The organism is Brevundimonas sp. (assembly GCF_041648615.1).
Taxonomy (GTDB): Bacteria; Pseudomonadota; Alphaproteobacteria; order Caulobacterales; family Caulobacteraceae; genus Brevundimonas.
The window spans coordinates 1-168,868 of record NZ_JBAZOS010000002.1; the positions used below are offsets into that span (position 1 = coordinate 1).

Consider the following 168,868-nt stretch of genomic DNA (forward strand, 5'->3'; position numbering starts at 1 on the left):
CGACGCCGCCGGCGCCCGTCAGCAGGGCCGCGCCGCCCAGCGAGATCACGGTGTCCGCTCCGGCCGCGCCCGAACCGGACGCGCCGCCCGATCCGCCCCCGCCGATGGTGATCGTCAGGCCCCCGCCCAGCAGTTCGGCCGGCCACCCGGCCCGGCTGACGCCGCCCGCGCCGCCGCCGCCGCCGCCACCGCCGCCGACGGCCGTCGCCTCAACGCTTCGCGCCCAGACAGGCGGCGTCCAGGTTCCCGATGCGTCGAACGCCGTCACCGACCGCCGCGCCGCGCCCTGGACGAAGACCGCCCGGCCCGTGGCCCGCTCGACCGAGAAGACGTCGCTCCACGCCGATCCGTCGGCGCTGACCTTCAGGCTCAGGTCGTCGTCCCCGACCAGCCCCAGCTCCGCCCGGCCGGCGTATCCGCTCTGGAACACCAGCGACAGGACGTCGCCCGCCGTCTCCTTGTTCAGGGTCAGCCTCAGGTCGCCATCGCCGCCCCACGCCGCCTCACGCGCGGTCCACAGCGCATTGTTCAGCTTGGCGAGGAAGGGATTCCAGCTGTCCGCCGTGGCCCCGATCCCCAGCCGGCCGAGATCCTGGACCTCGCCGAGGCGCCGGCCCAGCGGAACCCAGCCGCCCCAGTGCCGCACCACCAGCTCGGCGGCGTCGATGACCAACGCCACCAGCCCGTCCGGCGCGGCGACCGCGCTCCAGCCGCCGCCCTCGGCCCGCACCAGCGCGCCCTCCGGCCGCCCGCCCCAGTCCGGCCCGGTCGCGCCGGCCGGCAATATCCACAGGGCGCCGTCCGTCGGCGCGCCCGGCTGGGCCGTCGTCGTCCGGCTGACCACGGCCGTCTGGACCAGGGCGTCCAGCCGGGTGAGGGCCTCGTTGTGGGTCACATGCTTCTGCATCTGCCCGGCCGCCAGATAGGGCAGCTCCAGCCGGGCGCTGTGGTCGTCGCTCATCACTCTCTCCGCAAGAAATGTCGGAGATCAGTGTGAGGGCTCGGCTTCCTGCGGCTGGCAAATGACGCTACTCGCGGCAGAAAGGCGCGATAAATCAGCCACTTCGTTTCCGAAAGTCGTCTGGTTCAGCGGGAAAGGCTAGCGGGGAGGCCGGAGTGGAAGGGCCGGACGGCCTCCCCGCCTGACGGGCCCGTCGGCTGTCAGGACCAGGCGGCGCATTTTCACGCAACCGCAACGGACTCGTCAGGATCAGATACGGGCGGTCCGCGGCCCGGGATGCAGGTCAGAGGCGCTGAAGTTCGCCGGACGCCACCACGGGACCGTCAGGCTTGTCCGCCGCGGGCGTATGGCCCGGCGTCTCCATGGACACGGCGACCGCATTGGCCTGCCCCGCCTTGCCCGAGAGGGCCCGGCCGAGGTTGTGCCGCGACGTGGCGGACCCGTCGATCGCGCCGACCAGCTGAACCCCGCCTTCGGGCATGACCAGCCACAGGTGCGGCACCCGGGTGTCGCCGGCCATCTCGTTGGTCGGGGCCAGATACAGTTCGCCGGTGCCGGGATCATAGGCGATGGTCATGGCCGCCGCCCCGTTCTCGAGCGTCAGGGTCGCGACCCGCGTCACCGCCACGGGCGCCGCCGGCGCCGGAGCCGGCGGGACCGGTGAGGGCTGGGCCAGCAGCACCACGACCGCCGCCAGACTGGCCGCCAGCAGGCCGGTGGACCCCACGGCCCACGTCCGCCAGAAGGCCAGTCGCCGATTGTCATTGGCGGCGACGGGCGGCAGGCCGGCCTCGACGCGCGGCCAGACGTAAGGCGACGGCGCGACGGGCGCGGTTGCGTCCGCCAGCCCGGCGAGATGTTCATTCCACGCCTCGACCTCGGCCGCGAAGCCGGGATCCGCGGCCTCGCGCGCCCGGGCGGCGGCCTCCTCGGCGGGCGACAGCACGCGCAGGGCCAGCTCCCCGGCCAGGACCCGGGTCTCGTCCACGCCTTCGGCATCGGTGGGATCGGTCATGATTCGAGACAGGCCCTCAGCCGCATCAGCCCCCGCCGGATCCAGCTCTTCATCGTCCCCAGCGGCACATTCTCGCGCGAGGCCAGGGCGTCATAGGTCACACCCTCGATAAAGGCCGTGCGGATGGCGCCCCCGGTGCGGTCGTCCAGTTCGCCGAGACAGTCGTTCAGCCGGCGGACGTCGTCGCCCGTCTCCAGCGCCTGGGCCGGCGAAGGACCGTCGTCGGCGATGTCGAAGGCTTCGTCGATCGGCGTCGACCGCCGCGTCGCGGCGCCCGACCTCAGCCGGTCGATGGCCCGGTTGCGGGCGATCGTCACCAGCCATGTGATCGGGCTGGCGCGGGACGCATCGAAGCTCCCGGCCTTGCTCCACACGGTGAGATAGGTGTCCTGCAAAACGTCCTCGGCCAGTTGGCGGTCAGCCAAGATACGCAGGGTGACGCCCAATAGCTTCGCGGAGGTCGCGTCATAGACGCGGCGGAAGGCGGCGCGGTCGCCCTGGCCGGCCTGACCGAGGGCCATGGACAGTTCGTCGCGGGTAAGGATGGAACTCATGCGGGCGCCCGGCAGACCATGGCGCGGACCTGGCCGCACACGACCGGTTTCGTCAAGGCGTCAGTCATGCAGATAGACGATGCGGCGCAGCTTCGGGTTCCGGCGCATATCGGCCAGATGCCGGTCGTGGTCGCCCGAAGCCTTCGCCTCGCGCTCATTGGCCTCGACCCAGTGGGTGCTCTCGATGTCCTTCTGCAGCGCCCTGGCCGCCAGCAGGTGTCCGGGGAAGAAGAAGTCGACCACGTCAGGAGCGAAGGGGATCACCTCGCCGACGGCCGTGGTGGCGCTGTCCAGACCCAGATAGCCGGCCATGCGCATCAGGGTTCCCGGCGTCGCCTTCGCCTTGCCCGCCTGGACCAGCAGCCAGCCGGCGGCCCCGACGCTGTAGACCGTGCCCACGACCGGGATCCAGGTCAGCAGGCCGTCCAGGCCGATGCCGAACGGACCGATGCCGATCGCCCGGTCAGACAGTTTCTTCACGCCCTCGACATTGGACCAGATCTTCTCGATATCCGCGATGGACCGTCTGGCCATGCCTGCCCTCCCGTTAAGCGAGACCGTAACGCGCCATGACGACCCCCGTTCACCACGAAAGGCAAGCACCGCGCGTTTGTCGCCTGTGGGCGCGCGAACGGCGGCTCGAGACCCTGTTTCAACTGGCCCTGACCGCGCCGCTGTTGTTGGGTCTTCTGGCCCTGTCCCGCTTCGGCCACCGGTGGGTGGACATCCTGTTCCAGTTCACCGCGCCGCTCCTGATCGTGACCGTCCTCCTGACGGCCGTCCTGGCCGGGGCCCGGATGTGGGCGGCGACCCTGCATGGGCTGGCGGCGATCGCCGCCCTCACCCTGGCGGTGGCCCCGCAATGGTTCCCCGCTTCGGCCGCGCTCCGCGCCGGAGCGCCTTTCGTACGAATCTATTCCGCCAACGTGCAGGCCCTGAACACGGATGTGGACGCGATCAGGCTCTCGCTCATCGCCGCAGACGCCGATGTCGTCGTGTTGATCGAGATGGGAGACGCCCCCGCGGCGCGGCTGGATCAGATTCTCGCGAACTACCCGCACAGGATTGCGAGCCCCCGCATCGAGCGCTCCAGCGGCGCGGCGCGGTCGGTCGTCGCCTCGCGCTGGCCGTTGACGGCGATCCGCGACCGGCCGGATGGCCTGCACGCCGTCGGCGCCACCGTCCGGACGCCGCTGGGCCCGCTCAATGTTCTGGGCGTTCACCTGACCCGCCCCTGGCCGTTCCAGGAACAATGGGGCCAGATCAGCCAGACCATGGCGCTGGAGGCCGTTGTCTCGGACCTGAGCGGCCCGGTCGTCGTCGCGGGCGACTTCAACAGCGTGTCCAGCGCCCGCATCGGCCGCCAGATCCGACGCGATATCGGCCTGCGCCCCGCCCCCGGCTTCCCCGGCACCTGGCCCACCGCGGTCCCGTCGGTGTTCGGCGTGACCATCGACCAGGTCTACCGCTCGCCCGACCTCGCCTTCGTCAGCCGCCGGCTCGGCCGGCCGACCGGCTCGGACCACCGCCCGGTGGTGACCGAAGTCACCCTCGCGGCGGCGTGACCAGGGCCGCCAGGCGCGCCTCATGGCCGTCGTCGGGAAAGTCGTCGGCGATCCACCCGGCTTCGAACGCCTTCAACAGACGGCCCGTCTCGGGACCGGGCGCGACGCCCAGCCGGGCGATCTGACGGCCCCCGACGGGCAGGCTCGGCGGCGTCCAGTCCTGCGCCAGACGGATCAGACGGCGGGCGTCGTCGCCCCGGTCGGAGGCTTCGGCCTGGCGCCGGTGCGCGGCGTCCACGACCGCGCGGGCGCCGTGGCGGTAGACGGCGGCCCGGACGGCGGCGTCGCTCATCGACAGATCGACCGACGGCCAGGCGGTCGCAGCCCGCACCAACCGGTCGCGGACGGCGTTGGCCAGCCTCAGGCGCGCCGATACCGTGGTCGCCACCGCCACATCGGCGGGCAACAGGCCCATCAGCCTCAAGACCGGATCGTCGGTCAGCTCGACCAGGGCGGCGAACAGCGCCCGTGACGTAGCCTCGGGCAGCACCTGTTCCAGCACCCCGGCGGCCTGCATCGCCGCCATGGCCGGGCGCGGATCGGGGGCGGCGAGCAGCTTCATCAGCTCCTTCGACACGCGCTCGGCCGACAGCCTCGCCATGCCCGACGCCAAGGTCTGACAGGCGGCCAGGGCCGCCGCGTCCGGCTCGCCGCGTCCGTACCAGGCGTAGAAACGGAAGAAGCGCAGGATGCGCAGATAGTCCTCGGTGATCCGCGTCTCCGCATCGCCGACGAAGACGATCCGGCCCGCCTCCACATCCGCGACGCCCTGGCCGGTAGGATCGAACACCTGGCCCCCGGCGTCGGCATAGAGGGCGTTCAGGCGGAAATCCCGCCGCGCCGCGTCCTCGGCCCAGTCGTCGGTGAAGGCCACGGTGGCGTTGCGGCCGTCGGTCGAGACGTCGCGACGCAGGGTGGTGATCTCGAACGGCGTGCGCTCGGTCACCGCCGTCACCGTGCCGTGGGCCATGCCCGTGGGCACGGCCTTCAGTCCGGCGGCGCGGATCGCCCTGTCCGTCTCATCGGGCTTCAGCGTCGTGGCGATGTCGATGTCGTCGACCGGTGCGCCGAGCAGGGCGTTGCGCACGCAGCCGCCGACGAAGCGCGCGCAGCCGGGTCCGCCCGCCGCCTCCAGCGCCGCCATCACCGCCCGGGTGGACGAGGCCGTCAGCCACGGCTGGTCGGTCAGGCGAAGAGTCACGCCGCGTCCTCCGCCGCCGCCGCCTCCGGCGCGGCCTCGTCGTCATACAGCCGCGCGTGCAGGGCGCGGATGATTCCGGCGGTGACGCCCCAGATATAGCGCTCGCCGAAGGGCATGGCCCAGTACCAGCGCCGCGGCTGGCCCTCGCGGTCCCAAGCCTCCTGCCGATGATTGGCGATGTCCATCAGAAAGTCCCAGGGAACCTCGAACACCTCGGCCACCTCTTCCAGGGACGGCGTTGTGGCCGGGGTGGCGGTCAACCAGCCGACGACCGGCGTCACCAGAAAGCCGGTGCCCGTCTCATAGGCGTCGCCGATCCCCAGAACCTCGACCAGCGCCGGATCCATCGCGACCTCCTCGAAGGCCTCGCGCAGGGCGGCGTCGGCCACCGTCTCGCCCGGATCCAGCCGGCCGCCTGGGAAGGCGATCTGGCCGGTGTGGCTGGCCAGGCTGTCGGACCGGCGGGTCATCAACACGGTCGCGCCTTCCGGTCCCGCTATCACGGGGATCAGCACCGCGGCGGGCCGCAGGATGCGGGCGGGGCGATCGGCGCCGGGATTGAGGTCGAAGTCGGAATGCACAGGCAGCCTGTCCGGAACCCACCCCGAGGCCGGCTCCAGCCGCTCGATCAGCCGCGCGCGCAGGGTCGACAGGCTCATTCCACGCCCGCCCCGACCGGCCCGAGGGCGAAGGCCGCGCCGTTCGAGCGCACCGTCAGCCGCCCGTCCTCGACATCGGCCATCTCGACCAGCTCGTAAAAGACCGGCCGGGCGATCCGGGCCCACAGATCGGCGCGCACCCGCACCGACGGCGAGGGCTCGCCCGTCGCCGGGTCCGTCTCGACCACGATGGGGTGCTGGACGCCGGCCTCAGCCTCGTCCCCGACGTCGGTGGTGAAGACCAGGGCGTCGCCGCGCCGCGTCACCGACACCGCCCGGAACGGCAGATCCTCGACCGTGATCGACAGTTTCTCGCCCGGCGTGACCAGCACATAGCCGTCAGCGTCCTTGCGCAGCACGGTCGAGAACAGCCGCACCAGCTCGGTCCGGCCGATGGGCGAGCCCTCGTGCATCCAGACCCCGTCGCGGCGGATGACGATGTCGATCGCGCCGCAATGCGCCGGATGCCAGAGGTGCACGGGCGGCAGACCCCGGCCCGGCGCCTGCTTCGCCGCTTCCGCGATGGCGGCCAGTCCGGTCTTGCTGTCGTCGATGGGCACCATGGGTCCAGACTTAGGCGTCAGGACGGGCGCGGCAAACCCCTCCCGGTTCGGTCCGGCCGTCGCTGGCGCCGGCGCGCGTCATTTCTCTCAGCCTGCGTCCGGATTTGACGCAGGGGCGTGCTTTGATGACGGCGCCCCGGGAAGGCTTGGTCTTTGACAATCGCATGATGCGAAACCCCTGACGAGCCGAACGCTGACGCGGCGGACGGAGCGGACGGTCCGGACGCTTCGGACTGTGTTTTTGGCGGCTGGCGGAGGGCTTCGCCAAACGGTCCCCGCGAACGGAGTGGACGCTTTGGACTGTGTTTTTCCGCTAGCGGACGGCTTGCACCAGACCGGCCGGTTCGCCCTCGCCCCGCCACAGCACACGCGCCGGGTCGGCAGGGCCGGACAACCGCACATCGGACGCGACTGAAAAGCCGAAGCGCTCGAAATAGCCCATGTCCCCGACCAGCAGTATCCCCATCCGGGCCGCCGCCGCATGGTCGACGCAGGCCTGCACCAGATCGGCGCCCAGCCCGGCCTTGCGGCTGTCCGAGGCCACGGCGATCGGACCGAGGAACAGGGCCGCCGTCTCGCCGACCGTGATCCGCCACAGGCGCACCGAGCCGATCACCTGTCCCTCGTCCCGCGCCACGAAGGCGGCGGCGACGCCGGCCCGCTCCCGCAGCCGTTCGGCCGTCTTGGCGAACCGGCCCGGACCGAAGGCGGCCAGAACCAGCGCCTCGACCGCCGCCGCGTCGGCGGGCGTTTCGGCTTCGATGCGCACAGGCGCGGGCTTTGACGGGGCGTCGAACATCAGGCGGCGCAACTACGGCCCGCGTCGGGCCGAATCAACCGGCTTTCGAAAAATCGGGGGCGCGCTTCTGGCTGAAGGCCATGAAGGCCTCCATCGCCTCGGGGCTCTTCATCTGGCTGCCGAAGACCTCGCCCTCGCGCTGCATCAGGGCCCAGAGGCCTTCCGCATCCCGCATCAACGCCTTGGTCCGGCGGATCGAGTTGGGCGCGCGCGTCGCCAGCCTGCCGGCGATCTCGAGCGCCGTCGCCTCGACCTGGTCGGCCGGAACCGCCCGGTTGGCCAGGCCCCAGGCCAGGGCCGTGCGGCCGTCGATCGGCTCGCCGAGGGCGAAGATCTCGAACGCCCGCTGATGGCCCAGCGCCTGCGGCAGAAGCAGCGACGAGGCCGCTTCCGGCGCCAGCGCCAGATTGATGAAGGGCGCGGACAGCAGGGCGTCCTCGGCCACCACCACCATGTCGCAATGCAGCAGCAGCGTCAGGCCGATGCCCACCGCCCGCCCGCGCACCGCCGCCACCGCCGGCTTGTCCAGCTCGGCCAGGGCCTTCAGGAAGCGGAACACGGCCATGTCCATCGGCTCGCCGGTCTGCGAACCGATGGCGATGAAGTCGGCGATGTCGTTGCCCGCCGAGAAGCTGTCGCCCTCGCCCCGGAACAGCAGCACCCGGACCGCGTCGTCCGTGCGCGCGCGCTCGGTGGCGTCGGACAGGGCCGCATACATGGCCTGGGTGATGGCGTTCTTCTTCTCGGGCCGCGCCAGCGTCACGGTCAGGACGCCGTCGGCGAAACCTGTTTGAACCTGTCCACCCACGATCGCCTCCGTTCCAGCCGGCCCCGCGGATCGGCTCCCGTGTTGAAGGGTCCTGATAGACCGGGCGGTTCTCAGGACCAACCGGGATTATTTGCACTCGCGACCGGCCTGAATAGATTTCGATCCGAATGTTCGGGCATTTTGTCTTGCATCACGCCGGTTCGTCAGATGATGTAATCATGGCAATGAACGGAGACGGTCATGAGACGCTGGATTTCTCGTCCTCACTCCATTGCGGCCGGGATGGCCGCCGCGATCCTGATCGCCTGCGCCGCGACACCGAGCCATGCGCAACTGGGGTCGGCTCCGCAGGCTGGCGGCGACGCCGCCAATTCCGGCATAGCGGAGGCTGCGGGTCCTTACCTGGAAAGCGTCAACGCCCCGATCCGCACCGTCACGCCGTCCCGTCTGCGCAATCTCGAACGGCGCGAGCTCGATGCCGAGGACATGGAACGCAGACGACTGGACATGGATGACAGCCGGATCCGGGCGGACGTCGACGCCCAGCTCGAAAAAGCGGGTGTCGCTTGCGGAGTCCGTGGCCTGAGGCGGGTCGGGACCACGCCTGACGCCCAGTCGATCTACGAGGCGGCCTGCGACAGCGGACCCGGATACGTGATCGTGAACGGCGTCGAGCCTCGCGCGACAAACTGCCTGGTTCTGGCCGGAGCCGCCGCGAGCGCGCGCCGGCGTGATCCGAACGCGGCCGTCGGGGCTCAGTGCACCATGCCGGAAAACCAGAATGGCGCCCAGGTGATCGGCGGCTGGGCGCAGGAAGCCGGGGTCGCCTGCAGGATCGACCAGGCGGAATGGCTCGGATCGAGCGACGGCTTCGATGTGTACGAGGTGGGATGCGAAGGCACCGAGGGCTTCTGGCTGGAGAAGGCGGCTTCGGGCTGGTCGCTCAAAGGATGTCTCGAGGTGAGCGCCGAGGGCATGCATTGCCGGTTCACCGACCCGGGCGAGCAGCGGAACTGGATGCGCACCCAGCTCGCCGGCACGGCGGCGGCGGCGTGCGATGTCGCCGAGGTTCGCATGATCGGCGTCTCTTCCGAGGGCCGCCACTACGAAACCCGTTGCAGTGCTCCGGGCCAGGGCTATCTCGTTCGCATCTCCCGCGACGGACAGGCGGAGGAGGTGACGCCCTGCACCGAGGCTGACGACTGCGCCTTGACCGTCGCCGCGAGGTCAAGGGGCTAGGCTCCTCCCGCCGGGCGCCGGGTGTCTGCGAAGCAGGTCGGCCCGGACGTCCGTCCTTCGTGGGTCAGCGTCCACCAGTCGACGCCGTCAGCGTCGCGCGTCGCGTCGACCCGGCCCCGTCGCTGCAGATAGTTGAGGTGCGCGAGCGCCTCGCCGGTCGCCATGCCGAGCACGGCGTCGCCGACCGGCCGGGCGAAGAGGGCCGCGAAGACGTCCACCGCGCGCCGGGGCTCCAGAAGTGTCCGCTCCAGCCGCTTCAGCGCCGTCATGTGGCCCCGGATCAGGGCGTCCAGCCGCGCCTGCGCGCCCCTGAAGGGATTTCCATGGGAGGGCAGCACCAGCACATCGTCCGGAAACACCGACTTCATCCGCTCCAGCGACGCCAGCCAGTCGCCCAGTGGATCGGCGTCCGGCTCGGTCGGCCATACGGAGACGTTCGAGGATATCCTCGGCAGGATCTGGTCGCCGCCCAGCACCACCCCGTCCGCTTCGCGCCACAGGCAGGCGTGCTCCGGGCTGTGGCCTTCGCCGACCACGACCCGCCACTCCTGGCCGCCGATGTCGAGCCGGTCGCCCTCGCGCATCCGGGTGAACCCCGGCGGCAGCGGCGACACCGCCCGCCCGAATTGGCCGTACTCGCGTCGGTAAGTCTCCACCTGGGCTTCATCCCAGCCGGCGGCGCGATAGTGGACGGCGCCAGCTTCAGGGGCTGGCTGGCCCGTGTCGGCCAGCAGCATCCGCCCGGTCACATACTCCAGCCGCGTCATCGTCAAGCCGACGTCGAACCGCTCACACAGCCAGCCCGCAAGGCCGATGTGGTCGGGGTGCATATGGGTGCAGATGACCCGGGTCACCGGCCGGGCGCTTTCGGGTCTGGCCAGCGGTCCAGCCAGAAGGGCGTCCCATCGTGCGCGCGTGTCCGGAATATTCAGTCCCGTGTCGATCAGGGCCCAGCCGTCGCCGTCCTCGACCGCATAGACATTGATGTGGTTCAGGGCCATCGGCATCGACAGCTGCATCCAGAGCACGCCCGGCGCGACCTCCACGGCTTCTCCGAAACCCGGGGGGTCGCCAAACGGATAGGTCAGTCCGCGCGTTCCCGACACGGCCTCGCCCGTTTGAACGTCCGGAGCGCCATCCGCCAAGTCCGTCTCCAATCAAAACCTGGGACTTGATAAGCGGAAGCGACCGGGTGCGTCCAGCGGCTCGCAGCCGCGCCTTGACCCCGCCACACCAGCCCGCCAAGGGTGAGCGACGGTTTTACCCCATCCGGAGTTTCCATCGTGTTCCACAGAAAGTTGCTTGGCCTCGCTGGCGGCGCGGTCGCCCTCGCACTGCTGGCGGCCCAACCGGTCCTGGCGCAGGACCCTGCCCCTCCGGGCGCAGGGGGCAGCCAGAGCGACGCTGATCGCGCGGCCGGCGCCGTCAACGAGCGCAATCAGCGCAACCGCCGGCAACCGCGTCCGGCCGCCCCGGCCGCCCCGACGCCCGAAGAGATCAAGGCCGCCGCCCAGGCCCAGGCCACGGCCGCCGGCCTGACCTGTCAGGTCACCGAAGCCGCCAATCCCGGCGTGACCGCCGAACAGGTGAAGATCTATGAAGCGGCCTGCGCCAGCGGCCCCGGCTATATCCTGATCGCCTCGACCCCGCCCCAGAGCTTCGACTGCCTCGAGCTGGCCGGCACCGCCTACACCGCCCGGCTGCGCGACCCCGCCGCCGACGTGGGCCAGCAGTGCGTCCTGCCCGCCAACCAGAACGGTCTGGCCGTGATCGGCGGCTGGGCCCGCGAAGCCGGCGTCGCCTGCACGGTCGACGAGGCCGTCGCCATCGGCAAGAGCGACGAGAACAACATCGTCTATGAAGTCGGCTGCGCCGGCGTCGACGGCTACTGGCTGGAGAAGGTCGCGACCGGCTGGAAGCTGCAGGACTGCCTGCAGATCACCTCGGTCGGCGGAACCTGCCGCTTCACCACCGCCGCGGAACAGGCCGACGGCTTCGAGCCCAAGCTGGCCGGCACCGAGGCCTCGGCCTGCGACGTGGCCCAGGTGCGTCTGATGGGTCAGAACGCCAACGGCCGCTTCTACGAGGCCAAATGCGCCGCCGAGGGCGAGGGCTATATCGCCCGCGTCAACAACGAGGGCGTGACCCAGCAGATCTACCCCTGCGCCACCGCCCAGCGCATCGGCGGCGGCTGCACCCTGACGCCGGCTCCGGCCGCCGCTCCCGCGCCGGCCGAGTAAGGCCCGGCTCAGCCGTGACGAAGACCACGCCCCGGGGTTCGCCCCGGGGCGTTTTCGTTTGCATGATCCGGCTTCACAGACCGGCCCGACACGCCGTACTCATGGCGTCATGCGCATCGCCACCTGGAACGTGAACTCGGTCAACGCCCGCCTGCCGACGGTGCTCGCCTGGCTGGAGGCCGCCCGGCCCGACGTGGTCGGCTTCCAGGAGATCAAATGCCTGGACGAGAAATTCCCGCGCGAGGCCTTTGAGTCCCTCGGCTACAATGTCGAGACCAACGGGCAGAAGACCTACAACGGCGTCGCCCTGCTCTCGAAATATCCGCTGAGCGACGTGCGGCGCGGCCTGCCGGGCGTCGACGCCTCGGGTTTCGAGGCCGGGTTCGAACAGGCCCGCTATATCGAGGCCGTGATCGAGGCCCCCCGCCCGGTGCGGATCGGCTGCCTCTACATGCCCAACGGCAATCCGATCGGAACGGAGAAGTTCGCCTACAAGCTGGCGTGGATGGACCGGCTTCAGGCCCATGCCAGGGACCTGCTGCGGCAGGAAGAGGCCTTCACCCTGTGCGGCGACTACAATGTCATCCCCACGCCCGACGATGCGAAGAACCCGTCGGCCTGGGTCACCGACGCCCTGTTCCAGCCCGAGAGCCGCGCCGCCTTCCGCGCCCTGAACCACCTCGGCCTGTCCGAGGCGGGCGAGCTGGGCAGGCAGCCGCCGGGGACATACACCTTCTGGGACTATCAGGCCGGGGCCTGGCAGCGCGATCACGGCATCCGCATCGACTTCCACCTGCTGTCGCCCCAGGCGGCGGACCGCTTCGTCGGCATCGAGACCCATCGCGACGCCCGCGACATGGACAAGCCCTCCGACCACGTCCCCGTCGTCATCGAACTGGAGGACTAGGCCATGGCCGATGCGCTCCGGGTCATCCTGCTCGTGGCGCTGGCGGCGGCGGCGCTGACCACGGCCGCCCTGGTGCTGGCCTGGTGGATGGAGCCGGTGCGGCGGATGAAGCGGGCCCTGCTGAAGTCGCTGGGGGCCGTGCCCGAGGCCGAGGCCCTGTCCCCCGCCGAGGGCCGCGCCGCCGGCCTCGACTTCGACGGCGCCCAGGTGGCGGTGCTGTGGAACCGGGGTGGAGCCGGTCTGGTCTACGCCTTCGACGAGATCGAGGGCGGCGAGATCATCGTCGACGGCCACGTCGTGGCCCGTGTCCGTCGCGGCGAGACGCGCAAGGCGCTGGACGTGATGGTCCCGGACGCTGAACAGGTGACCCTGCGCCTGCTGTTCGCCGACGCCCGCCATCCCGAGTTCGAACTGGCCCTGTGGGACGCCGCCCTGCCGGTCCAGACCGGGTCGCCGGGCGAGGCCCTGCGGCTGGGCCGCCGCTGGCTGTCGCATCTGGAAGCCTTGCTGAAAGGCTGAAGGGATTCGGGCTCCGCCCTTCCTCCCCCGGTCCGGGAGGGCTAGAACCCCCCTTCCCTGCCGCCTGAGTATTCCGGAGCGCCCCCCGTGGCCCGCCTTTTCGACGCCTACATCATCGCTGACTGGACCGCCGCCGAGGGCAAGAAGCTGGGCGAGGGTTCGGTGTGGCTGGGCGTCGCCAAGCGCGACGTGCGCTTCCGCCTCTATACCGAGACCCACAACGTCGCCACGCGGGCCGAGGGCGAGGCCCTGCTGGCCTCCCTGCTGGCCGAGCACAGGAAGCGTGGCGACCGGGTGCTGGTCGGGTTCGATTTCAACTTCGGCTATCCCGCCGGCACGGCCGCGCGGCTGAAGCTGACCGGGACGCCTTGGTCGGCGATGTGGAAATTCATCGCCTCCAATGTGGTCGACAAGGCCGACAACACCAACAACCGCTACCAGGTCGCGGCCAAGATGAACCGGCTGATGACCGACGAGGCCTGGCCGCTGTGGGGCGCGCCGGCCAATCAGGCGCAGCGCTGGCTGACCACGACCAAGCCGCCGGCGGGCGCCGGGGCCGACATCCCGGAATACCGGGCGACCCAGGACGCGGTGCGCAAGGGCAAGCTGCAGCCCAAGTCGGTGTGGCAGATGCACGGCGCGGGCGCCGTCGGCGGCCAGACCCTGGTCGGCATCCCGGCCGTGCGCCGGCTGCTGGAAAGCCTCGGGCCGTCGGGCGCCGTCTGGCCCTTCGGCACCGGCTGGCGGGCGCTGGACACGGCCGATGTCGAGCCGCTGTCGGCGCTGGTGGTCGAGGTCTATCCGTCGATGTTCGACACGAAGCCGAACCCGGGCGAGTTCAAGGATCAGGCCCAGGTCCGGGTCACCGCCGAGCATTTCGCCAAACTGGACGAGGCGGGCGCCCTGTCCGCCGCCTTCGCCCCGCCCAGGGGCGCGGACGAGGCCCTGATCGCGCGCGTCGAACAGGAAGAAGGCTGGATCCTGGGGGCCTGACGTCATCAGGCCGTCATCGCCCGCGGCTACCGCCCGGGCATGATCCGGCTCATTCTCACGGCGATCCTCCTCCTGACCGGGAGCCCGGTGCTGGCCCATCCGTTGATCATCGCCCATCGCGGGGCCTCGGGCGAACGGCCCGAGCACACGCGCGCGGCCTATGGACGGGCCATCGAACACGGCGCGGATTTCATCGAGCCCGATCTGGTGATGAGCCGCGACGGCGTCCTGATCGTGCGCCACGAGAACGAGATCGGCGGGACGACCGACGTCGCCGCCCGCCCCGAGTTCGCCGGTCGCCGCGCGACGAAGACCGTCGACGGCGAGCGCATGACCGGCTGGTTCGCCGAGGACTTCACCCTCGCCGAACTCAAGACCCTGCGCGCCCGCGAACGCCTGCCGGAGTTGCGGCCCGCCAACACCGCCTGGGACGGTCGGGAGCCGATCCTGACCTTCGAGGAGGTGCTGGATATCGCCGCGAGCGCGGGCGTCGGCGTGGCGCCGGAGCTCAAGCATCCGACCTATTTCGCCGCCCTGGGGCTGCCGATGGAGGACGCCTTCGTCGCCGTGCTGGAACGTCGGGGGCTGACCGGCGCGGACGCCCCGGTGATCGTCCAGTGTTTCGAGGTCGGGCCGCTGCAACGCCTGCGGACCCGGATCGCCACGCCCCTGCTGCAGCTGGTCGCCGCCTCGGGCGGGCCGTTCGACCGGCCGGAGTTGAGCTACGCCGCCATGACGACGCCCGAGGGTCTGACCGGGGTCGCGGCCTGGGCCGACTGGATCGGCGCCGACACGGCCCTGATCGAACCGACGCCGGGCGCGCCGACGAGCCTGATCGCCGACGCCCACGCCGCGGGCCTGAAGGTCGCCGCCTGGACCTTCCGCGCCGAGAACGCCTTCCTGCCCGGGGGCGACCGGCTCGGCGACGCGCCGGCGGCGCACGGGCGGCTGCGGGAGCGGCTGGCGCGGTTCGCCGACTACGGGCTGGACGCGGCCTTCATGGACCAGCCGGGGCTGGCCGGGGACTGACCCCCTCAATCCGTGCATCCCCGCGAAGGCGGGGATGCACGGATTGAGGGTTAGCCACGGCGGCTCTGGCCCGGATCGGGACTCTCGCCCCGGACAGGCCGCCCTTCCCGCCCCCGGAATTCGCCCTTCCCGCCCCCCGGCGAAATTTTCTTCCTGGCGCCCTTTCCAGCCGTCGTAAAATACCCCGCGTCGGTCCCCGAACCGCCGCGTGGTCTTTGACAATTGAGCCTCAGCCGCGACCGCCCAGGCGCGGCGACACACCCGGACGCGCCGACGTGCGTGTCCTCAAAGGGTCGAAAGTAGCGGTTTTCGCATTTTTCGGACGAACAGAGACTCTGACCCCCTCCCCTTGGAGCGGGGTCGGAAATCAGCCCGCGATCTGTCCGAAGTCCGCCACCCGGCCCATGACCGCGCGCACCTGTCCCAGCAGCTTCAGCCGGTTGTCGCGCTCGGCCGCCACCTCGGAGTTGACCATCACCGTGTCGAAGAAGGCGTCGACCGGCGCGCGCAGCTGGCTGAGCGCACGCATGGCGCCGGCGAAGTCCTCGGTTTCGAGGGCCGCGTCGACGGCGGTCGCGGCGGCGGCCGTGGCGAAGGCCAGGGTCGTCTCGGCCTCGGGCTGGTCGGACAGGCCGGTCTCGACCATGCCGGTCGGGACGGGGCCCTTCTTCTCCTCGGCCTTGAGGATGTTGGACGCCCGCTTGTAGCCGGCCAGCAGATTGGCCCCGTCGTCCGTGGCGAGGAAGGCGTCGAGGGCCTCGACCCGCCGCACGATGCGGACGAGGTCGTCGTCGGCCTTGCCGTCAATGGGGGCGAAGACGGCGTCGACGAGGTCGTGGCGCTTGCCCTGGTCGCGGAGGAGGACCTTCAGGCGGTCGGCGAAGAACGGCAGGACATCAACGGAATGTCCGTCATGGTTCTGCTGGAACCACCGCACGGACCAAGCGTCCATTGCGGCACCCTGCACATGGATACGAATGCCGTTTTCCAGAATGATCCGAATTATCCCCAGCGCCGCCCGTCTCAACGCGAACGGGTCCTTCGAGCCGGTCGGCTTTTCGTCGATGGCGAAGAAGCCGACGAGGGTGTCGAGCTTGTCCGCCAGGGCCACGGTCACCGTCAGCGGCGCCGTCGGCACGGAGTCCGCCGGCCCCTGCGGCTTGTAGTGGTCGCGGACGGCGTCGGCGACGGCCTCCGGGTGGCCGAAGGCGCGGGCGTAGTAGCCGCCCATGACGCCCTGCAGTTCCGGGAACTCGCCGACCATGGCGGAGGACAGGTCGGCCTTGGCCAGACGCGCGGCCTGTTCGGCCTGATCCGGATCCGCGCCGACCAGCGGGGCGATCTCGCGGGCGAGGGCGGCGATGCGTTCGACGCGCTCCGCCAACGTTCCCAGTTTGGCGTGGAAGGTGACGCCTTCCAGCTTTTTCGACCAGGCCTCGAAGCCGGTCTTCAGGTCCTCGTCCCAGAAGAAGCGGGCGTCGTCGAGACGGGCCGAAAGAACCCGGCTGTTGCCGGCGGCCAGCGCCGCGCCGCCGTCTGACGCCTCGATATTGGCGACCACGACGAAATGCGGGGCGAGGCCGTGGACCGCCGGATCGCGGACGGCGAAATATTTCTGGTGGACCTTCATCGACAGCCGGATCACCTCCGGCGGCAGGGTCAGGAAGCGCGGGTCCATGTCGCCCAGGATCGGCGTCGGACATTCGGCCAGGCCCGCGACCTCGTCCAGCAGGCCGTCGTCGTCGACCAGGGCCAGACCCCTGGCGGAGCAGGCCGCCGTGGCGCCGTCGAGGATGCGCAGCTTGCGGTCGGCGACGTCCAGAAGCACGAAGTCGCTTTCCAGCTTCGCCCGGTAGTCGGCGAAATCCTTGACCGCGAACGGGCGGCCGCAACCGAGGAAGCGGTGCCCCTCGGTCAGGTCGCCCGAGGAGACCCCGTCGATCTCGAACGGCACCACATGGCCGTCGAACAAGGCGAGGATCCGCTTCAGCGGCCGGATCCAGCGCAGGGTGCCGGAGCCCCAGCGCATCGACTTGGGCCAGGGGAAGCCGCGCACGATGCCATCGACCATGTCGGGGATCAGGGCGGTGGTGGGCTGGCCCTGCTGGCTGAGAACCGCGAACCAGACGCCGTCGCGTTCGCTCAGCTGGTCCTTCGACAGGCCGGTCTTGCGCAGGAAGCCGTCCAGCGCCTGTTCGGGCGCCGAGGTGCGGGGGCCTTTCAGCTCCTCTTCCCGGTCGGGGGTGGCGGCCGGCAGGCCCTCGACCACGAGGGTCAGGCGGCGCGGACCGGCGAAGGTCGTCAGGGCGTCATACGTCAGCCCGGCCGCCTTGAGCCGCTCGGCGGCCATGCGTTCGAGGTCGCGCGCGGCGCCCTGCTGCATGCGGGCGGGGATCTCTTCCGAGAACAGTTCGAGAAGGAGCTGGGCCATTATGCGCGCCCCCTTTCCTGCTCGACCCATTCGGTCGCGCAGGCCTTACAGAGATCGCGGATGCGGCCGATGTAGCTCTGGCGTTCGGCGACGGCGATGGCGCCGCGGGCGTCCATCAGGTTGAAGAGGTGCGAGGCCTTCAGGACCTGGTCGTAGGCGGGAAGGACCAGGGCCTGGTCCTGCGGGCCCTTCATGGCGAGGAAGCGCGTGACCTCGGCGACCATGTCCTCGAACCGGCGTTTCAGGCCATCGACGTCATAGCCGTGGAAATTCGCTTCCGACTGCTGGCGCTCGTTCTCGAGGAAGACCTCGCCATAGGTCAGGCCCTCCCTGGTGAACTTCAGGTCGTAGACGTTGTCGACGCCCTGGACGTACATGGCCAGACGCTCGAGACCGTAGGTCAGCTCGCCCGAGACCACATCGACCTCGATGCCGCCGACGCCCTGGAAATAGGTGAACTGGGTCACCTCCATGCCGTCGCACCAGACCTCCCAGCCCAGACCCCAGGCCCCGACGGTGGGGTTCTCCCAGTCGTCCTCGACGAAGCGGATGTCGTGCAGCTTGGGATCGATGCCGATGGCGGCCAGCGAGCCGAGATAGAGGGCCTGCAGGTTATCGGGGTTCGGCTTCAGAATGACCTGATACTGGTAATAGTGCTGTAATCTATTGGGATTCTCGCCGTAGCGGCCATCGCCGGGCCGGCGGCTGGGCTGGACATAGGCGGCCTTCCACGGGCGCGGGCCGAGGGCGCGCAGCACGGTGGCGGGGTGCAGGGTGCCGGCGCCGACCTCGATGTCATAGGGCTGGAGAATGGCGCAGCCCTGATCCCCCCAGTATTTGTGGAGCGTCAGGATCAGGTCCTGGAAGGCGAGCGGTTCGGCGGTGGTGCTGGACAAGGAGGCTGTTCGCAGTCGCAAAATGAGAGGCGCGGACCCTAGACGGGCGCCCCTCGCCGGGCAAGGCGAGCGGGGGTTTCAGCGATCCTTAAGCGACGCGGGCCCATAAGGCGGGCATGAAGTTCATCGACCAGATGCGCCGGCGCGCCGCGCGGTATCTCGACATCGACGCGGTGACGATCGCCTCGCCGCGCGGGGTGTTTTCGCTGAGCTTCGACGACATTCCCGCCACCGCCTGGACCGAGGCGGGGCCGGTGCTGGCGCAGCACGGGGTCAGGGCCACCTACTATGTCTGCGGCGGCCTGGCGGGCGGGCGCAACATGGACCGCGACCAGTTCGAGGTGCGGCATCTGCAGGCGCTGCATGAAGCGGGGCACGAGGTCGGCTGCCATACCTTCGGCCACACCAGCGCGCTGCGGATGGACGCGGAGGCGCTCCGGCTGAGCCTGGACGCCAATTCGGCCTGGGTGGGCGAGCGGCTGGACGGATACCGGATGACGACCTTCGCCTGGCCGTTCGGGGACGCGACCCTGGGGGCCAAGCGGGTGGTGCGCGAACGGTTCGCCATGGCGCGCGGGGTGCGCGACGGGGTCAATGCGGGGCGCGAGGACCGCGCCCTGATCAAGAGCATCGGGCTGGAGAGCCGGCGTCTGCCCGGCTACGACCTCGAGGCGCTGATGGCGGAGACGGCGGCGTCGAAGGGCTGGCTGACGGCTTATGGCCACGACGTCAGCGACCGGCCGACGGACTATGGCTGCACGCCGGACGATCTGGACCGGGTGCTGCGCGCGGCGAAGGCGGCCGGGCTGGAGGTGCTGCCGGTGGCGGCGGCGTGGGACGTCGTGAGATCCTAGGCCGCTTCGGCCAGCCCCGACGCCTTGCGCGCATCCGCCCATCTGATCAGGGCTGCGCGGGGCCAGGCCACGATCCACGAACGGGCGACGTACTCGCCCTTTTCGATCAGGGCGGCGCGGGTCGGGGAACTGGTCGCGGCGCGTTGGGTGTGGATCTCGCCGGGGCCCTGATGCAGCAGGAAGGCGCCGTGTTTCAGCGGATTGACCCGCAGATAGGCGAGGCGCGGGCTGATCTGCTCCAGCGGCGGATCGTAGAACCAGCTGGAGCCCAGCATGCCGGCCATCTCCGGGCGGCGCTTGCAGATTTCGGCGGCCGTGGCCCAGGCGCGGTCCCAGCCCGCCTCGTTGAAATCGGACAGTTCGCGGGCCTCGGTATGCACCTCCAGCCACGGCTTCCAGGCCTGGGCGGCGGCGTAGGCGGGGATCACCGACCAGCCCCAGCCCTCGCGGGCGTGGCGCAGCACCTGGCCCGGCCCCATGGGCGAGGACAGGTCGATCATCTGGGTGCGGGCGCCGGGCACGCTGAGGACCAGTGAGATGCGCACGTCCTTGGCCCAGTAGTCGCGGTCATAGGGATCGGCGGCGGCGGTCAGGAAGTCGGCGAGACGCTGGATCCACTCCGGATAGAGCTCCAGCACGGCGGGCGGCAGATCGGCGGCGGGGACCCGCGCCGGCATTTCCAGCGCCCAGAGCGCGATCAGGGCGCGGCGGTGGTCGTCGGTCAGGGCGGAGCCGAAGGCCTGGACCAGGGCCTCCTCGGCGCGATGGCCGGGCTGGTCGAAATCCCAATGCGGGGCGGAGGCTTCGGCGGCCGCGGCGGCGGCGGCCTTGAGCGCGTGGAGCCGGGCGCGATCTTCCGCCGGGACCCGGGCTAGCACGGCCTCGAAGGCGGCGATCCGGGACTGGGTGAGCGTTTCCATGACCGCAGGATAGCAAACAGCGGTTGTCCGACGGTTAAGGCCGGAGCGGCGCCGCCAGCCTCAGCGGAGGGTCGCCGGGGCGATCCACCACCGGGGATGGGTCATCGCCAGGCGACGGGCCGCCTCGTCAGCCTGATCCGGGGTGTCGAACAGGGCGAAGACCGTGGCCCCGGAGCCCGACATCCGGACCAGCCGTACGCCGGGCAGGCGCGCCGTCTCCGCCAGCGTTTCGCCGATGACCGGTTCGAGCGAGACCGCCGGCGCTTCGAGATCGTTTCGCTGAACCGCCAGCCAGTCGATGACCGCGGACAGGCTCCAGTCGTCGGGCGGCCCGGGGCGATCGGCCGACCCGCCCCGCCCTTCGTCAAAGGCGCGATAGACGGGCCCCGTGGGCGACGGGACGCCGGGGTTCACCAGCAGGGCCGGGAGGGGCGGCAGGCGCGGCTCGAACGTCAGCCGGTCGCCCCGGCCCTCGGCCCAGGCGGCGCGGGCGTGCAGGCACATGGGCCCGTCGGCGCCGATTCCGGCCGCGATATCGGCCAGGGCCGCGTCGTCGAGCGTCAGACCCAGCAAATCACGGGCGCCTTTCAGCGCGGCCCCGGCGTCGGACGAGCCCCCGCCGAGGCCGGCGGCGATGGGCAGCCGCTTGTCCAGTGCGACGGAGACAGGCGGGTCTCCCGCGCCGGTCGCCCGGCCCATGGCCCGCAAGGCCTTGAGGATGAGATTGTCGTCATCGCCGGACAGGACTCGGCCGAAGGGGCCGGTCACCGTCAGGGACAGCCGCTCCGCCGACTCAACCGCAACCCCGTCGCCGATGTCGGCGAACGCCACGAGGCTGGCGAGCGGGTGATAGCCGTCCGCCTCCACCGGCCCGACGTGCAGGAACAGATTGACCTTGGCGGGCGCGAGAAGGGCCGGCGTCATGCCTCAGGGCTGGCCGCCGCCGGCCACGGACGCGGGCTCGGTCAGGCCGCGGACCAGCTTCTGCTCCACCTCGCTGCGGCGCTCGGCGTCCGGCTCGAGCGTCAGCACCCGGTTCCACTGCCATTCAGCCTCGCGGCGGCGTCCGACCTGCCAGTAGGCGTCGCCGAGGTGATCGACGATCTCGGCGTTGCCCGGCTCCTTGCCGACGGCCTCTTCCAGGGTCTGGACGGCGATGTCGTACTGTCCCTGACGGAACTGGGCCCAGCCCAGCGAGTCCTGGATGTTGCCGTCCTCAGGCCGGGCCGCGTGGGCGCGGGCCAACATCTGGGCGCCCTCGGCCACGCGACGGCCGCTGTCGACCCACAGATAGCCGAGATAGTTCAGGATGGTCGGGTCATCGGGCTGGGCCTGCAGGGCGGCCCAGAGCTCGGCCTCGGCCTCGTCGATCCGGCCCAGATTCTCCAGCGCCGCGCCCCGCAGGAAGCGGAACTCGGGGGGTTGGGCGGCGACGTTGATGGTCGGCCGGTTGAGGATCTCCAGCACCTCCGCGTGCCGGCCCATGCCCTGGAGATGGGCGGCCAGGGCGTAGGCGAAGGCGGCCTGGTTCTGAGCGGCCGTGTCCGCACGCCTGAAGGCCTCCAGCGCGGCGGCATCGTCGCCCCCGGCGCCCAGAGCCATGGCCAGCCCGACCTGGGCCCGCGCATAGGTGATGAGATCGGTCCGGCCGACGCGCGAAAACGCTTCCTGGGCCAGCAGGGGCTGGCGGCCATTGCTGAGGGCCTGCCCCAGCTGCAGGACGGTCAGATCGTCGGGGTGCAGGTTGTCGGCGAGACGCAGATAGATCGCCGACACCTCATGGTTTTCACCCGCGGTGGTCTGCAGGGCGGCGAAGACGAGCGCGTCCGACGCGCGCTCCAGCGCGTCGGCGGCCGCGGGAGGACGGCCCCGACCCAGCACCCGGGCGCGACCGGTGAGCGCCTCGGAGTCCGGATTGCCGCCCGACAGTGCGGCTTCGTAGATCGCCAGCGCCTCGTCCCGGCACCCCTGCCGTTCGAGAAACCCGGCGTAGTCCAGGGCGAACAGCATGGCGCCCGCGGGAGCCGCCATCAGAATCTTGTATTCGGCCTCAGCCTCGGCGAAGCGGCGGCGGCTTTCCAGCAGACTGGCGCGCTGCTGATGCAGGATCAGGCCGGCGGGGTCGGCAGGCGGCGCGTCCACGACCTTCAGCGCCGTATCCCAGTCGTCCGCGGCGGCGGCGATGGTCGGGGTCAGATAGCGGGCCGCCGGGCTGAAGATCTCGAACGGGGCGTCGGTCAACAGGGCGAGGCTTTGACGGGCGTTTCCGGACCGCAGGTTCTCCACGACCTCGATGAGGCGGCCGACCTCGGCCAATTGCGGCGTGTCAGAAACGGTGGACGTCAGGCGCGCCACGGCGCCGAGATCGCCGGAGAACAGGCCCGAGCGGAACGCCTCTTCGCCAAGCACCGGCTGTTCCGGGGCGAGGGCGTGGGCTTCCGTCAGGAACTCCGAGCCCGCCGCGCGGTCGCCGCGAATGCTGGCGAGGCGTCCGGCCAGATAGAGGCCGTAGGCGGACTGGCCCGCGGCGTCGACGGGCACGGGGGCCCAGACCGCAGGGATGGGCGGCGCCGGGGGTTCGACCGCCGGCGCGGCTTCCGGCGGGACCTCGACGATGATCGCGGGCGACTGCGGAACGGGGACGGCCTCGACCGGCGCAGGGATTCCGATCGGGGGATCCTGAGCCCAGGCAGGCGAAGACAGCGCCGTCAGGGCGCAACCGGTCAGCAGAAGGGCGAAACGAGAAATGCGCATGACGGAACCCTCACCGCATTATGCGGCGACGACAAGGCCCCCTCGCATCGCCTCTGTCACATATTCGGGTAGTTGGGGCCGCCGCCGCCTTCGGGCGTGGTCCAGACGATGTTCTGGGACGGGTCCTTGATGTCGCAGGTTTTGCAGTGGACGCAGTTCTGGGCGTTGATCTGGAAGCGCGGATTGTTCCCGGCCTCGTCGTACAGCACCTCATAGACGCCCGCGGGGCAGTAGAGCCGCGCCGGCTCGCCATACAGCGGAAGGTTCACCCGGATCGGGACCGAGGGATCCAGCAGCTTCAGGTGGGCCGGCTGTTCCTCGGCGTGGTTGGTGTTGGAGACGAAGACCGAGGACAGCTTATCGAACGACAGCTTTCCGTCGGGCTTCGGATAGGCGATCGGCTTGTGCTTCGCGGCTTTTTCGGTCGAGGCGGCGTCGGTCTTGCCGTGTTTCAGGGTCCACGGCAGGTTCACGCCGAGCAGGGACGAGACCCACATGTCGAACAGCCCCAGCGCCCCGCCGAGGGTCGTGCCGAATTTCGACAGATAGGGCTTGGCGTTCCGGACCTGCTTCAGCTCCTTGTAGACCCAGCTGGCCTCATAGGCCGTCTGGTATTCGACCAGCTGATCGCCCGAGCGTCCGGCCACGACCGCGTCATAGGCAGCGTCGGCGGCCAGCATGCCGGTCTTCATCGCATTGTGGCTGCCCTTGATGCGCGGCACGTTCACGAAGCCGGCCGAACAGCCGATCAGGACGCCGCCGGGGAAGCTGAGCTTCGGCACCGACTGGAAGCCGCCCTCGGTGATGGCGCGCGCGCCGTAGGAGATGCGGGTCCCGCCCTCCAGATGCTCGCTGATCGCGGGGTGGTGCTTGAAGCGCTGGAACTCGTCGAACGGCGACAGGAAGGGGTTCTTGTAGTTCAGGTGCACGACGTAGCCGATGGCCACGTAGCGATCACCGAAATGATACATGAAGCTGCCGCCGCCGGTGAATTCGTCCAGCGGCCAGCCGGTGGTGTGCTGGGCCAGGCCAGGGCGGTGCTTCTCCGCCGGGACCTGCCACAACTCCTTGAGGCCGATGCCGAATTTCTGCGGCTGGGCCGTGTCGCACAGGTTGTGGCGCGCCATGACGGTCTTGGCCAGCGAGCCGCGCACGCCCTCGGCGATGAAGACGTATTTGCCGTGCAGTTCGATGCCGGGCTGGAAGTCGTCGGTGGGCCTGCCGTGGCGGTCGATGCCGAAGACGCCGGCGACGACGCCCTTCACGCGGCCCGTCGGTTCGTCCCAGACCACATGGCTGGCGGCCATGCCGGGATAGACCTCGACGCCCAGGCCTTCCGCCTGCTCGCCCAGCCAGCGCGCCAGATTGCCGAGGGAGGCGATGTAGCAGCCGTCGTTGTGCATCACCGGCGGCAGCAGGGGCATGGGCAGGGAGACCTGTCCCATCGGCCCCAGCACCATGAACCGGTCCTCGGTGACCGGCGTCTCCAGCGGCGCGCCGCGTTCCTTCCAGTCGGGGAAGAGTTCGGTCAGGGCGCGGGGGTCGATGACCGCGCCGGACAGGATATGGCCGCCGATCTCGGCCGATTTCTCCAGCACGGCGACGGTGATGTCCTTTCCGTCCTTCGCGGCCCGCTGCTTCAGACGGATGGCGGCCGACAGACCGGCGGGGCCGCCGCCGACGATGACGACGTCGTATTCCATGACCTCGCGCTCGACCCCGGCCAGGGCCTCGGCGGGCGGCAGTTTGTCGATCACGGCTTCCTGCCAGGCGTTTGTCGCGCCGCCCTCGATCGCATCCTCGGCCATGCCCTGATTTCCTCGTCGTCGGTGGGGTCCGGTGTTTTCCGCTTATCGGAAGGTGACGCAAGGGTGGTCAAGGACTATCCCTGTGCGGACCGTCATGATCACCCAGCCCCTCGCCGCCGCCGCGACCGAAAGCCTGCTCGCCTTCTGGCGCGACGCGGGGGTCGACGCCTGTTTCGAGGACGCTCCGGTCGACCGCACCCATGTCATCCCGCCGCCCGCCGTCAAGGCGGTGGCGAAGGCCACGGCCTCGGTCGTCGTCGCCCCCCACGCCGGGGACGCCCTGTCCGAGGCGCGCCGGCTGGCCGCCGGCGCCGGTACGCTTGAGGCCCTGGGTCAGGCGATCGCGGCTTTCGAAGGCTGTTCGCTGAGGGGCATGGGAGCCACGCAATCGGTGTTCAGCCGCGGAAACCCCGAGGCGCCGGTGATGATCATCGGCGAGGGTCCGGGCGCGGAAGAGGACCAGCAGGGGCGACCCTTCGTCGGCAAGGCGGGCAAGCTGCTGGACCGGATGCTGGCCGAGGCCGGGCTGGAAGGCCGGGTGTTCATCACCAACACCGTCTTCTGGCGGCCGCCGGGCAACCGCACGCCGACGCCGGCCGAACAGGCCGTCTGCGCGCCGTTCGTGGAGCGGGCCTTCGCCCTGCTGAAGCCGAGGGCGGTGCTGCTGCTGGGCGCCGCGGCGGCCAGGTCGGTGCTGGGCACGGACGAGGGCATCATGCGGCTGCGGGGTCAGTGGCGGGACTGGCGGTTGCCCGAGGGCGCGGTCTCGGCCCCGGTGCTGCCCACGCTGCACCCGGCCTTCCTGCTGCGTCAGCCGATGGCCAAGCGTCAGGCCTGGGCGGACATCCTGTCGCTGGCGGCCCGGCTGGACACGGATAACTGAGCCCGTTCATCCTTCAGACTCAAAACTGCCCCAAAATGGGGAGAAATCTTGACATGGGCCGGGCGCGGTGGCGCCCTTTGTGCCTGACGACCGAACGAACAGCGCGAACCGGCCCGGGTCGAGACGGGCTTGCTGAACGCTTCAAGGGGGCCGCCTCAGTGCAGTTTGATTTCCGCCGTGCGTTCATCGCGCCGACGTTGGCCCTGGCGTTCTGCGCCATGGCGACCGCCGGCCGGACCGAGGAAGTCCGGCGCGCACCCACGGCCCTGAGCGCCGCGGATCGCCTGAGCTACACCACCGCCTTCGACGCCCTCCGCCGCGGCGATCTGGACGCAGCCCGCGCGTCCGCGCGTCAGGCCAACGACCGCGTCCTGCTGGGCCAGGTCGAGTTCGAACGCCTGTTCCACGCAGACTACACCGCCACCTATGAGGAACTTTCGGCCTGGCTGGCGGAATACGCCGACCTGCCGTCCGCCGAACGCGCCTGGACCCTCGCCATGCGGCGCCGTCCGGACGGCGCCCCGGAGCCCCGGCAGCCGTCCCGCATGGGCGGCGGCCGCAACTGGAACAGCATCGCGGCCGCCGGCGGCAACACCGAGGGCGATCCGATGAAGGCCGCCCGGGTGGCCCTCAATCGCGACGACCTGACCGGCGCCGTCGCCCTCGGCGACCAGCTCGGGGATTGGTGGACGGTCGGTCTGGCCCAGTACCGGCTGGGCGAGTTCGGCCAGGCCAAGGTCGCCTTCGAGCGCGTGCTGGACGATCCGACCGAGGACGGCTGGGTCCGTTCCGGCGCCGCCTTCTGGGCCGCGCGGTCGGCCGGCCGGTCGGGCCAGCAGGACCGGGTCCAGCCCCTGCTGCGCCGCGCCGCGGCCTGGCCGGCGACCTTCTATGGCCAGATCGCCCTGCACCAGCTGGGCGAGGCGCCGACGATCGAGAACATGGGACCCGTTCCCTATGGCGCGCCCGCCCTGCAGCGCACCGCCTACCAGCCGGACGAGCCGATCGGCGTCGACGCGGACGAGCTGGAAGAGTTCGTGCGCAACGAACCGCGCGCCCGGCGCACGGTGGCCTTCTTCGAGATCGGCCGCCGCACCGACGCGCGCGATGAGTTGAAGACCGGCTTCCGCGCCGCGGCCACCGACAAGGGCCGCCAGCTCTGGGCCGCCCTGGGCCGGGCGCTCGGGCCGCGGGTGACGGGATCGGGCGACGACGTGCGCCGGGTGGACGCCGACCGCTACCCCCAGCCGGTAATCGAGCCGGACGGCGGGTTCACGGTCGAACGCTCGCTGGTCTATGCGGTCGCCCGCAAGGAGACCGATTTCAACGCCCGGGCCCGCTCGGGCGCCGGGGCCTATGGCCTGATGCAGGTGATGCCGACGACGGCGGCTGAACTGACCGGCGACCGCGGCTTCATCAGCGAGCCCGAGCGACTGTTCCAGCCCAACGTCAATGCGCGGCTGGGTCAGGCCTATCTGAACCGCGTGCTGGCCCTGCCGGCCATCAACGGCGACCTGCTGCGCGCGGCGGCCTCGTACAACGCCGGGCCGGGCCCGATGGTCATGGCCGTGCGCAAACTGGGCCAGGACGCCGACCCGCTGCTGCTGATTGAGACCATCGACGTGCCCCAGGCCCGCGAATATGTCGAAAAGGTCGTGGCGGCCTACTGGATCTACCAGCGCATGAACGGCCGTCCGCTGCATACCCTGGACGCCGTGGCGTCAGGGGCGACGCGGATTCCGCTGGCTCTGGACTATGTCGCGCCGCCGCCGCCGACTCCGGCTCCGGTGCAGGCGATTGATCTGGCCTCGGCCTCCACGACGGCCGGAACCAACTAGATCACGCTGACCAGCAGCAGCGCCGGCAGACAGCAGGCGATCACGATCATCAGCCCATAGACCATCAGGCTGGGACGACGTGTTCCGGGCTGTTCGACGGGCATGGACATGGCGACCCCTGAACGCGCTGGCGTTCGTGCAGGGAGAAAATACCGCCGTTGTCTTAAAGCCCGGTTCCGCGGATCGGTTAATGGTTCGCCAGCGCCTCGGCCGACCATTCCAGGAAGTCGGGCTGGGCCAGCAGGGCGTCGCGGTAGGCGGCCGCGGTCCCGTCGTCGCCGTGGGCGGCCAGATCGATCCGGAAATGCCGGAAACGCGCCGCCACCGGGGTGAAGAAGGCGTCGGGGACCGACCATTCGCCGAACAGATACGGCCCGCCCTCGCCGAACCGGGTCCGCATCTCGCGCCAAAGGGCGACGATGCGGCGGATGTCCTTCGTGACGGCCTCGCCCGTCGGCGCCGGCGCGCGGTCCGGGCCGACCATGGTGTGGTCGGGGCCCATGCCGCATTCGGTGCGCAGAGCCATGAAGCCTCCGTGCATCTCGCAGGCCGCCGAGCGGGCCAGCCAGCGGGCGTGGGCGTCGGCGGGCCAAAGCCGGGCCTCGGGATAGCGTTCGGCGCACCAGACCGAGATGGCCATGGAGTCCCAGATGGTCTCTCCCTCCACCTTCAGCAGCGGGACAAGACGGGACGGCGAGATGCGCTCGAGCTCGGCCTGGCCGTCGGGCGAATAGATGTCGATCTCGCGCACGGTGAAGTCCGCCCTGCAGCGCTTCAGCACCAGCCAGGGCCGCAGCGACCAGGTCGAATACAGACGCGGTCCGATGATCAGTTCCATGAGGCCCCTCCAGCGATGCAGCCTCAATGCAATACGGCCGGCGCGGCTTCGCCGCCAGTCGCGGAAGGCCGAGTTCGCCACAGCCCGGCACAAGCGGCGCTTGACTCAACCGGTCGCCGGACCGACACGACCGGCCCATGATCAGCCGCTATTCCCGCCCCGCCGCCGTCGCCATCTGGTCCCAGGAGACCAAATACCGGATCTGGTTCGAGATCGAGGCCCACGCCGCCACCCGGATGGCCGAGCTGGGCACGATTCCCGCCAGCGCCGCCGAGGCGATCTGGGCCAAGGGCAAGGATGTGGTGTTCGACGCCGACCGCATCGACGAGATCGAACGCACCACCAGGCACGACGTGATCGCCTTCCTGACCCATGTGTCCGAGATCGTCGGCGACGAAGCGCGGTTTCTGCACCAGGGCATGACGTCGTCTGACGTGCTGGACACCTGTTTCGCGGTGCAGCTGGCGCGCGCTTCGGACCTGCTGGTCGAGGGCGTCGACCGGGTGCTGGCCGCGCTGGAGAAGCGGGCGCAGGAACACAAATTCACCCCCTGCGTCGGGCGCAGCCACGGCATCCACGCCGAGCCGGTGACCTTCGGCCTCAAGCTGGCCGGCTATCACGCCGAGTTCCAGCGGGCGAAGCGCCGGCTGCTCACGGCCAAGGAAGAGATCGCCACCTGCGCCATCTCCGGCGCGGTCGGGACCTTCGCCAATGTCGATCCGGCGGTCGAGCAATACGTCGCCGACAGGATGGGTCTGGCCGTCGAGCCGGTCTCGACCCAGGTCATCCCGCGCGACCGGCACGCCGCCTTCTTCGCGGCCCTGGGCGTCGTCGCCTCGTCGGTCGAGCGCCTCGCCATCGAGATTCGCCACCTGCAGCGCACCGAGGTGCTGGAGGCGGAAGAACCGTTCGATCCGGGCCAGAAGGGCAGCTCGGCCATGCCGCACAAGCGCAACCCGATCCTGACCGAGAATCTGACCGGTCTGGCGCGGCTGGTGCGCTCGGCGGTGGTGCCGGCGATGGAGAACGTCGCCCTTTGGCATGAGCGCGACATCAGCCATTCCTCGGTCGAGCGCGGCATCGGGCCGGACGCCACCATCCATCTGGACTTCGCCCTGCATCGTCTGGCGGGGGTGGTCGAGCGGCTGCAGGTCTATCCGGCCAATATGGAGAAGAACCTGAACCTGCTGGGCGGGCTGGTGCATTCCCAGCGCGTCATGCTGGCCCTGACCCAGGCAGGCGTGAGCCGCGAAGACGCGTATGCGGCGGTGCAGGAGAACGCCATGAAGGTCTGGCGCGGCGAGGGCCGGTTCCTCGACTTCCTCAAGGCCGACGCCCGGGTGACCCTGCCGGCCGAACAACTCGAGGCCCTGTTCGACCTCGGCTATCACACCAAGCACGTGGACACGGTGTTCGCGCGAGTGTTCGGCCCCGAACAACACTGAGGCCATGACGCTGAAACGCGCCTTCGACCCGGTCGTCGACGCGAACACGCGCCTGCTGATTCTCGGCAGTCTGCCGGGAGACGCCTCGCTGAAGGCGGCGCAGTACTACGCCCATCCGCAAAACGCCTTCTGGCGGCTGACCGGCGGGGTGATCGGGATCGACCTGGCCGCCCTGCCCTATGCCGACCGGCTGGAGGCGCTGAAGGCGGCGGGCGTGGGTCTGTGGGATGTGATCGCCCGCGCGGACCGGGCGGGCAGCCTCGACGCCGCCATCCGCAACGCGGAGGCCGCCGACCTGAACCGGCTGGTCGACAGTCTGCCGGCGCTGAGGGCCGTCGCCTTCAACGGCGGAACGGCCGCCCGTCTCGGTCGCCGCGGCCTGGCCCCCCGGCCCCACATCACCCTCATCGACCTGCCGTCGTCCAGCCCCGCCTACACCCGGCCATTGTCAGAGAAGGCGGCGGCCTGGGCGATCTCGGGGTCTTTCCTCGCGGTCCGGTGACGGGGGTGCGGTCACGTGTCGCGCCTCAATACGGGCCCGGCCTGCATCCTTTCCTGCCCTGAACAGTACCTCCCCCCGAACCGCCGGCACGGCGGTCGCTCAGGAGAAAAGCCATGAAAATCACCAGAACCGCCACGCTCGCCGGCGTATCGATCGCCGCCATGCTCGCCCTCGCCGCCTGCAACAACGCCGAAGAAGCCGCTCCGGCGGACGCCGCGGCGACCGACACCAGCGCCATGGCCCCCGCTCCGGCCGCCGCTGGCACCGTCGTCGCCGTGGCCCAGGGCAATCCCGACTTCAGCACCCTGGTCAGCGCCGTCACGGCCGCCGATCTGGGCGCGACCCTCGGCGGCGCCGGCCCCTTCACCGTCTTCGCCCCCACCAACGCCGCCTTTGAGAAGATCCCGGCCGCCACGCGCGACAGCCTGATGGCTCCCGCCGGCAAGGCTGATCTGACCAAGATCCTGACCTATCACGTGGTTCCGGGCCGGGTGGACGCGGCGACGCTGACGCAACAGATCCAGGCCGGCGGCGGCAGCGCCGCCCTGACCACGGTCGAAGGCGGCACGCTGACCGCGCGCGCCGGCGCGGATGGCGTCGTCACCCTGACGGACGAAAACGGCGGCGTCTCGCGCGTTGTCCAGGCCGACGTCGCGGCCTCGAACGGCGTCATCCACGCCATCGACACCGTGGCCATGCCCAACTAGGGGCAGAAGCCTTCGAAACGAGAAGGGCCGCTCCATCGCTGGAGCGGCCCTTTTTCGATCTGACGGGAGAGAGCGCTTACTCGCCGTTGCGAATCTGCTCGCGCGCCACCGAGGACAGCTCGTCCATCTTGCGGCGGATTTCGCCCTCGGAGACGGTCAGGCCGGCGCCCTCCAGGTCCTGGGCGATCTTGCGGTAGACGTCTTCCTCGCCCGGCTGTTCAAAATCGGCCTTGACGATGGCGCGGCCGTATTCTTCGGCGCTGTCGGCGCCCAGGCCCATTTTTTCGGCCGCCCACAGGCCCAGGAGCTTGTTCCGCCGGGCAACCGCCTTGAACTCCTGTTCCTGATCGAGGGCGTATTTGGACTCGAAGCCCTTTTCCCGATCGTCGAAGGTCGTCATGCGCGTCGCCAGGCTCCATCAGGCGGCCATGAGCGGGGCCGCGGTGGAGGTGGTCTATATCCACCCGATGGCCGAACGCAACCAGAACTGACGGGGTTGCGGCGACGTGATCGCCGCAGCCGCCGAACGGCCGCTGTTTGTATCGCGGCGCCGCATCCGCTAAGGGGTTCCGCGACTTTTTCCCGCACGCCCGCGATTCCGGATCAAGCCGCCCAGACCCGGGTCTGGCCGCGCGATTTGCGTTTCCGGCGCGCCCCGCCCGGACCAGACATGATGAACGTCAAACGCAAGAAGCTCTACGAGGGCAAGGCCAAGATCCTCTACGAGGGTCCCGAGCCCGGCACCCTGATCCAGTATTTCAAGGACGACGCCACCGCCTTCAACGGCGAGAAGAAGGCCCAGCTGGAAGGCAAGGGCGTCATCAACAACCGCATCAGCGAATTCATCATGGCGCGCCTCAACGGCATCGGCGTGACCAACCACTTCATCAAGCGGCTGAACCTGCGCGAGCAGCTGATCCGCGAGGTCGAGATCATTCCGCTGGAGGTCGTCTGCCGCAACATCGTCGCCGGCTCGATGAGCCAGCGCCTCGGCATCGACGAGGGCACGCCCCTGCCTCGCTCGATCATCGAATTCTATCTCAAGAAGGACGAGCTCAACGACCCGATGGTCACCGAGGAGCACATCACCGCCTTCAACTGGGCCACGACCCAGGAGCTGGACGACATCCTGGCCATGACGGTGCGGGTGAACGATTATCTGTCGGGCATGTTCGGCGCGGTCGGCATCACCCTGGTCGACTTCAAGATCGAGTTCGGCCGGGTGTGGGAGAACGACTTCAGCCGGGTCATCCTGGCCGACGAGATCAGCCCTGATTCCTGCCGCCTGTGGGACACCAACACGGGCGAGAAGCTGGACAAGGACCGCTTCCGCCGCGATCTGGGCAATGTCATCGAAAGCTACACCGAGGTGGCCCGCCGCCTCGGCATCATGAAGGACATGCCGACCGTGATTCAGGGGGGACTGCACTGATGGCGAGGGTCAAGGTTCACGTCTTCCTCAAGCCGGGCGTGCTGGACGTCCAGGGCAAGGCCGTCGAAGGCGCCCTGCATGGTCTGGGCTGGGCCGGGGTCGCCAACGCCCGCGTCGGCAAGCTGATCGAGTTCGACCTGGACGGCGCCGCCGATCCCGCCGCCGAGGCGAAGAAGATGTGCGAGCAGCTGCTGGCCAACACGGTGATCGAAAGCTACCGCATCGAGGTCGCGTGAAACGGCTGATCCAGTTCTCGGTCGCGGCCTTCGTCGTGGTCTGCGTGCTGATCTTCGCCGCGGCCCTGGCCGGCGGCCTGACCGACGAGGCGGCCTTCACGCCCGCGGCGAAGGAAGCGGCGCACTAGGGACGTTCTACGGGGCGACCCGGACCGCGATCATGCGTTAGGATCACGCCCAACCGCAGCGAGGAGCGATCCATGGCCTTCACCGTCACGTCCAAAGGCTTCACCGACGGCGGCGCCCTGCCGGACGCCCAGGTTCACGCCAAAGGCAACCGGTCGCCGCAGCTCGGCTGGTCCGGCGCGCCCGAGGGAACGAAGAGCTTCGCCGTCACCTGCTACGACCCCGACGCGCCGACGGGCTCGGGGTTCTGGCACTGGACGGTGGCCAACATCCCCGCAGACGTCACGGAACTGGCGGAAGGCGCGTCATCGGACGGCCTGCCCGAGGGCGCGGTCGAAGGTCGCACCGACTTCGGCGAACCCGGCTTCGGCGGCGCCGCCCCGCCTCCGGGGCATGGACCCCATCGCTACATCTTCACCGTCTTCGCCGTGGACACGGAGCGGCTGGAGGTGACGCCGGAAAACTCGGGCGCCTTGTTCGGCTTCAACCTGCATTTCCACACCCTGGCGAAGGCGTCGGTCACCGGCGTGTACGAGAACAAGGGCCACGGCTGATCACCGTCGTCGCGGCTGACACATTCTTCCGGCAATCAGAAGGATGGGGCAGAGTTGTCTCGGGGGGAGCAGCCGTATGCGTTCGGGAATTCTTTCGGTTCTGAGCTTCACCGTGGCGCTCGCGCCGCTGTCCGCCGCCCTCGCGCAGGCGGCGCCGGATCGGCCCTGGACCGAGGCGCAGGCATGTCTTGCGGAACCGGACGTGGCCATCTGCTGGTTTCGGGGCATGGTGCATCGGAGCGGGCCGGGCCTTCTGGTCACGGACCCGGACCTGGAAGACCGTCCCGATATCCTGATGCTGGCCGGCGCGACGACGCCGGTCCCGGCCCAGCCGCCCGCCGGCGAGTTCCCCGAAAACCTCGAGACCAGGCCCTTCTTCGACGCCATCGACGCCGCAGCCGCCGCCGCCAGGGCCGGGTCGGACGCGGAAGCGGTTCTCGCCCCCTTGCAGGCCCTGCCCGTCACCGGGGGCTACGCCATGATGAATCCGCTTCAGGAGGGGTTGTTTTCGTTCGGTCGGCTGGACGCCTATCAGATGATCACGACCGCCCTGATGCGGCCCGGCGTCCAGACGCCCGAACCGGAGCGTCTGGCCTCCGCGATCATGGCCGCCTGGGAAGTGGATCTTTCGGGAGCCGACGAGGCCGCGGTCCTGGGGGCCGATTCCACGGACCTGGCCAGGCTGTATGCGCAGCGGGGCGACACGGCGGCGGCGCGCCGGGTTCTGGCCCGTCTGTCGCCGGAGAACGAGCCGGCGCTGATCAACGCCCTCGTTGATCTCGACCTGTTCGCGGAGGCGGCGGCGGTGTCGGACGCGGCGGACGCATCGCACAGCCTGGGCCGCCTGCGCCGGAGACAGGCGGTGCTCGAACAGGTGGCGGTCGCTCAGATGGCGGAGTTCGAGGCGGTCCGGGATGCGGCCTTCGAGGAGATGCTCGCCGACCTTACTCCCGAGCAGCGCGCGACCCTGCTGGCCATGCAGGCCGAGGCGAACGAAGCGGAGACCGCAGAAGACCCCGCCGTCCTTGAGGCGGGCGTCATGCAGGAGGCCGAGGACGAACTGGCCTCGGCGCGTGACGGACTGCTGGCCAAGGCTGACCGCGCCGGCAAGGCCGCCCTCGTGCGGGGGACAGCGCGACAAACGTTCGAGGAGGCGATGCGCGCGGCCGACGCCTTCGGCAGCGGCTCCCGGCTGGCGCGCGCCCTGACGCTTCTGGTGCAGACCAGCGAGGCGCCCGAGGCCGTCGCGCTGACCGAGCGGGCCGAAGCCCATGCCCGGACCAGAGGCGACAGCCATCTGCAACTCCTGCTGCCGGCGATCCACGCGGCCTGGCTGGGGCTGGACCGTCCCGATCGGGCCGAGGCGCTGATCGAGGAATGGCGGCCTCTCGCCGCGGCGCAGGGCCGCGCCTTCGCGGATGGGCGAGATCCTCAGGGCGTCCTGTCGGGCGACGGCCAGCCGGGCGCGACGCAGGGCCTGCAGACCATCCTCCTGTCCCGCGACGACATCGCCGGAGCCCGGGCCCTGGGTTGGTTGCCGCCCGACGCGGCGTTGCGACGGGATTTCACCGCCGGGCGGGGAATCTCGCGTCTGGACAGTCATCTGGCGGCGGCCACGCCGGATGATCAGCGACAGATGCTGATCCATTGCTGGCATATGGCGCTGGAAGCCGGTGACCGGGTCTCGGCCGCCGTCTGCGTGGAACGTTTCGCCGACCTGGCCGATACGCCGATCGGGCGCTCGACCGCCGCTGACGCGCTTCTGCAGGTCGCGGGCGCGGCCGCGATGAAGGACGACGTCGCGACCGCCTTGCGGTTGACCCGGCGCGCGCTGGCGACGGGAAGCGCGGTGGAGCAGGGGGAGTCCCCCGAACCGGGGTCCTATTTCTCCCTGACCATCCACCTGCGCGACGTGGCCAAGGCGATGCTGCGCCGGGACGGACGGCTGCCCGCCCTTCCGGCGCGGGCGGGCGACCCTTCCTCGGGTCATGACGCCAGTGACTGACAAGCCGGCCGAACGCTGCTAAAGGGCGCCGCCATGAGCGCAGCCGTCATCGTCTTCCCGGGTTCCAACTGTGATCGCGACTGCAAGGTCGCCATCGAACGCTCCACCGGCGAGCAGGTCCAGATGGTCTGGCACCAGGAGACCGAACTGCCGTCGGGGCTGGACCTGATCGTCCTGCCGGGCGGATTCTCTTACGGCGACTATCTGCGCTGCGGGGCCATGGCGGCGCAGGCGCCGGTCATGCAGGCGGTGAAGAAGGCCGCCGACGACGGGGTCGCCGTGCTGGGCATCTGCAACGGCTTCCAGATCCTGTGCGAGGCCGGCATGCTGCCCGGGGCCCTGCTGCGCAACGCCGGACTGAAATACGTCTGCAAGCCCATCAGCCTGACGGTCGCCAACGGCCAGACCCGCTTCACCGCCGGCTACCAGGGCCAGCGGGAGGTGATCATGACCCAGGGCAATGGCGACGGAAACTATTTCGCCGCGCCCGAAGACCTCGCCCGGCTCGAGGGCGAAGGCCAGGTCGTGTTCCGCTATGTCGACAATCCCAACGGCTCGGTGAACGATATCGCGGGGGTGCAGAACGCGCGCGGCAATGTGCTGGGCATGATGCCGCACCCGGACCGCGCCTTCGAGGAAGAGCTGGGCTCGGCCGACGGCGCGATCCTGTTCCGCAGCGTCTTCGCCGCCGCCTGAGCCCCGCCGCCGCTCAGACTCCCCAGGCCTTGCCGCCGGCGCCATAGCCGTCGATCGCCTGGAACATCGCCGACACCAGCGCGCGCTCCTCTTCCGTCACCTCCGCCTTCCAGACGTCGAAGATCAGAATGGTGCGGTCCTGGTCGCTTTCGTTCGCGGCCTCATGCTCGACGGTGTCGTCGAAGGCCCAGGCCTGTCCTTCCTTCCATTCGCGCACCTCATTGCCGACCCGGAAACGCGAGCCGGGCGGCGCGATCAGCGGCAGGTGACAGATCAGACGGGTGTTGATCAGGCCGTGGTGCGGCGGGATGCGCGCCCCGGCCTTCAGCCGCGAGAAGAGGATGGACGGCGTCCGTCCGGGGACCCGGCAGAGAGGAACATCGGCCAAGGCCTCGAGCGTGCGCGGACAGCGGCGCGCGATCTCGGGCTGTTCCTCGCCGTCCTTCCACAGATACAGGGCGCTCCAGCTGGCGTTGGACGCCATGCCCAGGTCGTCGCGGTTCGGACGGTCGGCCCGCGGCTCGACATAGGGACGGAACAGATCCGGTTCGGCCAGCAGCGCTTCCAGCTCGCCCCGGATCCCGGACGCCGCCGCCTCGACCGCCGCCAGCCAGGGCAGGGTTTCACGCGGCTGGAACTGGATCTGCGGCAGGCCGGGGAACAGGTAGAAGCGCGGCTCCTGTTGATACAGCCGCTTGCGGCCGGCCATCAAATCCAGAGACAGGGCGAACCGGTCGCTGGACGTGGCTGCATCGAAACCCGCCCGGGCGAGGCTGTCTGTCAGGTAGGTGTTGAAGGCGGCCGCCTGATCCCGCACCGCGGCCTGCGCGCGACGCAGTTCCGCCACCAGATCGGCGGGCAATCCCCTGCCATCCCCGGCCGCGCGCAGGGCCGAACTGTAGAAGCTGGCCCCGGCGCGGGCGTCGCCCAGTCCCAGCAAGGCGTCGCCCTTGGCGATCAGGGCGCGAAGATCACGAGGGTCGGACGACAGGGTCCGGTCGGCATCAGCCAGCCGGGCCTCCCATCCTTTCTGATCCGCAGCCTCGTCCATTCGTTGATCGGAGGTCGGCGAGCGGCGTCCGTCAAGCTGAAACCGCAGACGACGGATTGAACCCGCCACGAAGCGCCCCGGTCCGGAAATGAAACCTTGGCCGCTCCGCGACGTACTTAGGGGTAAGCCGTCCCGAGGAGTTTCCCATGTCGTCCATCGTTCGAGCCACCCCCGCCCAGACGACCCGGCGATTGATCGTGCTGGGAACCGCGCTTTTCGCCGTGATCGTCGGTCAGGCGCAGGTGGCGCTGGGCTGGGGCCAGACGCCCGCGGAGTTCTCCGCGGACAGCGACACGACGCTGAGGGTGGCCGGCTACGCCTTCGCCATCTGGGGCGTCATCTATCTGGGTCTGCTGGTCTACGCCGTGCGTCAGGTGCTGCCGCAGACGGGCGAGAGTCTGTTGATCCACCGGTTCGGCTGGCCCTCGGCCCTGGCCTTTGCCGGCATCGGGCTGTGGGTCGTCGCCGCCGCCCTGGACGCCGAGGTCGCGACCATCGTGCTGATCTTCGGCTCGCTGGCGGTGGTGCTGATCCCGCTGTTGCAGAACGCCGGCGCCATCCGGGCCCTGCCCGTCCGCGAGCGCGACCGCTGGATGGTGGTCTGGCCGATGGCGCTGCTGGCGGGATGGCTGACGGTGGCCGCGCCCCTGAACCTGATCACCGTAGCCACCGGCAACGGCGACCTGCCCGCTTTCCTGTCGCCGACCGTCTGGGCGGTGATCGCCATCGGCGTGGTGGTCGCGGCCGCGCTCGCCGTGACGCAGCGGATCCGCACCGTCGCCTACGTCATCCCCATCGCCTGGGGCCTGCTGGGCGCCTTTGTCGCCGAACAGCCGCGGAACACGACCCTGGCCTATGTGGCGCTGGCGGCGGCGGTCGCGGTGCTGGTCGGGGCGATCATATTGAGCCTCGGCCTGATCCGCGGCGTCGAACGGCGTGACGCGGTCAGGAACGACACCTAGGCCGCCGGTCTATTCGACCTCGTCTTCGACCGTCTGATCGTCGTTGGCGGCGTGTTTGAACGCCCGCTCGGCGGCGGCGGACGCCCCGGCGTCGTCGGCGGCGATCTCCGGGGCGTCGGGATCCTCGGGGGTCGCGGCGGGGTCGATGGGTTGGTCAGGCATCACGGCCTCCTTCGGCTTCACGGGATCAATGGCCGTCCACGGGCGATGTTCCGCTCAGGGGCGGCTGACACTCGCCCCGTGAACGGCTAGAAGGCGCGCCCATGAGCGCTCCGCAGAAGACCATGGCCGAACTGGCCGCCGAATACGGCCTGGCCCCGAATGAGTATCAGGTCGTCCTCGACCGGTTGGGTCGAGAGCCCAACAACGTCGAACTGGGCGTCTTCTCGGTGATGTGGTCCGAGCACTGCTCGTACAAGTCGTCGAAAATCCACCTGGGCAAATTCCCGACCAAGGGGCCGCGCGTCATCTGCGGGCCGGGCGAGAACGCCGGGGTCATCGACATCGACGACGGCGACGCCTGCATCTTCAAGATGGAGAGCCACAACCACCCCTCCTACATCGAGCCCTACCAGGGCGCGGCGACGGGCGTGGGCGGCATCATGCGCGACGTCTTCACCATGGGCGCCCGGCCCGTGGCCCTGCTGAACGCCCTGCGCTTCGGCGATCCGTCGCACGAGAAGACGAAGCGGCTGGTCAAGGGCGTGGTCTCGGGCATCGGCGGCTACGGCAACTGCGTCGGCGTGCCGACCGTGGCGGGCGAGACCAATTTCCACGCCGGCTACAACGGCAACATCCTGGTCAACGCCATGTGCGTGGGCGTGGCCAAGGCCGACGCCTTGTTCTACTCGGCCGCGCCGGCCCCGGGCCTGTCGGTCGTCTATTTCGGCTCCAGGACCGGCCGCGACGGCATCCACGGCGCGACCATGGCCTCGGCCGAGTTCGACGAGGACTCCGACGAGAAGCGCCCGACCGTGCAGGTCGGCGATCCCTTCGCCGAGAAGCTGCTGATCGAGGCGACGCTGGAGCTGATGGCCTCGGGCGCCGTGGCGGCGATCCAGGACATGGGGGCCGCGGGCCTGACCTCGTCCTCGGTCGAGATGGCCGGCAAGGGCGCGGTCGGCATCGAGCTGAACATGGACGCCGTGCCCCAGCGCGAGGAGGGCATGACCGCCTATGAGATGATGCTGTCGGAAAGCCAGGAGCGGATGCTGGCGGTGCTGAAGCCGGGCCGCGAGGAAGACGGCCACCGGATCTTCAAGAAATGGGGCCTGGACGCCGCCGTCATCGGCGTGACCACCGACACCGGTCATCTGGTGCTCAAGCATCACGGCGAGACGGTCTGCGACGTGCCGCTGGCCCCGCTGTTCGACGATGCGCCCCTGTACGACCGGCCCTGGGTCCAGCCCGAACTGCAGCCGCGGCTGGACGCCAAGACCATCCCCGCGCCGGACAGCTGGGTCGATGCGGTGCTGAAGGTGTTGTGCTGCCCCGACATGGCGTCCAAGCGCTGGATCTGGGAGCAGTACGACCGCCACGTCATGGCCGACACCCTGCACGACTCGGCCACCGCCGCCGACGCCGGGGTGGTGCGGGTGCATGGCACCGACAAGGGTCTGGCCATGACCTCGGACTGCACGCCCCGCTACGTCCAGGCCGATCCCTATGAGGGCGGCAAACAGGCCGTGGCCGAGGCCTGGCGCAACCTGACCGCCGTCGGTTCGCTGCCCATCGCCATCACCGACAATCTGAACTTCGGCAATCCGCAGCGGCCCGAGATCATGGGCCAGATCGTCCGCGCCATCGACGGCATGGCCGAGGCCTGCCGCGTGCTGGACTTCCCGGTCGTGAGCGGCAACGTCAGCCTCTACAACGAGACCAACGGCGCGGCCATTCCGCCGACCCCGACGGTCGGGGCGGTCGGCCTGCTGACCAACTATGACGTCGTCGTCGGCTTCGGCGGCATGGTCGAGGGCGATGTGCTGGTGCTGATCGGCGAGACGGTCGGCGAACTGGGCTCGTCCCTCTATCTCCGCGAAGTGCTGGGCCGCGAGGACGGTGCGCCGCCGCCGGTCGATCTGGCGCTGGAACGCAAGACCGGCGACTTCGTGCGCGAACAGATCGAGGCCGGCGCCCTGACCTGCGTCCACGACCTGTCCGACGGCGGCCTGATCGGGGCGGCGGCGGAGATCGCCCTGGCCTCGGACGTCGGCGTCGAACTGGACGCCACCTCGGCGGCCCACGCCCACATCCTGCTCTTCGGCGAGGATCAGGCCCGCTATCTGGTGGCCGTGCCGGACGCGGCGGGGATCATCGCGGCGGCCCAGTCGGCCGGCCTGCATGCCTCGGTCGTGGGCCGGGCCGTCGGTCGCGACTTCGCGTCGGGCGAGCTGTTCCGCCTGCCGCTGGATCACCTGCGGGAAATGCATGAGGCGTGGATGCCGAAGTGGATCGAGGGCTGAGATGCGCGCCGTTCTGACAACCCTGCTGGCCGCCCTGGCGCTGGCCGCCTGCGACGGCGGCGGCGATCCCGTTCAACAGGCCCTGCGCGAGACCGCGACGGCGAACCAGTCGGCCACGGTCCGCGAGACCGCGACGACCTCTGCCACCGGACACGCGACGGCTGGACACGGTCCATCAGTCGGCGACCGGGCTTTTGCGGCGTCCGAAGCCGCGATGCATGAGCGCATGACGGCGGCCTCCGGCGAGACCGTGGACCAGGCCTATATCGCCAAGATGATCGAACACCATCGCGGCGCCGTGGCCATGGCCGAGGTGGCGCTGAGGAACTCGCGGGATCCCGAGGTCCGGCGCATGGCCCAGGTCGTGGTCGACAGCCAGACCCGCGAGATCGCCGGGATGCAGGCCTGGAAGCCGGCCCCGGCGAACTGACGCACCCCGCTGGCGCGGGTCCGCATCCGGGCGTAGCGTCCGGTCATGGCTGACGGCTCCCCGACGTTCCGCCCTTGGACCCCGCCCCGGCGCGACAAGCCGCTGGGCTTCGCGGAATTCCTGTGGGTCGGCTGGCGCAATCCGCTGCTGATGTGGTCCAAGCGGCATTTCCGCGAGCCGCAGCTCTACGGCAAGGGCCCGATGGGGGCGATCATCGTGGTCAGCCACCCGGAGGGCGTGCGTCACGTCCTGACCGATAACGCGGCCAACTATGAGAAGGGGGCCCTGCAACGGCGCGTGCTGGGCCCCCTTCTGGCCGATGGCCTGCTGCTGACCGAGGGCGAGAGCTGGCGTCGGGCGCGGCGCATTCTCGCGCCCCTGTTCACGCCCGCGCGCACCCAACGGCTGGCGGCGCGCATGGGCGAGGTGTGCGTGCGACGCGTCGAGGCCTGGCCGCTTGAACACGGCGCCCGGGTGATGAACATCGACAGCGAGATGTCGGGGCTGACCTTCGACATCCTGTCGGCCACCCTCTTCTCCGACGAGCTGGAGGGCGACGCGCGCGGGTTCGAGCGGGCGCTGGACCGGTATCTGGCCATGGGCGCGCGCATCGATCCCCTGGACGTCATCGCCGCGCCGGCGTGGATTCCCCGGCTGGGTCGAGCCGCCAGCGGCGGCGTGGCGCGCTTCTTCGAGGAACGGGTCGCCAACCTGGTCACCCGGCGCCGCGCCCTGATCGAGAGCGGCGCCGACGCTCCTGACGACCTGTTGTCGGCCCTGTTGCTGGCCCGCGACGAACAGGACGGGGCCGCCCTGTCCGACCGCGAGGTGGCGGCCAACATCCTGACCTTCATCCTTGCCGGACACGAGACCACGGCCCGCACCCTGGGCTGGGCGCTGCACCTGATCTCGCGCAGCCCCGACGTCGCCGCCCGGCTTCGCGCCGAGGCCGACGCCTTCGACCTGACCGATCCGAAATGGGCCGACGCCCTGCCCTGGACCCGCGCGGTGATCGAGGAGGCGATGCGCCTGTTCCCGCCGGCCCCGACCCTGGCGCGCCGCGCCCTGGGCCCGGACGTCATCGGCGGCCAGGCGATCGAGGCCGGAACGGCGGTGGCCATCTCGCCCTGGGTGCTGCATCGCCACCAGCTGCTTTGGGAGGACCCGGAGGCGTTCCGGCCCGAACGCTTCCTGCCCGAGAACCGCAAGGCCATCGACCGCTACGCCTATATTCCGTTCAGCGCCGGGCCGCGGGTCTGCATCGGCGCGGCCTTCGCCATGCAGGAGGCCATGATCGCCCTGGCGACCATACTGCGCGCCGCCGACGTCGAGGCGATAAGCACGGTCGAACCGCGCCCGATGCACCAGATCACCCTGCGCAGCCACACGCCGATCCATCTCCGCCTTCGCGCCCGCCGGACCGCGTGACGACCGTCACAATTCCGGGCTAGGTCGAAGCCTTCCCTGTCCGGAGGCCGCCATGCGCTCGTTCGATTCCCTTTCCCGTCGCGGACTGCTGCTCGGCCTCGGCGCCGGCGGCGCCCTGGCCGGTTCGAGCCGCCAGGCCCTGGCCGATCCGGTGTTCGCCGAATACCCCTTCCAGCTGGGCATCGCCGCCGGCGATCCGGCCCCCGACGGTTTCGTCATCTGGACCCGGCTGGCCCCCCGGCCGCTCGAGATCGGCAACGGCATGCCCTCGGCGCCGGTGCCGGTGAACTGGGAAGTCGCCAGCAACGCCGGCTTCGGGACGATCGTCCGCAGCGGCGAAGCCATCGCCCGGCCCGAACTGGCTCACGCCGTCCACGTCGAGATCGAGGGACTGGAGCCGAACCGCGAATATTTCTACCGCTTCAGCGCCGGCCGGGAACGAAGCGCCACGGGTCGTGCGAAGACCGCGCCGGCGGCGGGCGCCGCGACCGCCCAGGCCCGCTTCGGCGTGCTGGGCTGCCAGGCCTATGAGCAGGGCTTCTACACCGCCCACCGCAAGGCGGCCGAAGAGCGGCTCGACTTCATCTATTGCTACGGGGACTACATCTACGAAGGGCGCGGCAGCCGCACCTATAACGGCTCGGGCGGGACGTCGGAGAACCCGCGCCAGCATTTCGGCGGCGAGATCTATTCGCTGGACGACTACCGCCGCCGCTACGCCCAGTACAAGCTGGACGTGGACCTGCAGGCCTGCCACGCCTCGACCGCCTGGTACTGCACCTGGGACGACCACGAGACCGACAACAACTGGGTCGGGGCCTTCGATCAGGACGGGACGCCGCCCGAAGTCTTCGCCCTGCGGCGGCAGGCTGCGGCGCAGGCCTTCTACGAGAACATGCCGCTGCGCCGGTCGGCCTTCCCGCGCGGGGTGGAGATGCAGCTTTACCGTCAGGCCGCCTGGGGCGATCTGCTGGATCTGAATTTCCTCGACACCCGCTCCTATCGCTCGAACCAGCCGTGCAACGACGCCTGGGCCACCACTTGCGCCGGCGTTTCCGATCGCGACGCCCAGGTTATGGGCGAGGCGCAGGAGGCCTGGCTGTACCGCAACCTCGACCAGTCCCGCGCCCACTGGAAGGTGCTGGCGCAGCAGATCATGGTGATGGATCTGGACCGCAAGGAAGGGCCCGAGACCGGCTATAACCTGGACACCTGGGCCGGATACGCCATCCCGCGCCAGCGGCTGCTGGACCGGCTGCGCGAGCGCCGCATCGGCAACACCGTCATTCTGACCGGCGACGAGCACCAGAACTACGCCGGCGAGCTGTACCGCGACAGCCGCAACCCGGAGGGGGCGCCGATCGCCTCGGAGTTCGTCACCACCTCGATCAGCTCCTCGGGCGACGGGCAGGATCAGCGGGCCGACGGCCGGCGCTATCTGGCCGACAATCCGTTCCTCAAATTCAACAACGCCCAGCGCGGCTACGCCGTCTGCGACGTGACGCCGGAACGCTGGCAGACCGAGTTCAAGGTGCTGGACAAGGTGTCGGAAAAGGGCGGCACGCTGACGACACGGGCGAAGTTCGCGGTGGCGAGCGGGGACGCGCGGGTGGTCGCGGCCTGAGGTCAGGCAGGCGGCAAATAGTCGTTGGCCTCGACCAGCCGGAAACCCGGCGCCGTCTGGACGAACTGCCTCAGCCAGTAGCTGTGGCCGGAGCCGTAGATGACCACGATACGGTCGCCCGGCTTCGCGGCCTGCATGAGGCGCGCGAAGATCAGCGCGTTGCGGGTATACCAGCGACCGTTAAGGAGGGCGCCCGGCTGAACATCGCCCGCCCCGAAGACGAGCATCGCCGTGTAGAAGGTCTGGTCGGACGCCGCGCTTTCCGGCCTGTTCATCCACCGCAGCACGCTGCCGACCGTGTCCGCCTGCTGGCGGGCCTCCATCTCGCCGATCATCGTCGCGACCTGTTCGTGCATGGCCCCCAGCACGGGCGAACGGCCGTTGGCCTCGGCCCAGCTCTGGACCTCTTCGAACGGGAAATAGGAGGGCTGGCCTTCACGATCCTGTTCGTCGATGGCGTAGACCCTCTCCAGCCCAAGGCGGTGGGCGAGGCGATAGCCGACCTGAACCCGCTCATCCGGATTGGTCAGCAGGTCGGCCGGCGTGAAGGCGGGATAGCGATGATCCAGCATGTCGGACTGGTTCCGCGCCACCTGCTCGACGGCGATGGCCGTCGGCCGGAAACGCGCGAGCGCCTCGGCGACGGCCTCGAGTTCGGCCTGTTTCGCCGGAGTGGTGACGGGATCGATCCGGGCGTTATGCAGATCCTGGCCGGGGTTGCCCATGTGGTAGGTCCCCAGCACCATGACCTCGATCGGGGTGGGGTCGGGCGTCTGCGCAAGGGCGGCGGCGGGCAGGACGAGGGCCATCACGGCCGCGAGAAATTTCAGCATGGGCCGGGCTCCGGTTCTGGAGACCAGAGGCTCGGACACCACCGTTCGGATGCGCCCTTCCCCGATTTTTAACTGCGGCGGCGCGTCCGCCCTCCAGGGCTACAGGTCCGGCCGCTCCGCCAGCAGGGCGACGAGGCGGTCCGGCTTGCCGTCGAACAGGCGATCCAGCAGGTCCTGCACCTCCCCCTCGACATAGGCCTGGCGGTCGATGACGGCGTGATAGCGCTGGCGGCCGTCCTCCTTCTGCGAGCGGACGGCCCCCTTCTGCATCAGGCGATGCAGAAGGGTCTTGATGGTGGCGTCGCCCCACGGCTGGCGGGACCGGACCTCATCCATCAGAGAGGCGGCCGACAGCGGCCCGCAGCGCCACAGGGCTGCGAGGACGGCGCTTTCCGCCTCGGTGACGGCGATCCGGGTCAGGGCCGCAGCACCGCGCGGTCAATGCGCGCCTCGACGACCCAGTTGCAGATCACGGCGATCACCCCCGCGATCAGACCGAGCACGAACAGGAAGGCGGCCTCGGCCACGCCGGGCGCAAGGACATGGTAGGGCGGCTGCTGGCCGACGTTGGCGATCGCCAGATTACTCATCATGAGGTTCCAGGCCGCGCCCAGCAGACCGATCAGGGGGCCGCCCAGCCGCAGGGCCTGCAGATAGGCCGAGCCGCCGGTCAGGCGCGGGCCCGAGAGGACCTTGCGGACGGCGACGACGATGGCCCCCACAGAGGCCGCGACCAACATGACCATAATGAGCTTCATGGACGGCGATGCGTCCAGGAAAACGACCGTCGGGGTCAGTTTGGGACGCGCATGAGCCAGACCGGGAACGAGCAGCGCCGCCGCGCTGACGGAGATGAGACGAAGACTCGACATGGCAGCCTCTGGATTACGTTTGTAATCCAGTGAGATTACATCTGTAATCTCACTCGTCAATCCCTCAGATGACGGGGATCGCCTGCGACAGTCGCCCGCCGACCCGGATGGGCTCCACGCGCGTGGCCAGCCCCGTCCTGTCGTCGGTCTCGACATAGACGCCGCACACGGTCGCCGGGCCATGGGCCGGAACGTAGCGACCGCCCGAGAGACGGGTGGTGAAGCGCCGCAGGGGCTCTTCCTTCTCGTTGCCGATCACGCTGTCATAGTCGCAGCAGCCGCCGGCGTCGGTCTGGTAGGCGGTGCCGCCGGTCAGGATCTGGCAGTCGGCGGTCGGGACGTGAGTGTGGGTGCCGACCACCAGCGAGGCGCGGCCGTCGCAGAAATGGCCCATGGCCATCTTCTCGGAGGTCGCTTCGCAATGCATGTCGACGATGATGGCGTCGGCGGCCATGCCCATCGGACAGGCGGCCAGTTCCTTCTCGACCGCGCTGAACGGGCAGTCCATCGGGTCCATGTGAATGCGGCCCAGCACATTCATGACCAGCACGGTCTTGCCGGAGTGGGTCTCGAATAGATTGGCCCCCGCGCCCGGGGCGTCCATCAGGCGCGGATAGTTCAGCGGCCTGATCAGCCGCGGCTCGCGCACGATATAGGTCAGGGCCTCGCGCTGGTCCCAGCTGTGGTTGCCCAGGGTCAGGCAGTCGGCGCCGGCCATGAACAACTCGCGCGCGGTGTTCTCGGTGATGCCGAAGCCGCCGGCGGCGTTCTCGGCGTTGACCACCACGAAATCGAGTTTCAGGTCGCGCTTGAGGCCCGGCAGGTGGTCGCTCAGGCCGTCCCGTCCGGACTTGCCGACGACATCACCGAAAAAAGCCAGTCTCATACGAAGGCTCTATAGCCCGTCTCGGTCAGAACGCCATGCAGGCGAATATCATGCGGCTCGACCGGCAGGCGCTCGACCTCCTGCCCCGCGTAGGCGAAGCCGATGCGCACCGTGTCGGGCCGGGCCGCAAAGGTCCGGTCGTAATAGCCCCCGCCCTGCCCCAGCCGTCCGCCCCCGGCGTCGAAGGCCAGAAGCGGCGTCAGGATCAGGTCCGGATCGACGATCCCGGCCAGGGGAAAGGGCGCGGGGACTCCAGCCTCGTCCAGTTCGAGCGGCTCGCCGGGCGCCCAGCGGCGGAAGATCATGGGCGCGTCCCGTTCGATGACCACCGGCAGGCACAGCTCGCGGCCCGCGCGGCTGAGGGCCAGCGACAGGGCGTCGACGTCCAGTTCCGAGCCGATGGCGCGATAGACAGCGACGATCTGCCCCGGCGGCAGGGCGCTCGCCTGCCCGGCCGCCCGGCCGGCGGCGCCCGCGTCCAGCCCGGCCAGACGCTTGCGCATGGCCCGCATGGCGGCCCGGAGCTGATGCTTGTCGGTCATGGGAGAAGCCGCCGGCCGCGTCGAACACGCGCGGCAGCCCTAGCGCGCGCAGTTGCCGCGCTCAAGCAGCGAGCGACCGCGTCGCGTGCGATAGCGCAACAAGGAGGGAGAGGGTGGCGGCGCCGCAAGAACCGTGAAGGACGTTTAAATCCTCTCGACCTGGGTAGCCAGGTGGGCGCCGTGTGCCCAGGCCCACGAGCCTGGTCAGGGACAGCTCCCTTCGAGTGAATTAAGGTCGCAAGGAAATGTTGCCTTCGACGAGGGCCGCAGCAAGACCCGCCGTCGGGCAAGATAGTCCTTCCGCCGGGGCGGAACAATGGCCGCGGCTCACAGTCCCTGGGCGATTTTTTCCAGCCGGGCGGCGACGGCGTTCAGCGCCTCGGCCACGCCGTCGGTGGCGGCGGCCGCGGTGGACGCCGGGGCGGCCCCGCCGTTGGCGCGCGCCTCATGCAGTTCGTCGGCCAGCATCAGCCCGGCCATCAGGAACAGGCGGATATCGCCGACATGGCCCACCTCGCCCGCGACCTGACGCACATGGCCGTCGAACTGGCCGGCCAGGGTGCGGACGCGGTCCTCCTGGCCATCGGCGCAGCCGACGGCATAGGGGCGGCCGTTGATCTCGACGGTCACCGTGGCCATCAGCGGGCCTCCGGTTCGGACAGGCTGGCGCGGATCGCCTCGGCGGCGCGCGACAGGGCCTCGGCGGCGTCGCGGCCTGCAGCCTCGAGCTCATGGATGCGGGCGCGGTCGGTCTCGGTCGAGGGTTCCGGCGCGAACAGGTCGTCGTCGGGCACCCGGCTGGATCCAGCCGCACGCCCCTTGAGATCCAGCAGCCGGCGTTCCAGCAGAGCCAGCGCGCGGTCGACACGGTCCTTGGCGGCCGAAGCAGCATCCATTCGGGTCACATCCTCCAGAATCCGTATAGAACCCGCGCGCACGCCGGGGTAAAGCGGCGCGCTTCCTTTTTTCCGCCTCCCGATGAAAGTGCCGCCCGTGGCCGACAGCAAGAGCGTATCCGAAAAAGCCACCCCGAAGCAGATGGCCGACGCCATCCGGGTGCTGTCCATGGACGGGGTGGAGAAGGCGAAAAGCGGTCACCCGGGGATGCCGATGGGCATGGCCGACGTCGCGACGGTGCTGTTCTCGAAATTTCTGAAGTTCGACGCGAGCCGGCCCGACTGGGCCGACCGCGACCGTTTCATCCTGTCGGCCGGGCACGGGTCGATGCTGATCTACAGCCTGCTGCACCTGACCGGCTACAAGGCGGCGACAAAGGAAGAGCTGTCCAACTTCCGTCAGTGGGGGTCGAAGACCGCGGGCCACCCCGAGTTCGGCCATATGCCGGGCGTCGAGACCACCACGGGTCCGCTGGGCCAGGGCTTGGCCAACAGCGTCGGCTTCGCCATGGCCGAGCGTCATCTGGCGGCGCGGTTCGGCGATGATCTGGTCGATCACCGGACCTGGGTCATCGCCGGCGACGGCTGCCTGATGGAGGGCGTGTCGCAGGAGGCCATCGCCCTGGCCGGCCGGTATCGCCTGAACAAGCTGACCGTCCTGTGGGACGACAATTCGATCACCATCGACGGCGCGGTGTCCCTGTCCGACGCGACGGACCAGAAGGCCCGTTTCAAGGCCGCCGGCTGGGCCGTGAAGGCCATCGACGGCCATGACATGAAGGCCATCAAGTCGGCGCTGCAGTGGGCGACCCGGCAGGACCGGCCGACCCTGATCGCCTGCAAGACGAAGATCGGCCGCGGCGCCGCCACCATGGAAGGCAGCCACAAGACCCATGGCGCCGCCCTGGGCGCCGCCGAGATCGCCGCCACCCGTCTCGGCCTGTCGTGGACGCACGAGCCCTTCGAACTGCCCGAGGCAATCGACAGGGCCTGGAAGAAGGTCGGCAAGCGCGGCGCGAAAGAGCGCAAGGCGTGGGAAGCCCGGCTGAACGCCTCGTCCCGGGCCGCCGACTTCACCCGCGCCATGAAGGGCGAGCTGCCCGTCGGCGCCTTCGACGCCCTGAACGCGAAGATCGCCGAACTGGTCGAGACCCAACCGGCCCAGGCCACGCGCCAGTCCTCGGGCGCGGCGCTGGACGAACTGTTCGCAGCCATTCCCGAACTGGTCGGCGGCTCGGCCGACCTGACCGGATCCAACAACACCTTCGTCAAGGGCACGCCGATCTTCGACGCGCCGACCTATGAGGGCCGCTACGTCAACTGGGGCATCCGCGAGTTCGGCATGGCCGCGGCCATGAACGGCATGGCGCTGCACGGCGGGGTCATTCCCTACGGCGGCACCTTCATGGTGTTCTCGGACTACAGCCGCCCGGCCATCCGTCTGGGCGCCCTGATGGGGGTGCGGGCCATCCATGTCCTGACCCATGACAGCATCGGCCTGGGCGAGGACGGCCCGACGCACCAGCCGGTCGAGCATCTGGCCGCCCTGCGCGCCATCCCCAATCTGCTGGTCTTCCGCCCCGCCGACACGGTCGAGGCCATGGAGTGCTGGCAGGTGGCGCTGGAGCATAAGGCCGCGCCGTCAGCCATGGCCCTGTCGCGGCAGAAGACGCCGGCGGTCCGCACCGTCGCGGCGTCGGAGAACCTGTCGGCCAGGGGCGCCTATGAGATCCGGGCGGCGAAGGGTGAGGCGAAGGTGACGCTGTTCGGCACGGGCACAGAGCTGGCGCTGGCGCTGGCCGCCGCTGATGTTCTGGAGGCGGAAGGCGCGCCGACGCGGGTGGTCTCGGTCCCGTGCTTCGAGCTCTTCTTCCAGCAGGATGCGAAATACCAGGCCTCGGTCATCGGCCGCGGCACGGTGCGCGTCGCCGTCGAGGCCGCCATCCAGCAGGGCTGGGAGCGGTTCATCGGCGAGGACGGCGCCTTCGTCGGCATGACCGGCTTCGGCGCCTCGGCCCCGGCGGAGGTGCTGTACGAGAAGTTCGGGATCACCACGGAAGCCGTGGTGGCGGCGGCGAAGGCGCGGCTCTAGGGCCGTGCCGCGTCTCGGCGCCGTCAGCCTGCTGGTCCGCGACTACGACGAAGCCATCGCCTTCTACGTCGGCAAACTGGGCTTCGCGCTCGGCGAGGACACGGACATGGGTGGCGGCAAGCGCTGGGTGCGGGTCACGCCGAAAGGCGGCGAGACCTCGCTGCTGCTGGCCCGCGCCACGACGCCGGATCAGGACGCCCGCGTCGGCGATCAGGCGGGGGGGCGGGTCTGGCTGTTCCTCGAAACCGACGACCTGGTGCGCGATCACGCGGCGTGGTCGGCGGCCGGCGTTGTCTTCCGCGAGACCCCGCGCGACGAACCCTATGGCAAGGTGGTGGTGTTCGAGGATCTCTACGGCAACGCCTGGGATCTGATCGAACCCGCCCGCACCGGAGACTGACCATGCGTATCGGCACCCCGCTGTCGGACAGCGCCACCCGCGTGATGCTTCTGGGCGCCGGCGAGCTCGGCAAGGAGGTGGCGATCGAGCTGCAGCGGCTGGGCGTCGAGGTCATCGCCGTCGACCGCTATCCCAACGCGCCCGCCATGCAGGTGGCGCACCGCAGCCACGTCATCCCGATGACGGATCCCCATGTTCTCGCGGGCGTCATCGCCGCGGAAATGCCCCACATCATCGTGCCGGAGATCGAGGCCATCGCCACGGACGTGCTGGCCGAGATCGAGGTGGCGGGACACGCGGTGGTCATCCCCACCGCCCGGGCGACCCGGCTGACCATGAACCGCGAGGGCATCCGTCGGCTGGCGGCGGAGGAGCTGGGTCTGCCGACCTCGCCCTACGCCTTCGCCACCTCGGCCGATGAACTGGCCGAGGCGGCCGACCGCATCGGCCTGCCGGTCTTCGTCAAGCCCGTGATGTCGTCATCCGGCAAGGGCCAGTCCTTCGTCGAGTCCCCGGATCAGGCAGTCAGGGCCTGGGCCTACGCCCAGTCCGGCGGCCGGGTCGAGACCGCGACGGTCATCGTCGAGGGCCGGATCGATTTCGATTTCGAGATCACCCTGCTGACGGTCCGCTCGATGCGGAATGGCGCGGTGCGCACCGACTTCTGCGCGCCCATCGGCCATCGCCAGGTCAAGGGCGACTATGTCGAGAGCTGGCAGCCGCAGGCGATGACGCCCGCGGCCCTGGCCGCCGCGCAGGAGATCGCCGGCAAGGTCACGGACGCTCTGGGCGGCCTCGGCGTGTTCGGGGTCGAGCTGTTCGTGAATGGCGACCATGTCTGGTTTTCGGAGGTGTCGCCGCGCCCGCACGACACAGGGCTGGTCACGCTCGCGACCCAGGCCCAGTCCGAGTTCGCCCTGCACGCCCGGGCCATCCTGGGCCTGCCGGTCGACGTCAGCCAGCGCGACATCGGCGCCAGTGCGGTGATCTACGGCGGCATGGATGCGACGGGCATCGCCTTCGAGGGCGTCGCTGAAGCCCTGTCGGTGCCGACGGCCGACCTGCGGCTGTTCGGCAAGCCGGAGAGCTACGAACGCCGCCGCATGGGCGTGGCGACGGCGCGCGGCGCGACGACGGACGAGGCGCGCGAGCGGGCCCGCCTGGCGGCGTCGAAGGTCAGGCCGGTCGCGGTCTAGAGCGGCGCGGCGGCCACGGCCTGCGCCTGTTCCGCGCGCGGGGCGGCGAGGACGGCGACCGCGGCCTCCAGCGCCGCATCCCGTCCAGCGTTCCGATCCTTCCCGCTATCGGGCACGGCCAGATCAGGGGTCACGCCCCGCTTTTCCAGCCGCACGCCGCCGGACGTCACGAAGTCGGCGCGGCTCAAGGTCAGCCGGCCGCCATCGGGCAGCCGCGTCTCCTGCGAGATCAGCACCGCACCCGCTGTCAGCGAGCCGACGACGACAGCCCGACGGGCTTCCTGCAAGGCGGCGGGCGTCAGTTCGGCGGCGCTGCGACTCTGGCCGTCGACCAGAACCGCGACGTCGTTGGCCACGGGTTCCGCCAGTTCGCCGCATCCGCCGGCCGTCTTCAACGCGACCTGCCGGCCGTTCCGGGAGGTGCGGGTCGCCCAGGTCCGGTTGCCCGGCAGGAAGCAGCTCAGCACCGCATCCGCCTCCATCAGCCGCCCGCCGGGATTGCCCCGCAGGTCCAGGATCACATCCGTGTCCGGCGCCAGGTCGGCCAGTTGCTGACCCATCCAGCGGCCCAGACCCTGGTCGAAGGCTTCAACCCGCAACACCAGCACATTGGGCCGCGAGCGGTCGGCGACGAAGGCCGGGCGCGGCTCCATGACGCGCGGGTTCAGAACGGTCGGGCGCGCCGCGCCCTCGTCGTCGATCAGCGTCAGGGTCAGGGGCCGTCCCTCGATGACATCCTGTTCCGGGGTCCAGCCCAGGGCGCCGTCGGCGATCAGCCGCCAGCCGACTCCAACGCCCGCCTCATCGGCAGGCGAGCCCTCGCGGACCTGTTCCACGACATAGCTGTCCTGGTCCTCCCGGTCGGCCCGCAGGGACAGGCCCACGATCGCGCGCCGTTGGCGCAGCTGATCCTGACGGCGGGCGACGGCGGGCGGCGCGGCGCCGGCGTGGTCGTCGTCGAGCAGATTCAGCATCTCGCGCAGCGACCGGTACAGGGTGCGGTCGTCCGGGGCGGTCAGGGCCACCGGCCGCCAGGTCCGGCGCGCGGCGCTCCAGTCGACCCCATGCAGGTGCGGATCATAGTATTCGCGGCGCACCTCGTTCCAGACATGGTCGAAGACCTGCTGGTTCATCCGGACGCGTTCCCGGCTGGGCGGCGCCCCGGCGGAGATCGGTGACGGAGCGGCCGATGCGGTCGCGGGATCGCCCGCCAACGCCGGAGCCGCGAAGAGCGCAAGACTCATCGCGGCTGACACGGTCAGTCGATCAAACAGGCGACGGAAGGTCATGACGCCATTAGAGGGCGCCTTCGCCGAGTTTCAAATCACGAAGTCGCCGGGCGGATCAATCGTCACTGCCATGTCGCGTTTCGATCCGGTGGGTGAAGACCTCGACATCCCGGCCCGGGCCGCGTTCGCCCTGCTCGATGAAGCCCGAGTGGTCGGCGTCCATGCGGGTGAAGGCTTCGCGCAGAGGGCCCGTGAACTCGGCCTCGCTGATCCGGCCGTCGTTGTCGGCGTCCATGTCGTTCCCGCCGTCCGGCCCGCCGGTCTGGCGTATGATGACATTGCTTTCCCCAAGGCCTTCGGCGCCACGCGGCGTATGGATGATGCGGGCGCTTCCCTCACCGGTCAGACCGCGCAGGACGATCTCGTGCTCGCCGGGGCCGCCTTCGCCGCGGCCCGTGAACACCATGGTGCGGACCTCATGCTCCGCATGAGCGCCCGACGGACCAGGGCGGCGCAGCTCGACATGGCCCACGCCCGGTCCGCCCCCGCCACCCGGGCCGCGGTGGATGATGACATTGTCATCGCCCGGGCCATGGCCGGCCGCCATCTCCTCTGTCGACAGGCGGCCGTCGCCGTCCCTGTCGATACGGGCGAAATGATCGTTCATCGGGGCGGCGAACTCCTCGCGCGAAATCTGGCCGTCGCCGTCCTTGTCCAGTCCGCCCGGACCGTCAGAGCCCAGGACCATCAACCGGGTGTGAAATCCCGGAGGCGCGGGAGGAGCCGAAGCCGCCGGCGGCTCCTGCATCAGGACGGCGGACAGGGCGATCAGGGTGAGCATGGAAATCTGTTCCCGTAGTTGGAGCAACGCCGTTCCATCACCCCGCTGTTTCCCCCGTGTTTCAGAGCGATGGAGAAATGTTTCAGTGCTGAAATGACGGCGAGCGTCCGGTTCGCCACAATGGCGGTCATGCAAGCCGACATTGTCCCCCGCATTCTCGTCGTCGATGACGACCCCGGCATCCGCGAGGTGTTGTGCGATTACCTGAGCCAGCACGGCTATGACGCGATCGGCGCCGCCTCGGCGGCCGAGATGGACCGGGCCGTCGCGCGCCAGGCGCCGGACCTGATCGTGCTGGACCTGATGATGCCGGGCGAGGACGGGCTGTCGGTCTGTCGCCGCCTCTCGGGCAAGGGCGGGCCGCCGATCGTCATGCTGTCCGCCATGGGCGAGGACACCGACCGGATCATCGGGCTGGAGCTTGGGGCCGACGACTATCTGGCCAAGCCCTGCAATCCCCGGGAACTGCTGGCGCGGGTCCGGGCGGTGCTGCGCCGTCCACGCGACGAGGTCGCAACCGAGGGCCCGATCCTGGCGTTCGCCGGCTGGCGACTGGACCTGCTGCGGCGCGAGCTGACCCGGCCCGACGGCCTGGTCGTCACCCTGTCGGCCGGCGAGTTCGCGCTTTTGCGTGTCTTCGCCGAAAGGCCGGGCCGGGTGCTGACCCGCGACCAGTTGCTGGAGCGTGCGCGGGGCGCCGACGCCGACGTCTTCGACCGCGCGATGGATGTGCAGATCAGCCGGTTGCGCAAGAAGCTGGACGACGGCTCGGGGCTGGAGATGATCCAGACCCTGCGCGGCGAGGGCTATATGTTCGACGTCCGGGTCGAGCGGCGCCATGGCGTCGAGCGAGGCGCCGCGTGAGGCGTCCGTCTTCCCTGCCTGTCCTGGTCCAGGTGGCGGCGCTGGCGGCGCTGGCCGTGATCATGTCCCAGGCGGTCACGTTCGGCGTGGTGGTCCTGGCGCCGGAACCCCGTCCCGCCGGCTTCAGCATCGAGGCCGCCGCAAACGCCCTGAAGGGCGAACCCGCCGAGACTGCCGACGGCCGCGCCTTGCGCCGCCGCATCGTCGACCGGCCGCCGGGCGCGCAGCAAGACGCTCCGGTCGACCCCATGGCCCTGGCGATCCGGGCGGGTCTGGCCCAGCGGCTGGGCGTGCAGCCCGACGCGGTGCGGGTGACCGTGGACCACGGTCCGCGCCGCGCGCCGCCCGGCCCCCGCGGGGGACCACCCGACCGCGAGCGGGTGGATCTTGTCGTTATCCGGCCCGATGCTGTTCCAGCTCCGCCCTCGCCCCTGCCTTCGGAACCGGCCGCCGCCGCCACGCCGCCCGCGCGCGCCGGTGAGACGGTCATCGTGCAGCGCGGGTCCGAGGTCCGGGCCCAGTTGCGTCTTCGCCACCCCGCGCCAGGGGGAGGCAGCGGCGCCTTCGTCATCGACCGGGAGACGCACCAGTTCACCGTCCTGGCGGACCGGCTCACCTTCGCACCGTTCGCCGCGTCGGTTCGTCAGGCCGACGGACGCTGGGCCACGGTCGAGCCGCCGCGCGGTCTGCTGTCGCCGTGGCAGCAGCGGGTGCTGCTGGCCCTCGTCATCTCCCTGCTGCTGCTGGCGCCCCTGGTCTGGTTCATGGCCCGGCGCCTGACACGGCCGATCCGCGTTTTCGCCGACGCCGCAGAACGGCTGGGGGCCGACCCCGACGCCGAGCCGCTGACTCCGTCCGGCCCCAGCGAGGTGCGCACAGCCATCCACGCCTTCAACGACATGCAGGCGTCCCTGCGCGACCACATGCGACGCCGCACCCAGACGGTGGCCGCCATCGCCCATGATCTGCGCACGCCCCTGACCCGGCTGCGCTTCCGGGCCGAACAGGCGCCCGAGACCCTTCGTGACCGGATGGCGGCCGACATCGAGGAAATGGACGCCCTGATCGGCCAGGCCATGGCCTATGTGCGCGGCGAGGCGACCCCCGAGCGGCGCGAACGGTTCGATCTCGACGCCCTGGCCGAGGATTGCGCGGCCGGCTTCTCCGAGACCGGCGCCGCCGTGACCTTCGCCGATGGCGAGGCGCTGCCGGTCGAGGCCGATCCGGCCGCCCTGCGCCGCGCGCTCGCCAATCTGATCGCCAACGCGGTGAAATATGGCGGTGCGGCCCGGGTGAAGGCCCTGCCGGACGGCGACCGCGCCGTGATCCTGATCGAAGACGACGGCCCCGGTCTGCCGGAGGGCGAGCTGGAGGCCGTTTTCGAACCCTTCCATCGCGCCGAGCGCTCGCGCAGCCGCGAGACCGGCGGCGCGGGCCTCGGGCTGACCGTCGCGCGACAAGCGGCGCGGGCGTTCGGGGGCGACGTGACCCTGATCAACCGGCCCGGGGGCGGCCTGACCGCCCGGCTGAGCCTGCCCCTGAATATTCGTCCGAAGGAGACGCCCTGATGCGCGCCCTGATCTTCGCCGCTGCCCTGCTGGCGGCCACGCCCGCCCTGGCCCAGACGCCCGCGCCGCGAGAGACGGTCGAGGCCGTCGCCGGCCGCATCCGCGACCTCTATTTCGACCCGGCCGCCGGCGACCGCATCGCCGACGGGCTGGAGGCCGAAAGCGCGGCCGGCGCCTTCGACCGTCTGTCAGACGGTCACGATCTGGCCGCGGCCCTGAGCCGACGGCTGCGTCCGCTGGATGCGCATTTCAATGTCGCCTACGATCCGAACGCGCCTGCCGGACCCGGTCCCGCCCTGCGGATCCCCGGGCCGCCGCCCACCGCGGGCGCCGGGGATCCCGCGCGTCGCTCCCGCCTGGCCAATCCGATGGAGGCTCGCGGCCACTACGGCTTCCGCAAGGTCGAGATCCTGCCGGGGAACGTCGGCTATATCGATCTGCGCCAGTTCTCGAACATCGACTTCGACAATCCGGCCGATCCGGCCCGGCGCGCGGCCGACGCGGCCCTCGACTTCGTCGCCGACGCCGATGCGGTGATCTTCGATCTGCGAGACAACGGCGGCGGGGCCCCGTCCATGGTCGGCTATCTGACCAGCGCCTTCACCCCGGCGAACGCGCCGATCTACAACATCTTCCACAGCCGCGAGGGCACGGAGAGCGAGGCGCCGGCCGTGTTCCATCCAGCGCCCCGGCTGGATGTCCCCGTCTATGTGCTGATCAGCGGCCGCACCGGCTCAGCCGGCGAGGCCTTCCCCTACACCCTGCAGGGCGCCCGGCGTGCGACCATCGTCGGCGAAGCCTCGGGCGGGGCGGCCAATCCCGGCGGCATGGTTCCGGTCGGCGGTGGTTTCGCGGTCTTCATCTCGCAGGGCTCGCCGAAAAATCCGGTCACGGGCGGCAATTGGGAAGGGACGGGCGTCATCCCTGATGTCGACGCGCCCTGGGATCAGGCCCTGACGCGGGCCCACGCGATGGCGCTTGAGGCCATCGTCGCCGGCGACAGCAGCCGCATTGACGCAGCCTGGGCGCTCCAGGCGATGAACGCGACGACCCCGGCGGGGGATCTCGCCCCCTATGCGGGCGCCTATGGCGAGCAGATCGTGTCGGTGGCGGGCGGCCGGCTGCATGTGGTCCGTGGGCGTCGCCCCCCGGTGGTCCTGGCCCGACTGGACGGCGATCTGTTCACCGTCGTCGGAGACCCCGGCCGGCGCGTGCAGTTCTCGCGGGATGAGGCGGGGCGGATCGCGACCATGGACTCGCTCGGGGTCGGCGGTCCCGGCCCACGCGCGCGCCGCATCGACTGAGCCTGGCGTTACAGTCGATCACGCCTTGTTACGGGCGCGGGCTTGATCCTCGCGCCCTCCGGTTCCATTGAAGCCCGACATTCAGCCCGCTTCCACGGAGACCGCCCCATGACCGTCCGCGTCGCCATCAATGGTTTCGGCCGCATCGGCCGCCTCGTCCTGCGCTCGATCGTCGAGCATGGCCGTCGCGACATCGAGGTGGTGGCGATCAACGATCTGGGGCCGGTGGCCACCAACGCCCACCTGCTGAAATACGACTCCGTGCACGGCCGCTTCCCCGGCACGGTCGAGTTCGGCGACGACTGGATCGATGTCGGCCTGGGCAAGATCAAGGTCACCGCCGAGCGCGATCCGTCGAAGCTTCCGCACAAGGAGCTGAACGTCGACATCGCCTTCGAATGCACCGGCCTGTTCACGACGAAGGAAAAGGCGTCGGCCCACCTGACCGCCGGCGCCAAGCGCGTGCTGGTCTCGGCCCCCTGCGACGGCGCCGACAAGACCATCGTCTACAAGGTCAACCATGACGTCCTGACCGCCGACGACATCGTCGTCTCGAACGGCTCGTGCACAACCAACGCCCTGGCCCCGGTCGCCAAGGTGCTGAACGACCTGTTCGGCATCGAGCGCGGCTATATGACCACCATCCACTCCTACACCGGCGACCAGCCGACGCTGGATACGATGCACAAGGATCTGTACCGCGGCCGCGCCGCCGCCCTGTCGATGATCCCGACCTCGACCGGCGCCGCCAAGGCCCTGGGCCTGGTCCTGCCGGAGCTGAAGGGCAAGCTGGACGGCTCGTCGATCCGGGTGCCGACGCCGAACGTCTCGGTCGTCGACCTGAAGGTCGTGGCCGGACGTCAGGTCACCGTCGAGGAGATCAACGCCGCCCTGGTCGCCGCCGCGTCGGGCCCGATGAAGGGCGTCCTGGACACCACCACCGACCCGGTCGTCTCGATCGACATGAACCACGTGGCCGCCTCGTCCACCGCCGCCCTGCCCCAGACCCAGGTGGTCGACGGCACGCTGGCGCGCGTCCTGACCTGGTATGACAACGAGTGGGGCTTCGCGACGCGGATGGCCGACACGGCGCTGGTGATGAGCAAGCTGATCTGACGCCGGTGTCTCCTCCCCGTCGCGTAGCGATGGGGAGGGGGACCGCGAAGCGGTGGAAGGGTCCTTCCACCGCACGGAGTCCGGGGTGACAACCCCTCCGTCACGGCGCAAGCGCGCCGCGCCACCTCCCCATCCGCTTCGCGGACAGGGAGGAGACAGGATAGACCGATGACCTTCCGCACCCTCGACGACGCTCCCTCCCTCGCCGGCAAGACCGCCCTCGTCCGCGTGGATTTCAACGTCCCGATGGAGGACGGCAAGGTCACCGAGGACACCCGGCTGCGCGTCGCCATCCCGACCATCAACCGGCTGCGCGACGCCGGGGCCAAGGTCGCCCTGCTGGCCCATTTCGACCGGCCGAAGGGCAAGGTGGTCCCGTCGATGAGCCTGCAGCCGGTGGTCGACGACCTCGAACACCTGCTGGGCGCCCCCGTGCGGTTCGCGACCGACTGCGTGGGCGATGAGGCCAGGACCATGATCGCCGACCTGCCCGTGGGCGGCGTGGTCCTGCTGGAAAACGTTCGCTTCCACGCCGGGGAGGAGGCCAACGACCCGGCCTTCGCGCAACAGCTCGCCGACCTCGGCGACCTCTACGTCAATGACGCCTTCTCCGCCGCCCACCGCGCCCACGCCTCGACGGAGGGACTTGCCCGCCTGCTGCCCGCCTATGCCGGCGAGTCGATGCGGCGCGAGCTCGACGCGCTGGACGCCGCCCTTGGCAAGCCGCGGAAGCCGGTCATGGGCATCGTCGGCGGGGCCAAGGTCTCGACCAAGCTGGACCTGCTGAAGAACCTCGTCGGCAAGCTGGACCGGCTGGCCATCGGCGGCGGCATGGCCAACACCTTCCTGTTCGCCCAGGGGATCAATATCGGCGGCTCCCTGGCCGAGCGCGACATGGCCGACACTGCCCGCGAGATCCTGACCGAGGCCAAGGCCCGGGGCTGCGAGATCCTGCTGCCCGTGGACTTCATCGTGGCGACCGAGGTCAAGCCCGGCGCGGCGGCACGCACCGTCGTGGCCGGCCAGCCGCTGTCGGCCGACGACAAGATCCTCGACGCCGGCCCGGCCAGCGTCGCCCGCCTCGTCGACGCCCTGACCGCCTCGAAGACCCTCATCTGGAATGGCCCGCTCGGCGTGTTCGAGGTACCGCCCTTCGACACGGCCACCGTCGCGGTCGCCCGTCATGCGGCCGCCCTGGCCAAGGCCGGGGTCCTGACGGCGGTCGGCGGCGGCGGCGACACGGTCGCGGCCCTGCACCACGCGGGCGTGGCCGACGACATGACCTTCGTCTCCACCGCCGGCGGGGCCTTCCTGGAGTGGATGGAGGGCAAGCCCCTGCCGGGCGTCGAGGCGCTCCGGACCTGACGTCTGCGTTGTTACAATGCGTGACTTCGAGGCGCAGGGCGGCTAAACCACCGGCAAAACATACGGGCTCAGGAGACACCCCATGGCGCGCATCACGCTGCGACAGCTTCTCGATCACGCGGCCGAAAACGGCTACGGCCTGCCCGCCTACAACATCAACAACATGGAGCAGGGACTGGCGATCATGGAGGCGGCCGAGGCGGTCAACGCCCCCGTCATCATCCAGGCCAGCCGCGGCGCGCGGAACTACGCCAACGACATCGTCCTGGCCAAGCTGATCGACGCCCTGGCCGAGCTGTATCCGCACATCCCCGTCTGCATGCACCAGGACCACGGCAACGGCCCCGCCACCTGCGCCACCGCCATCCAGTATGGCTTCACCTCGGTGATGATGGACGGCTCGCTGGAAGAGGACGCCAAGACCCCCGCCAGCTACGAATACAATGTCGACGTCACCCGCCGCGTGGTCCAGATGGCCCATAGCTGCGGCGTCTCGGTCGAGGGCGAACTGGGCGTGCTGGGCTCGCTGGAGACCGGCATGGGCGAGGCCGAGGACGGCCACGGCTTCGAGGGCAAGCTGGATCACTCCCAGCTTCTGACCGATCCCGACCAGGCCGTCGACTTCGTCCGCGAGACCCAGGTCGACGCCCTGGCCATCGCCATGGGCACCAGCCACGGCGCCTACAAATTCACGCGCAAGCCCGACGGCGACGTCCTCGCCATGAATGTGATCGAGGAAATCCACCGCCGCCTGCCCGACACCCATCTGGTCATGCACGGCTCGTCCTCGGTGCCGCAGGACCTGCAGGACATCATCAACCAGTACGGCGGCAAGATGCCCCAGACCTGGGGCGTGCCGGTCGAGGAAATCCAGCGCGGAATCAAGCACGGCGTGCGCAAGATCAACATCGACACCGACAACCGCATGGCCATGACCGGAGCGGTGCGCAAACTGCTTGCGGAAAAGCCGGGCGAGTTCGATCCGCGCGCCTGGATGAAGCCCGCCAAGGAGGCGATGCGCAAACTCTGCCAGGAGCGGTTCGTCCAGTTCGGCTGCGAGGGCCAGGCGTCGAAAATCCGGCCGCTGTCGACAGCGCAGATGGCGCAGCGCTATGCGAAGGGCGAGCTGAACCCGCACTTCGGCTCGGCTGCGTCAAAAGCCGCCTGATAGCGGCGACCTGACGCCCTACCAGTCGCCGTACTGGCTCCGGAACCGCCAGCGCACGTCCCTGACGTCGCGTTCGGCGTCGTCGATGGCCTCCTGGGCCCGGCGCCAGTCCCGCTCGGTGTCCGCGCGCTCGCGCCGGAGCTCCTGAATGCGGTTGCGGATCGTCTCGCGTTGCTGGTCGGACAGGCCGTCCGCCCGGGCCTCGGCCTGTTTGGCGGTGATCTTGTCGTCCAGCTCTTCCAGCCGGTCCCCCAGCGACTCCACCCGGCCACGCGCATCGGCCAGGGCCTGCTCGGCCTGATGAACCAACTGGCCGTCGCGGTACGCCGGAATGAAGTCGGCTTCCAGACGCGACGGGCAAACGCCGCCATAGCTCGACCCCGTCCGGCCGGCCTGAAAACCGCGGTCAGGCGTGCAGTACTGCCTCAGGCCCTGTTCCCGTCCGGCGCCATAGGCGGAGGCGTCCGGCGTCACGCCATGCTTGGCGCAGGCCTCGGCATGATCGTTCAGCCGGCTCATGGTCAGGCCCGCCGCGCCGTCGGCGTAGCCCTGGCTGGACCAGTCGCCCGCCATGCACTGTTCCGCGCTCATGGTCGCGCAACTGCCCAACGCCAGCGCCGCCCCCCCGGCCGCGGCTGCAAGAATCCAGACTCGCATGGCCTTCACCCCCTTAGCAAAACCAAGCTTGACCATAAACCCGCAACCCGTCGTTCGCCAAGGCGCGCCTTGTGTGTCCGCCGGCCTGTCGTGCTAGATCGGCGACCGCCCGCCTTCCGGGGCGGCGGAGCGCGCCGTGTCCGACGAACCCCTTCTGTCCGAAGACCTCCTCGCAGACGAGGACGGCGTCACGGTTCTGGAGGCGCGCCTTGAGACCGGCGGCGTCCGCCTCGACAAGGCCCTCACCGACATCTTCCCGACGCTGTCGCGCGCGCGGCTGCAGGCCCTGCTGGCGGAAGGCGTGATCACCCGCGACGGCGCGCCGGTGTCCGTCGCCTCGGGCAAGGCCCAGCCTGGCCTGTATGCGGTCGCCCTGCCGGCGGTCGTGTCCGCCATTCCCCAGCCGGAAGCGATTCCCCTGACGGTGCTCTACGAAGACGCCCATCTGATCGTCATCGACAAGGCGGCCGGCATGGCGGTCCATCCGGCGCCGGGCAGCGAGACCGGCACCCTGGTCAACGCCCTGCTCCACCACTGCGCCGCATCGCTGTCGGGCATCGGCGGCGTGGCCCGCCCGGGGATCGTGCACCGGCTGGACAAGCATACGTCCGGCGTGATGGTCGCCGCCAAGTCCGACGCGGCCCACGCCGGGCTGTCGGCCCTGTTCGCCGACCATGACATCGAACGCACCTATATCGCCCTGACCCGGGGCTCGCTGCGCCCCGAGCATGGCCGCATCATCTCCCAGCTCGGCCGTTCGAGCGGGGATCGCAAGAAGATGGCGGTTCTCAGCCACGGCGGCCGGGAGGCCATCACGGATTACGTGGTCGAACGGGTTTTCGGCGCTTCCCCACAAAAGGGCTCGCGCCCCGCCGCCCCGCCCATGGCCGCGCGCATCGCCTGCACCCTGCACACCGGCCGCACCCACCAGATTCGCGTCCACATGGCTTCGAAGGGCGCGCCACTGCTGGGCGATCCGGTCTACGGCACCGGCAGCCCCGCCAATCCCGTGCGTGCGGCGATCTCGGCGGCCGGACTATCCCGTCAGGCGCTCCACGCGGCCATCCTCGGCTTCGTCCACCCGATCACCGGCGAGGCGCTTCGGTTCGAGACGCAGCCGCCGGAGGATATGCGGGCGCTGGAAGAAATCCTCGCCGCCCTATAGTCAGTCTTGATTAAGGACTGACTCTTTGTTATAGACTCCGCTATTCGATGCCGTGGCGCCGGGGCAACGGTCACGCTCACGTGTGACCATCCGCCACTGACAAGTGCGGAAACCCGACCCTATTTCATCGGTTGAGGGGTGAGGCGGCGGTGCACATTGGGTGGCCGCTTCCGAAGGACCCGCTCGTTCAAACGGTCGGAGGGACCATATGGCTGTAGCTAGATCACTCGCGGTGATGTCGCCTGAACAGGGCTTGTCGCGATACCTGACTGAAATCCGCAAATTTCCGATGCTGGCGAAGGACGAGGAGTTCATGCTCGCCAAGCGCTGGACCGAGCACCAGGACGCCGAGAGCGCCCACCGCCTTGTGACGTCCCACCTGCGCCTGGTGGCGAAGATCGCCATGGGCTATCGCGGCTACGGCCTGCCGATCGGCGAAGTGATTTCCGAGGGCAACGTGGGCCTTATGCAGGCCGTCAAGAAATTCGACCCCGACAAGGGCTTCCGCCTGGCCACCTACGCCATGTGGTGGATCCGCGCCTCGATCCAGGAATACATCCTGCGCAGCTGGTCGCTTGTGAAAATGGGCACCACCGCCGCGCAGAAGAAGCTGTTCTTCAACCTGCGCAAGGCCAAGAGCCAGATCTCGGCCTTCGAGGAAGGCGACCTGCATCCCGAGCACCTCGCCGCCATCGCCACCAAGCTGGGCGTATCCGAGGAAGAGGTCACCAACATGAACCGTCGCCTCGGCGGCGACTCCTCGCTGAACGCACCGATCCGCTCGGATGGCGAGAGCGAATGGCAGGACTGGCTGGCCGACGACACTGCGGTGTCGCAGGAAACCGCCCTCGCCGAGAGCGAGGAAAAGTCGATCCGCATGGGTCTGCTTGAGGAGGCCATGCAGGAGCTGACCGACCGGGAGAAGCACATCCTGACCGAGCGCCGCCTCAAGGACGATCCGGTGACGCTGGAAGAGCTTGCCGGCCAGTATGGCGTGTCGCGTGAGCGCGTCCGTCAGATCGAGGTTCGCGCCTTCGAAAAGCTGCAGAAGGCCATGCGCGCCGCAGCCGACGAGCGAAATCTGGTCGACGCCTGATCAAGGCTGTCGAGGTCGACAGCAGAAGGGCCTCAGCCGGCCCGTTGCAGCGCGGCGACCGGCGCCATGGCCAGCAATGTTCCGATCGGGGCGGCCAGGGTTTCCCTGGTCGCCGGCCCGGACGCCAGGGTGACCTCCAGTGCGCCGACCGCGACCACGAGCCGGGAGTCTGACGCACTCATCGCCAAGGCCTTGAGTTGGGCCGCCTGTTCGCGGATGGCGCGGACAGCCTGCATCGGATCGCTGTCGAACTGATCCAGCGCCGCGGCGAGGATGCGCATGGCCTGATCCTTGGCCGCGGCATTCGCCTCGGCGCCGGTCGAGGGTTTGTCGGCCCTGCGTTTGCCCGGTCCGGAAAACTCGCCGGAATTGAACCGCCGCCGGTCCGGTCCGACGTAGCCGACCGCCTCGACCCAGTCTCGCGGCTTGAGAGCGACGTTTTCGACGCGCTTGAAGAGATCGGCGATGGTGAAAGGCTTCCGCAGGAACTCGTGCACGCCTGCGTCGCGAGCGCCGAGAATGGTGGTGGCTGTCGCTTCCGCGGTCACCATGATGATCGGAACGCGGCGGCATCCGAGGTGCGAACGCCTGATCCTCCGGGCCAGGGCCTCACCGTCCAGCTTTTCGCCGGTCCGTTCGGTGAAGATGATGCCCGGCTCCAGCTCGGCCGCGGTCTTCAGGGCACGGTCAGTGTTCGGCTCGACCACGATCTCGGCGGCGCCCAGTCCCTTGATGATCTCGGTCAGCATGCGCGCGGCATGCGGATTCGGATCGACGATCAGAACCCGCCCCAACATGGGAGCCATTTTGGCCAGCACGCGGCGATCAACAGCAAACAAGACGCATCCCTCCAGTCCGGGACGGTCATCCTTAACGGCCGCCGGTTAAGGCCGGTTGAATGCCGAAGGCCGGCTCAGCCCCGGAACGGATCGTGCATCATGATGGTGTCGTCGCGTTCCGGGCTGGTCGACAGCAGGGCCACCGGAGCACCGATCAACTCCTCGATTCGGCGGACATACTTGACGGCGTTGGCGTTCAGATCGCGGAAGCTCCGGGCGCCGGCGGTGCTTTCGCTCCACCCTTCCATTTCCTCGAATACCGGTTCAGCCGCGGCCTGGGCCTTCAGGCTTGACGGCAGATAGTCCAGCACCTGTCCTTCGATGCGATAGCCGGTGCAGATCTTCAGCGTCTTCAATCCGTCCAGCACGTCCAGCTTGGTCAGGGCGATCCCGTCGATTCCGTTGATCGCCACCGATTGGCGCACCAGCACCGCATCGAACCAGCCGCAACGGCGCGCCCGGCCGGTGTTGACCCCGACCTCGCGGCCGACGGTGGCCAGATGCTGGCCGACCTCGTCATTCAACTCACAGGCGAAAGGCCCCTCGCCCACGCGTGTCGTGTAGGCCTTCACGATCCCCAGCACATAGCCGACGCCGCGCGGCCCGATGCCCGACCCCGCCGCCGCCTGACCGGCCACTGTGTTCGAACTGGTCACATAGGGATAGGTGCCGTGGTCCACGTCCAGAAAGGCGCCTTGCGCGCCCTCGAACAGCACGCGCTTCCCGTCCCGCCGGGCCTGATCCAGCACCCGCCAGGCCGGCTGCACATAGGGCAGGATTTTCGGGGCGATCTCCAGCAACTGGTTCAGCAGCGCCTCGGGGTCGATCGGCTCCAGGCCCAGCCCCGCGCGCAGCGGATCGTGGTGCGAGCGCAGCCGGTCGATCTTGACCTTCAGGTCGTCGACATTGGCCAGGTCGCAGACCCGGATCGCACGGCGTCCGACCTTGTCTTCATAGGCCGGGCCGATGCCACGGCCCGTGGTGCCGATCCGCGCGCCCGGCGCGCTGGCCGCAGCCTCCCGCGCCACGTCCAGCGCCGGATGGATAGGCAGGATCAGGCAGGCGTTGTCGGCCACGATCAGGACTTCCGGGCTGATGCGAACGCCCTGCGCCTCGATCTTCCCGATCTCGCCGACCAGATGCCAGGGATCGACGACCACGCCGTTGCCGATGATCGAGGGCTTGCCCTGCACCACGCCGGACGGCAGCAGCGCCAGCTTGTAGACCTTGCCGTCGACGACCAGCGTATGGCCGGCGTTGTGCCCGCCCTGGAACCTGACGACCATATCGGCCCGGTTCGACAGCCAGTCGACGATCTTGCCCTTGCCCTCGTCGCCCCATTGGGCGCCGACTACCGCGACGTTCGCCAAGACTGTTCTCCGCTGTCCGGGATTTCGGAATGCGGGCGCAGCCTATAGCCGGGGAATCGGCGGGTGTCCCGTCGCCGGACGATTATTCCGCCAGCGCCGTCTCGAAAGCCCAGTCCAGCCAGGGCGTCAGCGCCTCGATGTCCGCGACATCGACGGTGCAGCCGCACCAGATCCGCAACCCCGCCGGGGCGTTGCGATGACTCTCGATATCGAAGGCAGCGCCGGCATCCTCCACCAGCGCCTTGATGCGGGTGACCAGGGCCCGGCGACCGTCGTCGTCCATCGCCGCGACCCGCGCATCCACGATCTTCAGGCATACCGAAGTCGTCGACCGCGTCGCCGGGTCGCCGGCCAGATATTCGACCCAGTCCGTTCGCCGCACCCAGGCGTCCAGGGCTGCGGCGTTTGCGTTCGTCCGCGCGATCAGGGCGTCGAGCCCCCCTGCCGCCAGTCCCCATTCAACCGCGTCGATCCAGTCCTCGATCGTCCACACCGAGAAGGTGTTCAGCATCGACCCGTTGGCCAGCAGCCGGTCGAATCCGTTCGCATCGCGCAACCGCAGAACCTTCGGCACGCTGCGCGGCGGCGCATAGCGGTCCAGCCGCGCGACCGCCCGGGGCGACAGCGCCGCCACCCCCAGGCCGGCCTCGCCGCCCAGCGCCTTCTGGAAGCTGAACGTCACCACATCCAGCTTGCCCCACGGCAACGGCATGGCGAACGCCGCCGACGTGGCGTCGCAGATCACCACCCCTTCCCGGTCATCGGCGATGAAGTCCCCGTCCGGAGCGCACACGCCCGACGTCGTTCCGTTCCACGGAAACACCAGGTCCTTCTTCGGATCGACGCCGGACGTATCGGGCCAGCTTCCCCAGGCCGCCGTCAGCACCTCGGGATCGAGTTTCAGATGGTCTTTCGCATCCGTCGCCCAGACCTTGCCGAAATTCTCGAACGCCAGCACCTGCACCGGCCGTTCGCCCAGCATCGACCACATGGCCGCCTCGACCGCGGCGGTGTCGGATCCCGGAACATAGACCAGCACCCAGTCCCGGGGGACCTGCAGCAACGCCCGTGTCAGCTGCAGGCCATGCGCGAACCGCTCCACCACCTCGGGCGCGCGGATGCCGCGGCCCAGCAGTTCATGCGGGATCGCCTGCGACGACCATCCCGGCCGCTTGGCCGTCGGTCCGGACGAAAACCACGGTCGGGCCGGTTTCACATTCGGTCGGTTGAGCATCAGTCCCGCCACGGCTTGTAGGGAGCAGCATCGCGCATCGTCTGGGCCAGCTTGACGAGGGCTGCGTCCTCTTCCTCGGGCAGCATGACCATCAGCCTGGCCAGCAGATCGCCCCGCTTGCCGTCCGCGAAGGCTCCGCGACCCTTCAGCCGCAACACCTTGCCCGAGTTCGACCCCTTGGGAATGGTCATGGAGACCGTCCCTTCCGGCGTCCGCACCGGGATCTTCCCCCCCAGCACCGCATCGTACAGTGTGACAGGCAGATCCATCGTCAGGTCGGCGCCGTCCCGCGTGAAGATCGGGTGCCGCGCGATCTTCAGCGTGATCAGGGCGTCGCCCGCCTCGCTGCGGCCCGAGGCGCCGGGCGCGCCCTGCCCCCTCAGCCGGATCGTCTGGCCGTCCGCCGCGCCCTTGGGGATGGTGACATCCAGCGTCCGCCCGTCGGAAAACTGGATCCGCCGCGTCGCCCCGGAGATCGAATCCTCAAGACTGATCTCGAGCGTCGCCTTGACGTCCGCCCCCCGACTGACGCCTCCACCGGCGAAGCCGCCGCCCCGGGCGCCGCCGGGTCTCGCGCCGCCGCCGAACATGCCGCCGAACAACTCGTCCAGATCGATATTTTCGAAGCCCTGCTGCCGGGTCCCGCCCTGACCGAACGGGTTGCCGCCCGGCGCGCCACGCGTCTGTCCGCCCCCGCCGAAACCGCGGAACTGTTCGCGTCCGTCAGCATCGATCTCGCCGCGATCGAATTTGGCGCGCTTCTCCTTGTCGCCCAGCAGGTCGAAGGCGGCGGTGATCCGCTTGAACCGCTCGTCGGCGACGGTGTTTCCGGGGTTCTTGTCGGGATGCAGTTCCTTGGCGAGCTTGCGGAACGCCTTCTTGATCTCGTCCGCGCTCGCGCCCCTCGAAACACCCAGCTCCTTGTAGGGATCGCCCGCCACGTTCGAAATCGCTCCTGCGCCCGGCGTGAGCAGCGCAAAGTGCGTCAGCCCGTCAATGCCAAGGGATCAGTTAGGCCATCGAGGGGATTCCCGAAAGGTGGGCCGCGGAAAACTCTGACGGGCTATCCCAACACCGTTGTCGCCTCGACGCCCCAGCCATAGCCCTCGCCCCACTGCGCCACGGCGACCACCGCAAGCGGCGAGGGCCCGCCAGGAAAGTCCGCCGCGACATCCGCCGCCTCATACAGGGCGGCGCCGCCTTCAGCCTCGAACGTCCTGAGCTCCGACGTTCCCGCACGGATCCTGATGCGGAACCGCATCGGATCGGTCGAGGCCGGCTCTCCATCCCAGCGGTCCCCGTCGATCCGCGACCGCGCGACCCAACCCAGGTCGAACCCGCCATCGTCGCGCGCGGTCGCCCGCAGATGCGCCGGCGACCAGGGCCGGTCGTGAACGCCCGTCGTCACATAGGCGACCTCGCTGACCCCCGCCCCGCCCGCGGGACCGCCCGCCGGCCCGGCGCGCCAGATCAGCGGCGCCCCCCTCTCGGACCGTGGCGACTCCGCCCGCGCCGGCGCCGTGTCCAGCAGAACCACGACCGCGCCTGTCGGCGCTCCGGTCGCCACCGTTCCCTGCTGCCCGCGCAACAGTCCTCCCAGGCGCCAGACCTCTTCGCCGACCAGTTCGGCCGTCCGGAACTGCACCAGCTCCCAGCCCTCCGCCGTCTCGACCGCCGCCGCATTGGCGCCCGCAAGCACCGCGATATCCGGACGGCTTTCGGGAGCCCGGCCCTCGATCCTGACCGTCAGCGTATTCACCCGGTCCCAGCGATGGCGGGGTCCGGCCTCCAACGGCTCGGTCAGCACCCCCACGGTCGCCGGGCGCGCGGCTTCTCCCCGGGCCGTCAAGGCTTCAGTCGACGCCCCGGCGAAGATCCACATCGGCCGCCAAGGCTCGGCCGCGACGACCGCCACCGGCCGCCCATCCGCCTCATGTCCAACCAGCGGCGGCAGTTCGACCATCCGGAAGAAGGGCGCGGCGATCACGGCGCCCGGGTCGCCGGCGGCCGGTTCGCCGTCCTCGGGGCCGACAGCCACCGACGACGCCCGTTCCAGCACCGCGGACGGCGTATCGTCCATGTCCAGGCGCATGACGCGCCAGTCCCCGCCCCGGCCTTCGATCGACACCCTGTCGCCCGGTTCCAGCCGCATCGCCAGGAGGGGCCCCGGCGCGACGGTCAACCGCTCGTCCGCCGCCTCTTCCAGCGCCCGTTCGGCCGCCGCCCGCGCCAGCGCGGCCGAGCACACCGCCGGCAGGTCAAGATCGATCCCGCCGCCACCGCCTGCCGACCGCACGATGACCGACCCCGTCTGATAGTCCGCATCCCCTTCTATGAACCTGACGCGCGCTGTCGCCGGCGACGGCTCCAGCCTTCGGTCCGCCCGGACGCTGGCTCCCTCTTCCGGCAAGGCCAGACCGTCCAGCATCAACGGCGTCCCGGCTGTCTCGCCGACGATCGCGACCTTGCCGTCCCGTTCCGCCGCGGCCAGCCCCAGGGCGGCCAGCAGCGGCTCCAGCGCATCGCGCGTCCGCATCGGTCGATCGATGACATAGCCCTGCACCGCCCCGCTGACGGCTCCGACATCGAAATCGTCAGCGGCCAGCCCGCCCCGCTCCAGGACCGCCCCGATCAGCTCCCGCGTATCGCCGCCCAGCCGGCCGTTCAGCCAGTGCCCGGTGCGCCACGCCGGCGCATCGGCCCACACATCCGTCCGTCCCGGAAACGTCGGCCATGGCCGTGCATCCCAGCACCAGGCGTCCGCGCCCGCCAGCATCGGCCCGCCATAGACCGCTGAAACCGGATTGTTCCGAGGCTCCGCATAGTACCCGAGCACCGCCTCCAGCGCCCGCCGCTGCATCCGGTCGTCGCGCCCCCCCGTCGAGAACGGCGGCAGGCTGCTCTCGGCGCTCTTCGGGTCCTGAAACAGGTTCGGCGCGTTGCCGCCCCTGTCGACGGCCGCGCAGCCGAACTCTGTCAGCCGAATCGGCTTCATGCCCGGCGCCCAGGCCGTCGGCGTCGCGCTTCGCACACCGCCCGGCCGGTCATGGTGAGGATGGCTCCACCAGCCCTTCAGGTCCTTGGGCCGGAACAGCCAGTCTTCTCCGTGCGCGGTGTCGGCGATGGCCGTGCGCACCTGCGCCGCCCGGTCAACCTCCGAGGCGTAGAACCAGTCGAATCCCTCGCCCCCCGCGACCTGCGCCGACAGATAGGCGGGATCGTCAGGCGCGGCGAAAGCCTCGCCGTCCACGCCGCCGTCGCCGGCCCGCCAGTCGCCCAGCGGCGGGTACCAGTCGATACCCACGTAATCGATGTTCGCGTCGGCCCACAGCGGGTCCAGATGAAAGACCGCGTCCGCCCCGTCATGCCGCCCGAAATATTCCGACCAGTCCGCCGCATAGCTGATCGCCACATCCGGTCCGGCGATCGCCCGACACTCGGCCGCCAGCGTCCTGAACTGATCCACCGCCGGAAAACCTCCGCCGGCGTCGCGCGTCCAGGTCAGCCCCCGCATCTCGGACCCGATCAACAGTCCGTCGGCCCCCGTCTCCGCCGCCAGCGCCGCATAGTGCTGCGCCAGCCGCCGCAGACCCCAGCCGCTCACGGTGCCGAACACGGCCGCGACATCGGCCGCCGCCTGGCTCCCGTCGCGTCCCCTGACCCGCCCGCGCCATGGATAGGGCGGCTGACCCGTCCCGCCGTAGGGATCGGCCAACCCGTTCCCCGGCGCCACATCCATGAAGACGAACGGATACAGGGTGACCTCCAGCCCTCGCGCCTTCAGCGCCGTCACGGCTTCGCGCACGCTCTGGTCCGAAGGCGTCCCGCCATAGGCCGGGCCGCCGCCACTCTCCGAGATCACATGGGCGTCCCCGCGCGCCAGCCCCGCGACCGACCAGGCCAGCGGCTCCGTGGCCTTCGCCACCCGTTCGACGCCGGGCCGGATCGTGCAGTGCGCCGCCCGCAGGTCGGTCCCGAACCAGCCGATCACCAGGCTGACCCGCTTCAGCGCCGGCGCCTGCGCCATCAACTGGTCGAGCGAGACGATCAGGTCCGTTCGGCCGTCCCCGCCGTGAACATTCTCCGCCGCGGTCCGCGTCAGCCCCTCGCGGCGGGCGACGACATCGGTCGCGAGCACGAACTCCCCGGCGCCGGGGATCAGGCACACCCCTTCCAGCCGGTCCTCCAGCGCCGTTCCGTCGGACCCCGCTCGCCGGAACACCTCAAAGGACAGCTGCGGCGGCCGGTTTCCATACGGCCCCAGCGGCAGATCCTCGAACACCACATAGGCCGTTCCCCGATACGCCGGCGCCGCTCCCTCCACCGCTTCGATGAGAGGATCCGGCGTCTGATCACCGTCGCCGCGATGCACCCGCATCGTCACGCCCGACAGGTCCATCCGCCGCCCGTCGGCCCAGACCCGGCCGATCCCGTCGATTTCGCCCTCGCACAGAGCGACGGCGAAACTCAGGGAATAGTCGTACGCCGCCGTCCTCGGCCCGCCCTTGCCGCTCGAGGAGGTTTTTCGCCCTTCAAGAAACCGCGCCGCCCAGATCATCTGACCGGTCACGCGGGCCCGCCCGAACACGGCGGCCATCGGCGCGCCCTCGGCCGTCCCCTGGATCTTCAACGCCTCCAGACGCGGTCCCTTTTGCCGGGCCGGCTCCAGGCTTGAGATGACCCGCTGGTCGATCGCCCGCCCCAGGGTCGAGCCGATGACGGCTCCGATCGGTCCGCCGACCGCCTGCCCCACGCTGCTCAGGATGATTTGAGCCATTCAATCGTCCTCACCCTCGCCGGCCGGCCACCCGAACACCGCCACCAGCCGGCTGCGCCACCAGGCGCCGATCCAGCTCTCCACCACCGCCCGGCCCCAATAGGCGTGGATCATTCGCGGCTCGGGGCCCGCCGTGTCGCTCAGGATCGCGCAGTGTTTGACCGGGCAGCCCGCCGCCATCCGGAACATCAGCACATCGCCGACCGCCGCGTCCTTGACCGGCTTCTCCCTCAGCCAGCGGCGCGCCGCCGCCAGCAAGGTCTCCTCGCCGCCGACCTCCGCCCAGTCGGCCTGATAGGCCGGCGGAGGCTCCGGCTCGCGCCCCACCAGTTCGCGCCAGACGCCCCGCACCAGTCCCAGGCAGTCGGCGCCCTCGCCTCGCACGCTGGTCTGGTGCCGGTACGGCGTTCCCAGCCAGGTCCTGGCGACCGCAGCGGCCCGGCCGCTCATCGGCGGCTCCCGCCGTCATAGCGCCCGCCCTCGACCGGAGCGGCCGTCAGGAAGTCGTCGCCCGGGATGTCCGGAAACCCCTGGAAGTTGATCCCGTTGGCGAAGGTCCCGACGCAGGTCGGCCAGCGCTTGTCGCACGCCGCGCCGGGGAAGGCCGCCAGATCGACCCGACACCGCCCATCGCCCAGCAAGGCGTCACACATCCGCCCATAGGTCCGCCCCACCACCCGCTCCAGCTTCGCCAGCGGCCCCTCAAGCTCGGCGATGAAACCACCGCCCTCTCGCCGGAAGCGCGCCAGCGTCGCCGTCCACAGACGCACCCGCAGGTCCGGCTGCGACCAGTCAACCCGCCACAGCGCGACATCGGCTCCGTCGTACAGCCCGGCCTCGATGTCCCCGTCCGTGATCGCCGCATCGTCCAACGCCCCCGCGATGGCGGCCGACCCGGCGCCCAATCCGACCGCGCTCTCCGCCGCGCCCGCCGTCCAGCCGGACGCCGCCCGACAGGTCACCCCGCCGACGGTCAGGTCGCGGTCATGGTCCGTGAACCCCGTCTCGACCCCGTCCGCCCGCCTCAGCACCCAGGCATGGCACATCGTCGCCGCCCCGCTTTCGATGCGGCCCGCCAATTCCTCCGGAATGTCCCTCATGCCTGGACCCGGACCTCTATCAGCGGCGCGGCCGCCATCCGGCCGGCCCCGAAGCTTTCCAGCGTCACTTCGATCCGATCCGTGTCGAACCGCACCGGCGTGTCGAATTCAAAGCCGGCCGTCACCACGGAGCCGACGGGCGGGGCCTCGTCCAGCGTGATCAAGCCGGTGGCGTAGTCGACGGCGAACGCGTCTCCGGGCCGCTCAATCCCGTCCACCGCCACACGCACCGTGCCTTCGACGGGTTTGGCGATCCTCCGATCCGCGGCGTTGTCGTCCTCACCGTATCGCTTCGAGAGCGCGAACCCGGTCCGCACGCCGTCCCCTTGGCCCAGGACCTGGTCCACCGCGCTTGTCGACGCGCCCGGCGCGCAGGATTTGAAATCGGCGAAATCCCGGAACCGGAACCCGTATAGCCGCCCGCGCCGCGCCTCGAAGAAAGCGGTCAAGGCCGCCATGTCGTCCAACGATCTCAGATTCGCCCCGATCAGATAGCGCCGACGCCCCTCCGCCCAGGGCGTCGACCGGCGCTCGAACCCGGACCCCAGGGTCACGATTTCGGTGCGCCGCTCCACCCCGCCGGTCGATCCGAACGCCAGGCGCGCGGGCAACCTCACCTCGTGAAAGGCCATTCCATCTCTCCTGTCCGGTTCCTTTCCGGGCCCGCTTTCGCTTGTCGAGCGAGCGCCGGTACGCCATCCTCCCTCGCCGGACCCGGTCCGGATCGCGCGGGAGGGCGCCATGAGCATCGAAAGTTCGTCCCAGATTCAAAGCTTCGACTGGCAGAAGTTGTTGTTTTCATTCGAGGGCCGCACCCGGCGCTCGCATTTCTGGATCGGCTGGCTGATCTGTCTCGGCGTCGGCGTGGTCGCCGGCTGGATCCCCATCCTGGGGGGACTGATCTCCCTGGCGCTGATCTGGCCCAACCTCGCCATCACGGTGAAACGCCTTCACGACATGGGCAAATCCGGCTGGTTGGTCGCCATCCCCTGGGTCGTCACCATCGTGGGCGTCTGCGTTGGCGTGGCCATGGTCGGCGTCTCGGCCATCGTCAACCAGGCGGCGCTGGATCGCGAGGATCCGGCGGCCATCCTCGCCCTGATCGGTCCCGCCTTCGGATTTTTCGCCCTGATCCTGCTGGTCAACCTGGGCTTCCTGCTGTGGGTCGGCGTCACCGACACCCAGGCTGGAGACAATCGCTTCGGTCCCGACCCCAAGCGCCTCTGACCCGGGAACGGTCCGACATCAAAGCTTGCGCGCGCCCAGCGCCACGGCGCGCGCAAGCATCTGGGCGATCTGGGCCTCCGACCGCAGCAGACCTTGCGCCCCGCCGTCCACACGGACATTGACCGTTACGCCCGCACCCCCGACAGCTTCGATCACCCCCGCGCCCGACGGCCGGAACACCTCTGGCCCGCGCTCGCCGACCAGATAGGCGCCACCGCCGGCGACCGGTCCGCCGTCCGCACGCGATCCCGAAAAGAGGGTCCGCACCGCCTGGGCGATGGCGTCCGACAGCCCGCCGCCGCCCGACCCGGCCCCCGCATTCACCGCCGCCAGCATGGCCCGCGCCAGTTCGGACAGCGTCACCTCGCCGTCCGCCGCCGCCCGAGCCAGCGACCGCGTCAGGCTCTCGCCGGCCCGGCCGAACGCATCCTCGATCGAGGCCGCCGCCCGCTCGGCCGGTTCCCTCAGCGACTCCAGCGCCGCCGCCGCCTCGGCCGCCTTCATCGGCACCGCGTCCAGTCCGGACGGTTCGATCGGGTCAGTCATCGGGCCACGCCTCCGCCATTTGCCTCAGCTCGCTGCGCCCGATCGGCGCCGCGCCTGCGGGCCGCTCCGTCAGCATCCGCCATTCCCTCAGCGACAGTCGCCAGAAGGCCTCGGGCCCGACCCCCGACAACGCCGCCGTCCGCGCCATCTCGCTCCAGGGCGTCCGCACGCCCGTCATCCGCCGGCCCGACCGGCCGCCGTGAAGGCCCTGGCCACCGCCTCCGCCGCCTCGCGGGGATCGACCGCCGCCCGGTCCAGCTCCGCCGCCAGCGCCCCCTCGCCGCCGCCGCGCAGCAAGGCCGCCAGCACCGCCAGCAGGTCCCGCCCCGACAAGGCCCGCATCCGCTCGGCCAGGGCCCCGACGGACTCCAGTCCCAACGCCGTCTCGATCTCCGCCAGCGCCCCCAGCGTCAGACACAGCCGCCTTTCGGCGCCCGCCAGCATCGCCACGGCCTCGCCGCGTGCGCCGTTGATTCCCATCACAAGGCTCCGAATGACACTTCCCCCGCGCTGGCCAGGCTGATCGCGAACGTCGCCTCGCCTTCGTGTTCGCCGGCGTATTCCAGCGCCGCCACCAGGAACGGCCCCTCCAGCACGCCGAAGTCCGGCACGATCAGTCGCCAGGTTCGCGCCGTCTGGTCGAAGAAGGCCTCGCGGATCAGGGCGTCGGACGCCGCGTCGCGAAAGATCCCCTGCCCCGCCACCGCCGCGGACTTCACCCCCGCCCCGCCCAGCAGCTCGCGCCACCGTCCCGCGCTGTCGCCGTCCGTCGCGTCCACGGTGCGGGCGTTCAGGCTGATCGTCCGCGCCCTCAGCCCCGCCACCGTCGTGAACGCACCCGGCGCGCTCTCGATCTTCAGCAGGATGTCCTTGCCCCGTTGCGCCGCCATGTTCAGATCTCCTCCGTGACGGCGCGCACGCGCAGCACCGCGAATGTTCGCGCCCCGCCGGGGCCGGGAAATACGTCCGCGAACGCGACCCGCAGGTTCACGGTCCGCACGCCGTCGGCCTCCAGCACCGCGTTCGTCAGCCGCGATCGCACCGCCGCCAGCACCGCCTTGGCCTCTTCCGTTCCCTGAAACCGCGACACGACCGTCAGCGTCAGGGCATGGTCGACGCCGCCTCCGTCCGCGCGCAGCGGCCGGCTTTCGCTGCGGCCGATCAGCAGGTGCGGGAAGCCCGGCCGGTTCGGCGCCGCGTCCCAGATCCGCGCCGGCTCGCCCAGCAGCGCCCGCACCGCCGCATCATCCTTGAGGTGGGCGATCAACGCGCCTTGCAGCGCCGTTTCATGGTTCATGGAAACCGCTCCAGGTTCAGGATGGCCCGGCCGCCGACCGTCTCGCCCGAGACGATCCGCCAGTCCCCGCCGCCAAATCTCAGCATCCGTCCGGGCGTCAGCCGCGCATCCGCCCGCGTCTCGGCCGCCGCCGTCTCGATGGCGCGCAGCCCGCCCGCCTCCGACCGCTCGCGCCGCCGCCGCGCCCCCAGCTTCAGCCAGGCCGACCCCAGCGGCTCCCAGGTCACGCTGCGTCCGCCGTACGGCGTCTCCGCCTCCAGCGGTTCGAACAGCTCGGCCAGCGTCTTGCCCGGGCTCACAGCCGCACCCCGCGCCAGGGTGCGATCCAGGCTTCGACCGGCGCCACCGGCATCGCCGGCTCGCCCCGCTCGTAAGCCCGCAGGGCCAGCATCAGGATCGCCAGCCTCAGCGGCGCGGGACTGGTCGACTGCAGGGTCATCCCCACCTCGCCCTCGACCCGCGCCTGGGCCGCATCGATCAACGTCTGGATCAGACCGTCCTCAGCGTCATGCTCGACGCGCAGGAACAGCTTCGCCTCCGTCAGGGAGACGGGTGCGGTCATGGGAAACCTCATTGTCTGGAAGGGAAGCAGCAGGCTTCAGGTCACGGGGCAGCAAGGTCGAACCTCGCCGCCTCAACCTGTTGCCTGCTGCCTGGCGCCTGTTGCCTCGAGCGTCAGCTCGCCGCGAACTTCATCACCTTGATGGCGTCGAAATTCTGCACCCCGCCGCCGACCCGCTTGGTCGTGTAGAAGAGCACATAGGGCTTGGCCGAATACGGATCCCTCAGCACCCGCACCCCGGCGCGATCCACGATCAGATAGCCGCGCTGGAAGTCGCCGAAGGCGATCGCCGCGCTGTTGGCCGCGATGTCAGGCATGGTCTCGATCTCGGTCACCCGATAGCCCAGCAGGCTCGCCGTCTCGCCCGCCCGTTGGGCCGGTTGCCAGATATAGGCGCCGTCGGCGTCCTTGAATTTGCGCACGGCCGACACGCTCTTGCGGTTCATCACGAACCGTCCGTTAGGCCGATACTGGGCCTTGGGCGCATAGATCAGATCGATCAGCCGGTCGGTCGGATCGTCGACCGCGAACGCACCCGCCGCGCCGGACGCCACATAGCCGATCTCGCCCCACTCATGGTCCGCCTCGGCGACGATATCGTAGCTGAGGAAGCCCTTCGGCTTGTTGACGCCGTCGCCGGTGACGAAGGCCGCCGTCTCCTGGGCCGCGAAAGCGTCCTCGACCTCGGCCGCCAGCCACTCGTCCAGATCGATCAGGGCGTCGTCGAGAAGCGACTGCGTCGCCGCCGGATTGGCGTAGAGATCCGCCGAGGGGAACTCCAGCAGCGCCAGGGTCGCCGGATCCGTTTCCGGCCGCGCCGCCGTCTCGGCCACCCAGCCCGCCGCCACGCCCGCCGTCGACACCGGCTTGCGGAACACCCCGGCGCCGACGGTGCGCACCGTGGCGATCTCGCGCATCGGCGAGCCCGCCATCAGGCGTCGCTCGATGGCCCGCTCGGTCTGTTCGGGCACCACATAGCCCGCCGAGTTCGACGCCGTGCTCAGCCCCGCCTTCAGCTCCAGGCCGAACGACTGCCCCGTCTTCAGATATCCGTCGAACGCCGCCTTTTCCTCCCCGTGGAATGGGGATGGGGACCGCGAAGCGGTGGAGGGGGTGTCGGCTCCGGACCCGATGCCCGGCCTGCGCCCCTCGCTCACCACCCGATCCAGCCGCGCCTGCGCCGAGGCCACCGCCTGGTCGATCCGCGCCACCTTCTCCTCCAGCAGCGTGTCGGCCGACGCCTTCTTCTCGATCTCGTCCAGCCGGGCGTCATTGGCCCCTTTGAACGCCTCGAACGCCGCCATCATTTCATGCATGGCGGCGCGCGCCTCCGGGGTGCCCGGGGCCTGTTTGGTCTCTTTCATGGTATCTCCGGTTGAAGAACCGCGGCTTGCGGTCAGGGTCGAGGCGTGAACCGCCTTCTTGAAAAATTGCCGCCGCTCTCGCGCAGGCGAGGCGCGCGGGAAAGCGCGCGCCCTATGCGGTTCGCGCACGCGAAGCCGGGACCACGAACCGCGCCCCCGGCAGCATCGGAAAGGTCACCAGCGACACCTCCCACAGCTCCACCTCCACCAGCACGCGTAGTCGCCCCTCGCGGCGCGCCCGGCTGCTGCGGAATCCGATCGACAATCCGTCCAGCGCTCCGGCCCTGGACAGCGCCGCCGCAAACCGTGCTTCGGCCGACCAGTCCATGATCCGGCCCTCGACCCACAGCCCGCGCTCGTCCTCGACCATCCGGTCCCAGACCCCGACCACCGCCCGGCTCTCATGCTGGTGCAGCATTCGCACGGCTCGCGCGCCGGTCCTCGCCACGCTCGCGGCGAACGCCCCCTTTGCCACCACGTCCCCGTTCAGATCCGCGACGCCCCAAAGCGAGGCGTAGCCCTCAATCCTCAGGCCGGCGTCGGCCGCGACCACCGCCGTCATCCCCAGCCCTCCAGCCTCTCCTCGATCCGTTCCACCGCCGCCCGCGTCGCCACGCTCTGTTCCTCCAGCCGCGCCAGCCGCTCGGCGACCAGACGTTGCTCGGCGACCCGCGCCTCCAGGGTGGCGATCCGCGCCGCCGCGCCGCCGGCCCACACCAGCCCGCCGATCGTCTGCACGGCCAGCGCGGCGATCAGCGCGATCAGAACCTTCTTCAGGTCTTCCATCAGTCGCCCACCCCCGCCATGCGCCGCCGCTCCTCATCGGTCAGGAAGGCCGCCGCGTTCAGTCGCGCCCACAGCGCGTCGCGCTCGATCTGCAGCGCCGGCAAGGCCTCCAGATCCGCCTCGATCCTCACCCCCGCGAACCGCCCGCCCAGCCAGCCGCCCAGCGCCGCCGCCGTCTTGCGCACCAGCGGAACCACCGTCCCCCGCCAGAAGGCCGCATTGGCTTCGCGGTAGTTGGCGTAGGTCGCATCCCCGGGAATCCCCAGCAGCTGCGGCGGCACCCCGAACGCCAGGGCGATCTCCCGCGCCGCCGCATGTTTTCCGGCGATGAAGTCCATGTCGGCCGGCGTCCAGCTCATGGGCTTCCAGTCCAGCCCGCCCTCCAGGATCATCGGCCGGCCGGCGTTCATCGTCCCGGCCTGGCTCTCGTTGAGCTGCGCCCGCAGAGCCTCGAACTGCCCGGCCGTCAGGTGCTCGCCGTCCTTCGCGCCATACACCAGCGCCCCCGACGGCCGCGCCGCATTGTCCAGCAGCGCCTTGTTCCAGGCGCCCGACGCATTGTGCACATCGATGGCCGAGGCCGCCGCCTCCAGCGGCGAGAATCCGTAGTGGTCGTCGGTCGGATGAAACAGCTTCAGCTGCATCACCGGCATCCAGCCATCCGCCGCCCGGCCGATCCGGACCGTCCGGCCGTCCACGGAATACTCCCAGGCCTCGGCCCAGCCTGCCCGGCCGGGAACCACCTTCACCCGGTCCGGACGCAGGGTCCAGAGCTCCTCCGGTTCGGCCTCGCCCACCGCCTCGGCATAGGCGTTGCCCGCCGTCTGCAGCGCGCCGTACAGGGCCTCCAGCCATTCCGACCCCGACTGCTCGGGATTGGGCCGCGCCAGCAACCGGGCCAGCGGATGATCCTCCGTTCTCACCCCGTCGGCGAACACGACCAGCGGCGTCGACGCCGCCGCCTCGGCGATCATCCGCACGCAGCGATAGGCCACGGCGTTCTTGCCGAAGCCCTCGACGGCGAGATGGGCGTAGTCGCGCGGCGTCCACCGCGCCCGCCCTCCGCTGGTCAGGGCGATCAGCGGCCCGGCCCGGCTGTCCTTGATTTCGGGCGCGGTTTCACGCCCGCGACGGCCCATCGGCCAGCGCAGCTTCTGCATCCTCATCCTTCCCGAATTTCGTCTCAGGACCTGCCCGGGCTCAGCCCTTCACCGGCGAGCCAGACCTGATTTCCCGTCATGCCCGAATAGTACGGGACCAGCGCACTACGGCTGGAAAATAGATTTGAGAAAAGCATATCCTGTTGTTTAGGCGAGATTTAATCTCGCGAACCCGACTATAGATTCGCGAATGGTCAGCACAGCGTCACGCCGCGGCCTCGTCCGCATCCGCCTCCGCCCGGCCGGCGGCGGATTGCGAGGCGCGGTTCATGACAGCCAGCAACTCCGTCAGCTGGATCGGCTTGCCGACGTGGCCGTCCATCCCGGCCGCCATGCAGCGTTCGATCTGTTCAGGCTGGACATTGGCCGTCAGGGCCACGATCGGCGTTCGCGCCACGGCGCCGCCCATGGCCCGGATCGCCCGCGTCGCCGCCAATCCGTCCATGACCGGCATATGCACGTCCATCAGGATCAGGTCGTAGCCGCCCGACCGGGCCGCTTCCACCGCCTCGGCCCCATCGCAGACCGTGTCCAGATTCACGCCCAGCCCGCCCATGATCGCGGTGACCAGTTCGCGGTTCGCCGGGGCGTCGTCGGCCATCAGCACCCTCAGGCCCGCCGGAATGGCCCTGTCCGCCGGAGCTGACGGCGTCTGCGCCGCCTCGGCGCGGCGCAGCGGGACGGTGAACCAGAAGGTCGAACCCTCGCCCGGCCGGCTGTTCGCCCCGATCTGACCGTCCATCATCTCGATCAGGCGGTGCGAGATCGCCAGGCCCAGCCCCGTGCCGCCGTAGACACGCGTGGTCGAGGCGTCGCCCTGGGTGAACCGGTCGAACAGCTGGGCGATCTTGTCCGGGGCGATGCCGATTCCGGTGTCGCTCACCGTCACCCTCAACCGCCCGCCATCCTCCCCGATCGTCAACCGGATCTCCCCGGCCGAAGTGAATTTCACCGCATTGGACAGGAAGTTCAGCGTCACCTGTCGCAGGCGCCCCTCGTCGCCCATCAACGCCGTGGGCAGGTCGGCCGCGACATCGACGGTCAGGGTCAGACCCCGGGCGAGGCATTGCGACTCCACGATCGCCGCCGCGGCCTCCGCCATGGCGCGAGGATCGAACGGCTGCGGATCCAGGCCGACCGCGTCAGCCTCGAGCTTGGAATAGTCGAGGATGTCGTTGATGACCCCCAGCAGGGCGTTGCTCGCCGTTGCGATCCGGTTGGCCCAGGTCCGCTCGGCCGGGGGCAGGTTCGCACTGTCTTCCAGCAGTCCCGAGAAGCCGATCACGCTGGTTAGAGGCGTCCGCAACTCGTGGCTCATATTGGCCAGGAACTCCGACTTGGCGCGCGCGCCGGACTCGGCCCGGTCGCGCGCCTCGATCAGCGCCTCTTCCAGACGCTTGGTGTCGGTGACGTCGCGCACGACATCCTGGAATTCGACCACCCGGCCGTCGTCATCCCGGATGATGGATGTCCGCGCCTCGAACCACCGCACCTCGCCGTCGCGCGGCAGACCGCGGTATGTCACGCCCCGATGCGCGCATTCGGGCGGCGCCTTGACGAACTCCCGGAAGCTCTCGGCCAGGGCGGGGACGTCATCGGGATGGATGAACGACGTGGCCGGCCGCCCGATCAGCGCTTCGGGCGCGTAACCGGTCGCGGCCTCCAGCGACGGCGACACATAGGTCACCAGACCATCCACGCCGTAGGTGACGATGACGTCCGTCGCCCGCGAGGCCAGCAGCCGGTAGCGGCGCTCGCTTTCCGTGATCCGCACGACAGCCCGTTCCGCCTCGGTCACGTCGCGGAACACGCCAAGCAAGGCCGTGACGCGCCCGTCGGAGTCCCGCTCGGCCCTTGCATGGGTCTCGATCAGCCGTTCCTCGCCATCCGCCCGGATCAGCCGGGCGCGCGAGCGGAAACCCTCCCCGGTCCGGACGCCTTGCATGACGGCCGCCTGGATCCTCGCCCGGTCATCGGGGTGGAAAAACCCGACAGCGCTGTCGAGGCCGGGATCGAAAGTCTCCCGCGTCACGCCATAGATGGCGTAGACCCTGTCCGACCAGGTCGACTTGAACGTCTCGGCGTCCATCCGCCAATGCCCGACGCCGGCCATCTCCTCGGTCAGACGCAGCAGCTCCAGCTGCTCCTCCAGCTGCCGGGCGGCCTCCGCCCGGTCGAGGATTTCACCCGCCATGCGGGCCAGCAGTTTCAGGCTTTCGATCCCGGCGTCGCTCGGCCGCGGACGCGGCCGTATGTCCATCACGCCGATGGCCCCGACGCTCTCGCCGGCGGCGTTGACGACGCCGACGCCGGCGAAGAACCGCAGATGCGGTTTCCCGGTCACCATTGGATGGTTGCGGACCCGTTCGTCCGCCAGGGCGTCCTCGATCACCACCACCGCGCCCGGCCCCATGCCCGCGACCAGATGGGTCGCCGTCAGGTTCCGGGGCATCTGACTCTGGCCCAGGCCGACGTTGGCGCGGAACACGGTCCTCTCGCCGTCGCAGACGCCGATCATGGCGTGAGGCATGTCGAACATGGCGCAGGCCAGCGCCGTCAGCCGGTCGAACGGCGTTTCCAGATCCAGGCGGCTCGGCGCCGCTTTTCGCGGCATTTTCGAACGCTGCACTCCCATGCCGCCAGCTTGCACGGTCAACAACGAAGTTTCGGTTAGCGGCCTCGTTCGACCATCCACTCCGGCGCTTCGAAGTCCAGGGCGTCCTCCGACGCCTCCAGCGCCAGTTCGGAGACCGTCTGTCCTCGCACCGAGACCCCGGCCGCATGCACGGTTTCAGGGTCCCCCGACACCAGCGGATGCCAGTCCGCCAGCCCCCGGCCCTCATTGATGCGGCGGTACCCGCACGACAACGGCATCCACCTCAACGCCTCGATGTTCCATGGCGTCAGCTTGATGCAGTCCGGCACATGCTGCTTGCGATTGGCGTAGTCGATGCAGGTGCAGCGTTCCGCGTCGAACAACTTGCAGTGCACCCGCGTCGGGACGACCTCGCCGGTGTCCTCGTCCTCGAACCGCACCAGGCAGCACAGGCCGCAGCCGTCGCACAGACTCTCCCACTCCTCGCGGGTCATCTGCTCCAGGCGCTTGGTTTGCCAGAAAGGCTGTTCCATCGTCGCCTGTTAGCCCCTCGCGGCCCGTCTGTCTCGCACAAGACGTCCGCGCCGGTGGCCACGAGGGCCCTTACGCCCTATATGGCCGCCTTCGACCGCTCGGCCTCCCCGCCGAGCCGCGTGTCCAGGGTTTTCATGGCTCCCCGTCCTCCTCTCGTCGCCCTCAAGAACGTCCGCCTCCAGGACGGCCAGCGCCCGCTGTTCGACGGCGTCGACATCGCCGTCGAGCCGCGCACCCGCGCCGCCCTCGTCGGCCGCAACGGGGCCGGCAAGTCGACCCTGATGAAGATGGTCATGGGCCTGATCGAGCCCGACGCCGGCGACCGTTCCGTCCAGGCCGGCACGCGCTTCGCCTATGTGCCCCAGGAGCCCGTCATCACCGGCGCGACCTTGCTCGACTACGCCGCCTCCGGGGGGGCCGAGCGCTGGACCGCTGAGGCCTGGCTGGCCACCTTCGGCCTCGATCCCGAAAAGCCCGCCGTGAACCTGTCCGGCGGCGAAACCCGCCGCGCCGCCCTCGCCAAGGCCTTCGCCGAGGAACCCGATCTGCTGCTGCTCGACGAGCCGACCAACCACCTCGACATCCTCGCCATCGAACTGCTCGAGGAAGAACTGATCCAGGCCCGTTTCTCGGTCCTGGTCGTCAGCCACGACCGCGCCTTCCTCAACCGCGTCACCCAGTCCTGCCACTGGCTGGAAGGCCGCCGCGTCCGCACCCTCAACAAGGGCTTCGCCGCCTTCGACGAATGGTCCACCAAGGTCCAGGAGGAAGAGGCCCAGTCCCTGCAGCGGCTGACCAGGACCATCGAACGCGAGACCGAGACCTTCTACCGCTCCATCACCGCCCGCCGCACCCGCAACGAAGGGCGCGCGCGCTCGCTGGACGCCCTGCGCGCCGACCGCAACGAACGCCTCAAGGACATCCCGCGCGAGCTCCAGCTCGGCGTCGATTCCGGAGCCACGTCCGGCAAGCTGGTGGCGGACCTGAAGGGGGTCTCCAAGAGTTTCGGCGACCGGCCGGTCATCAAGCCCTTCACCACCCGCGTCATCCGCGGCGACCGCTTGGCCATCGTCGGCCCCAACGGGGCGGGCAAGACCACCCTGGTCAAGATCCTGCTCGGCGAACTCGCGCCCGACGAAGGCACGGTCAAGCTGGGGGCCAATCTCGAACCGGTCTATCTCGACCAGTCGCGCGAGGGCCTGCGCAGCGACATGACGCTTTGGGACGCCCTGACCCCCGGCGGCGGCGACAGCGTCCTTGTGCGCGGCGTCTCCAAACACGTCGCCGCCTACGCCAAGGACTTCCTGTTCCAGGAAGGCCAGCTGCGCCAGCCGATCTCGACCCTGTCGGGCGGCGAGCGCAACCGCCTCCTTCTGGCCCGGGCCCTGGCCAAGCCGGCCAACATGCTGGTCCTCGACGAACCGACCAACGACCTCGACATGGACACGCTCGACAAGCTGGAAGAGCTGCTCGAGACCTATGACGGCACGCTCATTCTGGTCAGCCACGACCGCGACTTCGTCGACCGTCTGGCCACCTCGACCATCGCCATGAACGGCCGGGGCGACATCGTCGAGACTCCGGGCGGCTGGACCGACTTCATCCGTCAGAACCCCGGCTTCCTCCAGCCCGGCGCCAACCCGCGCCCGCAGGACAGGGACGCCGCCAAACGGGCCGAGGCCGCCCCCGCCCCCGCCACGGTCGCCGCCGCCGCTCCGAAGAAGCCCGGCAAGATGACGTTCAAGGACACCCACCGGCTCAAAGAGCTGGAGGGGCTGCTGGCGACCCTCCCCGCCGACATCGCCCGTCACGAGGCGACCCTGGCCGACCCCGGCCTCTACGCCCGCGACCGCAAGGCCTTCGACCGCGCCACCGCCAACGCCGACCGCGCCCGCGCCCTGCTGGCGGCGGCGGAGGAGGAATGGCTGGAGCTTGAGGCGAAGCGCGAAACGCTGTCGGCCTGACCGGCCAGATCGCCGCATCGCGCACGACCGGCGGCCAGGCTAGCGTTCGCCCATGACCGCCCGCATCCGCCGTCTCGAACTGACCCCGGCCGAACGCCGCGCCGCCGCCCGCGCCAACGCCGCCCTGGCCCTGCTCCCCCGTTTCAGGGCGGATGGGTGGCGGCTGACGGCGACCCAATGGCTCAGCAGCCGCTTCGGCGCCTCGGCGGCGCGGGTGACCGCGGCCCAGCTCAAGCGGCGCGGCGTCAGGGTCGAAACGGTGCGCATCCCGTCCGAAGACGGCGGCGTCGCCATCCGCATCCTGAATCCCCCCGGCCCGCCCCGGGGCGTCTTGCTGGACATGCATGGCGGCGGCTGGGTCGTCGGCAGCGCCGGCCTCAACGACCATCTCAACGCCGATCTCGCCGCCGACGCGGGTCTGGCCGTGGTCTCCGTCGACTATCGCCTGCTCAGCGAACCGCGCGGCGTGCTGATGCAGCACGCCCTGTCCGACTGCATGGCCGCCGGACGCTGGCTGGCCGCAAACGCCCGCACGCGCTTCGGGACCGACCGGCTGTTCCTGTCCGGCCAGTCCGCCGGGGCCCATCTCGCCGTCCTGAGCGCCCTGGCCCTGCGCGATGAAGGCCGGTTCGGCGCCTTCCAGGGGTGCGTCCTGACCTATGGCGTCTATGACCTGTCGGGAACGCCGTCGGCGCGGGCGGCGGGCCCCGAGACCCTGGTCCTGAACGGCCCCACCCTGGCCTCCGACCTCGGCCGCCTGACCCCGGACCGCGACGAGGCGGGCCGCCGTCGCCCCGATATCTCGCCCCTCTACGCCGACCTGCGCGGAATGCCGCCCGCCCTGTTCGTCAGCGGCGACCTCGACCCCCTGCGTGACGACAGCCGCCTGATGGCCGACGCCTGGTCGGGCGACGCCGAACTGCTGGAGGTGCCCCTCGCCCCGCACGGCTTCATCCATTTCGGCGGCCGGCTCGCGACCCGGTCGCTGGCCGAGATTCAAGCCTGGCTGGAGCGGCGCCTCGCCGTCCTCGAGGCCGCCTGAACCGCACCCCCGCCCGAAAACCGGTCGTCCGCGCGAAATTCCGGTTCAAAACATCGTCCCTGTGCAGAAGTCACAAGAGCTTCACAAAGAACAGAAAATTGCCCGGACCGCACAATGCCGTCCCCGTCCTGCAAACTTTATCCACAACACCGTCCACAGACGGTCATTCCGGACCGCTTGCCAGTTCCGCGGATCGGAGCGAGCTTGATCAGGCCGAGGGACACGGCGGCGCGGAAAACCGGGGAGACCCGGGGCTCAAAGCGGACCGGCCCGGCTCTCTGACCCGACGCACCGGGGGGTTTCGACCCCGACGGACGGAGGGCAGGATCAAGGCCCAAAGGACTTTTCAAAGGCTTCGGCCGGAGAAAACCCCGAGGGAACCGGATCGGGATCGATGGACGGCGCGGGGCTCGACCTCGTGGAACGCCGGAGACTAGGAGCGCGACAGGATACAGCCGACCATCGCCGGGGTTCGCCCCGTTGATGCAAAGCCAGGGTCCTGAACCTCAATGGCCAAGTCCAACCCGGACTTGGCGAGGGGACGAGGGAAGCCGGTTCGCCGGGGACTTTCGTCCCCTCGCTCAATTCCGGCGTTCGATTGTCGCGCAACCTCATGGACATCGCCCCGCACCCCGATAAGCTGAGCCGTGTTTCTCAAGGAGCGTCCATGCGCCTCGTACTGATCGCCGCCGCCGCGCTTGTCACCGCACCCGCCACAGCCCAGGACGCGAGGCCGCCAGCCTATGCAAACGCCGAAACCTGCCTGCGCGACAAAGTCGCCGTGGCTGTTCGGGCTGGAAGCGGCGCCGCCGATGCGGCCGATTTCCTGCTGACCTACCTCTGCGCCGGTCCCGTGAGCGCCGCGGGCGCCTATCAGCGAAACACGGCCTACCTCGCAGCCATGCAACAGATGACGCGGAGTATGTCAGCCATGACTTCGTCCGGGTCAGAGGCGGCGCCTGAAGACGACGTGCCGTTGGACGATGAGGTCGATGAAGATGTGACTGATGAAGATTCGAGTGGGGTATTCGGCTTGTTCGACGGAGCGACCGTCGATCCGGTCACCGGCGAGTTCGTGGCCGACCCCTCGAAGCCCGCCGCCATGGGCGCGGCCTTCGGCCTGCAGCTGAGCGCTGCCAGTCTGGTCGGAGCCGACCAGCGGCCGGTCTTCCTGCGCGAACTGGCGGGCCGTCTGGTGCTTCAACACCGTCGCTGACTGCGCTCTGCGGCTTTCCTTCGCGGGTTGCGCACCTTACACCTTGGCCATGAGCCGTTCCGGACCTCGCCGTATCGTCCCCAGTCGCCGCGCCGTGATCGCGGGCGCCGGCGCGCTGGCGGCTGCGGCGGCCGTTTCGGCCTGCCAGCGGTCCGAGGCTCCGGTCGACGAAGAGGGCCGCGTCCGCCTGCGTTTCGCCACCGACTGGCGCGCCCAGGCCGAGCACGGCGGCTTCTACCAGGCCCTGGCTTCGGGGGCCTACGCCCGCCGGGGGCTGAACGTCCAGATCATGCAGGGCGGACCCGGCGTGAACGTGCCGCAATTGCTGGCCTCGGGCGCCGTCGAGCTGGGCATGGGCTCCAACAGCTTCATCCCCCTCAACCTGGTCGCCGAAGGCGCACCGGTGAAGGCCGTCGCCGCCTTCTTCCAGAAGGACCCCCAGGTCCTGATCGCCCATCCGGACCCCGCCCTGAAATCCATCGCCGACCTTCAGGGACGGCCGTTCCTGCTGGCCGACGCTTCGATCACCGCCTTCTGGGTCTGGCTGAAGGCGAAGTACGGCTTCACCGACGATCAGGTCCGCAAATACACCTTCAACCTCGCCCCCTTCCTCGCCGATGAGCGGGCGGTCCAGCAGGGCTATCTGACCTCCGAGCCCTACACCATCGAGCAGACCGCGGGCTTCACGCCCAGGGTCTTCCTGCTGGCCGACGAGGGCTATCCTTCCTACGCCACCATGGTTCTGGCCCCGGACGCCTTCGCCCGCGACAACGCCGCCGCCCTGCGCAGTTTCATCGCCGGCTCGGCCGAAGGCTGGCGCGACTATATCCAGGGCGACGGCAAGGCCGCCGACGCCCTGATCCGCAAGGACAACCCCGAAATGACCCAGGACGTCCTGGATCAGGCCCGCGCCAAGCTGAAGTCGAACGGCATCGTCGACGGCGGCGATGCGGCGCTCTACGGCCTCGGCGCCATGACGGCCGAACGCTGGCAGGCCTTCTTCGACGTCACCTCGGGCGCCGGCGTCTATCCGGCCGGTCTGGATTGGCGCAAGGCCTTCACGACCCAGTATCTGCCTGGCCGTGGCTGAGGCGACGGCCGCGCTTTCGGACGTTGTCGTTCACTATCCCGGCCGCCAGCCGCTCGGGCCCATCGACCTGTCCATCGCTCCGGGAGAGATTGTCGCCCTCGTCGGGGCGTCCGGCGCCGGAAAGTCCACCATCCTGCGTTTGCTGGCCGGGCTGGAGCATCCGTCCCGGGGTCGGATCGATCGCGCCGCCGCCCCGGGCCGCACCGGATTTGTTTTCCAGGCGGCCACCCTGATGCCCTGGACCGACGCGCGAACCAATGTCGCCTTGCCGCTCGAACTGGCCGGCGTCGCCGCTGCCGAGGCCCGTCGCCGGGCGGATGAGGCCCTGGCCGCGGTCGGCCTCGGCGACCGTCTGACCGCCCGTCCCCGCCAACTGTCCGGCGGCATGGCCATGCGGGTGTCGCTGGCCCGCGCCCTCGTCACGGAACCCGATCTGCTGCTGCTCGATGAGCCCTTCGCGGCCCTCGACAGCGTCACCCGCCGCCGTCTGATCGAGGATCTGCACCGACTGTGGGCCGTCCGCTCTCCCCGGCCCGCCATCGTCTTCGTGACCCACGATGTGGAGGAGGCCGTCTATCTGGCCGGGCGCGCGCTCGTGCTGGACGCCGCGACAGGGCGGGTGACGCGGGAGCTGGCGACGCCTGGAGCCTTGCCCAGGGCGCCGGACTGGCGGTCGGACGCCGGATACCGGGCGACGGTCGAGCTTCTGGCCGTCGCACTGGCCCGCAGCATGGCGACGGTCCCCCCGGAGGCCGGCTCATGACGCGTCTTCTCCCGCCCCTCCTTCTGACCGCCCTTCTGCTGGCCGCATGGGAGATCGCCTGCCGGGCGCTGCACGTTCCCGCATATTTTCTGCCCCCGCCCAGCGCCGTCGCCGTCGCCCTCGTCGATCGCGCGCCGGTGCTCGCCGCTTCCGCCGCCGCCACCTTCCGGATGGCGATGCAGGCCCTGATCGTCGCCGCCGTCCTCGGCGGCGGCCTGGCGCTGATCGTGTCCCTGAGCCGGCCCGCCGAGCAGGCCGTTCGACCGCTGGCGGTGGCGCTGCAGGTCACCCCGGTCGTCGCCATCGCCCCCCTGGTGCTGATCTGGACAGGACTGGATCACGCCGATCGGGCTGTCGTCGCCCTCGCCGCCGCCGTCGCCTTCTTCCCCCTCTTCTCGGGCGTTCTCACCGGACTCAAGGCCGCCGATCCGGATCTTGAGCGGCTCTTCGACCTCTATGAGGCCACGCCGGTCCAGCGCCTGATCCGGCTCCGCCTTCCCGCCGCCCTGCCCTTCATTCTGGAAGGGCTGCGCGTCGCGTCGGGGCTGGCGGTGATCGGGGCGGTGGTGGCCGAGTTCGTCTCGGGCTCCGGCGCGACCCAGGGGCTGGCCTGGCGCCTGCTCGAGGCCGGCAATCGCCTGCGCACCGCCGACATGCTCGCCGCCCTCGTGCTGCTGATGGTCATGGGCCTGACGCTCAATGCCCTGGTAGGGGTTCTGGAGCGCACCGTACGGAAACGAACGCTCTAGATTTTCACGGCCTTGCGCGTGGGCCGCGGCGGTTGCGTTAGGCCCGCCTTAAGGGGCTGCCGACTAACCTGATGCTCCAGTCCTTGCGTCCGGAGCCGCCCCTTGCGTCGCGCCCACAGCCTCCCGATCGCGCTCCTCGCCGCCACCCTGGCCAGCGCCGCCGCAGCCCAGACGCCGGCGCCCGCCGCCCGACAGGACCTGCGGCAGCTTTCATGGGCTGGCCGGACCATGGCCGCGACGCCGGCCGCCGCTCCCGCCCGCAGCGACCTGCGCCGCCCCAACCTCGTCATCCCGCACGGCGGCTTCAGCGCGGTGGCCCCCGCGCCCTCCAGCCCCGCCCCGTCGTCCGCGCCGCGTCGCACCCTGACGCCCGCAAACGCCTGGATGCAGCCGCCCGCTGCGCCCCCCGCCCCTGCTCCGGTTCGCGCCGATGCCCCGGAGCCGATCTCCGCCGCCCCGCCCCCACCTCGCCCGGCCCCGGCCCCGGCCGCGGCCCCGGAGTATCTCGCCGACCGTGGCGGGCGCGGCCAGCCTGTTCCGGCCGCCATCGCCTATGCGCCGGCGCCCGAACCCGCTCCCTCCGGCATGGCCGCGCCGACCGGGGGCGAACCCGCCGACCCCATGGCTCCCCGCCGCGACGCCCCGATCTTCCGCCTGCGGCAGACTGCGCCCCAGGCTGAACCGGTCGCCGAAGCCCCCGCTTCCGCGTCTCAGGGTCAGACCGCAGCTCCCGTCCCCCGCATCGCCGAGGTCGCCAACACCGGAGAGCGCCCGCCGCAACAGGGCGCCCGCTACTACTCCGTCCATCGCCAGAACGGCCGTCAGCCCGACGCCCTGGCGATGCCCGAACCGACCTATGTCGACGCCCTGGCCATCACCATGACCGCGACGCCCGCGTCGCAGGACCTGGCCGAGCCCGACAAGGGCCCGACGTTGATCCGCGACAATGAGGGCCGACTGCGCGCCGCCCCTGCGGCCTCCGACGGGGATCATCAGTGAGCGACGCGGCGATCCTGACCTCCACGCCTTCGCGCCTTCCCGACCTGATCGCCCTCGCCGAAGAGGGCTCCAGCGAAAAGCGGCGCGCCCTGCTGCGCGAACTGACGGACCACTTCTTCGGCGGTTCGGCGCGGACGACGACGGAAGACACCCTCTACGGCGCGGTCCTGACCCGGCTGGCGGCGGACATGGAAGGCGCCGTCCGCGCCGAATTGTCAGCCCGTTTCGCCTCGGCTCCCGACGCCCCCCACAACCTGATCCGCAAGCTGGCCAATGACGAGGCCGCCGTGGCCGGCGCCGTTCTGGCTTCCTCGCCGGTGCTGACCGACGAAGACCTGCTGGGCGTGGTTCGCACCCAGGGTCAGGACCATCTGCGCGCCGTCTCGGCCCGGCCTTCGGTTTCCGAAGCGGTCTCGGACGTGATCGTCCGCCGCGGCGACGATGAAACCCTGGGCACGCTCCTGCGCAATGACGGCGCGCGGCTTTCGCGCCGGGCCTCGGAAACCGCGATCGAGCGCGCCAAGGCCAACCCGGCCCTGCACGAGGCGGCGGTCGAGCGGACCAGCCTGCCGCCGGATCTGCTGAACGAGATGTATTTCGTGGTCGAGGCCCGGCTCCGGACCCGGATCCTGGAGCAGAACGCGCGTCTGGATCCCGCCCTGCTGGAAAGCGCCCTGGCGGCCGGCCGCGCCCGCATCGCCACCGACGACGGCGCCCTCCCCGCCGACTACGCCGAATGCCTGGCCTATGTTGAAGAGTTGAAGGCCGCCGGCCAGCTCTCGCCCCAGATGCTGGCCCGCTTCCTGAGATCGGGCGGGAAGACGTCCTTCCTGATCGCCCTGGCCCAGCTGTCGGAGATCGATTTTCATACCGCGCGCCAGATCGTCGAGCGCCGCGAACTGGACGCCCTCGCCGTCGTCTGCAAGTCGGCCGACCTGGATCGGGCCCTGTTCCTGACCTATGCGGTGGTGCTGCTCAACGACGACGGCGACGCCATGGCCAAGGCTCACGCCTACGCCCGCATGTACGCCGAACTCACCCGCGACGCCGCCCTCCGCACCCTGCGCTTCTGGCGCATGCGGCGCGGCGCCCAGGCGGCCTGACCGGACGCAGACGCAAGAACGCCCGCCTCCGTCGCCGGAAGCGGGCGGTCCCTGTCACGGATACGGCGGATTACTTCTTGGCGCGACCGGCGGCGGCGGCGGCGCGGGCGGGTTTGCGGCCGCCCTGGCCCAGGCCCATCGACTTGGCCAGATCCGAACGGGCCTTGGCGTAGTTCGGCGCGACCATCGGATAGTCTTTCGCCAGACCCCATTTCGCCCGGTATTCCTCGGGGCTCATGTTGTATTTGGTGCGCAGGTGACGCTTCAGCGACTTGAACTTGCGGCCGTCTTCCAGGCAGATCAGGAAGTCGGGCGTGATCGACTTGCGCACCGGCACGGCCGGGTCCTTGACCTCGGGCTCGGGCTCGACGGCGCCGCTGGAAACCTGGGTCAGGGCCGCGTGAATGCTGGAAATGAGGCCCGGCACTTCAATCGCCTGAACATTGTTGTTGCCGACATAGGCCGACACGATGTCCGCCGTCATTTCGAGCAGTTGAGCATTGTCTTCCACGTGCAGGCCCCGTCTGGTTGAAATCATTTCTGGACTGAATCAGTCAGTGACGAGGTCAATAGATTTGTTCCGCACTGAAAGCAACCGCAGCCCGGATCACCGCAACGATGTCTCTCTGGATGCGGGAAGTTTACTATAGCCGCCACCGTTCCGCGTAAAAGCAGGCGGCGGATCGGTTGCACTGCGGTAATCAGCGGCCGAAGTTTTCCGCCAGGGCCAGCATGGCCGCGCGCTCGGGAGCCGAGTAGTCGTCCATCCCCTCGTCCTCGCCTTCGCGGATCGCCCGGAGCAGAGCCGGCGTCAGGGCGGAGGACAGCGACCAGTTCCAGTAACGGAGCACGGTCTGGGCCCGGTCGACCGCCAGCATCTCATAGGTGATCTGCACCCGCTGCCATGCGGGATGGACGGAACCGTCCTCGGCCGTCTCGGGGCGGCGCATCGATCGCCACAGATTTTGCAGATCGCTCTTGCCCAGGCCCGTGGCCTTGCACAGGATCGCCAGGGGCTCGCCGCCGGGATCGCCCAGTATCTTGGCCCCGGTGATGGGCTTGATCCCCGAGAGATAGGCGATCTCGGTCGCGACCTCACGGTTCAGCCCGCCCGCCGCCGCGGCGGCGACGGCTTGTTCAAGACCGCCGTAGGGACTCTTGGCGATGGCCGCGCGATTGCGCTGGCGACGCTCGATGAACTGCAGCGCCTTGCGCGACACCGGGTCCTGCCAGTTCTCGGCGGCGGCCATGGCGAAGACATCCTCGGCCACTTCCTGCATGACTTCGCGCGACACGGCGAACCGCTGCAGGATCGTGCGGCGGTCCTCCGGTCCGCACCACCAGAACATCACATAGGCTCCCGAGGGGCGCAGTTCGGGCCGCTTGAGCACATAGCCGCACAGCTGCGGCTCCCGCCGGCTCAGGCTGACCACGCCTTCGACCGCCGTCTGGCACAGCCGCGCGGTGGTGTTGCGCAGCACGGCCTCGATGACGTGGCTTTCGCCGAAGCTCAGCAGGGTCTCCGTCACCACCTCGGACAGGGAGCGGCGGCTGGCCATCAGGAACCGGTGTTCCGGGCCGGTGTCGCGCGCGCACGCGACCAGATCGGCGTCCGACAATGAGGCGCACTGTTCGATCAACAGGCCGGCGATGCCCGGCTCGTCCCGCAGCAGCATCCGCGCCAGGGCGTTGGGGATTTCGGCCAGGGGCGCCAGGCGCTGGGCCACCCGACGACGGTCTTCCGGCCCCGCCAGGCGCAACATTTCCACCAGCAGGTCGCCGGTCACCGCCCGCTCGAAGGCGTTGATCCGGCTGGTCGGCAGGGACACCACATCGGCGAGGCGCTTCAGCAGCGCATGACGCGCGCGGAAACCGCCTTCCGGGGCGGCCTCCTCGGTGAATGGCGCGGACTCGGACATATCGGGGCGACGATACAGCCTCTGCGGTTAACCGGCCGTGACGGTCAAAGACCCTCGAACAGGGGCGTGGACAGATAGCGTTCGGCGAAGCTGGGGATGATGGCGACGATGGTCTTGCCGGCGTTCTCGTCCCGCGAGGCCAGGCGGAAGGCCGCCGTCAGGGCCGCGCCCGACGAGATCCCGACCGGTATCCCCTCGACCCGCGCGACCTTGCGGGCCATGTCGAAACTGTCCTCATTGGACACCTGTTCGACGCCGTCGATGACCGACCGGTCGACGATCGAGGGGATGAAGCCCGCGCCGATGCCCTGGATCTTGTGCGGCCCGGGCTCGCCGCCCGACAGCACCGGCGAGGCCGTCGGCTCCACGGCGATCATCCGCACCGAAGGCTTGCGGGCCTTCAGCACCTGGCCGACGCCGGTGATGGTGCCGCCGGTGCCGACCCCGGCCACGACGATGTCGACCGCCCCGGCCGTGTCGTTCCAGATTTCCTCGGCGGTGGTGACGCGGTGGATCGCGGGATTGGCGGGGTTGTCGAACTGGGCCGGGCTGACCGAGCCGGGCGTCCGCTCCAGCAGCTCCTGGGCCATGGCGATGGCCCCCTTCATCCCCTTCTCGGCCGGGGTCAGCACCAGCTCGGCGCCCAGCAGGGCCAACATCTTGCGCCGCTCGATCGACATGCTCTCGGGCATGACCAGGATCAGGCGATAGCCCCTGGCCGCCGCCACGAAGGCCAGGGCGATGCCCGTATTGCCGCTGGTCGGCTCGATCAGCACCGTATCCGGCCCGATCTTTCCCGCCTGCTCCAGCGCGTCGATCATGGCCACCCCGATCCGGTCCTTGACCGAGGCGATCGGGTTGAAGAACTCCAGCTTGGCCAGCACCGTCGCCTTGGGCTGGTACTCGGCCGACAGCCGCGGCAGGCCCACGATCGGCGTGTCGCCGATGGTGTCGAGGATGGACGCATAGACCTTGCCGCGCCCGGCCTTCAGGTGGCGGGAGGGATCGTAGGGGGCGTCAGACATGGCAGGTCTCCGGGAGGGGCAGCTCAAGAGATAGCCTTTCCGGACGCCATGCAAAGAGGGCGTCAGGCGAAACTTCAGGGGCGGCGAGATCGCCAACCGTCCGGGATATCGTCTGGCCGCGTCGTTCGGGTCTTCCGGAATGGCCGGCCTTCACCCCCCGTTAACCACGACAGCGCATCCCTGAAACCTGATCCCGGGGGCCCTGCATTGCGTAATCTCGCCGCCGCCGTCGAAGCCGTCGATCCGCTGGTCGTGACCGGCAAGGTCGCGGGCGTGAACGGACTGCTGATTGAATCGCGCGGCGGCCTGTCACGCCTCGCCGTCGGCGCCCGGGCCGAAATCGAGCGCCGCCACCTGTCGCCCCTGCCCGCCGAGGTCGTCGGCTTCCGCGACGCCAAGGCCCTGCTGATGCCCTTCGGTCCGGTCGAGGGCGTCGCCCCCGGCGCCGACATCCGCATCGTCTCCTCGGCCGCCAGCGTGCGGCCTACGACCGGGTGGCTGGGCCGGGTCATCGACGCCTTCGGCGCTCCGATCGACGGCAAGGGGCCCCTCCCCATCGGCCCGGCCGCCTATCCCCTGCGTGCGCCCCCGCCCCCGGCCCATTCCCGGGGCCGCGTCGGCGAGCGCCTCGATCTCGGCGTCCGCTCGATGGACGTCTTCACCACCACCTGCCGCGGCCAGCGCCTCGGCATCTTCGCCGGTTCCGGCGTCGGCAAATCGGTGCTGCTGTCCATGCTGGCCCGTCAGGCCACCTGCGACGTCGTCGTCGTCGGCCTGATCGGCGAACGCGGCCGGGAGGTCCGCGAGTTCATCGAGGAAACCCTCGGCGAGGAAGGCCTGCGCCGCGCCATCGTCGTCGTCGCCACCTCGGACGAACCGGCCCTGAAGCGCCGCCAGGCCGCCTATATGACCATGGCGATCAGCGAGTACCTGCGCGACCAGGACCTCGAGGTCCTGTGCCTGATGGACTCGGTCACCCGTTTCGCCATGGCCCAGCGCGAGATCGGCCTCGCCGCCGGCGAGCCGCCGACCACCAAGGGCTACACCCCCACCGTCTTCACCGAACTGCCCAAACTGCTGGAGCGCGCCGGGCCCGGCCCCGTCCGCCCGGACGGCACCACCGCCGGCCCGATCACCGCCCTGTTCACCGTGCTGGTCGACGGCGGCGATCATGACGAGCCCATCGCCGACGCCGTGCGAGGCATCCTCGACGGCCACATCGTCATGGACCGAAAGATCGCCGAACGCGGCCGCTTCCCGGCCATCGACGTGCTGAAGTCGGTCAGCCGCACCCTGCCCGCCTGCCAGACGCCGCCGGAACGCGAACTGAACAAGCGCGCCCGCCAGTGCCTCAGCGCCTACGCCAACATGGAAGAGCTGATCAGGATCGGCGCCTACCGCACCGGGGCCGATCCGATGGTCGACCGCGCCATCGCCCTGAATCCCGCGCTCGAGGCTTTCCTCGGCCAGGACAAGGACGACCACACGCCTCTTTCCGATTCCTTTACCCAGCTGGAAGCAATCCTGAACCAGGGAATGATCCAGTGATCCCCACCCGCCGGAGTAAGTATCGATGACCGCCTGGGCCCAATCGCTGATCCGGATCTCCAACTATGAGGTCGAGACGCTGCAGAAGCGTCTGGCCGAGATCACCGCCCGCCGCGCCTCCGCCGAAATGCGCATCGCCGTGCTGCAGGCCGAGGCCGAGATCGAACAGGAACGCGCCCGCTCGGACGCCGACGCCGCCATGATGCTGCAGGCCTATCTGAACGGCTGGAAGCTGCGCAAGGGCGCGGCCGAAGCCGACGTGGTCGTCATCAACGCCGAGGAGGAAGGCGCCCGCGACGCCCTGACCGGCGCCTTCGAGGAACTGAAAAAGTTCGAACACGTCGCCGAAACGACCCGGCTGAACAGCCTCATCGCCGCCGGCAAGCGTGAAACCGCCGCCTTCGACGAACTGGGCCTGAGGCGTCGTGCCGGCTGATCCGTCCGGACTGAACCGCCGCGCCCTCCTCGCCGCGCCCCTGGGCCTGGCCGCCTGCGAACGCTTCGCCTCGGTCCCGACCTCCGCCGGCCCTCTCGCCCCGCCCCTGAAATCCCTCGCGCCCTTCCCCATCGGCGCCACCGGCATGACCGGCCAGCTCGACGATCCGGTCTGGGTCGCCGCCATGCGCCGCCACGTCAGCCAGATCACGCCCGAGTGGGAGCTGAAACCCGAACGCATCCTTCAGTCCGGCTTCGCCTATGACTTCTCGGCCTCGGACCGGATGGTCGACTGGGGCCACGACCAGGGCCTGCGCGTCTTCGGCCACTGCCTCGTCTGGTATTCGCAAGGCCTGGACGTCTTCACCGACGCCCTGCCGACCGCCCGCTTCGCCGCCGAGTTCGACCGCTATGTCTCCACGGTCGCCGGACGCTACCGCGGACGCATGGTCGGCTGGGACGTCGTCAACGAAGCCGTGGCCGAGGACGGCGACGGCCTGCGCGACTGCGTCTACGCCCGCAAGCTGGGGGCCGAGGCCTATATCGTCCGGGCCTTCCAGCAGGCTCGCGCGGCCGATCCCGACGCGGTTCTGTTCCTCAACGACTACAATCTCGAGAACAATCCCCGGAAGGGCGCGACCTTCCTCCGGCTGGCCGAACGCCTGCTGAAGCTGGGCGCCCCGATCGGCGGCATCGGCACCCAGTCGCATCTCGACATCGAGATTCCGGCCGGTCAGATCCGTGGCTTCTTCCGCGACGCGGCCGCCCTGGGCCTGCCGATCCATGTCTCCGAGCTCGACTTTCCGATGCAACGCGACGGCGGCCGCATGCCCGACCTCCGCTCCCCGGCTGAAAAACGCGCCCAGCAGGTCGCCCGCGTCGGCGAACTGGCCGAGGCCTTCATGGCCCTGCCCGCCCGCCAGCGCTTCGCCTTCACCACCTGGGGCCTGCGCGACACCGACAGCTGGCTGGTCCGCGAAGAGGGCAAAAACCGCCCCGACGAAAGCGCCCTGCTGCTCGACGCCCGGGGACGACCCAACCCGGCGTATCAGGCGGTGGCGGATGCGTTCGGCCGCTAGGCTCTGACCGCCGCGATTCCCGCAGCCGCCAGACTCGCCGACAACCCTTCGACCGCCGCCTCGACCTTCGCCGCATCCCGCCCGCGCACGACCAGGTTCGTCCCCATCTCGCCCACCGAGCCATGGCCGAACGGATAGCTGCCGAAGCTGATCTCGCGTTCGGCGCGCGCCGCCGCCGTCAGTATGTCGGCCACGTCCCCTTCGCCCACGCCCGTCACCCGCAGCGTCCGCGCATGCACCACCGCCCCGGTGCGCAGCCGCGGCGCCACGTCCTCCAGCATCGCCGTCATGATCTTCGGCACCCCCGCCATGACGAAGACATTGCCGACCTGGAACCCCGGCGCGTCGGTGACCGGATTGGCGATCAGCGTCCCGCCCTCCGGAATCCGCGCCATCCGCCGCCGCGCCGCATTGAAGTCGTCGCCATAGCGCCGCGCCAGAATGGCCACCGCCTCCGGATGCTCCGGCAGGCCCACGCCGAAGGCCGTCGCCACGGCGTCGGCGGTGATGTCGTCATGCGTCGGCCCGATCCCGCCGGTGGTGAAGACATAGTCGTGGGCGACCCGCAGGGCGTTCAGGCTGTCCACGATCTGCGCCTTGCGGTCGCCGATCGTCCGCGCCTCCATCAGGTCGATCCCCAGCGCCGCCAGGAACCGGGCGATGGTGTTCAGATTGGTGTCCTGGGTTCGCCCGGACAGCACCTCGTCGCCGATAATCAGGACGGCGGCGGTGGGGGATGGAGTGATCATGCCCGAGGTCTAGCCTATCCCGCCTGAGTCCCGAAGTTGGGACGCGCTGATGCAGCGGTCGCCTCAACCCGGCCTTGAGGTTTGTGCTATAGTCTCCCACCTGAGACCCAGCCCGGACGACCCGCCGCCCCGAAAGCCGATCCAATGTACGAGACCCCCGAACTGGACGACGACGCCTTCGTCCGCACCCACGAGATCCGCGTCCACGACGCCGAGGCCTTCGAAGGCATGCGCAAGGCCGGCCGTCTGGTGGCCGAGGCGCTGGACATGATCACCCCCTTCGTGGTCCCCGGCGTGACCACCGCAGAGATCGACGACCGCATTCGCGAGTTCACCCTCGACCACGGCGCCCTGCCCGCCTGCCTCGGCTACAAGGGCTATGAGAAGACCGTCTGCACCTCGATCAACCACGTCGTCTGCCATGGCATTCCGGGCGACAAGGTCCTCAAGGACGGCGACATCGTCAACATCGACCACACCGTCATCGTCGACGGCTGGCACGGCGACTCCAGCCGGATGTACGCCGTCGGAAACATCAACGCCCGCGCCCGCAAGCTGATCGACGTCACCTATGACTCGCTCGAGGCCGGCCTCGCGCAGGTCAAGCCGGGCAACACCTTCGGCGACATCGGCTACGCCATCCAGCAGGTGGTCGAGGCCAACCGCATGTCGGTGGTGCGCGACTTCTGCGGCCACGGCATCGGCCGGCTGTTCCACGACAGCCCCAACGTCCTGCACTACGGCCGCCGCGGCGAGGGCGCGACGCTCAGGGCCGGCATGTTCTTCACCGTCGAGCCGATGGTGAATCTGGGCAAGCCGCATGTGAAGGTCCTGTCCGACGGCTGGACCGCCGTCACCCGCGACAAGTCCCTGTCGTCCCAGTGCGAACACACCATCGGCGTGACCGAGGACGGGCTCGAGATTTTCAGCGCCAGCCCGGCGGGACTGTTCCGGCCGAAATTCTGACCGGCTGGCCGGGCGCGCCCGGCTGACTGGACGTTCTGTTTCTGTTCTGGCAACGTGCGGCCGTTCTCCCGGAGGCCGCCATGTCCGCCGTGCTGCCCTTCCCGCTCCCGGCTCCCGCGCCGCGTCAGGACGCGCCGCCCGCCGACGTCGTCGCCATCAGAAGCGCCGGCCTCTCCGGCCACCGCGAGCGTCTCCGGGACCGCGCCCGCGGCGCCGGGCTGCCCCACCTGCCTGACTATGAGCTGCTTGAGCTGTTCCTGTTCCGCAGCCAGCCGCAGGGCGACGTCAAACCGATAGCCAAGGCCCTGCTCGCCCGCTTCGGCTCGCTGGCCGCCGTGCTGGCCGCCTCCGTCGAGGACCTGATGACCGTCCGCGCCGAGGACGCGAAGGGCCGCACCAGGGGCGTCGGCGCCGAAACCGCCCTCGACCTCGCCGCCCTGCATGAGGTCGCCCGCCGCGTGACCCGCGAGGAAGCCGCCGCCCGCCCCGTCATCTCGTCCTGGACCGCCCTGATCGCCTACGTCCGCATGAGCCTGCAGCACGAGCCGCGGGAACAGTTCCGCGTCCTCTACCTCGACAACCGCAATCAGCTGATCCTCGACGAAATCCAGAATCGCGGCACGGTCGACCATGCCCCGGTCTATCCGCGCGAGGTCGTGCGGCGGGCGCTGGAGCTCTCGGCCCGGTCCATGATCATCGTCCACAACCACCCGTCCGGCGATCCCACGCCCTCGCGGCCCGACATCGACATGACGCGCCAGATCATCGAGGCGGCCCGGGCCCTGGCCCTGGACGTGCATGACCACCTGATCGTCGGCCGCGACGGCGTGGCCAGCTTCAAACAATTGGGGCTGATGTGAGCGGGCCGTCGCGCCGGGCCCTTCTGGGAGCCGCGCCGCTCGTCGCCATGGCCGGCTCCGCGGTCGCGCAGGACCGGGCGCCCGACATCATGGTCTCCACCTGGGACTTCGGCGCCGCGGCCAATGCGGCCGGCTGGGCCGCGCGTCAGGGCGGCGGCTCCGCCCTGGACATGGTCGAGGCCGGCGGCCGCGTGGCCGAGGCGGATGAAAGCAACAGCTCCGTCGGCCTGGGCGGCCTGCCCGACCGCGACGGCCGGGTGACGCTGGACGCCTGCGTCATGACCTGGGCCGGCGACATCGGCGCGGTCTGCGCCCTCGAGGACGTGGTCCACGCCGTCTCGGTGGCGCGCCGGGTGATGGAGCGGACCCCCCACGCCATGCTGGTCGGCCCCGGCGCGCGGTCCTTCGCGATCGACCAGGGCTTCGAGACGCAAAACCTGCTCACCCCCCGCGCCGAGGCGGCGTGGCGCGACTGGCTGAAGACCGCCGACTACGCCCCCCGCCCCAACAGCGAGAACACCGACTGGCGCGCCATGCCCGGCGGCCCCGGCGATCACGACACCATCGGCCTGCTGGCCATCGGCGCGGACCAGCGCATGGCCGGGGCCTGCACCACCTCCGGCATGGCCTTCAAGATGCGCGGCCGCGTCGGCGACAGCCCGATCATCGGCGCCGGCCTCTATGTCGATGACGAGGTCGGCGGCGCGACCGCCACCGGCGTCGGCGAGGACGTCGTGCGCGTGGCGGGCTCCCACGCGGTCGTCGAGGCCATGCGCCATGGACTGGACCCGACGGCGGCCTGCCGGTCCGTGATCGAGCGCCTCGCCCGTCTGCGCGGCGCCAAGGTCGCCGGCTCGCAGGTCGCCCTGCTGGCCCTGGACAAGACGGGGCGCGCCGGCGCCTTCGCCCTCCAGCCCGGCTTCACCTTCGCCGTCACCGACGCCACGGGCCGGACGCGCATCGAACGCGCGGGAGCCCTGTTCGCATGACCACCCTGATCACCGAACACCTGACCCTGACGCCCGTCGCCCCGGGCGATCTGGACGATCTGGTCGCCCTCTGGTCTGACCCGGCCTTCACCACCGCGATCTTTCCCGCGCCGCTCAGCGCCGAGGACGTCTGGTTCCGCCTGCTGCGCGATATCGGTCACTGGGAGGCGCTCGGCTACGGCAACTGGGCCATCCGCGAGACCGCCACCGGCGCCTATGTCGGCAGCGTCGGCGTGCTGGACTACCACCGCATCCTGACCCCCGCCTTCGACGCGCCCGAGCTGGGCTGGGGCGTCGCCCCCCGGTTTCAGGGCAAGGGCGTCGCCTTCGAGGCCCTGTCCGCCGCCCTCGCCTGGTGCGATGAGGCCCTGAACGCCCCCCGCACCGTCTGCATGATCTCGCCCGACAACGCCCCGTCCCATGCGCTGGCGAAGCGGGCCGGCTATGTCCCCTACGCCGAGACGACCTACAAGGGCGCGCCCGTCGTGCTGCTGGAACGCCTCGCGCGCTAGCCCGGGCGTAGCCAGCCATTAAGGTTTACAGCGCATCATCCCGGCGAATCCGGAGACCGCGCCTTCCATGCCCATGCCTGTCGAAACGCTTCGCGGCCACCTGACCGAAGCCTTTCCCGACGCCGAGATCGTCATCGACGATCTGGCCGGCGACGGCGACCACTATCGCGCGCGCATCGTCTCCACGGCCTTCGCCGGCCTGCCCCGCGTGCGTCAGCACCAGCTGGTCTACGCCGCGCTGAAGGGCAAGATGGGCGGCGAACTGCACGCCCTGGCGCTCGAAACGTCCACGCCGGCCCCTTCAAACCTGGCGGGAGACTGAGACCATGCGCTACCGTCCTTTCGGCGTCGCCGGACAGGCCGTCTCGGCCCTGACGCTCAGCCTCGGCGCCCGCGACATCGCCGGCGGGCCCGAGGCCGGCCGCGAACTGATCTATTCGGCGCTGGAAGCCGGCATCAACAGCTATCGCCTCGAAACCGCCGACCCCGTCCTCGCCGAGGTGCTGGGCCAGGCGCTCAAACACGTCGACCGCAAGCTGGTCCAGGTGTCGCTGACCCTGGGCGCCGGCGACGGCCGCCGGGGCTCGGACCGCGACTTCTCGGCCGAGGGCATCACCTCGGCCATCGACAAGGCCCTGCAGGCCTCGGGCCTCGGCTGGTTCGACATGGCCCTGCTGGACGAGCCGGTGGATCACGAACTGCCCCAGTCGACCCTGAATGCGCTGAAGGCGTTGCGGGCGACCCAGCGCGTCCGGCTGCTGGGCGTGTCCGGCGAGGGTGATGTGATGGACACCTATGTGTCGACCGGCGCCTTCGACGTCCTGGCCACGCCGTTCCACGTCAACGCCAGCTGGCAGATCCGGTCGCGCCTGCGCGCCGCCCGCGAGCAGGACATGGCCATCTTCGTCTATGGCTATTTCCCCGACAGCCTGAACACGGCGAAGAAGGCCGCCAGCGCCCACGTCGAAAAGAAGAAGGGCCTGTTCGGCTTCGGCGGCGGGCCGAAGGTCAAGGAGGGCCCGCTGGCCCACGCCGGCACCTTCGCCTTCCTGCACCGCACCAACAACTGGACCGCCGAGGCCATCTGTCTGGCCTACGCCCTGACCGATCCCTCGGTCTCCAGCGTCATGATCGAAGCCAGCGACATCGAGCGGCTCAACACCCTGTCGCAGGTGCCGGATCGCGACATGCCGCCGGGTCTCGCCGCCCAGATCGAGATGGCCCGCGTGGCCGGCGCCAAGGCGGCCTGAGGCCGCCCTGCCCTTGACCCCCCGCCTCGCGGTCCATACCTGACGGCCTTCACTGAAAGGCCAGTATCCGTGACCGACCAAGTCGTGACTTCCCCCGCCGGCGCCGATCCCGTCCACGCCTTCATCGGCGAGACGGTGAAGCAGAACGACGTGGTCCTGTTCATGAAGGGCACGCCGGACGCGCCGCGCTGCGGCTTCTCCTCGCTCGCGGTTCAGATTCTCGACCACATCGGCGCCAATTTCGTCGGCGTCGACGTGCTGCAGGACGAGGCCCTGCGCGAGGGCGTCAAGACCTTCAGCGACTGGCCGACCATCCCCCAGCTGTATGTGAAGGGCGAGTTCGTGGGCGGCTCTGACATCGTGCGCGAGATGTTCAACGCCGGCGAGCTTCAGAGCCTGCTGGCCGAGAAGGGCGTGCCGCTGGGCGACGGCCCCGACGATTCCGGGACCTGATGGCCCGCGCGGTCCTTGAGCCGCGCGAGGACCGCGAGATCTTCGTCGTCCCGCTGACGGTGTTGCCTGAGCACATCGACGACAACGGCCACGTCAACAATGTCGTCTATGTCGGCTGGCTGCAGGACGCCGGCACGACCCACTGGAACGCCCGGTTCGACGAGGCTGCCCGCGCCCGCTGGTCCTGGGTCGCCGTTCGGCACGAGATCGACTATTTCCGCCCCCTTCCGCCCGAGGCGCGGGGCGTCGTCGCCCGGACCTGGGTCGGTGACCCGCAGGGGCCCCGCTTCAGCCGCTATGTCCGCATCGAGGACGGCGAGGGCCGGCTGTGCGCCCAGGGGGTCTCGGAATGGGTGCTGGTCGACGCGGAGACGATGCGCCCGCACCGCATCCCCCCTATGATGCTTCCGGCCTTTGCGCGGCGGCCCTAGCGCGCTGATCCTGTATCAGGGTGCGGCAAGCCAGACGTCGCCACTCGCGCGCCATGTCGCGATAGTCGTCGCGGGCGTCCGGGGGGAGGAGTCGGGCCTTCTGGTCGAGTTCTTCCGCCTTCGCAAAACATTGTGCGGCCGTAAACATCGATCTCCGGAACCGGGATGCCGGCCTTTGGTTCCAGGATGTCTTCTTGAGTTGTAACCTTCGCCGACCTCGCCGAATCCGTGCCGCCCTGCGCCCCATCGGTGTTATATTTTTCAAAGACGACTGCGGCGCCGAGCGGCTCAGCAGGATTTGTATACAGTTGAGACGGGTATGGCCCTCGCTCCGGGGGCCTCCGGTAGTTCTTGAGAGCCAGTCCTGACCGCCCCCGATTCAACCCTTTCCGACGACGGATCACTCAGCCTGGCCCTGGCCGTGGTCGGTTCATCCGCCGCGCCGCTGATACTGCTGGACGGGGAGATGACCGTCGTCGCGGCCAGCGATTCCTTCTTCAGGACCTTCGACATCAACCCGGCGGGCGCCGTGGGCGAGCCGCTGTTCAGCCTGGGCGACGGAGAATGGAATCTGCCGCGGCTCCGGTCACTGCTGGCCGCCACCCTGACCGGCGCCGCGGACGTCGAAGCCTATGAGATGGACCTGAAGTGCGAACGGCTGGGCGTGCGCAGCCTGCTGTTGAACGCCCATCTGCTGAACTGGGGCGACGGATCACAGTCGCGGATTCTGCTCGGGATGTCGGATGTCACCGACGCCAAGGCCAACGAAAAGCTCAAGGACGACCTGCTGCGCGAGAAGGGGCTCCTGCTCCAGGAGGTCCAGCACCGCGTGGCCAACAGCCTGCAGATCATCGCCAGCGTCATCCTCCAGAGCGCCCGCAAGGTTCAGTCCGACGAGACCCGCGCCCATCTTCAGGACGCCCACAGCCGGGTGATGTCGGTCGCGTCCCTGCAACAGCAGCTTGCCACCTCGCGCCTGGGCGAGGTCCAGCTGAAACCCTATTTCGACCAGCTGTGCCTCAGCGTCGGCGCCTCCATGATCCGCGACCACAACCAGTTGTCGCTGCACGTCGACTGCGACGACAGCGCGGTGAACGCCGACATCTCGGTCAGCCTCGGCCTGATCGTCACCGAACTGGTGATCAACTCCCTCAAACACGCCTACGCCGGCGGGAAAACGGGCCGGATCGTCGTCGGTTATCATGCGCACGGACCCAACTGGACGCTCTCCGTCGCCGACGACGGCGTCGGCATGCCCAAGGACGCCGCGAGCGCCACGCCTGGCCTGGGCACCAGCATCGTCGAGGCTCTCGCCAGACAGCTGCAGGCGCGGGTTCAGGTCGTCTCCGGCCATCCGGGCACGACCGTGTCGATCGTCCACACCCAGATCAGCGCCGTAGCCGCCGACGCCCCGGCGGGCCGCGCCGTCTGATCAGCCCGGCGGCAGCTGGTAGGGATTTTCGACCGACAGGCGCGATCCGTCGGCCAGACCCAGCTCCTCGAACGACCAGCGCATCTCGACGCCCTCGGGCCGAACCTCGCGGCAGCGGTCTTCCTTGATCCGGCGCAGGGTGATGATCGGCCCGTCGCTGGACTGCCTCACCACCGGCTGGATGTCGGCCTTGGCCGTACAGCCGTTCGAACTGACCCAGAAGGCGGCCTGGTTCTGGGCGATGACGGCGGCGTGGACCGGTTCGACCTGGCCCGGCAGGGCCGCGCTTTCCGCCCCGGACCGGCCGGTGAGCGGCTCGACCAGCGCGCAGGCCGCCATCACCGGTGCAAACGCCATCATGGCTGCGGCTGTCGCGATCGATCTCATCCCCGGCCTCCTCAGCCGAACCCTGACCGATGGAAAATGCGCCCGTTCGCCCGCCGGGGAAAGCCGGAACCGGGACTCGTCGCCCCAAAAGCAGAAAAGGCCCCGGATCGCTCCGGGGCCTTTCCAGTCTTTGCGCGCGGCTCAAGGAACGCGACCGCGCGATAGCCGCCCTTACGAGGAGTAGTATTCCACGACCAGGTTCGGCTCCATCTTCACCGGGAACGGCACGTCGGCCAGTTCCGGCACGCGGACGAAGCGGACCGAGAAGCCGCGGTCGCCGATTTCGATATAGTCGGGCACGTCGCGCTCGCCGGACTGCTGGGCTTCAAGCACCAGCGCCATGTTGCGGGACTTTTCCTTGACCTCGACGACGTCGCCGACCTTCAGACGGTACGACGCGATGTCGACCTTCTTGCCGTTGACGGTCACGTGGCCGTGGCTGACGAACTGACGCGCGGACCAGACGGTCGGCGTGAATTTGGCGCGATAGACCAGGGCGTCGAGACGCGACTCCAGCAGGCCGATCAGGTTCTCCGAGCTGTTGCCCTTGCGGCGCGAGGCTTCCTCGTAGGTCGCGGCGAACTGCTTCTCGGTGATGTTGCCGTAGTAGCCCTTCAGCTTCTGCTTGGCCTTCAGCTGCAGGCCGAAGTCAGAGACTTTCGACTTGCGGCGCTGGCCGTGCTGGCCGGGGCCGTACGAGCGTTTGTTGACGGGGGACTTGGCGCGACCCCACAGGTTTTCACCCATGACCCGGTCGAGTTTGTACTTGGCGCTATGGCGCTTGGACATATGTCACTCTCTTATGATGCGGCCCGGTCCCTCCCCAACTGGAGAGACGATCTCAACGGCGGTCCACGCATCGTCCGTAGTGGTTCGCGCGCCCGGCAAGCCGGATGCGTGAGGGCGGGCTTATGACGGCCCGCCCGGGTTTCGTCAAGGCTGACCGGTCGTTTCCGGAACCCAGACGAAGCCGTCATCCCGCCGCTGGAACCGGCCCAGACCCGGGAAGGGGAAGTGGACGCCGTAGATCCGGGCTCCCGCCGCCGCGCCGCGCTCCAGCAGGCCCTGGCGCGTCGCCACGCCGGCGGCGCCGTCCGTATCCCAGGCGTTGACCCAGTCCGGCCGCTGGACCGAGATGACCGAGCTGTGCAGGGCGTCGCCGACATACAGCAGACGATCCGTCCCGGAGGCGATCTCATAGCCCGTATGGCCCGGCGTATGGCCGGCCAGCGCCACGGCCTTGATCGACGGCGTGACCTGGGCTCCGGGCGCGAAGGGCTGGACCCGGGGCGTCACCGCGGTCAGCAGGGCGGTTTCGCCGGCCCGCGCCGCGCCGGCCTTCATATATTCCCACTCCGGGGCGCTGATGCGGACAGCGGCCCTGGGGAAGGTCAGCGAGCCGTCCGCCCCGACCAGACCGCCGACATGATCGCCGTGGGCGTGCGAGATCAGCACGTCCGTCACCATGGTCGGATCGACGCCGGCCGCGCGCAGCGAGGCGACCAGCCTGTTCTGCGTGCCCATCCGGCCGCCGGCGCCGGTGTCGATCAGGACCACACGCTCGCCGTCCCGCACCAGCAGCGGCTGGACGGACAGGGAGATGGAATCGCCGGACTGCCCGGCTTCGGTCAGCACCGCCCGCGCCGCGGCCGTGTCGGACCACGGGCTCTCCCCGGCCTTGTTGGCGAGCCGGATTTCACCGTCCCTCAGCGCCGCAGCCTCGAGCGCGCCGATACGGAAGGCGTGGATGTCGGCGTTCTCGGCCGCGGGAGCGGCCGCGGTCGGGTCCGCGGTCTTCTCCGCCTCGGGAGAACAGGCCGCGATCGAGGCGAGGATCAGGGCGGCGGCGGCGAGACGGGCGTGCACGTTCATCGATCGGCTCTCCGGCTGGGATGCGGCAGCGCCTGAGATAGGACGCCCCGTCCGCCGCGCCAGAGGGGCGCGGCGGATTCCGGCGATCAGCTGGCGGCGGCGAACAGTTCGTTGGCCTTGTTCCAGTTCACCACCGTCCAGAAGGCCTTCAGATACTCCGGCCGGCGGTTCTGGTATTTCAGATAATAGGCGTGCTCCCAGACGTCGGCGGCCAGGACCACGGAGCCCTTTTCATCCGCCACGTCCATCAGGGGGTTGTCCTGGTTCGGCGTCGAGGTGACCTTCAGCCTGCCGTCCTGGACGATCAGCCAGGCCCAGCCAGAGCCGAACTGGCCCACGCCGGCGGCGTTGAACGCCTCCTTGAACGCCTCCATCCCGCCCAGATCGCGGTCGATGGCGGCGGCCAGTTCGGCCGAGGGCTCGCCGGTCTCGCCGACGGGAGCCAGCAGCTCCCAGAACAGGCTGTGATTCCAGTGGCCGCCGCCGTTGTTGCGGACCGCCTTGGGCGCGGTCGAGATCGAGGCGAACAGTTCTTCCAGCGTCTTGCCCTGCAGGCCGGCCCCGGCGTCCACCGCCTTGTTCAGATTGTCGACATAGGCCTGATGATGCTTGTCGTGGTGGATGGTCATCGTCTCCCTGTCGATGGCCGGCTCCAGGGCGTCATAGGCGTAGGGAAGCGGGGGGAGCGTGAATGCCATGGGGAGAATCCTTCGACTGCTTGGGGGCCCCGTATCTAGGCGCCCGCTCGCCGAACCCAAGCCGGGCCGCGGGATTTCGTTCCCCTAGGCCTGTGGCAGATGCGCCTTCAGGCAGTCGCGCACGGCGCGGCGCAGGTCGCCGGTCGAGGAGGCGAAATCCACCCCCTCGGCGTCGAACACGGCCCGGACCGCGGCGTCCAGCCCGTTGGCCAGCGCCGCCTTGACCCTGGTCTCGCCCTTGGGATGCAGGCAGATGCCGACCTCGACGCACAGGGCGGCGAACATCGGGGCGTAATCGGCGGCGGGTGTCTCGGTCATGCGCCCTCCTTAAGCCTTTCGGCGTGAAAGGCGACATGGTCGGCGATGAAGCTGGCCATGAAGAAGTAGGAGTGGTCATAGCCCGGCTGCATCCGCAGGCTGATCTTCTGGCCCGCCGCCGCCCCGGCCTGGACCAGCAGTTCCGGCTTCAGCTGCTCGACCAGAAACGCGTCGGCGTCGCCCTGGTCGATCAGGATGTCGTCGTAACACCCCTCGCCCACCCCGTTCTCGATCAGCCGCGCCGCATCGTGCGCCTCCCACACGGCCCGGTCCGGACCCAGATAGGCGGTGAAGGCCTTCTCCCCCCATGGGCACCGCGTCGGCGAGGCGATCGGCGCGAAGGCCGAGACCGACCGGAACAGGTGCGGATGCCTGAGCGCCAGCGTCAGCGCCCCGTGCCCGCCCATCGAATGGCCGCTGATCGACCGCGCCTTCGTGGTCGGGAATTCGGCGTCGATCAGTCCGATCAGCTCCTCGACGACATAGCTCTCCATGCGGAAATGCGGGGCCCACGGCGCCTGCGTCGCATCGACATAGAAGCCCGCCCCCTGCCCCAGGTCATAGGCCGGATCGTCGGCCACGCCCTCGCCCCGCGGCGAGGTGTCCGGCGCGACGATGATCACCCCATGCGCCGCCGCCGCCGCATAGGCCCCGGCCTTGGTGGTGAAATTGTCCTCGGTGCAGGTCAGGCCCGACAGCCAGATCAGCACCGGAAACGGCCCCTCGCCCGGCGGCGTGAACACCGACAGCGTCATGGGCGTGCCGGTGGTCGCGCTGTCGTGCCGCAGGTAACGGAGGGTTCCGCCGTGGACGGCGTGGGTCTTCAGGATTTCCATGGCCGACCCTCTAGCGCCCTCCTTGTCATCCCGGAAGCCGCGCAGCGGCTATCCGGGACGGTGCACCGCGCACACCTTGTTGCCCGACGGGTCGCGCAGATAGGCGAGGTTCAGCGTGCCGAACGGGCCGGTGCGCTCGCCCGGCGGGTCCTCGATGGCCCTGCCCCCGGCGGCGACCCCGGCGTCGTGGAAGGCCTTGACCATCTCCGGCGTCTTCGCCGCGAAACCGATCGTGCCGCCGTTGGCGTGGCAGGCCGGCTCGCCGTCGATGGGCTTGCCGACCGCAAAGGCGCCCCGCGCCGTCCGCCACCAGTAGCGCCCCTTGGGGTCCGGTCCGCTGGCCGGCTCCAGGCCCAGCGCGCCGAACACGGCGTCATAGAATGTCCGCGACGCCTCGATGTCGTTCGCGCCGACGGTGATGTGGGTGAACATGGCTTCCCTCTCCTGATCTCAGGACAGTTTTTTTAAACAACTATACCCGCGACGCAAGCCGCTAGAACACCACCACCGACCGGATGCTCTCGCCCGCATGCATCAGGTCGAAGGCCTCGTTGATCCGCTCCAGCGGCAGGGTGTGGGTGATCATCGGATCGATCTCGATCTTGCCGTCCATGTACCAGTCGACGATCTTCGGCGTGTCCGTCCGTCCGCGCGCCCCGCCGAAGGCCGAGCCGCGCCACACCCGGCCGGTGACCAGCTGGAACGGCCGCGTGGCGATCTCCTTGCCGGACTCGGCCACGCCGATGACGATGCTCTCGCCCCAGCCGCGGTGGCAGGCCTCCAGCGCCTGGCGCATCACCGTGGTGTTGCCGGTGCAGTCGAAGGTGTAGTCCGCCCCGCCGCCGGTCAGCTCGACCAGATGCGCCACCACGTCCGTCACGCTCTTCGGATTGACGAAATGGGTCATGCCGAAGCGCCGGCCCCACTCTTCCTTCGCATCGTTGATGTCCACGCCGACGATCATGTCGGCCCCGACCATCTTCAGCCCCTGGATGACGTTCAGCCCGATCCCGCCCAGGCCGAACACCACGCAGTTGGCCCCCGGCTCCACCCTGGCCGTATTGACCACCGCGCCGACGCCGGTGGTCACGCCGCAGCCGACGTAGCAGGCGCTTTCGAACGGCGCGTCCTTGCGGATCTTCGCCACCGCGATCTCGGGCAGAACCGTGAAGTTCGAGAAGGTCGAACAGCCCATATAGTGGGCGATGGCCTGGCCCTTGTAGCTGAACCGGCTGGTGCCGTCGGGCATGACCCCCTTGCCCTGGGTCGCGCGGATCGCCGTGCACAGATTGGTCTTGCGGCTCAGGCAGCTTTTACATTGCCGGCACTCGGGCGTGTACAGCGGGATCACATGGTCGCCGACGGCCACCGAGGTCACCCCCGGGCCGACCTCGACCACCACGCCCGCGCCCTCATGGCCCAGGATCGAAGGGAAGATCCCCTCCGAGTCCAGTCCGTCCAGCGTATAGGCGTCGGTGTGACAGATGCCCGTCGCCTTGATCTCGATCAGCACCTCGCCGGCGCGCGGCCCCTCCAGATCGACCTCGACGATCTCCAGCGGACGTTTGGCCTCGAAGGCGACGGCGGCGCGGGTTTTCATGGGCGGAGCTCCTGTGCGTTGCCGCTCTTCTAGGACAGACCGCCGATGCTATGGAACCGCATGGCGCACCAAAACCTCGTCATCCTCACCGGCGCGGGCATATCCGCCGAGTCCGGCGTGCCCACCTTCCGGGCCGACGACGGCCTGTGGATGGGCCATCGCATCGAGGACGTCGCCACGCCCGAGGCCTTCGCCCGCGACCCGGTGCTGGTGCAGGATTTCTACAACCGCCGCCGCCGCCAGCTGGCCGAGGTCCAGCCCAACGCCGCCCACCGCGCCCTCGCCGACCTCGCCGCCCGCTGGCCGGGCGACTTCCTGCTGGTCACCCAGAACGTCGACGACCTGCACGACCGCGCCCACGCCGCGACCCCGCCCGCCCGCGGCTTTGAACTGGTCCACATGCACGGCGAACTGCTGAAAGCGCACTGCACCCGCACCGGCCGGGTCTGCGACTGGCCCGGCGATCTCGCCCCCGCCGAGCCCTCGCCGCACCATCCCCAGGGCCGGCTGCGGCCGCACATCGTCTGGTTCGGCGAAATGCCTCTGCGGATGGACCGCATCGAGACCGCGCTGGCGGCCTGCGACCTGTTCGTCGCCATCGGGACCTCCGGCGCGGTCTGGCCCGCCGCCGGCTTCGTCGAGGCCGCCCGCGCCTCAGGAGCCCGCACGATCGAACTCAATCTTGAGCCGACCCCGGGCCGCCGTCGGTTCGACGAAGGCCGCTACGGTCCGGCCACCCAAGTCGTGCCGGCGTTCGTGGACAATCTCTGACTTCCTTCTCCCCTCGGGGGAGAAGGTGGGCGGCGGAGCCGCTCGGATGAGGGGGCTGTTTCGATTCGCTGACCGCCGGGCGACGAGCGAGAGGCCGGCAGACCCCTCATCCGGCCCTCCGGGCCACCTTCTCCCCCAAGGGGAGAAGGCATCACCTGGGCTGTTCCCCCGCCGCCTTCTTCGCCAGCCGCGCCAGCACCCGCCCCCGCCCCTTCGACAGCGCCGTGATCACCCCCCGGAAGGTCGCCACCTCCTGCGCCGTGAACGCGGCCCGCCCCAGCATGACCCGCAGGTTCTGGCTCATCGAGCGGAATTTCTCCGGCGGATGGAAGAAGCCGGCGGCGTCCAGCTCCCGCTCCAGATGCTCGTACATCCCCAGCATCAGCGCCCCCGACGCCGGCGGCTCGCCCTCGCGGAAATTCGGCGGCGGCGCGTCCAGCACCAGGGTGCGCCACTCATAGGCGTTGATCGCCACCGCCTGGGCCAGGTTCAGCGACTGATGGCGGGGGTCGATGGGGATGGTGACGATGCCCTGGCACAGGGCGATGTCCGAGGTCTCCAGCCCGGCCCGCTCGCCGCCGAACAGCAGGCCGACGCCCAGCCCCGAGGCGCGGTCGTCGTACAGCGCCCGCGCCGCCTCGCGCGGGGTGCGCACCGGCTGGCGCGTCTCGCGCGGCCGGGCCGTCGTGGCGAAGACGGTGTTCAGGTCGGCCACGGCCTCGGCCACGCTGTCGAACACCCGGATTCCGTCCAGCACCCAGTCGGCGCCCGAGGCCATGGCCCAGGCCCGCTCCTGCGGCCAGCCGTCGCGCGGCGCGACCAGCCTCAGCTCCGTCAGCCCGAAATTGGCCATCACCCGCGCCACGGCGCCGATGTTCTCGGCCATCTGCGACTTGTCGAGGATGACGACGGGGGGTGGGAGATCGGACATGCGACGCACATATCCCGTCTCCGCCTGGGGGTCGAGAAAGGCGGCGCCGGGCCAGAGCCATCGTCACTTCAATGACGGACCTTCCGCACCTTGCCCCGGCGAAAGCGGGTTCATCCCAACGGGCGCAAAGGAATCACAAAGGACACAACGGGTCCTGAGAGGAGGATAGAGCCGAACCCGCCGTCGCCGCCGTGAGAGGAAGACTCTGATCGACGCCAACGCCCTGAACGGATCAATGCGGCGAAGCCGCAATCTGAAGCTGACGGAAGAAGACACCGATCCGAACGCATCCCCGGTCCCGTCGTGTTCTTTGTGATTCCTTTGTGTCCTTTGTGATGAACCTTCGCGGTCGGAAAGGCCCCCTTCGGGGCCCGAAGCATCACAATCCCAGCGCCGCCCGCACCCCGTCCAGTTGCGTCTCATAATTCCGCCACCGCCCTGACGCCCGGCGGTACAGCGGCTCGCGCACCTGCCAGACGCTGGCGGTGCGAACCCCGGTGTCGGCCTTGTGGAAGTCCAGCACACCATCCTCCCAAGCCAGCCCCAGATGACCCAGCAGGCCCTCGATCACCGGCCGCGGCTCGGCCACCAGCGCGTCGTAGTCGAGGTCGAGGATGTCGGGATACAGCCGTTTCCAGTGCGCCATCAGCCGCTGGTACTGGCCGTGCCAGTGGACCAGATCGTCCAGGTCCAGCGCATGCGCCATCGACCGGTCCAGATGCAGGAACCAGTTCGACAGGATCGTATCCAGCGGGTCGCGCACGGTGTGGACGATGCGCGCGGCCGGGAACATCGCCTTGATCAGGCCGATGTGCAGGAAGTTGTCGGGCCGCTTGTCGGTGACCACGTCGGCGCCGGGCCGGGCGGCGTTCAGCCCCTCCAGATACAGGTCCCGCAGACGAGCGACGGCCTCGGGGGTCACGGCCTCGGGATAGGGCTCCAGCGTCCGCGCCAGCCCCGGGACCAGCCCCAGCTCCCCACCCGCCGTGACCCGGCTGTGTCCCGCCAGGATCTGCTCCGCCAGGGTCGAGCCCGACCGGAACATGCCGCAGATGAACACCGGCGCCTCGCCCGACCCCGGGCCCGGCGCCGCGGGCTCGGCGAAGACGGCGATCAGCCGGTCGATGAACCGCTCATGCCCCGCCCGGTCATAGACGGCCCCGTCCGGGTCCGCGGCCCGGCTGGCGGCGTTGGCGGCGGCGCAGGCTTCGAAGGCGGCGTCATACGCCTCGACCTGATCCAGCGCCTTGCCCAGGGCGAAGCCCAGTTCCGCCCGATCATCGGGATGCAGGTCCGGCCGGGCCAAAGCCCTGCGCAGACCCTGAATGACGGGATCGTCCGGACCCGACGGCCGCGCCAGCCCCGCCGACCGCGCCAGCGCCACGGGATGATCCGGCGCCACGGCCAGTGCCCGCGCATAGGCGTCGCGCGCCGCCTCCCGCCGCCCCATGTCCTCGTGCAGATTGCCCAGGTTCAGCAGCGCCGGCAGCCAGTCGGACCGGATCGCCAGCGCCGCCTCCAGATCCTTCAGCGCCAGATCGGGCCGGCCCAGGTCGTCGGCGTGGATCACGCCCCGGTTCAGCCACGCCTCCTCCGGCCCCGACACACCGCGCCGCAAGGCCTCGGCATAGGCCGCCAGCGCGGCCTCGAACCGCCCCGACCGGCGCTCCATCAGGGCCAGGTTGAACCAGCTGTCCGGCAGGTCGGGCCGCAGCGCCAGCAGCTGGCGATAGGCCGTCGCCGCCTCCGGGGCCCGCCCCGCCCCGCGCAGGCGCGAGGCGATGGCCATCAGGGCTTCGGCCGGGTCGATACTCATGACCGATCATCCCCGCGAAGGCGGGGACCCAGTGCTTTGGGCGATCGGCGCCAGACTGTTCTCACCGACGGCCATCCCATGCGGTCTGCCTCACGAAAGAACTGGGTCCCCGCCTTCGCGGGGATGCACGGAGAATGGATCAGTCCTCGCCGTACATGGCCAGCCACGGGTCCGTCGTCCCGGCCTCGACCTCGGCGACCTTGACCGCCGGCCAGCCGATCGAGTCATCGGCGGAGTCGCGCCAGGCCAGCACATACAGGTCGCGCAGCTCCGACGCCCCCGCCGCCAGCCGCGCCGTCGCGAAGGCCGCGCCGCGGGCGTCGCCCTCGCCGAAGCCGCCCGCCTTCTCCAGCACATAGAAGGGCCGGACCTCGGCCAGGGTGGTCTTCAGATAGGCCGGAACCCGCGCGCGCAGATCGAACCCGTCCAGCGTCGGCGCCGTCATGGCCGCCTCGACCGCGTCCAGCCGCGCCACCCGCCCGGTGAAGGCGCCCTCGAAGGCGCCGTGGGTCTGGCGCGAGGTGGTGAAGCCCTCGGGATTGGGAACGTCGCGCGACCAGCCATTGTAATGGATCGTGGTGTGGTGCGGCTGCGACCCGTCGCCGACATAGTGGCCCAGATAGCCCATGTCGCGCAGGATCAGGGCCTCGCGCCGCTGCCGGTCCTCGCGGTACCAGGCCCGCTTGCCGGGATCCCGTTCGCGCGCCTCGGCGGCGTTCAGCACCCGCCAGGTGGCGAAGTCGCGCACCAGCTGCTGATAGCCGTCCATGATGGCGTAGGGCAGCCAGCCGGCGTCATCGACGTCCATCCCCGCCGCCAGCAGCGCCGCGTCATATTCCGATTTCAGGCGCGGCAAGGCGTCGATCGACGGCCCGCTCGCATTCATGATCCGGCCGGCGTCATCCATGTCGATGAAGTGGGCGGTGTCGCGCTCGCGGTCATGCGGCTGGCCGCCGCCCTTGGTGCGGTCCGGCTCGCGCGACAGCTCCCCGACCTCGGCGGCCGCGCCCGGCGTGCGCAGGAAGGCCGGCATCTCGTCCGTCAGCCCACGCACGGCGGCGACGCCGATCAGCCGGTGGCCGGTATTGCCCCAGGCGTCGGCCTGCAGCGCGACCCCGCCGGCGGCGACAAGAACGAAGGCGGCGAGGACGAGACGCTTCATGGGGGGACTCCGGCGAATGACCCGCCCGCCTTAGCGTATCCCGAAGGCGGCCTCCACCCGCCCGATCCATGCGACGACGGCGGGATAGGCGGCCAGGTCGAAATCCCCCTCGTGCGCCACGCGCGTGTAGGCGACCAGGGCCAGGTCGGCCAGGCTCGGCCCATCCCCGACCAGCCATTCGCGGTCCGTCAGCGCCGCCTCCATCCGCGCCAGCGCCGCATGGCCGCGCTGCATCAGCCGCGGCTCGATCTCGTCCGCCCGCTTGCCGGCGAGGACCCGTTGAAACCGGACCACCGCGATATACGGCTCATGACTGTACTGTTCCCAGAACAGCCACTCGTACATCCGCGCGCGGTCGTAGGCGTCCGCGGGAATGAACGGCGTCCCCTCCCCGAAATAGCCGAGGATCGCATTGGACTGGGCGAGGGCCCGGCCGTCCGCCAGCACCACCGTCGGCGTCTGTCCGGCGGGGTTCAGGGCCAGGAATTCCGGGCTGCGCGTCACGCCGGACATGACATCGGTTTCGATCCATCGATAATCACGCCCCAGCCGGTCGAGCAACCACTTGACCTTCAAACAGTTTCCGGAGCGAATATCTCCGTAGACAGTAAGCATCGCACCCCAGCATAGTTTTTGTTGCTGACGAATACAGCTTACATCCTTCGTCCCGTTGACCAAACGAGATTCGAATTGACCATCACAAGCCCCACTTATCCACGGAAGAACCGGTCGCGATGTCGCAGCGCAGCATCGATGTCTGGTTTTCGCCGCATTTGGGAACGACAAGCCGGTCGTCGGACGCGTATGGGGCCGACGTTTCCGTGAGTCCGCCTCATGCTCGGCACAGCCGCTGCGTTCGCCCTGATCTGGGCGATGGCCTTCCCCGCACAGGGTGGAGAGCCGGTATCCTACGAAGCCGCGGTCGCAGCCGACCGGGTCGCCGTATCAACCGTTTCCCCTGACGAAGGTTCCGACAGCGGCGCCCTGAGCGCCGAACAGCAGGCCCTGATGGACGGCGACGCCGACTGGAGCGCCCGCGCCAATCTTTATCATGCCGGCGGCGGCGGAGCGACGGGGAACGACAGCCTCGGTTGCCGTCCGATCGCCATGCGCACGGTCGCTGTCGACCCCCGCTACATCCCCCGCCGCACCCGCCTGTTCATCCGCGAGACGGTCGGCATGCGCATGCCGGACGGCGCCATCCACGACGGCTACTGGTACGCCTCCGACACCGGCGGCGCGATCAAGGGCCAGAAGATCGACCTCTACACCGGCCACGGCCGCGGCTCGATGGCCCCGGCCATGCGCTTCAACCAGCGCCGCCTGACCATCGTCGACGCCGGCCGCTTCGACGGCTGCCCGCCCTCGTGGGACCGCCAGCCCAGCCAGACCACCCTGATGGCCTCGACCCCGACCCACGCCGGTTCGAACTAGAATTTCCTTCGGCCGCTGACGGTCTCGAAGAACATCCGCCAGTCGCCCATCAGGCTCCACAGCGGATATTTGAACGTCGCCGGCCGGTTCTTCTCGAAGAAGAAATGCCCCGTCCAGGCGAAGCCGTAGCCGACCAGCGGCATGGCCAGGAACCACCAGGCGCTGACCGTCAGCCCCAGCGCCAGCGCCCCGATCACCAGCCCCGACCCCACCACATGGATCCGCCGGCACGTCCGGTTCGAATGCTCGTGGATATAGTACGGATAGAACTGGCTGAACGAGGCGAACCGTTCGCCGGGCGCGGGCTGGCTGGTCATGGCGACAGCCTCTCCCCGCGCCGCGCCACGGTCAAGCCTCGGACCCCGCCGCCGGCTCGGGCCCCAGCACCCGCCGCAGCAGCGGCCAGATGTTGCTCAGGGCCGAGACGAAGCCCACCAGGCTGGACACCCACTGGAACGCCGTCCACATCCAGCCGAACAGGTCGCCGTCGCCGATCGCCTGGCTCAGCGGGAACAGCACCCGCGCCACCCCGATCTGGAACGCCGCATAGGCCTGGGAATATTCGATCGACCGGTCGGCGAGGAAGGCGATCGCCACCGCCGCCGACACCGGCGCCCACAGCAGCGGCAGGGCCAGCACCACGGCCAGCAGCCCCACCACCAGCTTGGTCCCCACCGTCTCGCCCGACAGCAGGCTGGCGACCACCCCGGCCCCCAGCCCCAGCGCCGCCGCCAGCATGAGCACCGGCAGCACCCCGTCGACCGCCGTCATCAGGTCGGTGAACCCCGTCCCGGCCAGGATCGCCGCCCCGGCCAGCAGGAAGCCCCCGACCCACAGGGCCGCATACTGGCCCAGGCGGCGCTTGAGATGCACGAGACTGAACATGGCGGCCATCCCCGCGGACGAGACCCCGAGGATGCCGCGCCCCGGGCCGGAAGTCCATTGACGGAACACGGGTCGGAGAGCGTCCGGGCGCGAGCCCCCGACCCCTTCGCCCCTCGCCGCGTCCGGTCTATCCTTCCGCCCGCGCCGCCCCGGCGCGCGGAGGATCGTCCATGCGCCCCCTCGCCCTCGCCGCCGCCCTGCTCGCCCTGGCCCCCGCCGCCCTGGCCCAGCCCGCGCCGGCGCAGCCCTCCGCCCCCGAGGGCCACCGCCTCGTCTGGGCCGACGAGTTCGACGCCGACGGCCCGCCCGACCCCGCCCGCTGGACCTTCGACACCAGCGCCAACCGCACCGGCTGGTACAACAACGAGGCCCAGTACTACGCCGACGCCCGCCCCGAAAACGCCCGCGTCGAGGCCGGCCGCCTGATCATCGAGGCCCGCCGCGAGCGCCTCGACCCCGCCGCCTTCCCCGACCACGGCGGCCAGGACTACACCTCCGCCCGCATGGTCAGCCGCGGCCCGGGGTGGACGTACGGCGTCTTCGAGGTCCGCGCCAAACTCCCGTGCGGACGCGGCTCATGGCCGGCTGTCTGGATGCTGCCGACCGCGCTCGAGGCCTGGCCCGAGGACGGCGAGATCGACATCATGGAGCACGTCGGCCACCGCCCCGGCGTGGTCCACGGCACGGTCCACACCGGCGCCTACAACCACGTCGCCAAGACCCAGCGCGGCGCCGGGATCCGGGTCCCCGACGCCTGCGACGCCTTCCACCGCTATCAGGTCCGCTGGACCCCCGACGCCATCGTCTTCGCCCTCGACGACGTCGAGTATTATCGCTTCGCCAACGAGCGCACGGGCAAGCCCGCCTGGCCCTTCGACCAGCCCTTCCAGCTGATCCTCAACATCGCCGTCGGCGGCGACTGGGGCGGCGAGGAAGGCGTGGACGACGGATCGTTCCCGCAGCGGATGGAGGTGGACTGGGTCCGGGTATGGCAGGCGGAATAAGCAATCCGGCCGACCACCCCGTCCCTTCTCCCCTCGGGGGAGAAGGTGGCCCAAAGGGCCGGATGAGGGGGCTGCCGGGCCCGGACTCGTGACAGCCGGTTCCCGCCATCAAGCCCCCTCATCCGAGCGGCTTCGCCGCCCACCTTCTCCCCCGAGGGGAGAAGGGTCGCGCGATACCACCACCCCTCGTCCACTCGAAAAAGTTGCGCTACGCTCCGGCCACGGAAGCGGGGGCCGACCATGGATGAAGCGCTGATCAATCGTCTCGGCGGAGACCGGATCACATCCCGCCAGATCGACGAGCTCGTGGGCCTCGCGCGCGGCGTCGCCGCCGACGGCGACCTCAACCAGGCCGAGGTCGAGTTTCTGCAGAAATGGCTGGCCGCCAATGTCGCCGTCAGCGAACAGCCCGTGATCCGCACCCTCTACAGCCGCATCAATGAGGTCCTGGCCGACGGCGTCCTCGACGCCGAAGAGAAGGCGACGCTGCTGGAGACCCTGAACAGCTTCTCCAGCCGCGATTTCGAACTGGGGGAGGTGCTGAAATCCTCCACCCTGCCACTCTGCGACCCCGCCCCGACGCTGTCGTTCCAAAGCCGGACCTACTGTTTCACCGGGACCTTCATCTACGGCCAGCGCAAACACTGCGAACAGGCCGTGACCCAGCGCGGCGGCCTCTGCGGCGGCCTCAGCCGCAAGACCGAGGTACTCGTGGTCGGTGCCTACGCCACCGAGTCGTGGAAACACTCGTCTTTCGGAAACAAGATATTGCAGGCCAGCGACTGGCGCGATCACGGGGCGCCGATCGCGATCGTGTCGGAGGAACACTGGACGCGGCATTTGTAAGGGGGGGCGTCGGCTTCGAACGCAAGGCGGTGGTTAGGAGCGTCCGCTTTCGGACGACATTACGCCGAACGCGATGCCGGTCCTGAAGCCAGCCAGTTCCCCGTCCACATTTGAGCCCAACGCTTTGTTAATCCGGTCGTTTAGTTCGACCCGACGAACGTCGAGAGCCTGCACCTTGTCGAACATGCCGTCGGGCATCTCAGTCACTTTGAATTCGGTCGAGACCATCACGAGCATCATCAGGGCGAAGACGACACAGTTGCCTACGTCGCTCATGTTCATTTGGGCCCATTGCTCGTCCTGTTCATCGAATAGCGATGTCATGCCCTTCCCCGCAGCGAAGGCCTCGTAGTTGAACAGGACAATGCTGTTCGCCACGTTGGCGTGAACCCAGCCCTGGTTGAGCAAATCCTTTCTCGCTTTGAGAGGAGCGGAGAGGAAGGAGTATTTCTCGCCCACCCATTTGTAGGACGCCTTGCTTATGTCGCCGGGCTTTGACAGGCGGCCCTCATCATCGATTTTCCACTTCGGCCCACCATCGGGATGAGCCGCGAGATATCCCATCAGGCACGTGCTTTCGATCAGCAGGCGAAGGTTGGAAGCCATCTCTACGCGATGGTTTCGAAGGCCCGACAGGAAGGCTAGGGCGGCAGATTTACGCACGCTGGCCAAGGCGCCGGCGAACAGGCCGCAGTCGTTACGAACATTCTGAAGAGGTATGCCGAACATGTTCACGGCCTCCTCCGCGAGAGCGAGATAGTCGCCGCCATGCTGCCGGGTCCAAGCCATTACGCCGGGTTCGAACGCGACTATGGCTTCGACGAGCGGAAGGTCAGTGTGAGCCGAAAGATCGTGGGCCTTGTCGGTCATTTCGAAGTCCGTCATCCGCCCAGATCGGCCACCTCTTGGAGAAGGTACACTGAGGCGGTCACTTCACAATCGAAGAGAACATCTGCTTCTTGCGTTTAACGCAGCCTGAACCGCGAAGCTCGGTAGGCGAGGCATCTATCTGAACGCTCTGAACAGGGCGCCAATGCCTTGCCAAATCGTCGCGCGAACTGCCGTATCAACGATCACGCTCGCAACTTGGGAGGAGCCCGCCGAGGGCCGGTGGACGCCCAGTATGGCTTCCAGTGCTTCCCGGTCGTTCTGTGCGAGCGCCATGTACTCGGCGTTGCGTATGACGACGCGCGTCATGATCCCGTCCTGCTCAGCCTGGGGAAGATGGGCTACTTGGGCCTGCAACTGCGCAATGAACTGCTCCCACCGAGCCTGAAATGTTCTTCGGTTGGAGATCCCGTTCACTAACAACTCTCGAAAAAAGACATCCTGTTGATCCTTGAGGTCGACGCTGGCGGGCGTTTCGAGGTTTGCGAGCCATGCGGTCGCTTCGCCTCGACCGCCGCCTGTGACCTTCAACTTCTCTCGTAGACCGTCGGGGTCGGTTCGCTCCCACTCAGCATACTCGCTTCGAAGGGCGCGCAGACTGCTTCGAAACGACGCCCCCCGATCGTGAGTGTAGTCCGCCGCCATCTCCTCAATGAGGGCCTCGAAGCGAAACACCGCCTCGCCAGCCATTTGGGGATTGACCCCGGCGAGCCGGATAAGGGTGCGCCAGTGACTTTCCACCATGTCGCGCAGCTCATCGCTCCCCGGCTCAAGATTTTCAGACATTCGCCCACGGCCTCCCTAATCGCGTCAGGGTGGCACGCGAACACGGTTCGCTCAATGCGCGGGCCGGACCAGCCGAAATCGTCGCGCTTGCATCGAGTGATGGTAGTCGGGACAGGAGTTCGGGTGTCGGCTTCGGGATAGCCAGCCGGTGACTGCCGCTAACGCAAAACGTCCCTCATTCCCCCGCCCCGCCCCAGGCCAGCGCACCATCCCAATCACCGACGGTTCCAGCGGCAGCAGCACCCCGGCCTCGTCCCAGTAATAACCGGCCCCTCCCCTCGGCCACGGCCCGGCCGTGCTCGCGGGCGGCGTCTCGGGGCCCAGTTGTTCGGCGCGCCAGTGGTGCATCATGGGGCCCAACCCCCTCGCCCGCTTCGCGGCGGGTGGCCCCCCTCACACCTCCTCCTCCCAGTCCATGCCGTGCTGCCGCCGCCCCTTGCACAGGCGCAAGTGTTGCTCCTGCATCCGGCCCGACGGACTGTTCGGCGATACGGCCGGCCACAGCCGCCCGTCCTCGTCCCGGTAGCGCGCCGCCCAGCCGCCCTCGACGCCGCGGACGAAGTCGCGCTCGGCCTGTTCGGGGCCCAGAACCCGGGCGCGCCAGCGCAGGGCCGAGGCGGCCCAGCGGTCGGCGATGTCATAGCCCCGGTCCCTCAGCAGGGCCTCGGCCATCTCGCGCCCGCGTTGCCCCCGGTAGTCCTCCAGCCGGCGGGTTTCAGCTTCGCCCCCTACTCCATCTCCCCCGGCTCCCGCGCCCGCAGCCTCCCATCCGCGTCCCAGTACCGGTCCGCCCACCCCTCTCCCTCGGCCGTGCGCCGGTCCGCCTCCGCCGCCTCGGCCCCATAGGTCGCGGCCCGCCAGCGCAGGGCGTAGCCGCCCCAGCGCACGCCGGGTCGGACGCCCTCGGCCAGCATGGTGTGGGCCAGTTCGGTGGCGCGGGCCTCGATGATCTGGCCGACCTTGAGGCGCACCGCCGCATTGTCTTCCTCCCAGGTCTCCATCGCCGCCGCCTCGCTCTCGGCCTCGCCCAGCCGGGCCAGGGCCTCCGCCGCCTTCAACTGGACCAGGGCCTCGGCGGCCCGGCCCGCGGCCAGCAGGGCGTCGGCGCGGGCCAGGGCGCGGCGCCGCACCGTGGGCGAGTCGATCCGCGACAACCCGTCGCCGGGGGCGGCGCCCTCCGGTCCCGGCTCAGCCCCGTCCGGCCGGTCGCGGTCGGGGTCGGCGGCGCCGACGGCCGCCATCCGCCCGCCCGGCAGGTCGCGGTCCGCGCGCTCGGCCTGATGCCGGCGCGACCAGCCTTCCAGCCGGCATTTCTTGCGCAGATTGGCCAGGCTGACGTCGAACCGCTGGACTACCGACGGCCCGCTCTCGCCGGCCTCATAGGCCTGCCGCACCCGCGCCCAGACCTCGGGGCCGCGATATTTTCTCAGACGGAAATGCTCCATGGCGACAGCCGACCACGGGCCTGCGTCAGAATCGGACGCAGGCGTATCCGTGATCTTCCAAATCGCGCCGGACGTCGTCGAAGTCGCGCTTTTTCCGTCGTCGAATTCCCACCCGGCCGAAGCCTGCCGACGCGAAGCGTCATTCCGTCCGACCTCGCGTTGGCGGCGGCTTGCCTAGGTTCTTCACAAAGGACACCAAGGGGCCACGAAGGACACGAAGTTCGCACCGGCCCCGTCGTGTCCTTTGTGAGTCCTTTGTGCCCTTGGTGATGAACCGGCTCGCGCTGACGCGCACGCCTCCGCCCGCCGCCGGCGCTCCCCGCCCCTACCGACAGAACCGCGTCTCCGTCGCCTCCAGATGCAGGTGATCGGCGTGGACCGCATTGTACTCGGGGCTCAGGGTCGTGCCGAAGATGCGGCAGGCGTCGTCGCGGATGCGGCGCAGGAAGCGCGCCTCGGGCCCGTCGCCGGTCCAGTCGGCCGCCACCGTGATCCGCCGCCCGTCGCGCAGCCGCACCCCGGCGAAGTCCAGCGCCGCCGCCTGGGCATGGGCGCTGACCCGGCCGCTGACCCCGCCGTTATTGACGTTGCGGCAGGCGTAGGCGCCCATGTGATCGATCTGGACCACGTCGGACCCCAGGATCTCGCGCGCCGCCGGCTCCACCGACTGCCGCCGCCAGACGCTCAGGGCCAGGGCCGTGCGGCAGGTCATCTCGACGTCGCCGGGGGCCATGCGCGCCACGGTCCCCATGTCCGGCCCCAGCACGCCCCCCGCGCTGAGGCCGCAGGTGGCCGTGGTCGACCGGTCGGGCGTGGGATGGAAGCTGACGCGCGCGGCCGTCAGCTGCGCCATGCATTGTTGCAGCCCGGCGCTCTCGCGGAGCACCGCCGCCTGCGTGCCGCCGCCGATCGGCTGATCGATCAGCGCCCCGACCAGCGGCGCCTCGGTCCGCGACGGCGCGGCCGGATAGCGGGCGGGGGCGGATCGCTCGGGCAGCATGGGGCTGCACCCGGCCAGCAACAGGGCCGTCGAGACGGCGGTGGCGATACGGCGGAACGCGGCAGACATGGACGGGAGGCTAGCTGATTCCCGGCGACGGAGCCTGGGGCGGGGTCGGAAGGTTCATCACAAAGAGCACGAAGAATACACAAAGGACACGAAGAGACCGAGGATGGGGCCCGATCGAGGTTTAACGCGGCCGTCCTCGACTTGCGGCTTCGCCGCCTTAAGGATCGACGCGGGTCCGGCTGTCTCAGCCACGCCGAACCCTTTGTGTTCTTTGTGTATTCTTCGTGCCCTTTGTGATGAACCAGCGCCCTTCGCCCCGGCAGGCGGCCAGAAAAAAGGGCGGCCCTTGCGAGCCGCCCCTCATCCCTCATCCCTCATCCCTGATCCCTCATCCCTAGCTGTCCAGGAAGCTCCGCAGCTTCCGCGACCGCGACGGATGCTTCAGCTTTCTCAGCGCCTTGGCCTCGATCTGCCGGATCCGCTCGCGGGTGACCGAGAACTGCTGGCCGACCTCTTCCAGCGTATGGTCGGTGTTCATGCCGATGCCGAAGCGCATGCGCAGCACCCGCTCCTCGCGCGGCGTCAGCGACGCCAGCACGCGGGTCGTGGTCTCGCGCAGGTTCGACTGGATGGCCGCGTCGATCGGCAGGATGGCGTTCTTGTCCTCGATGAAGTCGCCCAGATGGGAGTCCTCCTCGTCGCCGATGGGCGTTTCAAGGCTGATCGGCTCCTTGGCGATCTTGAGGACCTTGCGCACCTTCTCCAGCGGCATGGCCAGTTTTTCGGCCAGCTCTTCCGGGGTCGGCTCGCGGCCGATCTCGTGCAGCATCTGGCGGCTGGTGCGGACAATCTTGTTGATCGTCTCGATCATGTGCACCGGGATGCGGATGGTCCGCGCCTGGTCGGCGATCGAGCGGGTGATGGCCTGACGGATCCACCAGGTCGCATAGGTCGAGAACTTGTAGCCGCGGCGGTACTCGAACTTGTCGACCGCCTTCATCAGGCCGATGTTGCCTTCCTGAATGAGATCAAGGAATTGCAGGCCGCGGTTGGTGTATTTCTTGGCGATGGAGATGACCAGGCGCAGGTTGGCCTCGACCATTTCCTTCTTGGCCTGACGGGCCTCGCGCTCGCCCTTCTGCACCGTCTGGACGATGCGGCGGTAGTCGTCGATGGGCAGGCCGGCCTCGGTGGCCACGGCGGCGACGTCGCCGCGGATCTGGGCGATCTGGGCCTGTTCGTTGTCGCTGAACTTGGTCCAGCGGACGCCCATCTCCTTGACCCGGTCGGCCCAGGTCGGATCCAGCTCGGCGCCGAAATAGGACTTCAGGAACTCCGGACGCGAGATGCCGTAGCTGTCGGCCAGGCGCAGCAGCCGGCCTTCCAGACCCATCAGCCGCTTGTTGATGGCGTACAACTGCTCGACCAGCGCCTCGATGCGGTGGTTGTTCAGCTTCATCGTCTTCAGCCGGCCCGAGATGGTGGCCGTCAGCGTATCATAGGCCTTCTGGTCCTTGGCGCTGAGCGCCTCCCCCTTCAGCCGGCTCTCCACCAGCTTGTCCTGCAGCTTGCGGAAGCTCCCGAAGTCGCCGGCCACCGCGTCCAGCACCTCCATCACCCCATCCCGCAGCTCCGCCTCCAGCGCCGAGATCGACATCCCGCCGCCATCATCGAAGTCCTCGTCCTCCTCGTCGTCCTCCGCCTTCGGCTCGGCCCCCTCTTCGGGCGGGGCGGGCTCGACCACCGTCCCGGCGGGCGGCTGGTTGTGCGGCAGGGACGAGGGGTTCAGCACGCCGTACGTCGCATCCAGATCGATCACTTCGCGCAGCAGGATGCGGTTGTTGGCCAGTTCGTCGCGCCACACCATGATGGCCTCGAACGTCAGCGCGCTTTCGCACAGGCCCGAGATCATCGCATCCCGGCCCGCCTCGATCCGTTTCGCGATCGCGATCTCGCCCTCGCGGCTCAGCAACTCGACCGAGCCCATCTCGCGCAAATACATCCGTACCGGGTCGTCGGTGCGGTCATAGGCGGCCTTGGCCGGCGCCTCGGCGACATTCGTCTCCGCGCGCTCGACGACCTCGCCGCCCTCCTTCTCGGTGGTCTCGGCCGCGTCTTCCTCGGCCTCCACCACATTGACACCCATCTCGGACAGCATCGCCAGCGTGTCCTCGATCGCATCCGGCGTGACCTCTTCGGACGGCAGGACCTTGTTCAGATCCTCCATCGTCACATAGCCTTTCGCCTTGGCCTGCTTGATGAATTTCTTCACCCCGGCGTCGGTAAGGTCGAGCAGCGGACCGTCACTCTGGGCTTCGGTTTCCTGCGTCTCGGTCTGGGCGCTCATACGGTCTCTTCTCCGGGTGGAGCGGCTGATCAGGCCGTCCGCCAAATACAACGTGTGGCGGGTTCGTTGGTTACGAGCCCGCGCTGTCTTCCCAAATCTCTCCGGTTTTGATCGCGCGACGCAAAGCATCCCGCTCGGCTTTCAGCCGGCGAAACGCTTCGTCCTGGCCCGGCGTGCCTGCCGTCGAGCCTAGGGCATCCTCCAGCGCCGCCACGCGAATCAACGCGTCGAACGCCTGCGACCATCGGATCCGCGCCTCGCCGAGGGGCTTGTCTGTGGCCAGGAAGGGCGCGCCGGACTTTGCCGCCGCCTTCTCGACCTCGTGCATCAAAACGCTATGACCCGATTGCGCCAGATGGCGTCGGAGGGCAGCGGAGTCAAGGTCCTGACCCGAGAAGCGCAGGCGAACCATCTCCTGCGCCAGTCCGTCCAGGGCCGGATCGCCGAAGCCGTGGGCGGAGATGGCTTCAAGATGCGCGTCCATCCGCTCGGGATCGTCCACCGCGCCATGGGCCAGGGCGGCTGCGACCGGCTCGATCGACCGGAACAGCGACTGCATCGCCTGCGCCCCTTCCGCCGTCTGGCCCAGCTTGGGCGGCGGGCCCGGACGCCAGCGCCCGCCAGCCGCCTGGGCAGGCTGGTTCACCGGCGCCCGGCGCGCCGGAAACAGGGCGTCGAAGCGGTCGAACAGGTCGCGGCGATACTGTTCGGCCAGGTCCTTGTCCTGAATGGCCGAAGCGGCCTGACGCAGGCGACCTTTGAGACCCGCACGGCGTTCGGGGCTGTCCAGCGGCTCGACCTCGGCCTCCTTGCCGAACAACACCTCGGCGAACGGCCGAGTCGCCGCCAGGGCCTGGCGCAGCGCCGGCGCCCCCTTGTCGCGCAAGATATCGTCCGGGTCCTGACCGCCCTCCAGCAGGGCGAAGCGGAATGAGCGGCCCGACTTCAGCTGAGGCAGAGCCCTCTCGATAGCGCGATACGCCGCCCGGCGTCCGGCGGCGTCGCCGTCGAAGCACAGCACCGGCTCGTGCGACACGCGCCATAGCCGCTCCATCTGCTCTTCGGTCAGGGCGGTGCCCATGGGGGCCACGGCGGGGATGCCGGCGCGGTGGCAGGCGATCACGTCCATATAGCCCTCGACCACCACGATGGCCTGATCAGACTTCGACTCGGCGCCGAGGATGCGCCGCGCCTCCGGCAGGCCGTACAGGGTCGCACCCTTGTGGAAGAGCGGGCTCTCCGGGCCGTTCAGATATTTGGCGCGGTCGTCGGGGTTCATCGCCCGGCCGCCGAAGCTGACGATCCGCCCCCGGGCGTCGAGGATCGGGAACATCAGCCGTTCGCGGAACCGGTCGTAGGGCGCGCCGCCTCCTTCCGGCGCGATCAGCATGCCGGCCTCGACCAGATCCCCGGGCCGGGCGCCGCGCTGGATGAGCGCGTTCTTCAGCCCCTCGCGGTCGTTGGGCGCGTAGCCCAGGCCGAAGCGCTCCCATTGGTCCTCGGGCAAGCCGCGCTTCTCGAGGTATTCTCGCGCGGCCTTGCCAGGCGAGCGGCGCAGATTGGCGGCGAACCATTTCTGGGCCAGATCCATCCAGTCGGTCAGGCCCTGCTTCCTGGCCTCGCGCTCGGCTGCCTGGGGGTCCTCGGCCGGCAGGGCCATACCCGCCTCGCCGGCCAGCCGCTGCACCGCCTCGACGAAGGACAGCCGCTCGGTCTCCTGCAGGAAGGATATGACGTCGCCGTGCTTGCCGGACGAGAAGTCGTGGAAGAAGCCCTTGTCGTCATTGACGAAAAAGGACGGCGACTTCTCCTTGGTGAAAGGCGACAGGCCGACGTATTCGCGCCCCTGACGCTTGAGCTTCACCGTCCGTCCGATGATGTCGGACGGCCGAAGGCGGGCCTTCAGTTCTTCAAGGAAGCGGTCGTCGAAGCGCACGTCCGCCTTATAGCGCGCGACTCACCGCTTTGGGGGCCTTTACCTTTCATTAACCAGAATGGCCAAAGCGCGGCGATAAGCGCCTGAATATGCGCGCATTTTTTCGATTATAACGGAACAGTCCACAGACCTGTGGATTAACCATGCGACCGTTCGTGAAGATGGGCGGGTCTGGATGGGGGCGCGGCGAAGACCGTGGCTCCGCCCGAGAATGAGAAAGACTCCCATGTTTATGAGCATCGCCCGCCCGGCGGTGGAGCCTCAAGGTCCCGACACAGTCGCTGTCCCCGGTTCGCCCGCCATCAACGACCTGTCCCCTCGCGCCCTGCACGCCAGGCTGCTGGAGAACGCCGCCCTGAGGCGTATGCGCGGGGCCGAACGGCTGCGCTCGAACCGGCTGGAGGACGCCGACTACTGGCTGCATGCCGCCCCTGTCGCCGTGCGCAAGGCCAGCGCCCTGCGCGAAGAGAAGAGTTTCGCGCCTCTCCCCTGACGTCACCCCGCGGCCATCGCTCGCCCGGGGCGATACCGACCGGCGCGACGCCGGATCGAAATCAGCCTCGCATCGAGTCCGCGAAGCGCTGGAACAGGTACAGGCTGTCCGTCGGCCCGGGCGACGCCTCCGGATGGTGCTGGACGCTGAACACCGGGCGATCTGTCAGCGCGATGCCGCAGTTGGTGCCGTCGAACAGGCTGACATGCGTCTCGGTCACCGCGTCGGGCAGGCTGTCGCGGTCGACGGTGAAACCGTGGTTCATCGACACGATCTCGACCTTGCCCGTGGTCAGATCCTTCACCGGATGGTTGGCCCCGTGGTGGCCCTGATCCATCTTGATGGTCTTCGCGCCCAGGGCGAGGGCCAGCATCTGGTGGCCCAGGCAGATGCCGAACAGGGGCGTGCCGCTTTCGACCAGCTTCCTGATCTCGGGCACCGCATAGACGCCCGTCGCCGCCGGATCGCCTGGACCGTTGGACAGGACCACGCCGTCGGGCTTGCGGGCCAGAATCTCCTCGGCCGTCGTCGTCGCCGGGACTACGGTGATCTTCGCGCCGGTCGAGGCCAGGGCCCGCAGGATGTTGCGCTTCACCCCGTAGTCGACGACCACCACCGACTTGTCAGCGGCGTGGACGCGCGGATGACCTTCGGGCCAATCCCACAATCCCTCGTCCCAGTCGAACGCCTGTAGCGTCGAGGCGGGTCTGGCGAGGTCGAGGCCGACCAGGCCCGTCCAGGCCCTGGCCTGCGCGACCAGGGCGTCGAGGTCGAAATTGCCGTCCGGATCGTGAGCGATCACCGCATGCGGCGCGCCGCCGTCGCGGATCCTGGCGGTCAGGGCGCGGGTGTCGACGCCGGCCAGGCCGACTACGCCGCGCCGCTTCATCCAGTCGTCGAACGAACTGTCAGCCCGCCAGTTGGCGGGATCGGTCGGGACATCGCGGAACACGGCGCCGCGCGCCGATGTGTCGGAGCCGCCGCCGATCTGTTCGAGATCCTCGACGTTCGTCCCGGCGTTGCCGATATGGGGGAAGGTGAAGACCAGGATCTGGCTCATGTACGACGGGTCGGTCAGGATCTCCTGATAGCCCGTCATGGCCGTGTTGAAGACGACCTCGCCGAGGGCGGAGCCGGCGGCGCCGCAGCCGAGGCCTTGCAGGATGGTTCCGTCCGCGAGCGCGAGCACGCCGGTGACGCCGGGAAGAAGCTGGGTGGTCATGGCAGGCTCCCTAGCACCGAATCCCGGCGAGCAAACGGCGGCGTTGCTAAAGAGGCGTCGCCCCGGGGTCAACGGGCGCCGCCGACTTGCGCAGAAAGGCGAACCACGCCGCAGTGGTCACGACGAAGAAGATCGCTGTCGGCAGGATGTAACCCGGCGCCGCCGCGACCACCGCCGCCGAGGTGAACAGCAGCCCCAGCGCCGCCACGCCCCGCGCCCGCGTCCAGCGCGCCAGCCGGAACAGCGAGGCGGAACAAAGGCCGTAAACGACCAGGCTCAACACCGAAGTGACGCCGATCAGCATGCCGAACTGACCGCCCAGCGTCGGCTGCCCCGAAATCACCGCCACCACGCTCATGATCGCCCCGCCCAGAAGCGGATTGGCGATCGGCGTCTGCTCCCCGGCTCCGAAGCCCGACGGCAGATACCCCCGCCGCGCCGCCGCTCGCGCGGTTTCGCCGCCCAGCATGACCCAGCCGCTCAGGGTGCCGACCGCCTTGACCACCGCCGCGGCCGCGACCGCAGCCCCGATGGAGGCCCCGAACACCTGCGCCGTCAGATCGGCGTAGGGGCTTGAGGACTGGGCCAGAACGCCGGCCGGAATGACGCCGAACACAGCCACACTGGCCGCGACATAGACCACAGAGGCCAGCAGGACGCCGGCGATCGACGCCCGGCCGACGTCCCGCGCCGGATTCCGGACCCGCGCCGACAGGACCGCGGCGCTCTCGACCCCGAGGAATGCCCAGAAGATCACCGCCAGCGAGGCAGGCACGCTTTCAGCGAGGCTGTTCCCGGAGGGGCTCCACGATGCGGCGAAGGTGTTCCCGTCGAAAGCCATGACCCCTGCGGCCACCGCGATGACGATGGGAACCAGGCCGATGGCCAGCGCCATGGCCGCAAACCGCGAGGCCGTTCGCGCGCCGAGGATGTATGCGCCGGTCGTCAGCCAGATCAGGCCCAGATTGCAGAAGGTCGCCGCCACCGGCTCCTTCAGGATCGGGAAGAAGAACCCGAGGTAGCCCGTCGCGGCGACGGCGATGGCGACATTGCCGACCAGACAGGCGGTCCAGAAGGCGAGCGCCGTCTGGAAGCCGAAGAAGCGGCCCAGGCCCCGCTCGGCGAAACCCGACAGGCCGTCGGCGTCAGGCTGCAGGCGTCCCAATGCGGCGAACACCAGCGCCAGCGTCACGGCCCCGACGCCGGCGACCGCCCACCCCACCACGCTGGATGAACCGACCGGCGCCAGGGTCGCGGGCAACAGATAGACCCCCGAGCCGATCATATTGCCGGCCACGACCAGGGCGGCGAGACCCCAGCCCAGCTTGTTCCGGTCTTCGATCGGCGCGTGCGTCATGGATGAACCTTTGCGATCCGCGCCTGGAACCAGGCCACGGCGGCCTCATGGCGCGGGCTGAGCACGCCGCGGTCATAGGCCCCGGCCGACAGATTGGCCTGCACCGCCTCGCAGATGGAGGCGTCCTCGGCCGTCAGGCGATCCGAGGCCTGCAGCGCATCGCCGATGGCCGCCTCGCCGCCGTCGTTGAGGAACAGATAGTCCAGCCGCGTCCGTCCCGGCCCGACCGGCGTCATCCGCTCGATCATGGCGCCGTCGCGATAGACGTTGATCCCAAGGTTCGGCCACAGCCAGCCCCAGACGCCGGCCTGCGGTCCGTCGTTGACGCCGACGGCCTCCTGCACGACCAGATCGCCCTCGACCCGGATGCGGTATTCGGCCGAGCCCAGCTCGTCAGCCAGCACCGGATGGACGGAGCCGATATGGTAGCCCTCCAGATAGTTCTCGGCGTAGGTCTTCCAGTCGCAGGCCAGATCGTGGCTTCGACGCAGGGCCGGCGCGGCGAGAGCCAGACCGCGCTCGGCCAGCAGGGCCTCCAGCGGCGCGACGAGATCGGTCAACGGTGCGGCGTCCTGATCCAGGGTGGCGAACGCGAGCCCCCGCCATGTCTCCAGCCGGAGCGCCAGAAGGCCGAATTCGCGCGGGTCGAACCCATCCGCCGCGCCGAAGCCGACGGCGGACCGCAGACGGCCGTCGAGGGCGTAGCGCCAGCCGTGGTATCCGCAGACCAGCTCGCCCTCGCAGTGTCCGCGCTGGCCCATCACCAGCGGTCCTGCCCGGTGACGGCAGACATTGTGGAAGGCGCGCAGCACCCCGTCCTTGCCGCGCACGGCCAGCAGGCGATGGCCGGCCAGGTCGGACGCGATCCAGTCGCCGGGCGCTGGCGCCTCGGCCTCATGGCCCAGAAACAGCCAGGCGCGCCCGAACACCCCGGAACGCTCGCGCGCCCATGCGTCGGGACAGCCGTAGAGTCGGGCGGGAAGCGTGGCCTGCATCGTCGGGATCAAGGCCCCGGCGCGACGGCGTCGTCAACCGACTCTAGACAGTGATCACCTCCATGCCGGCGAACACGGCATGGGTCGCGCCCGCGGCCTGGGCGGCCAGGCCCCGGTCGGGTCGCAGGTTCAACAGCATGACCTGGCTGCAGGTCTGGCGCGCGGCGGAGATCAGATCCTGGGCCGCCTGCCACTCGCGCGCGCCTTCATGGGCGACGCCGGCGAAATCGATGGCCAGGCACCGGGCGCGCACGCCCGCCATCCGGCGCACAAGGCCGGCGTCGGGCGCGATATGCAGGATCACGCCCAGCGCCTCGGTTTCGAAATGGGAGATGGATTCATCGACCATCTCGGGCGCCGCCTGCTCAAGGCCGCCCATTACCTCGACCAGAAGGTTCCCGGGCGCCGAGCCGTGTTGAAGTTCGGTGCAGAGCAAGGCGAACCGCCCCCCGCTTGAAGCCACGGTGCGCCAGAAGGCCGGCAACACCCCCGTGTCGTCGGGACCGAGACGCAGGAGGTCCAGGCCATGATTCAGGGTCTGAAGATCGATGCGCTTCAGGTCAGCCGGCTCCAGGGTCCGGCGGCCGAGGGCGGCCAGGGCGGACTCGCCGCCCCGGTGCCGGACGATGCGGCGAATGCGGCGGCTGACCGGCGTCGACCGGTCCAGATCAAAGACCGGTTGCGCGGCCAGGGTCACGGTCAATTCACGTCCGGCGCGGGTCACCAGGCTGAAGGTCAGGCTTTCATAGGGCGCGGCGTAGGCGCGGCGCTCGCCGAGAGATGTGTAGGAGCTTTCGCCCGCGGGGTTCCCCCCAGGATCATCGCCCGTCGGATACGCTGGAACTTGTGTCATGACCGCCCCCTTCGGATGGCCGGTGAAGTTCCCCCAGAGTCGTGACGATAACCGTGAACCCAAGAACGTAACCCTGCCAAACGTAGTCAAAAATCGTTGACCATGATGGACGCCTCCCGGCGCTCCGCCCCCTCCCCCGAGCGCCATCGTGGTGATAGGGAGCGGCATGAACATCACCACGGTCGGCCTCGATGCCGACGACACCCTCTGGCACAACGAAACCATCTTCCGGCTGACGCACGACCGGTTCGTCGCCCTGCTGGCCGATCACGCCGAGCGTCCGGAGCTGGAAGCGCGGCTGGCCGAAACCGAGAGGCGGAATCTCCGGCTCTACGGCTACGGCGTGAAGGGCTTCACCCTGTCGATGATCGAGACGGCCATGGAGCTGACGGGGGGCGAGGCTCCGGCCTCGGTGGTGCGCGAAATTCTCGCCGCGGGACGCGAAATGCTGGCCCATCCGGTCGAGACCCTGCCCGGCGTCGATGAGGCGCTGGCTGCGCTGTCGGAATCATATCGTCTGGTGCTGGTCACCAAAGGCGACCTGCTGGACCAGGAACGCAAGCTCGCCGCCTCGGGGCTGGGCGACCTCTTCGCCGCGGTCGAAATCGTATCGGAGAAGGACCGCCGGACCTACGACCGCGTCTTCGCCCGTCACGGCACCGGCGCCCATGAAGCCGTGATGGCCGGCAATTCGATGAAGTCGGACGTCTTGCCTGCACTGGCGGCGGGGGCATGGGCGGTTCACATTCCCTACGCCATCACCTGGGCCCACGAAGTCGCCGAGGCGCCGGCGGCGCACCCCCGCTTCGGGGGGTTGGACAGCATCAGCGAACTGCCGGACTGGATTGCCTCAAACCGCTAACGTTGTTCGGATAACATTGTATTTGTGAACGCTGAATCGGCCTTGCATTTGCATGTTTCAGATTCGAAACATTTATATCAATAACGGCGGAATATAAGCATTTCTGTTACTGTCCAGCTTGACCGGACACATGTGTGGTGAGTTTGTGACCGTCGTCGCGCCAAGGGAAACCAGCGCCCGTCTTCTCAAACTCACCCCCGAGATTTAATATATGACTGTTATTCGTAATCGACTCCTGGCTTCGACGGTGCTCGCCGGCGTGATGGCGATGTCCGCCGCCCCCGCTTGGGCGCAGACCGTCCCCGCCACGCCGCAGGACGCCAGCCCGCTGTCGGGCGTCACCGTGACCCAGGCGCAGGATGACGACGCCTCCCAGCTGGACGAGGTTGTGGTCACCGGTTCGCGCATCCGTCGCGACCCGGTCAACGCGCCGACGCCGCTGATCCAGGTTTCGCGCGAAGAACTGCTGACGACCGGCCAGTCGACGGTCATCGACTATCTCGCCACAATTCCGGCCCTGGCCAACTCGCAGGTCCCGTCGGACGTCACAGGCGTCCTCGGCATCGGCGGCCTTTCCTTCGCCAACCTGCGCTCGCTGGGCGCCGGCCGCACCCTGACCCTCGTCGACGGTCGCCGTCACGTCGGCTCGGCCGGCGGTTCGCTGGCGGTGGATGTCGACACCATCCCGCGTCTGCTGATCCAGGACGTCGAGATCATCACCGGCGGCGCTTCGTCGGTCTACGGCGCCGACGCCGTCTCGGGCGTGCTGAACTTCGTGCTGCGCAAGGATTTCGAAGGTCTCGAGATCGACGCCAACTACGGTATGATCAACCAGGACGGCGAAGCCTCCAAGCGCATCTCCGCCCTGCTCGGCGGCAACTTCTTCGACGACCGTCTGAACCTGTACGCCTTCGCGGAGTATGAGCAGCTCGACGCCGTCAACTCGCTGGACATCGACTGGCTGCGCAACTCCACCGGCCTGATCGGCGTCGACGCCGACCCGGCCGCCGCTCGCATTGACGGTGAGTTCGATAACCAGCTCTACCGCGGTTACGTCACCCTGCAGCGCCCGCGCTGGGGCCAGACGACCCTGGCCAACAACCAGCAAGCCAGCGCCCTCAACGACCCCGACGTGCCGTACCAGAACTGCGGCCTTACGGTCAGCGGTCTGACAAGCTCGATCTGCTATTCGGTCCAGCCCGGAAAGACCTTCGTGTTTGACGGCGCAACCGCTCGCGCGGCCGACTTCGGCACCCGCATCGGCGCCACCGGCGCAAACCGTCCGAACAACATCGGCGGCGACGGCGACAACCCCGCCACCTTCAGCACCATCACCCGCGTGCCGGAGTCGGAGTCGCAGCGTTACCAGGTCGGCGCCAACTTCCGCCTGACGGACAACGTCCGCGCCTTCGCCGAAGCCAAATATGTGACGGAAGACACCAGCTTCTCGTCGCAGCCGGACTTCTATGACTTCATCATCCGCGACGGCGTCGTCAGCAGCGCTGAAGTCCAGCCGGCCTACGCGTTCAACGTCTTCGGCGTGAACCTGTCGGACAACGCCTATCTGCCGTCCAACCTGCGCACCGCGATCCAGACCAACACCATCACGGTCTACGCACCGCCGACCGCCGGCTCGCCCAGCGCCACGACCGCCGTCGTGGCCGCGCCCTATGCCCGTCACACCCTGTTCGGCGAAGACCGCAACCAGATCAGCAACCGTGAACTACAGCGCTACGTGGTCGGCTTCGAGGGCGACTTCGAACAGATCGCCTTCGTCAAGAACATCGACTGGAGCCTGTCCTATACCTACGGTCAGGTCGATGTGACCGAAACGGAAACCGGCACGGACGCCCTGCGCGTCAAGCTGGCCTCCGACGCCGTCCGCGACACGGCCGGCGTTCTGGGCACCCCCGACGCGATCGTCTGCCGCTCGCGGCTGATCGCCGCCCAGGGGGGCATCGTCGATGACTACTTCTTCGGCAACGCCGATCTGCGCGACGGCCAGGTGGGCGCCGACGCAGTCGCCGCCTGCCAGCCGCTGAACATCTTTGGCCAGGGCAACCAGAGCCAGGCGGCGCGCGACTACATCAACGCCGAGGTCACCTACACCGAGCGTAACGAGCAGGAAGACGCCATCGCGACCGTCGCCGGTCAGCTGTGGGACTTCTGGGGCGCCGGTCCGATCGGCGTGGCCCTCGGCTACGAGCACCGTCGTGAATACACCGAGGCTGTCGGCCGCGACGCCGGCGCCGCCGGTCGCGTCCTCTTCCTCAACGGCGGTCCGGACTTCCCGGGCGCCGAGTACACCAGCGACGAAGGCTTCGCCGAACTGTCGCTGCCGCTGTTCCGCGACAGCTGGCTGGGAGAGTACGCCGAACTGAGCGGTTCCTACCGCTACTTCGACTACAGCACGGCCGGCACCGGCGACGTCTACGGCGTGAACCTGATCTATCGTCCGATCCAGGACATCACGTTCAAGACCAGCTACAACACCTCGTTCCGTGCGCCTGACCTGGGCGAGAATTTCTCGCCGCTGGGCGAGACGTTCGCCAACGGCTTCGTCGATCCCTGCGCCACGGCGAACATCATCGTGCAGACGGCGGAAATCCGGGCCAACCGGGTCACCAACTGCACCGCGCTCGCGGCGCAGCAGGGGCGGACATTCGACTTCAACGGCGCCACCGCCACCAACGTCGACGACTTCAACCCGGTCTATACGGGCGGCGTCTCCGGCGTGACCGGCGGCAACCCGTTCCTGACGCCGGAACAGTCGGAGTCCTTCACCTTCTCGGCGGTGCTGCAGCCCCGGTTCATCCCGAACTTCAGCCTGGTTCTGGACTACTACGAGATCGAGATCACCGACGTGATCGCCTTCATCTCGGCCCAGACCGCAGCCAACAACTGCGTCAACGGCAACTCCCTGAACGCTTCGGCCTGCTCGGTGATCTTCCGTAACAACCCGGGCATCCCGTTCGGCCTCGGCGCTCCGGCGAACGATCCGATCGGCGGCTTCATCGAAGGCGCCGGCAACTACGCCGCGCTGACCACCCGTGGTCTCGATTTCACGGCCCGCTACGGCTACGACTTCGAAGAGATGATGGGCCGCAACTGGGGCCGTCTGGACTACAAGATCGCCGGTTCCTGGTTGATCGAGCAGGAGAATTTCCTCGATCCCGCCAACCCGTCGAACTTCACCACCGACCGCGGCAACCTGTACTATCCGAACGTCCGCTTCACCTCGTCGCTCACCTACACGCCGAACGACGTGTGGAGCGTGAACTGGACGGCGGACTGGCAGTCGGCCAACAACATCGCGCGCAACCGCGATCAGGTCGTCAACCTCGAGAACCGTGAAAGCCAGTACTACGACACCGGCAACTTCACCCGCCACGACTTCACGGTCCGCTATAACGTCAACGACACCCTGTCGATGCGTGCGGGCGTCGTGAACGCCTTCGATGCGGAACAGTCGCCGGCCCTGGGCCAGACCCTGTATTCGAACTTCGACCCCTACGGCCGTCGCTTCTTCATCGGCCTGAACTACCGCCCGTTCTAGAAACGGTCCGGAACAAGACCAAGGGGGCGGCTCGCAGGAGCCGCCCCCTTTTTCATGTCCGAAGGACCTGCGGCCTTGCCACCGCCGCCCCCCGTCTTTAGACGGGCCGCTTGACCGACAACCCGACCGGCCACGCGCGGCGATATCGCCGTTCGCGCAGCCGCGCGCGCAAGGAGCCCGCCCCGTGTCCGACTCCGCCGTCCCCCACGAAGACCGCGACGCCATGGTGCGCGCGTCTCTGGCGGCGCATGGCGACAGCGGGATCACGCCGCGGCACACGCTGTTTTACTTCTACGGGGACGGGGATCACGACGACCTGAATGAGGTCGCGCGGCGCGCCGGTTTCCTGACCCGGGGTCAGGACGACGCCACCATCCTTGAAACGACAATGGCCGTGGACGAGGCGTCCTTCGCCCCCGTCTCCGCCATGATGCAATCCTGGGCCGCGGCCTTCCAGCTGGACTACGACGGCTGGGAATGCGCGGTCGTGACGAACTGAAAGCGCCGTAAAAACAATGCCCAAGCGCACGGATATCCAATCCATCCTGATCATTGGGGCGGGCCCCATTGTGATCGGACAGGCGTGCGAGTTCGACTATTCCGGCGTCCAGGCGTGCAAGGCCCTGAAGGCCGAGGGATATAGGGTCATCCTGGTCAATTCCAACCCGGCCACGATCATGACCGACCCGGAGGTGGCCGACGCCACCTATATCGAGCCGATCACGCCGGAGTTCGTCGAGCGCATCATCGCAAAGGAGCGGCCCGACGCCCTGCTGCCGACCATGGGCGGGCAGACGGCGCTGAACACGGCGCTGGCGCTGGACGCCTCGGGCGCGCTGAAGAAGTGGGGCGTGGAGATGATCGGGGCCAAGGCCGACGTCATCGACAAGGCCGAGGACCGGCAGAAATTCCGCGACGCCATGGACAAGCTGGGGCTGGAAAGCCCGCGCTCCAAGGCCATCCACCACATCGACGAGGCCGAGGACGCCCTCGCCTTCGTCGGCCTGCCCGCCATCGTCCGCCCGTCGTTCACGCTGGCCGGCACCGGCGGCGGCATCGCCTACAATGTCGAGGAATACCGCGAGATCGTCGAACGCGGCCTGGACCTGTCGCCGACCACCGAGGTGCTGGTCGAGGAAAGCGTCCTGGGCTGGAAGGAGTATGAGATGGAGGTCGTCCGCGACAAGGCGGACAACTGCATCATCATCTGCTCCATCGAGAACATCGACCCGATGGGGGTGCACACCGGCGACTCGATCACCGTCGCCCCCGCCCTGACGCTGACCGACAAGGAATATCAGCGGATGCGCACGGGCTCGATCAACGTCCTGCGCGAGATCGGGGTCGAGACCGGCGGATCCAACGTGCAGTGGGCCATCAATCCCGCAGACGGCCGCATGGTCGTGATCGAGATGAACCCGCGCGTGTCGCGGTCCTCGGCCCTGGCCTCCAAGGCCACCGGCTTCCCGATCGCCAAGGTCGCCGCGCGGCTGGCCGTCGGATACACGCTGGACGAACTGACCAACGACATCACCATGGTCACGCCCGCCTCGTTCGAGCCGAGCATCGACTATGTCGTCACCAAGATCCCGCGCTTCGCCTTCGAGAAATACCCCGGCGCCGAGGCGACCCTGTCGACCTCGATGAAGTCGGTGGGCGAGGTCATGGCCATCGGCCGGACCTTCCAGGAGTCGATGCAGAAGGCCCTGCGCGGCCTCGAGACCGGCCTGACCGGCTTCAACGAGATCGAGATCGACGGGGTGGTCGACGTCGAGGACGAAGCCTCCGCGCGCGCCGCCGTGGTGCGGGCGCTGGGCCAGCCGACGCCGGACCGCATCCTCGTCATCGCCCAGGCCTTCCGCCACGGCCTGAGCGTGGAAGAGGTCAACGCCGCCTGCTCCTACGAACCCTGGTTCCTGCGCCAGATCGCCGACATCGTGCGCACCGAGGGCCACATCCGGGTCCAGGGCCTGCCGACCGACGCGACCGACTTCCGCAAGCTGAAGTCCAAGGGCTTCTCCGACGCCCGCCTCGCCCAGCTGACCGACCAGACCGAGAAGGCGGTCCGCGCCGCCCGCCGCGGCCTGAACGTCCGCCCTGTCTTCAAGCGCATCGACACCTGCGCCGCCGAATTCGCCTCGGCCACGGCCTATATGTATTCGACCTATGAGACCGGCGCCCTCGGCCAGGTTCCGCAGTGCGAGTCCAACCCGACCGACCGCAAGAAGGCGATCATCCTCGGCGGCGGGCCGAACCGGATCGGGCAAGGCATCGAGTTCGATTACTGCTGCTGTCACGCGGCCTTCGCCTTCGCCGACATCGGCGTCGAGTCGATCATGGTCAACTGCAACCCCGAGACCGTCTCGACCGACTACGACACCTCCGACCGGCTGTATTTCGAGCCGCTGACGGCCGAGGACGTGCTGGAGCTGATCGACGTCGAGCGGTCGAACGGAAACCTGATCGGCGTGGTCGTCCAGTTCGGCGGCCAGACGCCGCTGAAGCTGGCCCATGCGCTGCAGGAGGACGGGGTGCCGATCCTGGGCACCAGCGTCGACTCCATCGACCTGGCCGAGGACCGCGAGCGGTTCCAGGTCATGCTGCACGACATCGGCCTGATGCAGCCGCCCAACGGCCTGGCGCGCAGCGCCGAGGAGGCCGCGCAGAAGGCGGACGAGGTCGGCTATCCCGTCGTCCTGCGCCCCTCCTATGTGCTGGGCGGACGCGGCATGGTCATCGTCCACGACCGTGAACAGCTGGACCGCTATGTCGGCGAGGCCATGCGGGTGTCGGGCGACGATCCCGTGCTGATCGACCACTATCTGAACCGCGCCACCGAGGTCGACGTCGACGCCCTGTGCGACGACGAGACGGTGTTCGTGGCCGGCGTGCTGGAGCATATCGAGGAGGCCGGGGTCCATTCGGGCGACAGCGCCTGCTCGATGCCGCCCTTCTCGCTGTCGGACGAAATCGTCGCCGAGCTGAAGCGCCAGACCGAGGCCATGGCCCGCGCCCTGAAGGTGCGCGGCCTGATGAACGTCCAGTTCGCCATCGAGGAGCCGCACAGCGCCGCGCCGCGCATCTTCGTGCTGGAGGTCAATCCGCGCGCCTCACGCACCGTGCCGTTCGTGGCCAAGACCATCGGCCAGCCGGTCGCCGCCATCGCCGCCAAGGTCATGGCGGGCGTGCCGCTGAAGTCCTTCGGCCTGAAGGACCGTCCCTACGACCATATCGCGGTCAAGGAAGCGGTCTTCCCCTTCGCCCGCTTCGCCGGGGTCGACACCATCCTGGGCCCCGAGATGCGCTCGACCGGCGAGGTCATGGGGCTGGACTGGAAGCGTGAGGGCGAGGCCGACATGGCGCCTGCGTTCGCCCGCGCCTTCGCCAAGAGCCAGATCGGCGGCGGCACCACCCTGCCCGTTTCCGGCTGCGCCTTCGTCAGCGTCAAGGACGGCGACAAGCCCTTCATCGTCGAGGCTGTGAAGACCCTGCTGGCGGAAGGATTCTCCATTGTCGCCACCGGCGGGACGCATACCTATCTGACCGAACAGGGCCTGCCCGTCGGCCATGTGAAGAAGGTTCTCGAGGGCCGGCCCAACATCGTCGACGCGATGAAGAACGGCGAGGTCCAGCTGGTCTTCAACACCACCGAGGGCAAGCAGGCGCTGCTGGACAGCTTCAGCCTGCGTCGCACGGCCCTGATGATGAAGATGCCCTATTACACGACGACCGCGGGGGCGCTGGCGGCGGCGCAGGCCATCGGGGCGATCAAGGCCGGCGAACTGGATGTGCGGCCGATCCAGGACTACGCGCACTGACCCGTTGGTGACGATTTCGACCAGTCCGGGCCGCCGAACGACGGGGTCGGGCCGGACAGGTCGGCCAGTCAATTCCGGGACAATGAGGCGGGATAGTCGCGACTCTTCCGGGTGATCGGCGCGACAAACGCTCGACAGGGGCGCGACAGGGCTCGCGACATCCGCGACATGCGCGACACCGGGCGGCGTCTACGTCCGTTTCTGACGCAGGCGAGCGTCATCGTGACCGGATGGAGCACCACCGCCTGCGCAAATATCGCGGCCCGGAGACCTGGGCCCAGGTCCGGGCCGCCTATGTGGCCGGGGAGTCGGCGCCGTCGGTGGCCCGACGGTTCGATGTCGGGCTGTCCAATCTGAGACGACGCGCCATGGCCGAGGGCTGGACCCGCAGCCGCATCGCCGAACGGCTGGACCTGACGCCGGTGCGCGGCGGGGCGGACGCGCCGCCGGCCATGCTCGCGCCCCTGTCCGTGCTGGCGGAGACCGCCGAACCGCCATGGGTCGATCCGGAGGTGGCGATGGGACGCGCCCTGCGCCGCGCCACCTGGCTGGTCAGCGAGGGCAGGGCCGCCGAGGCGCGGGCGCTGGCCCGGGCGGTCGAGGCGCTGGAGCGGATGTGGGACGGGGCGGCTGTTCGGAAACGATGAGGGCGCGAGGAAGGTGCGGCGGGAGGCGGGACAGCGAGGCCCCCCGATCCGGGTCCCGCTGCTCGCCCGCCAGACCATTTTTGCTTCAGGTCGAATCGACCTGAATCCAAAAAATGGTCCAGAATTACGCTGGAGCGAAATCTGAGCCTTGGCGGACTGCGTCCACCAGGACCGATTTCGCTCCAGGTCCCCTAGGCCGCCGCCGGTGCGGACCATGCGGACGACCCGGGGTCACGCCTGAACAATTCTTAACGGGCCATACCGACGTTCCGCGGTTAAGCGTCCCGCGAACCTTCACCGGAGCCATTCATGTCGCAGCGCCTGTTGTTCGCTCTCGCCCTGTCGTTGCTGAGCGCCGCATCCGCCGTCGCCCAGACTCCGGCGCCGGCGCCGGTCAAGCTGCTTGGCGAACGACGCATCGACGAACGACCGGCGTTGATGGTTCTGGGTACGGCGCATCTGGCCAACAACAACGCCGACGTGCTGCGCACCGAGGTCGACAATGTGTTGAGCCCGGCCCGGCAGGCGGAGATCGAGGCCCTGGTCGAGGCGCTGGCCCGGTGGCGGCCGACGCGGATCGCCGTGGAGATCGACACGACCGGCCAGACCAGGCTGGACCGGCGCTACGCCGACTATTGCGCCGGGACCTATGCCCTGACGGCCAGCGAGGTCGACCAGATCGGCCTTCGGCTGGCGGCCAGGCTCGGGCATGAGCGGGTGTATGGCGTCGACTGGAACGACATGCCGCCGGGCGTGGAAGCGGACTACGACTGGGAGGCGGGAGCGGAGGCCGCCGGCGAGCAGGCTCGCATGGCCACGCTGCGGAATCCGGCGCGGGGCCAACGCACGACGGACCTGGTCCAGTCCCGGCCCATCCCCGAGTGGCTGGGGGTGATGAACTCGCCCGAGTTCCTGCTGGGCATGCACCGGACCTATTACGAGTACGCCCTGCTGGGCGGGCCCGGGACGAACCAGGGGGCGAACTGGGTCGGGGCATGGCATGGACGGAACCTGAAGATCTTCGCCAATCTGGTGCGGCTGGCCGACGATCCGGGCGAGCGGGTGCTGGTCATCTACGGCGCCGGGCACGCCTTCCTGCTCAACCGGTTCGCGGAGGAGAGCGGGGCGTTCAACGTCGAGCGGCCAGGCGCCTGGCTGGCGCCGTCCGCCCGCTAGATTTCTGACGCAGCGAACCCGGCTCAGCCGGGCAGGCGTCAGGCCTGGCGCATCACCGCCGGGCCGCCCATCAGCGGATCGCTGACGGAGTCCGCGCCGGTCTCGATCCGTCCGGCCAGGCGGCGGAAGAAGCCGTCGGGCCCGCGCAGGGCGACGTCGTACCAGCCGTGCCCGGCGACGCCGATCCGACGCGTCGCGCGGCCGCCCGGGGCGAGGGTCGTCCGCCAGGGGGCCTCGTCGGGCCGGTATGGGTCGGCGGCGGCCTCGATTCCCCGTTCGGCCTCGCCGTCGTTGGACAGGGTCAGCTCCAGCCCGCCCGGCCCGGCGCGGACGGCGACGGAGAGGGCGTCCCGCACGGCGTGACCGACGAAATGACGGTGGAAGCCGCTCGGGCCCAGCACCCACAGGTCGTAGGCGCCCTCGTCCCGGACATCCTCGAGCATGGCCCCGGCCCCGACGGTGTAGCGCCGCGGCGGGCGCTCCAGCCGCAGCCGGTCATAGACGTGGAACACCGCCCCGGCCTGCCCGGCGTTGCGGAAGGTCAGGGCGAGAGCGCCCTCGCGGCGCGTCTCGTCGACCTCGAGGGCGTACGGCAGGGCGCGGGAGCGCCGGACGCCGGACGCCTGGACCGGCGCGGCCGGCGTCGGGGGCGTGGCCGGGGTGCTGCGGCCCGGCAGGGCGGCGGCGCGGGCGGCCAGGGCCGCGGTCGGCGGCAGCGGCGGCACGGGGGCGTTGGGCGTGCGGAAATCGAACGCCCCGGTCAGGTCGCCGCAGACGGCGCGCCGCCACGGCGAGATGTTGGGCTCCATCACCCCGAAGCGGGTCTCGAGGAAGCGGATCACCGAGGTGTGGTCAAACACCTCGGAGCTGACCCAGCCGCCGCGGCTCCACGGCGAGACGACATACATCGGCACGCGCGGGCCCAGTCCGTAGGGGCGGCCGACGAACTCCGGCCGCTCGGTCGCGGCCTCGCTGGCCGTGGTCCGCAGATGGTATTCGCCGGTCGTGTCGACGGTGGAGGCCCCGTGGCCCGGCGACGGCGGCGCGGGCGGGGGGACGTGGTCGAAGAAGCCGTCGTTCTCGTCGAACATGACGAACAGCGCCGTGCGGGCCCAGACGGCCGGGTCGGCGGTCAGGGCCTCGATCACCCGGGCCGTGTAGTCGGCCCCCTGGGCGGGGCTGGACGGGCCGGGGTGTTCCGAGGCCGCGGCCGGGGCGACGATCCACGACACCTGCGGCAGGGCGCCGGCCAGGACGTCCTCGCGCAGGCCGTCGAGGGCGCGGGTGCTGAGCCCCAGTTCGGCCAGGCGCGGGTCGGCGCCCGGCTTGCCGTCGTGGCTGTCGCGGAAGGTCTGGAAGCCGGCCACCGGGTTGTCGGTGAAGTTGTCGGCCATGTCCTGGTAGATGCGCCAGCTGACGCCCGCCTGCAGCAGCCGCTCCGGATAGGTCGTCCAGCGATAGCCGTCGGGATGGCCGCCGTCGGCGACGAGGGCGTCGTGCGAGTTCGAGAGCGAGGGGCCGCCCCTCTCGCCGCCCGGGTCGTTGGTCCCGCTCCACAGGAACAGCCGGTTGGAATTGGTCCCGGTCTGCATCGCGCAATGGTAGGCGTCGCAAACGGTGAAGGCCTCGGCCAGGGCGTACTGGAACGGGATGTCCGTCTCGCGGAAATAGCCCATCGAATGCTCGGTCTTGGCGACGGGCCAGGCGTTCATCCGCCCCTCGTCCCAGGCCGCCTGGGCGTCGGGCCAGCTGTGCGGCGTGCCCTCCACCCGCATCAGGCGGAAGTCCTCGACCGTGTTGAGCGGGAAGGGGGCGACCACCGGGGGCCGGTCCGGGGCCTGGCCGTTGGCCTGGACCCAGCAGGTGGCGCCCGACCGGCCGGGGGCGTCGGCCACGGGGATGGGGAAGCGGTCGCCGAAGCCGCGCACGCCGCGCATGGCCCCGAAATAATGGTCGAAGGAGCGGTTCTCCTGCATCAGGATCACCACATGGGCGACGTCGGCGACGGTCCCCGCGCGAACGTCGGCGGGAATGCTCATCGCCCGGGCGATGGCGGGCGCCAGCGAGGCGGCGCCGGCGGCGAGCAGGAGGCGACGGCGGTCGAGGGTCATGCGGTCATCCTGGCGCGACCGCCCGGCGAGCGGCGGTCCTGAACCGTCCTAGAGGCGGAGTGCGAACCGGCGATGACGGCGCGGCGGCGTCGCTAGATTCCCGCCGCCGGATCCGGCTCGGCCACGGCGTCGCGACCCTCGACGATGCGGGCCGCGGCGAGGTCGGCGGTGACGTTGCCGATGGTGCGGAAGATGTCGGGGATGACCTCGACCGCCAGCAGCAGGGGCAGGACCTGGATCGGCACGCCCATGGCGAGGCAGATGGGGGCGATGGAGACGAAGAAGCTGACCTGCCCCGGCAGGCCGACCGAGCCGATGGAGATGGCGATGGCGGTCAGCCCGCCGGCGATCCAGGCGGCCGGATGGAGGTCGACGCCGTGCAGGTGGGCGACGTAGATGACCACGGCGAGGTTGGCGACCGGGCTGGTGAAGCGGAACACCGCCACCGCCAGCGGCAGGACCAGGCCCGCCGTGGCGGTCGAGACGCCGAGCGCGGTGCGCGCCTGCTCGACCATGGCGGGCAGGCTGGCGAGCGACGACTGGGTCGAGAAGGCGACGACCTGGGCCGGGATGACGCCCCGCGCGAACCGGGCCAGGCCGATGCGGCCCCAGGGCACGACGAAGGCGTAGATCAGGAGGATCAGGCCGACCTGGGCCAGCACCACCACGCCGACATAGTGGCCGAGGGTGCCGAGGGCGCCGAGGCCGGCGTTCAGCCCCACGCCCATCGACAGGGCGAAGACGCCGATGGGGGCCGCCAGCAGCACCCAGTGGACGATGATGATCATGGTCTCGGACACGGCCTCGAAGAACTCCACCAGGGGCGCGCGGCGGCCGGGGCTGAGGCGGGTGACGGCGAAGCCGAAGGCGATGGCGAAGACGACGATGCCGAGGATGGCGTCGTCGGCGGCGGCGCGGATCGGATTGGCCGGCGCGAGGCCGGCGAGGAAGGCCGGAAGCCCGCCCCCGGCCGCGCTCTCGCGCACCACGGCAGCGTCGGGCGCTCCGGCCAGCAGGACGGCCGCGCCCGCCGGATCGATGGGCCACAGCAGGTGCAGGGCCTCGGAGGCGAAGATCGCATAGACCGTCGAGACCAGCAGCAGGACGGCGAACACCATCAGCGCCTTCAGCGCCAGCCGGCCGGTCGCCGCCGCGTCGGCGATCGAGGCGATGCCGGTCACCAGCAGGCTGAAGACGAGCGGGATGATGGTCATCTTCAGGGCGTTGAGCCACAGGGTGCCGATGGCGCCGATCAGGTCGGCGGTCCCGACGCCGCCGGGCAGGCCCCAGGCCTGGGCCGCGGCCCCCGCGAACAGGCCGGCCAGCAGGGCGACGAGCACCCACAGGCTCAGGGACATCAGGGCGGAACGGAGTCGGGAAGCGGCCATCGGTCGAAGCTAGGCGCCGTCGCCGGATTTGACCATCCGTCGCGTGCGCCAGCGTGAACGATCCCCGCGCGACCGTGGCCGGGTTCAGCGGGCGTTGAGGCCGGCGAGCGCCTCGACGGTCTGGTCGGCGGCCGCTTCGAGCGCGGCGTCGTCGAGCGATCCGATCCCGACGACGGCCCGTTCGGGGCGCGCCCGGCCCCCACCCCGGCCCTGACCCTGACGGCGGTAGGCCGGGTCGTAGTGGTGGACGATCAGTTCGGCGGCCAGGGTCTCGACCTCCCCGGCGGCGGCAAGGGCGCGCCACTCTGCGACCATTTGCTTGCCGATGTGGCGCGGCAGGCGGGTCAGGGCCGTGTCGAGGGCCAGGCGGTCGGCGGCGAAGTCGGCGTAGTCGCGCACGGTGCGGGCGGCGCGAACCGCGACCGGGGACTCGAGGCGGATCGTCGGGGCGGCGGACATGGCGGCCCACAGGGACGGCGGGACGACGCGGGCGCCGATCTTCGAACTCTCGGCCTCGACCAGCACCGGGCGGGCGGGATCGAGGCGGGACAGGGCGTCGTGCAGCCGGCTCTCGAAGGCCTTCTGCGACGGCTGGCCGCCGGGCATGGCCCCGAACAGGGAGCCGCGATGGGCGGCGAGGGCCTCGAGGTCGAGGGTCTGGACGCCGCGCACGGCGAGGACGCCGAGCAGGGCCGTCTTGCCGACGCCGGTGGGGCCGTCGAGGAGGACGAGCGAGTGCGCGAGCGGCGCGTCGTACAGGGCCGCCTTTACCTGCCGACGCCAGGTCTGGTAGCCGCCGTCCAGCAGGGTGACGGGCCAGCCGACCTGGTCCATCACCGTGACCATGGCCCCGGAGCGCTGGCCGCCGCGCCAGCAATAGACCAACGGCTGGAAGCTCCCGTCCCGGTCCGCCAGCGCCCCTTCGAGATGCGCCGCGATGTTGCGGGCGACCAGGGCCGCGCCGCCGCGCCGGGCCAGGAATTTCGAGCCCTGGACATATTCGGTCCCGACCGCCGCCCGCTGGGCGTCGTCCAGCACCGGCAGGTTGACGGCTCCCGGGATGTGGTCGAAGGCGAACTCGGCCGGGCTGCGCACGTCGATGATGGCGTCGAAGGCGTCTCGCGCCCCGGGCGACAGATCGACGGTGCGCCGGATCACGCGGCGACCCGCACCCGCGCCGGGCCGTCGACGACGCGGCCCACCACGGCGGCGCGATCGAAGCCCTCGGCCCGGGCCAGGTCCAGCAGCGCCCCGGCCTGATCGGCGGCGACGGCGATCAGCAGTCCGCCCGAGGTCTGGGGATCGGTCAGCAGGTTGCGGCGCCAGTCCGGCAGGTCGGCGGGCAGATCGACGCCGGCGGCGTAGCTGTCCCAGTTGCGGCCCGAGGCCCCGGTGCAGACGCCCGTCGCGGCCAGCGGCTCGACCCCGTCCAGCAACGGCGGCTGGGCGGTCAACTCGACGGTGAGGCCCGATCCGCGCGCCATCTCCAGCGCATGGCCCAGCAGGCCGAAGCCCGTCACGTCGGTCACCGCATGCACCCCCGCCCGCCCGGCGAGCCGCGCGCCGAGGGTGTTCAGCTTGGTGGTCGAGGCGATCAGGGCCGCGTAGCCCGCCGGCTCCAGCGCCCCCGACTTGAACGCCGCGCTCAGCACGCCGACGCCCAGCGCCTTGGTCAGGATCAGCACGTCCCCGGCCCGCGCGCCGCGGTTGGTCAGCACCTGATCCGGATGCACCAGCCCCAGGGCGACGAGGCCGTAGATCGGCTCGACGCTGTCGATCGAATGGCCGCCGGCGACCGGTATGCCGGCCGCCGCGCAGACCGCCGCCCCGCCCTGCAGGATCCGGCCGATGGTGTCGACCGACAGGGTCTTCACCGGCATGCCGACCAGGGCCAGGGCGAAGATCGGCGTCGCCCCCATGGCGTAGACATCCGACAGGGCGTTGGTCGCGGCGATGCGGCCGAAGTCGAACGGATCGTCCACCACCGGCATGAAGAAGTCGGTCGTCGCCACCAGCGCCTGGCTGTCGTTCAGCCGCCACACCGCCGCGTCGTCGCTGGTCTCGGTTCCGACCATCAGATCGGCGAAGACCGCCGCCTGGGGGATCCCCTTCAGGATGTCCTGCAGCACGGCCGGGGCCAGCTTGCAGCCGCAGCCGCCTCCGTGGGCCAGCGAGGTCAGACGGGGTTCGGTCATCCCGTGAAATCGGCCAGTATGACCAGGCGGCCGGCGAGATCCGGTCCGGCCCGAAGCACCGCCTTCGCGAACGTCCGGTCGGCGGTCACCATCCTCGTGTCTCTCCGGATCGCAAGAGCCAGATAGAGGCAGTCATAGACGGGATGATGTAGCCGGGCGGCCAGGATCATGGCCTCGTCCAGCAATCCTGCGGCGTCTTCTGTCTCGACCGCGACGTTGGCGAACCGCGCCAAACCCGCACGCGCCTCATCGAGGTCGATCTCGCCCCGATCAAACGCCTTCCACAGACCATTGGCGACCTCGACCCGCCACCAATCAGGCGCGACCAGAGGACGGAACAGAACCTCCTCGGCCAGGGCCGAGTCCGGCTCGACCAGCACCCATTTCAGGGCGACCGATGCATCGACGACGAGCGCTGTCACCGCTCGTCGCGGCTCTCACGGATCAACACCTCGGACGGCGTGAAGACGCGCCCCTTGAGACGCTCGCGCAACGGCTGGCCCGCCTTCAGCCAGGCCTCGACCTGAGCCCTCCGATCAGCCGCGAGGGTCTGCTCCAGCAAGGCCCTGTGCTCGGCCTCGACGCTCCGGCCATGGGCGGTCGCCCGGGCCTTCAGGGCCTGAACCACGTCGTCAGAAACATTGCGGACGAGAAGTTGCGCCATGGCTTGGATGATAGCGTTTGATAGCATCCTGTTCAAGCCAGATGTCCCCTCGCATTGGCCGTTGCCAGCCCGCCGTCGGCGGACCAATGTTCACTCTCAAACCGGGGGCGGAACGATGCGACTTCTTCTTGCGACGACGGCGGCGCTGGCCCTGCTGGCCATGGGTCCGGCGCAGGCCCGGGAGGGCGAGGACCTCCGGGCGGCCGTCGCGCGCGACTATGACGCCAACCTCGCCGCCCTGTTCGACGACTTCCACCGTAACCCGGAACTGTCGGGCATGGAGGTGCGCACCGCCGGGATCATGGCGGCCCAGCTGACCGCCCTCGGCTATGAGGTCACGAGCGGCGTCGGCGGCACGGGCGTGGTGGCGGTGCTGCGCAACGGCGCCGGCCCCACGGTGATGATCCGCGCCGACATGGACGGCCTGCCGCTGCGCGAACAGTCGGGCCTCGCCAACGCCTCGACGGTCAGCCAGACCGACAGCGACGGCGTCGAAAAGCCGGTCATGCACGCCTGCGGCCACGACGTGCACATCACCGCCCTGATCGGCACGGCGCGGCAGATGATGGCGCGGCGCGCGGACTGGTCGGGGACCCTGGTCCTGATCGCCCAGCCGGCCGAGGAGCGCATCTTCGGCGCCCGGGCCATGGTCGAGGACGGCCTCTACAGCCGTTTCCCCAAGCCTGACGTCGCCCTGGCCTTCCACGTCTCGGCGGATATGGCGAGCGGCCTGGTCGATGTGCCCCCCGGCATCACCGCCTCCAGTTCGGACAGCATCGACATCGCGGTGCACGGCGTGGGCACCCACGGCGCCTATCCGCACAAGGGCGTGGACCCCATCGTGGTGGCCTCGGCCATCGTGATGAACCTGCAGACCCTGCCCAGCCGCAGCATCAACCCGCTGGAGGGGGCGGTCGTCACCGTCGGCGCCATCCACGGCGGCATCAAGCACAACATCATCTCCGACCGGGTGGACATGCAGCTGACGGTCCGGGCCGACAATCCGGAGACGCGCGCCGCCCTGCTGGACGGCATCGACCGGGTGGCGCGGGGCACGGCCCTGGCCCTAGGCGTGCCCGAGGACCGGCTGCCGACCGTGGTGCGGTCCAGGGAAAACACCCCGCCGACCATCAACGACGCCGCCACGGCCGCCCGGGTCCGGGCCGCGATCGGCGGCGCCCTGGGGGCCGACCGGGTGGTCGACATGGCCAGAACGGGCATGGGGGCCGAGGATTTCGCCTATTTCGTCACGCCCGAGAGCGGGGTGAAGGGCGTCTATTTCAGCGTCGGCGGCACGCCGGCCGATCAGGTGGAGACCGCGCCCGGCCACCACTCGCCCCTGTTCCGCATCGATCCGCGGCCCTCGGTCACCACCGGGGTCGAGGCCATGGTGACAGCGGCCCAGGCCCTGATGCCAAAAGCTTAGCCGGGGCCTGAACCGTTCGCCGCCCCGCCCGTTTCACGCCTGAACCGGAGAGCGTCATGCCCATTCCCAAATTCGCGACCCTGATCGGCGGCCTGCTGCTCAGCAAGGGCGGGCGGCGCGTGGCCGGCCGCCACGCCGGCAAGCTGGCCCTCGCCACCCTGGCGTTCCAGCTGTGGGAGCAGCGGCAGGCGGCGAAACACCCGGCCGGGCCGCAGGCTCGTGCCCAGGCCGGGAAGGCCCACCCGCGCCGCCGCTGGAGCGGGCGGCGCGTCTGAATCCGCTGGACCGACGCCGCGTCAACCAGGCTAACTGCGCCGGACAAGCGGAGCCGTCGCCATGATCACTGTCCACCACCTCAACGATTCCCGCTCCCAGCGCGTGCTCTGGCTGTTGGAGGAGCTGGGCGTTCCGTATGAGGTGAAGCGGTATCAGCGCGACGCCAAGACCATGCTGGCCCCGCCGGAACTCAGCGCCATTCACCCCCTGGGCAAGTCGCCCGTGCTGGACGACGGCGACGCCCGCCTCGCCGAGACCGGGGCCATCATCGAATATCTGCTCGAGACCCATCCCGGATCCGGCCTGCGTCCCGCACCGGGGACGGAGGCCGGACGGCGCTTCACCTACTGGCTGCATTACGCCGAGGGCTCGGCCATGACGCCCCTGCTGCTGAAGCTGATCTTCACCGCCATACCCAAACGCGTCCCCTTCCTGGCGCGCGGCGTCGCCAAGGGGATCAGCAAGGCGATGAACGCCAATATGATCGACCCGCAACTGGCGGCCCACACGGCGTACTGGGAGGCCGAACTGACGCGGTCGGACTGGTTCGCCGGCGACGTCTTCTCGGCGGCGGACATCATGATGAGCTTCCCGGTCGAGGCGGCGGGATCGCGGATGGGCTACGGCGCCGACAAGCCGCGGCTGAAGGCCTTCCTCGAGACCATTCACGCCCGGCCCGCATACCAGCGCGCGCTGGAACGGGGCGGACCGTACGGCTACGCCTGACACATGGGCTTCGGCGCCACAGACCGGCCGGGAACGGCGCCGCCGCCCGACGGGGGCGCAACCGCCGCCCGGATTGGACGTTAACAGGCCCATGCGCCCGAGAACCATTCAAGTCATCGCCGCCCTCGTGGCCGCCGTCGCCTTCGTCCTGGCCTTCATCGCCGCGGGCGTGGTGCTGGTCTCCAGCCTGTTCATGCTCGTGGGTCTGGCCGCCGTCGCCTGGCTGGCCTGGAGCCTGGTCAACCGCGTCAAGCTGTGGGGCAGCATCCAGCAGATCCGCGAGCGTCGGCGCAAGCCTGTCACATAACGACAATCCGCCGACGCGCCCTGCCCTCTTGAACCTTGGGAGCAGGCGCCCTACCCTCTCGGGCCGGTCGCGAGCGCCCAGCGACCAAGGCGTATCAAACCTCTAGTCGGGCGATAGCTCAGAAACTCACGACATATGGAAAAAGTGCCGATGACGGCCGAGGGCTACCGTGTCCTCGACGATCAGCTGAAGCAATTGAAGTCCGTGGAGCGGCCGAGCGTGATCTCGGCCATCTCGGAAGCGCGCGAGCATGGCGATCTGTCTGAAAACGCAGAGTATCACGCCGCCAAGGAGCGTCAGGGCTGGATCGAAGGCCAGATCGCCGACATCGAGGACAAGATCAGCCGCGCCCAGGTGATCGACGTCTCGAAGCTGAACGGCAACCAGGTCATGTTCGGCGCCACGGTCACCGTGGTCGACGAGGACACCGAGGAAGAGAGCCGCTACCAGATCGTCGGCGAGCACGAAGCCGATGTGAAGGCGGGCAAGGTCTCCGTCGCCTCGCCGATCGCGCGCTCTCTGATCTCCAAGGAAGTCGGCGACGTGGTCGAGGTCAACACCCCCGGCGGCGTCAAGGCCTACGAAATCCTCAAGGTCGAGTGGAAATAGTCCGATGACCGACGCCCCCGAAACACGCCCGCCTCTGGTGTCGCATGTTTCGGTCGGCGTCACGGACATCGCCCGCGCCGCCGCCTTCTACGACGCCGTGATGGCGACGCTGGGCGCGCGGCGGGTCATGGAACACGAGATGGGCGTCGGCTACGGCCGCGCCTTTCCCGAATTCTGGGCGTCGAGGCCGCATGACCGCGGCGCGGCCGGGGTCGGCAACGGCGCCCACGTCTGCTTCAACGCCGCGGACGCCGAGACCGTCGCAGCGTTTCACGCGGCCGGCGTGAGTGCGGGCGGCGTCGACGACGGCGCGCCCGGGTCGCGGCCCGAATACGCCCCCGGCTACTACGCCGCCTTCCTGCGCGATCCCGACGGCAACAAGGTCGAGGCCATGTGCTGGACCGCGCCGCCCCCGGCGACGTGAGCGCCCCGCTCTCCATCTGGGTGGTGTCCGACGGCCGCGTCGGCATGGAGAACCAGGCCCTGGGCCTCGCCGAGGCCGTTCAGCGCCTGGCCCCCGCCGGCATCAGCGTCCGCCGCATCCGTTGGCGCCCGGTCTTCGACAAATTGCCCTCGGCGCTGAAGGCGTCGTGGATGCTGGACCTGTCGTCCGATTCCACCGAACCCGCCGCCGACGAGGCCTGGCCCGACCTGTGGATCGCCACCGGCCGCGCCACCCTGCCGATGTCAGCCCGCATCCGGGCCGCGTCGGGAGGACGGACCTTCGTGGTCCAGACCCAGGACCCGCGCTGGCGCAGCGTCGCCTATGACCTGATCGTCGCCCCCGCCCACGACCGGGTCGAAGGCCCGAACGTCCTGTCGATCACCGGATCGCCGCACCGGGTCACGCCCGAACGGCTGGCCGAAGGATCGGCGGCGTTCGCGCAGCAGCTAGGCGCCCTGCCCCATCCGCGCATCGCCGTGCTGATCGGAGGGCGTTCGAAAGCCTTCGACCTGACGGACGCCCACGCGGCCGACCTCGCCGCGCGGGTCGCCGGGGCCGTCGAGGGGGCGGGCGGCTCGCTGATGCTGACCTTCTCGCGCCGCACGCCGGAAGCCGCGAAGGCGGCGATGACCGCCCGGCTGGCGCATCTGCCCGGCCTGATCTGGGACGGCGCGGGCGCCAATCCCTATTTCGCCTTCCTGCATTTCGCCGATCATGTGCTGGTGACGGAGGACAGCGCCAATATGGCGGCCGAGGCGGCCTCGACCGGCAAGCCGGTGCACATCCTGCCGATGGTCCCGCTGAAGCCCGCCGGCAAATTCGCCCGCCTGCACGCCGATCTGGAGGCGCGGGGCGCGGCGCGACGGTTTGACGGCAGGCTGGAGCCCTGGACCTACGAACCGCTGGACGAGACGGCGCGCGCGGCCCGCTCGCTGCTCGATCGGCTGGCGGCCCGACAGCGATCCCGCTGATCCGGCGGAAACCGCAGAACCGGCGCATCCGCCGACGGCCGCGGCGGCGACTAACGGGAAAGGCGCGGGCGAGGGGCGCGCGCGAGCAGGGGGTTGGTCCATGGCGCGTTTCATCAAATCCTGTCTGGCGGGCTTGCTCGCGGCGGCCCTGGCCGGCGGCCTCTTCCTGTTTGGCGCGATCGAGGGTTGGGGGCGTCCGCGCCTCGTTCCCGCCGGCGAGACCGACCGGTTCGGCGCGGCCGTCGCGGACCGGCTGGACCGGGACTCGAAGGGCAACGCCGCCTTCGTCCTGGTCGAGGCCGGACGCCCCGTCAGCGAGCATTTCGTGTCCCGGGGCGCGCCGGTCGACCGCGACACCCGGTTTCAGGTGGCGTCTCTCAGCAAATGGTCGACGGCCTGGGGCGTTCTGACGCTGGTCGAACAGGGCAAGCTCGATCTCGATGCGCCGGTGTCCCGCTATCTGACCCGCTGGAGCCTTCCCGCCAGCGCGTTCGACAATGACAAGGTCACCGTCCGGCGGCTGCTCAGCCACACGGCCGGCCTGACCGACGGCCTCGGTTACGCCGGCTTCGCGCCGGGCGCGCCCGTCCAGTCGCTGGAGGCCTCGCTGACCCGAGCCGCCGACGCCTCGCCTGGCGCGGACGGGTCGGTCCGGGTCGGGGCCGAGCCGGGCGCCTTCCGCTATTCGGGCGGCGGCTACACCCTGTTGCAGCTGATCGTCGAGGAGGTCTCCGGACAGACGTTCAACGACTACATGGTCCAGACCGTGTTCACGCCCCTGGGCATGACGCGGACGACCTATGTGCTGGAGGACGGGGCCGACAACGTCGCGACGTTCTACGACGCCGAGGGTGCGCCGGCGACGCATTTCCGCTTCGCCTCCCTGGCCGCCACCTCGCTCTACACCTCGGCCGGAGACATGACCCGCTTCATCGCCGCCCACGCGCCGGGGCGGAACGGCGAGCCGGTCGGCCGCGGCGTGTTGAGCCCCGAAACGCTGCGCGCCATGCGCCGGCCCCACGCCTCGACGATGGGGGCGGACATCTGGGGCCTGGGCGTCATGCTCTACGCCCCGAACAACGCGGGCGACTTCATCATCGGCCATGACGGCGACAACGAACCGGCCATCAACACGGCCGTGCGACTGGACCCGGCCAGCGGCGACGGGATCGTCCTGCTGGAAACCGGCAATGAGCTTCTGGCCACCCGGATCGCCGGAGACTGGGTGTTCTGGAAGTCGGGCGAGGTCGACTTCCTCGTCCTGAAGATGGAACTGAGGAAGATCCTGACGTGGGCGGCCGTTGGCGCGGGCCTGGCCTTTCTGACCGTCTTCCTGCTCGTCTGGCGGCTGGCGCGGCGCCGCAAGCCGGCGGTCGCCGCGGCGCCCTGACGGGGGCTGGAGCCGGGTTCAGCCGCCGTCCCGGCCGTTCTTCCGCTTCCGGCTCTCGTCGAGGGCGACGCCGATCCCCAGGCCCACGGCGACGCCCGCCCCGATGCCGATGGCCAGATTGCCCATGGCGATGCCCAGACCGGCGCCGATGGCGACGCCGAGGGCCAGACCAATGCCGATGAAACTGCGGCCTTCCATGTCGTTCTCCCGTGAACTGTGAACAGTCGCCAACCTACCATCGCGCCGGACGGAATCAGCGCCTAAATAGGGGCATGAGCACCTTGAGAACCGTCCGCGTCGCCATCATCGGCTCCGGCCCCGCCGGCTGGACCGCGGCCATCTACGCCGCCCGCGCCCTGCTGCAGCCCGTGGTCATCGCCGGCCTGCAGCCCGGCGGCCAGCTGACCATCACCACCGACGTCGAAAACTATCCCGGCTTCGCCGACGTCATCCAGGGCCCCTGGCTGATGGAGCAGATGCGCGCCCAGGCCGAGCACGTCGGGACCGAGATCATCGAGGACATCGTGGTCAAGGCGGACCTGTCGCAAAGGCCGTTCCGCCTGACGCTGGATTCCGGGACCGAGATGCTGGCCGAGACGGTGATCATCTCCACCGGCGCCCAGGCCAAATGGCTGGGGCTGGAGTCCGAGGCGAAATACCAGGGCTTCGGCGTCTCCGCCTGCGCCACCTGCGACGGCTTCTTCTATCGCGGCAAGGACGTCATCGTGGTCGGCGGCGGCAACACCGCCGTCGAGGAGGCGCTGTTCCTGACCAATTTCGCCTCGAAGGTGACCGTCATCCACCGGCGTGACGAATTCCGCGCCGAGCGCATCCTGCAGGACCGGCTGCTGGCCAATCCCAAGGTCGAGGTGGTCTGGGACACGGCGATCGACGAGATCCTGGGCGAGACCAACGCCTTCGGCGGCGTCAACGTCACCGGCGCGCGGCTGAAGAACGTCAAGACGGGCGAAACCCGCGAACTGGCCGCCGACGGCGTCTTCATCGCCATCGGCCACGCCCCGTCGTCGGAACTGTTCGCCGGTCAGCTGGAGACCAAGCAGGGCGGCTATCTGGTGGTGAAGCCGGGCACGACGGCCACGGCCATCGAGGGCGTCTGGGCCGCCGGCGACGTGACCGACGACATCTATCGCCAGGCCGTCACGGCGGCGGGCATGGGCTGTATGGCGGCGCTGGAGGCGGTGCGTTTCCTCGCCGAGGAAGACCACGCCAAGGCCCATCACCCGATCTCGCACAAGGAAGCGGAAAAGATCGGCGTCTGGTGAGCTAGCCTCGCGCCTCGCCCTCCCCCTCCGATTTAGCCGAACAGCTGCAGCTCGGGCGGGGCGTATTCGACAGGCCGTCCGGCCCGGCGGCGCAGGGCGTAGTCCACCGCGGTCTGCACGGCCCGCTCGTCCGTCGGCTTGGACAGGACGCCGATCGTGCCGGCCACGCCGCTCCGCACCATGCCGGGGTTGGCGGTCATGAACAGCACGGTCACGCCCAGCTTCTGTCCCAGCTCCCGGCCCAGCTCGATGCCGGTCGGTCCGTCGGACAGGTGAATGTCCACAAGCGCCAGATCCACCTCGGTCTCCTGAACCAGCCGGCGCGCCGTCTGCGCGTCACCTGCCGTCCCGACCACCTCATGGCCGAGATCTTCCAGGACGAAGCGCAGCTCCATGGCCACCAGGGCTTCGTCTTCAATGACCAGGATACGCGCGCTCATCGGTGTTCAAACAGTTCAGTCTCGTCGGCTGTCCGTAACCGTACGGACATACTGGCCAAATCAACGCCGACAACCGGCGGCGGTTGCCGGCGAACCGCCTTATGCGACACTTTGTGCGGCGCGGCGCCGCGACAGGGCCGTGGCCGGCAGGTCGGCGGTGACCCGCAGGCCCTCCGGCGCCCAGACCCGTTCCAGCCGACCGCCCAGCTGCGCCTCGACCGAGACCGTGGCCAGCGAAGAGCCGAAGCCGACCCGTTCGGGCTGGCCCGCGACCGGGGGGCCGCCGCGCTCCTCCCAGACCAGGATGAACCGGTCGCCCTCATTGCGGGTCTCCAGGGTGACCGCGCCGCCCTCCGCCGACAGGGCTCCGTATTTGGCGGCGTTGGTGGCCAGCTCATGGAACAGCAGGGCCACCGAGGTCGCCGCCTGATCATCGAAGGAGGCGTCGTCGCCGGTCACCGTCACCCGCATCCGGCCGGCCAGCGTCGCATAGGGCTTGAACAGGTCGTTGAGGAAGGCGTGCAGCGTCATCGTCCCGACGGTCGGGCGGGAGGCGTCGGTGTGGGGGCGCACGAACTCATGCGCCCGCGCGAGGGCGTTGATCCGCGTCCGCACCGCCGCAGCGAAGTCCTTCGCCTCCGGGAACTGCCGCGCCGACAGGGCGATCAGGGCCGAGACCACGGCGAAGATGTTCTTGATCCGGTGGCTCAGTTCCTGGCTCAGCAGGTCCTTGGCGTCGACGACCCGCTTGAGGTCCTCGATATCGGTGCAGGTGCCGAACCAGCGGGTGATCTCGCCATTGTCGTTGCGGATCGGCGCCGCCCGCCCCAGCGTCCAGCGGTAAACGCCGTCCGCGCGTCTCAACCGGTACTCGATCTCATAGGGCTCTCCCGTCGCCAGCGAGTGTATCCAGCGCTCCCGGGCCCGCACCTGGTCTTCGGGATGGAACATTCCGTTCCAGCCTTCGCCGTCCGTCGATCCCGCCGGCACGCCGGTGAATTCGTACCAGCGCGCATTGTAATAGTCGTGGAAGCCGTCCGGCAGGGTCGACCACACCATCTGCGGCATGGAATCGGCGATGGCGCGGAATTTCGCCTCGCTTTCGGCAAGGGCGGCGGCCGTCGTCATCAGGTCCGCATCGGCCCGCCGCCCGGCCGCCAGGGCCTTGCGCAGGTTCAGCAGGTTCATCACCTGCCCGGCCAACACTTCAAGGATCTCGGTCTGGAGCGGGTTCAACCCCTCGGGCCGGCTCCGTGTGTCCAGCACGCACAGCGTGCCCAGAGGCAGTCCGCCCTCATCCTTCAGCAGCACCCCGGCGTAGAATTTCAGACCGTCCGGCGCTGTGACCAGAGGATTGCAGGCGAACCGCGGATCCAGGGTGGCGTCCGGGACGATCAGCCGGTCCTGCTCCAGCAGGGCGTGACGACAGAAGGACGTCTCCAGCGGCGTCTCGCGCACCCCCAGCCCGACCTCGGACTTGAACCACTGCCGATCCGCGTCGATCAGATTGACCACGGCGATCGGCGCGTCGCACAGGCGCGCCACCAGGGCCGTCAGGTCGTCGAACGCAGCCTCGCGCTCGGAATCGAGGATGTCGTAGGAATGCAGGGCCGCAAGGCGATCTGTCTCGTTCCAGGCCGTCGTGGTCATCCGGGGTCCATGTTTCACCCCTCCGGGCGCGTGGGCATGAACTAATGCCCGGAACGCCCGGACGTTGCATAGCTCGTAGCGGCGGCCGGCTCAGGCGCCGGGGCGCCCGACTTCCTCGACCGCCATGGGCGTCACGCCGGGCGCGGGCGTCGCGACCGGAGCTGCGGGGGCGGGCGTCTCGGGAGCTTCGAAGGCGGCGAGGCGCTGGTTGATCGCCGCGATGTCGGAGGCCGACGCCTGACGCCGACCGCCCAGGGAGGCGATCCCGACGACCCGGGTCTGGCCGTCGATCTCGACGGTCCGCATGACGCTCTCGCCGTTGGCGGCGGCCTCGGCCAGCGCCTTTTCGGCCTCGGCGGCGGTCGCGATCCGGATGCGCGGCTTCGAGAAGCGGGCCTCGTCGATCAGGGGCTCGCGGCCCGCATAGCGCTGGCTGAAGGCGGCGGGCTCTCCATAGACGCCCTTCCAGCGATAGAAGATGTGCGCGCCGATCTGCGTCAGCTTGTTCAGCGTCGGCGACCACCACGGATGCACATAGTCGGCGTGATAGTGGGTCGCCGTGCCCACGGCGGCGGCCACATGGCCCGCCAGGGCCCGTTCCGCGACCCGTTTTGCGCGGTCCCATGCCCAGCCGACCGGCGCCTGGCTGAGGGCGCCGTCGCAGGTGAAGCTGAACTGGCAGCCGGTCGTCCGTTCCGCGCCCTCGAACACCACGCCGCAGACGGTGTTGGCGTAGTTGGGGTCGCGCACCCGGTTGAGAATGACCTGGGCGACGGCCTCCTGGCCCGCGGTGGGCTCCAGCGCCGCCTCATAATAGACCCCCTGGGTCAGGCAACGGAGCGCGCGACGACGGTCCTCGGCCGTCGCGGGCCTGAAGACGAAGGGGGCGGCGACGCGCAGATACCGGGACGCGTTCGGCGTCGCGGCGTTCAGCTTCATCGCGTCCAGGCCCGTAGCGCCGAAGTCCAGCGTCGGCCGGCCCGCCAGGGTCAGGCTCTCCCAGCCGGGGGTCAGGCCATAAAGGGCCGGCTGGCGCTCGCCCGGATCATGGCGCAGGGCCAGGGCCAGTTGCGCCGGATCCATCCGGCCGGTGATGGCGGCCAGGCCGGTCGCGCCCGGATCGCCCTTCGTCAGGGCGCGAACCACTTCAGCGCGGCGATCGATCTCGGGCCGGGGGGTCGAGCTGGCGGCCATGGCCACGCCGAAGGCGGCCAGCACCACGGGCGCGCCGGCGGCGAACCGTCGCGTCCGTTTCAGCACCGATGCCCAGTCGATCCCCAAATTCCAGCTCCAATGGACGGCCTTCAGCCGCCCCAACCTCTTCATGCCCGGCAAGCGGGGCGCTTTTCAGGCGGAAAAGCGCCGTTAGGTCAAGCCCTAACGCCCGCCCAGCGTGGATCGCAGCATCCAGGCGAATTTCTCATGGGCCCCAAGCCGCTGGGTTATCAGATCGGCCGACGCTTCATCGCCGGCCTCCTCAGCGACTGCCAGCGCCTTGCGGGCGGTGGCGATCAGGGTTTCGTGGTCATGCATCAGCTCCTTGAGCATGGCCGTCGCCTCCTTCTCCGGATCACCGTCCTTGATCGAGGTCAGATTGCCGAAGCCCGAGAAACTCTGCGGCGCCAGCACGCCCACGGCGCGGATGCGCTCGGCGATGTCGTCCAGCGCGGCCCAGATATCCCGGTACTGCTGCTCCAGCAGATTGTGGAAGCTGAAGAACTCGGGTCCGCGCACATTCCAGTGGTAGCCATGGGTCTTCAGATAGACGGCGAAGCTGTCGGCCAGAACCTTCGTCAATTCCCCGGCGACGTCGGAACGCTCGGCTTTGGTCAGGCCGGTATCGATCTTGGCGGTCATGAGGGACTCCTGTGAAGAGGTTCAAACGGTCGGACTGCAGGTGGGCATCGTCGGCGCATTCTCCAAGGCGAAACGGCGTCGCGGGCGCGGAAAGAATGGTGACGCTTGAAGGAACGTGAAGGGAGCCAATACGTTGCAGCGGATCGCGCGCGTGCGCGAGAGAGGGTTAGTTGAGTGGGCGGGGCCGACTTTCTGAAACATCTGTCGGGCGCCGATGCGGCACTGAGCGGCCTGGCGCGAATTCCACCCCGGCCATGGTGGGTCAACATCCTTGTCGGACTGGCGTTCGCGGCGGCGTCCCTGGCTCTTCGCTGGGCCCTGTCCGGATTCTACGGCCAGATCAGCGGCTTCATTATCCTCCTGCCGGGCGTCGTCCTGGCCGGGCTGGCGGCCGGCCGGCTGTCGGCGGTCGTCACGCTCTTCGCCTCCCTGATCGGCGGCTGGATGATCGCGGGCCCCACGGCCACGGGCGTGGGCATTTCGACCCCTCTGGGCGTGGTCGCCACAACCAATTTCATTGTCGTGGGGCTGTTTATCGCGGTCGTCGCCGCCTCGCTGCGCAAGACCCTGGCCCGGCTGGACCGATCGGTGACGGAACTGTCCGCCGCCGACGCCCGTGTCGGCGAAAGCGACGCCCGCTTCCGCCTGATGGCCGACACGGCGCCGTCGCCGGTCTGGATGACCAATGCGAACGCCGAGGTCGAGTTCGTCAACGCCGCCCTGGTCGAATTCTACGGACGGTCGGCGGAAGAGATTCTGGGCCACGTCTGGAAACAGACCGTCCACCCGGACGACCAGGCTGCGGTGGAGGCGGCGATGACGGCCGCACGGCCGCGGCGCCTGCCTTATGGTTTCGAGGCCCGGTTCCAGCGGGCCGACGGCGGCTGGCGCTGGATGCGCGTCTCCGTGAATCCGCGGTTTGGCGCTGACCAGACATTCCTCGGCTACGTCGGCATGTCCTTCGATGTCACTGAAACGCGCGACGCGCTCGACGCGCTGGCCGCGCTGGAGCGGCGGCAGACGTTCCTGCTCGAGCTGGCCGACAGTTTACGCGACCTGGCGTCGCCCGAGGAGATCATGCTGGAAGTCGAGCGGGCCCTGGGCGCCGAGCTCGGCGCCGACCGGGTCGGCTACGGCGAGGTGGATCAGGCGCGCGGCGTCGTCTCAATGTCCCGCGACTGGACCGACGGCGTGGTCAGCGCCCAGGGCGAATTCCGTCTGGCCGATCTCGGCGCGGCGCTGATCACGGATCTCGCCGAAGGCCGGTTGATCCGCATCGCGGATGTTCACGAGGACCCGCGCACCCGGGACGCCCTGGACGTCTTCCAGCGTCTGGAGACGCGAGCTCTCATGCGCGCACCCGTCATCAGGGCGGGCGGCCTGAAGGCCTTCATGTACGCCCACCATGCCGCCGTGCGCCAATGGAGTGAACAGGAAGCAGACCTGCTGCAGGAGGTCGCAGTCCGCACCTGGACCGAGATCGAACGCGCCCGCGCCGAGGCCGAGGTCCGCGAAAGCGAGGCCCGCTTCCGCGCCGTCGCCGACACAGCGCCGGTGCTGATCTGGGTCACCCGGCAGGACGGGACCCGCGACTTCGTCAACCAGGCCTATGTGGACTTCGCCGGCGGGACCTATGACGCGGCGCGGCTGGCCGACTGGCGCGCCGTGATCCATCCGGACGACCAGGACCGCGTCGTCCAGGACTCCGTGGCCGGAGAGGCGACCGGCCAACCGTTCTCGCTGGAGGCGCGCTATCTCCGGCACGACGGCGAGTATCGCTGGCTGAAGTCCTTCTCGCGGCCCCGGCGGACCGCGGGCGGCGGCGTCCTGGGCTTTGTCGGCGTGGCCTTCGACGTGACGGACATCCGCGAAACCAACGACCGGCTGATGGAGTCCGAGACCCGGTTCCGCACCGTGGCCGACAGCGCCCCCGCCCTGATCTGGATGCTGGACGCGGAGGGCCGGCCCACCTTCATCAACCGCCGCTACCGGACCTTCTTCGGTATTGAGTCCGAACTGGATGTCCAGGACGGCTGGCGACGGCTGGTCCATCCCGCAGACATGGAGGCCTTCGCCGCCGGCTTCGCCGACGCCGTCGAGCGGCGCGATCGCTTCGAAAGCCTGATCCGCGCGCGCCATCCGGTCCTGGGCGAGCGCTGGCTGCGCTGCGAGGCCCTGCCCCGGTTCGACGGGGCCGGCAAATTCCAGGGCTATGTCGGGGCCAATATCGACATCACCGAGGCCAAACAGGCCGAGGAAGATCTGAAGCGGATCAACGAACTGCTTGAGGAACGCGTCGGCGAGGCGCTGGCCGAGAAGGCCAAGGCCGAGGCCGATCTGATGCACGCCCAACGCATGGAAGCCGTCGGCCGGCTGACCGGCGGCGTGGCGCACGACTTCAACAATCTTCTGACCGTCGTCATCGGCGCCCTCGACATCATGCTGCGCTCGCCCGACGACGCGGCCAAGCGCCAGAAGCTGGGCGAGGCCGCCCTGGCCGCCGCCCGCCGCGGCGAAGGTCTGACGCACCAGCTGCTGGCCTTCTCGCGCCGGCAGGCCCTGCGCCCCGAGCCCCTCGACCTGAACGCCCAGATTCGCGAAAGCGAGCCGCTGCTGCGCCGGGCCGTCGGCGAGGCCGTTGAGTTCAGGCTCAAGCTGCGTCGCGGCGGCGCCCGGGTCAGCGTCGATCCGTCCCAGTTCGAGGCCGCCCTGCTGAACCTCGTCGTCAACGCCCGCGACGCCGTCGGCGACAACGGACGGGTCACCGTCGAGACCCTGTCCTGCGAGGTCAAGGCGGGCGAAGTCACTGACCTGACCCCCGGCGACTATGTCTGCATCACGGTGTCGGACGACGGGTCGGGCATGTCCCCCGACGTCATCGCCCGGGTGTTCGAGCCCTTCTTCACCACCAAGGCGGTCGGCAAGGGCACCGGCCTGGGTCTGAGCCAGGTCTATGGCTTCGCGCGCCAGAGCGGCGGGGCGGCCCACATCGTCTCGACCGTCGGAAAGGGGACGGAGATCAAACTCTATCTGCCCCCGCTGGCCGGAGATGCGGCGCCGATCGTCGAGGCAGGCCCCGCCGCGGTCCAGACCATGAAGGCGGGCCGCCGTCTGCTGCTCGTCGAGGACGACGTCAGCGTCACCGTGGTGGCGCTGGAGTTGCTGGAGAGTATCGGACTCGAGGTCCGGGCCGTGGAGACCGCGCCCCAGGCGCTGGAGCTGCTCAATCGCGAAAGCTTCGACATCATGCTGAGCGACGTGGTCATGCCCGGCGGCATGACCGGCATCGAGCTGGCGCGCCGTTGCGAGCGCGACCATCCTGACATGCGGATCGTCCTGACATCGGGCTATGCGGGCGACGACGTCGACGCGGCCCTGGCGGACGCGCCCTGGCCGTTCCTGCGCAAACCCTATTCGGGCGACCAGCTGGCGCGCATCCTGGGCGATCTCGCGCCCGAGGATGCGGCGGGGCCGTCCGGGACGACCTAGCGGGTGCGGGCCTTGCGGGCGGCGTAGCGCGCGTCGCGGGCGGCCTTCTGTTCTTCCTTGGTCAGAGCCTTGCGCTCCTTGCGGGCGGCGCGCTTCTCGGCCTCGACCGCTTCCTGGGCCTCGACGTCGGACGCGAGACGCGCGGCTTCCTTGTCGGCCTTTTCACGGCGCGCTTCGGCCTTGGCCAGCTCGTGCTGCTGGCGCAGGGCTTCCTTCTCGGCGGCGCGCTTCAGCGCCAGCTTCTCGAATTCGGGATCGGGCGCGGCGGGTTTGGCCTTGAACCGGGCGAGCAGGGCCTTCTTGGCCTCCTGCTGGGTGGTCAGGCGGTCGGCGAAGCCGGTTTGTTTCAGATCTCTCATGCGGAGGTCGTCGATGTCCTTGATCGTTTATCGGGTCGGCGGAACGGCGCGGGGCGAACGTCTCTCAACCCGGGCGCGTCGGCTAACCCTATATAGGCGCCGAAATCAAGGTTGCGAGGCGGGATCGCTCCCGCCCCGCTCACTCGACAGGGAGAGTGTGTCAGTTCGGCTTCTCGGCCTTGCCGACCGCGGCGCCCGCGGCGCCGCCCACCGCCGCGCCAACCGGACCGGCGACGATGGCGCCGGCGATGGCGCCCGTGGCGGCCTTCTGTTCAATGGTCTGCCCGCAGCCGGCGACGGCGATCGCCGAGGCGGCCAGGACGAGGGTGAGGGCGAGACGTTTCATGCGGCATTCTCCCAATAGCGCAGCTTGAACGCCCTTTCCGCTCCACCGGTTCCGGCGCCGGAATCAAAGTTAAAAGCGTCAACGAAACCCTAACGAAGACAATAGAGTTCAGGCCTATTAATCAATCATATGCAGATTCAGCGCGCCTTCATGTTGTGGACGTGATCGGAAATACAGATAACGCGCGATAGATTATAGCCGAACACAAGGCGAGGCCGCGCGCCTCATTTAACGTTACATGGAGTGGCCTACGCGATGTTGCGTCGCACCCGAATCTTGCGAATCAACCACATTGGCGCCACAAATGGCTGGCTTAAGGCGCGTCCTCGACGGCCGGCCCCATTCGCCGACCGCCGATTTACCGCAAACGGATCGCGACGCCGATCTCCAGGGATTGGAGAGGGTCGCCCGGCTGCGAGACTACCCGGGGGCGGCACTGCGCCCTGCCGAACAGGACTGAGCCCTTGCCGAACGCCCCGCACACGTGCGCGAACGCCCCTGTCGATCGTCTGGCCCGTATCCGGCCAGGCACGGCGGCCGCGGCATTCGGCGTGGTGATGGGGCTGGCAGTGGGCTGCGCCTATCTGGGCGGGACGGCGGCCAAGGCCACCACCGTGCGGAACCAGGCGGAACGGATCGAGGGCGCCACGGCGGCCGGCTTCACCGAGGAGGCGCTGGCCGCGGCGGCCGGCGGGCTCGACGAGAGCGCCCTGGCCATCGCCCGGCGTCATGATCCCTATACGGTCGCCGGCGGCGCCCAGCGCGACCGCCAGGCCGAGCTGATGACCGCGCGCCTCGAACAGCTGCGCGCCCAGCCCGCCCATTCCGCCCTGCGCCAGGTCAGCCTGACCGGCCCGGTCGCGGCCCAGCCCTTCCGCCTCGGCGGCGCGCTCGACGCCTCGCGCGATCTCGAGTGCCTGACCCAGGCCGCCTATTACGAAGCCCGCGGCGAAGGCCGCGACGGCATGCGCGCCGTGACCCAGGTGGTCCTGAACCGCGTGCGCCACCCCGCCTTCCCCAACAGCGTCTGCGGCGTGGTGTTCCAGGGCGCCGGCCGCCGGACCGGCTGCCAGTTCAGCTTCACCTGCGACGGATCCATGCGAGGCGCGGTCAATCGCGCCGCCTGGAACCGCGCCCGCGAGGTCGCCTCCGGCGCCCTGTCCGGCAGCGTCTTCGCCCCCGTGGGCAACGCCACCCATTTCCACACCACCGGCGTCTCGCCCGGCTGGCGCAACGCCCTGGTGCGGGTCAATCAGGTCGGCGACCATCTGTTCTACCGCTTCGGCGGCCGTTCCGGCGCGCGCGGCGCCTTCACCTACGCCGCCCGCCCGTCCGCTCCGGTCGAGGGTCCGCGTCTGATCCAGGCCAGCATGGACCCGACCGGCACGGTTCGCGAGGCCGGCGCGGTCGCCTACAACCTGCTGGTCTCGCAGGAGCCCCGCAGCGCCCCGGCCGAGGCGGCGCCCGCCGCCCCGACGCCCGCTCCGGCGACGCCGGCCCCGGCGGCCGCCCAGACCGCGACCGTCGAAACCACGCCCGCCGCGGCCTGAGCCTTCAGGCGGACCGGGTCAGCGGTTCTGAACCTTCCACTGATTGGTCAGGTTCTGCTTCAGATTGCCGAACCGCCCCTGCTGATCAAGGTTGACGTCGGCGTCGCCCGGCTGGCCCGTCTGGATTTCCGTTTCCAGATCGCGGCGATCGCTGTCACCGGCGTCCGCGGCCGGCTTGCCGCCCTTGTCCGCGTAGCTGCGCTGTTCCTTGGGAATTCGGGGGGTGTGGGTCATCGGGGTCTTCCTTCAGTCCCCTGATAAACCCCGTGCCGGGGACGCCGTTCCCTGGCGGGTTCGCCCGGGCGCTCAGACCACGTCCAGGCCGATGTCCAGCGACGGCGCGGAATGGGTCAGGGCCCCGACCGAGATCACGTCGACGCCGGTCCCGGCGACGCCGCGCACCGTCTCCAGATTGATCCCGCCCGACGCCTCCAGCACCGGCCGCCCGAACGGCGAGACCTTCGCCCGCTCCACCGCCTCGCGCAGCATCGGCAGGGTGAAATTGTCCAGCATGATCACGTCGGGCCGTTCGGCCAGCGCCTCGTCCAGCTGATCGAGGCCGTCGACCTCGACCTCGACCTTCATCAGGTGACCGACCGCCGACCGCGCGCGGCGGATCGCCTCGCCGACCCCGCCGCAGACGGCGACATGGTTGTCCTTGATGAGGATGGCGTCATCCAGGCCGAAGCGGTGATTGACCCCGCCGCCGCACTGGACGGCGTGCTTCTCCAGCGCGCGCAGACCCGGCGTCGTCTTGCGCGTATCGGCGATGCGGGCCGGGGTCCCGACGACGGCCTCGACATAGGCCCTGGTCAGGGTCGCCACGCCGCAGAGCCGGCCCAGCAGGTTCAACGCCGTCCGCTCGGCGGCCAGAAACGCCCGCGCATCCGCCTCGACCTCGGCCAGGACGGCGCCGGCCTCGAACGCGTCGCCGTCCTTCCGCTTCAGCTCGATCGACGCCTCGGGATCCATGGCCAGCACGCTCAGGCGCACGCAGTCGATCCCGGCCAGCACGCCCGGCTTGCGGGCTGTGAACGACGCCCGCATGCGCGCGCCCTCGGGAATGCAGGCCTGGGCCGTCACATCCCCGGCCCGGCCGAGGTCCTCGGTCAGGGCCATCAGGACCACCGGCTCGATCAGCAGGTCGGGCAGCTGTCGGATCATCGTTCTATCCCGCCTCGGCCAGAAGGCCGGCTTCCAGGGCGGCGGCAGGCGCGCGGGACACGCGGCTATGCCGCGCCTGGGCCGCCGTGGCCGGATAATCGCGGCGGAAATGCCCGCCCCGGCTCTCGCGCCGCGCCAGCGCCGCCTCGGCGATCAGCCGCGCCGCGATCAGGGGCAGGGCCGGGCCGGCGACCCGTTCCAGCGCCTCGATGACGGCCAGCGCCCGCGTCAGCCCCGCCGCGTCGCGGACCACGCCGACGTCGGCGCTCATGGTCGCGCGCAGGCGCTGCAGCTCGGCGTCGCTCAGGCCGGGCGCCGTCG

The 168,868-nt window shown here is 69.6% G+C and carries 173 protein-coding genes, 1 other RNA gene and 1 pseudogene; 78 read left to right on the forward strand and 97 right to left on the reverse strand.

Going from position 1 to position 168,868, the window contains the following annotated elements:
* From WC555_RS01335 to WC555_RS01350, 4 genes are all read right to left on the reverse strand, one after another.
* The coding region (locus WC555_RS01335; protein ID WP_373250470.1) for a DUF2793 domain-containing protein at positions 1-961 on the reverse strand (961 nt) is incomplete at its 3' end.
* A gap of 283 nt (positions 962-1,244) precedes the next feature.
* Complete coding sequence (locus WC555_RS01340; RefSeq protein ID WP_373250471.1) at positions 1,245-1,976, reverse strand: anti-sigma factor domain-containing protein; 732 nt, start codon at positions 1,974-1,976, stop codon at positions 1,245-1,247.
* The gene (locus tag WC555_RS01345; RefSeq protein WP_373250473.1) at positions 1,973-2,530 is read right to left on the reverse strand and encodes a sigma-70 family RNA polymerase sigma factor; all 558 of its coding nucleotides are present in this window, start codon (positions 2,528-2,530) and stop codon (positions 1,973-1,975) included. The genes WC555_RS01340 and WC555_RS01345 overlap by 4 nt, the downstream gene beginning before the upstream one ends.
* Before the next feature lie 60 nt (positions 2,531-2,590).
* Entirely contained in the window at positions 2,591-3,064 is a 474-nt protein-coding gene (locus tag WC555_RS01350; RefSeq protein WP_373250474.1) for a DUF4112 domain-containing protein, read from the reverse strand.
* 35 nt (positions 3,065-3,099) lie between these two features.
* Here WC555_RS01350 and WC555_RS01355 point away from each other — a divergent pair, with 35 nt between their 5' ends.
* On the forward strand, positions 3,100-4,095 hold the full coding sequence (locus WC555_RS01355; protein WP_373250476.1) for an endonuclease/exonuclease/phosphatase family protein: 996 nt from the start codon (positions 3,100-3,102) through the stop codon (positions 4,093-4,095).
* Here WC555_RS01355 and WC555_RS01360 read toward each other — a convergent pair.
* The 5 genes from WC555_RS01360 to WC555_RS01380 all read right to left on the reverse strand — a co-directional run bounded on the left by WC555_RS01360 (position 4,076) and on the right by WC555_RS01380 (position 8,125).
* On the reverse strand, positions 4,076-5,296 hold the full coding sequence (locus tag WC555_RS01360) for a CCA tRNA nucleotidyltransferase (protein WP_373250478.1): 1,221 nt from the start codon (positions 5,294-5,296) through the stop codon (positions 4,076-4,078). The genes WC555_RS01355 and WC555_RS01360 overlap by 20 nt on opposite strands.
* Positions 5,293-5,955 (reverse strand): CoA pyrophosphatase, encoded by a 663-nt coding sequence (locus WC555_RS01365; protein WP_373250481.1) that lies wholly within the window; start codon positions 5,953-5,955, stop codon positions 5,293-5,295. The genes WC555_RS01360 and WC555_RS01365 overlap by 4 nt, the downstream gene beginning before the upstream one ends.
* Positions 5,952-6,518, reverse strand: a complete 567-nt coding sequence (locus tag WC555_RS01370) for a DUF1285 domain-containing protein (protein WP_373250483.1) — start codon at positions 6,516-6,518, stop codon at positions 5,952-5,954. The genes WC555_RS01365 and WC555_RS01370 overlap by 4 nt, the downstream gene beginning before the upstream one ends.
* Before the next feature lie 313 nt (positions 6,519-6,831).
* Complete coding sequence (locus WC555_RS01375; RefSeq protein ID WP_373250485.1) at positions 6,832-7,317, reverse strand: GNAT family N-acetyltransferase; 486 nt, start codon at positions 7,315-7,317, stop codon at positions 6,832-6,834.
* A gap of 34 nt (positions 7,318-7,351) precedes the next feature.
* The gene (locus tag WC555_RS01380; protein WP_373250487.1) at positions 7,352-8,125 is read right to left on the reverse strand and encodes an enoyl-CoA hydratase; all 774 of its coding nucleotides are present in this window, start codon (positions 8,123-8,125) and stop codon (positions 7,352-7,354) included.
* Between the two features lie 201 nt (positions 8,126-8,326).
* Here WC555_RS01380 and WC555_RS01385 point away from each other — a divergent pair, with 201 nt between their 5' ends.
* Positions 8,327-9,325 carry a hypothetical protein gene (locus tag WC555_RS01385; protein WP_373250488.1) on the forward strand — a complete coding sequence of 333 codons (999 nt, stop codon included), beginning with the start codon at positions 8,327-8,329 and terminating at the stop codon, positions 9,323-9,325.
* Here WC555_RS01385 and WC555_RS01390 read toward each other — a convergent pair.
* Positions 9,322-10,371, reverse strand: a complete 1,050-nt coding sequence (locus tag WC555_RS01390; protein WP_373250490.1) for an MBL fold metallo-hydrolase — start codon at positions 10,369-10,371, stop codon at positions 9,322-9,324. The genes WC555_RS01385 and WC555_RS01390 overlap by 4 nt on opposite strands.
* Before the next feature lie 237 nt (positions 10,372-10,608).
* On the opposite strand from WC555_RS01390, the gene WC555_RS01395 reads away from it, so the two are divergent.
* The 5 genes from WC555_RS01395 to WC555_RS01415 all read left to right on the forward strand — a co-directional run bounded on the left by WC555_RS01395 (position 10,609) and on the right by WC555_RS01415 (position 15,013).
* On the forward strand, positions 10,609-11,565 hold the full coding sequence (locus tag WC555_RS01395; protein WP_373250491.1) for a hypothetical protein: 957 nt from the start codon (positions 10,609-10,611) through the stop codon (positions 11,563-11,565).
* Positions 11,566-11,674: 109 nt separating this feature from the next.
* Complete coding sequence (gene xth, locus WC555_RS01400) at positions 11,675-12,472, forward strand: exodeoxyribonuclease III (RefSeq protein ID WP_373250493.1); 798 nt, start codon at positions 11,675-11,677, stop codon at positions 12,470-12,472.
* Between the two features lie 3 nt (positions 12,473-12,475).
* The gene (locus WC555_RS01405; protein WP_373250495.1) at positions 12,476-12,991 is read left to right on the forward strand and encodes a hypothetical protein; all 516 of its coding nucleotides are present in this window, start codon (positions 12,476-12,478) and stop codon (positions 12,989-12,991) included.
* 87 nt (positions 12,992-13,078) lie between these two features.
* Positions 13,079-13,984, forward strand: coding sequence for a cobalamin biosynthesis protein CbiG (locus WC555_RS01410; RefSeq protein ID WP_373250496.1), 906 nt, complete (start codon positions 13,079-13,081; stop codon positions 13,982-13,984).
* Positions 13,985-14,023: 39 nt separating this feature from the next.
* Positions 14,024-15,013, forward strand: coding sequence for a glycerophosphodiester phosphodiesterase family protein (locus WC555_RS01415; RefSeq protein ID WP_373250498.1), 990 nt, complete (start codon positions 14,024-14,026; stop codon positions 15,011-15,013).
* Between the two features lie 367 nt (positions 15,014-15,380).
* On the opposite strand, the gene glyS is transcribed toward WC555_RS01415, so the two are convergent.
* Both glyS and WC555_RS01425 read right to left on the reverse strand, forming a co-directional pair.
* Positions 15,381-17,444 carry a glycine--tRNA ligase subunit beta gene (gene glyS, locus WC555_RS01420; protein WP_373250500.1) on the reverse strand — a complete coding sequence of 688 codons (2,064 nt, stop codon included), beginning with the start codon at positions 17,442-17,444 and terminating at the stop codon, positions 15,381-15,383.
* Complete coding sequence (locus tag WC555_RS01425) at positions 17,444-18,340, reverse strand: glycine--tRNA ligase subunit alpha (RefSeq protein ID WP_373250501.1); 897 nt, start codon at positions 18,338-18,340, stop codon at positions 17,444-17,446. Before WC555_RS01425 ends, glyS begins: the two co-directional genes overlap by 1 nt.
* Positions 18,341-18,456: 116 nt before the next feature.
* Here WC555_RS01425 and WC555_RS01430 point away from each other — a divergent pair, with 116 nt between their 5' ends.
* Positions 18,457-19,194, forward strand: coding sequence for a polysaccharide deacetylase family protein (locus WC555_RS01430; protein WP_373250503.1), 738 nt, complete (start codon positions 18,457-18,459; stop codon positions 19,192-19,194).
* Here WC555_RS01430 and WC555_RS01435 read toward each other — a convergent pair.
* The 4 genes from WC555_RS01435 to WC555_RS01450 are packed head-to-tail and all read right to left on the reverse strand — an operon-like array spanning position 19,191 to position 24,571.
* Entirely contained in the window at positions 19,191-20,114 is a 924-nt protein-coding gene (locus tag WC555_RS01435; RefSeq protein ID WP_373250504.1) for a hypothetical protein, read from the reverse strand. The two genes, WC555_RS01430 and WC555_RS01435, sit on opposite strands and share 4 nt — an antisense overlap.
* 60 nt (positions 20,115-20,174) lie before the next feature.
* Entirely contained in the window at positions 20,175-21,038 is an 864-nt protein-coding gene (locus WC555_RS01440; protein WP_373250506.1) for a 4-(cytidine 5'-diphospho)-2-C-methyl-D-erythritol kinase, read from the reverse strand.
* Between the two features lie 3 nt (positions 21,039-21,041).
* Positions 21,042-22,868: a tetratricopeptide repeat protein gene (locus tag WC555_RS01445; RefSeq protein WP_373250508.1), complete on the reverse strand. Its 1,827-nt coding sequence runs from the start codon at positions 22,866-22,868 to the stop codon at positions 21,042-21,044.
* A 56-nt stretch (positions 22,869-22,924) separates the two neighbouring features.
* Positions 22,925-24,571: an electron transfer flavoprotein-ubiquinone oxidoreductase gene (locus tag WC555_RS01450; protein WP_373250770.1), complete on the reverse strand. Its 1,647-nt coding sequence runs from the start codon at positions 24,569-24,571 to the stop codon at positions 22,925-22,927.
* Between the two features lie 199 nt (positions 24,572-24,770).
* On the opposite strand from WC555_RS01450, the gene WC555_RS01455 reads away from it, so the two are divergent.
* Entirely contained in the window at positions 24,771-25,559 is a 789-nt protein-coding gene (locus WC555_RS01455; protein ID WP_373250510.1) for a uracil-DNA glycosylase family protein, read from the forward strand.
* Between the two features lie 158 nt (positions 25,560-25,717).
* Complete coding sequence (locus tag WC555_RS01460; protein WP_373250511.1) at positions 25,718-27,397, forward strand: lytic transglycosylase domain-containing protein; 1,680 nt, start codon at positions 25,718-25,720, stop codon at positions 27,395-27,397.
* A gap of 187 nt (positions 27,398-27,584) precedes the next feature.
* On the opposite strand, the gene WC555_RS01465 is transcribed toward WC555_RS01460, so the two are convergent.
* On the reverse strand, positions 27,585-28,235 hold the full coding sequence (locus WC555_RS01465; RefSeq protein WP_373250512.1) for a glutathione S-transferase: 651 nt from the start codon (positions 28,233-28,235) through the stop codon (positions 27,585-27,587).
* A 137-nt stretch (positions 28,236-28,372) separates the two neighbouring features.
* Here WC555_RS01465 and purB point away from each other — a divergent pair, with 137 nt between their 5' ends.
* From purB to WC555_RS01480, 3 genes are all read left to right on the forward strand, one after another.
* Positions 28,373-29,680, forward strand: a complete 1,308-nt coding sequence (purB, locus tag WC555_RS01470) for an adenylosuccinate lyase (RefSeq protein ID WP_373250514.1) — start codon at positions 28,373-28,375, stop codon at positions 29,678-29,680.
* A gap of 4 nt (positions 29,681-29,684) precedes the next feature.
* Positions 29,685-30,182, forward strand: coding sequence for a DNA-deoxyinosine glycosylase (locus tag WC555_RS01475; RefSeq protein WP_373250516.1), 498 nt, complete (start codon positions 29,685-29,687; stop codon positions 30,180-30,182).
* 113 nt (positions 30,183-30,295) lie between these two features.
* Positions 30,296-30,889, forward strand: a complete 594-nt coding sequence (locus tag WC555_RS01480) for a fasciclin domain-containing protein (protein WP_373250517.1) — start codon at positions 30,296-30,298, stop codon at positions 30,887-30,889.
* A gap of 76 nt (positions 30,890-30,965) precedes the next feature.
* Here WC555_RS01480 and WC555_RS01485 read toward each other — a convergent pair whose 3' ends face one another.
* The gene (locus WC555_RS01485) at positions 30,966-31,289 is read right to left on the reverse strand and encodes a DUF1476 domain-containing protein (RefSeq protein WP_373250519.1); all 324 of its coding nucleotides are present in this window, start codon (positions 31,287-31,289) and stop codon (positions 30,966-30,968) included.
* A 273-nt stretch (positions 31,290-31,562) separates the two neighbouring features.
* Here WC555_RS01485 and purC point away from each other — a divergent pair, with 273 nt between their 5' ends.
* The 6 genes from purC (at position 31,563) to purQ (ending at position 35,938) form a co-directional block, all read left to right on the forward strand.
* Positions 31,563-32,321: a phosphoribosylaminoimidazolesuccinocarboxamide synthase gene (gene purC / locus WC555_RS01490; RefSeq protein ID WP_373250772.1), complete on the forward strand. Its 759-nt coding sequence runs from the start codon at positions 31,563-31,565 to the stop codon at positions 32,319-32,321.
* On the forward strand, positions 32,321-32,557 hold the full coding sequence (purS, locus tag WC555_RS01495; protein ID WP_292030663.1) for a phosphoribosylformylglycinamidine synthase subunit PurS: 237 nt from the start codon (positions 32,321-32,323) through the stop codon (positions 32,555-32,557). Before purC ends, purS begins: the two co-directional genes overlap by 1 nt.
* Positions 32,554-32,685, forward strand: a complete 132-nt coding sequence (locus WC555_RS01500) for a hypothetical protein (RefSeq protein ID WP_373250521.1) — start codon at positions 32,554-32,556, stop codon at positions 32,683-32,685. Before purS ends, WC555_RS01500 begins: the two co-directional genes overlap by 4 nt.
* Before the next feature lie 72 nt (positions 32,686-32,757).
* Positions 32,758-33,237 carry a YbhB/YbcL family Raf kinase inhibitor-like protein gene (locus tag WC555_RS01505; RefSeq protein WP_373250524.1) on the forward strand — a complete coding sequence of 160 codons (480 nt, stop codon included), beginning with the start codon at positions 32,758-32,760 and terminating at the stop codon, positions 33,235-33,237.
* A 76-nt stretch (positions 33,238-33,313) separates the two neighbouring features.
* The gene (locus WC555_RS01510) at positions 33,314-35,242 is read left to right on the forward strand and encodes a hypothetical protein (protein ID WP_373250526.1); all 1,929 of its coding nucleotides are present in this window, start codon (positions 33,314-33,316) and stop codon (positions 35,240-35,242) included.
* Between the two features lie 33 nt (positions 35,243-35,275).
* Positions 35,276-35,938, forward strand: a complete 663-nt coding sequence (gene purQ / locus WC555_RS01515) for a phosphoribosylformylglycinamidine synthase subunit PurQ (protein WP_373250527.1) — start codon at positions 35,276-35,278, stop codon at positions 35,936-35,938.
* Between the two features lie 13 nt (positions 35,939-35,951).
* Here the strand turns inward: purQ and WC555_RS01520 are convergent, their stop codons facing one another.
* A complete protein-coding gene (locus WC555_RS01520; RefSeq protein WP_373250528.1) occupies positions 35,952-36,989 on the reverse strand; it encodes an aspartyl/asparaginyl beta-hydroxylase domain-containing protein in 1,038 nt (345 codons plus the stop codon).
* Between the two features lie 146 nt (positions 36,990-37,135).
* Between WC555_RS01520 and WC555_RS01525 the strand changes: the two genes are divergently transcribed.
* Complete coding sequence (locus WC555_RS01525) at positions 37,136-37,951, forward strand: hypothetical protein (RefSeq protein WP_373250530.1); 816 nt, start codon at positions 37,136-37,138, stop codon at positions 37,949-37,951.
* A gap of 9 nt (positions 37,952-37,960) precedes the next feature.
* Here WC555_RS01525 and WC555_RS01530 read toward each other — a convergent pair whose 3' ends face one another.
* The gene (locus WC555_RS01530; protein ID WP_373250531.1) at positions 37,961-38,113 is read right to left on the reverse strand and encodes a hypothetical protein; all 153 of its coding nucleotides are present in this window, start codon (positions 38,111-38,113) and stop codon (positions 37,961-37,963) included.
* Between the two features lie 101 nt (positions 38,114-38,214).
* Between WC555_RS01530 and purL the strand changes: the two genes are divergently transcribed.
* Genes purL through WC555_RS01550 form a run of 4 tightly spaced genes read left to right on the forward strand, consistent with a single transcriptional unit; the run spans position 38,215 to position 43,895 of the window.
* The gene (purL, locus tag WC555_RS01535) at positions 38,215-40,413 is read left to right on the forward strand and encodes a phosphoribosylformylglycinamidine synthase subunit PurL (RefSeq protein ID WP_373250533.1); all 2,199 of its coding nucleotides are present in this window, start codon (positions 38,215-38,217) and stop codon (positions 40,411-40,413) included.
* 1 nt (position 40,414) lies between these two features.
* Positions 40,415-40,843, forward strand: a complete 429-nt coding sequence (locus WC555_RS01540; RefSeq protein ID WP_373250535.1) for a DUF305 domain-containing protein — start codon at positions 40,415-40,417, stop codon at positions 40,841-40,843.
* Positions 40,844-40,888: 45 nt separating this feature from the next.
* A complete protein-coding gene (locus WC555_RS01545) occupies positions 40,889-42,271 on the forward strand; it encodes a cytochrome P450 (RefSeq protein WP_373250537.1) in 1,383 nt (460 codons plus the stop codon).
* A gap of 52 nt (positions 42,272-42,323) precedes the next feature.
* Positions 42,324-43,895, forward strand: coding sequence for an alkaline phosphatase (locus WC555_RS01550; RefSeq protein WP_373250539.1), 1,572 nt, complete (start codon positions 42,324-42,326; stop codon positions 43,893-43,895).
* Positions 43,896-43,897: 2 nt separating this feature from the next.
* Here WC555_RS01550 and WC555_RS01555 read toward each other — a convergent pair whose 3' ends face one another.
* The 8 genes from WC555_RS01555 to WC555_RS01590 all read right to left on the reverse strand — a co-directional run bounded on the left by WC555_RS01555 (position 43,898) and on the right by WC555_RS01590 (position 47,924).
* Positions 43,898-44,728: a DUF5694 domain-containing protein gene (locus tag WC555_RS01555; protein ID WP_373250540.1), complete on the reverse strand. Its 831-nt coding sequence runs from the start codon at positions 44,726-44,728 to the stop codon at positions 43,898-43,900.
* 99 nt (positions 44,729-44,827) lie between these two features.
* Entirely contained in the window at positions 44,828-45,148 is a 321-nt protein-coding gene (locus WC555_RS01560; protein WP_373250775.1) for a BlaI/MecI/CopY family transcriptional regulator, read from the reverse strand.
* Entirely contained in the window at positions 45,145-45,486 is a 342-nt protein-coding gene (locus WC555_RS01565) for a MotA/TolQ/ExbB proton channel family protein (protein WP_373250541.1), read from the reverse strand. Before WC555_RS01565 ends, WC555_RS01560 begins: the two co-directional genes overlap by 4 nt.
* Before the next feature lie 178 nt (positions 45,487-45,664).
* Entirely contained in the window at positions 45,665-46,486 is an 822-nt protein-coding gene (locus WC555_RS01570) for a YmdB family metallophosphoesterase (protein ID WP_373250543.1), read from the reverse strand.
* On the reverse strand, positions 46,483-47,028 hold the full coding sequence (locus WC555_RS01575; RefSeq protein ID WP_373250545.1) for a 5-formyltetrahydrofolate cyclo-ligase: 546 nt from the start codon (positions 47,026-47,028) through the stop codon (positions 46,483-46,485). Before WC555_RS01575 ends, WC555_RS01570 begins: the two co-directional genes overlap by 4 nt.
* 115 nt (positions 47,029-47,143) lie before the next feature.
* Positions 47,144-47,304, reverse strand: a non-coding RNA gene (gene ssrS / locus WC555_RS01580) — 6S RNA.
* Between the two features lie 51 nt (positions 47,305-47,355).
* The gene (locus WC555_RS01585) at positions 47,356-47,667 is read right to left on the reverse strand and encodes a cell division protein ZapA (protein WP_373250547.1); all 312 of its coding nucleotides are present in this window, start codon (positions 47,665-47,667) and stop codon (positions 47,356-47,358) included.
* Positions 47,667-47,924, reverse strand: a complete 258-nt coding sequence (locus WC555_RS01590; RefSeq protein WP_373250548.1) for a hypothetical protein — start codon at positions 47,922-47,924, stop codon at positions 47,667-47,669. The genes WC555_RS01585 and WC555_RS01590 overlap by 1 nt, the downstream gene beginning before the upstream one ends.
* Before the next feature lie 142 nt (positions 47,925-48,066).
* Between WC555_RS01590 and tkt the strand changes: the two genes are divergently transcribed.
* The 3 genes from tkt to purT are packed head-to-tail and all read left to right on the forward strand — an operon-like array spanning position 48,067 to position 51,612.
* Complete coding sequence (gene tkt / locus WC555_RS01595; RefSeq protein WP_373250776.1) at positions 48,067-50,016, forward strand: transketolase; 1,950 nt, start codon at positions 48,067-48,069, stop codon at positions 50,014-50,016.
* 4 nt (positions 50,017-50,020) lie between these two features.
* The gene (locus WC555_RS01600; RefSeq protein WP_373250549.1) at positions 50,021-50,416 is read left to right on the forward strand and encodes a VOC family protein; all 396 of its coding nucleotides are present in this window, start codon (positions 50,021-50,023) and stop codon (positions 50,414-50,416) included.
* Positions 50,413-51,612, forward strand: coding sequence for a formate-dependent phosphoribosylglycinamide formyltransferase (gene purT / locus WC555_RS01605; RefSeq protein ID WP_373250778.1), 1,200 nt, complete (start codon positions 50,413-50,415; stop codon positions 51,610-51,612). Before WC555_RS01600 ends, purT begins: the two co-directional genes overlap by 4 nt.
* Here purT and WC555_RS01610 read toward each other — a convergent pair.
* Positions 51,609-52,745 carry a S41 family peptidase gene (locus WC555_RS01610; RefSeq protein ID WP_373250550.1) on the reverse strand — a complete coding sequence of 379 codons (1,137 nt, stop codon included), beginning with the start codon at positions 52,743-52,745 and terminating at the stop codon, positions 51,609-51,611. The two genes, purT and WC555_RS01610, sit on opposite strands and share 4 nt — an antisense overlap.
* A gap of 211 nt (positions 52,746-52,956) precedes the next feature.
* Positions 52,957-53,682, reverse strand: a complete 726-nt coding sequence (locus WC555_RS01615; RefSeq protein ID WP_373250552.1) for an EF-hand domain-containing protein — start codon at positions 53,680-53,682, stop codon at positions 52,957-52,959.
* A gap of 129 nt (positions 53,683-53,811) precedes the next feature.
* On the opposite strand from WC555_RS01615, the gene WC555_RS01620 reads away from it, so the two are divergent.
* The 6 genes from WC555_RS01620 (at position 53,812) to fba (ending at position 61,067) form a co-directional block, all read left to right on the forward strand.
* Complete coding sequence (locus WC555_RS01620) at positions 53,812-54,546, forward strand: response regulator (protein ID WP_373250554.1); 735 nt, start codon at positions 53,812-53,814, stop codon at positions 54,544-54,546.
* Positions 54,543-56,114 (forward strand): ATP-binding protein, encoded by a 1,572-nt coding sequence (locus tag WC555_RS01625; RefSeq protein ID WP_373250556.1) that lies wholly within the window; start codon positions 54,543-54,545, stop codon positions 56,112-56,114. Before WC555_RS01620 ends, WC555_RS01625 begins: the two co-directional genes overlap by 4 nt.
* Positions 56,114-57,418, forward strand: a complete 1,305-nt coding sequence (locus WC555_RS01630) for a S41 family peptidase (RefSeq protein WP_373250558.1) — start codon at positions 56,114-56,116, stop codon at positions 57,416-57,418. Before WC555_RS01625 ends, WC555_RS01630 begins: the two co-directional genes overlap by 1 nt.
* Before the next feature lie 108 nt (positions 57,419-57,526).
* Positions 57,527-58,534 (forward strand): type I glyceraldehyde-3-phosphate dehydrogenase, encoded by a 1,008-nt coding sequence (gene gap, locus WC555_RS01635; RefSeq protein ID WP_373250560.1) that lies wholly within the window; start codon positions 57,527-57,529, stop codon positions 58,532-58,534.
* Between the two features lie 168 nt (positions 58,535-58,702).
* On the forward strand, positions 58,703-59,899 hold the full coding sequence (gene pgk / locus WC555_RS01640; RefSeq protein WP_373250563.1) for a phosphoglycerate kinase: 1,197 nt from the start codon (positions 58,703-58,705) through the stop codon (positions 59,897-59,899).
* Positions 59,900-59,981: 82 nt separating this feature from the next.
* The gene (gene fba / locus WC555_RS01645; RefSeq protein ID WP_373250564.1) at positions 59,982-61,067 is read left to right on the forward strand and encodes a class II fructose-bisphosphate aldolase; all 1,086 of its coding nucleotides are present in this window, start codon (positions 59,982-59,984) and stop codon (positions 61,065-61,067) included.
* A gap of 18 nt (positions 61,068-61,085) precedes the next feature.
* Here the strand turns inward: fba and WC555_RS01650 are convergent, their stop codons facing one another.
* Entirely contained in the window at positions 61,086-61,724 is a 639-nt protein-coding gene (locus WC555_RS01650; RefSeq protein WP_373250566.1) for a DUF2799 domain-containing protein, read from the reverse strand.
* A 136-nt stretch (positions 61,725-61,860) separates the two neighbouring features.
* Here WC555_RS01650 and WC555_RS01655 point away from each other — a divergent pair, with 136 nt between their 5' ends.
* Positions 61,861-62,889, forward strand: a complete 1,029-nt coding sequence (locus WC555_RS01655; RefSeq protein WP_373250568.1) for an RluA family pseudouridine synthase — start codon at positions 61,861-61,863, stop codon at positions 62,887-62,889.
* A gap of 208 nt (positions 62,890-63,097) precedes the next feature.
* On the forward strand, positions 63,098-63,985 hold the full coding sequence (gene rpoH / locus WC555_RS01660) for an RNA polymerase sigma factor RpoH (RefSeq protein ID WP_373250570.1): 888 nt from the start codon (positions 63,098-63,100) through the stop codon (positions 63,983-63,985).
* Between the two features lie 32 nt (positions 63,986-64,017).
* Here rpoH and WC555_RS01665 read toward each other — a convergent pair whose 3' ends face one another.
* The 8 genes from WC555_RS01665 to WC555_RS01700 form a co-directional block, all read right to left on the reverse strand.
* Positions 64,018-64,803, reverse strand: a complete 786-nt coding sequence (locus WC555_RS01665) for a two-component system response regulator (protein WP_373250572.1) — start codon at positions 64,801-64,803, stop codon at positions 64,018-64,020.
* 95 nt (positions 64,804-64,898) lie between these two features.
* Positions 64,899-66,194, reverse strand: coding sequence for an adenylosuccinate synthase (locus tag WC555_RS01670; protein ID WP_373250574.1), 1,296 nt, complete (start codon positions 66,192-66,194; stop codon positions 64,899-64,901).
* Between the two features lie 82 nt (positions 66,195-66,276).
* Positions 66,277-67,428, reverse strand: coding sequence for a phosphoserine transaminase (locus tag WC555_RS01675; RefSeq protein ID WP_373250576.1), 1,152 nt, complete (start codon positions 67,426-67,428; stop codon positions 66,277-66,279).
* Positions 67,428-68,369 carry a DnaJ C-terminal domain-containing protein gene (locus tag WC555_RS01680; protein WP_373250578.1) on the reverse strand — a complete coding sequence of 314 codons (942 nt, stop codon included), beginning with the start codon at positions 68,367-68,369 and terminating at the stop codon, positions 67,428-67,430. Before WC555_RS01680 ends, WC555_RS01675 begins: the two co-directional genes overlap by 1 nt.
* A 122-nt stretch (positions 68,370-68,491) precedes the next feature.
* On the reverse strand, positions 68,492-72,205 hold the full coding sequence (locus tag WC555_RS01685; RefSeq protein ID WP_373250580.1) for a glycoside hydrolase TIM-barrel-like domain-containing protein: 3,714 nt from the start codon (positions 72,203-72,205) through the stop codon (positions 68,492-68,494).
* Positions 72,206-72,655 (reverse strand): NlpC/P60 family protein, encoded by a 450-nt coding sequence (locus WC555_RS01690; protein WP_373250582.1) that lies wholly within the window; start codon positions 72,653-72,655, stop codon positions 72,206-72,208.
* Positions 72,652-73,305, reverse strand: a complete 654-nt coding sequence (locus WC555_RS01695) for a DUF2163 domain-containing protein (RefSeq protein ID WP_373250584.1) — start codon at positions 73,303-73,305, stop codon at positions 72,652-72,654. The genes WC555_RS01690 and WC555_RS01695 overlap by 4 nt, the downstream gene beginning before the upstream one ends.
* Positions 73,302-73,937 carry a TIGR02217 family protein gene (locus WC555_RS01700; protein ID WP_373250586.1) on the reverse strand — a complete coding sequence of 212 codons (636 nt, stop codon included), beginning with the start codon at positions 73,935-73,937 and terminating at the stop codon, positions 73,302-73,304. Before WC555_RS01700 ends, WC555_RS01695 begins: the two co-directional genes overlap by 4 nt.
* 109 nt (positions 73,938-74,046) lie before the next feature.
* Here WC555_RS01700 and WC555_RS01705 point away from each other — a divergent pair, with 109 nt between their 5' ends.
* The gene (locus tag WC555_RS01705) at positions 74,047-74,532 is read left to right on the forward strand and encodes a DUF805 domain-containing protein (protein ID WP_373250587.1); all 486 of its coding nucleotides are present in this window, start codon (positions 74,047-74,049) and stop codon (positions 74,530-74,532) included.
* An 18-nt stretch (positions 74,533-74,550) separates the two neighbouring features.
* Here the strand turns inward: WC555_RS01705 and WC555_RS01710 are convergent, their stop codons facing one another.
* The 13 genes from WC555_RS01710 to WC555_RS01770 all read right to left on the reverse strand — a co-directional run bounded on the left by WC555_RS01710 (position 74,551) and on the right by WC555_RS01770 (position 83,376).
* Positions 74,551-75,078, reverse strand: coding sequence for a phage tail tape measure protein (locus WC555_RS01710; protein ID WP_373250589.1), 528 nt, complete (start codon positions 75,076-75,078; stop codon positions 74,551-74,553).
* Positions 75,071-75,256: a phage tail assembly chaperone gene (locus WC555_RS01715; protein WP_373250591.1), complete on the reverse strand. Its 186-nt coding sequence runs from the start codon at positions 75,254-75,256 to the stop codon at positions 75,071-75,073. Before WC555_RS01715 ends, WC555_RS01710 begins: the two co-directional genes overlap by 8 nt.
* The gene (locus WC555_RS01720; protein ID WP_373250592.1) at positions 75,253-75,558 is read right to left on the reverse strand and encodes a GTA-gp10 family protein; all 306 of its coding nucleotides are present in this window, start codon (positions 75,556-75,558) and stop codon (positions 75,253-75,255) included. Before WC555_RS01720 ends, WC555_RS01715 begins: the two co-directional genes overlap by 4 nt.
* On the reverse strand, positions 75,558-75,968 hold the full coding sequence (locus WC555_RS01725) for a phage major tail protein, TP901-1 family (protein ID WP_373250595.1): 411 nt from the start codon (positions 75,966-75,968) through the stop codon (positions 75,558-75,560). Before WC555_RS01725 ends, WC555_RS01720 begins: the two co-directional genes overlap by 1 nt.
* A 2-nt stretch (positions 75,969-75,970) precedes the next feature.
* On the reverse strand, positions 75,971-76,375 hold the full coding sequence (locus tag WC555_RS01730; protein WP_373250596.1) for a DUF3168 domain-containing protein: 405 nt from the start codon (positions 76,373-76,375) through the stop codon (positions 75,971-75,973).
* Complete coding sequence (locus WC555_RS01735) at positions 76,372-76,674, reverse strand: head-tail adaptor protein (RefSeq protein ID WP_373250597.1); 303 nt, start codon at positions 76,672-76,674, stop codon at positions 76,372-76,374. Before WC555_RS01735 ends, WC555_RS01730 begins: the two co-directional genes overlap by 4 nt.
* Positions 76,671-76,937, reverse strand: coding sequence for a head-tail connector protein (locus WC555_RS01740; RefSeq protein WP_373250599.1), 267 nt, complete (start codon positions 76,935-76,937; stop codon positions 76,671-76,673). The genes WC555_RS01735 and WC555_RS01740 overlap by 4 nt, the downstream gene beginning before the upstream one ends.
* 113 nt (positions 76,938-77,050) lie before the next feature.
* On the reverse strand, positions 77,051-78,301 hold the full coding sequence (locus WC555_RS01745; RefSeq protein WP_373250601.1) for a phage major capsid protein: 1,251 nt from the start codon (positions 78,299-78,301) through the stop codon (positions 77,051-77,053).
* Positions 78,302-78,413: 112 nt separating this feature from the next.
* Complete coding sequence (locus WC555_RS01750; RefSeq protein ID WP_373250602.1) at positions 78,414-78,863, reverse strand: HK97 family phage prohead protease; 450 nt, start codon at positions 78,861-78,863, stop codon at positions 78,414-78,416.
* On the reverse strand, positions 78,860-79,087 hold the full coding sequence (locus tag WC555_RS01755) for a hypothetical protein (RefSeq protein ID WP_373250604.1): 228 nt from the start codon (positions 79,085-79,087) through the stop codon (positions 78,860-78,862). The genes WC555_RS01750 and WC555_RS01755 overlap by 4 nt, the downstream gene beginning before the upstream one ends.
* Positions 79,087-80,247: a phage portal protein gene (locus WC555_RS01760; protein WP_373250606.1), complete on the reverse strand. Its 1,161-nt coding sequence runs from the start codon at positions 80,245-80,247 to the stop codon at positions 79,087-79,089. The genes WC555_RS01755 and WC555_RS01760 overlap by 1 nt, the downstream gene beginning before the upstream one ends.
* Before the next feature lie 205 nt (positions 80,248-80,452).
* On the reverse strand, positions 80,453-82,861 hold the full coding sequence (locus WC555_RS01765; protein WP_373250607.1) for a PAS domain-containing protein: 2,409 nt from the start codon (positions 82,859-82,861) through the stop codon (positions 80,453-80,455).
* Positions 82,862-82,917: 56 nt separating this feature from the next.
* Complete coding sequence (locus tag WC555_RS01770) at positions 82,918-83,376, reverse strand: YcgN family cysteine cluster protein (RefSeq protein ID WP_373250609.1); 459 nt, start codon at positions 83,374-83,376, stop codon at positions 82,918-82,920.
* Positions 83,377-83,511: 135 nt separating this feature from the next.
* Between WC555_RS01770 and WC555_RS01775 the strand changes: the two genes are divergently transcribed.
* The 8 genes from WC555_RS01775 (at position 83,512) to WC555_RS01810 (ending at position 92,303) form a co-directional block, all read left to right on the forward strand.
* A complete protein-coding gene (locus tag WC555_RS01775) occupies positions 83,512-85,341 on the forward strand; it encodes an ABC-F family ATP-binding cassette domain-containing protein (RefSeq protein WP_373250610.1) in 1,830 nt (609 codons plus the stop codon).
* 52 nt (positions 85,342-85,393) lie between these two features.
* A complete protein-coding gene (locus WC555_RS01780; protein WP_373250612.1) occupies positions 85,394-86,383 on the forward strand; it encodes an alpha/beta hydrolase in 990 nt (329 codons plus the stop codon).
* A 667-nt stretch (positions 86,384-87,050) separates the two neighbouring features.
* The gene (locus tag WC555_RS01785; protein ID WP_373250613.1) at positions 87,051-87,599 is read left to right on the forward strand and encodes a hypothetical protein; all 549 of its coding nucleotides are present in this window, start codon (positions 87,051-87,053) and stop codon (positions 87,597-87,599) included.
* A 49-nt stretch (positions 87,600-87,648) separates the two neighbouring features.
* Positions 87,649-88,689: an ABC transporter substrate-binding protein gene (locus WC555_RS01790; protein WP_373250615.1), complete on the forward strand. Its 1,041-nt coding sequence runs from the start codon at positions 87,649-87,651 to the stop codon at positions 88,687-88,689.
* Entirely contained in the window at positions 88,682-89,452 is a 771-nt protein-coding gene (locus WC555_RS01795) for an ABC transporter ATP-binding protein (RefSeq protein WP_373250616.1), read from the forward strand. The genes WC555_RS01790 and WC555_RS01795 overlap by 8 nt, the downstream gene beginning before the upstream one ends.
* Entirely contained in the window at positions 89,449-90,201 is a 753-nt protein-coding gene (locus WC555_RS01800; RefSeq protein ID WP_373250618.1) for an ABC transporter permease, read from the forward strand. The genes WC555_RS01795 and WC555_RS01800 overlap by 4 nt, the downstream gene beginning before the upstream one ends.
* 102 nt (positions 90,202-90,303) lie before the next feature.
* Positions 90,304-91,200: a hypothetical protein gene (locus tag WC555_RS01805; RefSeq protein WP_373250619.1), complete on the forward strand. Its 897-nt coding sequence runs from the start codon at positions 90,304-90,306 to the stop codon at positions 91,198-91,200.
* Positions 91,197-92,303 carry a DUF2336 domain-containing protein gene (locus WC555_RS01810; RefSeq protein WP_373250620.1) on the forward strand — a complete coding sequence of 369 codons (1,107 nt, stop codon included), beginning with the start codon at positions 91,197-91,199 and terminating at the stop codon, positions 92,301-92,303. Before WC555_RS01805 ends, WC555_RS01810 begins: the two co-directional genes overlap by 4 nt.
* Before the next feature lie 70 nt (positions 92,304-92,373).
* Here the strand turns inward: WC555_RS01810 and WC555_RS01815 are convergent, their stop codons facing one another.
* From WC555_RS01815 to cysK, 3 genes are all read right to left on the reverse strand, one after another.
* Positions 92,374-92,814, reverse strand: coding sequence for a MucR family transcriptional regulator (locus tag WC555_RS01815; RefSeq protein ID WP_373250622.1), 441 nt, complete (start codon positions 92,812-92,814; stop codon positions 92,374-92,376).
* A gap of 190 nt (positions 92,815-93,004) precedes the next feature.
* The gene (locus WC555_RS01820; RefSeq protein WP_373250624.1) at positions 93,005-94,222 is read right to left on the reverse strand and encodes a DUF2336 domain-containing protein; all 1,218 of its coding nucleotides are present in this window, start codon (positions 94,220-94,222) and stop codon (positions 93,005-93,007) included.
* A gap of 44 nt (positions 94,223-94,266) precedes the next feature.
* Positions 94,267-95,247 carry a cysteine synthase A gene (cysK, locus tag WC555_RS01825; RefSeq protein WP_373250626.1) on the reverse strand — a complete coding sequence of 327 codons (981 nt, stop codon included), beginning with the start codon at positions 95,245-95,247 and terminating at the stop codon, positions 94,267-94,269.
* Between the two features lie 207 nt (positions 95,248-95,454).
* Between cysK and fliI the strand changes: the two genes are divergently transcribed.
* From fliI to WC555_RS01840, 3 genes are read left to right on the forward strand one after another with little or no spacing between them, the layout of a single operon-like run.
* On the forward strand, positions 95,455-96,795 hold the full coding sequence (fliI, locus tag WC555_RS01830; RefSeq protein ID WP_373250628.1) for a flagellar protein export ATPase FliI: 1,341 nt from the start codon (positions 95,455-95,457) through the stop codon (positions 96,793-96,795).
* A gap of 25 nt (positions 96,796-96,820) precedes the next feature.
* Entirely contained in the window at positions 96,821-97,231 is a 411-nt protein-coding gene (locus WC555_RS01835) for a flagellar export protein FliJ (protein WP_373250629.1), read from the forward strand.
* Positions 97,221-98,309, forward strand: coding sequence for an endo-1,4-beta-xylanase (locus WC555_RS01840; protein ID WP_373250631.1), 1,089 nt, complete (start codon positions 97,221-97,223; stop codon positions 98,307-98,309). The genes WC555_RS01835 and WC555_RS01840 overlap by 11 nt, the downstream gene beginning before the upstream one ends.
* Here WC555_RS01840 and WC555_RS01845 read toward each other — a convergent pair.
* Positions 98,306-99,058, reverse strand: a complete 753-nt coding sequence (locus tag WC555_RS01845) for a competence/damage-inducible protein A (RefSeq protein ID WP_373250633.1) — start codon at positions 99,056-99,058, stop codon at positions 98,306-98,308. The genes WC555_RS01840 and WC555_RS01845 overlap by 4 nt on opposite strands.
* Positions 99,059-99,202: 144 nt before the next feature.
* On the opposite strand from WC555_RS01845, the gene map reads away from it, so the two are divergent.
* The 9 genes from map (at position 99,203) to WC555_RS01890 (ending at position 105,951) form a co-directional block, all read left to right on the forward strand.
* Positions 99,203-100,024 carry a type I methionyl aminopeptidase gene (map, locus tag WC555_RS01850; protein ID WP_373250635.1) on the forward strand — a complete coding sequence of 274 codons (822 nt, stop codon included), beginning with the start codon at positions 99,203-99,205 and terminating at the stop codon, positions 100,022-100,024.
* Positions 100,025-100,104: 80 nt separating this feature from the next.
* The gene (gene radC, locus WC555_RS01855; RefSeq protein WP_373250637.1) at positions 100,105-100,884 is read left to right on the forward strand and encodes a DNA repair protein RadC; all 780 of its coding nucleotides are present in this window, start codon (positions 100,105-100,107) and stop codon (positions 100,882-100,884) included.
* A 47-nt stretch (positions 100,885-100,931) separates the two neighbouring features.
* Positions 100,932-101,873: a N(4)-(beta-N-acetylglucosaminyl)-L-asparaginase gene (locus tag WC555_RS01860; protein WP_373250639.1), complete on the forward strand. Its 942-nt coding sequence runs from the start codon at positions 100,932-100,934 to the stop codon at positions 101,871-101,873.
* On the forward strand, positions 101,870-102,385 hold the full coding sequence (locus WC555_RS01865; RefSeq protein WP_373250641.1) for a GNAT family N-acetyltransferase: 516 nt from the start codon (positions 101,870-101,872) through the stop codon (positions 102,383-102,385). The genes WC555_RS01860 and WC555_RS01865 overlap by 4 nt, the downstream gene beginning before the upstream one ends.
* Positions 102,386-102,452: 67 nt before the next feature.
* On the forward strand, positions 102,453-102,707 hold the full coding sequence (locus tag WC555_RS01870; protein ID WP_373250643.1) for a BolA family protein: 255 nt from the start codon (positions 102,453-102,455) through the stop codon (positions 102,705-102,707).
* A 4-nt stretch (positions 102,708-102,711) separates the two neighbouring features.
* The gene (locus WC555_RS01875; protein ID WP_373250645.1) at positions 102,712-103,635 is read left to right on the forward strand and encodes an aldo/keto reductase; all 924 of its coding nucleotides are present in this window, start codon (positions 102,712-102,714) and stop codon (positions 103,633-103,635) included.
* 69 nt (positions 103,636-103,704) lie between these two features.
* Positions 103,705-104,088: a Grx4 family monothiol glutaredoxin gene (grxD, locus tag WC555_RS01880; protein WP_373250647.1), complete on the forward strand. Its 384-nt coding sequence runs from the start codon at positions 103,705-103,707 to the stop codon at positions 104,086-104,088.
* Positions 104,088-104,519 (forward strand): acyl-CoA thioesterase, encoded by a 432-nt coding sequence (locus WC555_RS01885; RefSeq protein WP_373250649.1) that lies wholly within the window; start codon positions 104,088-104,090, stop codon positions 104,517-104,519. The genes grxD and WC555_RS01885 overlap by 1 nt, the downstream gene beginning before the upstream one ends.
* 421 nt (positions 104,520-104,940) lie before the next feature.
* A complete protein-coding gene (locus WC555_RS01890) occupies positions 104,941-105,951 on the forward strand; it encodes a sensor histidine kinase (protein WP_373250652.1) in 1,011 nt (336 codons plus the stop codon).
* Here the strand turns inward: WC555_RS01890 and WC555_RS01895 are convergent, their stop codons facing one another.
* The 8 genes from WC555_RS01895 to WC555_RS01930 all read right to left on the reverse strand — a co-directional run bounded on the left by WC555_RS01895 (position 105,952) and on the right by WC555_RS01930 (position 111,662).
* Positions 105,952-106,338 (reverse strand): hypothetical protein, encoded by a 387-nt coding sequence (locus WC555_RS01895; protein ID WP_373250654.1) that lies wholly within the window; start codon positions 106,336-106,338, stop codon positions 105,952-105,954.
* 171 nt (positions 106,339-106,509) lie between these two features.
* On the reverse strand, positions 106,510-107,127 hold the full coding sequence (rpsD, locus tag WC555_RS01900; RefSeq protein WP_373250656.1) for a 30S ribosomal protein S4: 618 nt from the start codon (positions 107,125-107,127) through the stop codon (positions 106,510-106,512).
* 144 nt (positions 107,128-107,271) lie between these two features.
* Positions 107,272-108,210, reverse strand: coding sequence for an MBL fold metallo-hydrolase (locus tag WC555_RS01905; RefSeq protein WP_373250658.1), 939 nt, complete (start codon positions 108,208-108,210; stop codon positions 107,272-107,274).
* Positions 108,211-108,296: 86 nt separating this feature from the next.
* On the reverse strand, positions 108,297-108,908 hold the full coding sequence (locus WC555_RS01910) for a superoxide dismutase (RefSeq protein ID WP_373250660.1): 612 nt from the start codon (positions 108,906-108,908) through the stop codon (positions 108,297-108,299).
* Positions 108,909-108,992: 84 nt separating this feature from the next.
* Positions 108,993-109,226: a hypothetical protein gene (locus tag WC555_RS01915; protein WP_373250663.1), complete on the reverse strand. Its 234-nt coding sequence runs from the start codon at positions 109,224-109,226 to the stop codon at positions 108,993-108,995.
* Positions 109,223-110,062, reverse strand: a complete 840-nt coding sequence (fghA, locus tag WC555_RS01920) for an S-formylglutathione hydrolase (protein WP_373250664.1) — start codon at positions 110,060-110,062, stop codon at positions 109,223-109,225. The genes WC555_RS01915 and fghA overlap by 4 nt, the downstream gene beginning before the upstream one ends.
* 48 nt (positions 110,063-110,110) lie before the next feature.
* Positions 110,111-110,494 carry a VOC family protein gene (locus WC555_RS01925; protein WP_373250666.1) on the reverse strand — a complete coding sequence of 128 codons (384 nt, stop codon included), beginning with the start codon at positions 110,492-110,494 and terminating at the stop codon, positions 110,111-110,113.
* Between the two features lie 61 nt (positions 110,495-110,555).
* Entirely contained in the window at positions 110,556-111,662 is a 1,107-nt protein-coding gene (locus WC555_RS01930) for an S-(hydroxymethyl)glutathione dehydrogenase/class III alcohol dehydrogenase (RefSeq protein WP_373250668.1), read from the reverse strand.
* 60 nt (positions 111,663-111,722) lie between these two features.
* Between WC555_RS01930 and WC555_RS01935 the strand changes: the two genes are divergently transcribed.
* Positions 111,723-112,433 carry an NAD-dependent deacylase gene (locus WC555_RS01935; RefSeq protein WP_373250670.1) on the forward strand — a complete coding sequence of 237 codons (711 nt, stop codon included), beginning with the start codon at positions 111,723-111,725 and terminating at the stop codon, positions 112,431-112,433.
* A 151-nt stretch (positions 112,434-112,584) separates the two neighbouring features.
* On the opposite strand, the gene WC555_RS01940 is transcribed toward WC555_RS01935, so the two are convergent.
* The 4 genes from WC555_RS01940 to WC555_RS01955 form a co-directional block, all read right to left on the reverse strand.
* The gene (locus WC555_RS01940) at positions 112,585-113,364 is read right to left on the reverse strand and encodes an RNA methyltransferase (protein WP_373250672.1); all 780 of its coding nucleotides are present in this window, start codon (positions 113,362-113,364) and stop codon (positions 112,585-112,587) included.
* 379 nt (positions 113,365-113,743) lie between these two features.
* Positions 113,744-115,180 carry a sulfotransferase gene (locus WC555_RS01945; protein ID WP_373250674.1) on the reverse strand — a complete coding sequence of 479 codons (1,437 nt, stop codon included), beginning with the start codon at positions 115,178-115,180 and terminating at the stop codon, positions 113,744-113,746.
* Positions 115,181-115,319: 139 nt separating this feature from the next.
* A complete protein-coding gene (locus tag WC555_RS01950) occupies positions 115,320-116,342 on the reverse strand; it encodes a S1/P1 Nuclease (protein ID WP_373250676.1) in 1,023 nt (340 codons plus the stop codon).
* 30 nt (positions 116,343-116,372) lie between these two features.
* Positions 116,373-116,957, reverse strand: a complete 585-nt coding sequence (locus WC555_RS01955) for a glutathione S-transferase family protein (protein ID WP_373250678.1) — start codon at positions 116,955-116,957, stop codon at positions 116,373-116,375.
* A 219-nt stretch (positions 116,958-117,176) separates the two neighbouring features.
* On the opposite strand from WC555_RS01955, the gene WC555_RS01960 reads away from it, so the two are divergent.
* Positions 117,177-117,776: a 3D domain-containing protein gene (locus WC555_RS01960; RefSeq protein ID WP_373250680.1), complete on the forward strand. Its 600-nt coding sequence runs from the start codon at positions 117,177-117,179 to the stop codon at positions 117,774-117,776.
* On the opposite strand, the gene WC555_RS01965 is transcribed toward WC555_RS01960, so the two are convergent.
* Both WC555_RS01965 and WC555_RS01970 read right to left on the reverse strand, forming a co-directional pair.
* Positions 117,773-118,093 (reverse strand): Mpo1-like protein, encoded by a 321-nt coding sequence (locus WC555_RS01965; protein ID WP_373250682.1) that lies wholly within the window; start codon positions 118,091-118,093, stop codon positions 117,773-117,775. The two genes, WC555_RS01960 and WC555_RS01965, sit on opposite strands and share 4 nt — an antisense overlap.
* A gap of 31 nt (positions 118,094-118,124) precedes the next feature.
* On the reverse strand, positions 118,125-118,661 hold the full coding sequence (locus tag WC555_RS01970) for a hypothetical protein (protein WP_373250684.1): 537 nt from the start codon (positions 118,659-118,661) through the stop codon (positions 118,125-118,127).
* A gap of 170 nt (positions 118,662-118,831) precedes the next feature.
* On the opposite strand from WC555_RS01970, the gene WC555_RS01975 reads away from it, so the two are divergent.
* Both WC555_RS01975 and WC555_RS01980 read left to right on the forward strand, forming a co-directional pair.
* A complete protein-coding gene (locus WC555_RS01975) occupies positions 118,832-119,665 on the forward strand; it encodes a family 16 glycosylhydrolase (RefSeq protein WP_373250685.1) in 834 nt (277 codons plus the stop codon).
* Positions 119,666-119,905: 240 nt separating this feature from the next.
* Complete coding sequence (locus WC555_RS01980; RefSeq protein WP_373250687.1) at positions 119,906-120,511, forward strand: BRCT domain-containing protein; 606 nt, start codon at positions 119,906-119,908, stop codon at positions 120,509-120,511.
* A gap of 33 nt (positions 120,512-120,544) precedes the next feature.
* On the opposite strand, the gene WC555_RS01985 is transcribed toward WC555_RS01980, so the two are convergent.
* The 7 genes from WC555_RS01985 to dnaG all read right to left on the reverse strand — a co-directional run bounded on the left by WC555_RS01985 (position 120,545) and on the right by dnaG (position 128,922).
* Entirely contained in the window at positions 120,545-121,381 is an 837-nt protein-coding gene (locus WC555_RS01985; protein ID WP_373250689.1) for a hypothetical protein, read from the reverse strand.
* Positions 121,382-121,516: 135 nt separating this feature from the next.
* Positions 121,517-122,185: a hypothetical protein gene (locus tag WC555_RS01990; protein WP_373250690.1), complete on the reverse strand. Its 669-nt coding sequence runs from the start codon at positions 122,183-122,185 to the stop codon at positions 121,517-121,519.
* Positions 122,186-122,578: 393 nt separating this feature from the next.
* Positions 122,579-122,857: a hypothetical protein gene (locus WC555_RS01995; protein WP_373250692.1), complete on the reverse strand. Its 279-nt coding sequence runs from the start codon at positions 122,855-122,857 to the stop codon at positions 122,579-122,581.
* A gap of 56 nt (positions 122,858-122,913) precedes the next feature.
* Positions 122,914-123,630, reverse strand: a complete 717-nt coding sequence (locus WC555_RS02000; protein ID WP_373250694.1) for a hypothetical protein — start codon at positions 123,628-123,630, stop codon at positions 122,914-122,916.
* A gap of 325 nt (positions 123,631-123,955) precedes the next feature.
* Complete coding sequence (locus tag WC555_RS02005) at positions 123,956-124,699, reverse strand: extensin family protein (RefSeq protein ID WP_373250696.1); 744 nt, start codon at positions 124,697-124,699, stop codon at positions 123,956-123,958.
* 334 nt (positions 124,700-125,033) lie between these two features.
* On the reverse strand, positions 125,034-126,986 hold the full coding sequence (rpoD, locus tag WC555_RS02010; protein ID WP_373250698.1) for an RNA polymerase sigma factor RpoD: 1,953 nt from the start codon (positions 126,984-126,986) through the stop codon (positions 125,034-125,036).
* A 70-nt stretch (positions 126,987-127,056) separates the two neighbouring features.
* The gene (dnaG, locus tag WC555_RS02015) at positions 127,057-128,922 is read right to left on the reverse strand and encodes a DNA primase (protein WP_373250700.1); all 1,866 of its coding nucleotides are present in this window, start codon (positions 128,920-128,922) and stop codon (positions 127,057-127,059) included.
* A 226-nt stretch (positions 128,923-129,148) separates the two neighbouring features.
* On the opposite strand from dnaG, the gene WC555_RS02020 reads away from it, so the two are divergent.
* On the forward strand, positions 129,149-129,415 hold the full coding sequence (locus WC555_RS02020; protein ID WP_373250702.1) for a hypothetical protein: 267 nt from the start codon (positions 129,149-129,151) through the stop codon (positions 129,413-129,415).
* A gap of 61 nt (positions 129,416-129,476) precedes the next feature.
* Here WC555_RS02020 and carA read toward each other — a convergent pair whose 3' ends face one another.
* The 4 genes from carA to WC555_RS02040 are packed head-to-tail and all read right to left on the reverse strand — an operon-like array spanning position 129,477 to position 133,842.
* The gene (gene carA, locus WC555_RS02025) at positions 129,477-130,637 is read right to left on the reverse strand and encodes a glutamine-hydrolyzing carbamoyl-phosphate synthase small subunit (RefSeq protein ID WP_373250704.1); all 1,161 of its coding nucleotides are present in this window, start codon (positions 130,635-130,637) and stop codon (positions 129,477-129,479) included.
* A 46-nt stretch (positions 130,638-130,683) separates the two neighbouring features.
* Entirely contained in the window at positions 130,684-131,994 is a 1,311-nt protein-coding gene (locus tag WC555_RS02030; RefSeq protein WP_373250706.1) for an amino acid permease, read from the reverse strand.
* A complete protein-coding gene (locus WC555_RS02035) occupies positions 131,991-132,989 on the reverse strand; it encodes an aromatic ring-hydroxylating dioxygenase subunit alpha (RefSeq protein WP_373250708.1) in 999 nt (332 codons plus the stop codon). The genes WC555_RS02030 and WC555_RS02035 overlap by 4 nt, the downstream gene beginning before the upstream one ends.
* A gap of 43 nt (positions 132,990-133,032) precedes the next feature.
* Complete coding sequence (locus WC555_RS02040) at positions 133,033-133,842, reverse strand: hypothetical protein (protein ID WP_373250710.1); 810 nt, start codon at positions 133,840-133,842, stop codon at positions 133,033-133,035.
* 166 nt (positions 133,843-134,008) lie between these two features.
* On the opposite strand from WC555_RS02040, the gene WC555_RS02045 reads away from it, so the two are divergent.
* The 6 genes from WC555_RS02045 to WC555_RS02070 all read left to right on the forward strand — a co-directional run bounded on the left by WC555_RS02045 (position 134,009) and on the right by WC555_RS02070 (position 143,901).
* Entirely contained in the window at positions 134,009-134,704 is a 696-nt protein-coding gene (locus tag WC555_RS02045; protein ID WP_373250712.1) for an HAD family hydrolase, read from the forward strand.
* Between the two features lie 211 nt (positions 134,705-134,915).
* Positions 134,916-138,260: a TonB-dependent receptor domain-containing protein gene (locus WC555_RS02050; protein WP_373250715.1), complete on the forward strand. Its 3,345-nt coding sequence runs from the start codon at positions 134,916-134,918 to the stop codon at positions 138,258-138,260.
* A 184-nt stretch (positions 138,261-138,444) separates the two neighbouring features.
* On the forward strand, positions 138,445-138,759 hold the full coding sequence (locus tag WC555_RS02055; protein ID WP_373250716.1) for a hypothetical protein: 315 nt from the start codon (positions 138,445-138,447) through the stop codon (positions 138,757-138,759).
* A 16-nt stretch (positions 138,760-138,775) separates the two neighbouring features.
* On the forward strand, positions 138,776-142,078 hold the full coding sequence (carB, locus tag WC555_RS02060; RefSeq protein WP_373250718.1) for a carbamoyl-phosphate synthase large subunit: 3,303 nt from the start codon (positions 138,776-138,778) through the stop codon (positions 142,076-142,078).
* Between the two features lie 230 nt (positions 142,079-142,308).
* Positions 142,309-142,725, forward strand: a complete 417-nt coding sequence (locus WC555_RS02065; protein ID WP_373250720.1) for a hypothetical protein — start codon at positions 142,309-142,311, stop codon at positions 142,723-142,725.
* A gap of 309 nt (positions 142,726-143,034) precedes the next feature.
* Positions 143,035-143,901 carry a DUF5694 domain-containing protein gene (locus WC555_RS02070; RefSeq protein WP_373250721.1) on the forward strand — a complete coding sequence of 289 codons (867 nt, stop codon included), beginning with the start codon at positions 143,035-143,037 and terminating at the stop codon, positions 143,899-143,901.
* Positions 143,902-143,939: 38 nt separating this feature from the next.
* On the opposite strand, the gene WC555_RS02075 is transcribed toward WC555_RS02070, so the two are convergent.
* The 6 genes from WC555_RS02075 to WC555_RS02100 all read right to left on the reverse strand — a co-directional run bounded on the left by WC555_RS02075 (position 143,940) and on the right by WC555_RS02100 (position 150,259).
* Positions 143,940-146,012, reverse strand: coding sequence for a phosphocholine-specific phospholipase C (locus tag WC555_RS02075; RefSeq protein ID WP_373250723.1), 2,073 nt, complete (start codon positions 146,010-146,012; stop codon positions 143,940-143,942).
* A 92-nt stretch (positions 146,013-146,104) separates the two neighbouring features.
* Positions 146,105-147,400 carry a dicarboxylate/amino acid:cation symporter gene (locus WC555_RS02080; RefSeq protein ID WP_373250725.1) on the reverse strand — a complete coding sequence of 432 codons (1,296 nt, stop codon included), beginning with the start codon at positions 147,398-147,400 and terminating at the stop codon, positions 146,105-146,107.
* A gap of 84 nt (positions 147,401-147,484) precedes the next feature.
* A complete protein-coding gene (gene mnmH, locus WC555_RS02085; protein ID WP_373250726.1) occupies positions 147,485-148,558 on the reverse strand; it encodes a tRNA 2-selenouridine(34) synthase MnmH in 1,074 nt (357 codons plus the stop codon).
* Positions 148,555-149,595 (reverse strand): selenide, water dikinase SelD, encoded by a 1,041-nt coding sequence (gene selD / locus WC555_RS02090; RefSeq protein ID WP_373250727.1) that lies wholly within the window; start codon positions 149,593-149,595, stop codon positions 148,555-148,557. The genes mnmH and selD overlap by 4 nt, the downstream gene beginning before the upstream one ends.
* A complete protein-coding gene (locus WC555_RS02095; RefSeq protein ID WP_373250729.1) occupies positions 149,592-150,017 on the reverse strand; it encodes a type II toxin-antitoxin system VapC family toxin in 426 nt (141 codons plus the stop codon). Before WC555_RS02095 ends, selD begins: the two co-directional genes overlap by 4 nt.
* The gene (locus WC555_RS02100) at positions 150,014-150,259 is read right to left on the reverse strand and encodes a hypothetical protein (protein WP_373250731.1); all 246 of its coding nucleotides are present in this window, start codon (positions 150,257-150,259) and stop codon (positions 150,014-150,016) included. Before WC555_RS02100 ends, WC555_RS02095 begins: the two co-directional genes overlap by 4 nt.
* A 115-nt stretch (positions 150,260-150,374) precedes the next feature.
* Between WC555_RS02100 and WC555_RS02105 the strand changes: the two genes are divergently transcribed.
* The 8 genes from WC555_RS02105 to WC555_RS02140 all read left to right on the forward strand — a co-directional run bounded on the left by WC555_RS02105 (position 150,375) and on the right by WC555_RS02140 (position 156,409).
* Entirely contained in the window at positions 150,375-151,685 is a 1,311-nt protein-coding gene (locus WC555_RS02105; protein WP_373250733.1) for an amidohydrolase, read from the forward strand.
* A gap of 56 nt (positions 151,686-151,741) precedes the next feature.
* Entirely contained in the window at positions 151,742-151,960 is a 219-nt protein-coding gene (locus WC555_RS02110; protein WP_373250734.1) for a cysteine protease, read from the forward strand.
* A gap of 61 nt (positions 151,961-152,021) precedes the next feature.
* The gene (locus WC555_RS02115) at positions 152,022-152,687 is read left to right on the forward strand and encodes a glutathione S-transferase family protein (RefSeq protein WP_373250736.1); all 666 of its coding nucleotides are present in this window, start codon (positions 152,022-152,024) and stop codon (positions 152,685-152,687) included.
* Between the two features lie 91 nt (positions 152,688-152,778).
* Positions 152,779-152,994 carry a hypothetical protein gene (locus tag WC555_RS02120; RefSeq protein WP_373250738.1) on the forward strand — a complete coding sequence of 72 codons (216 nt, stop codon included), beginning with the start codon at positions 152,779-152,781 and terminating at the stop codon, positions 152,992-152,994.
* Between the two features lie 135 nt (positions 152,995-153,129).
* Positions 153,130-153,603 carry a transcription elongation factor GreA gene (gene greA / locus WC555_RS02125; RefSeq protein ID WP_300466025.1) on the forward strand — a complete coding sequence of 158 codons (474 nt, stop codon included), beginning with the start codon at positions 153,130-153,132 and terminating at the stop codon, positions 153,601-153,603.
* Between the two features lie 4 nt (positions 153,604-153,607).
* On the forward strand, positions 153,608-154,027 hold the full coding sequence (locus WC555_RS02130) for a VOC family protein (RefSeq protein WP_373250740.1): 420 nt from the start codon (positions 153,608-153,610) through the stop codon (positions 154,025-154,027).
* A complete protein-coding gene (locus WC555_RS02135) occupies positions 153,997-155,019 on the forward strand; it encodes a mitochondrial fission ELM1 family protein (protein WP_373250743.1) in 1,023 nt (340 codons plus the stop codon). The genes WC555_RS02130 and WC555_RS02135 overlap by 31 nt, the downstream gene beginning before the upstream one ends.
* A gap of 100 nt (positions 155,020-155,119) precedes the next feature.
* Positions 155,120-156,409 (forward strand): serine hydrolase domain-containing protein, encoded by a 1,290-nt coding sequence (locus tag WC555_RS02140; protein WP_373250745.1) that lies wholly within the window; start codon positions 155,120-155,122, stop codon positions 156,407-156,409.
* 18 nt (positions 156,410-156,427) lie between these two features.
* On the opposite strand, the gene WC555_RS02145 is transcribed toward WC555_RS02140, so the two are convergent.
* The gene (locus WC555_RS02145) at positions 156,428-156,607 is read right to left on the reverse strand and encodes a hypothetical protein (RefSeq protein WP_373250746.1); all 180 of its coding nucleotides are present in this window, start codon (positions 156,605-156,607) and stop codon (positions 156,428-156,430) included.
* A gap of 74 nt (positions 156,608-156,681) precedes the next feature.
* Between WC555_RS02145 and trxB the strand changes: the two genes are divergently transcribed.
* Entirely contained in the window at positions 156,682-157,692 is a 1,011-nt protein-coding gene (gene trxB / locus WC555_RS02150; protein ID WP_373250748.1) for a thioredoxin-disulfide reductase, read from the forward strand.
* Positions 157,693-157,724: 32 nt separating this feature from the next.
* On the opposite strand, the gene WC555_RS02155 is transcribed toward trxB, so the two are convergent.
* From WC555_RS02155 to WC555_RS02170, 4 genes are all read right to left on the reverse strand, one after another.
* Positions 157,725-158,132, reverse strand: coding sequence for a response regulator (locus WC555_RS02155; protein ID WP_373250750.1), 408 nt, complete (start codon positions 158,130-158,132; stop codon positions 157,725-157,727).
* 99 nt (positions 158,133-158,231) lie between these two features.
* On the reverse strand, positions 158,232-159,782 hold the full coding sequence (locus WC555_RS02160; RefSeq protein WP_373250751.1) for a sensor histidine kinase: 1,551 nt from the start codon (positions 159,780-159,782) through the stop codon (positions 158,232-158,234).
* Positions 159,783-159,872: 90 nt separating this feature from the next.
* Entirely contained in the window at positions 159,873-161,063 is a 1,191-nt protein-coding gene (locus tag WC555_RS02165) for a cell wall hydrolase (protein ID WP_373250753.1), read from the reverse strand.
* Between the two features lie 96 nt (positions 161,064-161,159).
* Positions 161,160-161,639, reverse strand: coding sequence for a Dps family protein (locus WC555_RS02170; RefSeq protein ID WP_373250755.1), 480 nt, complete (start codon positions 161,637-161,639; stop codon positions 161,160-161,162).
* A gap of 174 nt (positions 161,640-161,813) precedes the next feature.
* On the opposite strand from WC555_RS02170, the gene WC555_RS02175 reads away from it, so the two are divergent.
* A complete protein-coding gene (locus tag WC555_RS02175; RefSeq protein ID WP_373250757.1) occupies positions 161,814-165,128 on the forward strand; it encodes a PAS domain S-box protein in 3,315 nt (1,104 codons plus the stop codon).
* On the opposite strand, the gene WC555_RS02180 is transcribed toward WC555_RS02175, so the two are convergent.
* Positions 165,125-165,487, reverse strand: coding sequence for a DUF6481 family protein (locus WC555_RS02180; RefSeq protein WP_373250759.1), 363 nt, complete (start codon positions 165,485-165,487; stop codon positions 165,125-165,127). The two genes, WC555_RS02175 and WC555_RS02180, sit on opposite strands and share 4 nt — an antisense overlap.
* Positions 165,488-165,647: 160 nt before the next feature.
* The gene (locus WC555_RS02185) at positions 165,648-165,833 is read right to left on the reverse strand and encodes a hypothetical protein (protein WP_373250761.1); all 186 of its coding nucleotides are present in this window, start codon (positions 165,831-165,833) and stop codon (positions 165,648-165,650) included.
* A gap of 557 nt (positions 165,834-166,390) precedes the next feature.
* Between WC555_RS02185 and WC555_RS02190 the strand changes: the two genes are divergently transcribed.
* Positions 166,391-167,383, forward strand: a complete 993-nt coding sequence (locus tag WC555_RS02190) for a cell wall hydrolase (protein WP_373250763.1) — start codon at positions 166,391-166,393, stop codon at positions 167,381-167,383.
* 18 nt (positions 167,384-167,401) lie between these two features.
* On the opposite strand, the gene WC555_RS02195 is transcribed toward WC555_RS02190, so the two are convergent.
* The 3 genes and pseudogenes from WC555_RS02195 to WC555_RS02205 form a co-directional block, all read right to left on the reverse strand.
* Complete coding sequence (locus tag WC555_RS02195; RefSeq protein WP_373250765.1) at positions 167,402-167,617, reverse strand: hypothetical protein; 216 nt, start codon at positions 167,615-167,617, stop codon at positions 167,402-167,404.
* A 72-nt stretch (positions 167,618-167,689) separates the two neighbouring features.
* Entirely contained in the window at positions 167,690-168,547 is an 858-nt protein-coding gene (nadC, locus tag WC555_RS02200; protein WP_373250768.1) for a carboxylating nicotinate-nucleotide diphosphorylase, read from the reverse strand.
* Between the two features lie 4 nt (positions 168,548-168,551).
* Positions 168,552-168,868: pseudogene (locus WC555_RS02205) on the reverse strand (L-aspartate oxidase); the annotation flags it as partial.

Bases quoted from the DNA above. Each gene is read 5' to 3' on its own strand.
- WC555_RS01340 (WP_373250471.1), bottom strand. From the start codon at position 1,976: ATGACCGATCCCACCGATGCCGAAGGCGTGGACGAGACCCGGGTCCTG.
- WC555_RS01345 (WP_373250473.1), bottom strand. From the start codon at position 2,530: ATGAGTTCCATCCTTACCCGCGACGAACTGTCCATGGCCCTCGGTCAG.
- WC555_RS01350 (WP_373250474.1), bottom strand. From the start codon at position 3,064: ATGGCCAGACGGTCCATCGCGGATATCGAGAAGATCTGGTCCAATGTC.
- WC555_RS01355 (WP_373250476.1), top strand. From the start codon at position 3,100: ATGACGACCCCCGTTCACCACGAAAGGCAAGCACCGCGCGTTTGTCGC.
- WC555_RS01365 (WP_373250481.1), bottom strand. From the start codon at position 5,955: ATGAGCCTGTCGACCCTGCGCGCGCGGCTGATCGAGCGGCTGGAGCCG.
- WC555_RS01370 (WP_373250483.1), bottom strand. From the start codon at position 6,518: ATGGTGCCCATCGACGACAGCAAGACCGGACTGGCCGCCATCGCGGAA.
- WC555_RS01375 (WP_373250485.1), bottom strand. From the start codon at position 7,317: ATGTTCGACGCCCCGTCAAAGCCCGCGCCTGTGCGCATCGAAGCCGAA.
- WC555_RS01385 (WP_373250488.1), top strand. From the start codon at position 8,327: ATGAGACGCTGGATTTCTCGTCCTCACTCCATTGCGGCCGGGATGGCC.
- xth (WP_373250493.1), top strand. From the start codon at position 11,675: ATGCGCATCGCCACCTGGAACGTGAACTCGGTCAACGCCCGCCTGCCG.
- WC555_RS01405 (WP_373250495.1), top strand. From the start codon at position 12,476: ATGGCCGATGCGCTCCGGGTCATCCTGCTCGTGGCGCTGGCGGCGGCG.
- WC555_RS01415 (WP_373250498.1), top strand. From the start codon at position 14,024: ATGATCCGGCTCATTCTCACGGCGATCCTCCTCCTGACCGGGAGCCCG.
- glyS (WP_373250500.1), bottom strand. From the start codon at position 17,444: ATGGCCCAGCTCCTTCTCGAACTGTTCTCGGAAGAGATCCCCGCCCGC.
- WC555_RS01430 (WP_373250503.1), top strand. From the start codon at position 18,457: ATGAAGTTCATCGACCAGATGCGCCGGCGCGCCGCGCGGTATCTCGAC.
- WC555_RS01435 (WP_373250504.1), bottom strand. From the start codon at position 20,114: ATGGAAACGCTCACCCAGTCCCGGATCGCCGCCTTCGAGGCCGTGCTA.
- WC555_RS01440 (WP_373250506.1), bottom strand. From the start codon at position 21,038: ATGACGCCGGCCCTTCTCGCGCCCGCCAAGGTCAATCTGTTCCTGCAC.
- WC555_RS01445 (WP_373250508.1), bottom strand. From the start codon at position 22,868: ATGCGCATTTCTCGTTTCGCCCTTCTGCTGACCGGTTGCGCCCTGACG.
- WC555_RS01450 (WP_373250770.1), bottom strand. From the start codon at position 24,571: ATGGAATACGACGTCGTCATCGTCGGCGGCGGCCCCGCCGGTCTGTCG.
- WC555_RS01455 (WP_373250510.1), top strand. From the start codon at position 24,771: ATGATCACCCAGCCCCTCGCCGCCGCCGCGACCGAAAGCCTGCTCGCC.
- WC555_RS01465 (WP_373250512.1), bottom strand. From the start codon at position 28,235: ATGGAACTGATCATCGGACCGCGTCTGTATTCGACCTGGTCGCTGCGG.
- purB (WP_373250514.1), top strand. From the start codon at position 28,373: ATGATCAGCCGCTATTCCCGCCCCGCCGCCGTCGCCATCTGGTCCCAG.
- WC555_RS01475 (WP_373250516.1), top strand. From the start codon at position 29,685: ATGACGCTGAAACGCGCCTTCGACCCGGTCGTCGACGCGAACACGCGC.
- WC555_RS01480 (WP_373250517.1), top strand. From the start codon at position 30,296: ATGAAAATCACCAGAACCGCCACGCTCGCCGGCGTATCGATCGCCGCC.
- WC555_RS01485 (WP_373250519.1), bottom strand. From the start codon at position 31,289: ATGACGACCTTCGACGATCGGGAAAAGGGCTTCGAGTCCAAATACGCC.
- purC (WP_373250772.1), top strand. From the start codon at position 31,563: ATGAACGTCAAACGCAAGAAGCTCTACGAGGGCAAGGCCAAGATCCTC.
- purS (WP_292030663.1), top strand. From the start codon at position 32,321: ATGGCGAGGGTCAAGGTTCACGTCTTCCTCAAGCCGGGCGTGCTGGAC.
- WC555_RS01505 (WP_373250524.1), top strand. From the start codon at position 32,758: ATGGCCTTCACCGTCACGTCCAAAGGCTTCACCGACGGCGGCGCCCTG.
- WC555_RS01510 (WP_373250526.1), top strand. From the start codon at position 33,314: ATGCGTTCGGGAATTCTTTCGGTTCTGAGCTTCACCGTGGCGCTCGCG.
- purQ (WP_373250527.1), top strand. From the start codon at position 35,276: ATGAGCGCAGCCGTCATCGTCTTCCCGGGTTCCAACTGTGATCGCGAC.
- WC555_RS01520 (WP_373250528.1), bottom strand. From the start codon at position 36,989: ATGGACGAGGCTGCGGATCAGAAAGGATGGGAGGCCCGGCTGGCTGAT.
- WC555_RS01525 (WP_373250530.1), top strand. From the start codon at position 37,136: ATGTCGTCCATCGTTCGAGCCACCCCCGCCCAGACGACCCGGCGATTG.
- WC555_RS01530 (WP_373250531.1), bottom strand. From the start codon at position 38,113: ATGCCTGACCAACCCATCGACCCCGCCGCGACCCCCGAGGATCCCGAC.
- purL (WP_373250533.1), top strand. From the start codon at position 38,215: ATGAGCGCTCCGCAGAAGACCATGGCCGAACTGGCCGCCGAATACGGC.
- WC555_RS01540 (WP_373250535.1), top strand. From the start codon at position 40,415: ATGCGCGCCGTTCTGACAACCCTGCTGGCCGCCCTGGCGCTGGCCGCC.
- WC555_RS01545 (WP_373250537.1), top strand. From the start codon at position 40,889: ATGGCTGACGGCTCCCCGACGTTCCGCCCTTGGACCCCGCCCCGGCGC.
- WC555_RS01550 (WP_373250539.1), top strand. From the start codon at position 42,324: ATGCGCTCGTTCGATTCCCTTTCCCGTCGCGGACTGCTGCTCGGCCTC.
- WC555_RS01555 (WP_373250540.1), bottom strand. From the start codon at position 44,728: ATGCTGAAATTTCTCGCGGCCGTGATGGCCCTCGTCCTGCCCGCCGCC.
- WC555_RS01565 (WP_373250541.1), bottom strand. From the start codon at position 45,486: ATGAAGCTCATTATGGTCATGTTGGTCGCGGCCTCTGTGGGGGCCATC.
- WC555_RS01570 (WP_373250543.1), bottom strand. From the start codon at position 46,486: ATGAGACTGGCTTTTTTCGGTGATGTCGTCGGCAAGTCCGGACGGGAC.
- WC555_RS01575 (WP_373250545.1), bottom strand. From the start codon at position 47,028: ATGACCGACAAGCATCAGCTCCGGGCCGCCATGCGGGCCATGCGCAAG.
- WC555_RS01585 (WP_373250547.1), bottom strand. From the start codon at position 47,667: ATGGCCACGGTGACCGTCGAGATCAACGGCCGCCCCTATGCCGTCGGC.
- WC555_RS01590 (WP_373250548.1), bottom strand. From the start codon at position 47,924: ATGGATGCTGCTTCGGCCGCCAAGGACCGTGTCGACCGCGCGCTGGCT.
- tkt (WP_373250776.1), top strand. From the start codon at position 48,067: ATGGCCGACGCCATCCGGGTGCTGTCCATGGACGGGGTGGAGAAGGCG.
- WC555_RS01610 (WP_373250550.1), bottom strand. From the start codon at position 52,745: ATGAACCAGCAGGTCTTCGACCATGTCTGGAACGAGGTGCGCCGCGAA.
- WC555_RS01615 (WP_373250552.1), bottom strand. From the start codon at position 53,682: ATGCTCACCCTGATCGCCCTGTCCGCCGTCCTGATGCAGGAGCCGCCG.
- WC555_RS01620 (WP_373250554.1), top strand. From the start codon at position 53,812: ATGCAAGCCGACATTGTCCCCCGCATTCTCGTCGTCGATGACGACCCC.
- WC555_RS01630 (WP_373250558.1), top strand. From the start codon at position 56,114: ATGCGCGCCCTGATCTTCGCCGCTGCCCTGCTGGCGGCCACGCCCGCC.
- gap (WP_373250560.1), top strand. From the start codon at position 57,527: ATGACCGTCCGCGTCGCCATCAATGGTTTCGGCCGCATCGGCCGCCTC.
- pgk (WP_373250563.1), top strand. From the start codon at position 58,703: ATGACCTTCCGCACCCTCGACGACGCTCCCTCCCTCGCCGGCAAGACC.
- fba (WP_373250564.1), top strand. From the start codon at position 59,982: ATGGCGCGCATCACGCTGCGACAGCTTCTCGATCACGCGGCCGAAAAC.
- WC555_RS01650 (WP_373250566.1), bottom strand. From the start codon at position 61,724: ATGCGAGTCTGGATTCTTGCAGCCGCGGCCGGGGGGGCGGCGCTGGCG.
- rpoH (WP_373250570.1), top strand. From the start codon at position 63,098: ATGGCTGTAGCTAGATCACTCGCGGTGATGTCGCCTGAACAGGGCTTG.
- WC555_RS01675 (WP_373250576.1), bottom strand. From the start codon at position 67,428: ATGCTCAACCGACCGAATGTGAAACCGGCCCGACCGTGGTTTTCGTCC.
- WC555_RS01685 (WP_373250580.1), bottom strand. From the start codon at position 72,205: ATGGCTCAAATCATCCTGAGCAGCGTGGGGCAGGCGGTCGGCGGACCG.
- WC555_RS01690 (WP_373250582.1), bottom strand. From the start codon at position 72,655: ATGAGCGGCCGGGCCGCTGCGGTCGCCAGGACCTGGCTGGGAACGCCG.
- WC555_RS01695 (WP_373250584.1), bottom strand. From the start codon at position 73,305: ATGAGGGACATTCCGGAGGAATTGGCGGGCCGCATCGAAAGCGGGGCG.
- WC555_RS01700 (WP_373250586.1), bottom strand. From the start codon at position 73,937: ATGGCCTTTCACGAGGTGAGGTTGCCCGCGCGCCTGGCGTTCGGATCG.
- WC555_RS01705 (WP_373250587.1), top strand. From the start codon at position 74,047: ATGAGCATCGAAAGTTCGTCCCAGATTCAAAGCTTCGACTGGCAGAAG.
- WC555_RS01710 (WP_373250589.1), bottom strand. From the start codon at position 75,078: ATGACTGACCCGATCGAACCGTCCGGACTGGACGCGGTGCCGATGAAG.
- WC555_RS01715 (WP_373250591.1), bottom strand. From the start codon at position 75,256: ATGACGGGCGTGCGGACGCCCTGGAGCGAGATGGCGCGGACGGCGGCG.
- WC555_RS01720 (WP_373250592.1), bottom strand. From the start codon at position 75,558: ATGGGAATCAACGGCGCACGCGGCGAGGCCGTGGCGATGCTGGCGGGC.
- WC555_RS01725 (WP_373250595.1), bottom strand. From the start codon at position 75,968: ATGGCGGCGCAACGGGGCAAGGACATCCTGCTGAAGATCGAGAGCGCG.
- WC555_RS01730 (WP_373250596.1), bottom strand. From the start codon at position 76,375: ATGAACCATGAAACGGCGCTGCAAGGCGCGTTGATCGCCCACCTCAAG.
- WC555_RS01740 (WP_373250599.1), bottom strand. From the start codon at position 76,937: ATGACCGCACCCGTCTCCCTGACGGAGGCGAAGCTGTTCCTGCGCGTC.
- WC555_RS01745 (WP_373250601.1), bottom strand. From the start codon at position 78,301: ATGAAAGAGACCAAACAGGCCCCGGGCACCCCGGAGGCGCGCGCCGCC.
- WC555_RS01750 (WP_373250602.1), bottom strand. From the start codon at position 78,863: ATGACGGCGGTGGTCGCGGCCGACGCCGGCCTGAGGATTGAGGGCTAC.
- WC555_RS01755 (WP_373250604.1), bottom strand. From the start codon at position 79,087: ATGGAAGACCTGAAGAAGGTTCTGATCGCGCTGATCGCCGCGCTGGCC.
- WC555_RS01760 (WP_373250606.1), bottom strand. From the start codon at position 80,247: ATGCAGAAGCTGCGCTGGCCGATGGGCCGTCGCGGGCGTGAAACCGCG.
- WC555_RS01765 (WP_373250607.1), bottom strand. From the start codon at position 82,861: ATGCCGCGAAAAGCGGCGCCGAGCCGCCTGGATCTGGAAACGCCGTTC.
- WC555_RS01770 (WP_373250609.1), bottom strand. From the start codon at position 83,376: ATGGAACAGCCTTTCTGGCAAACCAAGCGCCTGGAGCAGATGACCCGC.
- WC555_RS01775 (WP_373250610.1), top strand. From the start codon at position 83,512: ATGGCTCCCCGTCCTCCTCTCGTCGCCCTCAAGAACGTCCGCCTCCAG.
- WC555_RS01780 (WP_373250612.1), top strand. From the start codon at position 85,394: ATGACCGCCCGCATCCGCCGTCTCGAACTGACCCCGGCCGAACGCCGC.
- WC555_RS01785 (WP_373250613.1), top strand. From the start codon at position 87,051: ATGCGCCTCGTACTGATCGCCGCCGCCGCGCTTGTCACCGCACCCGCC.
- WC555_RS01790 (WP_373250615.1), top strand. From the start codon at position 87,649: ATGAGCCGTTCCGGACCTCGCCGTATCGTCCCCAGTCGCCGCGCCGTG.
- WC555_RS01800 (WP_373250618.1), top strand. From the start codon at position 89,449: ATGACGCGTCTTCTCCCGCCCCTCCTTCTGACCGCCCTTCTGCTGGCC.
- WC555_RS01820 (WP_373250624.1), bottom strand. From the start codon at position 94,222: ATGTCCGAGTCCGCGCCATTCACCGAGGAGGCCGCCCCGGAAGGCGGT.
- cysK (WP_373250626.1), bottom strand. From the start codon at position 95,247: ATGTCTGACGCCCCCTACGATCCCTCCCGCCACCTGAAGGCCGGGCGC.
- WC555_RS01835 (WP_373250629.1), top strand. From the start codon at position 96,821: ATGACCGCCTGGGCCCAATCGCTGATCCGGATCTCCAACTATGAGGTC.
- WC555_RS01845 (WP_373250633.1), bottom strand. From the start codon at position 99,058: ATGATCACTCCATCCCCCACCGCCGCCGTCCTGATTATCGGCGACGAG.
- map (WP_373250635.1), top strand. From the start codon at position 99,203: ATGTACGAGACCCCCGAACTGGACGACGACGCCTTCGTCCGCACCCAC.
- radC (WP_373250637.1), top strand. From the start codon at position 100,105: ATGTCCGCCGTGCTGCCCTTCCCGCTCCCGGCTCCCGCGCCGCGTCAG.
- WC555_RS01860 (WP_373250639.1), top strand. From the start codon at position 100,932: ATGGCCGGCTCCGCGGTCGCGCAGGACCGGGCGCCCGACATCATGGTC.
- WC555_RS01865 (WP_373250641.1), top strand. From the start codon at position 101,870: ATGACCACCCTGATCACCGAACACCTGACCCTGACGCCCGTCGCCCCG.
- WC555_RS01870 (WP_373250643.1), top strand. From the start codon at position 102,453: ATGCCCATGCCTGTCGAAACGCTTCGCGGCCACCTGACCGAAGCCTTT.
- WC555_RS01875 (WP_373250645.1), top strand. From the start codon at position 102,712: ATGCGCTACCGTCCTTTCGGCGTCGCCGGACAGGCCGTCTCGGCCCTG.
- WC555_RS01885 (WP_373250649.1), top strand. From the start codon at position 104,088: ATGGCCCGCGCGGTCCTTGAGCCGCGCGAGGACCGCGAGATCTTCGTC.
- WC555_RS01895 (WP_373250654.1), bottom strand. From the start codon at position 106,338: ATGAGATCGATCGCGACAGCCGCAGCCATGATGGCGTTTGCACCGGTG.
- rpsD (WP_373250656.1), bottom strand. From the start codon at position 107,127: ATGTCCAAGCGCCATAGCGCCAAGTACAAACTCGACCGGGTCATGGGT.
- WC555_RS01905 (WP_373250658.1), bottom strand. From the start codon at position 108,210: ATGAACGTGCACGCCCGTCTCGCCGCCGCCGCCCTGATCCTCGCCTCG.
- WC555_RS01910 (WP_373250660.1), bottom strand. From the start codon at position 108,908: ATGGCATTCACGCTCCCCCCGCTTCCCTACGCCTATGACGCCCTGGAG.
- WC555_RS01915 (WP_373250663.1), bottom strand. From the start codon at position 109,226: ATGACCGAGACACCCGCCGCCGATTACGCCCCGATGTTCGCCGCCCTG.
- fghA (WP_373250664.1), bottom strand. From the start codon at position 110,062: ATGGAAATCCTGAAGACCCACGCCGTCCACGGCGGAACCCTCCGTTAC.
- WC555_RS01925 (WP_373250666.1), bottom strand. From the start codon at position 110,494: ATGTTCACCCACATCACCGTCGGCGCGAACGACATCGAGGCGTCGCGG.
- WC555_RS01930 (WP_373250668.1), bottom strand. From the start codon at position 111,662: ATGAAAACCCGCGCCGCCGTCGCCTTCGAGGCCAAACGTCCGCTGGAG.
- WC555_RS01935 (WP_373250670.1), top strand. From the start codon at position 111,723: ATGGCGCACCAAAACCTCGTCATCCTCACCGGCGCGGGCATATCCGCC.
- WC555_RS01940 (WP_373250672.1), bottom strand. From the start codon at position 113,364: ATGTCCGATCTCCCACCCCCCGTCGTCATCCTCGACAAGTCGCAGATG.
- WC555_RS01945 (WP_373250674.1), bottom strand. From the start codon at position 115,180: ATGAGTATCGACCCGGCCGAAGCCCTGATGGCCATCGCCTCGCGCCTG.
- WC555_RS01950 (WP_373250676.1), bottom strand. From the start codon at position 116,342: ATGAAGCGTCTCGTCCTCGCCGCCTTCGTTCTTGTCGCCGCCGGCGGG.
- WC555_RS01955 (WP_373250678.1), bottom strand. From the start codon at position 116,957: ATGCTTACTGTCTACGGAGATATTCGCTCCGGAAACTGTTTGAAGGTC.
- WC555_RS01960 (WP_373250680.1), top strand. From the start codon at position 117,177: ATGCTCGGCACAGCCGCTGCGTTCGCCCTGATCTGGGCGATGGCCTTC.
- WC555_RS01965 (WP_373250682.1), bottom strand. From the start codon at position 118,093: ATGACCAGCCAGCCCGCGCCCGGCGAACGGTTCGCCTCGTTCAGCCAG.
- WC555_RS01970 (WP_373250684.1), bottom strand. From the start codon at position 118,661: ATGTTCAGTCTCGTGCATCTCAAGCGCCGCCTGGGCCAGTATGCGGCC.
- WC555_RS01975 (WP_373250685.1), top strand. From the start codon at position 118,832: ATGCGCCCCCTCGCCCTCGCCGCCGCCCTGCTCGCCCTGGCCCCCGCC.
- WC555_RS01980 (WP_373250687.1), top strand. From the start codon at position 119,906: ATGGATGAAGCGCTGATCAATCGTCTCGGCGGAGACCGGATCACATCC.
- WC555_RS01985 (WP_373250689.1), bottom strand. From the start codon at position 121,381: ATGACCGACAAGGCCCACGATCTTTCGGCTCACACTGACCTTCCGCTC.
- WC555_RS01990 (WP_373250690.1), bottom strand. From the start codon at position 122,185: ATGTCTGAAAATCTTGAGCCGGGGAGCGATGAGCTGCGCGACATGGTG.
- WC555_RS01995 (WP_373250692.1), bottom strand. From the start codon at position 122,857: ATGGCCGAGGCCCTGCTGAGGGACCGGGGCTATGACATCGCCGACCGC.
- WC555_RS02000 (WP_373250694.1), bottom strand. From the start codon at position 123,630: ATGGAGCATTTCCGTCTGAGAAAATATCGCGGCCCCGAGGTCTGGGCG.
- WC555_RS02005 (WP_373250696.1), bottom strand. From the start codon at position 124,699: ATGTCTGCCGCGTTCCGCCGTATCGCCACCGCCGTCTCGACGGCCCTG.
- rpoD (WP_373250698.1), bottom strand. From the start codon at position 126,986: ATGAGCGCCCAGACCGAGACGCAGGAAACCGAAGCCCAGAGTGACGGT.
- WC555_RS02020 (WP_373250702.1), top strand. From the start codon at position 129,149: ATGTTTATGAGCATCGCCCGCCCGGCGGTGGAGCCTCAAGGTCCCGAC.
- carA (WP_373250704.1), bottom strand. From the start codon at position 130,637: ATGACCACCCAGCTTCTTCCCGGCGTCACCGGCGTGCTCGCGCTCGCG.
- WC555_RS02030 (WP_373250706.1), bottom strand. From the start codon at position 131,994: ATGACGCACGCGCCGATCGAAGACCGGAACAAGCTGGGCTGGGGTCTC.
- WC555_RS02035 (WP_373250708.1), bottom strand. From the start codon at position 132,989: ATGCAGGCCACGCTTCCCGCCCGACTCTACGGCTGTCCCGACGCATGG.
- WC555_RS02040 (WP_373250710.1), bottom strand. From the start codon at position 133,842: ATGACACAAGTTCCAGCGTATCCGACGGGCGATGATCCTGGGGGGAAC.
- WC555_RS02045 (WP_373250712.1), top strand. From the start codon at position 134,009: ATGAACATCACCACGGTCGGCCTCGATGCCGACGACACCCTCTGGCAC.
- WC555_RS02050 (WP_373250715.1), top strand. From the start codon at position 134,916: ATGACTGTTATTCGTAATCGACTCCTGGCTTCGACGGTGCTCGCCGGC.
- carB (WP_373250718.1), top strand. From the start codon at position 138,776: ATGCCCAAGCGCACGGATATCCAATCCATCCTGATCATTGGGGCGGGC.
- WC555_RS02065 (WP_373250720.1), top strand. From the start codon at position 142,309: ATGGAGCACCACCGCCTGCGCAAATATCGCGGCCCGGAGACCTGGGCC.
- WC555_RS02070 (WP_373250721.1), top strand. From the start codon at position 143,035: ATGTCGCAGCGCCTGTTGTTCGCTCTCGCCCTGTCGTTGCTGAGCGCC.
- WC555_RS02075 (WP_373250723.1), bottom strand. From the start codon at position 146,012: ATGACCCTCGACCGCCGTCGCCTCCTGCTCGCCGCCGGCGCCGCCTCG.
- WC555_RS02080 (WP_373250725.1), bottom strand. From the start codon at position 147,400: ATGGCCGCTTCCCGACTCCGTTCCGCCCTGATGTCCCTGAGCCTGTGG.
- selD (WP_373250727.1), bottom strand. From the start codon at position 149,595: ATGACCGAACCCCGTCTGACCTCGCTGGCCCACGGAGGCGGCTGCGGC.
- WC555_RS02100 (WP_373250731.1), bottom strand. From the start codon at position 150,259: ATGGCGCAACTTCTCGTCCGCAATGTTTCTGACGACGTGGTTCAGGCC.
- WC555_RS02105 (WP_373250733.1), top strand. From the start codon at position 150,375: ATGCGACTTCTTCTTGCGACGACGGCGGCGCTGGCCCTGCTGGCCATG.
- WC555_RS02110 (WP_373250734.1), top strand. From the start codon at position 151,742: ATGCCCATTCCCAAATTCGCGACCCTGATCGGCGGCCTGCTGCTCAGC.
- WC555_RS02115 (WP_373250736.1), top strand. From the start codon at position 152,022: ATGATCACTGTCCACCACCTCAACGATTCCCGCTCCCAGCGCGTGCTC.
- WC555_RS02120 (WP_373250738.1), top strand. From the start codon at position 152,779: ATGCGCCCGAGAACCATTCAAGTCATCGCCGCCCTCGTGGCCGCCGTC.
- greA (WP_300466025.1), top strand. From the start codon at position 153,130: ATGGAAAAAGTGCCGATGACGGCCGAGGGCTACCGTGTCCTCGACGAT.
- WC555_RS02130 (WP_373250740.1), top strand. From the start codon at position 153,608: ATGACCGACGCCCCCGAAACACGCCCGCCTCTGGTGTCGCATGTTTCG.
- WC555_RS02140 (WP_373250745.1), top strand. From the start codon at position 155,120: ATGGCGCGTTTCATCAAATCCTGTCTGGCGGGCTTGCTCGCGGCGGCC.
- WC555_RS02145 (WP_373250746.1), bottom strand. From the start codon at position 156,607: ATGGAAGGCCGCAGTTTCATCGGCATTGGTCTGGCCCTCGGCGTCGCC.
- trxB (WP_373250748.1), top strand. From the start codon at position 156,682: ATGAGCACCTTGAGAACCGTCCGCGTCGCCATCATCGGCTCCGGCCCC.
- WC555_RS02155 (WP_373250750.1), bottom strand. From the start codon at position 158,132: ATGAGCGCGCGTATCCTGGTCATTGAAGACGAAGCCCTGGTGGCCATG.
- WC555_RS02160 (WP_373250751.1), bottom strand. From the start codon at position 159,782: ATGACCACGACGGCCTGGAACGAGACAGATCGCCTTGCGGCCCTGCAT.
- WC555_RS02170 (WP_373250755.1), bottom strand. From the start codon at position 161,639: ATGACCGCCAAGATCGATACCGGCCTGACCAAAGCCGAGCGTTCCGAC.
- WC555_RS02180 (WP_373250759.1), bottom strand. From the start codon at position 165,487: ATGAGAGATCTGAAACAAACCGGCTTCGCCGACCGCCTGACCACCCAG.
- WC555_RS02185 (WP_373250761.1), bottom strand. From the start codon at position 165,833: ATGAAACGTCTCGCCCTCACCCTCGTCCTGGCCGCCTCGGCGATCGCC.
- WC555_RS02190 (WP_373250763.1), top strand. From the start codon at position 166,391: ATGGGGCTGGCAGTGGGCTGCGCCTATCTGGGCGGGACGGCGGCCAAG.
- WC555_RS02195 (WP_373250765.1), bottom strand. From the start codon at position 167,617: ATGACCCACACCCCCCGAATTCCCAAGGAACAGCGCAGCTACGCGGAC.
- nadC (WP_373250768.1), bottom strand. From the start codon at position 168,547: ATGATCCGACAGCTGCCCGACCTGCTGATCGAGCCGGTGGTCCTGATG.